Annotated in this window: 175 protein-coding genes, 2 tRNA genes and 1 other RNA gene; 81 read left to right on the forward strand and 97 right to left on the reverse strand. The window is 50.6% G+C overall.

The window, feature by feature from the left end; genetic code table 11:
* Together BLP55_RS16940 and BLP55_RS03155 are read right to left on the reverse strand one after the other, a co-directional pair.
* A partial coding sequence (locus tag BLP55_RS16940) for an Ig-like domain-containing protein (RefSeq protein WP_170826778.1) occupies nucleotides 1–7,169 on the reverse strand: 7,169 nt, incomplete at its 3' end.
* A gap of 21 nt (nucleotides 7,170–7,190) precedes the next feature.
* Nucleotides 7,191–7,718 (reverse strand): hypothetical protein, encoded by a 528-nt coding sequence (locus BLP55_RS03155; protein WP_170826779.1) that lies wholly within the window; start codon nucleotides 7,716–7,718, stop codon nucleotides 7,191–7,193.
* Nucleotides 7,719–8,499: 781 nt separating this feature from the next.
* Between BLP55_RS03155 and BLP55_RS03160 the strand changes: the two genes are divergently transcribed.
* The 3 genes from BLP55_RS03160 to BLP55_RS03170 all read left to right on the forward strand — a co-directional run bounded on the left by BLP55_RS03160 (nucleotide 8,500) and on the right by BLP55_RS03170 (nucleotide 12,165).
* On the forward strand, nucleotides 8,500–9,000 hold the full coding sequence (locus BLP55_RS03160) for a SixA phosphatase family protein (protein WP_091140877.1): 501 nt from the start codon (nucleotides 8,500–8,502) through the stop codon (nucleotides 8,998–9,000).
* Nucleotides 9,001–11,112 carry a polyphosphate kinase 1 gene (ppk1, locus tag BLP55_RS03165; RefSeq protein ID WP_091140878.1) on the forward strand — a complete coding sequence of 704 codons (2,112 nt, stop codon included), beginning with the start codon at nucleotides 9,001–9,003 and terminating at the stop codon, nucleotides 11,110–11,112.
* A gap of 162 nt (nucleotides 11,113–11,274) precedes the next feature.
* A complete protein-coding gene (locus BLP55_RS03170; RefSeq protein WP_091140879.1) occupies nucleotides 11,275–12,165 on the forward strand; it encodes a Ppx/GppA phosphatase family protein in 891 nt (296 codons plus the stop codon).
* A 10-nt stretch (nucleotides 12,166–12,175) separates the two neighbouring features.
* On the opposite strand, the gene BLP55_RS17260 is transcribed toward BLP55_RS03170, so the two are convergent.
* From BLP55_RS17260 to BLP55_RS03190, 3 genes are all read right to left on the reverse strand, one after another.
* Nucleotides 12,176–12,868, reverse strand: a complete 693-nt coding sequence (locus tag BLP55_RS17260; RefSeq protein ID WP_244503407.1) for a DNA polymerase III subunit gamma/tau — start codon at nucleotides 12,866–12,868, stop codon at nucleotides 12,176–12,178.
* Nucleotides 12,805–13,890, reverse strand: a complete 1,086-nt coding sequence (gene dnaX / locus BLP55_RS03185) for a DNA polymerase III subunit gamma/tau (RefSeq protein WP_091140881.1) — start codon at nucleotides 13,888–13,890, stop codon at nucleotides 12,805–12,807. The genes BLP55_RS17260 and dnaX overlap by 64 nt, the downstream gene beginning before the upstream one ends.
* A 237-nt stretch (nucleotides 13,891–14,127) precedes the next feature.
* Nucleotides 14,128–14,430, reverse strand: coding sequence for a hypothetical protein (locus tag BLP55_RS03190; RefSeq protein WP_091140882.1), 303 nt, complete (start codon nucleotides 14,428–14,430; stop codon nucleotides 14,128–14,130).
* Nucleotides 14,431–14,541: 111 nt separating this feature from the next.
* On the opposite strand from BLP55_RS03190, the gene rnpB reads away from it, so the two are divergent.
* From rnpB to BLP55_RS03205, 3 genes are all read left to right on the forward strand, one after another.
* Nucleotides 14,542–14,880, forward strand: an RNA gene (rnpB, locus tag BLP55_RS03195) — RNase P RNA component class A.
* Between the two features lie 19 nt (nucleotides 14,881–14,899).
* The gene (locus tag BLP55_RS03200) at nucleotides 14,900–16,093 is read left to right on the forward strand and encodes a cation:dicarboxylate symporter family transporter (protein WP_091140883.1); all 1,194 of its coding nucleotides are present in this window, start codon (nucleotides 14,900–14,902) and stop codon (nucleotides 16,091–16,093) included.
* On the forward strand, nucleotides 16,090–16,704 hold the full coding sequence (locus tag BLP55_RS03205) for a peptidylprolyl isomerase (protein ID WP_091140884.1): 615 nt from the start codon (nucleotides 16,090–16,092) through the stop codon (nucleotides 16,702–16,704). Before BLP55_RS03200 ends, BLP55_RS03205 begins: the two co-directional genes overlap by 4 nt.
* Nucleotides 16,705–16,707: 3 nt before the next feature.
* Here BLP55_RS03205 and rsmD read toward each other — a convergent pair whose 3' ends face one another.
* Together rsmD and BLP55_RS03215 are read right to left on the reverse strand one after the other, a co-directional pair.
* Nucleotides 16,708–17,256 (reverse strand): 16S rRNA (guanine(966)-N(2))-methyltransferase RsmD, encoded by a 549-nt coding sequence (gene rsmD / locus BLP55_RS03210; protein ID WP_091140885.1) that lies wholly within the window; start codon nucleotides 17,254–17,256, stop codon nucleotides 16,708–16,710.
* On the reverse strand, nucleotides 17,253–18,068 hold the full coding sequence (locus BLP55_RS03215) for a DUF3822 family protein (protein WP_091140886.1): 816 nt from the start codon (nucleotides 18,066–18,068) through the stop codon (nucleotides 17,253–17,255). The genes rsmD and BLP55_RS03215 overlap by 4 nt, the downstream gene beginning before the upstream one ends.
* Before the next feature lie 624 nt (nucleotides 18,069–18,692).
* Between BLP55_RS03215 and BLP55_RS03225 the strand changes: the two genes are divergently transcribed.
* Both BLP55_RS03225 and kdsB read left to right on the forward strand, forming a co-directional pair.
* A complete protein-coding gene (locus BLP55_RS03225; protein WP_091140888.1) occupies nucleotides 18,693–20,114 on the forward strand; it encodes an ATP-dependent DNA helicase in 1,422 nt (473 codons plus the stop codon).
* Nucleotides 20,115–20,188: 74 nt separating this feature from the next.
* Complete coding sequence (gene kdsB, locus BLP55_RS03230; RefSeq protein WP_091140889.1) at nucleotides 20,189–20,914, forward strand: 3-deoxy-manno-octulosonate cytidylyltransferase; 726 nt, start codon at nucleotides 20,189–20,191, stop codon at nucleotides 20,912–20,914.
* A gap of 266 nt (nucleotides 20,915–21,180) precedes the next feature.
* Here the strand turns inward: kdsB and BLP55_RS03240 are convergent, their stop codons facing one another.
* A complete protein-coding gene (locus BLP55_RS03240) occupies nucleotides 21,181–22,116 on the reverse strand; it encodes an endo alpha-1,4 polygalactosaminidase (RefSeq protein ID WP_091140890.1) in 936 nt (311 codons plus the stop codon).
* A gap of 84 nt (nucleotides 22,117–22,200) precedes the next feature.
* Complete coding sequence (locus BLP55_RS03245; RefSeq protein WP_317040275.1) at nucleotides 22,201–22,851, reverse strand: spermidine synthase; 651 nt, start codon at nucleotides 22,849–22,851, stop codon at nucleotides 22,201–22,203.
* 126 nt (nucleotides 22,852–22,977) lie between these two features.
* On the opposite strand from BLP55_RS03245, the gene BLP55_RS03250 reads away from it, so the two are divergent.
* From BLP55_RS03250 to BLP55_RS03270, 5 genes are all read left to right on the forward strand, one after another.
* Nucleotides 22,978–23,559 carry a 1-acyl-sn-glycerol-3-phosphate acyltransferase gene (locus BLP55_RS03250; RefSeq protein WP_091140891.1) on the forward strand — a complete coding sequence of 194 codons (582 nt, stop codon included), beginning with the start codon at nucleotides 22,978–22,980 and terminating at the stop codon, nucleotides 23,557–23,559.
* A gap of 70 nt (nucleotides 23,560–23,629) precedes the next feature.
* Nucleotides 23,630–24,787, forward strand: a complete 1,158-nt coding sequence (locus tag BLP55_RS03255) for a M14 family metallopeptidase (protein ID WP_091140892.1) — start codon at nucleotides 23,630–23,632, stop codon at nucleotides 24,785–24,787.
* Nucleotides 24,788–24,859: 72 nt separating this feature from the next.
* A complete protein-coding gene (locus BLP55_RS03260) occupies nucleotides 24,860–25,339 on the forward strand; it encodes an Lrp/AsnC family transcriptional regulator (protein WP_091140893.1) in 480 nt (159 codons plus the stop codon).
* Between the two features lie 71 nt (nucleotides 25,340–25,410).
* The gene (locus tag BLP55_RS03265) at nucleotides 25,411–27,981 is read left to right on the forward strand and encodes a phosphoenolpyruvate carboxylase (protein ID WP_091140894.1); all 2,571 of its coding nucleotides are present in this window, start codon (nucleotides 25,411–25,413) and stop codon (nucleotides 27,979–27,981) included.
* Nucleotide 27,982: 1 nt separating this feature from the next.
* Entirely contained in the window at nucleotides 27,983–28,498 is a 516-nt protein-coding gene (locus BLP55_RS03270; RefSeq protein ID WP_091140895.1) for a DinB family protein, read from the forward strand.
* 3 nt (nucleotides 28,499–28,501) lie between these two features.
* Here BLP55_RS03270 and BLP55_RS03275 read toward each other — a convergent pair whose 3' ends face one another.
* The 6 genes from BLP55_RS03275 to aroB all read right to left on the reverse strand — a co-directional run bounded on the left by BLP55_RS03275 (nucleotide 28,502) and on the right by aroB (nucleotide 34,058).
* On the reverse strand, nucleotides 28,502–28,990 hold the full coding sequence (locus BLP55_RS03275; protein ID WP_091140896.1) for a DNA-deoxyinosine glycosylase: 489 nt from the start codon (nucleotides 28,988–28,990) through the stop codon (nucleotides 28,502–28,504).
* Complete coding sequence (locus BLP55_RS03280) at nucleotides 28,987–29,778, reverse strand: class I SAM-dependent methyltransferase (RefSeq protein ID WP_091140897.1); 792 nt, start codon at nucleotides 29,776–29,778, stop codon at nucleotides 28,987–28,989. Before BLP55_RS03280 ends, BLP55_RS03275 begins: the two co-directional genes overlap by 4 nt.
* A gap of 28 nt (nucleotides 29,779–29,806) precedes the next feature.
* The gene (locus BLP55_RS03285; protein ID WP_091140898.1) at nucleotides 29,807–30,250 is read right to left on the reverse strand and encodes a DNA primase; all 444 of its coding nucleotides are present in this window, start codon (nucleotides 30,248–30,250) and stop codon (nucleotides 29,807–29,809) included.
* 6 nt (nucleotides 30,251–30,256) lie between these two features.
* Nucleotides 30,257–31,231, reverse strand: coding sequence for a deoxyhypusine synthase family protein (locus tag BLP55_RS03290; protein WP_091140899.1), 975 nt, complete (start codon nucleotides 31,229–31,231; stop codon nucleotides 30,257–30,259).
* A gap of 82 nt (nucleotides 31,232–31,313) precedes the next feature.
* A complete protein-coding gene (locus BLP55_RS03295; protein ID WP_091140900.1) occupies nucleotides 31,314–32,708 on the reverse strand; it encodes a type III PLP-dependent enzyme domain-containing protein in 1,395 nt (464 codons plus the stop codon).
* 282 nt (nucleotides 32,709–32,990) lie between these two features.
* Nucleotides 32,991–34,058 (reverse strand): 3-dehydroquinate synthase, encoded by a 1,068-nt coding sequence (gene aroB / locus BLP55_RS03300; protein ID WP_091140901.1) that lies wholly within the window; start codon nucleotides 34,056–34,058, stop codon nucleotides 32,991–32,993.
* Nucleotides 34,059–34,241: 183 nt separating this feature from the next.
* On the opposite strand from aroB, the gene BLP55_RS03305 reads away from it, so the two are divergent.
* The 3 genes from BLP55_RS03305 (at nucleotide 34,242) to BLP55_RS03315 (ending at nucleotide 44,188) form a co-directional block, all read left to right on the forward strand.
* A complete protein-coding gene (locus tag BLP55_RS03305; protein WP_091140902.1) occupies nucleotides 34,242–35,414 on the forward strand; it encodes a proline dehydrogenase family protein in 1,173 nt (390 codons plus the stop codon).
* Nucleotides 35,415–35,696: 282 nt separating this feature from the next.
* A complete protein-coding gene (locus BLP55_RS03310) occupies nucleotides 35,697–36,098 on the forward strand; it encodes a hypothetical protein (protein WP_091140903.1) in 402 nt (133 codons plus the stop codon).
* Nucleotides 36,099–36,100: 2 nt separating this feature from the next.
* Nucleotides 36,101–44,188, forward strand: a complete 8,088-nt coding sequence (locus BLP55_RS03315; protein WP_091140904.1) for a T9SS type B sorting domain-containing protein — start codon at nucleotides 36,101–36,103, stop codon at nucleotides 44,186–44,188.
* Between the two features lie 29 nt (nucleotides 44,189–44,217).
* Here the strand turns inward: BLP55_RS03315 and BLP55_RS03320 are convergent, their stop codons facing one another.
* Nucleotides 44,218–45,996 carry an ABC transporter ATP-binding protein gene (locus BLP55_RS03320; RefSeq protein WP_091140905.1) on the reverse strand — a complete coding sequence of 593 codons (1,779 nt, stop codon included), beginning with the start codon at nucleotides 45,994–45,996 and terminating at the stop codon, nucleotides 44,218–44,220.
* A 143-nt stretch (nucleotides 45,997–46,139) separates the two neighbouring features.
* On the opposite strand from BLP55_RS03320, the gene BLP55_RS03325 reads away from it, so the two are divergent.
* Together BLP55_RS03325 and BLP55_RS03330 are read left to right on the forward strand one after the other, a co-directional pair.
* A complete protein-coding gene (locus BLP55_RS03325; protein WP_091140906.1) occupies nucleotides 46,140–47,771 on the forward strand; it encodes an NADP-dependent glyceraldehyde-3-phosphate dehydrogenase in 1,632 nt (543 codons plus the stop codon).
* 3 nt (nucleotides 47,772–47,774) lie between these two features.
* Nucleotides 47,775–48,170, forward strand: a complete 396-nt coding sequence (locus BLP55_RS03330) for a 5-fold beta-flower protein (RefSeq protein ID WP_091140907.1) — start codon at nucleotides 47,775–47,777, stop codon at nucleotides 48,168–48,170.
* A gap of 5 nt (nucleotides 48,171–48,175) precedes the next feature.
* On the opposite strand, the gene BLP55_RS03335 is transcribed toward BLP55_RS03330, so the two are convergent.
* Both BLP55_RS03335 and BLP55_RS03340 read right to left on the reverse strand, forming a co-directional pair.
* Complete coding sequence (locus BLP55_RS03335; protein WP_091140908.1) at nucleotides 48,176–48,733, reverse strand: DUF502 domain-containing protein; 558 nt, start codon at nucleotides 48,731–48,733, stop codon at nucleotides 48,176–48,178.
* 145 nt (nucleotides 48,734–48,878) lie between these two features.
* Nucleotides 48,879–50,552, reverse strand: coding sequence for a T9SS-dependent choice-of-anchor J family protein (locus BLP55_RS03340; RefSeq protein ID WP_091140909.1), 1,674 nt, complete (start codon nucleotides 50,550–50,552; stop codon nucleotides 48,879–48,881).
* A 443-nt stretch (nucleotides 50,553–50,995) separates the two neighbouring features.
* On the opposite strand from BLP55_RS03340, the gene BLP55_RS03345 reads away from it, so the two are divergent.
* Both BLP55_RS03345 and hemN read left to right on the forward strand, forming a co-directional pair.
* On the forward strand, nucleotides 50,996–52,303 hold the full coding sequence (locus tag BLP55_RS03345; protein ID WP_091140910.1) for an acetyl-CoA hydrolase/transferase family protein: 1,308 nt from the start codon (nucleotides 50,996–50,998) through the stop codon (nucleotides 52,301–52,303).
* Nucleotides 52,304–52,309: 6 nt separating this feature from the next.
* Nucleotides 52,310–53,662, forward strand: a complete 1,353-nt coding sequence (gene hemN, locus BLP55_RS03350) for an oxygen-independent coproporphyrinogen III oxidase (protein WP_091140911.1) — start codon at nucleotides 52,310–52,312, stop codon at nucleotides 53,660–53,662.
* A 59-nt stretch (nucleotides 53,663–53,721) separates the two neighbouring features.
* Here hemN and BLP55_RS03355 read toward each other — a convergent pair whose 3' ends face one another.
* The 8 genes from BLP55_RS03355 to BLP55_RS03390 form a co-directional block, all read right to left on the reverse strand.
* Nucleotides 53,722–54,420: a sulfite exporter TauE/SafE family protein gene (locus BLP55_RS03355; RefSeq protein ID WP_091140912.1), complete on the reverse strand. Its 699-nt coding sequence runs from the start codon at nucleotides 54,418–54,420 to the stop codon at nucleotides 53,722–53,724.
* Nucleotides 54,420–54,866, reverse strand: a complete 447-nt coding sequence (locus BLP55_RS03360; RefSeq protein ID WP_091140913.1) for a FixH family protein — start codon at nucleotides 54,864–54,866, stop codon at nucleotides 54,420–54,422. The genes BLP55_RS03355 and BLP55_RS03360 overlap by 1 nt, the downstream gene beginning before the upstream one ends.
* A gap of 74 nt (nucleotides 54,867–54,940) precedes the next feature.
* Nucleotides 54,941–56,350, reverse strand: coding sequence for a cytochrome c oxidase accessory protein CcoG (gene ccoG, locus BLP55_RS03365; RefSeq protein WP_091140914.1), 1,410 nt, complete (start codon nucleotides 56,348–56,350; stop codon nucleotides 54,941–54,943).
* 3 nt (nucleotides 56,351–56,353) lie between these two features.
* Nucleotides 56,354–57,265 carry a cbb3-type cytochrome c oxidase N-terminal domain-containing protein gene (locus tag BLP55_RS03370; RefSeq protein ID WP_091140915.1) on the reverse strand — a complete coding sequence of 304 codons (912 nt, stop codon included), beginning with the start codon at nucleotides 57,263–57,265 and terminating at the stop codon, nucleotides 56,354–56,356.
* A complete protein-coding gene (locus BLP55_RS03375) occupies nucleotides 57,262–57,456 on the reverse strand; it encodes a CcoQ/FixQ family Cbb3-type cytochrome c oxidase assembly chaperone (RefSeq protein WP_091140916.1) in 195 nt (64 codons plus the stop codon). Before BLP55_RS03375 ends, BLP55_RS03370 begins: the two co-directional genes overlap by 4 nt.
* Before the next feature lie 4 nt (nucleotides 57,457–57,460).
* Nucleotides 57,461–59,650, reverse strand: a complete 2,190-nt coding sequence (gene ccoN, locus BLP55_RS03380; RefSeq protein ID WP_091140917.1) for a cytochrome-c oxidase, cbb3-type subunit I — start codon at nucleotides 59,648–59,650, stop codon at nucleotides 57,461–57,463.
* Between the two features lies 1 nt (nucleotide 59,651).
* Nucleotides 59,652–59,837, reverse strand: a complete 186-nt coding sequence (gene ccoS, locus BLP55_RS03385) for a cbb3-type cytochrome oxidase assembly protein CcoS (RefSeq protein ID WP_091140918.1) — start codon at nucleotides 59,835–59,837, stop codon at nucleotides 59,652–59,654.
* Nucleotides 59,834–62,293, reverse strand: a complete 2,460-nt coding sequence (locus BLP55_RS03390) for a heavy metal translocating P-type ATPase (RefSeq protein ID WP_091140919.1) — start codon at nucleotides 62,291–62,293, stop codon at nucleotides 59,834–59,836. The genes ccoS and BLP55_RS03390 overlap by 4 nt, the downstream gene beginning before the upstream one ends.
* A 103-nt stretch (nucleotides 62,294–62,396) precedes the next feature.
* Between BLP55_RS03390 and BLP55_RS03395 the strand changes: the two genes are divergently transcribed.
* Nucleotides 62,397–63,077: a Crp/Fnr family transcriptional regulator gene (locus BLP55_RS03395; protein WP_091140920.1), complete on the forward strand. Its 681-nt coding sequence runs from the start codon at nucleotides 62,397–62,399 to the stop codon at nucleotides 63,075–63,077.
* A gap of 9 nt (nucleotides 63,078–63,086) precedes the next feature.
* Here BLP55_RS03395 and BLP55_RS03400 read toward each other — a convergent pair whose 3' ends face one another.
* The 6 genes from BLP55_RS03400 to BLP55_RS03425 form a co-directional block, all read right to left on the reverse strand.
* A complete protein-coding gene (locus tag BLP55_RS03400; protein ID WP_091140921.1) occupies nucleotides 63,087–63,461 on the reverse strand; it encodes a DUF4258 domain-containing protein in 375 nt (124 codons plus the stop codon).
* Nucleotides 63,462–63,503: 42 nt separating this feature from the next.
* Nucleotides 63,504–64,697 (reverse strand): alanine dehydrogenase, encoded by a 1,194-nt coding sequence (locus tag BLP55_RS03405; protein ID WP_091140922.1) that lies wholly within the window; start codon nucleotides 64,695–64,697, stop codon nucleotides 63,504–63,506.
* Between the two features lie 83 nt (nucleotides 64,698–64,780).
* Nucleotides 64,781–65,188: a tRNA (adenosine(37)-N6)-threonylcarbamoyltransferase complex ATPase subunit type 1 TsaE gene (gene tsaE / locus BLP55_RS03410; protein ID WP_091140923.1), complete on the reverse strand. Its 408-nt coding sequence runs from the start codon at nucleotides 65,186–65,188 to the stop codon at nucleotides 64,781–64,783.
* A gap of 4 nt (nucleotides 65,189–65,192) precedes the next feature.
* Nucleotides 65,193–66,746, reverse strand: coding sequence for a T9SS response regulator signal transducer PorX (gene porX / locus BLP55_RS03415; protein ID WP_091140924.1), 1,554 nt, complete (start codon nucleotides 66,744–66,746; stop codon nucleotides 65,193–65,195).
* A gap of 156 nt (nucleotides 66,747–66,902) precedes the next feature.
* Nucleotides 66,903–67,862: a YihY/virulence factor BrkB family protein gene (locus BLP55_RS03420; protein ID WP_091140925.1), complete on the reverse strand. Its 960-nt coding sequence runs from the start codon at nucleotides 67,860–67,862 to the stop codon at nucleotides 66,903–66,905.
* Between the two features lie 73 nt (nucleotides 67,863–67,935).
* The gene (locus BLP55_RS03425; RefSeq protein WP_091141051.1) at nucleotides 67,936–68,745 is read right to left on the reverse strand and encodes an SRPBCC family protein; all 810 of its coding nucleotides are present in this window, start codon (nucleotides 68,743–68,745) and stop codon (nucleotides 67,936–67,938) included.
* A gap of 208 nt (nucleotides 68,746–68,953) precedes the next feature.
* On the opposite strand from BLP55_RS03425, the gene BLP55_RS03430 reads away from it, so the two are divergent.
* Nucleotides 68,954–69,028 (forward strand) — tRNA-Val (locus tag BLP55_RS03430).
* A 31-nt stretch (nucleotides 69,029–69,059) separates the two neighbouring features.
* On the opposite strand, the gene BLP55_RS03435 is transcribed toward BLP55_RS03430, so the two are convergent.
* Genes BLP55_RS03435 through BLP55_RS03450 form a run of 4 tightly spaced genes read right to left on the reverse strand, consistent with a single transcriptional unit; the run spans nucleotide 69,060 to nucleotide 72,010 of the window.
* On the reverse strand, nucleotides 69,060–69,716 hold the full coding sequence (locus BLP55_RS03435) for a response regulator transcription factor (protein ID WP_091140926.1): 657 nt from the start codon (nucleotides 69,714–69,716) through the stop codon (nucleotides 69,060–69,062).
* 1 nt (nucleotide 69,717) lies between these two features.
* On the reverse strand, nucleotides 69,718–70,491 hold the full coding sequence (locus BLP55_RS03440; RefSeq protein ID WP_091140927.1) for a sensor histidine kinase: 774 nt from the start codon (nucleotides 70,489–70,491) through the stop codon (nucleotides 69,718–69,720).
* Entirely contained in the window at nucleotides 70,484–71,128 is a 645-nt protein-coding gene (locus BLP55_RS03445) for a hypothetical protein (protein WP_091140928.1), read from the reverse strand. The genes BLP55_RS03440 and BLP55_RS03445 overlap by 8 nt, the downstream gene beginning before the upstream one ends.
* A 60-nt stretch (nucleotides 71,129–71,188) precedes the next feature.
* The gene (locus BLP55_RS03450) at nucleotides 71,189–72,010 is read right to left on the reverse strand and encodes a hypothetical protein (protein WP_091140929.1); all 822 of its coding nucleotides are present in this window, start codon (nucleotides 72,008–72,010) and stop codon (nucleotides 71,189–71,191) included.
* Nucleotides 72,011–72,267: 257 nt separating this feature from the next.
* On the opposite strand from BLP55_RS03450, the gene BLP55_RS03455 reads away from it, so the two are divergent.
* Nucleotides 72,268–72,600: a hypothetical protein gene (locus BLP55_RS03455; protein WP_091140930.1), complete on the forward strand. Its 333-nt coding sequence runs from the start codon at nucleotides 72,268–72,270 to the stop codon at nucleotides 72,598–72,600.
* 127 nt (nucleotides 72,601–72,727) lie between these two features.
* Nucleotides 72,728–73,150 carry a hypothetical protein gene (locus BLP55_RS03460; protein WP_091140931.1) on the forward strand — a complete coding sequence of 141 codons (423 nt, stop codon included), beginning with the start codon at nucleotides 72,728–72,730 and terminating at the stop codon, nucleotides 73,148–73,150.
* A 90-nt stretch (nucleotides 73,151–73,240) separates the two neighbouring features.
* Here the strand turns inward: BLP55_RS03460 and BLP55_RS03465 are convergent, their stop codons facing one another.
* The 3 genes from BLP55_RS03465 to BLP55_RS03475 all read right to left on the reverse strand — a co-directional run bounded on the left by BLP55_RS03465 (nucleotide 73,241) and on the right by BLP55_RS03475 (nucleotide 76,361).
* Entirely contained in the window at nucleotides 73,241–73,936 is a 696-nt protein-coding gene (locus BLP55_RS03465; RefSeq protein ID WP_091140932.1) for a Bax inhibitor-1/YccA family protein, read from the reverse strand.
* Between the two features lie 99 nt (nucleotides 73,937–74,035).
* The gene (locus tag BLP55_RS03470) at nucleotides 74,036–74,602 is read right to left on the reverse strand and encodes an NUMOD4 domain-containing protein (protein ID WP_091140933.1); all 567 of its coding nucleotides are present in this window, start codon (nucleotides 74,600–74,602) and stop codon (nucleotides 74,036–74,038) included.
* Nucleotides 74,603–74,816: 214 nt separating this feature from the next.
* Nucleotides 74,817–76,361, reverse strand: coding sequence for a T9SS type A sorting domain-containing protein (locus tag BLP55_RS03475; RefSeq protein ID WP_091140934.1), 1,545 nt, complete (start codon nucleotides 76,359–76,361; stop codon nucleotides 74,817–74,819).
* Between the two features lie 351 nt (nucleotides 76,362–76,712).
* On the opposite strand from BLP55_RS03475, the gene BLP55_RS03480 reads away from it, so the two are divergent.
* Both BLP55_RS03480 and BLP55_RS03485 read left to right on the forward strand, forming a co-directional pair.
* Nucleotides 76,713–77,138 (forward strand): response regulator, encoded by a 426-nt coding sequence (locus BLP55_RS03480; RefSeq protein ID WP_091140935.1) that lies wholly within the window; start codon nucleotides 76,713–76,715, stop codon nucleotides 77,136–77,138.
* Complete coding sequence (locus tag BLP55_RS03485) at nucleotides 77,139–79,748, forward strand: PAS domain S-box protein (RefSeq protein ID WP_091140936.1); 2,610 nt, start codon at nucleotides 77,139–77,141, stop codon at nucleotides 79,746–79,748.
* A 186-nt stretch (nucleotides 79,749–79,934) separates the two neighbouring features.
* Here the strand turns inward: BLP55_RS03485 and tamL are convergent, their stop codons facing one another.
* Nucleotides 79,935–82,244 carry a translocation and assembly module lipoprotein TamL gene (gene tamL, locus BLP55_RS03490; protein ID WP_091140937.1) on the reverse strand — a complete coding sequence of 770 codons (2,310 nt, stop codon included), beginning with the start codon at nucleotides 82,242–82,244 and terminating at the stop codon, nucleotides 79,935–79,937.
* 1 nt (nucleotide 82,245) lies between these two features.
* Complete coding sequence (locus tag BLP55_RS03495; protein ID WP_091141052.1) at nucleotides 82,246–87,291, reverse strand: translocation/assembly module TamB domain-containing protein; 5,046 nt, start codon at nucleotides 87,289–87,291, stop codon at nucleotides 82,246–82,248.
* 372 nt (nucleotides 87,292–87,663) lie between these two features.
* Between BLP55_RS03495 and BLP55_RS03500 the strand changes: the two genes are divergently transcribed.
* The 10 genes from BLP55_RS03500 to BLP55_RS03545 all read left to right on the forward strand — a co-directional run bounded on the left by BLP55_RS03500 (nucleotide 87,664) and on the right by BLP55_RS03545 (nucleotide 98,724).
* A complete protein-coding gene (locus tag BLP55_RS03500) occupies nucleotides 87,664–88,899 on the forward strand; it encodes an HD domain-containing protein (RefSeq protein WP_091141053.1) in 1,236 nt (411 codons plus the stop codon).
* 67 nt (nucleotides 88,900–88,966) lie between these two features.
* Nucleotides 88,967–89,995 carry a UDP-3-O-(3-hydroxymyristoyl)glucosamine N-acyltransferase gene (gene lpxD / locus BLP55_RS03505; RefSeq protein ID WP_091140938.1) on the forward strand — a complete coding sequence of 343 codons (1,029 nt, stop codon included), beginning with the start codon at nucleotides 88,967–88,969 and terminating at the stop codon, nucleotides 89,993–89,995.
* A gap of 6 nt (nucleotides 89,996–90,001) precedes the next feature.
* On the forward strand, nucleotides 90,002–91,390 hold the full coding sequence (locus BLP55_RS03510) for a bifunctional UDP-3-O-[3-hydroxymyristoyl] N-acetylglucosamine deacetylase/3-hydroxyacyl-ACP dehydratase (protein WP_091140939.1): 1,389 nt from the start codon (nucleotides 90,002–90,004) through the stop codon (nucleotides 91,388–91,390).
* A gap of 130 nt (nucleotides 91,391–91,520) precedes the next feature.
* Nucleotides 91,521–92,306: an acyl-ACP--UDP-N-acetylglucosamine O-acyltransferase gene (gene lpxA, locus BLP55_RS03515; RefSeq protein WP_091140940.1), complete on the forward strand. Its 786-nt coding sequence runs from the start codon at nucleotides 91,521–91,523 to the stop codon at nucleotides 92,304–92,306.
* A 102-nt stretch (nucleotides 92,307–92,408) separates the two neighbouring features.
* A complete protein-coding gene (gene efp, locus BLP55_RS03520; protein WP_091140941.1) occupies nucleotides 92,409–92,975 on the forward strand; it encodes an elongation factor P in 567 nt (188 codons plus the stop codon).
* A 92-nt stretch (nucleotides 92,976–93,067) separates the two neighbouring features.
* Nucleotides 93,068–93,997, forward strand: coding sequence for a UDP-3-O-(3-hydroxymyristoyl)glucosamine N-acyltransferase (locus BLP55_RS03525; protein ID WP_091140942.1), 930 nt, complete (start codon nucleotides 93,068–93,070; stop codon nucleotides 93,995–93,997).
* Nucleotides 93,998–94,002: 5 nt separating this feature from the next.
* Nucleotides 94,003–94,365: a hypothetical protein gene (locus BLP55_RS03530; protein WP_091140943.1), complete on the forward strand. Its 363-nt coding sequence runs from the start codon at nucleotides 94,003–94,005 to the stop codon at nucleotides 94,363–94,365.
* A gap of 1 nt (nucleotide 94,366) precedes the next feature.
* Nucleotides 94,367–95,488: a hypothetical protein gene (locus BLP55_RS03535; protein ID WP_091140944.1), complete on the forward strand. Its 1,122-nt coding sequence runs from the start codon at nucleotides 94,367–94,369 to the stop codon at nucleotides 95,486–95,488.
* 87 nt (nucleotides 95,489–95,575) lie between these two features.
* Entirely contained in the window at nucleotides 95,576–96,448 is an 873-nt protein-coding gene (gene sucD, locus BLP55_RS03540) for a succinate--CoA ligase subunit alpha (RefSeq protein ID WP_091140945.1), read from the forward strand.
* A 128-nt stretch (nucleotides 96,449–96,576) separates the two neighbouring features.
* Nucleotides 96,577–98,724, forward strand: a complete 2,148-nt coding sequence (locus tag BLP55_RS03545; RefSeq protein ID WP_139149594.1) for a T9SS type A sorting domain-containing protein — start codon at nucleotides 96,577–96,579, stop codon at nucleotides 98,722–98,724.
* Nucleotides 98,725–98,847: 123 nt separating this feature from the next.
* Here BLP55_RS03545 and BLP55_RS03550 read toward each other — a convergent pair whose 3' ends face one another.
* On the reverse strand, nucleotides 98,848–99,549 hold the full coding sequence (locus tag BLP55_RS03550; RefSeq protein WP_091140947.1) for a hypothetical protein: 702 nt from the start codon (nucleotides 99,547–99,549) through the stop codon (nucleotides 98,848–98,850).
* Nucleotides 99,550–99,701: 152 nt separating this feature from the next.
* Here BLP55_RS03550 and fabG point away from each other — a divergent pair, with 152 nt between their 5' ends.
* The 8 genes from fabG (at nucleotide 99,702) to BLP55_RS03590 (ending at nucleotide 108,910) form a co-directional block, all read left to right on the forward strand.
* Nucleotides 99,702–100,448: a 3-oxoacyl-[acyl-carrier-protein] reductase gene (fabG, locus tag BLP55_RS03555; RefSeq protein WP_091140948.1), complete on the forward strand. Its 747-nt coding sequence runs from the start codon at nucleotides 99,702–99,704 to the stop codon at nucleotides 100,446–100,448.
* Nucleotides 100,449–100,537: 89 nt separating this feature from the next.
* The gene (locus BLP55_RS03560; protein WP_091140949.1) at nucleotides 100,538–102,577 is read left to right on the forward strand and encodes a hypothetical protein; all 2,040 of its coding nucleotides are present in this window, start codon (nucleotides 100,538–100,540) and stop codon (nucleotides 102,575–102,577) included.
* 62 nt (nucleotides 102,578–102,639) lie between these two features.
* Nucleotides 102,640–103,053, forward strand: a complete 414-nt coding sequence (locus BLP55_RS03565; RefSeq protein ID WP_091140950.1) for a thioredoxin family protein — start codon at nucleotides 102,640–102,642, stop codon at nucleotides 103,051–103,053.
* A gap of 128 nt (nucleotides 103,054–103,181) precedes the next feature.
* A complete protein-coding gene (locus BLP55_RS03570) occupies nucleotides 103,182–104,315 on the forward strand; it encodes an alpha/beta hydrolase (protein ID WP_091140951.1) in 1,134 nt (377 codons plus the stop codon).
* Nucleotides 104,315–105,751 carry a leucyl aminopeptidase family protein gene (locus BLP55_RS03575; RefSeq protein WP_091140952.1) on the forward strand — a complete coding sequence of 479 codons (1,437 nt, stop codon included), beginning with the start codon at nucleotides 104,315–104,317 and terminating at the stop codon, nucleotides 105,749–105,751. The genes BLP55_RS03570 and BLP55_RS03575 overlap by 1 nt, the downstream gene beginning before the upstream one ends.
* Nucleotides 105,748–106,962 (forward strand): ATP-grasp domain-containing protein, encoded by a 1,215-nt coding sequence (locus tag BLP55_RS03580; protein WP_091140953.1) that lies wholly within the window; start codon nucleotides 105,748–105,750, stop codon nucleotides 106,960–106,962. Before BLP55_RS03575 ends, BLP55_RS03580 begins: the two co-directional genes overlap by 4 nt.
* A gap of 56 nt (nucleotides 106,963–107,018) precedes the next feature.
* On the forward strand, nucleotides 107,019–108,479 hold the full coding sequence (locus tag BLP55_RS03585; protein WP_139149595.1) for a carboxypeptidase-like regulatory domain-containing protein: 1,461 nt from the start codon (nucleotides 107,019–107,021) through the stop codon (nucleotides 108,477–108,479).
* 5 nt (nucleotides 108,480–108,484) lie between these two features.
* Entirely contained in the window at nucleotides 108,485–108,910 is a 426-nt protein-coding gene (locus tag BLP55_RS03590; protein WP_139149596.1) for a hypothetical protein, read from the forward strand.
* Here the strand turns inward: BLP55_RS03590 and BLP55_RS03595 are convergent, their stop codons facing one another.
* The 7 genes from BLP55_RS03595 to BLP55_RS03625 form a co-directional block, all read right to left on the reverse strand.
* A complete protein-coding gene (locus tag BLP55_RS03595; protein ID WP_091140956.1) occupies nucleotides 108,911–110,101 on the reverse strand; it encodes a hypothetical protein in 1,191 nt (396 codons plus the stop codon).
* Nucleotides 110,102–110,121: 20 nt separating this feature from the next.
* Nucleotides 110,122–110,952, reverse strand: coding sequence for a type 1 glutamine amidotransferase (locus tag BLP55_RS03600; protein ID WP_091141054.1), 831 nt, complete (start codon nucleotides 110,950–110,952; stop codon nucleotides 110,122–110,124).
* A gap of 45 nt (nucleotides 110,953–110,997) precedes the next feature.
* On the reverse strand, nucleotides 110,998–112,104 hold the full coding sequence (locus tag BLP55_RS03605; RefSeq protein WP_091140957.1) for a carboxylate-amine ligase: 1,107 nt from the start codon (nucleotides 112,102–112,104) through the stop codon (nucleotides 110,998–111,000).
* Between the two features lie 73 nt (nucleotides 112,105–112,177).
* Nucleotides 112,178–113,131: an ATP-grasp domain-containing protein gene (locus BLP55_RS03610; protein WP_091140958.1), complete on the reverse strand. Its 954-nt coding sequence runs from the start codon at nucleotides 113,129–113,131 to the stop codon at nucleotides 112,178–112,180.
* 53 nt (nucleotides 113,132–113,184) lie between these two features.
* Nucleotides 113,185–113,898: an esterase family protein gene (locus BLP55_RS03615; RefSeq protein WP_091140959.1), complete on the reverse strand. Its 714-nt coding sequence runs from the start codon at nucleotides 113,896–113,898 to the stop codon at nucleotides 113,185–113,187.
* A 181-nt stretch (nucleotides 113,899–114,079) separates the two neighbouring features.
* Nucleotides 114,080–114,478, reverse strand: a complete 399-nt coding sequence (locus BLP55_RS03620; protein ID WP_091140960.1) for a glyoxalase — start codon at nucleotides 114,476–114,478, stop codon at nucleotides 114,080–114,082.
* 80 nt (nucleotides 114,479–114,558) lie between these two features.
* Complete coding sequence (locus tag BLP55_RS03625) at nucleotides 114,559–115,947, reverse strand: OmpA family protein (RefSeq protein WP_091140961.1); 1,389 nt, start codon at nucleotides 115,945–115,947, stop codon at nucleotides 114,559–114,561.
* Between the two features lie 153 nt (nucleotides 115,948–116,100).
* Here BLP55_RS03625 and BLP55_RS03630 point away from each other — a divergent pair, with 153 nt between their 5' ends.
* Nucleotides 116,101–116,517 (forward strand): NUDIX domain-containing protein, encoded by a 417-nt coding sequence (locus BLP55_RS03630; RefSeq protein WP_091140962.1) that lies wholly within the window; start codon nucleotides 116,101–116,103, stop codon nucleotides 116,515–116,517.
* A 21-nt stretch (nucleotides 116,518–116,538) separates the two neighbouring features.
* Entirely contained in the window at nucleotides 116,539–116,943 is a 405-nt protein-coding gene (locus tag BLP55_RS03635; RefSeq protein WP_091140963.1) for an acyl-CoA thioesterase, read from the forward strand.
* A gap of 88 nt (nucleotides 116,944–117,031) precedes the next feature.
* Here the strand turns inward: BLP55_RS03635 and BLP55_RS03640 are convergent, their stop codons facing one another.
* Together BLP55_RS03640 and BLP55_RS03645 are read right to left on the reverse strand one after the other, a co-directional pair.
* A complete protein-coding gene (locus BLP55_RS03640) occupies nucleotides 117,032–118,294 on the reverse strand; it encodes a mechanosensitive ion channel family protein (protein ID WP_091140964.1) in 1,263 nt (420 codons plus the stop codon).
* Nucleotides 118,287–118,571, reverse strand: coding sequence for a DUF3817 domain-containing protein (locus BLP55_RS03645; protein WP_091140965.1), 285 nt, complete (start codon nucleotides 118,569–118,571; stop codon nucleotides 118,287–118,289). Before BLP55_RS03645 ends, BLP55_RS03640 begins: the two co-directional genes overlap by 8 nt.
* 101 nt (nucleotides 118,572–118,672) lie before the next feature.
* Here BLP55_RS03645 and BLP55_RS03650 point away from each other — a divergent pair, with 101 nt between their 5' ends.
* The 9 genes from BLP55_RS03650 (at nucleotide 118,673) to BLP55_RS03690 (ending at nucleotide 132,121) form a co-directional block, all read left to right on the forward strand.
* Nucleotides 118,673–119,182 (forward strand): DUF6155 family protein, encoded by a 510-nt coding sequence (locus BLP55_RS03650; RefSeq protein WP_091140966.1) that lies wholly within the window; start codon nucleotides 118,673–118,675, stop codon nucleotides 119,180–119,182.
* Between the two features lie 101 nt (nucleotides 119,183–119,283).
* Nucleotides 119,284–119,712, forward strand: coding sequence for a hypothetical protein (locus tag BLP55_RS03655; RefSeq protein ID WP_091140967.1), 429 nt, complete (start codon nucleotides 119,284–119,286; stop codon nucleotides 119,710–119,712).
* 60 nt (nucleotides 119,713–119,772) lie between these two features.
* Nucleotides 119,773–120,210, forward strand: a complete 438-nt coding sequence (locus BLP55_RS03660; RefSeq protein ID WP_091140968.1) for a hypothetical protein — start codon at nucleotides 119,773–119,775, stop codon at nucleotides 120,208–120,210.
* 67 nt (nucleotides 120,211–120,277) lie between these two features.
* A complete protein-coding gene (locus BLP55_RS03665) occupies nucleotides 120,278–121,804 on the forward strand; it encodes a DEAD/DEAH box helicase (protein WP_091140969.1) in 1,527 nt (508 codons plus the stop codon).
* Between the two features lie 367 nt (nucleotides 121,805–122,171).
* On the forward strand, nucleotides 122,172–123,719 hold the full coding sequence (gene pelF / locus BLP55_RS03670; protein ID WP_091140970.1) for a GT4 family glycosyltransferase PelF: 1,548 nt from the start codon (nucleotides 122,172–122,174) through the stop codon (nucleotides 123,717–123,719).
* A gap of 38 nt (nucleotides 123,720–123,757) precedes the next feature.
* Complete coding sequence (locus BLP55_RS03675; protein WP_091140971.1) at nucleotides 123,758–125,371, forward strand: hypothetical protein; 1,614 nt, start codon at nucleotides 123,758–123,760, stop codon at nucleotides 125,369–125,371.
* Complete coding sequence (locus tag BLP55_RS03680) at nucleotides 125,358–126,164, forward strand: endo alpha-1,4 polygalactosaminidase (protein ID WP_091140972.1); 807 nt, start codon at nucleotides 125,358–125,360, stop codon at nucleotides 126,162–126,164. Before BLP55_RS03675 ends, BLP55_RS03680 begins: the two co-directional genes overlap by 14 nt.
* The gene (locus tag BLP55_RS03685) at nucleotides 126,165–128,150 is read left to right on the forward strand and encodes a hypothetical protein (RefSeq protein ID WP_091140973.1); all 1,986 of its coding nucleotides are present in this window, start codon (nucleotides 126,165–126,167) and stop codon (nucleotides 128,148–128,150) included.
* Nucleotides 128,151–128,152: 2 nt separating this feature from the next.
* A complete protein-coding gene (locus BLP55_RS03690; RefSeq protein ID WP_091140974.1) occupies nucleotides 128,153–132,121 on the forward strand; it encodes a DUF2194 domain-containing protein in 3,969 nt (1,322 codons plus the stop codon).
* A gap of 53 nt (nucleotides 132,122–132,174) precedes the next feature.
* Here the strand turns inward: BLP55_RS03690 and BLP55_RS03695 are convergent, their stop codons facing one another.
* Nucleotides 132,175–132,594 (reverse strand): thiol-disulfide oxidoreductase DCC family protein, encoded by a 420-nt coding sequence (locus BLP55_RS03695; protein WP_091140975.1) that lies wholly within the window; start codon nucleotides 132,592–132,594, stop codon nucleotides 132,175–132,177.
* Nucleotides 132,595–132,605: 11 nt separating this feature from the next.
* Nucleotides 132,606–134,786 carry an endonuclease MutS2 gene (locus BLP55_RS03700; protein ID WP_091140976.1) on the reverse strand — a complete coding sequence of 727 codons (2,181 nt, stop codon included), beginning with the start codon at nucleotides 134,784–134,786 and terminating at the stop codon, nucleotides 132,606–132,608.
* A 97-nt stretch (nucleotides 134,787–134,883) separates the two neighbouring features.
* On the opposite strand from BLP55_RS03700, the gene ung reads away from it, so the two are divergent.
* Nucleotides 134,884–135,552 carry a uracil-DNA glycosylase gene (gene ung, locus BLP55_RS03705; protein WP_091140977.1) on the forward strand — a complete coding sequence of 223 codons (669 nt, stop codon included), beginning with the start codon at nucleotides 134,884–134,886 and terminating at the stop codon, nucleotides 135,550–135,552.
* Here ung and BLP55_RS03710 read toward each other — a convergent pair whose 3' ends face one another.
* The 8 genes from BLP55_RS03710 to BLP55_RS03745 all read right to left on the reverse strand — a co-directional run bounded on the left by BLP55_RS03710 (nucleotide 135,553) and on the right by BLP55_RS03745 (nucleotide 141,830).
* Entirely contained in the window at nucleotides 135,553–136,149 is a 597-nt protein-coding gene (locus BLP55_RS03710; protein WP_091140978.1) for a hypothetical protein, read from the reverse strand.
* Between the two features lie 10 nt (nucleotides 136,150–136,159).
* The gene (locus tag BLP55_RS03715; protein ID WP_170826780.1) at nucleotides 136,160–136,729 is read right to left on the reverse strand and encodes a DUF3575 domain-containing protein; all 570 of its coding nucleotides are present in this window, start codon (nucleotides 136,727–136,729) and stop codon (nucleotides 136,160–136,162) included.
* Between the two features lie 70 nt (nucleotides 136,730–136,799).
* On the reverse strand, nucleotides 136,800–137,732 hold the full coding sequence (locus BLP55_RS03720; RefSeq protein ID WP_091140980.1) for a transglutaminase: 933 nt from the start codon (nucleotides 137,730–137,732) through the stop codon (nucleotides 136,800–136,802).
* A gap of 15 nt (nucleotides 137,733–137,747) precedes the next feature.
* Nucleotides 137,748–138,599: a substrate-binding domain-containing protein gene (locus tag BLP55_RS03725; protein ID WP_091140981.1), complete on the reverse strand. Its 852-nt coding sequence runs from the start codon at nucleotides 138,597–138,599 to the stop codon at nucleotides 137,748–137,750.
* A 172-nt stretch (nucleotides 138,600–138,771) separates the two neighbouring features.
* On the reverse strand, nucleotides 138,772–139,218 hold the full coding sequence (locus BLP55_RS03730; RefSeq protein WP_091140982.1) for a DinB family protein: 447 nt from the start codon (nucleotides 139,216–139,218) through the stop codon (nucleotides 138,772–138,774).
* A 235-nt stretch (nucleotides 139,219–139,453) separates the two neighbouring features.
* Nucleotides 139,454–140,326 (reverse strand): nucleoside phosphorylase, encoded by an 873-nt coding sequence (locus tag BLP55_RS03735; protein WP_091141055.1) that lies wholly within the window; start codon nucleotides 140,324–140,326, stop codon nucleotides 139,454–139,456.
* A gap of 94 nt (nucleotides 140,327–140,420) precedes the next feature.
* On the reverse strand, nucleotides 140,421–140,750 hold the full coding sequence (locus BLP55_RS03740) for a translation initiation factor (RefSeq protein ID WP_091140983.1): 330 nt from the start codon (nucleotides 140,748–140,750) through the stop codon (nucleotides 140,421–140,423).
* A 126-nt stretch (nucleotides 140,751–140,876) separates the two neighbouring features.
* Nucleotides 140,877–141,830, reverse strand: a complete 954-nt coding sequence (locus BLP55_RS03745) for an isopenicillin N synthase family dioxygenase (protein WP_091140984.1) — start codon at nucleotides 141,828–141,830, stop codon at nucleotides 140,877–140,879.
* A 173-nt stretch (nucleotides 141,831–142,003) separates the two neighbouring features.
* Between BLP55_RS03745 and BLP55_RS03750 the strand changes: the two genes are divergently transcribed.
* Nucleotides 142,004–143,980 (forward strand): alpha-ketoacid dehydrogenase subunit alpha/beta, encoded by a 1,977-nt coding sequence (locus BLP55_RS03750; protein WP_091140985.1) that lies wholly within the window; start codon nucleotides 142,004–142,006, stop codon nucleotides 143,978–143,980.
* Between the two features lie 80 nt (nucleotides 143,981–144,060).
* On the forward strand, nucleotides 144,061–147,975 hold the full coding sequence (locus BLP55_RS03755) for a T9SS type B sorting domain-containing protein (protein WP_091140986.1): 3,915 nt from the start codon (nucleotides 144,061–144,063) through the stop codon (nucleotides 147,973–147,975).
* A gap of 49 nt (nucleotides 147,976–148,024) precedes the next feature.
* On the opposite strand, the gene BLP55_RS16945 is transcribed toward BLP55_RS03755, so the two are convergent.
* The 14 genes from BLP55_RS16945 to BLP55_RS03820 form a co-directional block, all read right to left on the reverse strand.
* Complete coding sequence (locus BLP55_RS16945; protein WP_170826781.1) at nucleotides 148,025–148,183, reverse strand: hypothetical protein; 159 nt, start codon at nucleotides 148,181–148,183, stop codon at nucleotides 148,025–148,027.
* Nucleotides 148,184–148,280: 97 nt separating this feature from the next.
* Nucleotides 148,281–148,478, reverse strand: coding sequence for a hypothetical protein (locus tag BLP55_RS03760; RefSeq protein WP_091140987.1), 198 nt, complete (start codon nucleotides 148,476–148,478; stop codon nucleotides 148,281–148,283).
* Between the two features lie 343 nt (nucleotides 148,479–148,821).
* Entirely contained in the window at nucleotides 148,822–149,571 is a 750-nt protein-coding gene (locus BLP55_RS03765) for a maleate cis-trans isomerase family protein (RefSeq protein ID WP_317040277.1), read from the reverse strand.
* A gap of 294 nt (nucleotides 149,572–149,865) precedes the next feature.
* The gene (locus tag BLP55_RS03770; protein ID WP_091140989.1) at nucleotides 149,866–150,615 is read right to left on the reverse strand and encodes a hypothetical protein; all 750 of its coding nucleotides are present in this window, start codon (nucleotides 150,613–150,615) and stop codon (nucleotides 149,866–149,868) included.
* Nucleotides 150,612–151,619 carry a bestrophin family protein gene (locus BLP55_RS03775; RefSeq protein ID WP_091140990.1) on the reverse strand — a complete coding sequence of 336 codons (1,008 nt, stop codon included), beginning with the start codon at nucleotides 151,617–151,619 and terminating at the stop codon, nucleotides 150,612–150,614. The genes BLP55_RS03770 and BLP55_RS03775 overlap by 4 nt, the downstream gene beginning before the upstream one ends.
* Nucleotides 151,620–151,670: 51 nt before the next feature.
* Nucleotides 151,671–152,633 (reverse strand): fumarylacetoacetate hydrolase family protein, encoded by a 963-nt coding sequence (locus tag BLP55_RS03780; RefSeq protein WP_244503408.1) that lies wholly within the window; start codon nucleotides 152,631–152,633, stop codon nucleotides 151,671–151,673.
* 9 nt (nucleotides 152,634–152,642) lie between these two features.
* The gene (locus BLP55_RS03785) at nucleotides 152,643–153,755 is read right to left on the reverse strand and encodes a cupin domain-containing protein (protein WP_091140991.1); all 1,113 of its coding nucleotides are present in this window, start codon (nucleotides 153,753–153,755) and stop codon (nucleotides 152,643–152,645) included.
* Between the two features lie 72 nt (nucleotides 153,756–153,827).
* On the reverse strand, nucleotides 153,828–154,808 hold the full coding sequence (locus BLP55_RS03790) for a carbon-nitrogen hydrolase family protein (RefSeq protein WP_091140992.1): 981 nt from the start codon (nucleotides 154,806–154,808) through the stop codon (nucleotides 153,828–153,830).
* Between the two features lie 102 nt (nucleotides 154,809–154,910).
* Nucleotides 154,911–155,327 carry an acyl-CoA thioesterase gene (locus tag BLP55_RS03795; RefSeq protein ID WP_091140993.1) on the reverse strand — a complete coding sequence of 139 codons (417 nt, stop codon included), beginning with the start codon at nucleotides 155,325–155,327 and terminating at the stop codon, nucleotides 154,911–154,913.
* Between the two features lie 11 nt (nucleotides 155,328–155,338).
* Nucleotides 155,339–156,922, reverse strand: coding sequence for an FMN-binding glutamate synthase family protein (locus BLP55_RS03800; RefSeq protein ID WP_091140994.1), 1,584 nt, complete (start codon nucleotides 156,920–156,922; stop codon nucleotides 155,339–155,341).
* A 16-nt stretch (nucleotides 156,923–156,938) separates the two neighbouring features.
* Nucleotides 156,939–158,480: a T9SS type A sorting domain-containing protein gene (locus tag BLP55_RS03805; RefSeq protein ID WP_091140995.1), complete on the reverse strand. Its 1,542-nt coding sequence runs from the start codon at nucleotides 158,478–158,480 to the stop codon at nucleotides 156,939–156,941.
* 16 nt (nucleotides 158,481–158,496) lie between these two features.
* Nucleotides 158,497–160,101, reverse strand: coding sequence for an AMP-binding protein (locus BLP55_RS03810; RefSeq protein ID WP_091140996.1), 1,605 nt, complete (start codon nucleotides 160,099–160,101; stop codon nucleotides 158,497–158,499).
* Between the two features lie 11 nt (nucleotides 160,102–160,112).
* On the reverse strand, nucleotides 160,113–162,437 hold the full coding sequence (locus BLP55_RS03815) for an oxidoreductase (protein ID WP_091140997.1): 2,325 nt from the start codon (nucleotides 162,435–162,437) through the stop codon (nucleotides 160,113–160,115).
* A gap of 148 nt (nucleotides 162,438–162,585) precedes the next feature.
* Entirely contained in the window at nucleotides 162,586–163,197 is a 612-nt protein-coding gene (locus tag BLP55_RS03820) for a flavin reductase family protein (protein WP_091140998.1), read from the reverse strand.
* A gap of 383 nt (nucleotides 163,198–163,580) precedes the next feature.
* Here BLP55_RS03820 and BLP55_RS03825 point away from each other — a divergent pair, with 383 nt between their 5' ends.
* Together BLP55_RS03825 and BLP55_RS03830 are read left to right on the forward strand one after the other, a co-directional pair.
* Entirely contained in the window at nucleotides 163,581–165,050 is a 1,470-nt protein-coding gene (locus tag BLP55_RS03825) for an MFS transporter (RefSeq protein ID WP_091140999.1), read from the forward strand.
* A gap of 1 nt (nucleotide 165,051) precedes the next feature.
* A complete protein-coding gene (locus BLP55_RS03830; RefSeq protein ID WP_091141000.1) occupies nucleotides 165,052–165,276 on the forward strand; it encodes a DUF6814 family protein in 225 nt (74 codons plus the stop codon).
* Here the strand turns inward: BLP55_RS03830 and BLP55_RS03835 are convergent, their stop codons facing one another.
* Complete coding sequence (locus BLP55_RS03835; protein ID WP_139149597.1) at nucleotides 165,277–166,533, reverse strand: hypothetical protein; 1,257 nt, start codon at nucleotides 166,531–166,533, stop codon at nucleotides 165,277–165,279.
* 109 nt (nucleotides 166,534–166,642) lie between these two features.
* On the opposite strand from BLP55_RS03835, the gene acs reads away from it, so the two are divergent.
* From acs to BLP55_RS03880, 9 genes are all read left to right on the forward strand, one after another.
* On the forward strand, nucleotides 166,643–168,577 hold the full coding sequence (gene acs / locus BLP55_RS03840) for an acetate--CoA ligase (protein ID WP_262494174.1): 1,935 nt from the start codon (nucleotides 166,643–166,645) through the stop codon (nucleotides 168,575–168,577).
* A 79-nt stretch (nucleotides 168,578–168,656) separates the two neighbouring features.
* Nucleotides 168,657–169,787 carry an NAD(P)/FAD-dependent oxidoreductase gene (locus tag BLP55_RS03845; RefSeq protein ID WP_091141057.1) on the forward strand — a complete coding sequence of 377 codons (1,131 nt, stop codon included), beginning with the start codon at nucleotides 168,657–168,659 and terminating at the stop codon, nucleotides 169,785–169,787.
* On the forward strand, nucleotides 169,781–170,491 hold the full coding sequence (locus BLP55_RS03850; RefSeq protein WP_091141003.1) for a methyltransferase domain-containing protein: 711 nt from the start codon (nucleotides 169,781–169,783) through the stop codon (nucleotides 170,489–170,491). The genes BLP55_RS03845 and BLP55_RS03850 overlap by 7 nt, the downstream gene beginning before the upstream one ends.
* Complete coding sequence (locus tag BLP55_RS03855) at nucleotides 170,488–171,540, forward strand: type III polyketide synthase (RefSeq protein ID WP_091141004.1); 1,053 nt, start codon at nucleotides 170,488–170,490, stop codon at nucleotides 171,538–171,540. The genes BLP55_RS03850 and BLP55_RS03855 overlap by 4 nt, the downstream gene beginning before the upstream one ends.
* The gene (locus BLP55_RS03860) at nucleotides 171,534–171,989 is read left to right on the forward strand and encodes a 3-hydroxyacyl-ACP dehydratase FabZ family protein (RefSeq protein ID WP_091141005.1); all 456 of its coding nucleotides are present in this window, start codon (nucleotides 171,534–171,536) and stop codon (nucleotides 171,987–171,989) included. Before BLP55_RS03855 ends, BLP55_RS03860 begins: the two co-directional genes overlap by 7 nt.
* Complete coding sequence (locus BLP55_RS03865) at nucleotides 171,982–173,250, forward strand: beta-ketoacyl-[acyl-carrier-protein] synthase family protein (protein WP_091141006.1); 1,269 nt, start codon at nucleotides 171,982–171,984, stop codon at nucleotides 173,248–173,250. The genes BLP55_RS03860 and BLP55_RS03865 overlap by 8 nt, the downstream gene beginning before the upstream one ends.
* Nucleotides 173,251–173,628 carry a VOC family protein gene (locus BLP55_RS03870; RefSeq protein WP_139149598.1) on the forward strand — a complete coding sequence of 126 codons (378 nt, stop codon included), beginning with the start codon at nucleotides 173,251–173,253 and terminating at the stop codon, nucleotides 173,626–173,628.
* Nucleotides 173,621–173,875 carry an acyl carrier protein gene (locus BLP55_RS03875; protein WP_170826782.1) on the forward strand — a complete coding sequence of 85 codons (255 nt, stop codon included), beginning with the start codon at nucleotides 173,621–173,623 and terminating at the stop codon, nucleotides 173,873–173,875. The genes BLP55_RS03870 and BLP55_RS03875 overlap by 8 nt, the downstream gene beginning before the upstream one ends.
* Complete coding sequence (locus BLP55_RS03880) at nucleotides 173,872–174,348, forward strand: 4'-phosphopantetheinyl transferase family protein (protein ID WP_091141009.1); 477 nt, start codon at nucleotides 173,872–173,874, stop codon at nucleotides 174,346–174,348. The genes BLP55_RS03875 and BLP55_RS03880 overlap by 4 nt, the downstream gene beginning before the upstream one ends.
* A 16-nt stretch (nucleotides 174,349–174,364) precedes the next feature.
* Here BLP55_RS03880 and BLP55_RS03885 read toward each other — a convergent pair whose 3' ends face one another.
* Together BLP55_RS03885 and BLP55_RS03890 are read right to left on the reverse strand one after the other, a co-directional pair.
* On the reverse strand, nucleotides 174,365–174,958 hold the full coding sequence (locus tag BLP55_RS03885; protein WP_091141010.1) for a 3'-5' exonuclease: 594 nt from the start codon (nucleotides 174,956–174,958) through the stop codon (nucleotides 174,365–174,367).
* Nucleotide 174,959: 1 nt separating this feature from the next.
* Nucleotides 174,960–176,876 (reverse strand): DUF294 nucleotidyltransferase-like domain-containing protein, encoded by a 1,917-nt coding sequence (locus BLP55_RS03890; protein WP_091141058.1) that lies wholly within the window; start codon nucleotides 176,874–176,876, stop codon nucleotides 174,960–174,962.
* Nucleotides 176,877–177,023: 147 nt separating this feature from the next.
* On the opposite strand from BLP55_RS03890, the gene BLP55_RS03895 reads away from it, so the two are divergent.
* On the forward strand, nucleotides 177,024–177,545 hold the full coding sequence (locus BLP55_RS03895; protein ID WP_091141011.1) for a DUF2911 domain-containing protein: 522 nt from the start codon (nucleotides 177,024–177,026) through the stop codon (nucleotides 177,543–177,545).
* Nucleotides 177,546–178,067: 522 nt separating this feature from the next.
* Nucleotides 178,068–179,708 carry a DUF4832 domain-containing protein gene (locus BLP55_RS03900; protein ID WP_170826783.1) on the forward strand — a complete coding sequence of 547 codons (1,641 nt, stop codon included), beginning with the start codon at nucleotides 178,068–178,070 and terminating at the stop codon, nucleotides 179,706–179,708.
* 80 nt (nucleotides 179,709–179,788) lie between these two features.
* Here the strand turns inward: BLP55_RS03900 and BLP55_RS03905 are convergent, their stop codons facing one another.
* The 4 genes from BLP55_RS03905 to aroC all read right to left on the reverse strand — a co-directional run bounded on the left by BLP55_RS03905 (nucleotide 179,789) and on the right by aroC (nucleotide 184,424).
* The gene (locus BLP55_RS03905) at nucleotides 179,789–180,637 is read right to left on the reverse strand and encodes a T9SS-dependent choice-of-anchor J family protein (RefSeq protein ID WP_091141012.1); all 849 of its coding nucleotides are present in this window, start codon (nucleotides 180,635–180,637) and stop codon (nucleotides 179,789–179,791) included.
* A 189-nt stretch (nucleotides 180,638–180,826) separates the two neighbouring features.
* Nucleotides 180,827–181,888 (reverse strand): T9SS type A sorting domain-containing protein, encoded by a 1,062-nt coding sequence (locus BLP55_RS03910; protein WP_091141013.1) that lies wholly within the window; start codon nucleotides 181,886–181,888, stop codon nucleotides 180,827–180,829.
* A gap of 90 nt (nucleotides 181,889–181,978) precedes the next feature.
* Nucleotides 181,979–183,238, reverse strand: a complete 1,260-nt coding sequence (locus BLP55_RS03915) for a dicarboxylate/amino acid:cation symporter (protein ID WP_091141014.1) — start codon at nucleotides 183,236–183,238, stop codon at nucleotides 181,979–181,981.
* Nucleotides 183,239–183,365: 127 nt separating this feature from the next.
* Nucleotides 183,366–184,424, reverse strand: coding sequence for a chorismate synthase (aroC, locus tag BLP55_RS03920; protein ID WP_091141059.1), 1,059 nt, complete (start codon nucleotides 184,422–184,424; stop codon nucleotides 183,366–183,368).
* A 490-nt stretch (nucleotides 184,425–184,914) separates the two neighbouring features.
* Between aroC and BLP55_RS03925 the strand changes: the two genes are divergently transcribed.
* Nucleotides 184,915–185,751 carry a UDP-2,3-diacylglucosamine diphosphatase gene (locus BLP55_RS03925; RefSeq protein ID WP_091141015.1) on the forward strand — a complete coding sequence of 279 codons (837 nt, stop codon included), beginning with the start codon at nucleotides 184,915–184,917 and terminating at the stop codon, nucleotides 185,749–185,751.
* On the opposite strand, the gene BLP55_RS03930 is transcribed toward BLP55_RS03925, so the two are convergent.
* The 9 genes from BLP55_RS03930 to BLP55_RS03975 form a co-directional block, all read right to left on the reverse strand.
* Nucleotides 185,741–186,166, reverse strand: coding sequence for a protease complex subunit PrcB family protein (locus BLP55_RS03930; RefSeq protein WP_091141016.1), 426 nt, complete (start codon nucleotides 186,164–186,166; stop codon nucleotides 185,741–185,743). The genes BLP55_RS03925 and BLP55_RS03930 overlap by 11 nt on opposite strands.
* A gap of 101 nt (nucleotides 186,167–186,267) precedes the next feature.
* Nucleotides 186,268–187,401: an N-acetyl-alpha-D-glucosaminyl L-malate synthase BshA gene (gene bshA / locus BLP55_RS03935; RefSeq protein ID WP_091141017.1), complete on the reverse strand. Its 1,134-nt coding sequence runs from the start codon at nucleotides 187,399–187,401 to the stop codon at nucleotides 186,268–186,270.
* A 210-nt stretch (nucleotides 187,402–187,611) separates the two neighbouring features.
* On the reverse strand, nucleotides 187,612–190,593 hold the full coding sequence (locus tag BLP55_RS03945) for a serine hydrolase domain-containing protein (RefSeq protein ID WP_091141019.1): 2,982 nt from the start codon (nucleotides 190,591–190,593) through the stop codon (nucleotides 187,612–187,614).
* A 2-nt stretch (nucleotides 190,594–190,595) separates the two neighbouring features.
* The gene (locus tag BLP55_RS03950) at nucleotides 190,596–191,078 is read right to left on the reverse strand and encodes an ABC transporter ATPase (protein ID WP_091141020.1); all 483 of its coding nucleotides are present in this window, start codon (nucleotides 191,076–191,078) and stop codon (nucleotides 190,596–190,598) included.
* Nucleotides 191,079–191,186: 108 nt separating this feature from the next.
* Nucleotides 191,187–191,975 (reverse strand): (Fe-S)-binding protein, encoded by a 789-nt coding sequence (locus tag BLP55_RS03955; RefSeq protein ID WP_091141021.1) that lies wholly within the window; start codon nucleotides 191,973–191,975, stop codon nucleotides 191,187–191,189.
* A gap of 82 nt (nucleotides 191,976–192,057) precedes the next feature.
* On the reverse strand, nucleotides 192,058–192,504 hold the full coding sequence (locus BLP55_RS03960; RefSeq protein WP_091141022.1) for an LNS2 domain-containing protein: 447 nt from the start codon (nucleotides 192,502–192,504) through the stop codon (nucleotides 192,058–192,060).
* A 92-nt stretch (nucleotides 192,505–192,596) separates the two neighbouring features.
* Nucleotides 192,597–193,928, reverse strand: a complete 1,332-nt coding sequence (locus BLP55_RS03965) for a 4Fe-4S dicluster domain-containing protein (RefSeq protein ID WP_091141023.1) — start codon at nucleotides 193,926–193,928, stop codon at nucleotides 192,597–192,599.
* Nucleotides 193,929–193,940: 12 nt separating this feature from the next.
* Nucleotides 193,941–194,897, reverse strand: a complete 957-nt coding sequence (locus tag BLP55_RS03970) for an MlaD family protein (RefSeq protein WP_091141024.1) — start codon at nucleotides 194,895–194,897, stop codon at nucleotides 193,941–193,943.
* A gap of 43 nt (nucleotides 194,898–194,940) precedes the next feature.
* Nucleotides 194,941–196,101 (reverse strand): N-acetylmuramoyl-L-alanine amidase, encoded by a 1,161-nt coding sequence (locus tag BLP55_RS03975; protein ID WP_091141025.1) that lies wholly within the window; start codon nucleotides 196,099–196,101, stop codon nucleotides 194,941–194,943.
* Nucleotides 196,102–196,285: 184 nt separating this feature from the next.
* Here BLP55_RS03975 and BLP55_RS03980 point away from each other — a divergent pair, with 184 nt between their 5' ends.
* Both BLP55_RS03980 and BLP55_RS03985 read left to right on the forward strand, forming a co-directional pair.
* Nucleotides 196,286–198,907: a putative LPS assembly protein LptD gene (locus BLP55_RS03980; RefSeq protein ID WP_394331903.1), complete on the forward strand. Its 2,622-nt coding sequence runs from the start codon at nucleotides 196,286–196,288 to the stop codon at nucleotides 198,905–198,907.
* 68 nt (nucleotides 198,908–198,975) lie between these two features.
* Nucleotides 198,976–199,356, forward strand: a complete 381-nt coding sequence (locus BLP55_RS03985; RefSeq protein ID WP_091141027.1) for a RidA family protein — start codon at nucleotides 198,976–198,978, stop codon at nucleotides 199,354–199,356.
* 839 nt (nucleotides 199,357–200,195) lie between these two features.
* Here the strand turns inward: BLP55_RS03985 and BLP55_RS03990 are convergent.
* The 5 genes from BLP55_RS03990 to BLP55_RS04010 form a co-directional block, all read right to left on the reverse strand.
* Nucleotides 200,196–201,047: a BadF/BadG/BcrA/BcrD ATPase family protein gene (locus BLP55_RS03990; protein ID WP_091141028.1), complete on the reverse strand. Its 852-nt coding sequence runs from the start codon at nucleotides 201,045–201,047 to the stop codon at nucleotides 200,196–200,198.
* A gap of 218 nt (nucleotides 201,048–201,265) precedes the next feature.
* Nucleotides 201,266–202,270, reverse strand: coding sequence for a type I glyceraldehyde-3-phosphate dehydrogenase (gene gap, locus BLP55_RS03995; protein ID WP_091141029.1), 1,005 nt, complete (start codon nucleotides 202,268–202,270; stop codon nucleotides 201,266–201,268).
* 146 nt (nucleotides 202,271–202,416) lie between these two features.
* A complete protein-coding gene (gene pfkA, locus BLP55_RS04000; protein ID WP_091141030.1) occupies nucleotides 202,417–203,403 on the reverse strand; it encodes a 6-phosphofructokinase in 987 nt (328 codons plus the stop codon).
* Between the two features lie 224 nt (nucleotides 203,404–203,627).
* On the reverse strand, nucleotides 203,628–204,059 hold the full coding sequence (locus BLP55_RS16775; RefSeq protein WP_139149599.1) for a hypothetical protein: 432 nt from the start codon (nucleotides 204,057–204,059) through the stop codon (nucleotides 203,628–203,630).
* The gene (locus BLP55_RS04010; RefSeq protein ID WP_244503409.1) at nucleotides 204,056–208,603 is read right to left on the reverse strand and encodes a translocation/assembly module TamB domain-containing protein; all 4,548 of its coding nucleotides are present in this window, start codon (nucleotides 208,601–208,603) and stop codon (nucleotides 204,056–204,058) included. The genes BLP55_RS16775 and BLP55_RS04010 overlap by 4 nt, the downstream gene beginning before the upstream one ends.
* Nucleotides 208,604–208,700: 97 nt before the next feature.
* Here BLP55_RS04010 and tsaD point away from each other — a divergent pair, with 97 nt between their 5' ends.
* The 6 genes from tsaD to BLP55_RS04040 are packed head-to-tail and all read left to right on the forward strand — an operon-like array spanning nucleotide 208,701 to nucleotide 213,933.
* Complete coding sequence (gene tsaD / locus BLP55_RS04015) at nucleotides 208,701–209,723, forward strand: tRNA (adenosine(37)-N6)-threonylcarbamoyltransferase complex transferase subunit TsaD (protein WP_091141032.1); 1,023 nt, start codon at nucleotides 208,701–208,703, stop codon at nucleotides 209,721–209,723.
* Nucleotides 209,723–210,427, forward strand: coding sequence for a 16S rRNA (uracil(1498)-N(3))-methyltransferase (locus BLP55_RS04020; protein WP_091141033.1), 705 nt, complete (start codon nucleotides 209,723–209,725; stop codon nucleotides 210,425–210,427). The genes tsaD and BLP55_RS04020 overlap by 1 nt, the downstream gene beginning before the upstream one ends.
* Nucleotides 210,428–210,429: 2 nt before the next feature.
* A complete protein-coding gene (locus BLP55_RS04025; RefSeq protein ID WP_091141034.1) occupies nucleotides 210,430–211,065 on the forward strand; it encodes a DUF4159 domain-containing protein in 636 nt (211 codons plus the stop codon).
* Nucleotides 211,066–211,099: 34 nt separating this feature from the next.
* The gene (locus BLP55_RS04030; protein WP_091141061.1) at nucleotides 211,100–212,188 is read left to right on the forward strand and encodes an AI-2E family transporter; all 1,089 of its coding nucleotides are present in this window, start codon (nucleotides 211,100–211,102) and stop codon (nucleotides 212,186–212,188) included.
* Nucleotides 212,188–213,357: a THUMP-like domain-containing protein gene (locus tag BLP55_RS04035; protein WP_091141035.1), complete on the forward strand. Its 1,170-nt coding sequence runs from the start codon at nucleotides 212,188–212,190 to the stop codon at nucleotides 213,355–213,357. The genes BLP55_RS04030 and BLP55_RS04035 overlap by 1 nt, the downstream gene beginning before the upstream one ends.
* Nucleotides 213,358–213,360: 3 nt before the next feature.
* On the forward strand, nucleotides 213,361–213,933 hold the full coding sequence (locus BLP55_RS04040; protein ID WP_091141036.1) for a hypothetical protein: 573 nt from the start codon (nucleotides 213,361–213,363) through the stop codon (nucleotides 213,931–213,933).
* Here BLP55_RS04040 and BLP55_RS04045 read toward each other — a convergent pair whose 3' ends face one another.
* Complete coding sequence (locus BLP55_RS04045; RefSeq protein WP_091141037.1) at nucleotides 213,934–214,578, reverse strand: M15 family metallopeptidase; 645 nt, start codon at nucleotides 214,576–214,578, stop codon at nucleotides 213,934–213,936. It lies immediately after the preceding gene.
* Nucleotides 214,579–214,774: 196 nt separating this feature from the next.
* Here BLP55_RS04045 and BLP55_RS04050 point away from each other — a divergent pair.
* Nucleotides 214,775–214,848 (forward strand) — tRNA-Arg (locus tag BLP55_RS04050).
* The last annotated feature ends 593 nt before the right edge of the window (nucleotides 214,849–215,441 follow it).

Below are 215,441 nucleotides of genomic sequence, written 5' to 3' on the forward strand. Positions count from 1 at the left end.
GGTGCCTCGGCAGCAGGGTTGATGGTGAGTGTAACCGAAGTTCTTGTCAAAGAAGAACAAGCGGTAGCATCTACATTGGCCTGTGCATAATAGGTCACGGTGCCGACGGTATTCAAGATAGGGTTGGCGACGATGTTACCACCCGTAACGGCATCGTACCAAACCACAGTAGCACCCGCAGGGGCCGTAGCCGTAGCGGTCAAAGTCTGGATTGGCGACTGCTCACATTCGGTGATGTTCGAAGCCTGTACAGTCGGTGCCTCGGCAGCAGGTGTAATGGTAAGTGTAACCGAAGTTCTTGTCAAAGAAGAACAAGCAGTAGCATCTACATTGGCCTGTGCATAATAAGTCACGGTACCGACGGTATTCAAGATCGGGTTAGCGACGACGTTACCACCCGTAGCGGCATCATACCAAACCACGGTTGCACCCGCAGGGGCCGTAGCCGTAGCGGTCAAGGTCTGGATTGGCGACTGCTCACACTCGGTGATGTTAGAAGCCTGTACGGTTGGTGCGTCGGCAGCAGGGTTGATGGTAAGCGTAACAGCAGTCCTGGTCAAAGAAGAACAAGACGTATTGTCTACCACACCTTGCGCATAGTACGTTACCGTTCCAACGGTATTCAAGATTGGATTGGCTACTACGTTTCCGCCGGTTGCAGCGTCGAACCAGATGACAGTGACACCTGCAGCGGCGTTGGCCGTAGCGGTCAAGGTCTGGATTGGCGACTGCTCACACTCGGTGATGTTCGAAGCCTGTACGGTAGGGGCGGCAGCAGCAGGGTTGATCGTCAAAGTGACCGGAGTTCTGGTCAATGAAGAACAAGAACCACCCGAAGCTTGTGCATAATACGTAACCGTACCCACGGTGTTCAAAGTTGGGTTGGCGACCACGTTGCCACCTGTAGCGGCATCATACCAAACGATGGTTTGTCCGGCAGCAGCAGTAGCCGTAGCGGTCAAGGTTTGGATAGGCGATTGCTCGCACTCGGTTTGGTCACCACCAGAAACTGGCGATACCGGAGCGTTGGTGATGGTCAAAGTCACAGCCGTTCTGGTCAATGACGTACATGACGTGTTGCCAAAATTGGCCTGTGCATAATAGGTCACAGTACCTACGATATTCAAAATAGGGTTGGCCACAATGTTTCCGCCAACGGCAGCATCATACCATACCAAAGTAGCACCCGCAGGGACCGTAGCGGTCGCAGTAAGGGTTTGGATAGGCGAAGCCTCACACTCGGTGATGTTCGAAGCCTGCACGGTTGGTGCGTCCGGCGCTGCGTTGATGGTCAAGGTCACCGAAGTCCTGGTCAATGACGAACAAGATTCTCCCGAAGCCTGTGCCCAATAAGTCACGGTACCAACGGTATTCAAAATAGGGTTGGCCACGATATTTCCACCCGTAGCGGCATCGTACCAAACCACATCAGTACCGGCAGGAGCCGTAGCCGTAGCGGTCAAGGTCTGGATTGGCGAAACCTCACACTCGGTGATGTTCGAAGCCTGTACTGTAGGAGCAGCAGGCGCTGGCGTAATGGTCAGCGTGACAGCTGTTCTGGTCAATGAAGTACAAGCGGTGGTACCGGTGTTGGCCTGTGCATAATAAGTCACGGTTCCGACAGTATTCAAAATCGGGTTGGCCACAATGTTACCACCTGTAGCGGCGTCATACCAAACAACGGTAGCACCAGCAGGGGCCGTAGCCGTAGCGGTCAAAGTCTGGATTGGCGACTGCTCGCATTCGGTGATGTTCGAAGCCGAAACAGTCGGTGCGGTTGGTGCCGCGTTGATCGTCAATGTAACCGAAGTTCTTGTCAAAGAAGTACATGCAGTCGCGCCAGTGTTGGCTTGTGCATAGTAAGTCACGGTTCCGACGCTGTTCAAGATCGGACTAGCCACGATGTTTCCACCTGTAGCGGCGTCATACCAAACCACGGTGGCACCCGCAGGAGCCGTAGCCGTAGCGGTCAACGTTTGGATAGGCGATTGCTCGCACTCGGTAATGTTCGAAGCCGAAACAGTCGGCGCAACAGGTGCGGCGTTGATTGTGAGCGTAACGGCCGTTCTTTCGAAAGACGTACAGTCAGAAGATCCGCTGTTGGCCTGCGCGTAGTAAGTCACCGTTCCGACGCTGTTCAAGATCGGGTTGGCTACTACAGATCCGCCGGTTGCGGCCGTGTACCAAACCACGGTTGCACCTGCAGGAGCCGTAGCCGTAGCGGTCAAGGTCTGGATTGGCGATTGCTCGCACTCGGTGATGTTCGAAGCCTGTACGGTAGGCGCAGCTGGCGTAGCGTTGATGGTCAACGTCACGGCTGTTCTGGTCAATGATGAACAAGCGGTAGCATCGGCATTGGCTTGTGCGTAGTAAGTCACAGTTCCGACGGTATTCAAGATCGGGTTGGCGACAACTGATCCACCAGTAGCGGCAGAGTACCATACAATCGTTTGTCCTGCCGAAGCAGTAGCCGTAGCGGTCAAAGTCTGGATTGGCGATTGCTCGCACTCGGTGATGTTAGAAGCCTGGACAGTAGGCGCGGCCGGTGTCGCGTTGAGGGTCAACGTCACGGCAGTTCTTGTCAACGAAGCACAGTTCGAAGCGCCCACATTGGCTTGTGCATAATAAGTTACCGTTCCAACAGTGTTCAGGATTGGGTTGGCTACTATAGATCCGCCTGTAGCGGCTGTATACCAAACCACTGTTGCACCCGCAGGAGCCGTAGCCGTTGCGGTCAAAGTTTGGATAGGTGATTGCGCACACTCGGTGATGTTCGAAGCCTGTACGGTTGGTGCAGTCGGTGCGGCATTGATGGTCAATGTAACCGAAGTCCTGGTCAACGAAGTACAAGAAGTGGCACCTGTGTTGGCTTGTGCATAGTAAGTCACAGTACCTACCGAGTTCAAGATCGGGTTGGCGATTACGTTGCCACCCGTAGCGGCGTCATACCAAACCACGGTTGTACCCGCAGGGGCCGAAGCCGTAGCGGTCAAAGTCTGGATTGGCGATTGCTCGCACTCGGTGATGTTCGAAGCCGATACGGTTGGTGCAACCGGAGCGGGGTTGATGGTCAAGGTTACGGCGGTTCTTGCCAATGAAGAACAAGATCCACCCGAAGCCTGTGCATAGTAAGTTACCGTTCCAACCGTGTTCAGGATTGGATTGGCCACTACCGATCCGCCAGTTGCGGCCGTATACCAAACGATGGTTGCACCACCCGGCGCGGTAGCCGTAGCGGTCAAAGTCTGGATTGGGTTCGCCTGACAAACGGTTTGGTCTCCACCAGAAACCGGAGCAACCGGCGCGTTGGTGATGGTCAAGATAACCGGCGTTCTTGTCAACGATGAACAAGAAGACGTATTGTTGTTGGCCTGTGCATAATAGGTCACAGTACCTACAGTATTCAAAGTAGGGTTGGCTACGATGTTGCCACCTGTTGCGGCATCATACCAAACCACGGCTTGTCCCGCAGGAGCTGTAGCCGTTGCGGTCAAAGTTTGGATCGGCGAAGCCTCACACTCGGTTTGGTTGCCACCTGAAACCGGAGCAGCAGGCGCCGCGTTGATGGTCAAGGTTACGGCAGTTCTTGTCAATGAAGAACAGTTGCCCGCGCCATTGGCCTGTGCATAGTAGGTAACGGTACCCACAGAGTTCAATACCGGGTTGGCTACAACCGATCCGCCTGTGGCCGCGTTGTACCAAACGATGGTTGATCCCGCAGGAGCAGTACCTGTGGCGGTCAAGGTTTGGATAGGCGATTGCTCACACTCGGTGATGTTCGAAGCCGTTACGGTTGGCGCCGCAGGGGCAGGGTTAATGGTCAAGGTAACCGCAGTTCTTGAGAAAGAAGAACAATCTGAATCGGTTACATTGGCTTGTGCATAATAGGTCACGGTTCCGACGGTATTCAAGATCGGATTGGCCACGATGTTTCCGCCTGTTGCGGCATCATACCATACGATAGAAGTACCCGAAGCCGAAGTCGCCGTAGCGGTCAAGGTCTGGATAGGCGAAGCCTCACAAACCGTTTGGTTGCCACCCGATACCGGAGCTGCCGGTGCAGGGTTGATGGTCAACGTCACGGCCACACGGCTTGGACTGATACAACCCGCCGCGGTGTTGGCTTGTGCGTAGTAGGTTACGGTTCCAACCGTGTTCAAGATTGGGTTGGCCACGATGGCACCACCTGTTGCGGCAGAATACCAAACGATGGTTTCCCCATTGCCTGCGGTTGCGGTAGCCGTCAACGTCTGGATCGGCGAAGCCTCGCAAACGGTTTGGTTACCACCCGATACCGGCACTTGCGGTGTAGACGGTTGTTCGTTGATGGTTACCGAAGTAGTCGCCGGCGACGTACAGTTGTTGGCGCCCACGGTAAACGTGTAGCTTCCTGCGGCCAAAGTAGGCACTACAAAGCTCGCACCTGTACCATTATAGGTAGCGTTGGCCGTACCGGTTTGGGTAATGGTCCAGTTGCCTGCTGGCAATCCGCTGAGCGCGACGCTTCCTGTAGCCACGCTACAAGTAGGTTGTGTAACGGTGCCCAATACAGGGGTTGTAGGGATCGCATAGACGGTCACCACGATTGGTGTCTTAGGACCGATACAAGTCAACGATTGGCCTTCGGCTACATAATAGGTAGTCTGTCCGATGGTTGCCGTAGATGGTGTAATCGACGTTTGTGCTACACCATTCAATGAATCGAAGTAGTACAGGTTCAATCCCGATGCGCTGGCCGTAGCCGTAAGTGGCGATGCGGCGGCACCTTGACAGTAGTACACATTCGCGGCAGTAGCCGGTGTAGACGTGATGGTCGATACGGTAATCGTAAACTGGAAATAACATCCGTTCAAAACACCCGGCGGAATCGCATAGTATGTCGATGTGCCCAAAGTGGCAGGGAACGGGTTGTTGATTGTATATTGTACGGTTTGTCCGCTTACCACCGGATAAGAGCTCCAGTAGGTAGAACCCGGAGGGAATCCACCAGAGACTTCGGTGATTGGAATAGACGTACCCGAGTTACAGATGTAAAACGCCGTGATCGGTGGAACCGCCTGACAGTTCAGGTTCACGAAGTCCTGCGCGTTGACGTTCACGATGATCGGCGCCGCAATTTCGATGCCCTGACATGAACCGCTGCTGGTGTAGCCCTGGATCAAATCTTTGTTGACCAATGCAATGCCCGTGATCGCACCCGTACCACTGATCATACCATTGACGGCGACCGCGTTGTTACAGTTGGTGTTCTTGAGCAAAGTACAGTCGGTGGTGACTTTGATCTTGAAAGTCATTTCGCCCAACAACGTGTCTGGACCGCCCGCAGGGACAGGCAAAGTGCCCAAATCCCAAATGATCGAACCATTGGCGCCTACGGCTGGGTTGTAGGTCAAGGTGTTTGGCGTAGGTGCAGGGGTAAAAAACACCTGTCTGGCCGCACTGCCTGCTACAAAAGTAGCATTATAAGGTACCGGTACCGTGATGCGGTAGTTGTTGATCGCTTCGGTTCCGCGGTTTCTTACCTTGATTTTGTATTCTAGTTCCTGACCCGGCAAGGCATTGTATGGCCCGGCTCCGGCAGGTTGTCCGTTGATGGTCACGGCCGAGATTTCGCCGTCGGTGTCCGGGATGTACGCATCGACCGCCATCGCGATGGCAAAAATCGAATAGGTATCACCATCGGTTCCGTAACGGAAGTTGGTCGAAGTCTGGCTGTTGCCGATTACGGTGTTGTTCGGATTCGGCACGTCGAACATACTGATGTCGATGGCCGTGTTGTTCTGCAATTGCGGATTTCTAGCCCCCGGCGTGTTGATCGACGAGTTGAAGAAGTTGGTCGCGCTGTTGCCGCTGTGGCTCAAATCGGAATAGTTGCCCGAGTTGAGTTGTCTGATACGGAAATAGTCGCCCGTGAAATTCACGTCGCCCTCAGAGGCCATGACGCCCAATTTGACGCCTACGTTGCCATACTGTACGGTGTTGAAACCGGCCACCGGCAAGTCAAAGCCCGAGCTGTTTCCTGAGTTGACATACGCATAACCATCAAAAATGGTCACGTCGCGGTATTTCATCTTGCTGTTTTCGTACACGACAATCATACCCCAGCCACCGGCATATCCGGTTCCGCCGACGTTTCCTTCGAGGAGCGCCATATCGGCAGCCCAATACTGGCCGATACCATGTGTTCTTACGTAGTCGGTCACTTCGGTGTAAGCCGAATAGATGTCGTCGTCTGTACCCGATGGGTAGTAGATGTCGTTGGTAGCCGCGGTAAACTGCGTATAAGAAGCCGCGTTAGGTCCTTTGAGGGAAATCACGCGTTTGTCGTAGTTCTTGGTGACGGTGTTGTAAACAGGAACTGACCCCGAAACGTTCACGCCGGCGTCAGAGTTGTTTTGTGTATCGGTAGTACCCTGGTTGGTACCAGAGTTTCTGATCAAGGTGTTGATCGTGATCGTGGCCGCGCCGTCGGTAATCACATAAGGCGTGGTCAGCGTAGCGGTCCAAGTCCCTCCACCGGTTACGGTAACCGGAACAGCGATAAAGTTCGACGAGCCGTTCACCGAAAGTTCTACACGCGGGTTGCCGCTGTTGTAGAAATGGAACGCATAGGTGTTGCCGTTGCCCGAGAAGGTATAAATCGGATAACGCGCACCACTTGAGCCGCCACGGGTTACCGACATCGAGTAATTCGTAGTACTGATGTTCTGGTTGTGGTTGATCGTAAAGTTGCTGTTGATCGGTGCCGAACCGGTAGGCATGCTCTTCGACACCGTAAAGGTCGTGTTAGAAGACGATTTGCCTGTCCAGTACAAACCTGCGTATACGATGTTCGAACATTCAGGCGCGCCGCCGTTTTCCATCGGCAGGACCATGGTGGCCGCCGAAGAGTTCAACGTAAACGGATCGCCGTCGGTATCGACGTACAACATGTTCTGGCCGTTGTTGTTGGTGTTGTTGCCATAGTTTTGCGGACTAAGGCAAGTGTTGCCCAACATGGTAAAGTTACCTTTGATGTTGTAGATCTTCTTGGTAGGGGTGTAGGAAGAAGTCCTTTGTGTAAACCCGACCCTCACTTGCGCTTCGGCAGTCGCCAATCCCAAAAAGACCAATGCGAAAGCTGCCAGAAACTGCAGTTTGTTTTTCGATGATAAGTATAAATTCTTCATAATGTTTGCTGTTATGAATGATTATTGATTTCCTTCTCCGGTATGGATCGAATAGAATACCGTAAGACGTTCTTCGTTGTTGACGATTTTGCTCGACAAATGACTGGCCGATGTGGCTACCGTCGAAACGATGTGCACATACTTCAGGCTCTTGAAACTTGAGAACTGGGATAAATCAATAGTCGCGTTCAGGTCGCTGGCGCTATTAATCCGGATGGTTACAATGTCGACATTGTTTTTGAGCAATGACGGATTGTTCAAGCCGCCCATCGACGTGGCATCGATAAACAGCTGTCGTGGTTTGGATCCATAGGTTTTGACCACGCCGCCGCTCAGGTATTGCGCATCGTGGGCCTTGAAGACCAAATCTTCGACGCTGCTGGCCTGAGAGAAATCGGTGCTGGCTGCCGCCCTGGAGGTCTGTTCGGTCGCTTTTAGGGAAGCGATGAACGCTTTGACTTCCGGAATTCCAGAAGACATCCTGGACTCCTGTGCTGATGCGCCTGTGACAAAGAGCACAAACGCCAGCAATAGTAGTAGTTTTCTCATCATTAAAATTAGGGGTTTTCTCAACAATGGAACATTGTCGGGTTGGTTAATTAATTCATTTGGGACCTGTCTTTTCATGAGATTAAAAATTTAATTCATCTGTTTTTTGACATTTATTCTTTTCAAATAACCACCGGACACACTAAGGGTCAAGAAATTATTTTGGGCTAAATTACTTACATAAACATTTTTACTATCATTTTTTCCACCAACAACCTGAAAACTCGTTCAAGTACCTTTTTTTTTGAAATTTAACATTCCGTTCTGATTTTTTTTAACAAAAACGACTCGGAATTTCAAGGTGTTCTTGGCGTTAAAATCGACGAAATGCATTAAACATTTTTTGCATTTGCAGATTTTTTTCCGTAATTGTTGAGCCAAAACTAGGTGGAATAAACTTAGTAACCAAAAAAAACATCGATAAAGTGCAAAAAAAATGGTTAAAATGCGCTATTTAACACATTTTGATTGTTATTTCCTACAAAAATTAATTAACCAAGATTTGTTGATAACATTAGCCTAAATATTGCAGTTTAATCACAAATTTGATTAGTGTTGTTTTTACGCTTTTTTAATTTTCGCCCCCGGATGTTAAGTTTCTTTTTGACGACCAACGGTATTTTTAACTAAAAAAAAAGCCGAAAATAACTACAACAATAGGTTGTTGTCGGTTTCGCTTTTCACGTCGTTTTTTTCTGTGACGACGCAAACATTTTTTTTGTAAATTACGATTACAAAAGCAGACCGTTTTTTTACGACAGCACAACCTAAACCATTCGCAATGAAAAATTTAATTCTGATCAGGCACGCCAAATCGAGTTGGGAAGCCCCGCTGAGCGACATCGACCGGCCGCTCGACGCAAGAGGAATCCAGGACGCCCATCTGGTATCGATGAATTGCCAGATCCATCTGCCGAAAACGTTCACCATTTGGAGCAGCGTGGCCACGCGTGCCAAGGAAACGGCGCTGATTTTTGCGCAAAACATATCGTATCCCGTCGAGAACATCAACTTTCGCGACAGCCTGTATACGTTCGACGAACGCGAGCTCGAGCGCAACGTGCATGCGTTCGACGACCATTATGATAATGTTATTCTTTTCGGACATAATGAGGCCATCACGAATTTTGTTAATAAATTTGGGGACATTTATATCGACAATGTGCCCACTTCAGGCTTTGTGTCGATTAAATTCGATACCGAGAACTGGGCCAGCGTGGCCAATGGAAGGACCCACGCGACGCTGTTCCCCAGACAATTAAAAGAATCAAAACAAACCTAAGTGTCAGACAATAGATACATCGACCGCGAAAAGAGCTGGTTGGCATTTAACGCAAGAGTACTACAGGAAGCCGGAGACGACGCAGTGCCGTTGCTCGACCGGCTCCGTTTTTTAGGGATTTTTTCGAACAACCTCGACGAGTTTTTCCGCGTGCGTTTTGCGGCGGTCCGGCGTTTAAGCCTTTCGGGCAAGTCGGGCGAGAAGGAACTTGGGGGCATCAGCGCCAAGCAGCTCGTCAAAGACATCACCGAAACGGTCATCCAACAGCAATCCGAGAGTTTGCGCATTTTGAGCGTGATCGAAAAGAAGCTGCAGCAACAGGGGATTTTCATGGTCAACGAAAAGGAGCTCAACCCTGAGCAGGAATCGTTCGTCAAGGATTATTTCGTCCAAAAGGTAAGCCCGGCGCTCATGACCATCATCCTCAACGACCTGGCCGAATTCCCGCTGCTCAAAGACAATTCGGGTTATCTGGCCATCAAACTGGTCATGAAACCCAAGTCCGACAAATCGCTTTTGGGGCTCGTAAAACCCAAGGGCGAAGTACGGTATGCGCTCATCGAACTGCCCAAGACACTCAACCGTTTCATCGTTTTGCCGTCGCCCGATGACAAACAATACATCATTTTTCTCGACGATGTGATCCGCTACAACCTCGAGAGCATCTTCACGATTTTTGATTACGAAAGCATCAAGGCGCACATGATCAAAATCACGCGCGATGCCCAGCTCGACATCGATTCCGACCAAAGCAAATCGCTGATGGAGAAAATATCGACGGGCGTCAAGGACCGACTCATCGGCGAACCCGTGCGTTTTGTGTACGACCAATCCATCGGCAAGGACACGCTCAAGTATTTCCTTTCGAAGATGAACATCGATGCCACCGACTCGATCATTCCGGGCGGGCGCTACCACAACCGACGCGACTACATGAGCTTCCCGAACCTCGGACGTTACGATTTGTTGTACCACCAGAACGAAGCGTTGGCCGTGCCCGGTTTTAGCCTCGACGGCAGCATACTCGAGAAAATCGCCAAGAAAGACTACCTGGTCAATGCGCCGTACCAAACCTTTTCTTACCTGATCAAGTTTTTGCGCGAGGCGGCGCTCGATCCCAAGGTCACGGCCATCAAGATCACGCTGTACCGTTTGGCCAAGAACTCGCAAATCATCAGCTCGCTCATCAACGCGGCCCGGAACGGCAAGCGGGTTACGGTGCAAATCGAACTGCAGGCGCGGTTCGACGAGGCGAGCAACATTTCCTATGCCGAGCAGATGCAAACCGAGGGCATCAACCTGATCTTTGGCATCAAAGGGCTCAAGGTGCACAGCAAGATTTGTGTGATCGAACGCATCCAGGAGGGGAAATTGCGTCGTTACGGCTTGATTTCGACGGGCAATTTCAACGAATCGACGGCATCGGTCTATACCGATGTGACGTTGCTGACCGCACACCAAGGCATTTTGAAGGACGTCGACAAGGTGTTCGATTTTTTCGAGGTCAACTTCCGCATCCACCGCTACAAGCACCTGATCGTATCGCCGCACTACACGCGCAACAAGTTTTACAAGCTCATCGACCGCGAGATCGTCAACGCGCACATGGGGCGTACGGCCTACATGAAGCTCAAGATGAACAGTTTATCCGACACCGAGATCATCGACAAATTATACGATGCAAGTCGTGCTGGCGTAAAGATCCAGTTGCAGGTGCGCGGCATTTGCTCACTGATCCCGGGTGTGAACGGTATGAGCGAAAACATCGAAGCCATCAGTATTGTCGACAATTTCCTCGAACATTCGCGCGTGTATATTTTTGCGAACAACAACGATCCCGATGTGTTCATTTCGTCGGCCGATTTCATGACGCGTAACCTCGACGGCAGGGTAGAAGTGACCTGTCCGCTGTATGACCCGGAGGTCAAGGCCGAACTCATCGACAATTTCGACACGGGCTGGAAAGGAAACGTCAAGGCGCGCTATCATTCGGAAAAACTAGACAACCAATACCGCGTGCGTGGCGATGACCCGATTTTCCGAGCACAGGTCGAAACCTATAAGTATTACCAGCACCGGCTCGAGGAAGCCAAGTTGGCGAAAGCGAAATAATTTGGAAAATTAATTTGAAAATGAGGTAATTTGAAAATTTGGAAATGGGCTGCAGCGATAGCAACGCAACCGTCGATTTGTAGTTCTCTTAGTTTTTCGATTTGTTATCGACAGCTAATGATCATTTTCAAATTTTCAAATTTCCAAATTACCACATTCTAAATGATCAACATCAAGAAATACGCGGCCATCGACATCGGCTCCAATGCCATGCGTTTGCTCGTGTCCAACATCATCGAGGAACAAGGAAAGGAAACCCAATTCAGCAAAAGCTCGCTGGTGCGCGTGCCGATCCGTTTGGGTCAGGATGCGTTTACCGTGGGCGAAATTTCGGACGAGAACATCGAACGCATGGTCGATGCGATGAAAGCCTACCATTTGCTGATGAAAGTACACAAAGTCGAGCGCTACAAAGCCTGTGCGACCTCGGCCATGCGCGAAGCCTACAACGGGAAAGAGGTCGTCGACATTGTGCGCAACGAGTCGGGTATCGACATAGAAATCATCGACGGCAAGACCGAAGCGGCCATCATCGCCTCGACCGACCTGCACCATCTTGTGCGCACCGAACAAACCTATTTGTATGTAGACGTGGGCGGCGGCAGCACCGAATTCTCATTGTTTTCGGGCGGAAAAATCATTGCGTCCAAGTCGTTTAAGGTAGGGACGGTGCGACTGATCAACGACATGGTCAACGACATCGTTTGGCAGGAGATCGAGAAATGGATCAAGACCAACACCCAAGATTACGAACCCGTCACACTCATCGGCTCGGGTGGCAACATCAACAAAGTGTTCAAGATGTCGGGCAAACTGCAGGAAAAACCACTCTCCTATATATACTTGAACGGGCAGTATGCGATGCTCGATGCGATGACCTATGAACAACGCGTGTACGAACTGGGGCTCAACCCCGACCGCGCCGACGTCATTATTCCCGCCTTACGCGTGTACCTCAATGCGATGAAGTGGAGCGGGGCGCGCCAAATCTATGTGCCCAAGATTGGTTTGGCCGACGGCGTCATCAAGGCTTTGTACTACGGAAGAATTTAGGAATTGGAGATCAAATATCCAGATCGAACGTCTTTTTCAACACCTCGAGCGTAGGGTTGATTTGGTTGAGTCGGTTGAATTTGTCCTGAGCGGTAAACGCAAATTTGTTCTCGACGGCTTCGTTGACGATCACTTCGATCGTGATGTCGTGGTTGTGCAACTTTCCGCGTAAGTAACCTTGCAATTCGATCTTTTCGCTTTCAAAATCAATCTTCGAGCCTTCGTTGGGCAGTTCGTGCGTGATGTGCGCGCCCTGCAGTTTGGGATCGCTGATGAGCAACAACGACTCCATGATTTTTTGTCCCTTGTCGCCCAAACGCTGGGCATACTTGTACCATTGTTCGAGCATTTCGGTTTCGGTGAACGGCTCGGTGGGCAGGTGTTCCTCTTTCTTGACGAAGTTTTTGTTGGTTTCCTGCAATTCGCGTTTGGCCTTGATGCTCGAAATCGAAAACGCCGACACCTTGCTTTCGCTGGTAGTTGGAATGTTCGGAGTGGATGTCTGTGCGGTTTCGGCCACAGGATGTACGGTCGTGGGCTCTGGTTTTGCAGGTGCAGGATCAACCGATTGCGCGACGACAATTTCAGGCGATTCGACTTCGAACTCCTTGACGCGTCCGTAAAAATACTTGGCGGGGATTATAAATCCGTTAACTTTTTTTTTTCTCCATCGTAGGTGATGGAGGCCAGTTGCATCAGGCACAATTCAACAAGCAGTCGTTGGTTTTGGCTTGTCTTGTATTTGAGGTCGCAATCGTTGGCCACTTCGATGCCTTTGAGCAAAAATTCCTGTGACGCTTTGAGCGACTGGGCATGGTACATTTTCTGGGCCTGTTCGCCGGCTTCGAGCAATACAAGGGTGGCCGGGGTTTTGCACACGAGCAAATCCCTAAAGTGCGATGCGAGTCCCGATACAAAATGATGCGCATCGAACCCCCGCGACAAAATATCGTTGAACGACATCAGCAAATCGGGGATCTTGTTCTCGAGGATCAAATCGGTCACGTTAATATAAGTCTCATAATCGAGCACGTTCAGGTTTTCGGTGACGGCCGCACGTGTCAGGTTGTTGCCGCAATACGAAACCACGCGGTCAAAAATAGACAACGCATCGCGCATGGCACCGTCGGCCTTTTGGGCGATGATGTGCAGCGCATCGTCTTCGAATTGCACGCCTTGGCTTTTGGCCACTTCGGCCAGGTGTTCCTTGGCGTCCTTGACGGTGATGCGTTTGAAGTCGAAAATCTGGCAACGCGATAAGATCGTCGGGATGATTTTGTGTTTTTCGGTCGTCGCCAAGATAAAGATCGCGTGCTTGGGCGGCTCTTCGAGTGTTTTGAGGAATGCGTTGAACGCCGCCTGCGAGAGCATGTGCACCTCATCGATGATGTACACCTTGAACTGTCCTGTTTGCGGCGGGATGCGTACCTGGTCGATCAGGTTCCGGATGTCGTCTACAGAGTTGTTAGACGCCGCATCGAGTTCGAACACATTGAACGTAAAATCTTCGTTCGGATCGTCGTAACCCGGTTGGTTGATCTTGCGCGCGAGGATACGGGCGCAGGTAGTTTTGCCTACACCACGCGGCCCGGTAAACAGCAAAGCCGAGGCCAAGTGGTTGGTCTCGATGGCATTGAGCAAGGTGTTGGTGATGGCCTGTTGCCCCACCACGTCCTTGAAGGTTTGCGGGCGGTATTTGCGGGCCGATACGACGAATTGTTCCATTGCGACAAATATACGAGAAAAGTTGAATCGTTTGATCGATTATTCGTTTAATCGTGCAGTCGTGTAGGCGTTTTTCGAATAGGTAGATTCGGTTAAACGATTAAACAGTCAAACGATTAAACCGTTCCAAAATATTCGATCTCTTACCCAGCCAATTAGAACATTTTAAAGTATCGGGATGAATCGGGTCTGGAAGATGTGGATGTTCTCAAACGAAGATGCGCCAATCGAAACGTCTCAATTTTCCCTTCCTTTGATGCTGAGTTCGTGCAACACCTGCGTGGCGCTGACATCGCCCAACGACAAATCGCCGGCTACAAATACGCCTTTTTCGCCCGATTGCGATTTGATGCCGTATACGGTGGCCTCGTCGCCGGGGTCGCTTTCGCCTTCGTAACGGTAGATGTGGACGATCTCGAATTCATCCTGGTGGTCGATGATGCGTTGTTCGTCGAGGTTAAAATCGGTCGTGAACCCTTTTTGCTTGAGCTCTTCCAAAGCCTTTGAAACAGTAGCGTAATGATACATTTGCCTTTCCATGGTGCTGCTTTTTTGATTTTTTTATTCCTTAAAATTACTGGTCGCGTCTGGCGTATGGGTTATAACATTCGGCCAGAAAGTTACAAGTTACGCATAAAATAGTAAATTTGCTGCGCAGACCGCCTTATCGCTGCCATCCGATAGCTATCGGGAGGGAGAGGAAAGTCCGGACACCATAGGGAAGCATAGCGGATAACATCCGTCGGCTTCGGGCAACCGAGGTCAGGACCAGTGCAACAGAAAGAATGTACAGTTCGGCTGTAGTGAAACCAGGTAAACTCTATGTGGTGAAATTTCAAGTATACCGACTCTTAAGGGTTTCCCGCCCGTTGTCGGAGGGTAGAAAGATCGAGCCTGCGGGTAACTGCCGGCCTAGATAAATGATAAGGGTTTCACCTGGTCGAAAGACCCGGTGGAATACAGAATCCGGCTTATAGGTCTGCTTTTTTTTTCAACCAACAATTAATAGTTGCGACGGATACTTTCGAATTTGACGTTTTGGGTTTTGGTCGCAATTGTCACGGGCGTTTGCGTCGGACATTATTTTCCCAAGACCGGCGTCCAAATGGAAATCGTCGGCAAGTCCTTTGTCGACTTGATCAAACTGTTCATCGCCCCGATCATTTTCCTGACAATCGTGATGGGCATCGCAGGCATGGGCGATTTGAAAAAGGTGGGCCGTATCGGCGCCAAGTCGTTGCTTTACTTTGAGATCGTCACCACGCTGGCGCTGGCGATCGGCATCGCGGTGGCCTATATCATCCAACCCGGAAAAGTAGACAAACAGGGCATCGTCCTGCAAGATCCCACAAAATACACGCGCGCCTCCGATTTTAGCTGGTGGCATTTTTTTCTCGACAACCCGACACTACAGGTTTTGGTCGCGGCCATTGTCTTGGGCATTGTTTTGAATTACGTCAAATCGCGCGAAACCATCTTGCGTATCCTCGAGCGCCTTTCCAAATGGGTGTTCCTCGCACTCAAATATGTCATGTACCTCGCGCCTATAGGGGCGTTTGGCGGCATGGCCTATACCATCGGAAAGTTCGGGCTGGCCACCTTGGTTCCGCTTGCCAAACTGATGCTGACCGTTTATGTCACGATGGCGCTGTTTGTTTTTGTGGTGCTCGGCGGCATCTTGAAATATTATAACATCAGCATCCTGCAACTCCTTAAATATATAAAGGAGGAATTGCTCGTGGTGTTGGGAACTTCTTCGTCCGAAGCCGCGTTGCCTTCGATCATGGTCAAGCTCGAGCAAATGGGTTGCAGCAAACCCGTCGTTGGGCTCGTCATCCCAACGGGTTATTCGTTCAACCTCGATGGCACCTCGATCTATTTGTCGATGGCGGTGATCTTCCTGGCGCAACTTTACGATGTGCCACTCAGTTTTTGGGAACTCGCGGGCATCATCGGAATTTTGATGATTACGTCGAAAGGTGCGGCCGGCGTAACCGGAAGCGGATTCATCGTACTCGCTTCGACGCTGACGGCGCTCCACAAGATTCCCGTCGAAGGGCTGGCGTTTTTGCTTGGTGTCGACAAATTCATGAGCGAGGCGCGCGCCATCACCAACCTGATCGGCAACAGCGTCGCGACGGTCGTGATCTCTAAAAGCGAAGGCGATTTTACACAACCCGATTTTAATCCGCAGGAACCATGAAAAAAGCCACCCTATTGCTGTTGTTGATTGTGCTGGGCTGCAAAAAGCAAGACTTCGACGCCCAATGGACGCTCGAACAAGCGCCCGCCGCGTTCACCGCGCGTTTTGAAACCACGCAAGGCACGTTCGATATTGCCGTGACACGCGACTGGTCGCCCAAGGCCGCCGATAGATTGTACCAACTGGTCAAGCACGGCTACTACGACGATGCGATTTTTTACAGGGTGGTCGATGGTTTTGTCGCGCAGTTCGGCAACACCGATACGATCACCATGAACCAATGGCGGGCGGTCAAGGTTCCCGACGAGCCCGTAAAATTTGGCAACAAAAAAGGGATGGTAAGTTTTGCGCGTTCGGGTCCCGTAACACGTGATCTGGAGCTGTTTGTCAACCTCAAGGACAATCCGGTGCTCGATACGCTCGACTTTGAAGGCGTGCGCGGGTTTCCTGCAGTGGGGCGGGTGACCCAAGGCATGGACGTGGTCGAAAAATTGTATTCGGGTTATGGCGAGACGCCGATGTCCGACGAAAACCTGTATGCCAACCGCAACGGTTTTTTGGCCAAGTACCCCGAACTCGATTTGATCAAAAAGGCGTATCTGGTAGAGTAGCGGCTAGTCTTTGGTCTCGAATTCAAAAAAACTGAACACCGATCCGCCGTAATTTTTCTGGAACGAGAAATGGTCGATGTGTTCCATGGCGGTGTGTTTCGAATGTTCTATGATCATCATACCGTCTTGGTCCAGCAGGTTTTGCGCGAACACCGTTTTCACGATCTTTTCGAAACGCGCCTGGTCCAATCCGTAAGGCGGATCGGCAAAAATCAAATCGTAGGACGCGGTGTGTTTTTCGAGGAATTTGAATACATCCGATTTGATCGCCGCGATGTCAAAATCGAATTCGGCCGCGGTTTGTTTGATGAATTTGATACAGCCAAAATCGGCGTCGACGCTCGTGATCGACGCACTTCCGCGCGACGCGAATTCATAACTGATGTTGCCCGTACCCGCAAACAAGTCGAGCACCTTTAACCCCGAAAAATCAAAATGGTTGTTCAGGATGTTGAACAGCGATTCCTTGCCCATGTCGGTCGTCGGGCGTACCGGCAGGTTTTTGGGCGGGGAAATGCGGCGTCCTTTGTATTTCCCTGAGATGATCCTCATGAATGGAACAATATAAAGTGTTTACGGTTCTCGGTCGCGGTGAACGCATTGAACAGCTGCATGTAGCCGGTGTCGAACAACGCAACGTTCCGGATGTAGGTGTAAGCGATCGTATAGAACGCATCGTCCTTCGCAATATCGCCCAACAGCTCGAGCTTGAAATGCTCGGGGTTCAAGTTGAGTTGCTCGGCCGTAAACAGGATGTAGTAGATGAAATCCTCTGGCGTTCGGTATTCGAACGAATTGAACAGCAACAGGTTTTGGTTTTGCACCACGACCACTTCAAAATGACTCGGCCTGAAATGTACGAACATCTTTTTTTCGTCGACGTTCTTTGACGCTTCGAGCAATTTTGAAACCAATACCGTATGGGCATGCCGGGCGGTGAATTCGCTGAAATGGTCGACCAAAAAATTGTTGATGTCGCCAAACGGGATGTACACATTGTTCATGTGGTAGGCCGGGAGCTCGTCGTAGGTAAAAAAATCAGTTTCGAACACCTTGGTGTCATACTGTAGGTAGCTGCCCAAAAAGTGCTCATCGAACAAAGCAGTCGGTACAAAACCCGAAAGGTTGCTGTTGTGCAGGATCAGGATTTCGTCGTATTTTTCGTTGAGTTCATGGTGGTTGCGCAACGCCGCGCCATACGACTGCTCAACAGGTGCATTGGCTTGGTCAAACACAATGTCGCGAAACGACAAAACGCGTTGGTTGAGCGTATCGGACACGCAAAAAGACAAACCTTCGGGCGCGACCATCAGGGTCAGTTTTCGATAAACCTTTTCCGTAATGTTGGGGTTGTGTACGAGCATGAAGCAAACTTACCAATTTTTGGGTGTCGGTAAAAATTTATTTTGGGTTTGGCCGTCGGGGTTCTTTGGGATCCGGATTGATTCGATAGTCGTACCGCCCAAGTTCCCCATACCACTACATTCGTTAAAGATCACAACTTGCAATGGCCATAGCTTTTGGTTTTTCCGCTAGTTTTTTTTGTGTCAACTTCCTATAAAATAGCTGTTTTGACACATTCTACTTTTGTTGTGAAAAATCTGTTGCGAAAAAATCACAACAGATTTTTTACAACAGATTTACAAAAACTTCCTTTTAAAGAAGTCATTCAACCATTTCCTTGGCCGAAAAACTTGCAAAAGGCCTGGCAAAATGTCCTTGATTTATTTTGTAGAAATTATCGAATTGCAGTTTTTTACTTCGTACAGTTCGCCCTTTGGGCTCGGGTCTGTAAGGATCATATCGTCAAAAAAAGTATCTTGATGCCAGGGAAGGGGGCATTGGAAGTATACCCCAACGAAATATAAAAATACCATGCAAGCAGAAAATCTGTACATTTTGTTAAAACTGCATCATCGTTGGCTTACCAATCAAAAAGCTTTTCCCGACTGCCAAACTTTCCGTAATTTGCGGCCTTAACCACCGCCATGATTTCCCAGGATTTTTACCGCATTCTCAAACAGCAATTCCCTTTTGAACCAACACAAAAGCAGGATTTGTTTTTCCAGAAGATCGCGCATTTCGTCACCAATTTCAAAACCGACGAAATTTTTGTACTCAAAGGTTACGCGGGTACGGGAAAAACCACCGTGATCTCGACCTTGGTGGGCAGTTTGCCGCAAATCCAGATGAAGTCGGTGTTGCTTGCACCCACGGGCAGGGCGGCCAAGGTCATCGCCAATTACTCGAAAAAGCAAGCGCTCACGATCCACAAGAAAATCTATTTCCCCAAAAAAAGTGGCGGCGGGGTGTCTTTCAGCCTGATGCCCAACAAACACAAACACACGATTTTTATCGTCGATGAGGCGTCGATGATTTCCGACCGCGATTCCGATTCGAAAATGTATGCCAACGGTTCGCTGCTCGACGATTTGATTTCGTATGTGTACTCTGGGCAAAACTGCAAATTGGTGCTCATTGGCGACACTGCACAGCTCCCGCCCGTGAACCTCGACATCAGCCCGGCGCTCGAGATCGATACGCTCGAACGCCAATACGACAAACATGTCGACCACATCGAGCTCGACGAGGTCATGCGCCAGGAAGAAGATTCGGGCATTTTGTTCAATGCGACCGAAATGCGCGAGTTGCTCAAGGACGAGTTTATTGCTGATTTTCAATTCGATGTCAAGCCTTTTGCCGATATCATACGGCTCGTAGACGGCTACGACATCCAGGACGCCATCCACACGGCCTACTCGAACTACAGCATCGAGGACACGGCGTTCATCGTACGCTCGAACAAACGCGCCAATGCCTACAACCAGCAAATCAGGTCGCGCATCCTGGACAAGGAAAGCGAACTGTCGGCAGGCGATTTTTTGATGGTGGTCAAGAACAATTATTTTTGGCTCAAGGACAGCGATACGGCGGGGTTCATCGCCAACGGCGACATCGTCGAGGTGCTCGAGATTTTCGGGATCATGGAACTGTACGGGTTTCAATTCGCCAAGGTCAAGATCAGGATGGTCGATTACCCCGAGCAACGGCCGTTTGAAACCGTTTTGTTGCTCGACACCATCTCGAGCGAGTCGCCTTCGCTCGGTTACGAAGATGCCAACCGGCTTTACGAAGAGGTCATGCTCGACTACCAGGACGAGCCCAACAAATACAAACGATTCCAGAAAGTCAAGGAGAATGAATACTTTAATGCATTGCAGGTAAAGTTCTCGTATGCAATTACTTGTCACAAGTCGCAAGGAGGTCAATGGAATACCGTTTTTGTCGAGCAACCGTATTTGCCCGATGGCATCGACCGCGACTATATCCGCTGGTTGTACACAGCCGTGACGCGTGCTAAGGAAAAGTTGTATTTGATTGGTTTCAAGGATGAGAATTTTGTTGAATAATGTTTGGGGTCTAAGGTTTAAAGTTTACGCCCGAACGCTTAACTTTGAATGTTGAACTTTTTTAAACCTGACCCTTGAAAATCATCGCCGTCATTCCCGCCCGTTACGCCTCGACGCGTTTTCCCGCCAAACTGATGCAAGACCTGTGCGGCAAAACCGTCATCAGACGCACCTATGAATCGGCTGTCAACACCGGCTTGTTTCACGATGTTTTTGTCGTGACCGATTCGCTGCTGATCTACGACGAAATCATCTCCAACGGCGGCAAGGCCATCATGAGTGTCAAGGAGCACGAGTCGGGCAGCGACCGTATTGCCGAGGCCGTGCAAAACCTCGAGGTCGACATTGTGGTCAACGTGCAGGGCGACGAACCTTTTATTGACAAGGAACCGCTCGCGCGCGTGATCGAAACGTTTCGCGACGACGTAGAGGGCAGGGTAGACTTGGCTTCGCTGATGGTCGAGATCACCGACGAGGCCGAAATCAACAATCCCAATATCGTCAAAGTGGTGACCGACCAGTATGGTTTTGCGTTGTATTTTTCAAGATCGGTGATTCCGTATGCGCGCGAAAAAAATGTGGGCGTACGCTATTTCAGGCACATCGGCATCTATGCGTTCCGCAAACAGGCGCTCATGGATTTTTACCACCTGCCGATGAAATCGCTCGAAGCGTCCGAAAAACTAGAGCAATTGCGTTACCTTGAATTCGGCAAGCGCATCCGTATGGTCGAGACGACGCACGTGGGCGTGGGGATCGATACGCCGGAGGATTTGGAGAGGGCGCGGAGGATGTTTTAGGGAATTTCAAATTCCAAATCCCAAATTCCAAGTACCAAATTCCAAATTCCATCCCGAAGCATCGGGACCAAATTCCAAATCCCAAATCCCAAATTCCAAATTCCAAATCCCAAATTCCAAATCCCAAATTCCAAATTCCAAATTCCAAATTCCATCCCGAAGCATCGGGACCAAATCCCAAATCCCAAATTCCAAGTACCAAATTCCATCCCGAAGCATCGGGACCAAATTCCAATTCAATCCTTAGATACGGTGGTTGTAGGTAATTATTTGTTGTACAGGAAGTAGTAGGCTTCGACGTTGTCGAGGTATGCGCCGTCAAATCCGGCGTCGAGGATTTTTTTCATGTACGATTGGTCGTTGCCGTAAATGATCTTTTGCCATTCGGGATTCCAGTATTCGACATAAAATTCGTCGCGGTAGCCCTCGTATTTTTTCTTGATCCACTTGGGGTCGCCCACAATCCAGTTGCCGTCCCAATAATAGCGGAAGTTTTCGGCCGACCCGATGCTGATGTAGGCCAATACGATCCGTTTGCCGCCGTTGGCCTTGGTTTGCAGTTGTTTGATCTCGTCGGGTGTAAACGGCTTGGTGTGGAAGAACAAGTCGATAATGACCACGTCGTAATTCGTTTGCGCAATGTCCTTTAAATAGTAGAAACGCTGTTTGTAATTCGACGAATTGATCAGGTACAAATAGTTCTTCGCATCGGCCAATTTGGTGATGTCGTTGGTATTTTCGTTGGTGATGGCGGGAATTTCCTTGTAGTCTTCATTGGCCGCCGATCGCGGAAAGCACAAAAAATTCTCCTTTTCGTTTTGGGCGATGATCTCCTGCGTGGCGTCTTCCTTGGTAATCAGTTCCGACACCATTACTTTTTTTTGCGCCTGCAACTTTTGCAACATCCCAAGACGGTATTTGTCTACCTTGCCCTTTTCGTTGAAGAACAATTCCTCGATACCAAACCCGTCTATCGCATCCATATAGGTCTTGTTCACACCCGCGTCGGGATTGAGCTTGGTGAATGCGAGCTCGGCGCCGTTTTGCGGCACGACGATAAAATCAGGGTCGATGCCGCGCGCGTACTTCGACAACCCCACCACAAAATCCTGCATCTTCAGGCCCGCGGTCACGGTTTTACTTTCCTTGGACGAAGAACAAAACAAAAACAGGCACGAAGCGGTATAAAAGTATTTGCGCATAATTCGGTATATCGCACAAAATTAGATTTTATTTGGAAAGGAGTTGCCAATAAACCGATAAAATTAAAGGCAACAAATTGACGCTCAGGATTGCTTTTGCACCAAGATCAATTCGTTGTGCGATTCGGTGCGCGGCAACTGCTTGACGTGGAACAGCGCGGGGTTAAATTTGCCCACATATTTGGCGTTGCGCGCCTCGTGCTCGGGCGTCAGGATCATGGTGTTGAACAACAAAAATCCACCTGGCAGCAGCAAATCGCCGAGCCGCTGGGCGAAAAACTTCTCGAACAAAAAGTTGGGCATGACCGTGTCCTGGAAAATATCGACGATAATCAAATCGTAGCGTTCGCGCGTACGCAAGGCAAATTCGAATGCGTCGTCTATGACGATCTCGAGGTTCGGGATCTTGTCGAGGCCAAAATGCGTTTGCGCAAGCTGGATCACGTCGCGGTCGATCTCTACACCCGTGATCCTGCCGCCGAATTTCACTTCGTCGACGAGCGTCTTGACCACGCTGCCGCCTGCCACGCCCAAGACCAAGATGTGGTCCATCGCGACGACTTTCTCGAAACCGATTGCCTTGAGTCCTTTGCGCAATACGCGTTGCAGCGAGCCGTAAGAATAATTGGTGTTGGCCGAATCGAGTACGAGCTGGCCATTGTTCCAACTCACTTCCAACGATTTGCTCCACGCCGATTTGCGTTTGTAGATGTTGATCGGTACCAGGTAACTCATCAGTTTTTGCAGCATCGGGCGGAATTCGTAGTTTAGTTGCAGCGTTGCCTTCCCAAGATACGAAATTAGGGTCAAAGGCGCGCCAAAAGTAAGCGAATAACGCTATTTTTACGTAAATATTTTGACATGAAAAGACGATGGTACCGGTTGATCTTCGGGAAGCTGATGGGCTGGCGCATCACCGGTGCGTTCGATCCGGGTGTCAAGAAGTGCGTGATCATGGTGTTGCCGCACACGAGCTGGCATGACTTTTATATCGGGCTGTTCGCGCGCGGTATCATCGGTTTAGAGATGCATTATGTGGCCAAGAAAGAGCTGTTCGTGTTTCCCTTTGGGGTTTATTTCAGGTGGATGGGCGGTGCGCCGCTCGATCGATCGGGCAACCAAAACAAAGTCGATGCGATTGCCGATATCTTCAAAAAGCGCGACGTGTTCCGTATGGCCATCGCCCCCGAAGGCACGCGTAAGAAAGTGACCGAACTCAAATCGGGTTTTTACTATATCGCTCTAAAGGCGGGCGTTCCGATTGTTCCCGTAGCTTTTGACTACGGTCGCAAACAGGTCGTGGTGGGCGATTACCTGTACCCGTCTGGAGATTATGCGAACGATTTGGCCGTGTTGTTGCCTACTTTCGTCGGCGTGCGCGGCCGATGTCCCGATCAGGGGTTCGACGTTGCGCAATTTCTCGCACAGGGAGCCGTTGCATAGAGCTGAAAGGGCTCAACGTCTTTCGCGTGCTTTGTTTTAATCGTTATTTTTGTATCAAAACGACCCACCCATGGAATTCGCGAAATTATTTGAGCAATACCGCATCCCGCATCTTTCGGGACGGTACGTGACCCTGAACCACATCGAGCCGTTGCTCGCCGAGCGCAATACAAACAATCAGTTGCAGGTGCTGGGCCAATCGGTGCAAGGAAGGCCGGTATACGCCTATACGATCGGCACCGGAAAAATCCGGATACTGATGTGGTCGCAAATGCACGGCAACGAAAGCACCACCACCAAGGCGCTTATGGATTTCCTGAACCTGTTGCATTCGGGCACAGAGCTGGCCGATAACCTGTTGCGCGATTTTACGTTTTGTTGCCTGCCGATGGTCAACCCCGACGGTGCCGAGGTTTGGACACGTGAAAATGCCAACGGTGTAGACCTTAACCGCGATGCGTTCCATCGTTCGCAGCCCGAAAGCCAGTTGCTGCGCAAGATTTTCGAGGATTTCAAACCCGATTGTTGCTACAACCTGCACGACCAGCGCACGATTTTTGGCGCAGGCGATACGGGAAAACCTGCGACGGTTTCGTTCTTGGCGCCGTCGTTCAACGAGGAGCGGCACATCCACCATGCGCGCGCCAGGGCGGTGGGCGTCATCGCGGCCATGAATGAGGAAATCCAGCGGCATATTCCGGGGCAAGTAGGGCGTTTCGACGATACGTTCAACATCAATTGTGTGGGCGACACGTTCCAGCTCCTGAATGTACCCACTGTGTTGATCGAGGGGGGTCATTATCCGAACGATTACGCGCGTGACGTGACCCGAAAATACATCTTTATCGCACTTTTGTCGGGTTTCGAATTTCTCAACGAAAACGTTATAGTTAGCAATGGTTTGCAAGAATATTTGAATATTCCTCAAAATAAGATATGTTTTTTTGATTTTGTTTATAAAAACGTCAAGATAAATTATGAAGATTCCGAAATAATTACGAATTTTGCTGCTCAGTTCAAGGAAGAATTGTCCGACGGCAAGCTGGTTTTTAACGCGTATGTCGCGAAAATAGGCGGGTTGGACGATTTCTTCGGACATGTTGAATGGGATGCAAAAGAAGCGGTTTTGTACGCCGGCGGCGATAGCAATATTATCGAAGTTGACCAAAAAGCCGATTTTAATTTAGGAAAAAATGTTAAAGTTGTAAATGGAATTGTAGAAAATTAACAATTTAACAGTATTTCATAAATTTTTATATTTCTTTTGCTTTTAATAAAACACACAAATTAAAACACATTTATGAGCAAGTTTCGTTTAGATGAAGTCGACCATCAAATTTTGGACATGTTGATCGACAACACCCGGGTTCCTTTTACAGACATCGCCAAAAAATTGCTGATTTCTGCCGGTACCGTTCACGTGAGGGTAAAAAAGATGGAGGACGCGGGCATCATCATGGGCTCGTCTTTGACACTCGACTATGAAAAACTCGGCTATTCGTTTATCGCTTATGTCGGGGTTTTCCTGAACAATACTTCTCAGACCAAGTTCGTACTCGAACGCATCAACGAAATTCCGTTCGTGACCGTTGCGCACGTGACCACGGGCAAGTTCAACATCTTTTGTAAGATCCGTGCCAAGGACACCAAGCACGCCAAGGACGTCATTTTCATGATCGACGACATCGAAGGCGTGTACCGCACCGAAACGATGATCTCGCTCGAAGAAAGCATCAACGACAAAAAACGACTGATGCACACGATCTTCAAGAACATGTAATCTGTCGAAACAATATGTAAAACCCAAGTGAACGCTTGGGTTTTTTTATTATCTTAAACCAAAAATTGCCGATGTATACGCTGCCCAAAATAGAACGTTTCAACCGACACGTACTTTCCAAGTACCAAATCTACAACAGCGTGTTTTTGACCTTGCCGTTCGATACGATAGGCAGTACGGGGTCGTTGTTGCCGTTGTTTTCGGAAGTGTGCGAACGCGGCTTGCAACAGGAGCAAAATCCGCAGCAAATCATCGATACGTTCGCCCAGAAATACCTTGAACATGCCACCGAGCGCGAGCGCATCGACATGCTCTTTCGGTTCATCCAGTATGTGGAACGGCAAATCGTTTTGTTCGACGCGATCGAGGACGCGGCCTTCGATGCGATCAACAACCTCGAAGGACATGGCTCGCTGCGCGACATCAAAGAAACGGCCGACGCAAGCCACAACAAAGCAAAACTCAAGGAACTGCTCGCCGATTACAAGATCAGGACGGTGCTCACCGCGCATCCCACGCAGTTTTATCCGGGCTCGGTGCTTGGCATCATCACCGATTTGACGCGCGCCATCAAAACCGACGACCTGCAGCAAATCAAGGAACTGCTCTCGCAACTGGGCAAGACACCGTTCATCAAAAGCGAAAAACCGACGCCGTTTGACGAAGCCGTGAGCCTTACCTGGTACCTCGAGAATGTGTTTTACCAAACCGCGGGCGAGATGCTCGAATACATCCGCAAGAATATTTTTGACGGCGATCCCGTGCCCAACCGGATCCTGAATTTTGGGTTTTGGCCCGGCGGCGACCGCGACGGCAACCCGTTTGTGACCACCGCGATTTCGCTGCAGGTGGCCGAGCGTTTGCGTTCGACCTTGTTCAAATGCTACTACCGCGACATCCGCAATCTCAAACGACGACTCACTTTTTCGCACATCACGCCCATTTTAACCGACATCGAGTTGAAAGTGTATCGCAGTGCGTACGAATCGAATGGATCGAGCGTGACCGTTGCCGAACTCAACGACAAACTCGAACAGATCAAGCAACTGCTCATCGACAAACACCAATCGCTGTATTTGGATTTGGTCGAGGACTTGTTGCACAAATTGCGGTTGTTCGGGTTGTATTTCGCCACGCTCGACATCCGTCAGAACAGCAAGATCCACGACCAGGTTTTCCAACGGTTGGCGCTCGATCATCCCGCGTCGTTCCCTGCCGATTATCTGTCGATGGCCGAAACCGATAGGATTGCGGCGGCCTCGCACCTGAACGCCCGATTCGATGCAAACGATTTTACCGACGAAACGGTGCGCAGTACGCTCGAATCGGTATCGGTCATGAAAACCATCCAACAGCACAATGGCGAAGAAGGCGCCAACCGCTACATCATCAGCAATTGCGAAAGCGCGCTCAACATTGTCGAGGCACTGGCGTTGTTCACACTGGGCGGCTGGCCCGAGCCTTCGGTAGACATCGTGCCGCTGTTCGAGATCATCGACGACCTCAAGAAGGCGCACGACATCATGGAACAGGTTTATACCAACCCCGGGTATGCGGCGCACCTCAAAAAACGCGGCAACCGCCAGACCATCATGCTCGGTTTTTCGGATGGCACCAAGGACGGCGGCTACCTGATGGCCAATTGGAGCATCTACAAGGCCAAGGAAAACCTGACAGCCGTATCGCGCAAATACGGCATCGAAGTGATTTTCTTTGACGGACGCGGCGGCCCACCCGCGCGTGGCGGCGGCAAGACCCATAAGTTCTACGCATCGTTGGGGCCCGAAATCGAAAACAGGGAATTGCAACTCACCATACAAGGACAAACCATCAGCTCGAATTTCGGGACGCGCGATTCGTGCCGTTACAATCTCGAGAATTTGCTCAGCGCGGGCTTGAACAATCATTTGTACGACAAACAAAGCAGCGTATTGTCGGGCGCGCAAAAACAAACACTCGATGCGTTGGCCGAAGTCGGGTACAACCGCTACCTCGAACTCAAACAACATCCGCGCTTTATCCCGTACCTCGAAAAAATGAGTACGTTGCAATATTATGCGAAAACCAACATCGGCAGCAGGCCGTCCAAACGCAGTACGTCCGAAAAGCTCGACCTGGCCGATTTGCGCGCCATCCCGTTTGTGGGTTCGTGGAGCCAGATCAAACAAAACGTTCCGGGTTTTTACGGCGTGGGTTCGGCTTTGCGTATGTTCGAAGAAAGCGGACGCTGGCAGGAAGTACAGGATTTGTACCACCATTCGCTGTTTTTCAGGACGCTGCTCGAAAACAGCATGATGTCGTTGGCCAAGTGTTTCTTTCCTTTGACCGCCTACATGAAGGACGATCCGGAGTTCGGCGATTTTTGGAAAATCCTGTTCGACGAGTTCACGCAGGCCAAACGTCTGTTGCTCAAGATTGCCGGGCACGAGACCCTGATGGAGAACTACCCCGACGGCAAGGCGTCTATCGATGCGCGCGAACACATCGTGGTCCCTTTGTTGGTCATCCAACAATATGCGTTGCAGAAAATCAACCAGATCAACGCCTCGGCCGAGCCCGACGACGATTTGCGAAACATCTATCAAAAAATGGTAACACGATCGCTGTTCGGGAACACCAACGCGAGCCGAAATTCCGCATGACATGAAAACCAGTATCCTTACTTCGGGCGAATATGCGCCCTATTACAAAAATTACATCGACAGGGCGGGCGAGGTCGAATTGCTCGACGAGCTCGAGATTTCGGTGCATCGGTTGATCCGTTTTGTCCGCGAGATCCCGATGGACAAATTCGATTACCGGTATGCACCGGGCAAGTGGACCATCAAGGACATCCTGCAACACCTGATCGATTCCGAGCGCATCTTTGCCTACCGCGCGCTGCGTTTTGCGCGAAAAGACCAAACGCCTTTGCCAAGTTTCGAAGAAGATGACTACGCGCGTGAAGCCCATGGCAGCCAAAGGAGCATCCAGGATTTGTTGACCGAATTGGCCGTCGTGCGTCAGGCGACGATTGCGTTGTTCAAGACTTTTGACGACCAGACGATGGGACGCATAGGTACGGCTTCGGGCAATCCGATGTCGGTGCGGGCGTTGGGGTTCGTGATCATCGGCCACCAAAACCACCACCAGCAGGTTTTTACGGAGCGGTACCTTTAGGTGTCAAATAGTCGAACGTCGGATGACCTGCGACCATGCCGCGCGTTTGTCTTCAAATTTCATCGTATGCGCGGGACTCGTAGACGGCATCACGTGTAGCGCGACACCCGTAATTTGCCCGAACGCCCTGGTGAAAAATTTGTGGCTTTGTTGTCCGTTGAACACAATGTCGGTAATCGAAGGATGTTTTTCCAATAAGCCGAGTATGTCATTTTCCTTGGGGTTGCGGATGTTGCTGTCCAGGCTGCCCTGACGTTCACAATATTCGAGCACATCCCACAAAGCGATACCGTGACCGTGCAACAATTCAAGACGTTCGGCATACGAATCGGGAACGGGTACTTCGGCAAGGACGGCAAACAGGATTTTCCAGAAGTGGTTTTGTTTGTGCGCGTAGTATTGCTGTTCGGCCAACGATACGGCGCCGGGCATGGTGCCCAAAATCAAGATTTTTGGCGCTGCAGGCAAGATGGGCGCAAACGACGCAATCATCTTTTTTGCGCGACCAGGGCAAACACCATCGGAATTTTATCGCCCAACGAAGCGATGCGAAACTTGCCCGGTTCGAATTCTACCGTCCCGTTGAAGCAATCGTAGGGCGAATAGTCGAACTCGTCGAAACGTTCGATGGTCAATCCGTTTTGGATCAAAGCGTTCAGGACTTCGCCGGTGGGGTGGTTCCAACTGACCGATTGGTTGGCGATGGGCGCGTCCTTGTCGGCGTAAGTGCCTTCTGTAGTTTCGACAATGGTTTCGGTGTTGAAATAGGAGTAGGCGATGCGCTCAAAATTGGCATCGAACAGCCACACGACCGGATGGAACTCGACGAATACCAATTCACCGCCTGGTTTCAAAAAATGTGAAATGACCTTGGCCCAGCGATCAAGATCGGGCAACCAGCCGATGGTGCCGTACGAGGTAAACACCGTGTCGAACTTTTCGTCCAGATGATTGGGCAAATCATACACGTCGCAACAAATAAAACGTGTGTCGTCTTGCAAGGCCGTGGCGGTTTGCTGTGCGACCTGGATCGCCTTGTCCGAAAAATCGACGCCCGTGACGTGTGCGCCCATCCGCGACAGCGAAATCGTGTCCTGCCCAAAATGGCATTGCAGGTGCAGGATTTTTTTTCCGGCGATGTCCTGCAGGTACGCCAGCTCGATCCCGTTGAGCGAACTGCGCCCGGCCATGAATCCTTTTTGGTCGTAGAATTCGGACGCGAGGTGGAAGTCGACCTTGTCGTTCCAAAGCTTTTTGTTGATGTCGCGGTAGTTTTCCATAAAAAAAGGAACCCGAAGGTTCCTGGTATTATCTGTCGTCTTCGTCTTCGTCGTCTTCGTCCGAATCGGAATAATCGTCGTCTTCGTCGTCGTCGTCATCTTCGTCGTCACCTTCGTCGTCACCTTCGTCCGATCCGCCCGGATCTTTGGTCACATCGACTTCTTCTTCGTCATCGTCAATGGCGTCATCGTCTTCGATGTCCATGCCTTTGATGTTTTCCATAGGTGCCACTTCGTCGACCATGTCGTCGTCTTCGTCCTCGAAATTTTCGAGACGGCTCGCGAGCTTGGTGCTTACTTTTACCAGATAGATCGTGTCTTCGGTACGAACCTCGACGGCTTCGATCAACTCGTTCTGCGCGTTGCGGAAACGGATGATGTTCGAATCGTCGTAGCCGTCCGGAAACCTTTCGACCAAAAGGTTCAGGATTTCGTTGGTCAGTTTAGAATAATCGACAATAATTCTTCTCATAAAATATCAATAGTCAAGTAGGTATGCAAAAATGAGCGGGGCGACAATCGTGGCATCCGATTCGACGATGAATTTAGGCGTCGTGATGTCGAGTTTGCCCCAGGTGATTTTTTCGTTCGGTACGGCGCCCGAATACGACCCGTAACTTGTGGTCGAATCGGAGATCTGGCAAAAATAGCTCCAGAACGGCACATCGTGCATTTCCATGTCCTGGTACAGCATCGGCACGACGCAAATCGGGAAATCGCCCGCGATACCGCCGCCAATCTGGAAAAATCCAATGCCTTTGCCTGCGCAGTTTTTCGTATACCAATCGGCCAGCCACATCATGTATTCGATGCCGCTCTTCATGGTCGTGGCCTTGAATTCGCCTTTGATGCAATAGGACGCGAAGATGTTACCCATGGTAGAATCTTCCCAGCCCGGTACCACGATTGGCAGGTTCTTTTCGGCTGCGGCCACCATCCACGAATCCTTCGGATCGATCTCGTAGTATTGCTCGAGCACGCCCGAGTTGATCATCTGGTACATGAATTCGTGCGGGAAATAACGCTCGCCCTTGCTGTCGGCATTGTTCCAGATGTCGAACAAATGTGATTGCAAACGGCGGAATGCTTCTTCTTCGGGAATACACGTATCGGTCACGCGGTTGTAATGGTTCTCGAGCAAGTCCCATTCTTCCTGCGGGCTCAAGTCGCGGTAGTTCGGTACGCGTTTGTACGAATTGTGCGCGACAAGGTTCATGATGTCTTCTTCGAGGTTGGCGCCCGTACACGAGATGATGTGCACTTTGTCCTGACGGATCATTTCGGCCAACGATTTGCCCAATTCTGCCGTACTCATCGCGCCCGCCAGTGAAACCAACATTTTGCCGTTGTCGAGCAAATGGGCTTCGTAACCTTTGGCCGCGTCGACCAAGGCTGCCGCGTTAAAGTGCAGGTAGTGTTTCTCTATAAATTGGCTGATGGGTCCTTTACTCATGGTGTTTGTATTTGAGCGGTTGGCCTTTTCAAAGAAAAACTTTTTTTCTTAAAACTCCAACCAAAATTTATCAACTAAAAAATTATTTGTAGCCCAGTATATTGAGCACATCCTCAGAGGTTTGCGCTTCAGAGAATACTTCGGTAGCCAGGATGCCGTTTTCGTCGCGGTCGATCAAAATGTGCTTGGGCTGCGGGATCAAGCAGTGGTGCAATCCGCCGTAGCCGCCAATGGTTTCCTGGTAGGCACCCGTATTGAAAAACCCGATGTACAACGGTTTCTCCTTGCTGTATTTGGGCAGATAGATCGCGTTCATGTTCTGCTCGGAGTTGTAATAGTCGTCGCTGTCGCACGTCATGCCGCCCAAAAGCACGCGCTCGTAGGTGTCGTTCCAACGGTTGACGGCCAACATCACAAAGCGTTTGTTGATGGCCCACGTATCGGGCAGGGTGGTGATGAACGACGAATCGATCATGTTCCACTTCTCTCTGTCGTTTTGTTGTTTCTGGTACAAAACCTGGTAGATCGCGCCGCCCGATTCGCCCACGGTAAACGAGCCGAATTCGGTAAAAATGTTCGGTACCTCGACTTCTTCTTCGTCGCAGGCAATCTTGATCTGGTTCAGGATCTCGTCGATCATGTATTGGTAATCGTATTCGAACGCCAACGAATTCTTGATCGGGAATCCGCCGCCAATGTTGAGCCCGTCGAGCGAAGGACATTCGCGTTTGAGCGCGATGTACACCTTGATACACTTGACCAATTCGTTCCAATAATAAGCGGTGTCGTTGATGCCGGTATTGATGAAAAAGTGCAGCATCTTGAGTTCGAGGTTCGGGTTCTCGAGGATTTGCTTGCGGTAAAAACTCACGATGTTCTTGTAGCCGATGCCAAGCCGCGAGGTATAGAATTCGAATTTGGGTTCTTCCTCGGCCGCGATACGGATACCGATCTTGAATTTGCCCTTGATCTCCGAGGTCAACAAATCGAGTTCTTCGTAATTGTCGATGATCGGAATGGTGTTCTTGTGCCCGTTGTTGATGAGCCGCGCGATGTTCTCGATGTATTGGTCGCGTTTGAATCCGTTGCAGATCACATAGGTCGATTTGTTGATCTTGCCCTGTGCGAGCAAATTCTCGACGATGTTGATGTCGAATGCCGACGAAGTTTCAATGTGGATGTTGTTCTTGAACGCCTCGTTCATCACATACGAAAAATGCGAACTCTTGGTACAGTAGCAATAGTAGTATTTGCCCTCGTATTTGTTCTTTTCCATCGCGCTGCGGAACCAGTTCTTGGCGCGTTTGATGTTGTTCGAGATCGCCGGAAGATAGGTGAACTTGAGCGGCGTGCCGTACTGCTCGACCAGTTTCATCAAATCGATCTTGTGGAATTCGAGATGGTCTTTGTTGAGCGTGAATTCTTCCTGAGGGAAATAGTAGGTCTGGTTGATCAGGTCGATGTATTTGGTGTTCATTGCTGTCGTTTGTTATTTAGGTTTGAGAATTAAGACGTGCGATTCAAGTCTTTCTCAAACCCTAATATTCGCATAGACGATAGGCAATTTCTCCTGATTTATGGGCGACGATTCAAAAAAAACAAATCCCTTAAGTGCCGCCAACTTGCGCAACGGCCAAAAGCGGCTTGTGTTGGGTTTGCCTTGCAAAGGCGCGCGGTGGCTCGGGTTTTGGTTTTTGTTCATCTGGGCAAATGTAAAAAATAAACTTAGTGATTTGCAACCGATTTTATTAAAAAAATATTAAGATTTGTAATCTGCAAAAGCCAATCTAATCAATTCATTGTCAGATGATTGGTTGGTTTTTATTTTTCCGATTCCATCCAGCAAAGCAAATTGGATGTGACCGTATTCGTTTTTCTTGTCGTGTACCAGCAACGCAATGATGGGTTCGAGGTCTGTTTCGGCAAAATCGAGCTTGCCGAAAATATCGGTCAAAACATACTTGATTTGCGCATATTCCTGCGGCGTCACCAGGTTTTTTTCGCGTGAAAGGAATGCTTCGAGCACCATGCCCGCCGCAATCGCTTCGCCGTGCAGCAACGTCGTCTTGTCGGGACTTTCCAGAAAATAACTTTCGATCGCATGCCCCAAGGTGTGCCCAAAATTAAGCGCCTTGCGGATGCCGTTCTCGGTGGGATCCTGCATCACGATCTGGTTCTTGATTTCGATCGAACGCCACACCAGCGCGTCGAAATCGGCAAAATCGACGGCCTGCAAATCGAGAAATTGCGCCCAATAGTCTTTGTCGAAAATAAGCCCGTGCTTGAGCATTTCGGCCAACCCCGAACGCATTTCGTTTTGCGGCAGCGTTTCGAGAAATTGCGTATCGATGAGCACCATTTGCGGCGTACGGATCACCCCGATCTGGTTTTTGAGATGCCCCAAATCGACGCCGTTCTTGCCGCCCACCGACGCATCTACCATGGCCAGCAACGTGGTCGGGATGTGGATAAAGTCGATGCCGCGCTTGAACGTACTGGCCACGAATCCGCCCAGATCGGTCACCACGCCGCCGCCTACATTGAGGATCAGCGATTTTCGGTCGGCGCCCAGTTCGGTGAGCAACGTCCAAAGCTGCACACAGGTGTCGATGGTCTTTGCGCTTTCGCCCGATTCAAATTCGACGATCTCGATGGGGATATCGACGGCCATTAGCGGCAACAGCCTGGGTACGCAATATTCGTTCGACTGCGTGTCGGCCAGGATAAAAATCGAGGAATAGTGCTGCGCGGCGATGTGGGCGTTCAACAAATCATAAGCGGTGTCGCCAAAATGGATGGCATAGCCGTTGGCAGGAATCGATTGCATGCGTTTAACTTTGGTCACGCAAAATAACGCATTAATCTTTTGGCGGCCCACCAAATTCACAAAGTTTTATCGACGGTTTGTATATAAAAGTATGGTAATCGCAAATTCGTCTTAAAATTTTTGTCACGGATTCGCAATTTGATGGACAACTAAAATTATCTTTGCGTAATCAACAAAAATCCGATGGAAAGAATTTTTAACGACACCCAAGTGGCCTTTGCACTCAAGAGCGATACCGAACTCGACCGTGCCTATTTTTTGTTCAAGATGATCGCCAACGAACCGCTGGTTCGCATCGGGACGGCGGTGACCAACTTTGCGATCAAGGCGCATTTGCCCGTAGAAGGACTCATCCGCGCGACGGTGTTCGACCATTTTTGCGGTGGCGTGAACGAAGACGACTGTTTGCCCGTGGTCGATAAAATGTTTACCAAGGGCGTTTCGTCGGTACTCGACTATTCGGTCGAAGGCAAGGAAGAAGAGGCGCAATTCGACGCGGCGCTTGCCATGACACTCAAGACCGTCGATTTTGCGGCCGAACGCCAGGCCATCCCGTTTGCAGTGTTCAAGCCTACGGGATTCGGTCGTTTTGATTTGTATCAGAAAGTAAGCGAACAAAGACGCCTCACCAAGGACGAAGAAGTCGAATGGGCGCGTGTGATCGAACGCTTCGACATCGTGTGCAGGACGGCGCAGCAAAAAAACGTGGCGCTGCTCATCGACGCCGAGGAAAGCTGGATGCAGGATGCCGCCGACGACATCGTAGACGACATGATGCGCAAATACAACAAAGAGAAAGCCATCGTGTTCAACACACTTCAAATGTACCGCCACGACCGTATGGAATACCTCGAGCGTTTGTACGGGCAAGCCAAGACCGAGGGCTTTTACATTGGGATGAAGATCGTGCGCGGTGCCTACATGGAAAAAGAAAACAAGCGCGCCGAGGAAAAAGAATACCCGACCCCGATTTGCGAATCCAAGGAAGCGACCGACATCAACTACGACACAGCTGTACAGTATATGGCCGACCACCTCGACCGCATGGCCATTTTTGCCGGGACACACAACGAGGAGAGCTCCTATAAATTGATCGACATCATGGCGCAAAAAGGCATCGCCAAAAACGACGCGCGCGTGTGGTTCGGGCAGTTGTACGGCATGAGCGACAACATCAGCTACAACCTTGCACAGCACGGCTACAACGTGGCCAAGTACTTGCCTTTTGGGCCCGTGCGCGATGTGATGCCGTACCTGATCAGAAGGGCAGAGGAGAACACCTCGGTGGCAGGGCAAACCAGCCGTGAACTTACATTGCTTAAAACCGAACGAGACAGACGCAAGGCAAAAAGCTAACCTGTTGTAAACGATAAAGTAAACCCGGCCGTTTGGTCGGGTTTTTTTGTACTTACTTGTTATAAAGTGACTTGAATTTTCGTGTTAATGTGTTAAATTATAGGTTATTCATGCGGTTTGTTAGCAAGATTGTTGTCAAATGTGTAATTGTAATCTAAAATATTTTATATTGCCTCCGTAATACGATGATACTCAGTGAAAAAACTTACATTTTTTTACTGATGTCGCAAATACGACGATATAAAGTGTATTTCGTCGGTGTTTTACCCCAAAAACTAGAACATGAAGCAAACATTACTCGCTGTATTAGGTCTCCTATTTTTCTCTTTTGCGACGACAGGTCCATACACCGCCGCGCAATTCGAAGGTTTTGTCCGTGAAGTATTTGCCGATCAGGCCGATGCGCTGGTTTTTTCAAATCCATCGAACAGGCGCGCCTTACTCGAAGATTTCTTGTCGCGCGTAGCGGTCGAAAACCATCCCGAACTCAAAGGCAAAAAGTTTGCGCTTTTGTCTGAACTCGCCTTACAGAACAAGTACAACAAGGGGCTTTCGCGCGATGCGGTGTGCGATCCCAAGACTTTCAATCCGCTCAAGTACCATTTTCCGATGTCGTCCAAAAAGCGGGAAATCTATAGGTTCGACAACACCGATTTCCTGATCATCATCAACCCAGTTAAATAGCCATGAAAAAACTATTCCTACTGGTTTCGCTGATTTCCTTCGGGCTGCAGGCCCAGGTGTACAACATGCAGAACGGCTCGGTCACTACATGCTCGGGTACTTTTTACGATTCGGGTGGGGCGGCCGGCGATTATGGAATTTTAGAAACGTATCAAATGACATTCTGCCCGCCATCGGCAGGAAGTTACATCCAACTGAATTTTACGCAGTTCGATATCGAAGGCCAGCCCTTTGACTACATGACCATTTACAACGGACCGAACACCTCGGGTACTATCATTGGCACTTACGGAGATACCGCGCCTGCGGGTTGCGACGTGATTGCGTCAAGCCATGCCTCGGGTTGTATCACGGTAGTGTTTGTGTCGGATGGCAGCATCGAATATTCGGGCTGGGCGGCGACCATTTCCTGTACGAACACACCGGGCGGCGTTCCGATTCCGATACCCAGCAATGCCGTTTGTAGCGGCGCTTCGCCGTTTTGTGCCGATGCAGGGCCACTCGAATTTCCCAACATCCAGGACGGATGCGCGGCCGATGCTCCTGCCGATGTGACCACTTACACTTGTTTGTTTACAGCGCCCAACCCGGCCTGGTATTTTCTCGAGGTCGACATTCCGGGCAACATCAACCTCGAAATAGAACAAACCACAGGACCCAACGGAACGGGTACCGGACTCGATGTCGACTATGCCATTTGGGGACCGTTCTCGAATGCGGCCGCGGCCTGCGCCGATTTTACGCAAGGTACGTGCGCGGGCGATCATTTGTGCTTTGGGAATGTAATCGATTGCAGCTACGACCCAGCAGCCATCGAAACCGCGACGATCCCCAATGCGCAAGTAGGGCAGATTTATATGGTGTTGATCACCAATTTTGACGGCGATCCCGGGTACATTTCCATGACCCAAACCAATGCCGGATCGCCCGGCGCTGGATCGACCGATTGTTCGATTGTTTGTCCGACGTTCGCGGGAACCAATCCCACCACATGCGGCGGCACCAACGGAAGCATTGCCATTTCTGGACTCGATTCCAATACCAACTACACCGTCAGTTACCTCGACGACGGCACGCCATCTACGGCCAACGTGACCAGCAACGCAGCCGGAGTGGCCGTCATCACCGGATTGAACGCCGGAAACTACACCAACCTGGCCACCAATTATGTGGGTTGTACGGCGGCTTTTGGTTCGGTGGTCTTGACCTCGACGACCGCGCCTACGGCTTCGATCAGTTACCCGGCAGGGCCGTATTGCAATTCGAGTGCGGTCATGCAAAACGTGACGCTCACTGGAACCGGAAGCTTTACGGGGGGCACCTACAGTTCGGCGGCCGGATTGAGTTTGAGCCCCACCACGGGTGCGATCAATCCAGCAGCTTCGACCGCAGGAACCTATACCGTGACCTATACCATCGCGGCGTCGGGCGGATGCCCACAAGTGACCGCAACGGCGTCGGTGACCATTTCAGGCACCGGTACGGCCAGTATTGCCTACGCAGGGCCTTATTGTACGTCGACCGCGGTTGTACAAAATCCTACACTCACGGGTACGGGCGCTTTTACGGGTGGCACTTACACATCCACGGTTGGCTTGAACATCAATGCGTCGACGGGGGCGGTGAATCCTTCGCTTTCGACAGCGGGAACGTACACCGTCACCTATTCCATTGCTGCATCGGGCGGTTGTCCGGCGATTACGGCTACGGCACCGGTCACGATTTCGGCGCCTGCAACGGCAAATATCGCTTACGCAAGTCCTTTTTGTACTTCGAACGCGACGGCGCAAAACCCGACGCTCACAGGTACCGGCAGTTATACCGGCGGTACGTATTCGTCTACGGCGGGCTTGAGTATCAACGCCACCACTGGTGCGATCAACGCCTCGTTGTCTACCGCGGGAACATATACGGTTACCTATTCGATTGCGGCGGCGGGTGGATGTCCTGCGGTGAACGCGACGGCATCGGTCACTATTTCAGCGCCCGCAACGGCCAACATCGCCTATACAAGTCCTTATTGTACCTCCGATGCGACGGCGCAAAACCCAACGCTCACGGGTACGGGTAGTTATACAGGCGGGACATATTCGTCTACGGCAGGACTGAGCATCAATGCTGCCACGGGTGCGATCAACGCTTCGTTGTCGACGGCGGGAACTTATACGGTGACCTATTCGATTACGGCAGCGGGCGGATGCCCTGCGGTAAATGCGACCGCATCGGTCACGATTTCGGCACCTGCAACGGCAACCATCGTTTATACAAGTCCTTATTGCACATCCGATGCAACGGCGCAAAACCCGACGCTCACCGGTACGGGAAGCTATACGGGTGGGACGTATTCGTCTACGGCAGGGCTGAGCATCAACGCCATCACGGGCGCGATTAACGCCTCGTTGTCGACCGCAGGAACGTATACGGTAACCTATTCGATTGCCGCGGCGGGTGGATGTCCCGCAGTGAACGCGACGGCTTCGGTCACGATTTCTGCACCCGCAACGGCCAACATCGTCTATACGGGACCTTATTGTACATCGGATGCAACGGCGCAAAACCCGACGCTCACGGGTACGGGAAGCTATACAGGCGGGGCATATTCGTCTACGGCTGGACTGAGTATCAACGCCACCACGGGTGCGATCAACGCCTCGTTGTCGACAGCAGGAACGTATACGGTGACCTATTCGATTGCCGCGGCGGGTGGATGTCCTGCGGTGAACGCGACGGCATTGGTCACGATTTCTGCACCAGCGACGGCCAACATCGCCTATACAGGTCCTTATTGTACATCGGATGCGACGGCGCAAAACCCGACGCTCACGGGCACGGGTAGTTATACGGGCGGGACGTATTCGTCGACGGCCGGCTTGAGCATCAACGCGGCCACGGGTGCAATCAACGCTTCGTTGTCTACCGCGGGAACGTATACGGTGACCTATTCGATTGCGGCGACGGGCGGATGTCCTGCGGTAAACGTGACGGCATCGGTTACTATTTCTGCACCCGCGACCGCAAGCATTACGTACACCGACCCTTTTTGCGCAACCGATACGACCTTGCAATCGGTAACATTGACCGGGACTGGAAGCTTTGCGGGCGGTAGCTTCAGCGCACCTGCGGGATTGTCTATCAACGCAACCAACGGCGCCATCAATCCTTCGCTTTCAACGGTAGGAACCCATACTGTAACCTATACCATTTTGGCCTCGGGAGGTTGTTCGGTTGTAACGGCTACAACGTCGGTGACCATTTCTGCCGCGCCTACGGCCAGCATCAGTTATGCTTCGCCGTTTTGTACCGCCGATACCACGTTACACACGCCAACGATAACCGGGGCAGGAGGGAGCTTCAGCGCGCCTGCGGGGTTACAGATCGATCCGGGCACAGGGGCTATCGATGCCTCGTTGTCGACCGCGGGAACGTATACGGTGACCTATTCGATTGCGGCATCGGGCAGTTGTCCTGCCGTCAGCGCAACGACTTTGGTGACCATTGAGACACCGCCAACGGCCAACATCAGTTACATCGGGCCTTTTTGTGTGTCGGACACCAACACCTACTTGCCAACGCTAAGCGGAACCGGATCGTATACCGGCGGTACTTTTAGCGCGCCACCCGGCTTGAGCATCAATGCCGCGACCGGCGCCATCAACCCTTCGCTTTCAACGGTAGGGACGTATCAAGTGGTGTACACCATTCCTGCTTCGGGCAGTTGCTTGGCTTCTAATGTGAATACCTCGGTGACGATCGACCCGTCACCCACGGCGGCCCTCGGTTACAGTGGCCCTTTCTGTGCATCCGATACCACACTTTATGGGCCTACCTTGACCGGAACAGGTTCTTTTACGGGCGGGACTTACAGCGCACCGGCAGGACTCAGCATCAACGGTGCGACGGGTGACATCAACCCTTCGCTATCGACCGCCGGAAGCTATACGGTAACCTATACCATCCCAGCCTCGGGCAGTTGCCCCGCGGGTACTGCGGTTGCTTCGGTAGTGGTTTCGGCACCGCCGACGGCCAACATTGTGTACGGTGGGCCTTACTGCGCATCTGATGCCAGTACGCATTTGCCGACACTTACGGGTACAGGTGCGTTTACAGGCGGCAACTACTCGGCGGGCGCAGGACTGACGATAAATGCAACGACGGGTGCCATCGATCCGTCTTTGTCGACCGTAGGAAACTACACCGTGACCTATACCGTGGCGGCTTTTGGTAGTTGCCCGGCGACGGTGGCCAACGCCTCGGTGGTTATCGTGGCGGCACCTACCGCGGCGCTGTCTTATACGGGACCATTTTGCGCATCGGACACCAATACCTATTTGCCGATACTCACCGGAACAGGAGCATTTACGGGCGGTACGTTCAGTGCGTCTTTGGGATTACAGCTCGATGCCAATACGGGTGCGATCGACCCATCGTTGTCGACCGCAGGTAGTTACATTGTTACCTATATTGTTCCCGGCACGGGCGGCTGTGCACCATCCAACGTGACGGCATCGGTAACGATCGAAGCGCCACCAACGACGACACTCGGTTATGCCGGACCATTTTGTACGTCCGACAGTATTTTATATCCGCCGACCCTCACCGGAACGGGTGCGTTTGGCGGCGGTATCTTTGGGGCACCATCGGGATTGGCGATGAATACCACGACAGGTGACATCAATCCTTCGTTGTCTACACCGGGAACCTATACCGTGACCTATACGATTCCGGTAGCGGGGAGTTGCCCATCGACCAACGTGACGACATCGGTGGTGATTGCCGCACCGGCAAGCGCGACCCTCGATTATGCCGATCCATTCTGTGGTTCTGATACTTCGCTGCAAGCCCCGTCACTCACGGGGACAGGTTCATTTACCGCGGGAACATACGCCGCTCCGGCAGGACTCCAGATTGATACGACTACGGGGATGATCGACGCTTCGTTGTCTACGCCGGGCACCTACACGGTGTCTTATACGATTGCCGCTTCGGGCAGCTGTCCGATGGTCGTGGCCACTACCAATGTTGTGGTTGAAGCACCGCCTACGGCCACCATCAGTTACGAAGGGCCGTTTTGCGCCACCGACCCTACGGTTTACAGTCCATCGATCAGCGGAACGGGCGCGTTTTCTGGCGGTGTCTTCAGCGCGCCGTCTGGGCTCGACCTCCATCCGGTTACAGGCGCCATCAACCCTTCGCTGTCGACCGTGGGCAATTATACGGTGAGTTATGCGATTCCTGCATCGGGCAGTTGTCCGTCGACGAGTGTCACCACAACAGTCAACATTACGCCACCGCCGACGGCCCATATCGTCTACAATACGCCTTTTTGCTCGAGTGATTCAGTAGCCCAAGCCGTCACGTTGACCGGTACAGGTATTTTTACGGGCGGTACGTTTTCTTCGTCGGCAGGACTTTTGATCAACAGTACTACCGGCGACATCCAAGCCAATCTTTCGCAACCGGGCACCTATACCGTGACCTATACGTCCCCGCCAAGCAACGGCTGCCTTGCGGTAACGGCCACTGCTTCTATAGCCATCGAAGCGTTGCCGACTGCAACCATCGGCTATGCGGGCAGCCCGTTCTGTCAATCCGAAACCATTGCGCAGCCGGTAACGCTTTCGGGAACAGGAAATTATACAGGAGGTGTGTTCAGCGCGAGCTTTGGCGCGGGCATCGATCCGGTTACGGGCGCGGTCACGCCATCGCTTATCGCTGCAGGGATGCATACGATTACCTATACGGTTCCAGCAAGTGGGCCTTGTCCAGCGGTGGTCGTTCAAACGCAAATCGTCGTCACGGCATTGCCTACGGTTAGCATCGTTTACAACGGACCGTTTTGTGATTCTGAAAGTAATCTGCAGCCGGTTGTCATCAATGGTACAGGTGCGTTTACAGGCGGCATTTTTAGCGCGTCTTCTGGGCTGAGCCTGAACACCAGCAGCGGTGCCATCAATCCGTCGCTTTCGACACCGGGCACTTATACCGTGACCTACACTACGCTGGCCTCGGGAGGATGCGCGGCTGTTTCGGCATCGACATCGGTGACCATTACCGAACTTCCGACGGCAACCTTAAGTTATGCAGGGCCGCTTTGCGTGTCGAACAATATTCCGCAAGCCGTTGCGCTGTCAGGAACAGGGAATTATACAGGCGGTACCTTCAGCGGTACGACGGGGCTGAATATCAACACGGCCACGGGTGCCATCAATCCGTCGCTTTCGACGACGGGCAGCCATACCGTAACGTATACCATTGCGGCGTTTGGCGGTTGCGGGGTAGTGACGGCCACGACATCGGTTTTGATCAATGCGTTGCCGACGGTGGTTATTTCGTACAACGGTCCTTTTTGTACCGACAGCTCCGCTTTGCAAAATGTGGTGATCTCGGGAACGGGCAGTTTCACAGGTGGAATTTTTAGCACGACGGCTGGGCTTAACCTCAACGCCTCGACGGGTGCCATCAACCCATCGTTATCGACGGCGGGCAGTTATACCGTTACCTATACGATTCCAGCTTCGGCAGGATGTACATCGGTAGTGGCCACGGCCACGGTAACCATTACCGAACTGCCCACCGTAACCATGGCCTATCCCAACACGCCGTACTGTACCAATTTGACTTCGGCGCAATCGATCAGCCTGACCGGTACAGCGGCTTATCTTGGTGGTACATTTTTGTCTACGCCAGGACTCAGTTTGAATACGGCGACCGGCGCTATCAACCCGTCGGGCAGTATGCCGGGCACGTATGTGGTGAGTTACACCACGTTGGCTTCGGGGAATTGTCCTTCGGTCATCGCAAGCACTTCGGTCACCATTACCGAGATGCCGACGGCCACTATTGCCTACGACGGACCTTATTGTACAACGGTTACCGCGGCGCAAGCGGTGCAACTCTCGGGAACCGCCCATTACAGCGGCGGGGTTTTCTCGGCGGGTGCGGGGTTGAGCATCAACGCGACCACCGGTGGTATTCGTCCGTGGTTAAGTACACCCGGCACATACACGGTGACGTATGCGATGCCTGCATTGGGCGGATGTTCACCTGCGCCCGTATCGACTACGGTGACGATCAACGCCACGCCAGTAGCCGTAGCCACGCCAAACGGCGGCGCGATTTGTACCGACGATACGACCAACATCAGTCTAACGAGTGATGTTCCCGGAACAACCTATGTATGGACCGTGACCCAAAACAACGTCAGCGGCGCGACCGATGGCAACGGACCATCGATTTCACAGACCTTGGCCGCAACGGGAACTTCGGCGGGAACGGTGACCTACACGGTGGTTCCGACATCTCCCGCGGGCTGTGTCGGCCAGCCACTTTTGGTGACGGTGACGGTACATCCGCTGCCCGAACCGCACCTGGTTTCAGGCGTCATTTGCCGCAACCCGACCACAGGCGTGGTCATGAGGAGCTATGTGCTCGACGCCGGACTGAGCGATGCCGACCACGATTTTGTATGGTCGCACAACACCGCGACGATCCCGGGGGCCACGGCCAGCACCTATGAAGCGATGGAAGAAGGACAGTATACCGTGGTAGCGACCAACATTCATACGGGTTGCGTGTCGTATCCTGTAGATACTTCGGTGTTCGAAACCGAGGTGGCCGAAGTGGCTATTATTTCCGGTAATGAAGCGTTCATCGACAATCCGGTGATCACGATCACGGTGATCGGTTCGGGCGATTACGAATACCAACTCGACAACGGGGCTTATCAACGTTCGAACGTATTTACGGGACTCACCTTGGGCGAACACACCATCCATGTGCGCGACCAGGACGATTGTACCGACATCACGCAAACCTTTACCGTCATCGGTTATCCGAAATTCTTTACGCCCAACCACGATGGTTACAACGATACCTGGAACATCAGCGCCTTGGCCGATCAACGCACTTCGAAGATTTCGATTTTTGATCGCTACGGCAAGCTGCTCAAGCAAATCAGCCCGGGCGGCGAAGGTTGGGACGGCACGCTCAACGGTTATCCGCTGCCGGCCACCGATTACTGGTTTGTCGTCGAATATCTGGATCAGCAAATACGAAGGGAATTCAAGGCGCACTTCGCGCTCAAACGATAAAAATCAAAGCTGCCTTAGGGTGGCTTTTTTTAGGAATTCGAGAACTGCAGGTTGCTCAGGTTTTTGTAGACGCCATTTTCGATCGACAGCAATTCCTTGTGCGTACCTTTTTCGGTGATTTTTCCCTGATCGAGCACCAAGATCTGATCGGCGTTGCGGATCGTCGAAAGCCGGTGCGCGATGATGATGCTCGTGCGGCCTTCCATCAACACCTCGAGCGCTTGCTGTACGAGTTTTTCGCTTTCGCTGTCGAGTGACGACGTGGCCTCGTCGAGGATCAGGATGCTCGGATTCCTGAGCAACGCGCGTGCAATGGCGATGCGTTGGCGTTGGCCACCCGAGAGTTTGATGCCGCGTTCGCCGACAATGGTTTCGAATTGTTCGGGGAAGCCTTCGATGAACGACAGCGCGTTGGCCTGTTGGGCCGCCAATTCGATTTCCTGCTGCGTCGCATCGGGTTTGCCATAGGCGATGTTTTCGCGGATGGTACCGCCAAACAGGATCACGTCCTGCGGTACGATGCTCATGTTGCCGCGCAGCACCTCGAGCGGATAGTCTGCAATCGGTTGGCCATCGATCAGGATTTGCCCGCCATTGATGTCGTAGAACCGCAACAGCAACGAAGCGATGGTCGACTTGCCCACACCGCTCGGCCCGACGATTGCGATTTTCTGCCCTGAACCGGCGTGAAAGCTCACGTCTTTCAAGACCTGTATTTCGCGACGTGTCGGATAGCTGAACGCCACGTGCTCGAACGTGACTTCGCCGTTGATTTTGACAGCGTTCCGGTGCCCGATGGTTTCGGGTTTTTCGTCGAGCAATTCGAACACGCGCTCGGTGGCGCCGATCGCTTTTTGGATTTGCGCGTACAATTCGGCGATGCCGCCAAACGACGCACCGACGAATATCGAATACAACACAAACGAAATCAATTTGCCCACGCTCATCTCGCCGTTGATGCTGAGCTGTACGCCAAACCAAACCACGGCCACTATCGATCCGAACAGGCAAAAAATAATGAACGACGCGAAATAGCCGCGGTATTGTCCGCCTTTGATCGCGAGTTTCACGACTTCGTGGATCTTGCCTTTGTAGCGCGCCATTTCATACCATTCGTTGGCAAACGCCTTGACCACGCCAATGCCTTGCAGGGTTTCCTCGACAATGACCTGGCTTTCGGCCACGCGGTCCTGTACACTTTTGGCGTATTTCCGGATGAACCGTCCAAAGACCACGGCCGCAATGGCCACCAGCGGCACTACGGCCAGCATGAGCAGCGTAAGTTTGAGGCTTTCGCTCGCGAGCAAAATGACCCCGCCCACGATCAGGATAAACTGACGCAGGAACTCGGCGATGGTGGTCGTGAGCGTGTCCTGGATTTGGGTGATGTCTGAACTGATGCGCGAATTGAGCTCGCCGACGCGTTTTTGCGAAAAGAACGTCATCGGTAATTTGACAAGGTTGCCATAGACCGACAGCCTGATGTTGGCCAGGGTGTGTTCGGTGAAATTGACAAACAACGACAACCTGAAAAACGAGAAGAACGACTGCAGGAACAAAATGCCCAGCAACGTGAGCGCGATGGTATTGGCCTGATTGAGATTTTTTTCCTTGACGCAATCGACCAGCATGCCCATCAGTTTGGGGAAGGCCAGGGCAGTGGCACCGGTGAGCAACAGGAACAGCAATCCGATGTAGAATTTCCAGCGGTGGCCGTGCGCGTACGCGAAAATCTGGGCGGCTTTGCCCAATGAACTGGCGGTGACTTTAGATTTGGGGAGGTCGTTTTCTTGTTTGCGGCTGGCCATTCGATGGATTTTGGGTGTAAAAATACGCAACAAATCGATAACGGAATCCCATCGTTTTATTAAATAAATGGTTTGGCGGTGTGGATAAATTTTCGACGCGTTATCGCACAGTATTCGTACATTTAAAGTCTAACTACACCAACATGGAAAATCAAACCACCACTGCGGCCATAGACGGGCTCTTTGTAGACGAAACGCAAATCCCCGAGGCCTACCAACTCACACCCATCCACCAACGCGAATACCTGCTCAATGGCCAACTCGTGCCGTGGGACGGCGAAGTGGCCGAAGTCTATTCGCCTGTGTACGTGCCTACCGAACAAGGGCTCAAGCGAAAACTCGTCGGGACCATTCCGCAAGTCTCTCCCAAGGAATCGCTCGAAGCGCTGGATGCCGCCGTAGCGGCCTATGCCGACGGACAGGGCGAATGGCCAACAATGAGCGTCGAAGGACGCATCGCGTGCATGCAAAAATTCGTCTATCTGATGATCCAAAAACGCGACCAAGTCATCAAACTGCTGATGTGGGAAATCGGCAAAAGTGTGGCCGATTCGACCAAGGAGTTCGACCGTACCGTGGTGTACATCAACGATACGATCGATGCACTCAAAGACCTCGACCGCCAATCGTCAAGGTTCGAGCAGGCCGAGGGCGTACTGGCGCAAATTCGGCGCTCGCCGCTGGGCGTGGTGCTCAGTATGGGGCCGTTCAACTATCCGCTCAACGAAATCTTTACGACCCTGATTCCCGCGCTGATCATGGGCAATACGATCCTGTTCAAGATGCCCAAGCACGGCGTATTGGCGCATTATCCGTTGCTCGAGGCGTTCCGCGAGGCTTTTCCGGCGGGAACCGTCAATACATTGTACGGGCGCGGGGCCGAGATCATTTCGCCGCTCATGGAATCGGGCAAGGTCAATGTGCTGGCGTTTATCGGTTCGAGCAAGGTGGCGGTCTCGCTCAAGAAACTGCATCCCAAACCCAACCGCTTGCGCGCGATTTTGAGTTTGGACGCCAAGAATGCGGCCATCGTGACCCGAAATGCCGATCTGGACGTGGCCGTAGAAGAGATACTGCTCGGGGCGCTTTCGTTCAACGGACAACGTTGCACGGCGCTCAAACTGGTTTTTGTCGAACGCCAGATCGCCGATGTATTTGTCGCCAAGTTGGCCGAAGCAGTAGGCGCGCTCGTACCAGGGCTACCCTGGGACAAAGGGGTAAGGATCACCCCGTTGCCCGAACCCGACAAACCCGATTATCTTAAAGCTTGTCTGGACGATGCGGTGGCCAAGGGCGCGAAGATTGTCAACGGTAACGGTGGTTATACCAACCAATCGATGGTGTTCCCGGCCGTGGTTTTCCCCGTGAACGACCAAATGAAACTCTACCACGAAGAACAGTTTGGGCCCATCGTGCCTGTGGTGCCGTTTGATTCGATCGAAGAACCAGTGCGCTACCAAATCGGGGCAAGCCATGGCATGCAGGTGAGCATTTTTAGCAACGATGCTGCCGAGGTCGCGCAATTGATCGACCCGTTCGTAAACCTGGTGAGCCGCGTGAACATCAATTGCCAGGCGCAACGCGGTCCCGATGTTTTTCCGTTTACGGGACGCAAGGACAGCGCCGAAGGGACGCTTTCGGTGTTCGATGCGCTGCGGTCGTTTTCGATACGCTCGCTTGTGGCCACCAAATCGACCGAGGCCAACAAACAACTGTTCAACGCCATCGTGCGTGACCATGATTCGAACTTTTTGAGTACCGATTATATTTTTTGATAGATGAAAGTATTGCTTTTTTTGCTGCTCCCATTTTGGATCAATGCCCAAACCATCGAATCGTCAAGCCGCGGTACGTTGGGGTATATCCAAACAGACGGTACGGTAGAAAGCCAGAGCAGGTCGACATTGGGTTACATCAAGAACGATGGGACCGTCGAGAACAGCAGCCGTTCGACCATCGGCTACATCAAAAACGACGGGACTGTAGAAAATGCAAGCCGATCGACCCTGGGTTACGTCAAGCCGGACGGCACCGTCGAAAATGCCAGCCGAAGTAAATTGGGCTACATCAAAAACGATGGAACGATCGAAAACGCCAGCCGCGCCACGATTGGATACGCCCGTGGTGTCCGCAGGGAATGGGCCGCCGTCTGGTTTTTCTTTTTTGATTTTTGACGATGTCAGCGCGTCGGGATCTTCGACAGCCCGATGCCGAGGTTGTCGAGTGCGATCTTCATCGCTTTCATATCGGTTTCGGGCATTTTACGGACCTGGTCTGCCGCGATGACGATCACTTCGCCTTCGAGCGTTTTCCCTGCCGTGGGAAAAAAGATCACCAGCCGGCCATCGGGCATGGTTTCCATCAAGAATCCGGGTTGTTCGGCTGCGTCGCGTTTGACCCAAACCACTGATTCAAAAGGTAGCGCCTTGTCGTGGTCTTCGAGTTTGGACAGCGCCATCTCGCGGTAAATCGAGTAGCCCGGGATGTTGGCCATCAGTTTCCGGTCGACCCATTTGCTGATCGCCTTGAAGAACGCGATGCGAACCAAATACCCGCACAAAAGACAAAAAAGGATCAAGCTGACCGCGCCCACAATGGTCCCGCCTGAAACACCCACAAAGCTTTTGAGTCCAAAAAGCGCTGCAATTTTGTTGGTGAAACCCGTCAGGAATTGAAAAATCTTGGTAAACAAAACCACCAATACCAAAATGGGCAGCAAAAAGATGATGCCCGCCAAAAAAGGTGTCGCGAAGTTGGGTGAAGAAAGGTTTCATCGTTGGGTCGGATTTTTTGCCCGCTAACGAAGATAGTTATTTTTTCTGTATTTAGGAGGTATTGCGTTGACCGTCAGAAACTTTAGCTAGCGTAATATCCCCGATGCGTTATTGCTTTACAAATTTGGCTTGCCGATCACCCATACGCAACAGATAAACCCCGGCGGGCAAATGCGATACCTCTATTGCATTGGCGTTTGCGGTAGACGTCGACATTTTGCGGCCCATCAGGTCGTAAACCGCAGCGGCGTTTGTGCCGTCCGGTTCAAACCTGAGCACGTCGCGAACCGGGTTCGGGTATACCGTCCAGGTGTCTTTGGTTTGGTCAAATCCTTGGGTGTCCAATACCGCGAACTGAAACGTGGCGCTCACGGGCAAGTGGTTCGACGTGGTCCAGTTAAAGCTCGGGATGCTTTGTGAAACGGCCAATTCCTGCGTGACGCTTCCCGCGACAAAATGGTCGAACAATTCGTTCGAAATGACAAAGTGTTCGATGATTGGGCGGTCTTCCCACGTAACCTCGACGTCGAAGTGGTTTTTGGTGATGCCGTCGTAATCGTTGGCATCGTCGATGAAATTCTTGAAAGGCGAATCGCTACAATTGCACGTGTTGCTGGTCGTTCCAATCAGGTAATCGTTGAAATCGCCTACAAGGACTACATTTTTGGTGTTGTAGTTCGCGCCATCAAGAATTGTCTTCAAACCTTCTGATCCGCCCAGCCTGCGCGTGTAGGCCATGGCGCTGCCGTCTTCGGCCTTGGCGTGGATGTTCACCAAAGTAAGCGGCACGAGCGTGGTGCCCGCAACCAGGTTGACGTTGTATACCGATGGATACCGTCCGCTCGACCAATTGTAGTAATACGAATTGCCCTGCGCAGCATTGCCGCTGCTGAGTTGTACCGAACCGACGAATTGCACCCGCGATTTCTTAAAGATGATGGCCTGACGTTGGTCGCAATCATCGGTGCTGTTGGGCATGATGCGTCCGTCCCATTGGGCCGTGCCCATCAACGAAAGTAGCGCCGAAAGTGTGGGCGACGATGCGTTGTTCGACACTTCCTGAAGACAATAAATATCCGAATTCATCGCAAGCATGGCCTCGGCCACGTTGGCCAATTGCAGGTTCTCGTCGGTAGGGCCGAACTGCGTGCAGCCCAGCCATTCGGTATTCCAGTTGGTGATCTTGAAGCTCCCCGCCGCAGTATTGGTCGATTGCGGTTCGCCCACGATCCTGACGTTCTTGATTTCCCATGTGGCGCTTTGCGTGGCGCTCGATTGGTAGCGGAATGCGATGCGCGATTGGCTCGATTTGGCCGCCTCGGGAATCGTCAACGCGCCTGAAGAAATGTACTGCCAGGCCGCGGGAACGTTCTGGTCGAATCCGGTGAGTTCGACCCACGTGGTGGTGGTTGGATTGCCTGTGTAGCTGGCCGTGGCAAAAACCTTATACCAGCCTTGGGCCACGCCCACCTGGAGTACCGAGGCGTTGCCGCGCGTATGGCTAAAGGTGAGTTTGACGTTGTCGGTTTGCGACAGGTTGACCGCTGGACCTACAAACCAATCCTCGTTCTCGTAACTCTGACCGCCCGTGTATCCGCTGCAAAGCGCGCCGTAAAGTGCGTTGAAATACCAGCCCTGCGTACCCGTAACACTCACGGGTGTAAAGGTGTTGAAACTGGCCTCGGTGAGCAGGGTTTGGTCAAGCAGCGTGACCTGTGCCGACGAAAATGCGCCAACGTGTAAAAAGACGCACAACAACGCGGTCCTGATGAACTTTTGCATAGGGTGTGGTATGGGCCGGTTACCGTTCCAAGGCGGTAACCTGCGTGTTAGTCAGGGGCAAACATACGAATAAAGCGTATAACCCGCATTAAATCAACATTAAGTTGTGCCGCGGCCGTGATCCTAAAATACACCTAAGTAAAACTTTGGGATCATGTTCTGTAATTTTTCTTTGTTACATTTTTACACAAAATATTTTTATGTCACACAAAAACCTGTGACATTTTCACATAAAATGTCATTATGTCACACAAATTCTGTTGTAAAAAATCTGTTGTGTTTTTTTTACAACAGAAATTTCACAACAGGTTTTGAAGAATTACCCTTTTAAAAAAGTAATGTCCTAGAATACGCGACCACGAAAATGCGCGAAACGGCAATAACATGACTAAAATCATATTTTGCGGCAAAGCGGCGCGCTAAATTTGTCGGAAAATATAGTTATGACCCGATACACCACCGCCGAACAAGCCGTACAAAGCATCACCTCGAATTCGCGCGTTTACGTCCAGGCCGCCGCCGCTGCGCCCGAAGTACTCGTCAAGGCGCTCAGCCAACGCGGTAGCGAACTGCGCAACGTAGAAATTTGCCACCTGCATACCGAAGGCGCCGCGCCGTACGCCAATCCGGCTTTGTCTTATGCATTCCACGTCAATTCGTTTTTTATAGGAAAGAATGTCCGGCATACGTTGGCCGCGGGCAACGGTTCCTATACGCCGGTGTTTTTGAGCGAGCTTCCGCATTTGTTTCGCAAAGGCGCGATCGCGCTCGATACGGTGCTGATCCATGTTTCGCCTCCCGATGCGCATGGGTATTGCTCGCTTGGGGTTTCGGTCGAAGCGACGCTGTCGGCCATCAGGCAGGCCAAAACCGTCATTGCGCAAGTCAATCCGCAAATGCCGCGTACGTTTGGCGACGGCATCATCCATGTTGCCGAAATCGATTATATGGTCGAGGTCGATACGCCTATTTTTGGGCATGCGCCCGATGCCATTTCCGAAACCGAACAGCAAATCGGCAAGCACATCGCTTCGCTCATCGACGACAAAAGCACGTTGCAGATGGGGATCGGCTCGATTCCGAACGCCGCGCTTTCGAACTTGACAAGCCATAAAGATTTAGGACTGCATACCGAAATGTTCTCGGACGGCGTGATCGACCTCATCGAAAAAGGCGTCATCAATTGCAGGTACAAGGGCGTGGGCAAAGGCCGTGCGCTGGCTACGTTTTTGATCGGGTCGCAACGGTTGTACGACTTTGTCAACGACAACCCGTTTGTCGAAATGCGCGAATCGTCGTATGTGAACGACACGGCCGTAATCAGGAGGAATCCCAAAATGGTGGCCATCAACTCGGCCATTGAGGTCGACTTGACCGGTCAGGTGTGTGCCGATTCGATTGGTGCGCGCATGTATTCGGGCGTGGGCGGCCAAATGGATTTTATCCGCGGCGCGGCATTGTCCGAAGGCGGAAAGGCGATCATCGCGCTGCCGTCGGTCACCAAAAAAGGGGAGAGCCGCATCGTGCCGTTCCTCAAGCAGGGCGCGGGGGTAGTCACCACGCGTTCGCATGCGCAATACATCATCACCGAGTACGGTATCGCCGATTTGTATGGCAAGACACTCAAGCAACGCGCCAAGGCATTGGTGGCCATCGCGCATCCCGACCACCGCGAATGGATCGACCGCAAATACCATGAATTGCTCGATGCGCCGCAGCACCCGATTCCGTCACACGTACACCTAAACTGACAAGCGATGGAAACACTGATCCAAAAATACAACGTTCCGGGACCGCGCTACACCAGCTACCCAACGGTGCCGTATTGGGACACCGATTTTGACTATCCGCACTGGGAACAAACCTTCAAGACCGCCTACCACCAAAATCGAGAGCAAGGGCTAAGCCTTTATCTTCATTTGCCGTTTTGCGAAAGCATGTGCACCTTTTGCGGTTGCCACAAGCGCATCACCAAGAACCATGCGGTGGAGCATCCTTATGTACAGGCCGTGCTCAAGGAGTGGCGTTTGTATTGTCGTTTGTTCGACGAAAAACCGCTTGTCAGGGAACTTCACCTGGGTGGCGGGACACCTACTTTTTTCTCGCCCAAAAACCTCGAGGATTTGATCAACGGCATTTTTTCGTTGGCCCAAAAATCAAGTGATTGCGATTTGAGTTTCGAAGGACATCCGAACAACACCACACGCGAACACCTGCAAAAGCTTTACGATTTGGGGTTCAGGCGCGTGAGTTTTGGCGTGCAGGACTATTCCGATCGCGTGCAGCAAGCCATCAACCGCGTTCAGCCCTACAGCAACGTGGCGCGTGTAACCATTTGGGCGCGCGACATCGGGTATACGTCGGTGGGCCACGACATCATTTTTGGGTTGCCTTTGCAGGGCGTCGAAGATGTGGTCGATACGATCGAAAAAACCAGGACGCTGCGGCCCGACCGCATCGCTTTCTACAGCTATGCGCACGTGCCCTGGATCAAGGGCAACGGCCAGCGCGGGTTCAAGGACGACGACATCCCCAAGGACGGCGAGAAGAAAATCCTGTATGAGATCGGCAAAAAGTTACTGGAATTGCACGGCTACGTCGAAATCGGGATGGACCATTTTGCGTTGCCGTCCGATGCGCTGTATGCGGCCTTTCGTTCGGGCACGCTTCACCGCAATTTCATGGGATACGGGACATCGCAAACCAAGATGTTGATCGGGTTGGGCGTATCGGCCATTGGCGACAGCTGGCAGGCGTTTGCGCAAAATACCAAAGACCTCGAAGATTACCACCAGTTGCTCGAATGGGACCGTTTGCCGGTCGTCAAAGGGCATTTGCTCACGCCCGAAGACGTGGCCATACGCGGGTACATCCTCGATTTGATGTGCCGGTTCCAAACGACCCTGACCGATAGCCTGCCGCTTTCCCAGCAAAAAGAAATCGTCGAAGCGTTGCGCCCGATGGAAGCCGACGGTTTGCTGTCGATTGAAAACGATACTGTTTTTGTGACCGAATCCGGGAGGGGTTTTGTACGCAACATCTGTATGGCATTCGACCTGCGTATGAAGCGCCGTTTGCCGGGAACCCAGCTGTTTTCGATGACCGTCTGAAAGACGATACAAAAGCGTTTGCGTTGAAAGAACCGCCCCTGAAAAGGATGGCGGTTTTTTTATTTGCAGTTCGGCGTAGTTTGTACAAAAAGTTGTAGGGCAGAAGGCGATACATGGTCAATATCCAACCCCAGCCCGCGCAAGACAAACAAGATCCCGAGACACGCCAAGGCATATGGGATCACTTTCTGGATGCGTTGCCGCAACGGATGGGTCAACCACTGTTGCAGATAAACCACGGTGGTCATGAGCGGAATCGTCCCTATGCCATACAGCGTCATGAACCCAACCGACGCTACGATGCTGTCTGAGGCCAAAGCCCCGAACAACGCGGCGTATACCATTGCGCACGGCAAGAATCCGTTGAGCAACCCGATAGTTAACAATGAAGTAAAAGACGGGTTACGGAGCCGTTGTCCCAACGCCGATTTGATTTTCGACAACAACCTGTACAAAGGCTTCGAGAAATTATAGCGCGCCAATTGGCGTTCAGGGACAAATGCCACCAGGAGCATCCCGACGCCCGCAAAAATAGAAAGGTATTGTTGCCAGCCGGCCAGGTGGAATCCGCGCCCGAGTGTCCCGAAGATAAGCCCGATGGTCGCGTAGGCGAGGATACGCCCGAAGTGATAGGTGAGCAGTTGCAGCGTCTTTTTACCGGGGTTGCGCGAGACGGGTAACATCATCGCGATGGGGCCGCACATTCCAATGCAATGCAGGCTGCTGATGAGCCCGAGCAGAATGGCCGAAACCCACATCACAGGTACATTTTTTGTTTGAGCAGGTATTCTTTTCCGTCGTAAATCCAGTACAGGACGATGTCCCAGTTGCCGCCCGCAAATTCCTGTTTAGGTATGAGCAATGTGGAATCTTGGGTTTGGAACGGGTGTTCGAAATCCAATTTTTTTGCAGACGGCCGGTACAGGGACACTTTGCCTTCTAGGGTTTTTGGAAATTGTTTTTTGGGGAACGTGACCAGCACGCCCGCCTGGGTTTTGACGATCGTGGGTTTTAGCGAAAGGCTTTGCGCGTTTTGGAACTTGTTGAATTCGGCCGAGTAGGCCGCGTCCTTTTTATAGTATTCTTCTACCACCAACTCGTTGTCATACGCCGAGTTGCTTTGTACCTTGACGATAAAATAGCCGATGAAGGCGATGAATGCGCCAAACGCGATGACGATCGAAGTGCCCCAATTGAGTTTCATGATTTCTTGTTTATTACGTATTGATCTAATTTTTTTGTCTGTCTTGACGATACAAACGTTTTTTGTTCAAATCGCTAATCGAAATGTCTTGGCCCGAGAAAATTGGTCGTGGCCGTTTCGATCAACGTCTGGTTTTGGTAAATGCCGATGCGCAACTTGGTTTTTTCGCCGTCGAGCAGGTATTGGTGTATCTCGACAAACAACGTCCCCTGCGCCATCCCTTGTTTTTTAAGTTTGATCGTTTGTTGTCCAACGGGAATGATTTTTCCTTTTTGTCCGATCAGCGCAAACCGTACGTTGTTGATGTCGTGCACGGTTTTGTTGACAATCTTGAACGTGTATACGTTGCTGATCTTGTCGCCTTTGTGCTGGTAGAGTTGCCCGGGCAGCCTCAGGATATCGGCTTCGACATCGTTGCGCAAAAACAAAAGCCCGATCAAAATCCCGACAATGATGCCCAGTACGGCCGTATAGCCTTTCATGCGTGTCGTGAAACGGAACGGCGCCTTCTTCTTGATTTCGTCTTCGGACGCATAGCGGATCAGTCCTTTGGGCAAACCCACGCTGTCCATGATGGCATCGCATTCGTCGATACAGGCCGTACAGTTGACGCACTCCAATTGGATGCCGTTGCGGATGTCGATACCCGTAGGGCATACGTTTACACATTGTTTGCAGTCGATGCAATCGCCCTTGCCCGATGCCGCGCGGTCTTCCTTTTTGTTGAATTTGGCGCGACCCAGTTCTTTTTCGCCGCGCACAAAATCATACGCCACATTGATCGACTGGTTGTCGAGCAAAACGCCCTGCAATCGGCCATATGGACACGCGATGATGCACACCTGTTCGCGAAACCACACATAGATGAAATAGAACACGCCGGTAAAGATCAGCAGCGCGACAAAATTGCCCGATTGCTTGACGGGCCCTTGCTGCATCATCAAAGCCAACGCATCGCTGCCGATCACATAGGCCAGGAAAATATTGGCGATGCCAAACGAAATGAGAAAGAAGATGCTCCATTTGAGCAACCGCTTACGGATTTTTTCGGCATCCCATGGTTGTTTGTCGAGTCGCATCTGCGCGCCGCGATCGCCATCGATCCAATACTCGATACGTCTGAAGACCATTTCCATGAAAATCGTTTGCGGGCAAATCCAACCGCAAAAAATGCGTCCGAATGCCGCGGTAAACAAGACCACGAACACGACCATGGCAATCAGGACAACCACGAAAAGGTAAAAATCCTGCGGCCAGAACGGAAATCCAAATATGTTGAAACGCCGCTCCAGCACATCGAACAGCATGAATTGGTTGCCGTTGATTTTCACGAACGGATTGGCCACCAAAATCGCGAGCAATACATAACTCACCCATTTGCGGTAGCGGTAAAATTTTCCGCTTGGCTTTTTGGGGAACACAAATTTGCGCTTTCCCGTTTCGTCCAACGTGCCGATGGTGTCCCGGAACGCTTCGTTTTTCATGGCTTACTTTTTAGGTTCGGCGGGTTGCTTTTCGGGATCTACCCACAAATCGCCCTCGGCGGCCTTGGCGTCTTTCGGGTTGGTGCCTTGAAGCGACAAAATGTAACTCGCCACATATTGTATTTCGGTGGGTTTGAGCGTCGTATTCCAGGCTACCATGCCCTTGCCGTCGCGACCGCCATTGGTGATGGTGTGGAACAGGTTTTTGATGCTGCCGCCAAAAATCCAGTGCGCGTCGGTCAGGTTTGGCCCAATTTGTCCACCACCGTCTGCGCGGTGACAGGCCGCACAATTGGTATCGTAAATCGATTTGCCCTTGGCGAGTTCGTCGGGGGCGGTGAGTTGCGTGACCTTGCTTTCGTCCATTTGATCGGGGGCCGTGAGCATGTACTGCGCCACATCGATCTTGGCCTGCGCCATTTCTTTGCGCAGTTCGGTTTCCTGGTCGTCGCCGCCCAACATTTCATATTTCACCAGATACACGACACTAAATACAATGCATCCGTAAAACAGATAGGTCCACCAGGGCGGGAGCCTGTTGTCGAGTTCCTGGATGCCGTCGTAATTGTGGCTCATCATCACCACGGCTTCGTTTTCGATGGGTTGCGAACGGGTGAGTTTTTCCATCAATCGCTTGTACCAGACGCGTTGGGTGAGCGGTATTGGGTGGTCTTCTTCGTATTGGCGTTGCTTTTTTTCGTCGTCCGACAACAATTGGTAGATGATGTTGGCGATGGCCGCGTTCATGATCTCGAAGGCGACAAGCACGAACAGGAAAATGAACAACACCAGCATGATGATCGGATACTTCATAAAGGCAGGACGATCGCCCGAATCTACGAGGAATTCGATCAAACCAAAGGCCGTAAAGAAAAACACCGGGACGCGCAGCCAGGCAGGAAAATACTGTTTCATGGTTCAGGGTTTAAGGGTTGGTCGGTTTCGTTGATGGGCATGTGGCTGAGTTCGGCGAGTTTTTCCTTTCGGTACGAGAACACCCAGATGCCAAGCGTGACGAAAAACAAAAAGAAAATCAGCAGCGAAAGGATCGGATAAATGGATACCCCCGAAATGGTTTCCATATTGTGTTTGATTTGTTCGAACATGGTCTTATTTTTTAGCGGTTTCCTTGACTTTGATATCGGTGCCGAGCCGTTGGATGTAGGCGATCATCGCAACGATTTCACGCTGGTGCATCGGGATGAATTTCTCGCCCCTGGCATCGGCTTTCTTTTGGCTCTCCTGGTAACTCTTGGTAAAATCGGGATCGGAGTGGAGGTTCTTCTCGATGCGCAGCGCCTGCTCAAACAAGTCCTGCCGCGCAGATGCGACTTCGGCATCGGTGTAGGGTACGCCCAATTTTTGCATCACGCGCATTTTGTTTTCCAGGTCCGATAGGTCGAGCGGCTTGTTGTCGAACAACCATTTGTAACCCGGCATGATCGACCCCGCCGACGTGCTCTGCGGATCCCACATGTGGTTGAAATGCCAGTTGTCGTTGTATTTTTCACCCACGCGCAGCAAATCGGGGCCGGTGCGTTTGGAGCCCCACAAAAACGGGTGGTCGTACACGAATTCGCCCGCCTTCGACTGCGGCCCGTACCGTTCGACCTCGCTGCGGAACGGCCGCACCATTTGCGAATGGCAGCCCACACACCCCTCTCGGATGTAAAGATCGCGGCCTTCCAGCTCGAGCGGCGTATACGGTTTTACCGAAGCGATGGTAGGGATGTTCGATTTGACCATCAACGTGGGTACAATCTGGATGACGCCGCCAATCAGGATCGCGATCGTGGCCAAAATCGTGAGTTGGATCGGTCTGCGTTCGAGCCAAGGATGGAATTTTTCGCCCTTGACGCGTTTGTTGGTCAATCGTTCGAGCTCGGGCGCCTCGGCCAGTTCATCGGTAACCGCGGCGTTTTGTCGTACGGTTTTGACGATGTTGTACAGCAGGATAAACAATCCAACGATATACATGGTCCCGCCAATGGCGCGCATCCAGTACATCGGGATGATTTGCTGTACGGTTTCGAGGAAGTTGCCGTAAGTAAGCGTACCGTCGGGGTTAAACTGCTTCCACATCGAGGCCTGGACGAATCCTGCGACGTACAACGGCAAGGTATAGATGACGATGCCGAGCGTGCCGATCCAAAAGTGTGCGTTCGCGAGTCTGGTCGAATACAACGGTCCCTTGGTCATGCGCGGGATCAGCCAGTAAATCATACCAAAGGCCAGGAATCCGTTCCAGGCCATGGCCCCCACGTGTACGTGTGCGATGATCCAGTCGGTAAAGTGCGCGATCCCGTTGACGTTCTTGAGCGAAAGCATCGGGCCTTCGAATGTGGCCATGCCATAGCCCGTGATGGCCACGACAAAAAATTTCAGTACGGGTTCGGTGCGCACTTTGTCCCATACGCCACGCAAAGTCAGCAAGCCGTTGATCATACCGCCCCACGATGGCGCGATCAGCATGATCGAGAAAACCACGCCCAGGTTCTGCGCCCAATTGGGCAACGCCGAATACAACAGGTGGTGCGGTCCGGCCCAGATGTAGATAAAGATCAACGACCAAAAGTGGATGATGGACAACCGGTACGAATACACCGGACGGTTGGCGGCCTTGGGCACAAAGTAATACATTAAACCTAAAAACGGCGTGGTCAAAAAGAACGCCACCGCATTGTGCCCATACCACCATTGTACGAGCGCGTCCTGTACACCCGCGTATACCGAATAGCTTTTCATCGCCGAGACGGGTAATTCGATGCTGTTAAAGATGTGCAACACCGCCACGGTCACGAATGTCGCCAGGTAAAACCAAATGGCCACATACATGTGCCGTTCGCGTCGGCGCAGGATCGTACCGATCATGTTGATGCCGAACACCACCCAAACCAAGGCAATGGCCAGATCGATAGGCCATTCCAATTCGGCGTATTCCTTAGACGACGAATAGCCCATCGGGAGCGAAATGGCCGCCGCAAGGATAATGGCCTGCCAACCCCAGAAATGCAGGTTGCTCAGGAAATCACTGAACATGCGCGCCTTGAGCAGGCGTTGCATCGAATAGTAAATGCCCGCAAACATCGCATTGCCGACAAATGCAAAGATGACGGCATTGGTGTGCAACGGGCGCAATCGGCCAAAGCTCAAAAACGAGACGCCATCGGTGAGGTTCGGGAACAGGAACAGAAAGGCGAGCAGGAGCCCCACGGCCATTCCGATCACGCCAAATGCGATGGTCGCATAGATGAATTTTTTGACAATCTTGTTGTCGTAGTAAAATTGCTGTATTTCCATATCAGGGTTGTTTATTTGGATTCTTGGTTGTAGGCTCGGGCTTTTTGAGTTCGTCGTCGAACAACATGCGTACAGACGGCGTATAATCGTCTTCGTACTGCCCGGACCTTACTGCGCGAACAAAGGCGATGAAAAAACCTATCGCCACAGCAATGCTGATCGAAATCAAAAGATACATGACACTCATACCGCCGATTTATAGTTCAAAATTACCGAGGCCGTTTCGCCCAAACCATGATATTTGTCATGCTTTGGTTTTTGCCTTGTTATTTGCAGCCGTCGCGCATCGAAGTTGCTCAGGAGCGTCACGAACCCAATGATCGTAACGGTGCTCAAAGGCATGATGATGGCGGCCACCAGCGGCAACAATTGCCCCGAGAGCGCAAACGATAGCCCCACGATGTTGTACAGCAACGACAGCGCAAAACTCCACCGTATGGTGCGCATCGCCTTTTTGGAGAGCCGCATGAAGTCGTTCATTTGCGCAAATGCCGAAGCATCGAGTATGCCATCGCAGGCGGGCGAGAACACGTTGACGTTTTCTGAAATCGCGATGCCGACATCGCTTTGCGCAAGCGCGCCCGCATCGTTGAGCCCGTCGCCAATCATCATGATGCGGTGGCCGTTGTCCTGCAATTGCTTGATGAAGGCCAGTTTTTGGTCGGGCTTTTGGTCGAATACCATCTCGGTTTGTGGCGGCAATAGCTTTTCGAGTGTTTGCCGCTCGCCGTCGTTGTCACCCGACAGCACTTTTATGGTGTAGTGTTGCGCGAGCCCTGCCAACAGCGGCTGGAGCCCGTCGCGGTATTGGCTGTGAAAGGTAAAAACGCCCAGCACAACATCGTCTATCGAGACAAAGACTTTGGTTTGCGTTGCGGTCAACTGGTCGAATGCACCCACAAACGGTGCCGACCCGACCCGAATACGATGCCCCAGGATGTTGGCTTCGAGGCCCTGTCCCGGCGTTTCCTCGAAAGTATCGACCGATAAGGTTTCGGTTGCGGGAAGGTGTTGGTACAGCAGTCGGCTCAGCGGATGGTTCGACGCCCTGACCGCGTTTTTGAGCGCCGTCAGCTTGCTGCCCGAAAGCGCGCTCCCTTGGTAGCTGATTTGCGATTGGCTGGCCGAAGTGATGGTCCCCGTCTTGTCGAAAACCAGCGTATCGATCTTGGCCATCCGCTCAATGACGTTGGCATCCTTGAGGTACAATTTGGCCCGACCGTACAACCGGAGTACATTGCCCAACGTAAAAGGCGCCGTCAGTGCGAGCGCACACGGGCAGGCCACGATAAGCACCGCCGTGAACACGTTGAACGCGGTATGTCGGTCGATGAACGACCAGTAACCGAGCCCCGCAAAGGCAACGGCCAACAACACCGGGGTGAAATACTGGCTTACCGCATTGGTGATCGACTCGATAGGGCGCGCACCGCGTTTGGCAAAAACCGCATTGCTCCACAATTGCGTAAGGTAACTTTGTGAAACCGATTGCAACGCATCCATTTCGATGGGTGCGCCCTGCAACCTGCCACCCGCAAACAGTTTATCGCCCGATTGTTTGCGTACCGGAACCGATTCGCCGGTCACGAAACTGTAGTCTACGTCGGCGGTCGGCGTCATCAGGATGCCGTCGGCGGGAATGAGTTCCTGGTTGCGGATCAAGAGCCGGTCGCCGGGTTCGATATCGTGGATCGGGATGTTTTGCTCGCGCCCTTCGCCCAGCCGCGTGACCGCCACGGGAAAGTACGACTTGTAGTCGCGTTCGAAACTCAGGAAACGATAGGTCTTGGCCTGGAACGTCTTGCCGAGCAACATAAAGAAGATAAGCCCTGTCAGGCTGTCAAAAAAACCAGGGCCATGATCGAACCACATGTCTACCACGCTGCGGAGGAACATCACGATGATACCCAGCGCAATAGGGATTTCGATGTTGAGCCGTTTGGTGCGCAAACTTTTCCAAGCCGCAGTGTAGTAGCCGCTGGCCGAATAAAGGAAACTCGGCAAGGCCAGCAAAAAAATCAGCAGCCTGAAAAAGCCCTTGTAATGATCGAGCCAAAATTCCTGCAACTCAAAATATTCCGGGAACGACAGCAGCATGATGTTGCCAAAGCAAAAGAATGCGACGCCCAACTTGTAGGTTTGCGAATGGTCGGTATTTTTTGTGGTCTTCCCGTACTGCTCGAGCGAAATATAGGGTTCGTAACCAATGTTGCAAAGCAATTCGACAACCTGTTTGAGGGTGAGCTGCGTTGCGTTGTAGGTGATCCTGACCGACTTTTCGTGAAAATTGACCTGAGAAGAAGTGATGCCCGGATTGAGTTTGCGCAGGTTCTCGAGGATCCAGATGCACGAGCTGCAATGGATGTGCGGAATGTTCAGGCAGACAATCTGCGTGTTGGCTTCGTCAAACGATAGCAGTTTGGCTACAATCTGCTCGTTGGCTAAAAAATCAAATTGATAGGCATCGGACAACGGACGCGCGCCCGGCGATCGTTCGAGATCATAATAGGCGTCGAGGCCATTGTCGCTGAATATTTCGAATATCGTCTGACAGCCACGGCAGCAAAACGAATGGTCGCGAAAGACGATCTCCTCGTTAAAGGGTACCGCCAATCCGCAATGGAAACATCGGTTGGTGTCCATAATTGCTCATTTACCTGTGGCAAAATTGCACCTACAAATTGGGCAAAAACATGATATATGTCATGCAATTTGGTTAAATTTGCAGTATCTTATTCTTTTTCAGATGGGCAAATGTGAGCAGTGTATCGTTCGTGAATTCAGTTCGTTTAAAGCGCTTACCAAGGACGAATTGGTGCACATGGCCAACTGCAAGACCTCTAAAACAATACGCAAAGGCGAAACGATTTTTAGCGAGGGCGATACCATTGGCGGCGTGTTTTGCGTCAAGGACGGCGTGTGCAAGATGACCAAACTCAGCTCGAACGGACGCGACCAGATCGTTCATTTGGTCAAGAGAGGCGAATTGCTAGGGCAGCGCTCGATGATTTCGGACGAACCCGCCAACCTGTCGGCCGTGGCGCTCGAGGACATGCAGGTGTGTTTTATCCCCAAATCTGAAATCCTTACTTTTTTTAACCAGAACAACCGTTTTTCGATGGGCGTGATGAAAACGATTTGCGGCGACCTCAAGCAAGCCGACGATATCATGGTCAACATGGCGCAAAAGACGGTCAAGGAGCGGTTGGCGCTCACGCTGATTTACCTCGAAGACACTTTTGGGACAAATGCCGATGGTACGCTCAAATTGCAACTCTCTCGCGACGAAATAGCGAGTATGATCGGTACCGCTACCGAAAGTTGCATCCGTTTGTTGTCGGAGTTTAATAAGTTAGGACTCATTGAACTCGTCGGCAAAAAAATCGTGGTCAGGCAACGCGCGAAACTCGAACGAATGGGCGAATAACCCGACGGCTTACTTCTTTACGATATTCTTGAGCAACACCCTTTCCGAGTAATTGACCAATTCAAGCTCGATGGGCTGCTGTTGCATCGTCTTGCCTTCTACGGTGTACAACTTTCCGCCACCGACGGGCTTGTTGCTGCGGTCGAAATCTACATCGCCATGCTTGAGCGTGTTCTTGATGTCTACCGTATCGATCCACGGCTGGGCCAAAACGGCCGATGCTTCGGGCGAATAGTGAAAAGGTTTGTTGCGCAAATCGTTGAGCACGCGTGCGTTCGGGAAATAGTTGCAACGCGTGTCCTTGCCGCTCCACATGAGCGTGACAAAGAACATCCCGATGATGAAACCGCCCATGTAGTAGGCGAAACGGTATTTAAAGGTCATGGGTCGAATATTGTTTCCGGGCGCAAAGGTAAGGGTTTCGCGTCAAAACACAATCAAATTGATGTCGCTGTCGTTTAGCCCGAACCATTCGCCGATGGCCTTGTTGGTCAGGATGCCGTGGTACAGGTAAACGCCGTTCTTGAGGCCTTTGTTCATGCGGATGGCGTCTTCGATACCGCCGTCGTCGGCGATCTGCAACAAGTAGGGCGTGATGATGTTGCTGATCGAGAGCGACGCGGTCTTGGAATAACGCGATGGGATGTTGGGCACGCAATAATGGATCACGTTGTGTTTGATGTAGGTCGGTTTTTCGTGCGTGGTGACTTCGGAAGTCTCGAAACAGCCTCCGGTATCGATGCTCACGTCTACCACGACAGCGCCGCGTTTCATGTGCTCGACCATGGTTTCGGTCACCACGACAGGGCATCGGTCCTTGCCGCGCATCGCGCCTATGGCCACATCGCAGCGCCTGAGCGCCTTGAGCAACGACTTGGGCTGTATGGTGGATGTAGAAATCGGATGGTTTAAATTGTTCTGCAATCGGCGCAATTTGGTGATCGAATTGTCGAACACCTTGACGTGTGCGCCCAGGCCGAGCGCTGTTTTTGCGGCAAATTCGCCCACAGTACCGGCGCCAAGGATCACCACGTCGGTGGGTTGTACGCCCGTGATGTTACCAAAGAGCAAGCCCTTGCCGAATTCGTTGTTGATCATGAGCTCCGAGGCCACCAGGATCGAGGCCGTTCCCGCAATCTCGCTCAGCGATTTGACCGCCGGATACGAGCCGTCTTCGTCCTTGATGTATTCAAAGGCCAATGCCGTGATTTTCTTCTTGGTAAGTTCCTCGAAATACTCCTTTTTACGCGTCTTGAGCTGGATGGCCGATATGACAACCGTACCCGGCTTGACGTGTTTGATTTCCTCCATCGTGAGCGGTTCTACCTTGAGCAGCATCGGGCAGGAGAGGACCTTTTGGGTATCGGCCGTGATTTCGGCGCCCGCATCGGCGTACTCCTTGTCGCAATAACTCGAACTGGCCCCGGCCCCGGCTTCGATCATGACGCGGTGACCGTGCGAGGTAAGCGAATTGACGGCGTCTGGCGTGAGGCAAATACGGCGTTCCTGGTAGCTGGTCTCTTTGGGAATGCCGATAAAGAGTTCGGCCTTGTGTCGGGCGATTTCAAGTTTTTCCTCCTGCGGCAACAGTTGTTGCTTGGTAAACGGCGTCAGTGACATGGTGTTGTTTTAGAGCGTTAAAGTTAGGAAAAAGCTTTAAAGTAACAAACATCCGTTTTGGTTGGTCGCGGCGGCCAGAAAACTCAACGCAAAGTCAGCTTGCGGCGGCCGTCGGGCAAGGCCTCGATGTCGATGGTGGAATGTACTTCGGGCAACAGGTTCGGGATTTTCTCGGCCCATTCGATCAGGCACCAATGGTCGGAGTACAGGTATTCGTCCATCCCCATATCGTAGGCCTCGCTTTCCGATTTCAACCGGTATACATCAAAATGATAAACAATCTGATTGTCAGCTGTTCGGTATTCGTTAACTAAAGAAAAGGTTGGGCTTCCCGTCGTGTCGTTGACACCCATCGATTTGACCAGGGCATTGATGAATGTGGTCTTGCCGGCACCCATCGCGCCGTTGAACGTGATGACTTTGTATGGCTGCGCGTCGCGTACTTGTTTGGCGGCGTCGTGGATGTCGTTTAACGAAAAAATTATCTCCATAAAATCATTTGGGGTTGAACACCAAAAACGGAACAATCATCTCCTCGAGCGAAATCCCGCCGTGTTGGTAGGTGTTGCGGTAGTAGCTCACATAATGGTTGTAGTTGTTGACATAGGCCAGGAAGTAGTCGTTCTTGGCAAAAATGTACGAGCTGCTCATGTTGATGGCCGGAAGCCCCACCGATTTCGGGTCTTTGACGGCATACACGTCGCGGTCTTCATACGTAAGGCTGCGGCCGGTTTTGTATCGCAGGTTCAAGCTGGTGTTTTTGTCGCCGATCACCTTGGACGGATTCTTGACGTTGATCGTGCCATGGTCGGTGGTCAAAATCAGTTTAAAACCGAGTTTTTGCGCCTGTTGGATAATCTCCAAAAGCGGCGAATTCTTGAACCAGCTGGCCGTGAGCGAGCGGTAGGCCTTGTCGTCCGAGGCGAGTTCCTTGACCACGTCCATTTCGGTCTTGGCGTGCGAGAGCATGTCGACAAAGTTGTACACCACCGTCACCAGGTCATTGTCCTTGAGTCCTTTGAAATTCTCGGCGAGTTTTTTGCCGCCGCTCAGGTTGGTAATCTTGAAATAGTCTTCCTTGATGTTGAGCCCGAGCCGTTTGAGTTGCGCGGTGAGGAATTCGGCTTCGTACAGGTTCTTTCCGCCGTCGTCTACGTCGTTTTTCCAGTACTGCGGAAATTGTTTTTCCATCTCGAGCGGCGTGAGCCCAGAGAAGATGGCGTTGCGCGCATACTGTGTAGCGGTAGGCAAGATGGCATAATAAGGCACCTCTTTTTCAAGCCTGTAATGGTTCGATACGGTGCTTTCGAATGCTTTCCATTGGTCGTAACGCAGGTTGTCGATCACGACAAACAGCACAGGGCGTTCTTTTTTCTTGAGTTCGGGCACCACCAATTCCCTGAATAGGTTGTGCGACAGGATGGGCTTTTCGGCCTTGGGGCTGAACCAATCCTCGTAATTGCGCTCGATAAATTTACCGAACTGCGAATTGGCCTCGACCTTTTGCGATTCGAGGATCTCGATCATGCTTTGGTCCATGATGTCTTCGAGTTCGAGTTCCCAAAACAGCAGTTTTTTATAAACATCTACCCATTCTTCGAACGAGTTGACCATGGCCATGTCCATCGCAATCTTGCGGAATTCCTTTTGGTAATCGAGCGTGGTTTTTTCGGATATGAGCCTTGAATGGTCGAGGTTTTTCTTGATGCTGAGCAAGATTTGGTTGGGGTTCACCGGCTTGATCAAATAATCGGCGATCTTAGACCCGATGGCTTCCTCCATGATGTATTCTTCCTCGCTCTTGGTGATCATGATCACGGGCGTGGCCGATTTTTTCTCCTTGATTTCGGCCAAGGTTTCCAGTCCGCTCATGCCGGGCATGTTTTCGTCGAGGAACACGATGTCAAAATTCTGCTCTTCAAAAATATCGACGGCGTCGCGCCCGTTGTTGCACGTGGTGACGTGGTAATTTTTCTTTTCGAGAAACAGGATGTGCGGCTTGAGCAAGTCGATTTCGTCGTCGACCCAAAGTATCTTGATCTGGTCCATGTAGCGAGTGTTAACGTTGGCAATTTAACACAAATTGAACGGGTTGTTCTTAAAATTATTGTAAAGTTAGGTGGCAGATTTCTCGTAAAATGAATGACGAAAACATTGTTTAATTGACTTTAAATAAATAATCTTAAATAGTTAATAAACAATAATTTATTTAATTTCATGTTTAACCGGATGCGGCGGAATCACACCGCTTTTGCGTTCGAGTTCGTGTTGCTCGACATACACCGCATAATCGGCGGGTTCGATACGTGCACCGCGGTGTTCGGCGTATACCCGTGTAAACTCGGCGCCAAAATATAGTATCGCCGCCGTGTAATATACCCAGACCAAAATCACAATCAGTGAGCCCGCGGCGCCATAGGCCGATCCGGCGCTTGTCGTCTCGATGTACAGCCCAATCAGGTAGCGTCCGAGCATGAACAGGCAGGCCGTGAAAAATGCGCCCATACGTACATGCTTCCATGCAATTTTGGCATCGGGCAAGACTTTGAAGATGATGCCGAACAACAGCGTGATGACCGCAAAACTGATGCCGATGTTGATCAAGCGAAAGAGCAACACCGTCGTGTCGGGGAAATACGACACCAGCCAATCGTTGAGCGCCACGAGCGCGCCGTTGACCAACAATGATACGACCAGCAAGAACCCCAGCCCGACAATCAGCGACGACGACAGCAAACGGTCCTGCAGGATTTTTACCCATCCGCGTTTGGGCTTGGCCTTGACTTTCCAGATCAAATTGATCGAGTCCTGGATCTCGCCAAACACCGACGTGGCCCCAATGAGCAACGTGATGCCACCCACAACGATCGCGAGATTGGTTTTGCCCGACAATTCCATGTTCTTGATGACGTCCTGGATTTGCGCTGCGGCCTGGTTGCCGATCAGCCCGTTGATTTCAGCGAATACGTGGCCTTGTATCGCCTCGCGTCCAAAGAATACGCCGGCCAGCGAAATGAGCAGCAACAGTAACGGCGCCATCGAAAATACGGTGTAGTAGGAGAGCGCGGCGCTGAGTTTGAGCGCGCGGTCTTCCAGAAAACCCGCAAAGGTGTCCTTGAGGATGTTCCAAGCGTTGATGGTGTGTTGTTTGGTGAATAGTTTCATGGCAAAGCGTTCGTAAAAACACCGGCTATCTTTTCAGACGGGCCGGTGTCTTCTCAAAAAGCAGCGTGTTGCGTTAGGTGTTTTTATTGTTCTCGAGATGCGATTTCAGGTTTGCAAAATCCCGGGCGACCATTTTATCGAACCATGGATTGAGCCATTTGGCCGCTTGCTGGCCCGCAACGCCCATGGGTGCGCGGTAGGAAAGCGTAAGGTCTACTTCGGTTTTGTCGCCCAGATCGACGAAAGAGACTTTACCCGAGTTGCTGATTTTGGCATCGGGCAACGAATGCCAGCTCAGTACTTTGTTGGGTTCGTCCATCAGGATATGGGCTTTCCAAGCCAAAGAGCCGATACCGGCCGGGCCTTTGATTTTCCACTCCGATGTGATCTTGTCGATGGGTTTGACGCTTTCCAGATGGTTCATGAATGTGGGAAGGTTTTCGAGTTTGCGCCAAAAAGCATACACTTCGTCTACGGGTTTGTCGATCACCACCGACGAACGGATGTTGATGCTCGAACTTTTGAGCTTGCCGCCGTGATCGCTGGTGAGGTCATACACGGGGCAATAGCCGCTGATGCCGCGCGCCAACATACCGCCGGCCGCGATGCTTTGCGCCACTTTCTTTTCCTTGCCCGAAAGCGCGTTGTACAGCAAGTACGATCCGGCTGCCACCATCAGCGCGCGCTCGATAAATCCGATGTTGGCGTCTACGCCGGGAATCAAACTGCGCGTGGCCGTCCGGTCCTTGATGCCTGCCAATTGCCGGGCCTCTTCTTCGGAATAGTAGCCACCGTATCGGTTTGGGTCGGTACCTGAATGGTCTAATTTGGAGTGGCTTTTTCGCGCCAGACGTTCTTTTTCGGTGGGTTGTTTCGTTTTCATTTTCTGCTTTTTTAGAACTTTGATTTGTCGATTGGCCATTTCCGAATCGAATGACACTTACAAAGTTATCGTCGTCAAAAAGCGATTCCCTTACAACATAATCCGTTTTTGTTGCATGATTCGACCAAAGCCAAACGAAGTATTCGACAGGATTTTTTTCAAAAAAATTTGCAAATACAAAACATCGGCTTACATTTGCATCCGCAAGGGGACATTAGCTCAGCTGGTTCAGAGCACTACCTCGACAAGGTAGGGGTCACTGGTTCGAACCCAGTATGTCCCACGAAACTCCGTCAATTTTGGCGGAGTTTTTTTTATACAAAAGGCGCGGTGATGCGGTGCTTGAAAGAGAACAGCACAAGCCCTACCTTAGACTTGATGTTGTAACGGTCGAACAAGGCCGTGCGATAAGCTTCGATCGATTTGACCGAAAGCCCCATAATGTCGGCCATTTGCTCATAAGTGAGTTCACGTTCGTCGCATACCAACTTGAGAAATTCCAATTCGCGCGCCGTGAGCTGGATGTCGTTTTTGTTTTTTGTTGCCGGTTCTTGGTAATCGCGCATCCGCTTCAGGATTTCGGAAACATTGTTGTAGCCAATTTTTACGATGTTGTCGATCGCAAAACGCAAATCGTGCGCCGTACAGTTTTTGTGCAGGAATCCGCGTGCGCCGTGGTGGTAGGCGGCGTCGATGATTTGCTCGTCGAAATGTTGCGTAAGCAGCAAAACCTTGTATTCGCGGTCGAGTTTTTCGAGCGCTTGCAACACTTCTACACCCGTCATTTCGGGCATCGAATAGTCGAGGATGAACAAATCGGGTTGCTCGTCTATGGGCAAGGCCGCCAGAAATTCGGGCCCGCTTTCGAATTCATGCGTAACCTTGAATGCACTGATCTTGTGCAACAATTCCTTGAGTCCGTGGCGTACGATCTGGTGGTCGTCTATGATGCCGATGTTGATTTTTTCCATGTCAAGTAGGATTGTTTTCAGACAGCGTCACGCGTGTACCGTTGCCCGGTTCAGAAATAATGTCGATGTGATAGCCGATGCCCGTGGCGCGGGTCGCCATGTTTTGAAGGCCAAGCGTTGTTTTGGATTCGATGCGATCGGCTGAGAATCCTTTGCCGTTGTCGGTGACCTGCATCTCGAACAAGGGATTGAGTCTGATGCGAACGCTGATGTGGCTGGCGGCCGCATGCTTTAAGGTATTGTTGATGATTTCCTGAAAGATGCGGTAAATGACGATTTTCTCGTCGACCGAGAAATCCCGCGGCTCGCCTTTAACAGAAAATGTCAGATCCAATTTGGGGTTTTTGCGCAACCGTTCGACCTCGGCACCAATGGCTTTGACCAAATCCTGTCGTACGATCAATTGGTTGTTCAAAGAATGGCTGATGCTGCGGATCGAATCGGACAGTTTGCGCACCGATTCCGACAGCGGTTGTAAATCGCGTTGCATTGCTACCGAATCGAGTTTGAGGTTCTCGATCTGGAAGTTGATGTAGGTGAGTTGCTGGCCCGCATCGTCGTGCAAATCGGCCGAAATGTTGTTGAACACTTGTTCTTGGGTTTCGATGATGGCGCCGGTAAGCGATTTTTGGTGGTCGAGGTCTTTTTGGTAGAGTTGCGCCGTATAGGTCTTTACCTTTCGGATGTAAAGTTTAACCAAGAGGACGTTGAATAATACTATCAAGCTTACAAACATCAAACCGATGATGATTCCGAATGCAATAGGTTCAAACATAGGATAGCTTTTTCTCGCGATGGATGTAAAGGTTGAGCAATACGTAGTAGACCAGGTTGACGATGGTTCCTATAAACGCATACAAATGGATGTCTGCGTAGACCTTTGTTACCGAAAGTCGATAATCCCTAAAACCAAAAATAAAACTGAGCCCCAAAAAGAACAGCACTGGTGCCGAAATCAACAAGAACTGATTTACCTCAAAGAATGAAAAAGACTCGCTTTGCAATTGTCGGAAACTTTCCCGGATATAGACGATGAGATACAGCAATGCGCCGAAAATAAAGGTGTTATAGTTGAAATTAACGGTGCCTTCTCCTATAAAGAGATTTGCAGCTGCCAAGCCTACAAACATGTAGATTATGGCCAGGGTAGTTTTTTTATTGTCGAAAAGGGTATTCAATAGCAACAGCCAAAGCCCATTGTGCAGTGTCATGCTTACCGATGTCAACAAGCCATTGTTGATGTTCTTTAGCATAAAAATCAACGACACGACTTCGTTTGAAATGCAAACGAAAAGGATGGCCAACAGGATTCGGTTTGGTCTGTTTCGGGGTAGGTAAATCATGGCGCGGACAAACGTGACGATGACGAGTAATTGTGTGAAATTGATGTAGGACCAAAGTTTTGTTTCCATAATTCACCTGTAAACTGCTTTTGTGGTGATTTACAGGTGAAATTACGAAAAGTTCATTAATTATAGCGGAGAATAATAGTCACTTCTGGCTGCCGATTGCGGAACTTGCGAAAAATTATAATAATGTCGTTCTAAATCGTCTTTGACAGACAACACCATTGTTCGTGCAGATGTTCCGTCGGGGCGCTTTACCTTAGGTCTCTTGATTTGGATTTCGTCGGTGTCCTTAAGGTTCCTATTGGTAATAATACTGTTGATAAAAGCCGCTGAGAAACAATTATCTCCGGGATAAAACTTATCCACAGCCTTCAAATTGACTCCGTATTCATGCCATTTAAAAGATATTTTCAAATACCATTCGTACCGTTCAACGTTTAGATCTCTTTGCTCGTCTGTAAAAGCTTTACGGATATCCGCAACAGTTATCGTGGCGCGTACCCATGCCGCTTCGAGATTATCCTGTTCCGTTTCGCCAAACAGATGCTCGCATTCTATGAATTGTGCCGATCGATCAAAACAAATGTATTTACCATAGAGCTTTAACCATCCGGCCAAATTCAGTAGGGGATCGTTGTACATTTTATTCAAGTCAAGCCGTGCATGATTTGTGGAACAGGAAGGAAACGGATTGCTTGTAGGTCGGGGGCTCGGCGATGGAATTGGAGGGGTTGGTGTCGTCGATTCGACAAAGTATTTTTCATTTTCGACGACCCAATTGGGGTATGCAGAAGACGCGTCATCCAGGTTGACGAAAAAAACGTCATTGCACTTCCCTGGGCTTCTTACAATTGTTGGAGAAAATGACATCCAAAGGAAAAGAATAAGTCCAGCAATCGTGACGCTGCCTATAGCGACGCGTCGGCTAAAAGTATGTTTCTTCATATCAAGAATAATTAGGGTTAACCATCCAAAGGTCCAAAACCCAAATCACATCTTACTAGTTAAAACCCTAGTCGTGTCCGGTGATTTTATATAGGCTGAGAACGACACTAATGTAGGATTTAATTTTGTAACAGCAACAGTTACAGTTTTTGCAGACAAAAAATAGTTTAAAAAACCAATCCGGAATGGTGATTTGCCTATTTCCAGGGGAAGATTAAGAAGTAGTTTAGACCGATAATCTTATAGTTCTAAATGTCATGAAAACGTTCAACGCACAGGCCTACCTTAGCCTCAGAGAAGTCCCCAACATGCTCCACATTCGCGGATGGGTCGAAACAGCCCGTCCCGACGACCGCGTACGGTTCAAGAAATCGATCAACCAGGGCGCCAATCCGGGCGTACTTATGACCGAGCTCGTGATCACCCGCGGATCAAAGCCCGAACGCGAAACCACCAAACGGTTCAAGCTCGAACTCAAAGGCGACCACGCCAAAGGCTATCGGGAAATAAACATCCGCTACGACGATGGGATGCGGCAATACGCCATACAGGATGCCATCGAAGTCTTCGGGATGCCAAAGATAAAGTAGACCGATCGCGCAAAATAATTCGTTGCAATAGAATCCTATAATCCACAACTAAAATCCTGTAACACGGTTTCGCGATTCAAAATGCAATTTTGTAAGACCACAAAGTTCCATCTAAATCCGACAAGCCATGACCGTCCACAGCCTCGTACTTTTTGAAAACGGTGCCTACAGGGAGATTTCCAAAGAATTCGACTTGAGCGTGCACAATTCGATCGTCAACCCCACGACCAACGACTTGGTGCAAGACAACTACATGACTTTTTTTTATCCCGCCCACAACGACAGCGAAGTAGTGTTCGACTATGCCAAAGCATGCGGCCTGCACCTGATCGAAGGTTGGGAGCTGTCGCCGCTTGAGGAGCGAAAACGCGATGCGTTGCCGCCCGAGGAATCGGTGCTCTTCAACATGTCGAAGCCGTTTCCCGAAGGCTACAAAATGTTCCGCATCCACTATTGGACAGAACAGCCCATACACTGGGAACTCAATCCCGATGCCGATTTGTTCGTCTTCAACAGCCAGGAAATCCAGTCGATGGTCATGTTCAATTAGCGACACGACCGATCTTATCCCGCCTACATCAAGGCATAAAAAAACCGGAACTGCTCCGGTTTTTTGTTTTTTGTTTTATGTTTAGGCTAATTAACGTCGGCTCATCAGGATCCTGAGGATGTACCAGAACAGCAACATCACCGAGGCGAACAACTGCAAGGCGGCGCCCACATACTGGTGCGTCCCGTAATGGTCTTTGATTTGGCTGGTTTGGTAAAGAATACTCGCCGAGGCCAGCACCACCATTCCGATCGAAAACCAAAGCCCGAGGTCGAATCCAAAAATGGCACCCGCCACGATGGCACCCAGCGCCACAAATCCGCCCACGACCAAAATAGTGCGCAGGAACGAGAAATCGGTATTGGTAAAGAAAACCGCCGCGGTGAGGCCGCCGAACATGCCCAACGTCGTGAGCGCGGCCTGCATCAGGATCGCTCCGCCGTTCTCGGCATAGAACGCCGCGATATAAATCATCGGCAAAAAAATGATGGCCTCGAGCAGCACATACAAGCCCAGCCCCAAATATTGTTTTTGACGCGAGGCCGCAAAAGCCATACGGTCGGCGAGCATGCCGCCAACCCAGAACAGGCCAATCAGGAACAGCCAAAAGAATTGTCCGCTGTTCACCATCGCGATGATCCAGTCAGACGGGACCAATTGAATCAACAACGTCTCGGTGACCATAAACGCCAAAAGCGCCAGGGCCACATGCAAATAGGTCTTGCGGTAAAAAGTGGCCTGCTCGGTTCCCGACGCCTGGCCTACCAAAATAGGTTCGTTTTCCATGGTTTGTTTTTTAGTTCAGCCCGAAAATAGTTATTTTTTTGGCTATCCTAATCAAACCCGGATTATTTTTTTAACAAAACCGACGCGAACGCTTGTGGCCTAAATGACGATATGGCTCCAGTTTTCACCACTCTTGATGCGGTGCAGCTGCATTTCGCTGATGCCAAATTGCTTGGCGATGATCTTGAGCCTGGTCTTGCGGTTCGGGTCGTGGATCAATTTCTTGAGCCTGATTACTTGGGTGGCATTGAGTTTACCCGTAATGCCCAAACGCGGGATCTTGCGCGCGGCGATCACGTGCGGGCTTCGTTGCCCGTGCGCGAGCATGTCGACGCGTGAGACCCATTTGAGGTTCGAAACCTGGTCGTTGTCGCGCACATAATCCAAATGGATCACATGGGTGTGGTCTTCTTCTTTGGGAAGGAACAACTGTCCGACCAATTTGTAGATGAAAAGATACTTGCATTTCTTCTTACCGTCTGGCAACGTAATCCGATAGTCAAGTGTTCGGTACCCGTCGGCACGACCGCCCTTAAGTTCGCGTCCGTCAAAGAATTCGTTGGTGTAGCTGATGAGCCTGCCGTAATTCGAAACTGCGTAACGCTTGCGCAAGGTTGCGTCCATGGGTACCTCTTTGAAGATTTCAGAGGGGTACAATTTTAACATGATGTGGTATTTAGATAAACAGTGGCATTTGTTTATGGATTTTCAAAACTAAAAAATATCGCGAAAAAAACGACGGTTTTGGCAAAATCTTAGTAAAAAATCTATGCAAACGTTTTTCTAAACACACCTACTAAAAAAGCTAAACTGTTAGTGTTGAGCAAGAAAACCGGCGCTCTGTTCTTGAGATGACAAACATTCGAAAAACACCATAAAATTACTTTTTGATGAGTTTGGCTACACGGAATCCATCGGCCTTGATCAAATAAGTCCCTTTGGCCAACGACGAAACTTCGATCGGATGCTGTGCATCGGCGCTAAAGTCGAGCACTTTTTGCCCAAGCATGTTGTAAAGGCTTCCCGTCACGGCTTTCGAAATACCTACAGGAAATACTTTGTCGCTGGCGGGGTTAGGGTAGAAGCCTATGACGGGCTCCACCGGCGCGACGGTACCCAATGCGTCGTTGGTCAGTTGCGCCAAAAACGGCCAGTAGTCGAATTCATCGGCCTCGAAACTGAACCCGTCGATGGTGGCCGACCCGCGCGCCACACCTACGACTGCAATCGCCCCCGACGGTGTTACGCTTACGGCATCGATCCTATCGTTGGACGCGCCGCCGACGGTTTTGGCCATCAACAAGTTGCCGTTCTTGTCGTATTGCAGGACCAAACCATCTTCACTGGGGCCGTTGCTCGCCGTGCTGACGGTATCGGTCCATTGAATGCCGCCCCGCGTCGATCCCACGAACAGGATATTGCCCTGCGGATCGGCCGACAAGTAACGGTGGTTGCCTATTTGGGCCATGCCTTGCCCAGGAACTTCTTGTACCCACTGGTATTCGCCGTTGGCGTTGAGTCTTGTCAGGAAAAAATCGTTGAACATACCCAACGGACCTTCGGTGGCGATGTCGTCAAAAAGATAATCGTCGAACAGGTAAGAACTGAAGTACACCTCATCGGGCGAAACGGCCACGACTTGGGGCTTGGGACAAGTAATGTCTTCTTGGAAACGCACCCATTGGTATACACCGGCGGGCGAATATTTGACCAAGAAAGTATTGTACGTAAGTGGGTCTTCTATGTCTACGCCGTTAAACGTCGCGCCCGGATCTGTACAAGATCCTGCCGCATAGATGTTGCCTTGGTTGTCTACGCTGATCGACGACAGCATACGTACGTTTTGTTGTGTGATCGTTAACATGGGCGCGCCGTCGGGAGTAAACTTCTGGATGATCGAATCCATAAAATCGCAGTAGCCCACATAAAGGTTGTCCTGCGCATCGGTCACGATCTGAAAAATGGTGGGTTCCGACCATTGCTGCATTTCGAACTGCATATGCCAGACCAGTTCCCCCTGCGGATTGAACTTGAAAAGCGCGTTTTGTGTTCCCTGTTCTTCGGTCGAAAGCAGCAGTTCCCCCACTTGCATGAGGTTGACAAAAGTTGCGGCGAGATACACGTTGCCCTGCGAATCGGCGGTCATGTCGTTTACCGTCACATGACCAGTAAAAGTCTTGGAAAACAAAAGCGCGCCGGTGTTGTCATACTTGTTGTAGTATATGTCGCCGTGGATTTCGCTGTAATAAAACATGTTTTCCTTGAACCCGGCAAGGTATACATTGCCCGACGGGTCTGCCGTGGTGGTGTAGCCGATCAGGTCGCCGTTGGAGTTGAAATCGATCGGTGGATTCTTGATCCATTCGATTTGTTGTGCGTGCGCCATCGACGTGACGAGGAATAAAAGGAGCGTAATTTTTTTCATATCGGTTCAGGTTGGTTGGCCCAAAAAGGCATACCCGACAGATTGCAATCCGAGAATAAGGTTGCGTTGGCGTGTTTTTTTTCTTCGAAAACCTTAGGAATATTTGATTTTAAGGTGATGATTCTTACAGTTTTAACGACAGTATACAATGGAGGGAAGCGCTATTTAATGACGTTTCGACTGCCTCGGGTGCTAATCATACAAAACTGTCACATAATTTTATAAGAAATATACGGCTGCAATAATCGAAATTTGCTTCGAACGAGAACAAACAAAGCCCTATAATCAACCAGTTACTGAAAGGGGTTTGTCGAAATCACAACGGTTTCGAATCGCCAAAATGCCGAAGTTATGATTACCAATGCCCACCAATTGACACCTGCACCCCAAAACCTACCCGTGCAAAAAACATGTTTTTTTATCGATGATGACGAAGACGACCGCGATTTCTTTTGCGCCGCCATCCAAGAAATTGACCCGACCATCAAATGTGTGTTTGCCACCGATGGTATCGATGCCATGTCGCAACTCCATGCAGGGGAATGGGTTCCTGACTATATTTTCGTCGACATGAATATGCCGCTTATGGACGGCAAGCAATGTCTGGTCGAAATAAAAAAAATACAACGTTTGCAAAATGTGCCTACCTATCTTTATTCGACTTCGAGCAACCCAAAGCTCGTGGCCGAAATACTGGACATGGGCGCCACCGATTTTTTAATCAAACCAACCAGCATGGTGGCGCTCGAGCACCTGCTCAAAGAAATAGTAGTGTAAATGGTCGAAACAAGTACGTTGTTTTTGGAGCACGGCGGCAAGATGGGCGCGCTCATCAAGGCCAAGGATTGGGCACAAACGCCTTTGGGTGCCGCTGCCTGTTGGCCCCAAAGTCTCAAGACCTGCGTACGCATCGTCCTTTCGTCGGCACAACCCATGGCAGTAGGATGGGGTCCGGAGTCCTTGCTGATTTACAACGACGCCTATCAATCGATACTGGGAGACAAACATGTCCACAGCCTAGGGCAACCCGCCAAGGTTGTTTGGGGCGAAGTTTGGGATACCATCGCCGCTAAAATCCACTTATCCCCGAGTATGAACGGCGTGACATGCGACGATCCAATCCAATTGCTGGTCGAACACGACGGTTGCCTTAACGAAAGTTACTATTCGTTTGATTTTAGCCCGATTCCCGACGAAACGGGTACGCCCGAAGGATTCCTGTGCACGGCAACCGACCGAACCCTACGTGTGGTCGGGGCCAGACAAATGCAAACCCTTGGCGGACTCACCAAAAAAGTATTCACGGTTACGGACAACGCCAAAATATACAAACGTGCGCTCGAAACGTTGCGCGCCAATCCGAACGATTTTCCGTTTGTCGTGCTTTACGAAATAAGCGAAGACGGAAAGCGGTTGCTGTTGTCGGGACAAACGCCAGAAGATATGCCCGATGGCGTAGTGCCCGCCGTTATCGATATGCAAACACGTAGCGAAGAGTTGCCCGAATTGCACCAGGCTCTGCAAACGGGAACCATTCAGGAAGTCCGGGACTTGGAGCGCCGGTTTGGCCCAATGCCCAAGAATGATAGGGGCGACGCACCCCATGTGGCGTTGCTGATGCCGATACTACAGGTCAACCAATCTCATCCGCTCGCAATCATGGCCGTAGGATTGAACCCCTATCGGTCGTTAGGTGATGGATATTCGGAGTTCCTATCACTGGTTGCCGATCAAATCGCCAGCGCCCTGACGCATGCCTATGCGGTCAAACGCGAGCAAAAGTGGGCCGAGACCAGAAAAGAACTCGAAGTCGTCGAAACGCGAAACAAACTGGCGATCGAAGCCGCGGCCATGGGGCATTTCGAATGGGACATGGTTACCGATGCCTTTGTCTATTCGCCGCGTATGGCGCAGGTTTTTGGGTATCCCGAGCAAGCGGTTTTGACGCGAAACAACTTTAGTGAGCGCGTCCACCACGAAGATCTTTCGGTACGCGCCGAAGCCCACCGACAAGCACGTGACACGGGGCTATTGTTTTACGAAGCACGTGTGGTGCACCCCGATCATTCGGTCCATTGGCTGCGGTTCAACGGCAAGATTGTTTTTGACGACGAAAATCAACCAGCCAAAATGTACGGTACGGCGCTCGACGTGACCCAGCACAAACTGCAGGCGCAATTGCTCGAGGAGAAAGTAAATCTGCGTACCCAGGCCCTGATCGAACGCAACCGCGCGCTCAAGGAAAGCGAGGAACGCTACCAGCGCATGACCGAAGAGGTACAGGACTACGCCATTATTGTGCTCGACAAAAACGGAACCATCTTGAACTGGAACAAAGGCGCGCAAAAAATCAAAGGGTATCGCGAGGCCGAGATCGTCGGCAAGAACTTCAGACTGTTTTACCGCCCGGTCGACCTGGAAAGCAAGCTGCCCGAAAAGCTGATCAAGGAAGCTGAGCTCACCGGTCGCGCGATGGACGAAGGCTACCGCGTTCGCAAAGACGGAACGTACTTTTGGGGCAGCATCACCATCACGGCGCTTCACGACGGCGACAACAATGTCATCGGGTTCTCTAAGGTGACCCGTGACCTGACCGAGCGCAAATTGGCCGAAGACCGCATGCGCCAATACAACGCCGAACTCGAATTCCAAAACAAAGAACTCGAACAATTTGCCTACGTCGCCTCGCATGATTTGCAGGAACCACTTCGCAAGATCCAGATGTTTGCAGGCTTGCTCGAGCGAAGCGTGCAAACCGGTCAGCCCACCGAGAAATACTTTTCTAAAATCAGCCAAACCGCAGAGCGCATGAGCGAACTGATCAAGGCCGTGCTCAATTACAGCAGGCTTTCGCGCAACGACCAACAGTTCGAGACCGTCGACTTGCAGCGCATTTTCGACAATGTACTTGTCGATTTCGAACTGCTCATCGAAGAAAAACAAGTAGAGATTTTATCCGATGCGCTGCCTACCATTACCGCGATTCCGTTGCAGATCAACCAGCTGTTTTCGAACCTGATCGGCAACGCCATCAAATTTGCCGATAGCGCGCCAAAAATAGTGGTCACATCGCGCACGGTAGGGGCAAACGATATTCCGTTCGACACAGGGTTGGCCGACAACGAATACCTTGAATTGGTTTTCAGCGACAATGGCATCGGCTTTGAGCAACAATATGTGGGCAAGATTTTTACCATTTTCCAACGGCTCAACGACCGCGTGCGTTATTCGGGTACGGGAATCGGATTGGCGCTGTGCAAGAAAATTGTCGAAAACCATGCAGGTTTTATCACCGCGCAAAGCGAATTGGGCAGCGGCGCGTCGTTTTACATCTATTTGCCGCTGCAAACCAAGGACGAGCCCGAACTCTCGCTGTTAAATTCTTAAAAAATATTGATTTTTAACACCTGCGCGTCAAACGATTCCGTAAATTTATAGAACGGTTCTCGATTTGTTCACGGCGCTTTGTTCAACAAAGTCAGCCGCCATTATCAGGGATTTTCTCCCATAAATCGTTGATAAGGATCAATCGGGGCCAAAAATGAGGAAGCTTGCAAAGGCTTCCTTTTTTGTTTAGAACGGATACCCGATGGCCAGGTTGAACACCAGGTTTTCCTTGCGCCAGGAACGGCTCCCAAAATTGATCTGGTCGAGCACCCAGCGGTCGCTTTCGGCCAGGTAGGGCTTGCGCAGCGGGAACGCCAAATCAAGACGAAGCACCAGCAACGATATGTCTATCCGCAAACCAGCGCCCGTCCCGACGGCCAATTCCTTGAGCCAGTTGCCGCTGAATTTCCCACCGGGTTTGTCGGGGTTGTCGTTCATGAGCCACACATTGCCCGCATCGAGGAACAACGCGCCGTGGATCACGCTGACGAGTTTTTGCCTGAGCTCTGTACTGAATTCGAATTTGAGGTCGCCCGATTCGTCGGGCAGGAACGCATTCTCATCGACTTCGGCCTTGAACGTGCCCGGTCCGATCGATCGCGCCCTGAAGGCCCGTATCGAATTGGTTCCGCCGCTAAAGAATTGTTTGATGAACGGCAGATCGCGCGAATTGCCGAACGGGATTCCGGCCCCTACAATGACGCGGCTGGCCAGCTGGGTATTGTCGCCAAAACGCAGGTAATGCCTGAAATCGACCTCGGCCTTGACGAATTGGCTGAACGGCACGTTTAATACGCTGATGGTATCGCCGCGTCTGATGTTCGCGCCTGTGGCCAAACCGGTTACAATGGCCGATTCTTCGAGTAATCCCTTGAAATAATACGTGTTGCGCAGTCTTTTGCGCATGGTGTTGGTGTAGGTGTACGAATACGTTGGGCCAAAGATGAGTTGTTTGTCGATCACACGTTGCAGTGCCAGTACCGTATCGGCTTGACGTTGGTACAACTCGGTCACGTTGGCCGGGCTGACATAGGTTACCTCGAGCAGGTTGAGCTGGTGTTCCTTGCGCACGTTTTCCTTGAACTGGTAACCAAACGAGCCCCTAAAGGTATTGAGAGCATACAGCTTGATGCGTTTTTGGTATTCGTAGCCGAGCATCGCCTTGGTGCGCGGCACGAATCCGCTGGCCGACTCGACCTTGATGGGCGCTATGATACGCGGCCAGAACAAGTTTACTTCGCCACCCACGCGGTACACGTTGTACCCTTTGTTTTGGCCCGAAACCTGCACTTCGAGCCCGCCAAAAACCGAAACCGTAAGCAACTCTGCGCCCTTGAACGTGTTGCGGTTGCTCCAGTTGACGTTGAGTTCAGAACCCGTATAGTTGGCCGAATTCGTCTTGCCGAGCACCTCGACACGGATCGACTTCTTGGGCAACGGCGTGAGGTAGTAATACGCATCGAGCATGTTGGTGAATTGGTTCGAAACCTTGAATTGGTTCTTGACGAACTTAAACGTACCGAGGTTAACCAACCGGTTGAGTGACAAATTGTGGTCGGTGCGGTTGTAGATGTCGCCTTTGTGAAAATACAGCGTGCGGTCGTAAATGCGCGGGTTGAAACTATCGGTGGTGTCGATGATCGTCAAATCTTTGTATTGCATGACCGAATCCTTGGTCGCTATTTTGTTTTCGGCTTCGTTGATCGAATAATTCTGATAGATGTAGATGTCGTTGATCTTGTAGACCTCGCGCGCGTTTTGCGGCGTGTCGTCTTTGACCTTGACCAGCAGATCGACTTCGTATTTGCCCACGGTGCTGTCTACCTGCACCTTGAGGTATTCGGGATTAAAGAAGTAATATCCTTTTTCCTTGAGCCGCGCATCGATGCGTTCGCGTTCGGCTTTGATTACATCCAGGTCATACGGTTCGCCCGGTTTGAGCAGCCCGCGCCGCCCGCGTCTTCCGAGGGTTTGCGTGACGGCCTTCTCCAGTTCGCTGGTCGAATCCGATGGGAAGATGACGTTCTTGATTTTCCACTGCGGACCGGGTTTGATAATGTATTCGGCCGTCGCCTTTTTGCCGTTTCGGGTAGAATCCGACGTGACAAAAGCTTGGAAGTAGCCTTTGTTTTCGGCATAGCTTTGCAGCACATCGGTGTTGTATTTCAAATCGACCTTGCCGAAAGTGACGGGTGGTTCGCCCACCTTGTTCCGCAACCAATGTCTGAAGCCTTTCTCCTTTTTGGGTTCACCTGCCAGATTGTAGAAATACAACTTGGGTCGGAGCCCGAGGATTTTTTTGTTTGGGATCGGACGCGTCAAATTTTCAAGTTCTTTTTGGAGCGCCTTGCGTTGTTTTTTGGGCATGTTTTTGTCGTCTACCTCGACGCTCGCGCCCAAGTAAAGCAATTCGCCCTCGGCCAAATGTTTGGTGTTGCTGCAGCCCGCGGTCAAAAACAGGGCCAGTAGCGCGTAAACAATTAATCTTGTTCCCATCTTATTTCTTTTTTGCGGCCTGTTTCTTGGCCTTTTTGGCCGCCAGGTCCTTTTCGATCTCACGCTCGCGGTCGGACTTTTGGAACAACTCACGGAACTTGTTGTAATCCATCGTGATGATGAAACCCACACCCGTTTCGACCACTTGCCCTTGCAAGGCTACCTGGTATTCGTTTTTGCGGTACATGCGCACGCGGTACCGTCCGTCCTTGGTGAGCTGGTAGTCGGCCGAGACATCGCCCGCAATATTGGTCATTTGTTCGTTGGCCTGTTCCTGTCCTTCGAGCCCAAAGTTGCTGCCCACGGTTACCTTGAGCCGGTCGTCCAAAAATTTCCGCGACAAATCGACGTTGAGGTCGGTGCGGTTTTGGCGTTGCCCAGAAGTGTAATCGTCGGTCGATTCGAGGTCAAAATTGAGTTCGACACCCGCAATCAAATCGCTCGCCAAGTTGTTGAGCTGTTGCGACAAAATCTTGCTCGCGCTTTGACGCGCCATCGATTCACCCGTGACGGCGCCCGCTTCGCTCGAGAACGGATTCTCGCCGATGAATCGGTTGAGCAGCAACACCGCAAAAACCTGTTTGTTCAATTCGGACGGATTTTGCCGCAGTTGCGCCAGCTTGGTCTCGGTGGTGTTGATGACCAAAGTCGAAACCGAATTGTTGCCTTCCTCGAGCTCGATGTCGAACGTGATTTCGGGTTTGAGCAATTCGCCCTTCATGATCAGGTTGGTTTCGAACGGGATACGCTGCTTGTATTGGTTCCTGACATCGTCTGAAACACCCGCCAGTTGGTCGTCTACCAGGTCGATCGGCGCGGTGTTCGACTTGTAGATGGCCGTGATGTTTACATCGGCTTGTGTCGGTTCGCCTGTCCACAAAATATAGCTTCCCGGCTTGATGTCGAACTTGCGCTTGATCAGGTTGAAGGTCATCTGGTAAGCGCCCTCAGAGAATTCGTAACGACCGGTAAGCGTGGTTTTTCCCGACGGATCGATGCCACCGGTAAGCCGCGCTTCGCCTTTGAGGTTCAGGTAGTCGCCGTTGCCTTTGTCGATGATCAGGTTGAGTTCGGCCGATTTGTCGATTTCGATGTTCACCGAAGCGTCGATGCCCTTGAACTTGGTTTTTGCGATCGTATCGTTGACCTTGATGTTTTCAAGGAACGGATTGTCCTGGTCGATGAACTCGACAATGCCTTCGCGATCGGCCACAGACGGATCGGACTGCGGCAAAACCACCGTAAGTTTGGTGTCTTCGTTGACTTTGAGGTTGCCGCCGATGACAGGCTTGTTCATGTCGCCGCGCAAACGCAGGTCGGTGTCCAGATACAACTCACCATAGTACAAATCGTTGTCTTTTTCCTTGGAATTCATCGCCCTGAAATTGTCGGCCTTGACGTTCAGGTTAAACGCATAGTCGCGGTAGTTGGGCGTATCGACGCGGCCTATCAGGAACAGTTGGTTGTCGTTTTCATCCGACAAAGAGAACTTTTCGAACCAGATCCCGCGGTCGTCGAACACGATTTTGTCGTTGAGCAATTTGAAATTGGAGTTGATCGGCACCACCGTAAACGCGCCGTCGTTGAACTTGAGCTGGCCAATGACGTTCGGGTCATCGATGTTGCCCGTAATCTTGAAATTGCCCGTTAAATGGCCGCTCGAATTTTTGAGGTTGCCGGCGGTAAAGCCCTGTATGCTTTTGATTTCGAGGTGTTGCACGTCGAGGTCCAGATCGAAACCCTGGTTGGCCGCAAAATATTTTCCGTTCAGGTTGACCTGGTTGCCGTTGCCCGTAATTTCGACCTTGGCGTCGTAGGTATTGGCGATTTCATTGTTCACATCGATCTTGATGTTGCCGATGGTATCGGTCTTGAATCTGAATTCGTCGATGTTCAAATTGGCCGTAAACGTGGGCGTTTTTTGCAAATTCTTGAGCAACGCATTGCCGTTGATGCGCCCGCCCATCAAAAGCGAATCTTGTTGGATGATGCTCGTAAGGGTTTCGATCTTGAAATCCTTCAAATCTACGGCCAGCGGCGCATCGGGTGCTTCTGACTGCGATTGGATCTTGATCGAAGAACCATCCTTGCTGAGTTCAAATTGGTTCGCATAGATGCCATTGCCCAGCCTGATCTGGTTTGCGGGATCGATTGTCCAGGGTTCGTAATTGAGCTTGAAGTTGTCGGGGATGAGTTCTATGATCGTTTGCCCGTCTACCGATTGCAGGATGCCCGCAATCAGGTAGCGTTCCTCGTTTTTGAGGTCCTTGAGTTGGATTGTGTAGGCCACCGTATTGTCCTTGACTTGGCCCGAGACGTTGGTGTAGGGGAGTTGGATGCTCGGGTTCGAGATGTCGTCTACCGTTACACTGTACACAAGCGCACCGTCGCGCGTATCGACTTGAACAACGGCATTCGACAGGTTGTTTTCGCCATACGTCAGCTTGGGAACCAACCCCGCCACATGCAACGTATCGCCCACCGAGTTGTAGCCGCCCGCGATTGCAATCGAATCGAGCGCCTTGATGTCGGGCACCATCCGAAACAGCAACGGGCTCGCTTTGACCTTGAGGTTAAAATCGAATTGCTGTTCGGCGGTAGGCTTGGCTTTCGCCACTTTCGGACTGGTGTCGTAGTATTTTGCAACCGAATGCGACAATGCCTGTCCTACCTTAGAGAGTTGGAATTTCCCCACTACATCCGCATCGGCAAACTGCGAACGCAACGACAGCGCGCTTTGCTCGGCGGTGGTTGTGGCCAGCACATTGATCGAATCGAGCGCGAACTCGCCGTTGGTGTTGGCGAACATGATGTGGTGCAGGCTTACCTCGCCGTTCAAATAATCGAGGTCGACCGTAGACAAATCGGCGTCTACCGTGCCCCGGATCTTCATAGGCCCCGCATGCAGGTTGAGCTTTTCGAGATCGGCGATGTCCAGGTTGAGTTTGAGTTTGACGGCCGGGTATTTGTCGCCAAAATCACCCGTAGTGTTCATGTCGAAGGTCAAATTGGGATCGTCCATCGTGGCCTGTGCCACAAAAGCGCCGCGCTCGATGTTGCCGTCGAGCACCAAATCGTGAAACGTATATTGGTTGTATTCGGCTTTGTACACACGGCCCTTGACCGTGGCCGTAGCGGTTTTTGGGTCGAGCCCCGTGCCGTCGACGCGCGCCTTGAGCGTCACGCGTCCAATCGTATCGTTGTTGAGTAACCTGCCGACGTGAAAATTCTGTACGTCGACATCGGCCTTATACCGCTCGGCATTTTTACGCGTCTGGTCGAACGTGGCCTTGACCTTTGCGTTGCCAAAGCTGGTCTTGAGGTTCAGGTTGGTCATGAAGTCGTCGAGACGACCTGCGAAATTTCCGTCGAGCGACAACTGGCCGGGCAAACGAATGGAACTCGGGATCGTTCCCTTGGGAACAAATTGTTCGATGTCGCGCGCCGTAGACGAAATGTTGTGTACCGTCAGGTCGAAGTAGGCATTTTTGGCATCGGGCAGTCCGGTGATGCGGCCGCTGGCATCGAGCGTGGTGTTGCCGATGCCGCTGAGTTCGAGCTTCGGGATTTCGATATTGTTGACTTTTCCCGTGACGCGGCTGTCGATGTGCATGACGCCATTCGGATTGCGTTTGAACGGATCGGTGTCGGCCAGCGTCGGCACGAGTATCAAAATGTCCTTGAACCCGATACGGCTGCCCTCGATATTGGCGTCTATGGCCAGTTGCCCGATGTCTTTCGAAAGGCTTTCGACCGATGGATACGCCACCGCGATTTGGTCCTTGAGTAAGGTTTGCGGTGTCTTCAAATACAACTTTTTGAGGTGTGCGTTTTTTTTGCCGTAGTAAAATTCCGTCTTGAGCGATTGCACATCGAGCCCGCTCTTCTCTTGTACGGTAAACGCGTAGATATCGCCCGAAATGACTTCGTTGGCCATCACGAATTTTTCACCGACGAGGTTAAAATTCTTTAGGTCAAGGTGTTTGTAGTCGATGCCTTTTGGGGTGGGCGCGGCGTTTTGGTCGTCGTAGCGAAACGAAATGGCCTTGAGATCGGCTTGGTTGACCTTGACCTGCCACGGCATGCCCGGAGTGGCTTCGGGTTGTTCTTTTGCGTTGGCCACCGATTTTGCAAGTTCACGTTCGTACTTACCCACGACCAAGGCGCCCTTGAGTTGGTTGATGTCGAGGTTCTCGAGTTCTATGGTTTGTTTGGCGATGTCGAATTGGTTGACGCGGATCCGCATTTTTTGCAATTGGAGCCCTGTGCGCAGCGCCGTGTCTTGGTTGTCGTAGCCAATTTTGATGCGCGAAAGGTCGATTGTGCCCAGCTTGAGCTTTAGGTTGGGTTGTTGCGCGAGCGAATCGGCGACTTCGCGCGTGGTCACGACGGCCTCTTCGACCAACCGGCCTTGTTTGAGCTTGAGGTCAAGCCCGTCGAGGTTGATTTTTGGAATGTCGAATGACAGCCTATCGAGGTCGAACGCGTCGATTTCGGTATCGAAATGCGCAATATAGGCCGACAGGTCATTCTTGGTGATTTTGTCGTCAAAGGTCGCGCGGATGCGGTCGAGATTGATTTCCTTAACCGAAATTTTCATCGGTTCGGATGGTTCTTCTTCTTTTTTTTCTTCGGACGCAAACGCCTTGATGATGTAGTCGAAGTTAAAAACAGAATCCTTATCGCGTTTAACGTTGGCCGTGATGCCTTTTAAATCGACCGAATTGATCTGCACCTCGTTGCCCAGGAGTTTGAAAAGACTGATGTCTACGGCCAGTTTTTCCCCCGCAAGCAGGGTGTCTTTTTGCTGGTCTTCGAAATAAAAGTTTTCGAGGATGACTTTTTTGGGTAGGCCTATTTCGATGCGCCCGATGGCTACCTTGGTCTTGAGTTTTTCTTCGAGATAGGCCACGGCCTCGTCCTTGATTTTGTTCTGGATGGCCGGAACCTGGATGAGCAATACCACCAAAAGGAACAGTCCTAGGATTGTGCCGACGACCCAAAGCAACACTTTTGCGGTCTTCTTGATGTGTTTTTTGTATTCCAAGGTTTCGGGTTTTGTGACCAATGTAGTCTAATTCGGGCTAAAATCCTAATGGAAAAATTCAATTTGCCGAAGTGTAAAAATCACGGTTTTTGTTCGGAATGCGCTTATACTATAGAGGGTTTATGTTACATCATTTGGAAATGGGACGACGTAAATTTTTCAAAGCGACTAAAATGTACAGTTTTGCTATAATGTCGGTACGGATAGAAAAGGTAACTTGTGCCCAGGGAAGGGGGGCTTGAAGGTTTATCCCAACGAAATAAAATCGACAGTAGGTTATAGAAAATCTGTATATTTTGTTAAATTTTTGAGACGACAGGAACACGCATCCACAACATAGATTTGCTATCTTTGTTACCCAAAATCCGCAACGTGACGCAAATCAACAAACTCAAGATACTCAACGATCCGATTTACGGATTCATCACCATCCCGAATCCGTTGTTGTACGATTTGATCCAGCATCCGTATTTTCAGCGTTTGCGGCGCATCTCGCAAATGGGGTTGTCGTACTTGGTTTACCCAGGAGCACACCACACGCGGTTCCATCATGCGCTGGGCTGCATGCACATCATGCAAAAGGCCATAGAGGTTTTGCGTTTCAAGGGCGTCGACATATCGAAGGACGAAGAGAATGCGCTGTACATCGCCATCCTGTTGCACGACATCGGCCACGGTCCTTTTTCGCATGCGATGGAACACAGTATCGTCGAAAACGTCAACCACGAAGCGATTTCGATGTTGTTCATGGACCGGCTCAACGCCGATTTTGACGGACAATTGTCGCTCGCCATCAAGGTTTTCAAAGGCGATTACCACCGCAAATTCATGTTGCAGCTGATCTCGAGCCAACTCGATATGGACCGTATGGACTACCTCAAACGCGACAGTTTTTATACGGGTGTGGCCGAAGGGAACATCAATTCAGACCGTTTGATCCAGATGATGAACGTGGTAGACGATGTGCTCGTTTTGGAAGAAAAAGGCATCTATTCGATCGAAAAATTCCTGATGGCACGCCGCCTCATGTATTGGCAGGCATATCTGCATAAAACGAGCCTTGTGGCCGAACTGATGCTCATCAAGGTGTTCAAACGCGCCAAGGATTTGACGCAAAAAGGCATCGAGTTGCCGTGTAGTCCATCGTTGTTGTTCTTTATGCGCCACAAGATTGAATTGGCCGATTTTGACCAACAAGTGCTCAACCGTTTTGCGCAGCTCGACGATTTCGACATCGTGGGCGCGCTCAAGGCATGGCAGCACCACGACGATTTTATCCTGAGCCGTTTGTGCCGCATGATCATCAACCGCGATTTGCTCAAGATCAAACTCAGCAGCGAGAAATTTCCGGCGGCCGAGGTGTCCGAATGGGTGGCCAGGCTTGCCGCGACCGGAAAGGTGTCGCCCGCCGAGGCATCGTACTTTATTTTCAAGGGGAAGATCAAAAACCAGGCGTACAACAAATCGGCCGAACCCATCCACATCCTGAAGAAAGACAAGACCATCGAAGACGTGGTAGAGGCCTCGGACCAACTCAACCTGAAGGCGCTCTCGAAACCCGTCACCAAGTATTATATTTGTTTTCCAAAACAACTGATAGAAAATTAACACGCATCGTCAAATTTTTATATTTTTGTCGGCAGTTCCATTTTTTTATGGACCTTAATCGCACAGGATGAAGTTTACAGCAGCACAGATAGCAGGCATTTTAGAGGGCGAGGTCGTAGGCAACCCAAACGCCGAGGTGTACAAACTCTCTAAAATCGAAGAAGGCACGGACGGTTCGCTGACCTTCCTTGCGAATCCAAAATACACCCCGTACATTTATTCTACCCGCGCGACCATTACGATCGTCAACCATTCGTTTGTTCCCGAAACAGAGATTTTGACGACGTTGATCAAGGTAGACGACGCCTATTTGTCGTTTACGCGTTTGCTGGAATTCTACGACCAGGCGCGCAAGGCCAGCAAGAACGGCATCGAACCGAATACGGTCATTTCAAACAACGTTACCTATGGCGACGGTCTGTATTTGGGCAGTTTCAGCTATGTAGGGTCGAACGTCAAGATCGGCGCGCACGTCAAGATCTATCCCAACTGTTACATCGGCGATAATGTGACCATTGGCGACAACTGTACCGTTTTTGCGGGCGCGAAGATTTATGCCGATACCGTCATCGGCCAAAACTGCGTGATCCATTCGGGCGTGGTCATAGGCGCCGACGGATTCGGGTTTGCACCCAACAAAGATGGCAGTTACAACAAGGTACCGCAAATAGGCAACGTGATTCTCGAAGACAACGTAGACATAGGCGCTGGAACCACGATAGACCGTGCAACCATGGGCTCGACGGTGATCCGCAAGGGCGTCAAGCTCGACAACCAGATCATGATCGCGCACAACGTAGAAATCGGCGAAAATACCGTGATCGCGGCGCAAACCGGCGTGGCGGGCTCGACCAAGATCGGCAAGAGCTGTATCATTGGCGGACAGGTGGGCATCGCAGGGCATCTGGTCATTGGTAACAACGTCAAGATCCAGGCACAATCGGGCATCGGCAAGAACATCCAAGACGGCGAAACAATTCAGGGAACGCCAGCTTTGGGCTATTCCGATTTCAACAAGGCATACGTCCATTTCCGAAACTTGCCCAAGATTGTCGCCGAACTCAACGAACTACAGAAAACAATAAACAAAAAGTAACTGACCATGGTTAAACAAACGACCATACAAAATGAAATTTCGCTTACCGGTGTTGGGTTGCACACGGGCAAAGAGGTAAAGATGACCTTCAAGCCGGCGCCTGTCAACAACGGGTATACCTTTGTACGCGTAGACCTCGAGGGCCAGCCCATCATCGAGGCCGACGCAAATTATGTCGTGAACACGCAACGCGGGACCAACCTCGAGAAGTTGGGTGTCAAGATCCAGACTTCGGAGCACGTTTTGGCCGCTTTTGTCGGATGCGATGTAGACAACGTAATCATCGAACTCAATGCTTCTGAGCCGCCCATCATGGACGGATCGTCCAAGTATTTTGTCGAGGCCATCGAGAAAGCGGGTATTGTCGAACAACAAGCCGAACGCAATTACTACGTGGTCAAGGAAGTCATCCAGTTTACCGACGAAGCCACGGGCAGCGAGATCATCGTTATGCCTGCCGACGATTACCAGGTCACGACGATGGTCGATTTTGGGACCAAGGTGCTGGGTACGCAAAACGCGACGATGAAAAACATCAGCGATTTCAAGAGCGAGATTGCCGATGCGCGCACGTTCAGCTTTTTGCACGAACTCGAATCGCTTTTGGAAAACGGATTGATCAAAGGTGGCGATTTGAACAACGCCATAGTATACGTAGACAAGGAAATTTCGCCGGGTACGATGGAAAACCTCAAGGTCGCCTTTGGCAAGGACAATATTTCGGTCAAGCCCAACGGCATCCTCGACAACCTCACGCTGCACTACCCGAACGAGGCCGCGCGTCACAAACTGCTTGACGTGGTGGGCGATCTGGCGCTCATCGGGACACGCATCAAAGGAAAAGTCATCGCCAACAAACCGGGGCATTTTGTCAATACGCAGTTTGCCAAGAAAATGGCCAAGATCATCAAGATCGAACAGCGCAACCAGGTGCCGGTATACGATTTGAACCAGGAGCCGCTCATGGACATCCACAAAATCATGTCGATGTTGCCGCACCGTCCGCCGTTTTTGCTCGTCGACAAGATTTTTGAATTGTCGGATACCCACGTGGTCGGGCAAAAGAACGTCACGATGAACGAGCCGTTTTTTGTCGGACACTTTCCGGGCGCTCCGGTCATGCCGGGCGTATTGCTCATCGAAGCGATGGCGCAAACCGGCGGTATCTTGATTTTGAGTACGGTGCCGGATCCGGAAAATTACTTGACCTATTTCATGAAAATCGACGGCGTGAAGTTCAAGCACAAAGTGTTGCCGGGCGATACGCTTGTCTTTAAGTGCGATTTGATTTCGCCCATCCGTCGCGGGATTTGCCACATGCAGGCCAACGCCTACGCCAACGGCAAGCTCGTGGCCGAAGCCGAATTGATGGCGCAAATCGTCAAAAACCAATAGTTTTGGTTTAATCGTGGAATCGGTTAACCGTGTAATCGTAAGTCCCCAGAAAAGATTGGTGAACAAGCGATTGAACGATTGAACGATCAAACGATTAAACGATCAAACAAATAAACGATTAAACAAGATTATGAACCAACCATTAGCCTATGTGCATCCGGGCGCGAAAATCGCCAAGAATGTGGTCATCGAACCCTTTACGACCATCCACAACAATGTGGTGATCGGCGACGGGACCTGGATCGGGTCGAACGTCACCATCATGGAGGGCGCACGCATCGGTAAGAATTGTAATATTTTCCCGGGCGCGGTCATCTCGGCCGTACCGCAGGATTTGAAATTCGGCGGCGAGGAATCGCTGGCCATCATCGGCGACAACTGCACCATCCGCGAATGTGTCACGATCAACCGCGGTACCGTGGCTTCGGGCCAGACCGTGGTGGGCAACAACTGCCTGATCATGGCCTATGCGCACGTGGCGCACGATTGCGTGATCGGGAACAATTCGATCATCGTCAATGGAGTAGCCTTGGCCGGACACGTTGTCATCGGTAACCACGCCGTGATTGGCGGATTGGCGGCCGTGCACCAGTTCATCCATATCGGCGACCATGCGATGGTGTCGGGCGGATCGCTCGTCAGGAAAGACGTGCCGCCGTTTACCAAGGCCGCAAAAGAACCGCTGTCGTATGTAGGGATCAACTCGGTAGGGCTTAGAAGACGAGGGTTTTCGACCGAAAAAATCCGTGAAGTGCAGGACATCTACAGGATTTTGTACCAGAAAAACTACAACACCTCGCAGGCCGTGAGCATCATCGAAGCCGAGATGGAGGCAACACCCGAACGCGATGAGATTTTGGATTTTATCCGCAATTCGTCGCGCGGCGTGATGAAGGGGTATACCGGAAACTATTAGTAATTAATTATTATTTATTACTATTATTTATTTCTTCCGAGAACGTTTGTCGACGCGACAATAAACAATAACAATAAAAAATAAAAAATAAAAAATAAAAGAATGGCATCTACATCAGACATTAAAAACGGATTGTGCATCAAGTTCAACCACGACATCTATAAAATCATCGAATTCCTGCACGTGAAGCCGGGCAAAGGGCCTGCTTTTGTAAGAACGAAACTCAAATCGGTGACCAACGGCAAGGTGGTAGACAACACGTTTTCGGCCGGACACAAGATCGAAGAAGTACGCGTCGAGACGCACAAATTCCAATACCTGTATGCCGAAGGCGAACAGTTTAACTTCATGAACACCGAAACGTTCGAGCAAATCACGATCAACAAGAATGCGCTCGACGCACCCGAACTCATGAAAGAAGGTTCCGAAGTGATGGTACAGATCAACACCGAAACCGATTTGCCGCTTTCTGTAGACATGCCGGCGTCGGTGATCCTCGAGGTAACCTATGCCGAGCCAGGCGTGAAGGGCAACACGGCCACCAACGCGACCAAATCGGCTACCGTAGAGACCGGCGCGACAATCAACGTACCGCTGTTCATCAACGAAGGCGACCGTATCAAGATCGAGACGTCGACCAGCAAATACATGGAACGCGTTAAAGATTAATTATTATTTATTTTTATTATTTATTGTTTCCGAAGACGTTGTTCGTAGCGACAATAAATAATGACAATAAAAAATAAACAATAATTAAATTTATGAAATTCCCAAAGGTCTATCCACTTCAAGAAATTGCCCAGCTTATTGGTTGTAAGCATGTGGGCGACAATAACTTTCCGGTACACGGAATGAACGAAATCCATGTCGTGGAACCTGGGGATATTGTGTTTGTAGACCATCCAAAATACTACGATAAGGCGCTGCAATCGGCTGCAACCATTGTGCTGATCAACAAAGAAGTCGATTGTCCTGAGGGAAAAGCCTTGTTAATATCCGACGATCCGTTTCGGGATTTCAACAAGCTGACGCATCATTTCAGACCGTTCCGGTACGCGAGCACCTCGATTTCGGAATTGGCGGTCATAGGCGAGGGGACGATGGTGCAACCCAATTGCTTCATCGGCCATCACGTGAAGATCGGCAAGAATTGCATCATCCATTCGAATGTATCGATCTATGACAATACCGTCATAGGCGACAATGTGATCATCCATGCAGGAACCGTAATCGGCGCCGATGCGTTTTACTACAAAAAGCGCCCAGAAGGGTTCGACCAGTTGCTTTCGGGCGGACGTGTGGTCATCCACGACAATGTCGGTATCGGAGCGTTATGTACGATAGATAAAGGGGTTACGGGCGATACAACCATAGGCGAAGGCACAAAACTCGACAACCAGGTGCACATCGGGCACGACACGGTAATCGGCAAGAAGTGCTTGTTTGCCGCGCAAACAGGAATAGCAGGGTGTGTGGTCATCGAAGACGAGGTCACTTTTTGGGGACAATCGGGAACCACCAGCGGCATCACCGTAGGAACCAAGGCCGTCATCCAGGGTCAGGCCGGGGTCAGCAAATCGGTCGAAGGCGGAAAGACATATACCGGAACACCAATCAGCGAAGTCCGGGATAAACTCAAGGAACTTGCCACGTTGCGCCAGCTTCCCGAAATCATCAACAAACTCAAATAGATACAATGTCGGCCAAAAAGATCGTACAGGACTTCTACAAATCCGATGCGCTGATCAACAGCGAAATCATGAAAAACTACCTGCACCCCGAGGTGTTGCTCGACTGGAACAGCAGCAAGGGGTTCCTGCAACTCAAATACAAGGACATCCTTGACTTGACGTCGCAAATGGAGCGTTCCTACATTCGGTCGAAGGCGCGCGTAACGCATCTTTTTAACGACGGTAACCAGGTTTGCGTGCGGTATTCGCATTTCATCAAAACTGTCGAAAATCCGCGCGAGGACATGTTGCTCGCGCATTTCCAGGTTATTTGGGAGCTCAAGGACGACAAACTGTACCGCGGTTTCCAGATGAGCCAATTCGGTTGATATGCAAGCCGCGTTGTCCGCAGCCAAAGAAACGGCCGTAATCAGGATTACGGTATTGGCGTGGTTGGCGGCAAAGTTCATCAGTTGGCGTTTGTGGTTGCCTTACCGCTTGTTCCCAACACTCCCCGTTTTTCATTTTTTAGATTTCCCCGATTTTAGCCATACGATACTTGCCATAGCATCGGTCGTGATGATGGTCTTGGTTTTGGTGTTTCCCGCCAGACGCTATTTGTTGTGGATCGTTGTCGTTTTCGAGGTACTCTCGTGTTTGCTCGATGTGATGCGCTGGCAACCCTGGCAATACCAATTCATGCTGACGTTTGTGTTGTTTTGCCTGGCAGGCGACCAGCCCAAACGATTTTTAAGCTCGTTTGGATTTTTGCTTTGTGCGACGTACCTCTACAGCGCGTTGCACAAATTCAGCGATGCTTTTTTGCAGGACGTTTGGTTGGGATTCCTTTTGAAGGGCTTCGGCCTTTCGGAAAGTTTTGGGCAGTCGGCGGTTGTCTATTATTCGGGATATGTCATGGGCGTCGTTGAACTGGCCATTGGTTTGGGATTGTTGTTGGCCAAGAACAAGAAACCGTTTGTTTGGCTTTGTATCGCCATGCACGTAGGAATCCTGCTGGCGCTTGGGCCGATAGGTATCGACGCCAACGCCGTCGTGTGGCCGTGGAATGTGGCGATGGCCGCAATGGTGTGGGTTGTTTTCTTCGACAATGGCGTCTCTTTTTCAGTCGATTTTATGAAGCCGTTGTTCCACAAAGTCGTCGTCGTTTGGCTGGGTATGCTGCCTGCACTCAATTTCATCGGGCTTTGGGACGACTATCTTTCGTTTGCCATGTATGCGGGCGGCAACGAGAAAATGTTGATTTGTTTCGAAAACGACAAGCTTCCCGCTGCACTCCAAAAGTACAAAACCGCGCCGTTTTGTGGCGACGACGAGACCACCATCAGCATCACCAAGTGGTCTTTCAAGGAGTTGGAAGTACCGGTTTATCCAGAAGAACGCGCGTACCGTGCCATCAAGAAACGATACACGCAAATCCATCCCGGTACCGCCGACCGTTTTATCATTTACGATTTTCCGTACCGACGCGAAGATGTGCGCGCCGTAGAATAACATCGGGATTTTTTTTGGAAAAGAATGGTAGAAATTCTCCCCAAAAACTTACATTTGCATAGCAATTCAAAAACCAAAAAATAAATCATGAGTGTTCTAGTCAATAAAAATTCCAAGATCATCGTACAAGGTTTTACAGGTAGCGAGGGAACGTTCCACGCTTCGCAAATGATTGAATACGGCACCAATGTCGTGGGCGGCGTAACCCCGGGCAAAGGCGGCACGACGCACCTCGATCGTCCGGTATTCAACACCGTGAAGGATGCCGTAGAAAAGGCGGGTGCCGACACGACCATCATTTTTGTACCGCCGGCCTTTGCAGCCGACGCGATCATGGAAGCGGCCGACGCGGGCATCAAGGTGATCATCACCATCACCGAGGGCATCCCCGTAGCCGATATGATCAGGGCCAACGACTATATCAAAGGACGCAACTGTACGCTCATCGGGCCAAACTGTCCGGGTGTCATCACGCCTGAAGAAGCCAAAGTAGGCATCATGCCTGGTTTTGTGTTCAAGAAAGGCACCGTGGGCATCGTTTCTAAATCGGGAACGTTGACTTATGAAGCGGCAGACCAGGTGGTCAAGCAGGGCATGGGCATCACGACGGCCATCGGTATCGGTGGCGACCCGATCATCGGGACCACGACCAAGGCTGCTGTCGAATTGCTCATGAACGACCCTGAGACCAAATGCATCGTCATGATCGGTGAGATCGGCGGACAACTCGAGGCCGATGCCGCGCGCTGGATCAAACAGGACGGCAACCGCAAACCGGTCATCGGATTCATCGCGGGCGAAACCGCACCAAAAGGAAGAACCATGGGCCACGCCGGTGCGATCGTTGGAGGTTCTGACGACACGGCCGAGGCCAAGAAACGCATCATGCGCGAGAACGGCATCCATGTGGTTGATTCTCCGGCTGAGATTGGTAAGAAAGTAAAAGAGGTGATGGGATAATTCACTGGATTACAAAAATATAACATACCCCGTCCGGTTTTGGATGGGGTTTTTTTATATATTTACGGGGTTGGAATCTTGCCTGGTTATCAGAATTATCTTATTTGTCAATTTCAAAAACATTGCTTGTGAAAAAACTTTACCTTTTTAGTTTATTGTTGTTTGGCGCTCTGGGACAGGCGCAGATTGTGTTTCCAGATCCGAATTTGAAAGCTGCGCTGCTGAGCGAACAGCTGTTTATGGATACCATTGACTTCGATGGTGATGGCGAAATCAGTTTGTATGAAGCAAGCCAATGGTCTTATCCGATAGACATAAGCAACGCAGGCATCTCTGATTTGAGCGGGCTGGAATATTTCATTTATGTTACCGAGATCAGGGCCCAAGGAAACCAAATTACATCGATAGACACGAGCCCCTTTATCGGGCTGGAGTTTCTGGACTTACGAGACAATATGCTATCCGCGTTTACGTTCGATGTACAAACCCTATCAACCGCTTTTGGGTATCTTAGATTGGATCTGCGGGGTAACCCTATCAATACATTGAATATTTTTTGCGGAGAAGGGAGTAGTACCGATACAGACGTCGACTTATTACTTACCGAAGTGCCTTCAAATATTTCTGTCGTTGGAGAAATTGATGCTTTCGGTTATTTCGGTACGCTTGCAACCAGTATTGATATTCCATTCAAGGTAGGTTCGCTTTTTATGTACGATGCGCCAAACCTTACCCATATTAATATTAGAAATGGCTTTTCGGATCACTTGGTCATTGAAAACGTGCCCAATCTGCAACATGTTTGTGTCGAGCATAACCAAGATCAATACCCAATGGGTGTTGAAGAGGGTATTGTGATTGACGGTGAAATACTATCGCAATGGCATACGGCTTACTTTGAGGTCAATAGATACTGCACGGTGGCCGAAGGGAGCAATTTTAACGAAATAACAGGTTCCATGCGTTACGACAGCGCAGGCGATGGATGCGATGCGAACGACACCGCCTTTGCACATGCCAAATTTCAAATAACGGGTGACCAGGAGTTTATCGTTACTTCAAGATCTGATGGTACATACAGCAGTTTGCTGCCGCCGGGCGATTACTCCATTTCTCCTGTTTTGGGTAGCGAAAACAACTATTTCACGGTATCTCCTGCCCAAGTGCCTTTTACGTTCCCCGTTGCAGGGAATTTGCTTTCTCAGGATTTCTGTCTGATGGCCAACGGCGCCCACCCAGACCTCGAAGTATCCATCGTTCCATTAGGCTTTGCGCGTCCCGGCTTCGATGCAAACTACAAATTGATCTATAAAAACAAAGGCACCGTCACACTCGACGGCACGGTAAGTTTTTCGCACGACAATACCGTCGAGTATGTAGGCGCCAACCCGGCGGTTTCGTCGCAAACCGCGCAACAACTGAACTGGAGTTTTACGGGACTGCAACCGTTCGAACAACGCGAGATCGTGGTGACGATGAACGTCAACTCGCCTACGGAAACCCCTGCGGTCAACGATGGCGACATCTTGACGTATGCCGCCAGCGTAACCCACGGCCAAACCGAGGAGACGCCGAGCGATAACACAGCCACACTAAACCAAACGGTCACAAATTCCTTCGACCCGAACGACAAGACCTGTTTGGAGGGCAACGCGATTGCGCCAAGCATGGTAGGGCAGTACGTGCATTATAAGATCAGGTTCGAGAATACGGGATCGGCCAACGCGACCAACATTGTCGTGAAGGATGTGATCGATGCCGAGAAATTCGAGATTTCGAGCCTTGTCCCGATGGACGCAAGCCACGATTTTGTGACGCGCATTTCGGGCAACAACGTCGAATTCATCTTCGAGAACATCGACTTGCCGTTCGACGACGCCAACAACGACGGCTACGTGATGTTCAAGATACGCACCAAGCCGACGCTTGGGATCGGCGATTCGTTCAGCAACGCGGCCAGCATCTACTTCGACTACAACCATCCGATCGTGACCGAGCCGGCCGTGACCACGGTGCAGTTGCTCGGCATGCAGGATTTTGCGTTCGAGACGGCGTTTGCATTGTATCCGAACCCGGCGCAGGACGTGCTCAATATCCAATCGAAATCAGACCTCAAGACACAATCGGTCGAGGTGTACAACGCGCTCGGGCAATTGGTCATCGCGACCACCGATGCGGTAAATTCCGTAGACGTATCTAAATTGAAAACGGGCAATTATTTCGTGAAGATCAAGACCGGGCAAGGCGTGGCGCAGGCGCGGTTTGTTAAATCCTAATTTTGTCGTAGGGTAAACCCCTTGCAAACTGTTACACTAAAAACCGGGCAGTCTCATAGGTTCGGTTTACATAAGAATTCATTTCATGTGTGGCCGCGTCCGACGCTCTCGGATGCGGCTTTTTTATTGGTTGTAGAACCGGCTGTCCCACATTTGCGCACTGAAACTTCGGCCGCGCATAAAAAAGCCATACATGGCCACGGCAAAAACCGATTTGAACAAAAACAAAAAGATAATCAGTTTGGCCCAAGGAATTTTTTCGCCCAATTGATTGATGGGAATCATCCAAGTCAGCAACAAACTCAACAGCACACAAAAAGCGGTAAACCAACCCAGGTTGCGCAACGGAAGCACCAGCCATTTTCGAACCGAACCGAGGTCGCCGCCCCATTGGTGCACCAGGTAAAAATAGTCGTTGTCAAGCGGCACAAAAAGCAGCGGGTCGTCGTAGTTGTCGAGTTTGAACGCGCCCGTCGGGGCCATGATCCTAAAATGCCCGAGCCGCGTTTGGTGGCGGTTTTCGAGCTCGCGGATTGCAGACAACGCTTCCTCGGGAAAGTGATTCCTGAACCTTTGGCTTTCGAGGAAACGCAGTCGGTAGTCGATACACACTTTCCTGATTTGGGACAGCGAAAAAATCCGATCGGTTTCGAGCAAATCGAAAATCATTTGGTTGGGCGCTGTTGTGCCGTTTTGCAAGGCATCGATGGTTTGCGCGCGACGCTGCTCGTGCAACGCCAATACCGAGGCCACTTCGCGTAGGATCGAATCTTCATGGGATTTGTTTCGCTGTTTGAGCAGTTCTTGTTTTAGATCGACACGCATCGGGTTTTGTATAAGTGATTTAAAGATACGTCCGAAATCCGAAAAAACGCACGCCCATGTTGTTAAAACTTCGCATCGGCTTACCACCTTTGCAAGCAAATATTGCTATATTTGACACTTCAAACATACCAAAACTAACAAACCAACTCAGTATGAAGATTCTAGAAGGAAAAGTAGCGATCATCACCGGGGCCAGCCGCGGAATAGGCAAAGGAATAGCCGAAGTTTTCGCCAAGCACGGGGCCAACGTCGCCTTTACTTACAGCTCATCGGCCGCTTCTGCGCAAGAACTCGAGAACCAACTCAATGCGATGGGCATCAAATCGAAGGGCTATCAGTCGAATGCCGCCGATTACGAGCAGGCGCACAAACTCATCGACGACGTACTGGCCGATTTTGGCACCATCGATATTTTGATCAACAACGCCGGCATCACCAAGGACAACCTTTTGATGCGTATGGGCGAAGAAGATTTCGACCAGGTGATCGATGTGAACCTCAAATCGGTGTTCAACATGACCAAGGCCGTCCAGAAGACGATGCTCAAAAACCGCGCGGGTTCTATCATCAACATGAGTTCGGTGGTGGGCGTCAAGGGTAACGCCGGGCAAACCAATTATGCGGCTTCGAAAGCGGGCGTCATCGGGTTCACCAAATCGGTGGCTTTGGAATTGGGTTCAAGAAACATCCGTTGCAACGCCATCGCCCCGGGATTCATCGAAACCGAAATGACGGGCAAACTCAACGAAGACGTCGTACAAGGCTGGCGCGAAAGCATCCCGCTCAAACGCGGTGGTACGCCCGAAGACGTGGCCAACGCCTGTTTGTTCCTGGCTTCAGACCTGAGCGCCTATGTGACCGGGCAAGTCATGAACGTCGATGGCGGAATGTTGACTTAATTTATTTTGAATGTTGAATTTTGAATTTTAAATTGTTTGGGTTTCGCCCCATCTGGAACTTAAAATTTAGAATTTAAAATAACCCCTTGATGACCACATCCACCATACTGTTGATCATTCTTTCACTGGCCGTGGCGGCGGGTTTGTCATTTTACCAATACTTTTACAAGGCCGGCCAAAGGAACAAAATCCATCTTTGGCTGGCTTTGTTGCGTTTTGTGGCGCTGTTTGGCTTGTTGCTTTTGCTGATCAATCCGGTGGTTTCGCGCAAGACGTTCGAAACACAAAAGACACCGCTGGCCATTGCGGTCGACAATTCGGCGTCGGTAACCGATCTTAAAGCCGACAAAACGGCGCGCGACTTGTATCGGGAACTTGCCGGGAACAAACAGCTTCGCGACAAGTTCGACATCCAACCCTATGTTTTCGCCGACGAATTCGAACCGATGACGGCCGAGGGGCAGGCGCTCGATTTCAAGGGAAGCCAAACCAACATCGACCTTGCGGCCAAAAACCTCAAGACGCTGCACAAAAACAAGACGTTCCCAACCGTGCTCATCACCGACGGCAACCAAACCTCGGGCAACGACTATGTGTACGGTTTTGACCCGAACAACAAAGTGTTTCCGCTGGTGTTGGGCGATACGGCCACCGTCATGGATTTGCGTATCGGCCAACTCAATGTCAACAAGTATGCGTTCCACAAGAACAAGTTTCCGGTAGAGGTTTTCTTGCAGTATTCGGGCAACAAACCGCTGACGGCCAATTTTAGCATTGCGCAGGGCGGTACCGTTTACCACAAACAAACGGTGGCGTTCTCGTCGTCCAAGCGTTCGGCTGTTGTGAATGTGTTGCTTCCCGCCGACCGCACGGGTTTGCAGGTATTCAAGGCTTCTGTCGCGTCGCCCGTGCAAGAGAAGAATACGTACAACAACGCCAAGAATTTTGCGGTCGAGGTGATCGATCAACGCACTGAGATCGCAATCGTTTCGACCATCAGCCATCCCGACATCGGGGCGCTAAAACGCGCGATCGAAAGCAATCCACAACGCAAAGTAACCATCGTTAAGCCGCAAGAAATCAAATCGTTGTCCGATTACAATGTGCTGGTTTTGTACCAACCCAATCCGGCTTTCAAACCGCTGCTGGACCAGAACAAAACGGCAGGTGTCAATACGTTTGTCGTGACCGGAACGGCAACCGATTTCCAGTTTTTGAACCTGAACCAAAATCAGCTGGTTTTTCGCATGAGCGGCCAATCGGAGGACTATTTACCGTCGTTCGAGAGCCAATTCAATTTGTTTGCGCTCGACGACATCGGGTTCGACAACCTGCCGCCGTTGCAAAACGCGTTCGGGACGGTCACTGTCAACGGAAGCACCAACGTGCTGCTTTCGTCGCGCATACGCAACATCGCCACGGGCGCGCCATTGTTGGCTTTTGCCGAGAATCAAGGAAAACGCGCGGCCTTTTTGCTGGGCGAAAACAGTTGGAAATGGCGGTTGCAGAGCCACGTCGATCACCAATCGTTTGAGAAATACGATGTGTTTATCGACAAGATCATCCAGTTTTTGGCATCGAACAATGCACGCAAGTCGCTTGTCGTGAACCATGAAAGTTTTTACAATTCGGGCGAGGCCATCGAAATTACGGCGCAGTTTTTCAACAAGAATTATGAATTCGACGAAAAAGCCCAACTGTCGATTTCGTTGACCCACAAAGCAACCAGTCAAACCAAACATTACGACCTGCTCAAAACCAACAACGCCTACAAAGTCAACCTCGACGGGTTGGCGGCAGGCCAGTATCAGTTTGCCGTGCGCGAGCGGAACTCGAAAACCACCTACAACGGCTATTTCGAGATACTCGATTTTGACATCGAAAAACAGTTCGTCAATCCCGATTTGGGCAAACTGCAACAGCTGGCCACGCAAACGCAAGGGCAGGTATTTGTGCCCAATCAGTTGGATGCACTGGTCAAGCAACTGCTCGAAGACCAGCGCTACCAGGCGGTACAAAAAGCCATCGCCAAGAAAACCCCGCTCATCGAATGGGTTTGGTTGCTGGTGATCATCGCCGCAGCGTTGGCCACCGAATGGTTTGTACGCAAATACCACGGCATGTTGTAAAAATGCAACGCAGGCCGCGCCGTGTGTCGAATAATTTGATACTTTAGCCCAAAATTACCCCCATGAAAACTACCGCGATAGTAGTGTTGATGCTGTTTGCCGGTTCGGCGTTCGGGCAATGGCAGTCCGATTTAAAGGCCGCCATCAAAGAAGCGTCGGCCACCGACAAAAAGGTGCTGTTGTACTTTACGGGTGGCGAAGATTGCGAGAATTGCATCCAATTGCAACAACAAGTACTCGAAACCACCGAGTTTTTGGCGTATGCACGGGAGCACTTTGTATTGGTGCGGCAGGATTTCCTGTCGAAGGAAAACCTCGAAGAAAACCTGCTCATTGTCGAGAAGTACAACAAGGACGGCTTTTTTCCTCTCGTCGTCATCATCGGTGGCAACGCCAAGAGGATCGGGCAAATAGGCGTATACCAAAACGAGACGCCCGGCCAATACATCGATAAATTGCGCGCGCTGGCGCACTAGCCCTTTTCGGAATTTCCAAAAAAACGCCGCGGAGAATCGAATATCCGCAAATCTTTGCCGTTCGTGGTCTTTGGCTTTTTTTTACTGCGCGAAAAACCTATATTTACGCGAGAAGTTTGACGTTTTTTATGAAGTCCCCCAAACAAACTGTATTAGACGAAGTAGACGATTTGACCGAGCCGCAGCTCAACATCCTGCTTACCACGGACGAGGACGACGACCGTCCGGTGTACCTGTCCGGCAATTTCAACCAATGGCATACCCAAGACCCGCTTTTTGAGATGGAACGCATCGGCAACGGACTGTACCACTACAAGTTCGCGCCCGATTTTGTGTACCCCGATGAATTGTTGTACAAATTCACCAAAGGCGATTGGAGCGAGGTCGAGATCGACAAATACGGCAACCGCACCGAGAACCGTTCGTGCAAACAACACACGGGCGTTAGAAAGGAGCACGTCGACAAATGGCGCCACAACTGGCTGCCTTTCCGGTCGCATTTTTTGCCCAAGATCGAACTGATTTCGGAGGAATTCGAAATGCCGCAACTCAACAAAAAGCGAAAGATATGGGCGCTCTTGCCCCATGATTACGACAAGTCGCAGGAACACTATCCTGTTTTGTATCTGCAGGATGCGCAGAATCTGTTCAACGAAAACGCCAAGTACGGCAACTGGGAAATCGATAAAAAACTGGCGGTGATGTCCGAGTACAAAATCGGCAAGATCATCATCATCGCCATCGAACACGCCGAACAGGACCGTATCAAGGAATACAATGTGGGCAAAACGGTGCTGGGGGCGGGACAGGGCAAAAAATACATCCGCTTTGTGACCGATACGCTCAAGCCGTTTGTCGACAAAAAATACCGCACCAAACCCGAACGCGAACATACCGGCATTGGCGGCAGTTCGATGGGTGGGCTCGTGAGCATTTACAGCGGATTGATGTACCCCGAGGTCTACGGCAAACTCATGATTTTTTCGCCATCGTTGTGGGTTGTGCCCAAGATGAATTTCAGCGGCGTCGAATTTGACGAGCCCGCCGACACCAAGATTTATTTGTATGCGGGCGGCGACGAAAGCGCGACGATGATCAAACACGTCAAACAATTCAAGAACAACCTGGTCCAGAACGCTTTTGTGTCGGACAAGATGAAAATCAAACTCAGCATCAACGCGCTGGGCAAACACAACGAGATTTACTGGAGCGACGAGTTCCCGAAAGCCATCGAATGGCTCTATTTTAGCAATAAAGACTGATGAAGACAAACCACCTCAATTCACTCGACCAATTCCAAGGTACGCTGTTGATCCCTGTAACCGAAACCAGTCCGCAAAACCTGTTGCCGACCGAATTTCACGGCGTGTCGGTGCCTTCGCGCGTTTTTTTCGGTAAGAAAGACACCCATTATGTGGTCGAGAAATACGAAAGCCTTCACGTTTTTGTAGGCATCGGCAAAGACAGCGATTACAAGTCGTTGCGTACGATTTTCCGTCGTTTGGCGGCCAAGCAAAAAGAATTGTTCCAAAAACAAACCGCGTTGGTCTTGCCCGAATCGTTGTCGAAAACCCAAATCGAAGCGATCCTGTCCGGGCTGTATTGGGGAACCTACGACTTGGGCCATTTCAAAAAAACAGACGGACATCCGCTGGCGGCACCCGATTTTACACTGCAACTCTTTTCGAAGAAAGACCAAAGTATGGTTGCCCAACGCGCGTTCAAGATTGCCGCCGCGCAATTGCAGACGTTGCACCTGGTCGATTCGCCGCCCAACGTGGCCACGCCAAAATACCTGTCGGATTGGGCCAAAAGCGCGGGCGCGCAGTTCGGGTTTTCGGTCACCGTGCTCGACAGAAAAGAATGTCAGAAACAAAAAATCGATGCTTTTCTGGCCGTCGGCAAGGGCAGCGTCAACGAACCGCAGTTCATCATCATGGAATATTCGCCCGATAAGATCATCGACAAAACCAAACACATCGGCTTGGTAGGCAAGGGCATCACGTTCGATACGGGCGGGCTCAACATCAAGGTGGCGGGCATGTACCACATGAAGTCGGACATGGCGGGCGGTGCGGCCGTACTCGGGGCCATGCAGCTCATCGCCGATTTAAAGCTACCGGTCAAGGTGACCGCCATTGTCCCGGCATGCGAGAGCGCGGTAGATGCGAATTCGTTTTTGCCGAGCGATGTCATCGGGAGCTATGCCGGACATTCGATCGAAATCATCGATACCGATGCCGAAGGCCGGTTGATTCTGGCCGACGGATTGTCGTACCTGATCAAGAACTACAAACCCGATACGATCGTCGATTTGGCGACGCTTACCGGGAGCGCCGTCGGAACGTTCGGATACGAGTGCGCGGCCTTGTTCACCAACAACGTCCAAATGGCGCAAAAAATGCAGCAGGCAGGCGACGCGATCGGGGAACGCAGTTGGCCGTTGCCGTTGTGGGACGCCTACAAGCCCGACATCGACAGCGATATCGCCGACGTCAAGAACTGGAGCGGAAAACCCGTTGCGGGCGCGATCACTGCAGCCAAGTTTCTCGAGTATTTTACTGAAGGACATACGGCATGGGCACATCTCGACATTGCGGGCGTGGCCTTTGGCGACGATGAATTTGCCAAAAGCAAGCACGCCACGGCCTTTGGTGTACAATTATTGACTACATTTATTGAAAACTATACGTTATGAGCGCTTCCAAAACCTTCGTCTGTATTTCGAATTTCTACAAAGGGTCTGATTTTATGATCCGTCTCAAGCAATTGGGCAACACCGTTTTTCTGGTCACGACCGATAAATTGCGCGACAAACCGTGGCCGTTCGATCATTTGGACGATGTGTTTTACATGGAAGGACAAGACACCGATTGGAACCTCGAACACTTGCTGTTGGGCGTGAGCAACCTGATGAAGTCGACCCAAATCGACGCCGTGGTGGCGCTCGACGATTACGATGTGGAAAAGGCGACCTACCTGCGCGAAAACCTACGCATCTCGGGTATGGGACAAACCACCGGACGTTATTTTCGCGACAAGCTCGCCATGCGGATGCGCGCCAAGAGCTGTGGTATTTCGAACCCGCAGTTTTGTTCGTTGTTCAACGACCACGACATCAATACTTTTGCCGATACCGTCTCGCCACCCTGGGTGCTCAAGCCGCGTTCCGAAGCCTCGGCGCACGGGATCATCAAGGTGTACGACAAGGATTCGCTTTGGATGCACATCAACGAAATGGGCAACAACCGTTTCAAATACCTTGTCGAGCAGTTCAGGCCGGGTGCGGTGTACCATTGCGACAGCTTGATCGTAGACGGCAAGATCGTGTTCAGCATCACCTCGAAATATTTGGCCACGCCCATGGAAATCTCGCAAGGCGGCGGTATTTTCCGTACGGCCAACATCCCGTACAATTCAGACGACGACAAGGCCATCAAGAAAATCAACGAACAAGTCATCAAAGGATTTGGGCTCAAGCATGGCGCTGCACATTCGGAATACATCAAATGCAACGACGACGGCCGGATCTATTTTCTAGAAACCTCGTCAAGGGTAGGCGGGGCGCACATTGCCGAAATGGTCGAAGCCGCTTCGGGAGTCAATCTGTGGAAAGAATGGGCCGCAATCGAGGATGCGCTCGTAAAGGAACAAACCTACAAGCTGCCCAAGGTCAAAAAAGAATTTGCGGGCATTGTGCTGACGTTGTCAAAATATGAAACCCCCGATTTATCGTCTTTTAACGATGTCGAAGTGTGCTTTCGCGTACCGCTCGAATACCACGCCGGACTGATCGTACAATCGGACAAGCACGAAAAAGTACTCGGGTTGCTCGATACTTATGCAGATCGTTTGGTACGCGACTTTGCAACAGTGGCCGCGGCGCCCGAGGTTAAAAATCTACATTGATTTACAACTGTTTATTCGGCCCAACATAAAATAAATAAACAATAATTCAAACAAATATGAATAAAATCTACACTTATTGCATGGCATTGCTTGTCATGTTGTCTTTTTCCTGCAGCAGTGAAGATAAAGCTGCGATCGAAATCCCTACGCCGCCAAACTCGTCCACCGTCGATCTTTCGGGTCGCGTTGTAGACGAAAACGGAAATGCAGTGGCTGGCGCGCAAGTGACCAGTGGCGACCGTACCGCAACCTCGGGCGCTTCGGGTAGTTTCACGATACAAGCCACGGTGTCGAACGACAGGGGATTTGTTCGGGTGAGCAAAGCCGGTTACTTCGAATCGTTCAGGGGCTTCCAAAAAGCATCCGAAACCGGTTATATCGAAGTGGTGTTGGCCGCAAAAGCAACATCCGTCGTTTTCGAGAGTTCGACAGGTGCGTCGCTCACCAATCATGGCGGAACGGTAGATATACCAGCCAATGGATTGAAGAACGAGCAATCAGGGGTCGATTATTCGGGCCAGGTAACCGCCGATGTTCGATTTTTTTCCCCAGATGATGAGGGTTTTGCCACGTTGATGCAAGGCGGTGATTTTATAGGAATCAACCAAAGCGGCCAAACGGGGTCGCTAAAGTCTTACGGTTTTTTTGCGGTTGAACTCTATGCGGGCAACGGCGATCGGTTGAATCTTAAGGATGGCGTCACGGCAACGGTACGTTTCGATATTGCGCCGTCGCAACAAATATCGGCTCCCGTCAATATGCCTTTGTGGCATTTCGACGAGCAGCAAGGCATCTGGAAAGAAGACGGCGCGGCCACCAAAATAGGCTTGCAGTACCAAGGCGCTGTTTCACATTTTTCGTACTGGAATTTTGACATCCTTTATCCCAATGGCACCCTCAAAGGAAAAGTAGTATGCTATCCAGACCAGACGCCTTACGCACACCAGCGCATCACCATTTCGAACGGCCCACAACAACTTTACACGTATACCAATTGGAATGGGGAGTTCCAGGTAGATTATCCTGCAGGTTTTGCGGTAGAGGTGATTGCAGAGGGAACATTCTATGGACAATCGTTTGACGTTCCTCCGCTGGTAGCTGGTCAGCTATACGAAATGGCGGTACACTCTCCTTATTGTGAGACTAATTCTTCCTTTACATTCTCGGGCGCAAATTATCCGGCATTCGGATTCGCATATGCATCTGGTACTTGCAGTGGCAACATCAACGTAGAACTTAATACTTTTACCCCCGGAAGCGCTATACACTTCATTATTTCTAACATGCCAACGGCTTCGAGCGGGACATTTGCTTTCGGAAACTATGCCGATGGTAACTACTGCGAATTGCTTGGCGATTTTCAATTGGGGACACAGCACTACGGAACAAGCCTCGGTGGTACGCTCACCAAGACCGGCCCCTACAGCTTTACGTTTTCTTGCCTGATGAAGGAAGGGCTCAACGGGTCGAACGAAACCTATACCGTAACAGGATCGGGGACTTATTATCAAGAATAACGAATATGATTTCGAAAGTTTTAGTCGGAGGATTGGCGATGGTGTCGTGCGTCGGTTGTTCGTCGTTCAACACGTTGGCGTCCTATACGCAAATTAAAGAGGAAGATGGCTATTACAAAATCGTCAACGCCGAAGCGGGAATCGAGACCGTGACGTTCCACGATTTCAAATTTGCGACCAACCGAAGCAGTTTCAAAAAGCTGAACGCCAACAGGCCGGTGTTCAATAATATACTTGTATATGGGAGAACCGTCGACGAACCGTACGAATACTACCTGCTCTACAATCCAAAAAGCGCTTCAAATGCTGCGTATATGAGCAAGGATACGTTGGTTGGCGGGAAAAGGTTTGTGTTGGCGATTTCAAAAGAAGCACCTGCCGAAGACCGCAAGTTCCTTTTTGATCGGATGTTTCAATACATAACCGATTGATTATTTCACAAAAAGCCCCAACGTTCCGCCCACCCAATCCATGTCCTGGTTGTATTTTACACCAATCATTTCGCCGCGGCTGAGTCGTACGAGGTTGCTTACGGGCGTAGGCGCAGGTTTGCCTTTTTCCCAGATATAGAGAATCCGGACTTCGGCCTTGACTTTTCCCGTGGGTGATTGCAGGATGGGTTGGTAGTGCACTTTTTTCTGTAAGATGTACAGGTCCTTGTCGTGCACCGCTTCGATGTCTTCTTTTTTGACGTGGAAAATCACGCCGCTTCCCGAGAACGAAAAGAGCGGCTTGAGCACGTAGTTTTCAAGGTCGGCAGGGATTTCTTTCAACTCCGAGAGCAATGTCGTTTCTATAAAATACGGGCCTTTGAGCATCGGTAAAATGAATTTGCTGATCCTGAAAAACCAATTCGGATGCCCGGCCCATTCCACGTCAAGGTCGTCGCTAAAGCTAAATCCAAGGTTCAAATCCTTGCGCAGCTCCAGTTCGTCAAAGATGACGCGGTTGTAGATGCGTTTGACCAAAATCTCTTCGCCTTGCTTGTTCTTGTAAAAAAGTTGACGGCCCTTTTTGATGAGTTCGGTTACGCAAACCACCGCAACGCCCATATCGCGACGGCAGTAGTAAAAATCGATCTTGGTGTTTTGCTTTTCGGGTTCGATTTCGAGCAGAATGACGTTTTCCTTCGGATACCCGCCGCAAATCGCGTTTTCGAGGATTTCCGAATAGCTGCGATAATCCAATCCGCCCAGGAATGGGGTGGTTTCGGTAAGCGTCGGATAGTATTTGAGAAATTTATAATACAAATTGTACTGGTAGTTGAACAACGACGGGAACCCCTGCACCTCGATCAGTTTCGGGACCGTTTGCCCGTTTTCTTCGCATATCCCAAAATCGATCGCCAAAAAGGTGGTATGGTTGTCTTCGTTGGGCACCTGTGTATTCAAATCGAGTGCCTTTTGGGTAAGCGCCTTGAAATCGGGTTGGGTGATGAGTTTGATCACATCGTCGCATCCTTCGAGCAATTGCGATTGGAGCTTGTCCGAAATAAAGAACGGCGTCTCGGCCATACGAAACGTCGGCAGATAATCAAAATCGGCCGCGATATCCTGTTGGAACCATTGGTAACGCTCTTCAGAAAAATGGTTGTTGAACCAGGTGCGGTATTTTGTAATCATCTTAAATCGATATTGAATAATTAATTGGAGACCATTTTCTTGGTCTGGATCAAATCGTTGATCGCGATACGCAAAAAATTGGGGATCAGCGTTTCGTTGGTACGGTACACCTTTTCGTCGTCGAGCAGGTTTTCGAGCATGTCGCGGAATTTGCGTTTGCCTTTCATCGTACGGATTTTGTCGCGGGTTTCCTTTTTGCGGAGCGTCATCACAAAACTGATTGGATCGGCCTCTGGATGAAACTGCGTACCCACAAAATAGTCGGTAAAACGAACCGCCATGATCGCACGCTCGTACTTGACGTGGTCGCGGATTTTCTCGAGCGACAATATGGTCGCACCTTTATCCGAAAACACTTTCAGGTTGGGCTGCACGACCTGGTAATCGCGCGAATCCACGGCATAGAACGGATCGTCAAGCCCCTGCATCAGCGGATCTTCGGCGCCCGCAATGGTTTTGTGTACGGTCATGACGCCAAATGAGGTGTCGTTGCGTTTGGTAATCTCGGCCAGCCCAAAATGCTTACACGCCATCTGGAACGAATGGCAAATGAACAAAACGTGCTTCTTGACTTCCTTTTCGGCGTTCCACTTCAGGAGCGCGTCGATAAAGTCGTAGTATTTCAAATCCCACTTGCCGTCGCCGATAAGCGGATTGCCCGGTCCTCCGGTAGAAATGTAGATGTCATATTGTGCGATATCGGGAAATTCCGATTTGCCGCGTACGTCAAAAATTGTAAACTCGAGTAGGTGGTTGAAGCGGCCGATGATGTCGATGATACAGCGCATACCTTGATTGGGTTCGCCGTTGTACATGTCGAGTATGGCCAGCTTGATGGGGTATTGGTTCATCTGCATAGGTTTCGGTTCGGTTACAAAGATATTAAATTATTGTAACTAGAGCCCTTTGGTGAACTCGCCCGTGATGAAGTCGACCACCTTGGTCAAATCGCCGGTTTGTTCGTATACGGCCAGTTGTTTGTCGGCACCCGTACCGTTTTTCATCATCGTATGGACAAAATCGATGTGTTCGCGACTGCCCAGTTCATCGACCACATCGTCAATAAAATCGAGCAATTCCAAAATCAACGACTTGGTTTCGACTTCCTTCTGCAACCCAAAATCGATCATGTGGTTGTCTAAGCCGTAACGCGCCGCGCGGAATTTGTTTTCCTTGATTAACGCCAGTCGGTAAATGTTGAAACTGGTGTTGGCCACGGTCAGTTTGTAGAGTTTGGCGACAATGGCCTGGATGATGGCCACCACGCACATGGTTTCCTGGACGGTGAGCATCATGTCGCAAATGCGGAATTCGATCGTGCTGTAAAACGGATGCAAACGCAAATCCCACCAGATTTTCTTAGGGTTGTCGATGCAATTGGTCTTGACGAGTGTATCGAGGTATTTGTCGTACGAGGCGACGTGGTCAAAATATTCGGGCAATCCGGTACGCGGAAATTTGTCGAACACCTTGGTACGGAACGATTTGTAACCCGTTTGACGCGCTTCCCAAAAAGGCGAATTGGTGCTCAGCGCAAAAATGTGCGGCAAAAAGTAACACGCCTGGTTCATGAGTTGCAACCCGATCTCGCGGTTCTCGATGCCCACGTGACAATGCATCCCAAAAATCAGGTTCGAGCGCGCGGCATCCTGCAATTCGTTGACGATGGTATGGTACCTTGGGTCGTCGGTGATGAGCTGGTCCTGCCATTTCGAGAACGGGTGCGTGCCCGCGCCGCCCACGATCAGGCCTTGTTTTTCGGCCAGATCGACAATTTTGCTGCGCAGGAACCGGATCTCGGTATTGGCTTCCTTGACGTTGTTGCAAATGTTGGTGCCCACTTCGACCACCGATTGGTGCATCTCGGCCTTGACCTGTTCGTTCAAAAAGGTTTTGGCCCCATCGACGATTTTAGACAAATGCGACCGTAAATCGCGCGTTTCGGGATCGATGATTTGGTATTCTTCTTCTACGCCCAGCGTAAATGCGGGTAATTTTTTCATCTGTTAAGGGTTAGATGATTGGTGTTTTGGTTTTGGGGGATTCTGAACTTGTTTCAGAATCTATGATCGACGGTCATCTGTTGGCTTGCGATACCGAATCTTGCATGAACGTTCCCCAGGTCAAGTTCATCTTGCCGTCTTTGTGTTTCTTGGCCAAACCAATCGCCATCTTGGCCGCTTCTTCGACCACCCATTCAAAATTGGCTTCGCCCACCGATGTCTTTTCGGCATCGGGCGCAGGATTTCCAAAATCGATCGCATACGGGATGCCGTCGCGAACGGCAAATTCTACGGTGTTAAAATCGTAGCCTAGTCCTTTGCACAAACGCAGCGTGTAGTCTTTGATGGTCGCAAGCAATTTCTTGTCGGTGTTCGGGTTGTCTACCACATACCTTAAATGGTGCGGATTGCGCGGTTCATACGGCATGATCAACACCGATTTACGTCCCAAACAATACACCCGGAAATACGAATCGAACACGATTTCTTCCTGCAACAACATTACAAGTTGTCCGGTTTCGCGGTGTTTTTCCCAAAACTCTTCTTTGTTTTCAAGTCGGTAGACATTCTTCCAGCCACCGCCTGCGTACGGCTTCATATACGCCGGAAATTTGACATAGTCGAAAATTGATTCCCAATCCATCGGGTAGGCCAGGTTTCGGAACGACTTGGCTGTGGTGTCGGTAGGATGCTCGGCCGAAGGTAAAATCACTGTGTTCGGAAGCGGCACGCCCAAAACATCGGCCAAACAGTTGTTGAAGAACTTGTCGTCGGCGCTCCACCAAAACGGATTGTTGATCACATTGGTTCCCGTAAGCGCCATGTTCTTTAAATAGGCGCGGTAAAACGGCACGTCTTGCGAGATGCGGTCGATGATCACGGCATATTCGCCGCCCTTGTTTTGCACGACCTTGTCGATCGAAACCGCCTCGGCCACGATGCCTTTTTCATTCTTCGAATTTACGCGGTCTATGAAAGCCTGAGGAAATGTGTCTTCCATACCGAATAAGATGCCTATTTTTTTCATAGTATTTTAATGTTGTCAAAAGTCGAAAGTCGAATGTCTAACGAACGATTGGGTTATAAAAATTTGATTCGTGATAAATAATGTGGGAACATTTCTTTCCAAACGGGCCAGTCGTGTTGGCGGTCCTGGCGCACATCCAGCCAATGGTGTACATTTTTTTGTTGCAGGATGCGGCTCATGCGCAAATTGTCGTCAAAACAAATGTCCCAGTTCGACGTGCCCAAAACAATGTCCATGTTCCACAGTTCGTGGTCCTCGAGGCCAAACAAATAGTCCTCGGGGCTGTTAAAATACACGTGCTCGTCGTGGTAGCCGTTCATGAAACTCTTGATGCTGAACGCGCCGCTCATCGAAAACATGTGACTTACATAGCCCGGATGACGAAATGCAAAATTGGCCGCGTGGTAACCACCGAAACTACAGCCTGCCACGACCACTTTTCCTGCGCCGGTATTGTTCCGGACGCGTTCCACGATTTCGTGGCAAATCATTCGGTCATACCACACATGGTTTTGGATGCGGTTTGCCGGATGGATGTGTTTTTGATAAAAACTATCCTTGTCTATGCTCGATGGGCAAAAAATCTGCACCAGTCCTTGCTCGACATACCACCGCGCCGACTCGATGAGCCCCATGTCCTTGTTTTCATGGTAACTTCCCATAGACGTAGGAAAAACGATGACGGGATAACCCGCATGGCCAAAGACCAGCATTTCGGCATCGCGGTTCAAATTGGGCGAATGCCATTTAAAGTATTCTTCTTTCATGGGCGATTAGTATTGCACAATTATAATAAAAATATCGCTGGGTTGCCCATTTAGTTGAGAATATCGACGAAAATTATCGGAATGTATAGAACAACCGTCATATATTAACAAAACGACAACCAATCCTTAATTTTAGCGGATGTGTTGCCGTTTTGTCAATACTAAAAATCCCGAAAGTTGGCTATTCGGGCATTTCAAACAGTTGCACCTGGCTCTTGAGCCGCTCGATCAGCATATTCATCATGCGTTTGTTGAGACTCGATGAATTCTGGATGTATTCGGCATACTCATCAAGGCTGAACAAACTGATGATCATTCCCTTGAGCGAGTTGCGGAATTTAATGTCCTTCTGGATGACGTTTTCAATGTAGTGCAGCTTTTTTTCGACCGACAGGTTGTAGAAGTCATTTTTGTGTTTGCTGATCTGGTTCGCAAAAACCGCCAGGAACAAATCGTTCTGCAGTTTCAAGATGGGGCGAAGCGTTTGGTTTTGGAAGATTTCTTCGGCCGAAGACTGTTGCGTAATCGTGCCGATGGTCTCTCCGCGGAAATCCCTGATAAAGCCTTCTCTGGTTTCCATGGTGTTTTCTTTTAAAGGTAAAAAAAATCCCCTGTCAGCCGACAGGGGATTTTTGATACTTATCAAGAAAGCGTTGTTAATTATTGTCTTACCTTGAACGTTACACGTCTAACGAGTTTGCGTGCGCCGGCTGAATCCGGATCAACCGAACTGTCTTCGCCTTTCGATACGACATTGAGTCGGCTGGCCGGGATGCCTGCCTTGACCAAGATCGCCTTGACGCTTTCGGCACGTTTGTTGGCCAAGCTCACATTGTAAGGCGACGAGCCGATCTCATCCGCATTTCCGATGATGTCGATCGATGCCGATGGGTTGTTTCTCAAGTAGGTCAACATAAAGTCGATGCCCTCTGTCGAAACGTTGGTAGGCTTGGTCTTGTTGAAATCGAAATACGTCGTCACGTAACCGTCGTTGATGAGTTTTCTGACCATTTCCTCGTTGGCCGTTGCAGCAGCCTGGGTGATGGTTTCCTTGGTCGCAAAATTGGTTTGCAGGTAATTCTCGAGTTCGTCAGGAATACCATTTTTGTTGATGTCCACCATACGGCCTTTGGTATCTACGGCCACACCCGCGATCGAGTTGTTTTCTACGTCCAGGTAATCCGGCACACCGTCTTTGTCGGCATCGTTCAACATGGTTTCGAGGTCGCCGATACGTTTGTCGAGTTCTTCGAATTCCTTGCTTTTCGGATCTTCGATGATGGCCCAGTCGCCGTGCAATTCATCCGAACCAAACGAGTAGGTAAGGCCGATGCTTCCGGCAATCATGTGACCGGAAAGGTTGTGGTCGCGGTCTGCGTAGTGACCGTCCCAAGCAAAGTGCTGTCTGAAATTGGTGATGGTCGAAAAATCCCCGATGATCGAGATTTTCTTGGTGATGCGAAATTCCGGAGACACACCAATCATGACACCAAGGTTGTTCTCGGTACGGTCGATGTTCGACGGCCCGCCAGGTTCTCCCGGTTCGTCTTGAAGTTGTGGATCGATGCCTGTATCCAATTTTGGCGTAAAACGCGCATACACGAAACCACCGTGGATCAACATGTTAAAACGGCCCAATTGTTCCTCGATACCCAACAATCTCGCCGAGTTCACGACACCTTGTACATCAAAACGCAATTGCTGCGTCTCGAACGGCTTGCTGCCTGTGATGTTCTCAAACTTATCGTAGGTTCCGCCGAGTCGCAATCCAAATTTAGGACTGAACATGTAACGCGCGGCCAAACCAAATGAATTGAACTTAAACGCACCGAGCACTTTGTCGGGGCTACTCGAATAATAGCCGTCGCTGTAAGGCTTGGTCCCTTTTGACTGCCCTGCAGTAACCTCGACCGTCCATTTGTTGTAGGTGGCATGTTCGACTACCTCATCGTTGGCGTCTTTAATGTCGTCTTTTTTGGGGTCGTCTTGCGCAGAAACATTGGTAAAAACCAAAAAGGCAGCAGATAAAAAGAGTAAGTTTTTTTTCATAATTGAATCAGGATTATCTCGTAGGAGGCCTTAATTATTTTTAAATTAGTCTTTGCAAATATAGCGGTTTAGATTTAAAATTCAACCTTTAACGGAATAATTGCGCATTTTATCGGAATTTTACAATCAATTCATAATTAGTTAAAAATAACCATGCGAACCTCAAAAATTTTTGTGACCGTCGACATTGTTGTGCACCAACCAACGCTGGCCGGCGGTAAGATTTTGCTGATCCAACGCAAGAATCCGCCGTTCGAGAACCAATGGGCACTACCCGGTGGTTTTGTCGACGAGAACGAGAACCTTCCCGATGCGGCCCAACGTGAGCTTCTAGAAGAAACGTCGATCAGGGTCCAGCACGTAGAACAGCTCAAGGCATTCGGCAAGCCCGGTCGCGATCCGCGTGGGCACATGGTGTCGGTGGCATTCTTGGCACGCATTACCGACGAACACCAAAAACCCGAAGCCGCCGACGATGCCCAAGACGCGCAATGGTTTTCGGTTAATCATTTGCCAACATTGGCCTTCGACCATGCCGAAATCATTAACTTTGCACTGACCAAAATTTAACCAATCACTATACAGGTTTATATGTTATTCCACACCAGAAAATGGGTCAAGCCCGAAGATTTGAACCCCAACGGTACCTTATTCGGCGGTAAATTGCTGGCCTGGATCGACGAGGAGCTCGCGCTGTTCTCGATCATCCAACTCGAAAATACGCGTATCGTGACCAAACACATGTCCGAAATCAATTTCAGGAGTTCGGCGCGACAGGGCGACATCATCGAAATCGGCATCGACGCGGTCAAATTTGGCAACACGTCGATCACGCTCAAGTGCGAGGTGCGCAACATCATGACCCGTGAGGTGATCATCACCGTCGATTCGATCACGATGGTGGCGCTGGGCGACGACGGAAAACCGAAAGGGCACGGGAAGATAAAACTTGAGAAATTGGACGATCGGTTTAGGAAGATCGAAAACAAGGATTGAAAATTCCAAATTCCAAATTCCAAACTCCAAAATCCAAATTCCAAACGTTCTTAGGAGGTTTTGGAATTTGGGATTTGGTGCTTGGAATTTAATTATCAAAGGCTTTTTTCCCTTCGCTCGGCAATTCGAAAATCTCCAAATCAAAATACCCGACCGACGCAAAGATGTGGTCGAAAATATCGGCCATGATGTACTCGTAATTCTCGAATCTTTTATCGCTGGTAAACGTATAGATTTCGAGCGGGATTCCGTATTGCGTGGGTTGAAGCTGACGGCACAACAGCAACATCTCTTTGTTGAGCGCCGGATGGTGCTGCAGGTATTGCGTGATGTATTTTCTAAACAGCCCAAAGTTGGTCATGTTACGTCCGTTGATGGGAAGCGAACGGTCGATCTCATGCGCGGTATTGTAACGATCTATCTCGTTTTGACGATCTTCTATATAGCTGGAAATCAATTGAATTTTTTTCATCTTCTCAAGTTCTTCTTCACTCAAGAAACGAATGCTTTTGGTCTTGATGTTGATGTAGCGCTTGATGCGTCGCCCGTCTGAATTGAGCATGCCGCGCCAGTTGCGGAACGAGTCCGAAATCATCGAGTAGGTGGGGATGGTGGTCGTCGTATTGTCGAAGTTGCGCACCTTGACCGTGGCCAGGTTGATCTCGATCACGTCGCCATCGGCCCCGAATTTGTCGAACGTGATCCAGTCGCCAATGCGCACCATGTCGTTGAGCGACACCTGTACGCTGGCCACAAAGCCCAAAATCGTATCGCGAAAAATCAAGATGATGATGGCCGAAATCGCACCGAATGTCGCAAAAAGTGTGTTGGGTTTGATGTTGAACAGCTCCGAGATGATCACAAAAATACCGATCATCCACAACACAATCATCACAACCTGGATGTAGCTATCGATGGGTTTGTCGGCGTATTTGGGCATTTGTTTGAGGTGGTCGCGCAAGGCGTTGAAAATCGTGCGTACGATCCACAAACTCAGTAAAATGATGTAGATGCCCACGAGTTTCCCGAACACGGTTTCCCAATACACATAATTGTCGAGGATCACCGGTACCGATTTGTAGATGAACAGCAGCGGAATCAGGTGCGCAATGTACTTGGCCGTTTTGTTCGACACCAGCAAATCGTCGAAACGCGTCTTGGTGCGCCGCGCGATCACAACCATGGCGGTCACCAGCGCCATCCTGAAAATAAGGTAAATCCAATAGGAGATGAAACACAGGATGACGATGTTCACCAAAAGGCTCGAATAAGAAGCCAGCGTATCGCCCATGTGCCATTTGCGGAACAGGGGATAGCACCAGCCAAATATTTGCTCGAGCAGTTTATGCATTGGCCAGGTATTTTTTGTCGATGTAGAACGTGCCGAAAGGCAACAACGAAGCGATCAAAATGATGCCGAATTTTTTCCAGTCCCAACCGAGTTCGATCTTGAGCATGATGGCCAAAATGACATAGCCGATGAACAACAGCCCGTGCGCCATCCCGATCGGGAACAGCAAGGTCTTGTACAAATCCATGTTGGTAGGCTTGATGAGGAGCATGTTGGCGAAAAGCGCGAGGTAGGAAACCCCTTCGGCCAACGCGACGAATTTAAAAATACGGAGCATAATTTGAATGTTGTTTGGAAATTTGCAATTGTGGCGCTAAATTACGCAATGTTGTTTGGTTATCCGATACAAACCAAGATACTTTTATCACAAATTTAGCCATGAGCAAACGCGACCTCAAAAAATACCTGACGGGCCTCGACAAAGATCAGATCGAGGAACAATTCCTGGCCTTATACGACAAGTTTCCGGACGTAAAAACCTACTACGATTTTGTGTTCCATCCCAAAGAAGAAAAGCTGGTGGGCGAGGCCAGGGTCAAGATTTCGAACGAATACTTTCCGACCAAGACCCGGCGCGCGAAGCTACGGCGTTCGACGGCGCAAAAAATCATCAAACACTTCCTGATGCTGGGCGTCGAGCCGCATGCTGTGGCCGATGTGATGCTGTTCGCCATAGAAGTCGCCCAGAAATACACAGCCCGGCGCGAGGTGCGTTCGGCGACGTTCTACAAAAGCATGCACAAATCGTTCGAGCAGGCGGTAGACTACACCATCGCGCAAGGCATTGTTGGAGATTTTAACGATAGGATCACGTCCATCGCCGAGCGCGCAGCAAGCCAACAATGGGACAATGTGTGGGATTTCGAGCGCACGGTTTCGCGTATTTAAGGGACTAATTCGCGTTAAAATGGAAATCGTAAAAGGTTGGATGTAAATTCTGTAACCACAGCAGTTACAGAAAACGGAATTTTGATTAAAATTTGGGGATTATGCTACTGAAAACGAACCTTCAAGACGATTTGTTTTTCGCGTTCCTCATCCCGCATGTATCAAAATTGTTGATCTACCGCGACCATTGGAACGAAGGCGAAACCATGCGAAAAGTGCTTCCCGAAGTATTGCGCGAAGGCCTTTTCGCCAAGCTGTCGGTGGGGAACCAAGCCATCGACTACTGCGGCACGACCATGCCGTACGAAGACTGCGCCATCATCAACATTGGGTTGTTCGGATTGGAAAACCTAACCCATACGCCGTCGAGCATCGAAACGCTGTTTGCGGCCGAGATCGACAATCGGTCCAACGTCATCCAATTCAGCAATACCATCATAGACCGCGATAAAAACGTGAGCTGCATCGAATGTTCAGTCCAGATCGCGCATGCTTCGGCACCCGTCGTCGACGATTACCGGGCTGCATAGCCAATAGTGTAGTGTAACAAAAATTTGCGACGGCCGTCTGGCTTTCGAAATTTGTAACCGATGCTATCCAAAATTTACCTTCTGGTTCGTACACAACGCTTTTTTACTTTTCTGACCTGGCCTACACGCATACTGCTTACATTGGCGTTTTTGCCTTCCGGACTCAAGAAAGTCATAGGGGCGCGGTTCACTCTGATGCCCGTGGACACGAACGTGGGGTTCTTTTTTGAAGCTTTATACCGCACTGGTTTTTACTGGAATTTTTTGGGATTGATGCAGTTGACCGCTGCCGCCTTGCTGCTTGTCCCGCGTACGGCTTATTTTGGTGCGTTACTTTATTTGCCGATTGTAGCCAACATCTGTGTCATTGTCACGGCCATGCAGTTTGAGGGCACACCTGTCGTGGCTGCGCTGATGTTGCTGGCCAACATCTATCTGTTGGTGTGGGATTATCCCAAGACCAGACGGTTGGTGGCTGTGATTTTTCAAAAAACCTAAATTTAACGGTGCACGATGTCGGAAAACTGTTTTTTAGCTGTATTTTTGCAAAATTGTAAAAATCGCCATGCAAAACAGTCATTTCGAATCTGAAGTCGAGGAAAAAAAGGAGCTTTACGGCTACCAGCAAGGCGATATCGACGCCATTTTCGAACGGTTGGACAACGCGCCGCCGACACATCATTTGCTGTACCAACTTCCTACGGGCGGTGGCAAGACGGTCATTTTTTCTGAAATCGTACGCCGTTACTTGTCCAAACACGACAAAAAAGTGGTCGTGCTCACACACCGCATCGAATTGTGCAAGCAAACTTCGAAGATGCTCGACGGTTTTGGCGTGACCAACAAAATCATCAACAGCAAGGTCAAGGAATTGCCCGACCAAAACGAGTATTCGTGCTTTGTGGCGATGGTCGAGACGCTCAAGAACCGCATCAACGACGAAAAATTAAGACTCGACAACATTGGGCTGGTGATCATCGACGAGGCGCACTACAACTCATTCCGAAAACTCCTCCATTCGTTCAGGAATTCTTTTATTTTGGGCGTGACGGCCACACCGCTGAGCTCGAACATCAAGCTCCCGATGAACCAGAATTACGACGAATTGATCGTGGGCGACACCATTCGTTCGCTCATCGAAAAAGGATTTCTGGCCGAGGCCACGACGTACAGTTACGATGTGGGGCTTACCTCGCTCAAGGTGGGCATCAACGGCGATTACACCGTCAAATCTTCGGACGATTTGTATTCGAACATGGTCATGCAAGAGAAGCTGTTGCACGCTTATACCGAGAAATCGCTGGGCAAGAAGACGCTGATTTTTAACAACGGTATCAACACCTCGTTGTATGTGTACGATACTTTTCGCGAAGCCGGTTTCGACATCCGACACCTTGACAACACCTCGTCGGCCGAGGACAGACGCGAAATCTTGCAATGGTTCAAGAAAACACCCGATGCCGTGCTGACCTCGGTGGGGATCTTGACCACCGGATTCGACGAACCTACCGTAGAAAGCATCATTTTGAACCGCGCCACCAAGTCGTTGACGTTGTATTTCCAGATGATCGGACGCGGTTCGCGCAAACTACCCGGAAAAGACAAGTTTACGGTAATCGATTTGGGCAACAATGCCGCACGTTTTGGGCTTTGGGACGCGCCGCTCGACTGGCAGCACATTTTTAAGGCACCTGAATTTTACCTCGAAAGCCTGCGCGACGACGCCGAAATCGAATTGTATTTCAAATACGAAATGCCTCCCGCGTTGCGCGCCAAGTTCGGCAAGACGCCAGACGTTACTTTTGACGTCGAGGAAGAACACAAAAAAGCCATCGCGCAAAACCTGCGCTCGAAGGTGGTTTTTGAAAAGTCGCTCGACCAGCATGCCGCGATGTGCGTAGACAATGCGGATGATTTGTTTGGCGCCAAAATGCTCGCCAAAGAGCTGGCCGACGACATCGAATCGCGCATGAAACGCTATGTTTCGTGCCTGGCGCATTGCAGTAAAAACTACCGTGGCTGGCTCATCGAAGACTACAAAAACAAGTTGGTGGTGCTCATCGGGAAGAAATTCCGCGAAAAGCACTTTTAACCGACAAACGGACAACCGTCCAACTCGATGAAATACATCATTTTACCGATGTATGCTCCTTTTTCATTTTAACGTTTTTTTTGTCGGAACGATTATCGGTCGAAATTGTGCATTTCATCGGAATTATGAGCGTTTATAACTGATTTAGAGGTATTTTTTTTTTTAATACAATCGGTGAAAATATCTTTGTCAAGTAAATCAGCTTTAAAAATCGTCAGAATTTAAGTTTTTGAAGCGCAGTTTAGTTTGAACAAAAAGAGTCCGAATGCCATCTCTTTTTGATACCACCACACTAAACGGATTTGATAACAAAAATGAAGTGTTTTTTTATTGAAACTGTTTAAGCGTGTAACACACACCCCAGATTATGGAACAGAAGTACGATGTAATGTTAATCTTAGAAGGAACTTACCCGTTCAATGGCGGCGGGGTTTCTACGTGGGCGCACATGTTGTGCAACAAGGTAAAGAACGTAAACTATACGCTTTACTCGATCAATGCCGATTTCGAAGCCAAATCTAAGTACAAACTGTCCAACAGCGTCAAGGACGTGGTGCAGGTGCCGTTGTGGTCGCCTTTGGAACCGCAGGAAATCATCAGCTACGGCAAGAAATTCTACAAGTCGGTCAACCGCAAGGAGCAGGACGACGATAGGGCAGTGGTCGAGCAGTTTTTGCCGATTTTCCGTCAACTTGTCCACAACATTTACACCAACCACCAGAATCCGGAAGAGATGGACGATGTCATTTTCGATATGTGGCAGTTCTTCCAGAAACACGATTACAAGAAAACCATGCGCAGCAAGGCGGTTTGGAAAACCTTTTGCGACATGATTACCGATATTGTGGCCGAAGACAACCACTACGAAGCGACGTTGTATGACCTCACTGTAGGCATGCGCTGGATTTACCGCTTTTTGATGCCGTTGTCGATCGACGTGCCCAAGGCCGACATCTCGCACCTGACCTTGTCTGGTTTTCCGGTGATCCCGGCGCTGGTGCTCAAGTACAAATACGGGACGCCGATCATCGCGACCGAGCACGGTGTGTTCATCCGCGAGCGTTTGATTGCGATCAACTCTTCTGAATATTCATTCTTTTTGAAAAACCTGTTGATCCGTTTCTCTGAGGCGATCACCAAGGTGGTATACCACAAGGCCGACATCATCCTTTCTGTGAACAAATTCAACATGTCATGGGAAAAGATGTACGGTGCCAACCCAAGCAAGATCGACGTCATTTACAACGGGATCGACCACGAATTGTTCGTGCCGATGGCCAAGCCTGCGCATCTGAAGGATGTTCCTACTGTAGTGGCGGCCGCGCGTATCTTTGAATTGAAGGACATCTTGACGATGATCCGCTCTTGCGAGGTGGCCAAACGCAGCATCCCGAACGTGAAGTACCTCGTGTATGGCGACAACAACGCCGTACCGGAGTACACCAAGGAATGTCGTGCGCTGATCAGCGAGCTGGGCCTTGAGGACAATTTCATCCTGGCCGGTTACCACGACAAACCACACCAGTTGTTTGCCGAGGGCGACATCTCGATCCTGACCTCAATTTCAGAAGGTTTCCCGTACACCGTATTGGAATCGATGAGCTGCGGCGTACCGGTGGTGGCTACCGATGTAGGTGGCGTGACCGAGGCGCTCGACGAGAAATGCGGTTTCATCTGCAAGCCAAAAGACTACGAAGCACTCGGACAAAGTGTCGTGACCTTGTTGCAGAACGAAGGCATGCGCAAGGAAATGGGCGCTTATGCCAGAAAGAAAGTCATCGAGAATTTTACCATCGATAAGTTCATCAAGGAATATGAAATCGCTTATGATTTCGTAGTCAACAAAAAAGTTCAAACAACCGTCGAACCAATTTATCTCAACACCGACCTGCAACAAGCTATGGAGGCCTCGTAAGCCTACTTTTTTGCCAAAACTAGAAACCCCAATCTACTATGGAAAATCACTACAAGAACATCAAGTCTTTAATAGAGAATACTAAAGACAAGATCGGCAAACCCGTGAGCAGCCAAGTCGTTGCCGCTACGATCGAGTCGTTTGGTATCCGTGAGAAAGACACCATGCAGGACTTTGGTTTCCTGTCTATCCAGGACCTGGCCGATTTGGTGTACTACGAACTCACCACAGACCAATACCACATTGGCGCCAAGAACGCCAAGGAACGCGAGGTCGAACAAACGCAGCCCAAGACCATCCAGGTTTCGGACTATTTGCGCGTCAAGGCCAAGATTTTTGCCGAGTATTATTCGCTCGGTATTTTCCACCTCTTACCGGTTTTGATCCAAATCGCGGCCATCATCGTATTCGGCTATTCGCTTTGGACGTATGTCGGGTTCAACCAGATCCAATCAACGGCTGTTGTTTTGGGCGTAATCGTCGGGCTCATCGCCACGGGCGGATTCGTCCAGGTCATCGGGCGTCAGGCATCGTTCTACTGGAATTACGAAGATTACCAAATGACCAGGCAAACGATCAACTACCTGCACAAAGTAGGGGTGTTGTCGATTTTCCTGGTGTTGGGCGTGATCTTTTTGGCCAATTTCTTTTTCCATTTGTATCCTTACGAGGTGCTTTTCGTGGTGTTTGCCTATGCATTTTTGATCGGGTTGCTGTTGTTGTTGCTCGCGCCGTTGCACACCATCAAACAGCGCTGGGTGATTACCGTGGCGGTTTTGGCGGGAACGGCGGTGGCTATTTTCCTCAAGGAATCTACCCAACTTATGGTCTACACGACGCACTGGATTGGTATTGCGGTGGCCATTGTCATCTCGAAGGCGTTCCTGGTATTGTACTTCAACCGTCTGATCAAGAAAAACCAGTCGCAAACCAACCACAAGATCAAGGTGCCGGTGATGTTGTACCACAACTACCAGTTTTTCTTTTACGGCATTTTTATTTACGTGTTCATCTTCATCGACCGTATACTGGCCTGGTCTTCAGGGGCCAATGGTCCGCTGCCTTTTTTGGTGTATTTCGAAAAAAATTATGAATTGGGGATGGATTTGGCTATTTTGGTCTTTTTGTTACTGGCCGGCGTGCTCGAATACAGCATCGCGTCGTTCACCCGATTCATCGACATCGGACAAAAAAACACAAGCCACAACACGCCCGAGGTGTTCAACAAATCGCTGCGCAACATGTACTGGCAACAGATTTTGCTGTTGTTCGTAACCAGCGCGCTGGCATTTGGATTCATTTATCTGATCATCAGTGCGTCATGGGGGTTTGAAGCCCAATTCAAGGAGCCATTGTTGCGTTTGAGCATCAAGGTGTGTCTGTTGGGCGGGGCCGGTTATATGTTGTTGGCCTGGGGCATGCTCAATTCGCTGTACCTGTTTACGTTGGGTCAGGCGATGAAGCCGCTCAAGGCGATCATTTATGCGTGTTTGGTAAACCTGTTTCTCGGTTTTGTCTTAAGTCGATTTTTCGCCTATGAATACAGCGTTGTCGGGATGCTATGCGGTGCCGCGTTGTTCGTCGCGCTGACGCTCAGGGCCAACATCAACTATTTCAAGAACCTGGATTATTACTACTATGCGGCTTACTAAATTTTTCCTTTTTGTCTTACCGTCGGTGTTGCTGACCAACCTTTTTGCGTCGGGTACCAAGAAGAATACGGTGTTGGTTTGTTATGGCAAGCTCAAGGCCGAATCGATCAAGGGCTATGGCTACGTCATCCTCGAAGCCAAGCACTACACGGCCGTCGAAGTAAAACAAATCAAAAGCCAAAACGAAAAGGTATTTGCCTACATGAGTCTGGGTGAGGTCAACGCCCACGCGGCGCATTACAAGGCGTTGAAGAACCACACGCTGGGGAAAAATGAAATCTGGAACAGCTACTATTTGAACCTCAAGGCCGAAAAGACGTCGACCGTTTTGATGGACATCATCAACAAAGCGTTGGCCAAGGGTTACGACGGCATGTTCCTGGACAACATCGACAACTATTCGATCTATGGTCCGCAAAAAGACCAACGCAAGGAATTGGTGACATTGTTGCGCAACATCAAGGAAAAATACCCCAAAAACCTGTTCATCCAAAATGCCGCGCTCGAACTCGTGCCCGAAACATCGGCCTACATCGATGCGGTGGCGATCGAGTCGGTGGCAAGCCTCTACAACTTCAAGACCAAGCAATACGGGTTGCGCGACGCCAAACAATTCGAAGAAACGATGACGCGTCTCAAGAACATCACCACTACGCACAAAGTACCGGTGATCGTAATCGAATATGCCGATACGCAAAGCCTTTACAACAAAATCATCGAACGCATCAAGCCTTCGGGATTCCAGTATTTTATCGGGAACATCGATTTGCAACGAATACCAAACTTCAAGTAAATGTTGCTGACCAGTTCCATATTATTAGGATTCATACGGCTCGGTTTCATCTTGCTGTTCTTGTTCTATTTGAACCGCAAGTTTGTCAACAGCAAACGTTCGGTGAGTTTCCTTGAATTCCTTACGACCAACTGGTTCCGCTACGGCAGCGCCACACTCATCGTCGTATTCGCCTTGGTACAAACCAACGCTTACAATTTGTTCAACACCATGTTTTTGTTGCTGGTCATCATCGGGATCGACCTGATCGGGATCGAGAACCTCAAGCACCTGCGTACCTATTTTAACGTACACATCAAGTCTACATTATTGCGTTTTTTGCGCGATGTCGAGAACAAGAAGTCGCTATGGCAGTGGATTTCGGTGCGGTCCAAAAAGAAGAAGAACAAAAACAAACGACGCCAGAACATCCTGGTGCTCGTGTTGACGATACTCATCGGCGGGATTACGTTCATCAGCCGTTATTTTTTCATCAAATACGACAATTATTCGTTGTCCGACGCCTGGATCGCCGATTTGGCCAAGGTCATCGAATTCGACAACCAGTTTTGGTTCAAGGACGAAGTGGCGGTAAACGGCGAATTTGCGCTCGTAAGCCTTTACGGGAAAATCACCGACGTGTCGCCCGAGATCGCGCTCCAGGTCATCTCGATACTCGAAGCAACATTGCTCGCCGTACTGATCTTTTGGCTGGTGCGCAAACTCACGCCATCGAAGGTATTGGCCCCGATCATCGGCGCGTTTTCGTTTGCGCTGGTGTATGTGCTTACACCTATCAACGTTTATTATTTGCTCGAAAACGACCCGACTTTTATGGCGATGACATTTGGGATCCCCATCATGGTTTTTTACCTGAGACCCGAATTGTTGCGCGTAGGCAAGCTGAGCTATTACCTGAGTTTTGTGCTGGCGTTTTGTGCGGTTGGTTTGATCGATTTCTTTACGCTCATCGTATTGCTGCCGCCTTTTTTGGTCATCGGATTGGTCTTCAGTAAATTCGGATCCAAGTTGTTCAACCTGATCGGCATGTTGTCCTATGTGACTTCATTGGGCGTGCTGTTTGTCGTTTACAGCGTGGCCTGTCATTACATCAAGGCCGACTTTTGGGAATTTTTCCACGCCAATCTGTTGTCGGTGACTTCCTATACCTACGTACCGCAACTGGTCCTGCCGTATGGCCAACTCATCATGTATTTCCAGTACATGACCCTGGCGGGCGCTGTGTTGATCCTGTTATTTTTGCTCGTCAAGCGCGAAAACTGGAGTTTTACGGCAGCTTTTTTCCTGTATTTCAATTTCCTGGTGTTCCTGGCCACCGTGCACAACGAATGGATCGACCGCGACATGATCATCAATTCGCTTACCGTGTTTTTGCCGATCATTTTCGGGCTCAATGCGGCGCTGGTGGTCCGGTTCTTTAACCTGGCACTTTATAAACTCGAGCGTTTTGCGCCGTATACAGCCTTTGCGCTGATGGGCGGTTTGGTCTATGCGTCGATTTATTTTCAGCAACGCAACATCGAGTCGCTTACCGAATCAGACCATACGCCCAAGCAAATCCTCGACGCCTACGACAAGATTTCGAAAACCTATTTCCCGTATTCGTATTCGATCGTCAACGACCCGGCCACGCAGGTCATCAGTTTGAACAAACACTTTTTCATGAACTACGAATACTTCCTTGAAGATTATGCCAAGGTCGATTCGATTTACTTCAAGAACAAAAAAGACCCTAAATTCTTAATCAAAAACCCTCAGTATGCGCTAACCAAGAGTGTTTTGGTTTTTGTGCTCAATGCAAAGAGCAAGGCCGAGAACAACATCTTTTCGCAAAACAAATACCTGTCTGCCGAACTGGAATACAAACTCGATCTGCTGCGCCAGCGTGGCCGTAAGGTGAACCTGTTCTACGACAGCGAAGTGCTCAAGGTATTCGAAGTGGTCAACGAGCCCGGCGAGAGCAAGATTACTGAATTAATTTTCTAGCAATGGAAACCAAACAAACACATAACCCAATATGGATGGCGCTGCTGGTGCTGTTTGCGTTCGGGCTTTCGGGCTGCGAAGGACTCGACGATTGGTCGGATCTGCAGGAAAGCGCCGCCGATTTGTTCGACAGCGACAGCGAGGCCAAATCCGAAGGCGAATTCATTCGCTACGGCGAAGTGCCCATGAGTGCCCAGCCGCTGGTCGAATACCTTGTCGACCCCACCATGAACCAAAGCAAGTTCTATGGCGCCAACATCCAAAAATCTTGCGACTATACCAAGATCCCGTTTCGTTCGGTCAACATCCAATCGTTTGCAGCACCGGCAGCCACTACGCGCGTTGTCGCCTTGCTCGATACCAAAAAGCTCAGCGATGCGGCCATTTCCAATCTTATGGATTTTGTAGCCAAAGGCGGAACGCTGTTTATTCCGTTTGCAAGCGAAGACCACCGCATGGCGTTTTTGTACGGGTTCAGGCCCGAGGCCGAATTTGATACCGATACCAAATCCAAAGGCTATCGTTACACAACCCCTATGTTGCCGACGATCAAAAACCTCACAAACTACGAAACGGTCCCGTTTTACGGGTTTGCGCAACAGAATTTCTCCGATAAAGTAAAGGTGCTCGCCACGGCATATAACAACCCTAAATATCCGGCAGTGGTTGAAAACCCGATAGGAAAGGGGAGGGTCATTTTGTACAATACGTCTGTGTATGCGTCCAAGCAGGATCGCGGTTTCATTTTCGCCGGCGTGCTCAAAGGGCTCGATGGTATTCCGTATCCGATAGCAAACGCCAGTACGGTGTTCCTCGACGATTTCCCGTCGCCGCTTTACAACATCATGGCTGAACCGATCGCTTCAGAAATGAACCTGAACATGAGCGATTTTGTGACCAAGGTTTGGTGGCCGGACATGATCAAACTCGGCAAGGAATTCAACATTAAGTACGCGGCCATGATTGCTTTTGACTACAAAAACAAGACTTCGCCGCCGTTTGTTTTCGACCAATGGAACTCGACCAAGATCAAAACCAAGAATAAAGTCGAACCGATTTCAGACTGGATCATGCGCGATGTGGTCAAAAACGGGCACGAACTCGCTTTTCACGGTTACAACCACGTATCGCTGACCACCAAGGAATGGAAAAACCAGGAGTTTATCGGTCTTGCATTTCAATCTGTACAGAAAAAGTGGGAGGCAGGCAATTTCGGGCCTTTGCCGGTAACGTATGTACCGCCGTCCAACATCATCGACAAACACGGTGTGGACAGATTGCAGCAAGGCATGCCGTCGATCAAATACATGTGCAGCCTTTACCTGGGCGAACTCCACGAAGGCGGCGCGCGCGAATTCGATTACGATCCGTTCAACAAGGAATTGTTCGATTATCCGCGTATTTCGAGCGGTTTTTACATGAACAATGAAGAAAAGTACATTTTACATTCGGAGTACCTGCTGACCGGCATCTGGAACCACTTTGTGCACCCCGATGACGTATTCCAGATCCCGGCGACAGCCAACGCCACCGCCGGACATTTCGACCTGCGCAACCGTTTGTCCTACGGCTGGCACAACACCAAAGGCAAGGACAAAGCAATGTTGCCCGAATTCCGAAAATACCTCAAGGAAATGACCACGACGTTTCCGCAACTGCGGTTCGTAAAAGGCGGTGAAGGCGGTAAACTGACGATCCGTTGGCGTGCATCGCGGTATAAGCACAAGGCGCAAAACGGATTGTACACCGTGGTGGAGCAAAACCCCGAAGACGAAAAACAATATTGGTTTATGTACGGCAGCCCGGCCAATGCGGGTAGGATCGACGCCCAACTCAAGGGACAAAACGTGTTGTTTTCGAAGACCATTTTCATGGACGGCTATCTGTATTCGGTGTATTCGAACAAGCAAAGGCTGACTTCGATCGATGTGATGTACAAAAGCCCGCAGCAAAAAGTACAGCTCCAAAACTTACTTACTGCCGTGCGTGCCGATTTTGCGCAATACAAAGAGCTGGTGAAAAAATTCAACACCGGTGCGATGTGGGTCGACAATTCGGAGAAAGAACTCAAGGCCGAACTCGCGGCACTCAAAAAACGCATGCTCAGCGAGCCAAAGATCGATTCGGTGGCGTGGAACAAATATGCCAAATACCTGTCATGGGAAGACCGCGGCGAAGAAGTTTGGAAGATGCTTGACGAACACGTGATCAAGTATCCGACGGCGGAAAACGTCATGTATTCCAAAGAACTCGACCGTGTGATCGGCTATCCGAACGACATCACCAAGGAAAAATGGATGCGCGCGCAAATGCTCGTCACGCCAAACGACAAGGATTTGCTCAACAGCTACGTGGCCAATTTTTACACCGACGAGAACCAGGAAAACATCCGAAAGGCGCTCAAACAGTTGCTTTCGATCGACACCTCGCAAACCAATTACAAGAATTACATCGCGCATTTGCTGCAGTACGATCCGCCCGCGGCGTTGCAGGAACTCAGCGACAAAAAGGCCACCGACGAGTTCGGCAATGAAATGGCCACGAGCATCACGTGGTTGTTTGCCGACAACAACGATTTTGCGAAAGCCTACGAATGGTCTAAATTCAGCACCGAAGTCGACTTCGTGACCAAAATGAACTGGCTCATCGAACTCAAGGATTGGAAAACGCTCGAAAGAGAATATGCATCCTACATCGCCGAACACCCCGAGGATTACAAGGCAAAGGCATTGATGGCCAGCGTATACCACGAGCAAGGTCGTTTCAAGGAAGCGTGGGTATTGGCCAATTCGCTGCCCGAAAGTCCCGAGAAAGAGGAGCTGCGCAAAACACTCAACATCGACGTCGTTTATGAAAAACCCGAGATGCAGGAAGATTTGATCGCCAACCACCACGAGCTGTTCTATCCGAATGTACTCAAGCAGCTCGCCAAGGAGAATCGCTTGGCGCGCGGGAATTACGTCGATCTCGATAGTTATTACGAAACAAACCAGGACGATCCGTCGATTTTCAAGAACCGCGTATCGTATAATTTTTACGACAAGAAGAGCAACATCCACTCAATCGGTCTGACCTACAGCCAGTACTACAAGCTCGAGGCGCGGCAGTACTCGAAATACAACGAGGACAATTCGCTCAAGGGCATCGAATACAAGTTCCAGAACGCCATCGACCCAGACGTAGAAGGCAAAATCCAGTACTGGGGACGTGCGCGTTTTGAACTGGACGACCACGCCAAGGGTTACTACGAGGCCGGATTGGGCGCCAACCGATTCAAGAACAAGATGTTCTCGTCGGCCGAATTCCAGATCATGCCTGTAGAAACGGCCGCCGGTATGAACCAAGGCATCTACAACGCGCGGATGAGCCTGCACCATGACATGTTTTTCTTCAAAAGGATCAACGCCAGTTTGTCGGTCGAAGGAAATTACTACACCGATGGCCTGCTCAAGACCGACACGATTACGGTCGAGCCGCCGGTGAGCGAAGAACGTCCGCATGATCCCGAAGCAAGACGCACGCAATATGAAATCATCAGCCCGACGCAGTACACCGTTTCTGAGTACGACGATGCGATGGAAGTGGCCGCCACGTTGCGTTTGGCATGGGACAATGGCGAGGAGAAAAAATCGAAATTCGTGCCGTTCCTCGAAGGACAATACTCGGTGGGCTCGCGCGACCAATCGACCGGTATCCCGTACTGGATGATCGACAACCGTATGTACGGCGGCGGTGGATTGGGCTGGTCTTATGGTTTGGGCGACTTCAGATCGAAGGTCGAAGCCGCTCATTTCTTTGACGATTACAGCGGCAATTTCCAGCGCTACAATGGAACGATCCAATACCAGTTGTTCGATTTTACCGCCATCATGCTCAATTTCGAGTTCTTTGCACAGGACAAATATTACTCGAATACCGTACAGCTCGGTATCAAATACAACCTCAAGAAAAAAGTTAAGAAGAAAAAATAGGAAAAAGGGCTTTTTAACCAAAAAGGCTGTCCGGTTCAGGACAGCCTTTTGTATTATAGGAATTTCGATTTGACTTCGGGCGTCGGGATCATGCACGCGTCTTTTTTGCCGTACCATTTGTAGCGGTTCCAGGCCACATAATCGTAAAGGTGGTTGCGCAAAGCCGTCGGGATGATCTTGAAAAGTGTCCCAAAATGGAACACGCCGCCAAACTCGCGCGCGATCTCGATGGCCGCCGACGATTTGTAAAAATACGCCACACCCGGTTCATAGAGGATGATGCTGTCGACTTGTTTGGTGTCGATACCGATGTGCTGGGTGATTTGCTGTCCCAATTCCGATTGAAGCGGCACAAACCGAAAAACGTCCTTCTTGTCGCGCTTGATGACATACTGCACGATGTTGTCGCACAAATTACAAACGCCGTCAAACAAGACGATTTTTTTTCCGGGAGGTAGGTTCAAATGTTCCATGGTATTGCAGTTTATTTTTTGGCCTCGACAAATTCGAGTTCATCGACACTCACTTTCGAGGTGAACAGCCCATAGTTGACCACGGCCTTGTTCTTTTCGATGCTGTCGATGCTGCCAATGGCCTTGCCGTCGATCATGCGTACGCGGTCGCCGACTTTGAGCACAGGCCTTGGTTTTTCGGGGACGAGCGCCGCCAGACGTTTCTTTTCTTTTTTCTCCTTGCGGATTTCCTCGACTTGAACGGCCACTTCCTTGAGCACTTCTTTTTTCTGTTCGATCTGGGCCTTTTGCTCCTTCGCTTCTTTTGGCGTTGCGGCTTTTTTGCGTTTGGAGTTTTCGATCTCGACCATTTTCAGGAATTCGCCAATGAGTTCCTTTTTGTTCTTGTTGTTGAAGTACTTGCCCGCCATGTCGTCGATCTTTTGACCGAGGTAAATGATGCGTTGGTTGCTGTCGTACAACTCCTGGTAGCTCTCGAGTTTTTGCCTGATCTTTTGGTTGGTGTCCTCTAGTTTTTTGCTCTCCTGGCGTGCCTTGGTTTCTTCTTCCTTGAGCGTTTGCGATGTTTTTTCCAGTTTGGAACGTTCCTTTTGCAAAGTGGCGATCGTCTTGTCGAAACGAACCTTGCCGACCTCAATTTTTTTCTTGGCACGGTTGATAAGCCCAAACGGGATGCCGTTTTTTTGCGCTACCTCGAACGTAAACGAGCTGCCCGCCTGGCCGAGCGCGAGTTTGTACATCGGCTCCAGCGTTTGTTCGTTGAACATCATGTTGGCATTGGTCGCATACGGCAATTCATTGGCCAATATCTTGAGGTTGGCGTAATGCGTCGTGATGATGCCAAACGCTTCGCGATGGTAGAATTCCTCCAGAAAAATCTCGGCCAGCGCACCGCCCAATTCGGGATCCGACCCCGTACCAAACTCGTCGATCAAGAACAACGTCTTGTGGTTGCATTTCTTGAGAAAATAGTTCATGTTCTTGAGTCGGTAACTGTAAGTACTCAAATGATTTTCAATCGATTGGTTGTCGCCGATATCGGTCAATATTCTATCAAACAAAAACGTTTCGCTGCGCTCGTGCACCGGAATCAACAAACCCGACTGTAGCATGAGTTGCAACAAACCGACCGTTTTGAGCGAGATGGTTTTGCCGCCTGCGTTGGGCCCAGAAATGACGATGATGCGGTTTTCCTGGTGCAATTCAAACGTCTGCGGATGTGTAACTTCCTTTTTTTGTTTGTTGGTCAAATACAGGATGGGGTGAAAGGCGTCCCTGAAATACAACCGGCGATGTTCGGTGATTTGCGGCAGGATGCCCCCGATTCGGTTGGCGTATTTGGCCTTGGCCGATACCACATCTATGTCGGCCAGAAAATCCTGATAGTCGACGATGAGCGGTAAAAACACCCGTATTTCATTCGACAATTGTTTGAGGATACGCGTAATTTCTTCCTGTTCCTCGTATTCGAGGTTGGCAAGTTCACGCGAGTATTTAAGCGTGGCTTCGGGTTCGATATAGGCGATGCTGCCCGTTTTAGAGCTCCCCAGGATCGTTCCCTTGACCTTGCGTCGGTACATGGCCAGAACGGCCAAAACTCGGCGGTTTTGTACAAAACTCTCGCGGATGTCGTCCAAATACCCGAGCCCATGGTACTGCGTAAGGGCCACGACAAAGCTCTGGTTGACCTTGACGCGCACCGCATTCATCTGGTGCCTGATGGCGGCCAGTTGTACAGACGCATCGTCTTTGACATCGCCGTATTTGTCGACCACGGCGTCTATTTTCTTGATGATCTCTTTGGTGAGTTCGACCTGCGACGCCCTTTGGTTCAGCGTCGGATAGTAGTCGTCGAACTTTTTGAAGAACTGCAACAGTGTGTTGGCCGTTTCCGAAAGCACCGCTATCTTCCTGAATCCTGTCGCTTCAAGGAAACTACCCTCGATGCCCAAGAACTTGATTTCGCCCGCCACCGAATCAAACCCGTGGTTGGGGATGGCGTTGTTGTTCTGGTAAGACGAAACGTACTCCGAAGTTTGGTGCAAAGCCAACATCAGCGCCGATTTGTCGGCAATTGGCTTGAGCTGCAACGCCTTTTCGGCGCCGAGTTCTGTGGTGCATCCGCCCGCGACCGATTCCAGGATAGTAGGGAATTGGAGGTCTTGTAAAGTTTTGTCGGTAATCTTGGTCATGCTGATTCTTGCAATGGCACTGCAAATTTAGCGAAAAAACGGCAATCGATTGCCGCCCATACGCCCGCCAAAGTGTTATATTTGACAAAATTTTTCTATGAAACTACACGAATCCTGGAAATCGGTTTTGGCCCCGGAGTTTGAACAGCCGTACTTCAAGCAGCTCACCGAATTTGTACGGTCCGAATACGATGCGGCCCACGGCAAGGTGTGTTTTCCGCCTGGAGCCGAAATCTTCTCGGCATTCGACCATTGTCCGTTCGATCGGGTAAAGGTCGTAATCATCGGACAAGACCCGTATCACGGGCCGCGACAGGCCAATGGATTGTGTTTTTCGGTACACGACGGGATTCCGTTTCCGCCGTCCTTGGTTAACATCTTTCGCGAAATCGAAACCGATTTGGGTCAACCGATACCCAAAAGCGGCAACCTCGAGCGTTGGGCAGACCAAGGCGTGTTGTTGCTCAACGCCACATTGACCGTCAGGCAAGGCGAGGCGGGAAGCCATCAGGGAAAAGGCTGGGAAACGTTTACCGATGCGGTGATCCAAACAATATCCGACCAAAAACAACAGGTGGTGTTCTTGCTTTGGGGCGGATTCGCCAAAAAGAAAGGGGCGCGCATCGACCGAAGCAAACACCTGGTGCTCGAGTCAGGCCATCCATCGCCATTGAGCGCCAACAAAGGACATTGGTTTGGCAACCGCCATTTCAGCAAGGCAAACGACTACCTAAAAGGCATCGGGAAAACGCCCGTCGGCTGGTAGTTAGTTGACGTCAAAATAGTAGTACCCAGCACTGTCCGTATCTTCACAATTCGAAAAAATCGTGACAAAAAGATTGCCCTGCAAACTGTCCGATGTCAGGACGATGGCTGCCGATGGCTCCTGGTTGTAGGTGAAACGCAAGCGGTACGAACCTGTTTCGGTCAGGCGCACGCCGCCGCGGTAACGGTACGTTTGTAGTGCAGGATCAAAAACCGATTGGGCCAGCAAGAAATCGCCAAACGCCACGGAATTACCCTCGCCATCGAACACATTGGCTTCTGTGATGTCTACGGGTGTCCATTGGTCTTGGGCAATCTCCTTTTCGATCAGATAGGAAAACGTAAACGACAGCGCGCCGCCGCTGGTTTTGTACAAGTCGATATCGTTGTTCTGTCCGGCTTCTGGAACGGTACGGTCGAAGTAGGCATTGACCATCAAATAGTCGCCCACCGTATAAAGTACATTGTCTTCAACGTCGACCATGTTGGGCGAACTGATGAATACATCGTTGTAAAATTCGCTGTCCTTGTTGGAGCAATCGGCGGCCATCAACACTGTGGCCAATCCGCCGAGGAATAAATATTTCAAAGTCTTCATAGCTAATTCTTTAAAATCTGTAACCTACACTGACACCTACACGTGAAAACACATCAGGGCTCTTGTCGGTTTCGATGGTATTTACGCCAAACCCCACCATGAGCTCGATGGCCCATTGTTCCTTGAGGTACATTTTATAGCCCGCGCCGGCACCTATGGCCACGTCAAAATAGTCGCTTTTTTCTACTTCGTAATAGCCGACGCCATTTTCGGTCTTGCGTACGATTTCCCTAAAGTCGCCACCATTGGCCGAAGCGAATACCTCGGCAAAATAAAACCGCGAAACGCCTTCGGAGAGTCGGTAACGCACAAACGGTGTCACCTCAAATTGGGGCGAATTGTCGCGGTTGCCCTCCTCAAAATCGTCCTCGACTTTTTTGCTGCTGACCACTGCGCCGGTCACACCAAACGAAAATTTCCCGCCTGTGAAACGCTCGTAGGAAAGGTTGTATTTGGCCAACGCAACCGTCGACAAAAGATCGGTGCGTACCTCGTTTTTTCGTGAAGACAAACCCGATTCGTTTTCCTGCGCGCTCACGAGTGGCCCGCAAAGCAACGCAATCCATAAAAATCTTTTCATGATGCCATTTTTTCTTGGGCTAAGATAGCAAAAAGCGGTGTTAAAAAAACAGATTGATGTTGCGAAAAAATCAATACAAGGTAAGCGCGCCCAAAATCTCTTCGGACATGAAGGGGCCGCCGGGATAAGTAGCCGTATAGTCAAGGTTGAGCCAAACCTGTCCGCGTTCATCGATGTGGTAATGCAATTGTTTGCCGTTACTTTCCTTGACAAACAGTACTTTCTTGATCAGGTAGTTGATGGTTTCGAGGTCGGCTTTGTTGCCGATCAGGATTTCGGGATAAATGTGCCCGCCCGTGTGGATCAAGCGCGGCGTACCGCCAATGGCCTTGACGCAAGACGCCATCAGGATCGAATGGTCGTCGCAATCGCCCGAAAAATACAGTAGCGATTCGGAGGCATCGGCAATGTACTCGCGGCCTTTGGGATCGCTGACATAGTTCCATCGGCTGTTGATTTCCTTGAATACGGCAAAACACTGGATCAACGTGCGGTATTTCGGATAGCCGCGTACGTCCTTGAAATCCTTGGTCGTGGCCATGAGCGCAAAATTGCGGATCTTGGGGTTTTCGTACTCGACCGCGTTAAAAATACGCGATTTGTTCGGGAAGGGCAGCAAACGCGAAAGGATCAAATCCTGCGGATTCGGGCTGTCGGACATCGTATAAATCATGAACCGATAGTCCTCGAACACGCTGTAGAAACCATAGTTGCCTGAAAGCGACCCAAAAATGAGCGCCACCATGTACAACGCGATGCAAATGATGATGATGCGCCGCATGAGCCTGAGCACCAATTGAATCACCACCACGATCAGCACAAACAACAGGACGCGATCTATTTGGAACGGCCATTGCGGATCGATGATGTTTTGGTGGATGATGATGAAAACCGGGATCGCAATCAGGATGTTGAGCAAAAAGATGATCACCATGTCCCAAGGGCGCGGGATCTGCAATTTGTTCTTGATTTGCTGGAAAGTGATACCCCCGGGTTTGTTCATAGCAAGCGGCAAGGGCTAGAGGGCCTTTGCAAGTTCAGCAAAAATACCCTTTTTATCGATAACCGAAAGGGCAAATAATTGATTTTGAACTTTGTTTAACATTTGCTCCGAAGGTGTTTTTTGCGACCATTTGGTCAGCGAAAGCCACTGTCTGATGTCGTCGATTTGTTGCCCGTAACGCGTGGCCAGCGTACGGTCGATGCTCGGGATTTCCTTGAATTCGCGTGTGGTTTGGTTGATGATCTCGAGGATGCGCCTAACTGTTCCCGGATGCTTCTCAAGTATTTCGTCGCGCACCGCAATCACAAAACACGGCCATGGTGTAGGACATTGCCCGATGCGTCTGAAAACGCCTTTATCCACCAGCGGCTGCGTCATGAAACGCTCCCACATGAAGTAGTCGGCCGTGCCGTTGGTCAAGGCCTCGACCGCGCCGTCGATCGTATGGACAATCTCGAACTGCAATTTGCTCAGATCCCAACCCAGATTGCCCGCATTGACATACGCCATGAGTTGAGAACCCGAACCTGCGCGACTGATCGCGGCCTTTTTGCGTTCCAAATCCGATAACTTTTCAAAACCAGACTTGGCCGCAACGTGAATGCCCCAAATCAGCGGCGATTCTACATACACCTGCACAATTTTCGATGGGTTGCCCGCCAAAATATCCTTGACGATGCCCTCGGTCAAAATCACTGCGATGTCGGTCGATCCGTCGCGCAGCATCTGGCAAAGCTTGCCCGTGCCCTCGGGAACGTCGGTCCACGCCAGGTCGATGCCCTCTACATCGAATTCGCCGTTCTCGATGCACAAATGCCACGGGAGGTTAAAGTGTTCGGGTACGCCGGCGATTTTGATATTTTTCATTGTTTACTTTTACCGCAAAGAACGCAAAGTTCCCGCAAAGATTTTTTAGAGTTTTTTGGGCGTGCCGGCAGATTGAATTCGTCGCAATGGATTTGAAATTTTCGGCTGCCGTCGTGCTCTTCGCTTTTATCTTTTGTTCGCAAGCTCACAAAAGGATAACCGCTGCGATCACTCACGCAGAGACGATCTGTTTGACATGATGCGCCATATGTTCGGGATAATCCGTCATTATAAACCGCAAATCCTGCATTGTTCCGTCGGTAAATTGCACTTTCAAATTCAATGTTTCTTCGGTTTGATTTTCGATCACCCGGATGATTTGTCGGTTCATCAAGACCCAAAGCCGCAGTAATTCGGTCGTATCCTTGTTTTGATAGTCATTGATCTTGACGAGTTCACTTTGATGGTATTCCCTGTAAATGTACGGTTGCGGCTTGTTGCCGATTTCGGTAAAACGTTGCCAGTTGTTGAGCGCCGAATCGATCAAATGCCCGAGGATTTGCTTGCGCGACCACTTGCCCGCGGCGATTGGGGTTTGCAAATGCGTTTCGTCGTGTGAGGTAAAGTGGCCGTGCGCTTGGGCCAATAACGTTTCTATTTTGTTTACGGTGTCCTTCATCTCAGTCTAAGAAACTACAAAATCAGATGGGTAATGTTTTGGGTAAACAAACTTTAACAAAATATACAGTTTTTCTGTAAACATCGTATTTAGATTATCCGTAGGGGATACCTTCATAGCCCCCTTCCCTAGGGTAAAAATACACTTTTTAAGAATAACTTCCTTACAGAAAAACTGTACATCGCGGCCGTCCGAAAAATAAATCTTTCAATGGGTCGTGACAACGCCCGAACAATCAGCTATTCGCGATCTTGTCCAATGTATACGCAATCAATTCGTCTACGGCCTTGTACGGGTCGCTGCTGAACGTGCCCGATGCGCGGTTCGCAATGATGGCATTGAGCGACAACGCATTGTGTCCCAAAAGCGCCGAAAGTCCATAGATCGCAGCCGTCTCCATCTCGAGGTTGGTGATACGGTGTCCGTCGAAATCAAAATTGTCCATTTTGTCGTTGAGTTCCGCATCCTGGATCGGCAGGCGCAGTACGCGTCCTTGCGGCCCGTAGAACCCTCCAGCGGTGGCGGTGATTCCTTTGTGCATCCGCTCGCTTTCGATCATCGTTTCGAGCTTTTCAGAACAAGCAATCACATAAGGCTTGCCCTTGCGTGGGTCCCAGTTGGTGTGTTTGGTGAACGCGTCGCCGATATTCGAATCGGCTACGTCGTCGATCTGGTACGAACGCAACATGTTGTCGAGCCCGAGCCCAAACTTAGACATCACAAAGCTGTCTACAGGAATGTCTTCCTGTAGCGATCCCGAAGTACCGATGCGGATGATGTTGAGCGCCGTAAGTTCTTCCTTGGGCGTACGGCTTTCGAGGTCGATGTTCACCAGCGCGTCGAGTTCATTGAGCACAATATCGATGTTATCGGGCCCGATGCCGGTAGACATCACCGTAATGCGCTTGCCTTTGTACCAGCCGGTTTGTGTCTTGAATTCGCGTTTTTGCGTAGAAAATTCAATCGAATCGAAAAATTGCGTGATCTTTTCGACGCGGTTTTGGTCGCCCACAAAAATAATGTCGTGCGCGATGTGCTCCGGACGCAGGTTCAAATGGTAAACGCTGCCGTCGGGATTGAGTATGAGTTCTGAGGATTGTATGGGCATGTTGATTGTTGATTTGGTAATTTGGTAATTTGGTAATCTGGTGATTTGGAATTTGGAATTTGGAATTTGGAATTTGGAATTTGGAATTTTACAATTATCCACCAACCCGTTTCGTTTTAAAACCCTTGTCCTGCAACAATTTCATGATCTTGTCGCGGTAGTCGCCCTGGATCAGCATTTCGCCGCCGCGGAACGAGCCGCCCACGCCAAACTTGGTCTTGATTTCCTTGGACAACACCTTAAAGTCTTCGTCCGAGCCCAGGTAGCCTTCGATGATGGTCACGGGCTTGCCGTTGCGCTTTTCGAACTTGCAAATCATCGGTTCTTTTTGCAACAACAATTGGTGCGGTTGAGGAACGACGGCCTCTTCTGCCGAAGGTTCGTGGGTAGGGAATAGTTTTTTGAGTTGGTCTTGGAGGTCCATTTTTTTTAGTCGTAAAGTCTTAAAGACGAAAGTCGAAAGGCAAATATCCAAAAATAATCCGACATCAAAAGAAAAAGACACCGGTTTTCCGATGCCTTTAAGACCTTTTGATTTTATGACTTTCGACTATTTCTTAATGAGTCCCAAATCTACGAGTCGTTCGTGCAAAAACTCGCCCGCGGTGATGTCCTCGTATTGTTTAGGATGGTTGGCGTCGATGGTTTTTTCGAGCACGTCGAGCTTCATTTCGCTGATCGGGTGCATGAAAAACGGAATCGAATAACGCGACGTACCCCATAATTCACGCGGTGGGTTAACCACCTGGTGGATCGTCGATTTGAGTCGGTTGTTGGTATGGCGCGACAACATATCGCCCACGTTGATCACGAGTTCGTCTGGCTCGGCGATCGCATCGATCCATTGGCCATCGTGGTTTTGCACCTGAAGACCACGGCCTTGTGCACCCATCAACAAAGTAATGAGGTTGATGTCACCGTGCGCCGCCGCACGTACGGCACCGTCTGCCGGTTCGTCGGTGATGGGCGGGTAGTGGATCGGCCGCAAGATGCTGTTGCCGTTCTTGATGTAGTCGTCAAAATAAAACTCGTCGAGTCCTAAATACAACGCCAGTGCACGTAAAACGTAAACACCTGTCTTTTCAAGCATTTGGTAGGCTTGTTTGCCCACTTGGTTGAACTTCGGCAATTCGTCTACCGTCACATTGGCCGGGTATTCCGAAGCGTATTTCGAATCGGCGTCCACGTATTGGCCAAAATGCCAGAACTCCTTCAAATCGCCCGCCGAACGGCCTTTGGCGTGTTCCTTTCCGAACGATACATAGCCGCGTTGGCCACCAATGCCCGGAATTTCATATTTCTTTTTGGCATCCAACGGAAGATTGAAAAAGTTGCGGACCTCACCATAGAGTTCGTCCACCAACTTGTCGTCCAAAAAATGCCCTTTTAATGCCACGAAGCCGATGTCTTCGTATGCCTTTCCGATTTCATTTACAAATTTTTGTTTACGTGCCGGGTCGTCCGACAGGAAATCACGCAAGTCAACACTAGGAATGTTTTGCATACTAAAAATTTTTTGTTGATAACTTCGACAGGCGCAAAGCCTTGTCACCACAAATGTATAGAATATTTTGAAAAATGAATTTTAAAACTTATCAACAAATCAAAAAAATGCAAGGATAACGCGCCGCAAGTAAATTTTTTATACTTTTGGGAAGTTTTTTAACACCCGCTCCGATGAATTTCGAAAGAAAAAATCTCACCGACGACAAACTCCTGGAATTGTACAAAAGGCTGCTCAAGCCAAGACTCATAGAAGAGAAAATGCTCATCCTGATCCGTCAGGGCAAAGTGTCCAAATGGTTTTCGGGCATAGGGCAGGAGGCCATCTCGGTGGGCGTGACGGCGGTGCTTGAGAAAGACGAGTACATTTTGCCGATGCACCGCAACCTTGGTGTTTTTACGGGCCGCGACATTCCGCTTTACCGGTTGTTTTCGCAATGGCAAGGCAAGGCGAGCGGCTTTACCAAAGGACGCGACCGTTCGTTTCACTTCGGGACGCAAGAATACAAGATCATCGGGATGATTTCGCACCTCGGGCCGCAATTGGGCGTAGCCGACGGCATCGCATTGGCCAACAAACTCAAAGACAACGGCAAAGTCACCGCGGTTTTTACAGGCGAAGGCGCCACGAGTGAGGGCGATTTCCACGAAGCGCTCAACATCGCGTCGGTGTGGGATTTGCCCGTGCTGTTCGTGATCGAGAACAACGGCTACGGATTGTCGACGCCTACCAACGAGCAGTACCGCTGCGAGAACCTGGCCGACAAAGGCATCGGTTATGGCATGGAAGCGCACATCATCGACGGCAATAATATATTAGAGGTGTACACCGAACTGGCCGACATCATCGAGTCGATGCGCAAAAACCCGCGCCCTGTGTTGGTAGAATTCAAGACGTTCCGCATGCGCGGACACGAAGAGGCGAGCGGTACCAAGTATGTCCCGCAAGAACTCATGGATTTGTGGGCCGAGAAGGATCCGGTAGACAATTTCCGACGTTACCTGATCAAGCAAAACGTATTGACGCTGGCCGACGACGAGCAATGGCGCAACGAGATCAAGAAAGAAATCGACGACAACCTCGTAATCGCCAATGCCGAAGCCGAAATCGTCGCCAGTTATGACGAAGAACTCAACGACGTATACAAACCATACGATTTTGAAGATATAGCGCCTGCGGGCGACACCGAGAACATCCGTTTTGTCGATGCCGTTTCGCAAGGCCTTAAACAGTCGATGCAACGCCACGACAACCTGGTCATCATGGGGCAGGACATCGCCGAGTACGGTGGTGCGTTTAAAATCACCGATGGTTTTGTGGCCGAGTTCGGCAAGGCGCGTGTGATAAACACCCCGATTTGCGAATCGGCGGTGGTATCGGCAGGCATGGGCTTGTCGATCAACGGTTACAAGGCGATCGTAGAAATGCAATTCGCCGATTTTGTGTCGACAGGTTTCAATCCTATTGTTAATTACCTGGCCAAAGTCCATTACAGATGGCAGGAAAATGCCGATGTGGTGGTGCGTATGCCTTGCGGCGGCGGCACCCAAGCCGGGCCGTTCCATTCGCAAACCAACGAGGCCTGGTTTACCAAGACGCCCGGTTTGAAAGTAGTGTATCCGGCTTTCCCGTACGACGCCAAAGGACTGCTCAATGCGTCGATCAACGACCCGAACCCGGTGATGTTTTTTGAGCACAAATTGCTCTACCGCAGCATCTACCAGGACGTCCCGAAAGACTATTATACCTTGCCGCTCGGTAAGGCAGCGCTTCTCAAAGAAGGCAAAGACATTACCATCGTGGCTTTTGGCGCAGCCGTGCATTGGGCGCTCGAAACCCTTAAGCTCAACCCTGAAATTTCCGCCGATCTGATCGACCTCAAAACCTTACAGCCTTTCGACAAGGACACCGTGTATGCATCGGTCAAAAAGACCAACAAATGCATCATCTTGCAGGAAGATTCGATGTTTGGCGGTATCGCAAGCGACATCTCTGCCATGATCATGGAAGATTGCTTTGAACACCTCGACGGGCCGGTCAAACGTGTGGCCAGTCTCGACAGCCCGATCCCTTTCACAAAGGCGCTTGAAGACCAATACCTCGCCAAAAGCCGCTTTGAGACGGCGTTGAAACAGTTGATGGCGTATTGATTTTTGTCACAAATTAGCTATCAGTTGCACAGGGTAAATAAATACTGCTATATTTGTTAAGTTTTTCTTAAGTAACCAGTATGAAACCCCATTTCGTAAGATACCAATCGGCTGCTTTGTTGTATGCCTTATTTTTTGCAGTTTCCGCTTTAGGCCAGGTTTGTAACGGCAGCGTAGGCGATCCGCTTGTGCACGTTGACTTTGGCTCAGGAACAGGCTTCGGGCCAGCGCTTCCGGCTGGAACAACCACTCTTTTGGGATACCAGCCCTTGACTTGCCCAACCGACGGCGGCTACAACATCATGAGCAGTACGCCCGCCTGCTGGGGTGGTGACTGGCATGCCGTGACAAGCGACCATACGGGCAACCCCAACGGTTATTTTATGATGGTCAACGCGGCCATCGCACCCAGCGAATTCTATGTCCGGAACATCAACGGATTGTGTCCCGATACCACTTATGAAATTTCGTTTTCGATCCTGAACATCCACAAATTTGGTATCCTTCCGAACATTACGGTCATTGTCGAGACTTTGGCGGGTTCGCAGATTTCGAGTTACACGACCGGACCAATTCCGTTGTCGGCGACACCTACCTGGAACACTTATTCGATGGTGACCAACATTGGTACCAACACCGGCGTACGGTTCAGGTTGCGCAACAACGCACCGGGTGGCATCGGCAACGACTTGGCCTTGGACGACATTATCTTCAGACCCATTGGACCGGCCATTGGACTAGACATTGTCGGATTCCCCGGCGGCGTGGCCAACATCACGACGACAGATATGGGCAACCTCGAAATAGGCGCTACGGTAGGGCCATGCTACACGAGCAACCTTTATCAATGGCAGGTGAGTACCGATAGCGGAACGACCTGGACCGACATTGCCGCGGCCACGAACAACGTCTATTTCCGTCCACCTACTGGAACGGGGACCTATTTGTACCGACTCGTGGTTTCGCCGGCGGCCAGCGGAGGGAACATCAACTGTAGCGTCAATTCGAATCCGGTGACCGTCAACGTGGCGGGACCACCGGCGTGTCCTGCGCCTTTGTTGAACACACTCCAGAGTTGCACAAATATTCCCGATATCAACATCACGTCGCCACTCGGGGCCAATTATACTTATAGCATCAACGGCGTCAATTACCAGACGAGCCCTTCGTTTACGGATGTCGCCAACGGGACGTACAATGTGACGTACCAAGATTCAAACTCCGGCTGTACCTCATTGCCCAATCAAGTCGTCATTGCTGCGAGTACGACGCCTGTCGCGCCCGTAGTAACCACGCCGGTCTTTTATTGTCAGGGCAGCACGGCAGCGCCGTTGGTCGCTACGGCGCTTGCAGGACATACGCTCAACTGGTATGGCACCAATGCGACGGGAGGGACGGCATCGCCTACGGCACCTACACCATCTACGGCCGCGACGGGATCCACGACCTACTATGTCGCGCAAACCAACGGAACGTGCGAAAGCCCTCGCGCTGCGATAGTGGTAAACGTTTCGGCACCGGCTTCGCCACAAGGACAGACCAACCCGTTTTGTTTGTCGTCTACACCCACCTCGGTGACGTTCGACTGGAGCAACGTTACCGGGTATTTGGGCTATTATTATTCGTATTCGATAGGCGGTGGCCCCGTACAGTATGGGTTTAAACACTCGCCGTCGAACATTACTTTCGGCGATAACGGTGCCGTCGATTCAGACCCGGCAGTCGATCCTCCGTTGGCTCCCGGAACCAATGTGACGTTTACCATTTTAAGCGTCTTGGGCGTACCGTGTGCGCCATCGCAAACAGTTACGTCGTGCCATACCGATTGTGCTACGATGACTACGACCACTTTCAGTATCGCACAAACCAGTTTTTGTAAGGATGCTGCAGCCCCTGCGTTACCGACAACATCCAGCAATGGTATCACAGGAACGTGGTCGCCGGCCGCGATCAGCACAGCTACCGTTGGCACGGTGAACTATGTTTTTACGCCCAACGCGGTATTGTTCCCGTGTGCGACGCCATTTACACAAGCCATTACGATTAATGCAAACGTAACACCTACTTTTTCGATTCCGACAGCGCCAATTTGCCAAGGCGCTACCTTTTCTTTACCCACGTCTTCGACGAACACGCCACCGGTAACAGGAACATGGAGCCCAGCGCTCAATACTGCTGTGTTGAGCAACAATGTAACATACACCTTTACACCGACGCCCGGCCAATGTATCTCGACCACGAGCGGATCGGTTCAAGTTACGTTGAGTGTCATCGCCAATGTAACGCCTAATTTCCCGAGTACAATTAGCCTTTGTTCGGGTAACGCCGCGCCGCTGTTGGCCAATACATCGCCCAATGGAATTACGGGAACTTGGAGCCCGGCTACAATCAACAACACGGCCGTGGGTACTACACCTTACACGTTTACGCCGGGACCCAACCAATGTGCGCAACCCCAAACGATCAACGTGACGGTATTGCCGCGATTGCAACCGAACTTTGCGCCCATCGCCGATATCTGTCAAAACGGTACAGCGCCTTTGCTCGTCAATACATCGCCCACTGGCGTTGCGGGAACCTGGGCGCCATCGTCCATCAACACCACGGTAGCGGGAACCGTCAACTACGTATTTACGCCAAATGCTTCACAATGCGCCGATCCGCAAACCCTGCAAGTAACCATTACGCCGCGCGTGACACCAACGTTTGCGCCGATCGCGCCGGTTTGTCAAGGCAGTGCGGCACCGGTTTTGCCTACATCGTCGAACAATGTACCGCCCATTACGGGAACTTGGTCGCCTGCCGTGAGTACGGGTACCGTAGGCACACAAACCTATACGTTTACACCCACGCCGGGACAATGTGTTACGGCCGGGCCGTTTACGACGAACATCACTGTGGTGCAGCCGGTGATGACCAATTTTGCATTGGTACCACCGTTTTGCGCAGGAACCACAGCGCCTACCTTGCCGACGACTTCGCCAAACGGGATCGACGGGACTTGGTCGCCTGCTACGGTAAGCAACACCGTAACCCAAACGTATACCTTTACGCCCAACGCCAACCAATGTGCCGTGGCGCAACCGCCGATTACGATTACGGTGATCCAACCGACCGTTCCCAATTTCCCTTCAATCGCGCCATTTTGCGTGGGAGAAACTGCGCCGGTGCTCAATCCGACTTCGCCGAATGGTGTGACCGGGACATGGAATCCGGCCACCGTCGACAACACACAAAACGGCACCTATCTGTTTACGCCCGATGCAGGGCAATGTGCGACCACACAGCCGTTGAATGTGGTGGTGAACCAGCCAACCTTTCCTAACTTTACAGACCTGGCATTTTGTAACGGCGAAGTGGCGCCCGTGCTTTCTACAGTTTCGCCCAACGGCGTGACCGGAACATGGTTGCCCGCCATCATCGACAACACCACCAGCGGCAGCTATGAATTTTACCCCGATGCAGGACAATGTGCGGTCATGACCACCATATCGGTTACGGTCAACCAAGCGACGTTGCAGTCACTAACTTATACAGTTTCGCCGGCGTTCGACGACAACCAAGTCATTACGGTGATCGCTTCGGGGCCTGGCGACTATTTGTACCAGCTCGATTATGGACCATTGCAGGCAAGTCCGGTATTTCAAAATGTGATGGCGGGTTCGCATACGATCACGGTTGTCGATCCGAACGGTTGTAGCGCACCATTGACCGAGGACGAAGTGATTGTCGTAAATTATCCGAAGTACTTTACGCCCAACGGTGACGGATTCCACGATACCTGGAACATCACTGGCCTCGAAGACCAACAGGCAAAAATTTCGATTTTTGACCGTTATGGCAAGTTGATCAAACAAATCAGTACGATGGGCGCCGGGTGGGACGGCACCTACAACGGCAATGCGATGCCGTCGACCGACTATTGGTTCACGATCGAGTTTAAAGAACTTCAGGTCAAACGCGAATTCAAGGCGCACTTTGCGCTCAAGCGATAAAAAAAAGCCTTCCGTAGTTGGAAGGCTTTTCTTTTAGGCCGTTCGGGCATTACATCCCGTTCAAGGCATAATACATTTCGTTCGGATCGTAATCGAGATCGTAGTCCTCTGTTTCCTCACTTTCCAGTTCTGAATTGTTGATCCTGATGATGTTGTTCAAGTCGTTGTCTCCATCAAAAAAATCTTCGTTTGCGTCGAGTTGTTTCATAGCGAAATCGTTTTAGTGGTTGCTTGTTTCCAAATTTCAACAAACAATCCGGCAAAGGTTTATATTTAAAACCGCTAATGTTATACGATTTACATTTTTAAATGGCAATGTTGCCGTCGAATTTACCCTCGTTGTTGTTTTGTGGAGGCGTTTTTATGTGACGGTCGTCCAATGCCGTATCGTCGTTTTTGTGGAAATCATCGGAATTGTCAAAATCCTCCTCGAATTTCTTGTCGTAGGTCGCGTCCTGGTTCAATCCGGGATCGTCGATTTTTCTTTTGTCGTGCGGTTCCATGGTTTCAGCATTAAAACAGTCCCAATAAATAGTAAATGATGATGAACACTACAATCGTCCCAAGGCATCCGCCGCCTAGTTTTTTGGCTCCATAGCCTGCGATCAGCGCTTTAAAAAATGAGTTCATGATGAGAGAAGTTAGATTTTACAACTCTAAAATTAGTGAACACCAACATCCTTCGGTTATGAAGTTCGGCAGAAATGTTACACAATTTGAAATCAAATGGTAGTAGAGTTGGCCCCAAAAGTCGTGAGCAAAGAGTGGCTTGGATCTCTAAACGATCCAACAAAAAAGCCCCGTCAGTTTGACAGGGCGATACGTTAACTATTAGTCTATTAAAATTTAGTAATTGCCATTCAGCAAAGTCCCGCCAATGGCCGACCTGGCTTCAATACCCAACTTTTTCATCATCTCATACGTCGTACAAACCGCCGCCGAAGTCACCGGTTTGCCGATTTGTTTCTCCATCAAGTCGATTGCTTCCAAACTAGGCATCTGTACGCACGCCGATGCCACAACCACATCGGCACCCTCGATGTTCAAACGCTTGACGATCTCGAGCAAATTCATCGGATCCTGCGCCGCCACTTCCAGGTTGTCTGGAATTTCGAGCGCGATCGAATCGATCACTTCAAACCCTTGGTGCTCGATGTAATCGACGACCATGTCTGTCAGCGGTCGCATGTACGGCGTAATGATCGACACTTTTTTGGCGCCCAAAACTTTCAATCCGTTGATCAAGGCGCCTGCACTTGTCACAATCGGCGTAGGGAAGCCGTTGGCCACCGTTTCCTGGTGCAAATTCACCTCAGAAACGCAATGGTAGCCGCGCCCCATGCTCATGATTGCCACCAAACATGCATAACCCATGACGTCGACGTGCGCGTCCGAGAGTTCAATCGCGCATTTTAAGCTCATCGCATCCATCGCCTCGAGCTCTTCCTTGGTCACTTTTTTCATGCGCATGCGGCTCGAATGGAACGTAAACCGTTCGGGCAAAATGGTTTCGCGCGACTTGAAAATCGCGGGGATTTCGGTTTCCATCGTGACGTTGGACGAGGGTACAATTTGGCCAATTCTGTATTTGTTCATTATTTATTTTCTATTGTTATTATTTATTGGGGCGTGCCACCGGCATGGGACTTATTGTTAATTGGGATCGTTCCGTCAATGCCGCTGTCGCGCTGTTCGTTGCAATCTTTTTGCTGGTTTTGCATTTTACAAAAGAGAAATTTTCATGGCAAAAAGGATTTCCACTGCCATCGCTCACGCAGGCGTCAATCAACAATTCATCATTCATCATTCGTCATTCGTCATTCGACATTCGTCATTCGACATTCGTCATTCATCATTCATCATTCGTCATTCATCATTCGACATTCAAAATCATTTCCCCGAAAACACCGCCGTCAAATCCTGCGATTTTCCCGTATTCAAATCAATGATCTCAAACCGACGCAATGCGCTAAAACTGCCCATGTCGCTGTCGCTGTTGATCAAAATCGAGCCCATCAAAATCACATAATGGCAATTGTATTTGGTTTGCGAAACCAATTCATTGATGCGCTTGTTGATGGCTTCATAAATGACTTCGGTGGCCGCGAGCAATGGTTCGCCGCTGCTGGTGATACGATTTTCTTCGGCCAACAGTATCTGCTCGATCGTGTTCATCTGGTAATCGAGTTCGCTGATTTCGCCTTTCTTGATCTTGCCGTCCTGCAACTTCTTGAGCCCGGCCTTGGCCGCGCCGCAACACCCGCTGGTATGGCTTTGCCCATGCCGGTGGATTTCACCCAACGCGCCCTCTTTCGAAATCCCGATGTGCGGCCCGTAATAAATGTACACCGCGCCGTCGTCGGGCACATGGCTCGCAAAAGCCCCCATGCCCGTGAGCCCCGTAAACGGATAACCGTCGAGCCCACCCATTTTGAACGGCCCCAAGAATTCGGCCGTGCGCACCGGATACTGGATGCTGTTGACGTCGTCGCTGCAAATGCTGTCGGCCATCATGATGTGGGTGGGTTCGAGATCGAGCACATCTTCGATATAGTCGATGAGTTGGTTCACTGTATCTATGGTCGTCATCGCGTTCGGATACCATCGGCGCACGATGGCCAGTTTTTCTCTCTTGGTCATAGGATGATGTTGTTTTTGGGTTGTAGTGCGGGCGGCAATTCGGTTTCGCCCAACATTTCGCGCAGGTCAATCTCGATGGTGCGGCTCATTTGCGAAATCGGTACGTCGTTCGGGCCGCCCTCGAACGGGTTTTCGGTGCTTTCGCCGATCTGGTCGAGCGCCGTATATACCCACGAAATGAGTACGCTGAACGGGATCACGAACCACACCATGTGCCCTTGCAAAATGCCCGTCGCCGTTTCGTTGAGTTTGTCGAAATCCTTTAAAAGCCCGAACGGCAACAAATGACAAAACAGCTGTACAAAAATCGTATTGATGGTCGCAAATTGCCGCGGATAGGGAAAGTTCTTGATACGTTCGCTACGGCCTTGCTGGTCATACAAATCGCGCAGGACTTTTTGCATTTCAACAAAGCGATAATTGTCGAGTTTACCCGAATCGGCCAGCATTTTCAAGTCTTCACTTTGCTTGGCCAACAATTGCGCGGCGCGGTTCTTGGTGCGCAAAATGGCTTGCAATTCTTGTGGGTCCAAGTAGTTTTTCAATTCCTCGTCGAGCGCAGACAAACGCTCCGGAATATCGTAAAACTGCGCATACTCGATGTAATTGCCCTTGGTCATCGATTCCCAAGTACGCGGTTCGCGCATCTGGTAACGCAACGCGGTGAGCCATGCAAAATGACGGTAAATCATTTTCTTCGATAGATCGCGGTCGTTCAAAAAATCACGCGCCGACACACCCCAACTGCGGCTGCTGTTCAAAATCGAGCCCCAAATTTGACGGGCTTCCCAGGTACGGCTGTACGTTTGCGTATTCTTAAAACCCACGATGAACGCCGTGGCCGTACCCAAAAACGCGACCACCGTCCACGGGATCGCAATCCATTTCATCCCGCATGCCTGGTACAGCACCGTCGGGATGATGGCGATAAGCGACAACCGGTAAATACAATGTCTTGTCCAGAGGGTGAGTTCTTTGAAGGAGTAGGATTTTCCGGCGTGCACGTTTAATTATTATTTATTTTTTATTGTTATTATTTATTGGTTTCGGTGCGCTTAGAATTTGATTTCCTTGACGGTGTTGGTCAGCGTACCGATGCCTTGCACAGTGGCTTCTACCACGTCGCCGTCCCACATCCATTCCTGTGGGTTGCGGCCTGCACCAACGCCCGCCGGTGTTCCCGTGGCGATGATGTCGCCGGGCTCGAGCGTGAATACGGTGCTCAAATCTTCGATAAGGTCGTTGATGTTGAACAGCATGAATTTCGTATTCGAATTTTGTTTTTCGACCCCGTTGAGTTTGAGCGATAAGTTCAAATTGTGCGGATCGGCGATTTCGTCTTTGGTCACCAAAACAGGACCCATGGGCGCAAATGTGTCCTGGCCTTTCGAGACGATCCATTGCCCGGCACGGCGGCAGTCGCGCGCGCTGATGTCGTTGATGATGGTGTAGCCGAAGACGTAATCGAGCGCGTCTTCTTTCTTGACGTATTTTCCCTTTTTGCCGATGACGACCGCAAGTTCGACTTCCCAATCGAGTTGCTCGGTGAGGTTGCGGTTGTGCAAAATCTCGGTGTTGTTGGCCGTTACGGTCGTGGGCGGTTTGGAAAAGATGACGGGTTTTTGCGGCAATTCCTTGGACGTATCAAGCGTACGGGCGCTTTCGGCGACGTGTTCGGTATAATTGAGTCCGATGCCGATGATGTTTTTGCGCGGGCGCGGAATGGGTGCCAGCAGCGTCACTTCAGACATAGGTACCGAAACGGCAGCAATCGTATTTTCGTTGGCATGCGCAAGCGCCGATTGGATTCTTTTTACTTCATCGGTACCCGCGTCGATAAGATCCAGCATCGAGGCCGCAAAGGTTTCGTTCGATTTGAAACCGAGTTTTTCGATGTCGATGATGGTGTCGTTTTGAAGGATGCCGATTTTTTGTTCGTTTGATGTATTTTGGTAGGTGAGTAATTTCATGTCGAATGTCAAACGTCGAAAGTCAAACGAGAGGACCGCGACGCTCATGATTAATTATTAATTGTTAATTGTTTGAAAACCATTATTATCCGGATATTCCTTCTCCTGGTACAATCCCAATTTTTCGATCACCGGCAAATCGTTGAACGAAAACAGCACCGCGTCTTCGGTTTCGGATAAATTGACGTGTTCGTGGTACACCCAACTCGGCACGCAAAAAATATCGCGCTCCTTCCAGTCAAATCTTTTGCCGCCAATGACCGAATAACCCTTGCCCTTGGCGCATTGGTACACGAACGAACCCGTGTGTTTGTGCGCTTTCGTATGTTCGCCCGCGCGCAGGAGTTGGATGGTTGCGCCCATGGTTTGCATGACGTGGCCGCCCGTCAGCGGGTTGGAATACTGCATCAAAATCCCGTCGAAAGCCGAGCCATCGCTGACTTTGGCCGCGTCCAAAAGTGCCGGATAAACCGATTTCCAGGAATATTTGAACAGCGGTGAATACGGTTTGTCCCAAACATGGTCGGCGGGAATGACGCCAGACCCGCTGTAACTCAATGGCGAAAAATTGATCGGATGGGCGAGTGGCTGCTTGCCGTCAAATACCGCATAATCGTTGGCCTCTAAAGCGTTGACGAGTGGAATGTCGAGTCCATCCTGCCACACGCAGGTCTTGCCGCCTTCGGCCACACCGTGTTCGTGCCACGTCGAGTTGGGCGTGATGACAAAATCGTTGACTTCAAAAGTAATCTTGTTGCCATCGACCACCGTATAGCCGCCTTCGCCTTCCATGATGAACCGCAATGCCGAGGCTTTGTGGCGGTGCGCCGACGTACTTTCGCCGGGACGCGTGACCTGAATTCCCGTGTACAGCCAACCGACGGCCGCCGAAACATCTTTGCGTTTATCGTTAACCAAATACACCACACGGCGTCCGGCTTGTTCGGGCGTCACGAGATCAGAGGATTTGAGGACCAGCTCGCGCAAATCTTCGTATTTCCAGAGCATCGGCACCGATGATGTGCGCGGTTCCCACGGCTCGATGTCGTTGGCCACCGTCCAAAGCGCGCCGGCCCCTAGTGATTCGAGTTCTTTGTAATAGTCTTCGAGCTCGGGCGTATCCTTGACGCGGGCGCGGCCGATGACGTCGTCTGAGTGTTTTGCTTCCATAATGTTAAGTCGAAAGTCGTAAAGTCATAAAGTCGTAAAGTCAAAAGACTAAGGACTTTAGAACCGAACGCTTTACTTGTTTCTGAATTCTTCGTGGTTGTCTATAAAGGTAATCTTTTTTGTCGGGGCGACATTTACCCGCAGATCAAAAATATCAAAGCGATTGTAATGCCCCAAGATGTCGTGCATTTGCTTGGGTTGGATGCATTTGGCCAAATCGATTTCGGCATATACGATGCCTTCTTCGTCGATGAGCGGTTCACCAATGACCGCGCCGTTCGGACCGATGAATCCAGAGAATGCAGAGTTTTTTCGCGTCAGTAATTCTTCCGCATTCGGCACATCGGCTTTCATCGCGTCCATGATTTCTTGCGAAATGGTCGAACAAGAAACGATCGTAAAGAGTTTGCCTTCGAACGAATGTGCCGCCGCGCGGATCTTGATCGCCTCGGCCATGTTGTAATCGGGTGGGGCCACGGGCAGCGAAATGTAGTTCGCGATGTGGATCAGTTCGCCTTGGGAGAGCAACGTAAAACGCGCCAAGGTATTTGTATTTTCGCCGCAGGCCAGCGTGCCGATCGGGCCGATGTCGGTTTTGTAAACCTTGAGCGACGAACCATCGCCACTTGTCCACGTCAGTTTTTCGGCCCACGTCGGAACGAGTTTGCGGTGTTTGCCTATCAGGTTGCCTTTGTTGTCGATGATCAAATTCGTATTGTAAATCTCACCAAAACTGTCGCCGCGTTCGTTCATCCCGATGACCACCTGGATGTTGTAATCTGCTGCCGCCTTGCGGATGCGCGCCATCTCATCACCTTCGGCTGTTACGGAATTTCGGTAGAGTTTTTCATACCACGCGCTGCCTTGTACGGGCGTCATGATCCAATTCCAGTACGGATAGCCGGAGATGAACACCTCGGGAAAGGCGATGAGTTGCGCACCATTTTGGGCCGCTTCTTTGATGAACGCGATGGCTTTATCGATGGTCTTGTCGACGTCGAGAAAAACGGGAGCGGTTTGGACGGTGGCGGCTTTGAATTTTGGGAAATCCATACTAAAGTTATTTTAAATGTTGAATTTTAAATTTTAAATTCAAAATGCATCCGGTGGAGCGCTCTACGTTAGCCGAAGCATTCAAAATTTAAAATTTATAATTTAAAATTTTAAAAAGTATTGTTCGATTTTGGTTCGGGTGTCGTCGGTGAACGGTTCGGCCTTGATGCCGTCGCCCAGTTTGACGTTAACAAGCGTCACCTCGCCCTCGAGACAGGTTTTGTCATTTTCATCGGCAAACCGGAATCCGCAGGTCACCGATGCGCCGCCGAGGTTTATCACCCAAAGTTGTTTGGTTAATACATCGCCGATACGCGCGGCTTTCTTGAATTGCACCTTTAAATCGACGGTAGGAATGCCCACGTTCTGTTCGTGGATTTTCGCGAACGGACGGTCGAGCGCTTCGGCAAACCAATCCTCTACCAGGTCGTTGAGCATTTCCAGAAAACGAGGGTAAAATACGATGCCGGCATAGTCGACGTGCTTGAAGCGGATGGGTTCGGTTTTGGTAAAATTCATTTAGTTGGGTTTTAAAAACTTTCGGGCGTGGCTTTTTTCCAAGCATAAAACAACCGGTCGGGCACCGTTTCGGGTTGCAACAAACAACCCGTTTTGAGTTCTGGGAACAGCTCTGCAAAGGTGCGGATGTTGGTCTTGTCGATGCGCATGCTCACCAAATCGCGGTCTACCTTGTCGGGGTGGTCTATGCCCGCCGAGGCCATGAGTTCCATCGCGGCCTTGACCGTTTCATGCTGGTACCGTGCTACGCGGATGCTTTTTTCTTCGGGGACCAACCCTTTGACCAATCGGGGATCCTGTGTCGCGACGCCGGTAGGGCAGGTGTTGGCATGACATTCGAGCGCCTGGATGCAGCCCAAGGCAAACATCATCCCGCGTGCCGAATTGCACAAATCGGCGCCCATCGAGAGCGCACGGATGATGTCGAACCCGCTGATGACCTTGCCGCTGGCGATGATCTTGATTTCATCCTTAAGTCCAAATCCTACAAGACAATCATGCACAAACGCCAAAGCATCGCGCAAGGGCATGCCCACGTGGTCCGAATATTCGATCGGGGCCGCGCCGGTTCCGCCTTCGCCGCCATCGACGGTGATGAAATCGAAATAGGTCTTGGTTTGTACCATCGCCTTACAGATCGCGATGAATTCAGATTTGTTGCCGATGCAAATCTTCATCCCGACCGGTTTCCCGCCAGAGTGCTCGCGCAACACCTTGATGAAATCCATCAATTCCAAAGGCGTCTTGAACGCCGAATGTTTGGGCGGCGAAATGATGTCGTTGCCTTTTTGCACCAATCGGATGGCCGCAATCTCATCGGTTACTTTTTCTTTGGGCAAAATGCCGCCGTGCCCGGGTTTGGCGCCTTGCGAGAATTTGATTTCGATCATCTTGACGTTGTCGTAATGCGCGCGCTCGGTAAAATGCTCGGGCGAAAAATTGCCGTACTGGTCGCGGCAACTGAAATAGCCCGTGCCGATGTTCCACACCACATCGCCGCCCGGCTGTAAATGGTAGGGGGAAAGCCCGCCTTCGCCCGTGTTGTGGAAAAAGCCGCCTTGCTGGGCACCCGCGTTCAAAGCCAGAATGGCGTTGCGGCTCAGCGATCCGTAACTCATCGCGCTGATGTTGAACAGGCTCGCCATATACGGCTTTTTGCATTGCGACGACCCGATGCGTACCTTGGGATTCTGGTCTACGTCCTGGAACGGGATGGCCTTGATGCTGTGGTTGATCCACTGGTAGCCCTCGTCGTACACGTTGAGTTGCGTACCGAACGGATGCGAATCGGTTTCTTTTTTACTGCGTTGGTAAACAAGGCTGCGCTGCAATCGCGTAAACGGACGGCCCTCGGTGTCGGTTTCTATAAAATACTGCCTTGCGCCGGGCCCGAGCGATTCGAGCAGGTAACGCATACGGCCGAACAACGGAAAGTTACGACGGATCGTTCTTTTGGACTGGTACATGTCAAACACGCCCATCCCGATAAGCGGCAGGAAAATCACGAGCAGAAAAGCAAATTTGAGGTTCACATACATCAAAATGCCCGTGAGCGCAAGGAAGGTGATGCTGGTAACGATGAATACTTTTCTCATGATTGGTATCTGTATTTTACTGTTTTATGAACTGGCCGCGCAGCTTTTGCCCCAAGGCCGATGCTTCGACAAAATAGATCCCTGCGGGCAGATGCGCCACATCGATCCGCGCGGTCGCAAGTGTTTGGACGGTTTTCCCGGTGGCGTCGGTTACCGTCATGATCGCCTTTTCGAACCCATCCGGCAACAAAATGTTCAACACCGATTGGGACGGATTGGGGAAAATGGTCAGTTCTTTGGTTATAAATTGTTTGGTTGCAAGCGGTTCGGGTTCGAATTTCAAAACCCACAAATCCTGTTGGCCGTGGTTGCCCGAAACGTCGCCGTCGTTCGAAGAAGTCCCAGCGGCAGCCAGCAAACTTCCGCTGCTGTCAAAAAGACATGTACCCGCACCATCACTGTTTGTCCCGCCATACAAATCATACCATTGCATACCAAGATTGGCATCGAATTTCGCGACGAGCAGGTCTCTGTCGTCAATGCCATGGCTCCCTACAAAATCGCCTCCGTCATAATAAATGGACTCGCCCAGGAACACAAACCCGTTGTCGGGCGCGGCCGCGATCGAGATAAAAGAATCGTCCGACAAATTGCCAAAACTCTCGGAATGGACGACGTTTCCGTTGGTGTCTATTTTAAGCGCCCACGCATCTGTGGTCATGTGAATTGCCCCTTGGTTTTCGGTCAAATCGCCATCGAATGACGCCGTTTGCCCGGCAATCAGAAAACCGCCGTCGGCAAGCGAAACAATGCCGTAAAGATAGTCATCGAAAGATCCTCCATAAGTTTCGTTCCACGCAATGCTGCCGTCTGCATTGAATTTGGTGACCATACCGTCAGGATATGCAGTGGAAACGCCTAAATTTTCAGAATACGAAAATCCGCTTACGACAAAACTTCCGTCGGCCGCCGCGGCACAGTACAACGCCGTGTCTTCCGAATCGCCATCGACACGCGTGGCCCATTGGATGTTTCCGGCGCTGTCGGTTTTGATACCCCAGCGGTCTCCGTTCACGGTATCACTATCGGGCAAATCGCCATCGGTAGAGGTGGAATTGGCGCAAATGAAGTAGCCGCCATCGGTTGCCAATGCAATTCCCGAACCGTACTCTTCACCCGTCCCGCCGATGCATTTTTGCCATTGGACGTCGCCTGTCGCATCCAGTTTTACGAGCCAAACATCGGAACCTCCGTGGTGGCCCGAAACATCACCATCGTTCGAGTAGGTGTTGCCCACGAACACAAATCCGCCATCGGTCGTGGCCTGTATGGCATAGCCACGGTCTGGTTGCGATCCGCCGTATGTTTTATTCCAAACTGTATTTCCTTCGCCGTCGAGCTTAACCAACCAAGCCGAACCGTTGGGTTCGTTTCCTGCCAGATCACCATCGGTAGCGGTCGCAAACGAGAGTACGGCATAACCGCCATCGGCCGTGCGGCAACTCGAAAAACCGAATTCATTTTGGCTGCCGCCTAACGTTTTTTTCCATTCAACGGCGGGTTGGGAGAAAGCGCATGTGCCCAAAAGCAACATCGAACAAAGTAGTTTTTTTTTCATGGTTTGGTTTAAGGTTTCAATTCTTTAGTTTAAATCGTTGTATTTTCCCCGTTTCGGTTTTCGGCAACGCATCCACAAAATGAATCTCGCGCGGATACTTATAGGGCGCGGCTGCGCTTTTGAACCATTCTTGTATTTCTTTGGTTTTGGCGTCACTGGCCAAAGCTTTATTTTTCAAGACGATGTGCGCGCAAACCAACATGCCGCGTTCTTCGTTGGGCAAACCCACGACGGCGCACTCGGCAATGTCTTCATGCCCTAGCAACACGTTCTCGACCTCGATGGCCGAAATGTTATAGCCCGACGAAATGATCATGTCGTCGCCGCGCGCCACGAACCAGAAATACCCGTCTTCGTCCTTCTTGAACACGTCGCCGGTAATGTTCCAACCGTTTTCTACGTATTCTTTTTGTTTGTCGGGCGCATTTAAATACTTGCAACCGGTGACACCGCGCACCGCAAGCCTTCCGGGTTCATTGACAGGCAATTCGCTGCCGTCTGCGCCGATGATTTTGGCCTCGTAACCGTGTACCGGTAACCCGGTCGCGCCCTTGCGCATGTTGCCCTCGTGCGAGGAGATGAAGATATGCAAAATTTCGGTCGATCCGATACCATCGATGATCTTAAGCCCGGTGGCCGCGTGAAAATCTTCCCAAACCTTGAACGGCAAGGTTTCGCCTGCCGATACGCATTTGCGCAACGACGCAATATCGAAGTCCTTGACCAGTGTCGTGATGATGCGCCACGCCGTAGGGGCGGTGAAACAAATCGTGATTTTGTGCCGGTCGATGGCCTGCAACAACAATTCGGGCGTTGGCTTTTCGATCAAAAAAGTTGATGCGCCGTAGTAAAACGGAAACAAGACCAATCCGCCCAAACCAAACGTAAACCCAAGCGGCGGACTTCCGGTAAAAATGTCTTCTGGCGTGGGTTGCAGCGAATATTTCGGGAAGGCTTCGCAAATGAGCAAAATGTCGCGGTGAAAATGCGATGTCATCTTGGGTTTGCCCGTCGTTCCCGAGGTGAACCCGATGAGCGCAATCGAGTCGTGTAGTGTATGGTAGTTCTTGAAATCCTTGGGTTTGGATGCCATCAGTTGCTCCAACTCGCCCGGGTTTTCATTCGATCCGTCGAATGTACAGGTCTGTTTTAGAAACGTCGATTGTACGCCCGACATTTCGTCCATGAGCCTTACATCGCACAACGCATGCGATATTTCGGCGCTGTCGATCATCACCGTGAGTTCTTTTTCGCGCAGCAAAGGCATGGTCGCCACGACAATCCCGCCGGCTTTGAGCACCGCGAACCAACACGCCACGAACATGGGGTTGTTGGCCGATCGTATCAAGACACGGTTGCCCGATACCATTCCCAAATCGTCGACGAGTACATGCGCGATCTGGTTCGACTTGTCGTACAAATCCTGGTACGTCCAGATTTCTGTGAACGTGCTGATGGCCACGCGATTGCCGCGTCCTTGCTTGATGTGGTCGTCGAGCAATCGGTCTACGCAATTCAAACTTTCGGGAAACTGAAAGTCGGGATGGTCCAAAATGTAGTCGGGCTGCAATTCCTGCAAAGGCAGGTGTTCGTGCGCAAAATTGTCGGCGTAATGTTTCACGAATTTGTTGTCTATTTCTTGGTTTTAACGTCTGTTGCGGGTTTGTGGCTTTCGGGCTTCAGCGCTTTTCGCATGCCGTCTTTTTCCCTACGTTCGGCCTGCTTGAGCTGAAAAAGCGGTGCCGCGCCTTGCATGTATTGGTTGGGGATGTCGTCGGGCTGGAAGTTCTCGTACGCCTGCGCTTCCCTTACAAAATTAGGGTTGAGCAGCAGCGGTTTGCCTAGCGCCACCAAATCGGCGCGTCCGTTGAGCAATAGGGTATTGATCTGGTCGATGTCCTGGATAAAACCGGTGGTGATGGTTGGCACGTCGACGGTATTGCGTACCAAATCCGAAAACGGCGTTTGCCACATTCGACCAATGGTTGGTTTTTGGTGCGCTACGGTATTGCCCGTCGATACATTGATGATGTCGGCGCCTGCTTCCTTAAATGCTGTGGCGATGGCAACCACTTCTTCGGGCGTGATGCCGTTCTCGGCCCAATCGGCTGCCGAAATGCGTACCGACATCGGTTTGTCGGGGTTAAAAACCTCGCGCATCGACCGAAACACATCCAGTGGAAACTTCAAACGGTTTTCGATGCTGCCACCGAATTCGTCGGTGCGTATATTGGTAAGCGGGGACAGGAACGAAGCGAGCAAAAATCCGTGGTGCGCCTGCAATTCGATCATGTCGAAGCCCGCGGCATCGGCGTTGACGGCGGCATGTATGAACTCGGCCGTGATGCGGTGCAGGTCGGATTTGTCCATTTCCTTGGGCACGGGCATCCCTTCTCGGAAAGCGATGGCCGAAGCCGAGATCAAGTCCCAGCCTTTGCTTTCAAGCGGTATGTTGCTGCCCACAGATGGTACGTTCACCGAACCTTTGCGGCCCGAATGTCCGAGTTGTATCCCTATTTTGGTCTTGCTGTTTTTGTGGATGTAATCGACGATACGTTTCCACGCAACCACTTGTTCATCAGACCATATACCAGGACAACCTAAAGTGATACGTCCGGTTTTGGAAATGGCGGTCATCTCGGCGATGATGAGCCCCACGCCGCCGGTGGCACGTGCCCCGTAATGCACCAGATGCCAGTCGTTGATCAATCCGCCCTCGGCAGAATACTGGCCCATGGGTGACATCACAATCCGATTCTTGGTTTGCATACCGCGCAACTGGAAAGGCGTAAAAGCAGCCGGTGTGGCAAATTTGAAATTTCCGTTGGCCGAATTAAAGCCGGTCAACACTTTTTCTGTAAACGATGCATCGCGCAACATCAAGTTCTCGAAAGTCACTTTCTTGGCGCGGGTCATCACGCCGAAAGCGAATTGCATGAAATCGTGGCGCATGTGGCGTTCCATATGTTCAAACCAATCGAGCGACACATTGGCCGCATGTTGGATTTGTTCGACGCGGTTACGACGCAGCTTTTCGTAGTTTTCGAATGTTTTGGTTCTATCGGTTCCATATTGGACGACCGAATCGGCCAAACCGATCGCACATTCCATCGCCAGTTTCGTACCCGAACCGATCGAGTAGTGGGCCGTGGCCTTGGCGTCGCCGAGCAACACGATGTTGTCGTGGTGCCACTTTTGGTTGGTGATGGTAGGGAATTCGCGCCAGTGCGATTTGTTCGAAATCAGCGGATGTCCGTCGAGTTCCTCGGCAAAAATACCCGACAATTTCTCGATGGTGTCTTGCTCGTTGGTCGTCTCGAATCCGGCATTGGCCCACGTTTCGGGCGTACACTCGAAAATCCAAGTGCTCATGCCCGGTTGGTACTGGTAGGTGTGCGCGACAAAAGTACCATAAGGCGTCGAGCGGAACCAGTACGTAAAGGCATCAAGTGGGCGCGTCGACCCCAACCAAACAAACTTGTTTTGTTGCTGTACGATATTTGTCCCGAATTGGGTCTTGAATTTCTCGCGAATGACGCTGTTGATGCCATCTGCCGCGACGATATAATCGGAATCCTTGAATTTCGAAAGGTTGTCAACATTGGCCTCGAAATGCAGGTTAACGCCTTCTTCTATGCATCTTTGTTGCAACAACTGGAGCAACGCCTTGCGCGAGCAGCCGCAAAATCCGTTGCCCTTGATGCGTACGATTTCGCCGTCGCGCGCCACATCCAAATCGTCCCAATAAGCAAAACTGTTGCGTATCAGCTCGTATGATTTGGGATCGCGCGAAAGGAACTCGCTCAGCGTTTCGTCCGAAAAAACGACGCCAAACCCAAAACTGTCGTCGGGTTTGTTTCTTTCATAAACATTTATTTCTGCATCCGGAATAGCCTTTTTGACAAGAATTGAAAAATATAATCCACCAGGGCCACCTCCAACTACTGTTATTTTCATAGGTGATTATTTTTATACCTGACAGCCGCTGGCTGTCCTCCTTTTAATTTCAAATGTTCAAAAACATCGATTTGTGCCGTCGGCACTGCTTTTTTGACCAGGATCGAAAAATACAATCCGCCCGGGCCGCCGCCAATTACCGTAATCTTCATTGTAAAGGTCGTTTGATGGAGAAAATTTCCCCGAGTTTTGCATAGTTGGCACCCGCCAGTCTGGCAACGGGCCTGTAAGTTTCCATGTTGATCTTGAAATCGTCGAGCCAAACGCTTTCGTCAATATGAAACATGACGATTTTGCCGACGAGCAGCGTCGCACCGCCGTGTTGATGCCCGTCGAGCGTGTAATGGTGTACGAGCTCACACTCCAGATGGATCGGGCTTTCGGCCACGCGCGCGGGCTTTACTTTTACCGATGGAAGCGCAGTAAGACCGGCCAGTTCAAACTCGTCGACTTCTGGTGCCACAATGGCCGATGTCGCATTCATTTGCGCAACGTTGTGTTCGGTCGCCATGTTGACGACAAATTCACGTGTAGCCAGTACGTTGTTGAGCGTATCTTTGTTGGTGTCGTTGGTGCGCACGGTCGAAAATACGACATGCGGCGGGTCGTCGCCGACGGCGTTGAAAAACGAAAAAGGGGCGAGGTTGCGAATACCTTGGGGGCTGATGCTCGAAATCCATCCGATGGGCCGCGGAATCACGGCTCCCGTCAGTAATTTATAAATAGATTTTTGGTCGGTTTCCTGCGGATCGAATTGCATTGGGTTGGTTGTTTGCACAAATTAAGTGAAAATCTTGCGAAATACATCGTTTTCGGAAAAGAAAGCCGGTCATCTGAAAAATTGGTTTTATATCGGTTGGGAGAACCGTCGTAGGATTTTTTTTCTATTTTAGTTCATTGTTGGGATAGTGTGGGTGAAATCTATGGGAAGACAGTGAATTACAGGTTTTCTGTAATGTACTTCCTTTTGAAATGTATAGCTTCGCTCTAGGGAAGGGGGCTATGAAGGTTATCCCCAACGAAATTAAAAAATACCGCGCAAGCAGATTTTCTGTACATTTTGTTAAAGTTTAAACTGTATCGAGAAGTAGCGGATCAAGCATACCGTGACTATCGTTAAAACCAAACCAACATTAACCCCACATGAGCAAATCCACAAAAGGCATCTGGAAAGTCATTACGGCTTCGTCGATGGGCACCTTAATAGAATGGTACGATTTCTACATCTTTGGCAGCTTGGCTGTCGTCATTTCCACTAAATTTTTTCCCGCTGACAACCCAACGGCGGCATTCCTTTCGACGCTTGCGACCTTTGCGGCGGGCTTTGTCGTCCGGCCGTTCGGCGCGTTGTTCTTTGGACGTTTGGGCGATTTGATCGGCCGCAAATACACGTTTATGGTCACGCTGGTGCTCATGGGCGGCGCGACGTTTTTGATTGGTTGCATCCCGAGTTACGAAACCATCGGGTACCTGGCGCCATTTTTGGTGCTCGTGTTGCGATTGCTCCAAGGACTTGCGCTGGGTGGCGAATACGGCGGCGCTGCAACCTATGTGGCCGAACACGCGCCCAAAAACGAAAAAGGCTATTGGACTTCTTGGATACAAACGACGGCCACGGCCGGTTTGTTCGTTTCGCTGATGGTCATCCTGGCCACGCGCAGCGTTTTGTCGGAAGAAGCTTTTGACACCTGGGGTTGGCGTGTACCGTTCTGGGTTTCGATCCTGATGGTGTATGTGTCGTACTTGATCCGCCAAAAGATGGACGAATCGCCCGTATTCGCCAAGGCCAAATCCGAAGGAAAAACCAGCACCAATCCGCTTAAGGAAAGTTTTGGCAACAAATACAACCTCAAATTCGTATTGCTCGCGCTGTTTGGCGCGACGATGGGGCAGGGCGTGGTTTGGTATACGGGCCAGTTTTATGCGATGAGTTTCCTCAAGACCGTCATGAACATCGATTCGTCGCAGGTCGATGGGTTGCTTGGCATCGCATTGTTGCTCGGAACGCCGTTCTTTGTAGTGTTCGGCTGGCTCAGCGACCGCGTGGGACGAAAAAGTATCATGATGGTCGGGATGTTGCTCGCCATTTTACTGTATCGTCCGATTTACGAAAAAATGTACCAGACGACCAACGTAGCACACAAGACAGAAATGGCAGCCAACACGGCATCTGGCGACAAAATCGAAAAACAATACACCGACGGTACGCGACTCACCGAAACCACCTTTACGCACGAGGTACACGGGGTTTACAAAACCGAAACCAAAAAAGTGTTGCTGATCAACGCGCACGACAAATGGATGCTGATTTTCCTGGTTTGGATCCAGGTCATTTTCGTGACGATGGTCTACGGACCGATTGCGGCTTTCCTGGTCGAAATGTTCCCGGTCAAGATCCGGTACACGTCGATGTCGCTGCCGTACCACGTGGGCAACGGGATTTTTGGCGGATTGCTGCCAGCGATTTCGACCTATTTGGTGACCAACGCCCAGCAATCGGGCGATGCGCAATTTTACCTCGAAGGACTTTGGTACCCGATCATCATTGCATCGGTGAGCTTGGTCATCGGCATGATTTACCTCGACAAAAAAATCAACACCTTACACGACTGATATGGACACCCTCAAAAGACTACTCGGCATCGTTTGGATCGCGCTGGCGTTGGCCGCGGCTTATTTTTGCATCTTCGAATTCGGGCTGCCTAAATTCAAGACCGACAAGCAAGAAGATACGGTTTTCGGGATCATCATTCTATTTGTACTCACGCCGCTCATCGTTTTGGGACTGGGCGTGTTTGGGTTTTATGCGCTTAAGGGTGAATACGATGCCGAAAAATAACTATAAGCTGCAGTTCCCGCCGATAATTTGCGTTGCGTTCGGATTGAAAGCATTGCTGTAAATTTGGATTTCGGCAGCAACGCCATTTTGCTGCAACAGCGGCTGTAGTCCACAAAAGTTGACCAACGAAGCATTGCTGCTGACGATCAGGCTGCCATTGACTAGGTCTAGGTTACTCAGGCCATCCAAGTTGACCAATGCATCGCAGGAAGAAATCAGTAGTCGACCGTTGAGATTGCTCAAATGACCCAGAAAATCTACATTGGTAATCCAGTGGCTGTCCAACAATTTGAATTCCCCACCGACAGATTGCAGGTTGTTGAACCCATCCACGTTCGTAACGTTCCCAAAATCCAGGTAAGCGAATCCGCCTATGGTGGTCAGTTGTTCGAACGATTGCCAGTTCAATAAGCTATTTCCCGTGCTGACGCCAAAAGACAATTCGACCGTGGCCAGCGCGTTGAGGCAACGGAATGTTGTTGTCGTGTTAGGGATGCCGATGCTGACCGAATCGGCGTTGGTGATCAGGTTTAGGCAATCGATGCTGACCAAATTGGAATTCCATTGGATCACTATATTTTCGACGCCCGATTCGATGTTTTGAAGCCCATCCAATGTGGTTAGACCGTCATTCCCTTCAATCGTCAGTGCGCCATTGATGGCCGTGATGCCCGACAATCCGTCGATGCTTTGTAAAGATTCATTTTGCCATACGCGAAGCCAAAAACCTACTTGCGTGACTTGTGACAGCCCGTCGACGTTTAACAACGACTCATTTCTAGAAACATCCAACGCGCCACCAATCGAGGTCACGTGTGCAAGTCCATCGAGCTGTTGCAGCAACGGATTATCCATGATGTATACCGCCTGGGCAACCGTCGTCAATTGGGAAAGCGCATCGATGTTTTCCAATCGAAAATTGCCGATGATGGTCAGCGCGCCCTGGTCAATCGACTGCAAGTGCTCCAAGCCGTGTAGTGTCTGCAAGTGCGTGTTGTGGCGTATCGAAAGCCCATTGACGAAAGTCAGGGTGTGTAGTCCCGAAAGGTCCAAAGGCGCATTGGCGCTCGAAATGTCTAAGTCTCCTGTGATCCCGATGTATTCGTGCGCGGCAAATGCGTCAACTTCTTCTTGATTCGATAATCCTACGCTACCATAGTAAACGCTAGGATCGGTTGGAATAGGCTGGGGAACACTCGAATCGGAGGAACAGCCGAACAACAACAATAGGACTGCGACAGCAAGGTTTTTCATCATAAGTATCATTTGAATAGCACCAAAGATATCAAACTGACCACAAAAAATTAAACGAAGGCGAAAAATGAAAAAATAATGCTATTCCAATTCCACCAAATCCCTAAATTTGTTGGTTTACCAACCAAAAACCACCATGAGCTACTACAAAATCGAAAACCTCGAGCAATATTTCAAGCATTACAACAAATCGATCCGCGAACCGCGTAAATTTTGGGGCAAGATCGCCGAAGAAAATTTCACTTGGTACCAGCAATGGGACAAAGTGGTCGAGTTCAATATGGCCGAGGCCGACATTAAGTGGTTCATGGGCGCCAAGGTCAACATCGTCAAGAATTGCATCGACCGGCATTTGGCGCGTAGGGGCAACAAGACGGCGATTATTTTCGAGCCCAACGACCCCAAGGAACAAGCCCAGCACATCACCTATGCCGAGCTGCACCAGCGCGTCTGTAAGATGGCCAACGTGCTGCGCGACCAAGGCGTCGAAAAAGGCGACCGTGTGTGTATTTACCTTCCGATGATCCCTGAACTCGCGATTTCGGTGTTGGCGTGCGCGCGCATCGGGGCGATCCATTCGGTGGTTTTTGCAGGGTTTTCAGCATCGGCGGTGGCCACGCGCGTCAACGATTCCGACTGTAAAATGGTCGTCACGGCCGATGGCGGTTACCGCGGCAACAAAACCATCGATCTCAAAGGCATCATCGACGAGGCTTTGCAAAACTGCCCCTCGGTTAAAAAGGTGCTCGTAGCCAAACGAACCAACACAGCAGTCAACATGCAGGAAGGCCGTGACCAATGGCTCCAGCCGTTGCTCGACGAGGCGTCGGACAACAACGTGGCCGAAATCATGGACGCCGAAGATCCTTTGTTCATCCTGTACACTTCGGGCTCTACCGGAAAACCCAAGGGCATGTTGCACACCACGGCGGGCTACATGGTGTACATTGGTTATACGTTCAAGAACATTTTCAACCACGAAGAAAACGATGTGTTTTGGTGTACGGCCGATATCGGTTGGATCACGGGCCATTCCTATATCGTTTACGGCCCGTTGCTCAACGGCGCGACGACGGTTTTGTTCGAAGGCATTCCGTCGTATCCCGATTTCGGACGCTTTTGGGATGTAATCGACAAACATAAAGTTACGCAATTCTACACCGCACCAACGGCCATCCGTGCGTTGGCCAAGGAAAACACCTCTTGGGTAGACCACCACGATTTGTCGTCGTTAAGACTGATCGGATCGGTGGGCGAACCCATCAACGAAGAAGCATGGCACTGGTACAACGACCATGTCGGCAAAAAGAAATGCCCAATCGTCGATACCTGGTGGCAAACCGAAACGGGCGGCGTGATGATTTCGCCGATTCCGTTCGTGACACCTACAAAGCCTACCTATGCGACATTGCCGCTGCCGGGCATCCAACCGGTTTTGATGGACGAAACCCGCACCGAGATCGAGGGCAACCAAGTGGTGGGCAGTTTGTGCATCAAATTCCCGTGGCCGTCCATTGCGCGAACCATTTGGGGCGACCACCAACGTTACAAAGACACTTATTTTTCTACGTTTCCGGGCAAATATTTTACAGGCGACGGCGCGTTGCGTGACGAAGTCGGCTATTACCGCATCACCGGCAGGGTAGACGATGTGGTCATCGTATCGGGCCACAACCTTGGCACGGCGCCCATAGAAGATGCCATCAACGAGCATCCGGCGGTTGCCGAATCGGCCATTGTTGGGTTCCCGCACGACATCAAGGGCAATGCGTTGTACGGTTTCATCATCCTCAAGGAATATGGTGAATCGCGCGACCGCGACAACCTGCGCAACGAAATCAACCAGCACGTGTCGAGCCACATCGGGGCCATCGCCAAACTCGACAAAATCCAGTTCGTTTCGGGACTTCCGAAAACGCGCTCGGGCAAGATCATGCGCCGCATCCTGCGCAAGATAGCCGAAGGCGATTTCTCGAACTTTGGCGACACGAGCACGTTGCTCAATCCCGAAATCGTCGAGGAAATCAAGAACGAACGGGTAGGGTAGCGGCTCCCGTATCAAATTATGTAAACTTTTGCGTTTATTTACAACACGCAGTCGGCGCGAAATGTCTATTTTCGTAGGTATGGAAGCAAACCAAACCGTAATCATTGCCGGCGGCGGCCTGGCCGGACTCACGAGCGCGCTGCATCTGGCCAAGATGGGCATTGGCGTGACGCTCATCGACAAGGCGGATTTCCCAAGACATAAGGTTTGTGGCGAATACATCTCGAAGGAGGTGCTTCCGTATTTCGATTGGCTGGGCGTAGACGTGACGCATTTGCATCCGACCCACATTTCCAAGATCGATTTTTCGACCCATTCGGGTGCCCTGCTAAAAGGCGATTTGCCGTTGGGCGGATTTGGCGTAAGCCGCTATGCCCTTGACCATTATTTGTACAGCAAGGCGATCGAACGCGGTTGCGAAATCGTCAAGGAAAACATCACGTCCATCGATTTTTTAGACAATTCGTTTAACGTTTCGTTGTCCGACGGCCGCGTATTGCAATCGAAAGTGGTGCTCGGTGCGTTTGGGAAGCGGTCGAATCTCGATCAAAAAATGCAGCGGCGGTTTATGGCCAAAAAGTCGCCGTGGTTGGCGGTTAAGGGTCATTTCGAAGGCATTTTTTCAGACGATGTTGTAGGGCTCCACAACTTCACGGGTGGCTACTGCGGCGTGTCGAAGGTCGAAAACAACCGCATCAACATTTGTTACCTTGCCGACTTCGCGACGTTCAAACAATACCGGAATATAGAAGAATACCAACAAAATGTGCTGTATCGGAATCCTGTATTGCAAAGTATTTTTGAAGAGGCCACGCCTGTATTCGACAAGCCCATGACCATCAGCCAGATTTCGTTCGACAAAAAACCTTGCGTAGAAAATCACATCCTGATGATAGGCGACACGGCGGGGCTCATCCATCCGCTTTGCGGCAACGGGATGGCCATGGCGATCCACAGCGCCAAGATTGCCTCGGAACACGTGGTGCGTTACATGAATAACGAAATTACGCGTACGCAAATGGAACACGGATATAACCAAACCTGGAACCGCTTGTTCAAATCGCGGATGCAGGCGGGGCGTTGGCTCGGGCATTTGTTCCAAAGGCAAAAAACATCGGAATGGGCCCTGCGTTTGGTGGCCTTTTTCCCGTCGCTTTTTCCCAAAATCATCCGGCTTACGCACGGCAAACCCATTCCTGTACCATGTTGATCGATACCACTACACGAACCGACGCGCCCGAAATCATGGACGATTTCTCGATGCAGGGCAAGGAGTTGCGCGACACGCTCGACCAGATTGCCCGTATCAACCGTTTGCTTGGCGGTAACAGGATTACCGTAGACGGCGTCAAGAAGTTGCTTTCAAAGTTCCCGAAGGATTACGAGATCACGCTGGTTGATTTGGGTTGTGGTAACGGCGACATGCTGCGCGCCCTGAGCGATTACGGCTACCGCAAAAATTGGCGTTTCAAGTTGATTGGTATAGATGCCAATCCCGATACGGTGAGGTATGCGCGCGAATTGTCGGCTTCGTACCCTAACATCGGTTACCAGACCATCGATATTTTTAGCGCCGATTTCGAATCATTGGAGTACGATATTGCGCTGTGTACATTGACGTTACATCACTTTAACGAAAGTGAAATTTTATATTTGATGCGGTTGCTCAAAAGCAAGATCACGGTCGGTATCGTCGTCAACGACTTGCATCGGAACGCTTTGGCCTACCGGCTGTTCCAGTTGGTGGGTTGGTTGTTTCGGCTCAAGCCGATGCCCAGAAACGACGGGCTGGTGTCCATCCTTCGCGGATTCAAACGCACCGAACTCAGCACTTTCAGCCAAAAATTAAATCTCAACGCCAATATCCGTTGGAAATGGGCCTTCCGCTACCAATGGATCATTTCTAAAATATGAGTGTAAAAATCATTTCGGTTGCCAAGCAATTGCCGGACTACTCGCGCGATACCCAAGACATCATCCCGTTGTTGGACGGCTGGCTCGATGGTCAGGAAGATCGTTTTGTGCGCAAAGTCAAGAAGATTTTCGAAGGTGCGGCCGTCGACAAACGGTATTCGATCATGGAACCGACCGATGTTTTTACCGCCACATCGTTCGAACAAAAAAACGAGATCTATGCCCGCGAAGCCATCCGTTTGGGCGAAAAGGTACTCACCAAGGCACTCGACAAGGCAGGCTGGGAACCCGATATGCTCGACTACATCATCACCGTGAGTTGTACGGGCATCATGATTCCGTCGCTTGACGCCTACCTGATCAACAAACTGCAGTTGCGACAGGACATCGTTAGGCTTCCGGTGACCGAGATGGGTTGCGCCGCCGGGGTTTCGGGCATCATCTATGCCAAGAACTTTCTGAAGGCCAATCCAGGCAAACGCGCCGCAGTGATTGCGGTCGAAAGCCCGACGGCCACGTTTCAGCTCGATGACTATTCGATGGCCAACATTGTGAGCGCGGCCATTTTTGGCGACGGCGCGGCCTGTGCGCTATTGTCTTCGGACGAGTCCGATTTTGGGCCCGAAGTCGTGGCCGAGGAGATGTACCATTTTTACGAAAACGAACACATGATGGGGTTCAAGCTGACCAATTCGGGGTTGCAGATGGTACTCGACGTAGACGTACCCGAGACGATTGCGTCGCATTTTCCCGACATCATCCATCCGTTCCTTGAAAAGCAACGACTCGAAATTGCCGACATCGATCATTTGATTTTTCATCCAGGCGGCAAAAAAATCATCCAATTGGTCGAAGGTTTGTTCGCCGACCTCGGGAAAAACATCAACGCCACCAAGGAAATCCTCAAATTGTACGGCAACATGTCGAGCGCCACGGTGCTCTATGTGCTCGAAGATGTCATGAAAGCGCAACCAGAACCCGGCGAAAAAGGACTAATGCTGAGTTTTGGTCCCGGATTTTCGGCCCAACGTGTACTGCTGCAATGGTAAAGAACAACGACCAAATCCTTGAAAAGCTGCCTTATGGCCGACCGTTTCTTTTTGTAGATGCGATCGAATCCATTGACGAAAATGGCGTGCGCGGCCATTATACACTGGACAAAGACGCCGATTTTTACAAAGGTCATTTTAAGGGACATCCCGTCACGCCCGGTGTCATCCTGACCGAAATCATGGCACAGATTGGCGTGGTTTGTCTGGGTATTTTTCTGTTGGACGACGCGTCGCGATCGGCGGTTTCGGTGGCCCTGACGTCTACGCAAATCGAGTTTTTGAAACCGGTTTATCCCGGCGAGAAAGTGACCGTGGTTTCACAAAAAAAATACTTCCGGTTCGGGAAGCTAAAATGTACTGTAACAATAACGAATGCTGCCGGAATCGAAGTGTGTACGGGTGAAATAGCGGGTATGGTAGTTCCTAAAATGCAACATCATGAATAGGCGCGTGGTCATCACGGGATTGGGAATCGTGGCCCCGAATGGAGTAGGGCTAGATGCATTTTTGCGGGCCATCCAAAACGGCGCATCGGGTATTCGGTTCGACCAACAACTCGCCGACTTACAGTTCTCGTGTCAAATCTCGGCCACGCCACAAATTCCCGACGAGCAAAAACGCGACTATTTTTCGGAACTCGAACTGCGCAATTTTAACGCAAGCGGGATTTTGTACGGCGTCATGGCGGGCATCGATGCGTGGAAAGACGCGGGGCTGGCCATCACAGAAACCGATTCACCCGATTGGGACAGCGGCGCCATATTCGGCTCGGGCACCTCGGGCATCGACAAATTTCGCGAGTGTATTTACAAAATAGACGACCTGCAAACCCGAAGACTCGGCAGTACCGCCGTTGCGCAAACCATGAACAGCGGCGTAAGCGCCTACCTGGGCGGCAAATTGGGGCTCGGGAACATCGTGACGACCAATTCATCGGCGTGTACCACGGGAACCGAAGCCCTACTCATGGCGTTCGAACGGATCCAGTCGGGGAGGGCCAAACGCATTTTGGCGGGCGCCACAAGCGATTCGGGACCGTACATTTGGGGTGGTTTCGACGCCATGAAGGTTTGCGCGTTCAAATACAACGACCGTCCCGAACAAGGCTCAAGACCCATGAGCGAGACGGCGGCCGGGTTTGTTCCGGGCAGCGGCGCGGGTGCTTTGTTGCTCGAAGATTTGGACGCGGCATTGGATCGTGGTGCACGTATCTATGGCGAGGTTCTGGGCGGAAACGTCAATTCGGGCGGGCAACGCGGCGAAGGCACCATGACGGCACCTAATCCCGAGGCGGTGCAGCGCTGCATACGCGATGCGATGGCAAACGTGGGGGTAGATGCGCGTCAGATCGACAAAATCAACGGACACCTGACGGCCACGGCAAAGGACAGTCTTGAGATACAAAATTGGAGCGCGGCTTTGAACAGGCGCGGGGCCGATTTTCCGTACATCAATTCGCTCAAGTCGATGGTAGGGCATTGCTTGTCGGCCGCGGGCGCTGTAGAAAGCGTGGCGTCGGTACTGGAATTGTACCACGGCTTTGTTTTTCCGAACCGCAACTGCGAAGACCTGCACCCCGAAATCGCCGAAATGATCGACGGTTCGAAGATCCCGCAACGCATGGTCAAAACGCCGCTGGAGATTGTGGCCAAGGCGAGTTTTGGTTTTGGCGATGTCAACGGATGTGTTATCTTTAAAAAATATTAGATGAAGCTACGTGTTGCCCGTCATACTGCCCATATTCAGCCGTTGATCGATTTCTATTGCGGGCTGCTCGATCTGGAAATCCTTGGGGAATTCCATGACCACGACGGCTACGATGGCGTGTTCATCGGCAACCGAGGGCAGGACTGGCATTTGGAGTTTACCGTATCGGACGAAGCACCGGTCCACCAGCCCGATCACGACGACTTGCTCGTGTTTTATGCCGAGAGCGAGGCCGAGTTCCATCACCTGACCGAACAATTCCACAACCGAAATATTCCCGAAGTCGAAGCCAACAATCCGTATTGGCGCGAAAAAGGGAAAACGTATACCGATCCTGACGGTTTCAGGATAGTCATTTCAAAAGCACATTATGAATAGGGAACAAGCCATTGCGCAGTTAAAAGCCATCATCAAGCCGTATGTCAAAGACAGTCAGGCGCTCGAAAACCTGTCGGAACAAACCGATTTCATCAAGGACCTCAAGATCAACTCGGCCAACTTGGTCGACATTGTGTTGGATATCGAAGAAGCGTTCGGCATTGTCATCGACAACGAATCGATGGAGCAAATGCTCGATGTCAAGACGGCACTCTCGATCATCGAAAGCAAATCGGCCGAAAAATGATCGGCAACGACGTCATCGATTTGACTTTGGCGGCCAAGGAAAGCAATTGGCGCCGCAAAGGCTTTTTGCAAAAAATATTTACCGAATCGGAACAAAGGCGTATCCAAACTGCTGCCCATCCTGACCTGATGGTGTGGAACCTGTGGAGTCGAAAAGAAGCGGCTTATAAGATTTACAACAGGGAAACCGGCATTCGTACATTCAACCCGTTGCGTTTGGAATGCACGCTATCGGATGACTACAACGGGGCAGTGACAATCGACGGCAGGACTTACCAAACCCGAACCACTTTTGATTTGGAACGCATGGATACCGTGGCCGTTTCGAATCCCGATTATTGGCCTCTTGTGTTAGACCTTGCCCGTACCGATGTCGAAAAAAAAGAAGGATTGCCGTACCGACGCGGCGACAAAACACCGGCTTCGGTTTCGCATCATGGCCGTTTTGAAAAAATAGTTGGATTTAACTATTGATTTAAAAATCAATATTTTACAAGCCTAATCTCGACTTTAACTTCAAAAACAAAAGCCCCAGTATGTAGGCATCTTCGGCTGCCGAGTGACGGTCGCTTTTGGGAACGTTGTACAAGGAGCACAATTCATCGATTGCAAAGGCTTTCTCGGTATTCTCGTTGATTTTTTGGTGCATGATTTCGATGTCAAGCGCCTCGTTCCTGAGCCTTCCTGCACCGAGTTTTTCGAGTCCTGTGTTGATCATCTCTACGTCAAAATTAATGCGATGCCCCACCAATACGGCATTGCCAAGGTATTCGACAAACGCCTGCAAGGCTTCGCGTTCGCCCAATTTGGGTTGTGTGCTTTCGATGATGAACTCGTTGGACATGCCGTTGTCGTGTAGGAATTTGTACTGCAACAGTACCACCTCGAAACTGTCGCTCACCACGATGCTGTTGTCGGTAACGCCCACGGTGCCAATCGAAAGGATGACGTCTTTTTCCGGATCAAGCCCCGTGGTTTCGGTACTCAACACGACAAAGCGGTTCGAGCGTTTTTCGAACTTCCCGAGGTAACTTTTCCAGAATTCCGGATAGTCTTTGTTGATATTTTTGATCCAATCGAACATATTACGAAAATTGCGTCAGTTGAAAACGGTCTTTGATCAGCTCCTCAAGGTCTTTCATCGGGGCCAATGCATTCTTGAGACGTTCGCGGTCGGCTTTTGACAATTCTTCGAGGTTGATGTAACGCCCGTCGCTGTCGGTCTTGAGCCCTTCGGCGGTACGGATACGCGACAGTATCAAATAGGCCTCGGCACAATTGAGATAGATCTCGGCATGCTTCGGATCGACTATCGCCAACTGTTTGAACCGCAGGAATGTATTGTTGATCCCGCGCACATTGAGACTCAAACAAAACAACCGCGCACCATCGACCAGCGGCATGAGCGCACGCATTTTGATGTCGAACTTATCTTTGTATGGTCCTTCTTCCTCTACGTTGAACTTCTTGAAAAAGCTCAACGGGGCAGGCTTGCGCAAGGCGTCGTTGCCCAAATAATCAAAGAACAGCCGGTTGGCGCCTGCATTTTGGAAAATCACATCGGTAATCGCCTCTTCGATACGTGGCTCGCCGACGGCAATTTCGTAATCAAAAAAGATACTGGCGATCTCATTGCTCTTTTCGCCCGGCGCCTTCATCCAGTTGGTGTACTGTTTAAGCCAGTCGGAAACCGATTTGCACCACAGGATGTTGCTGGCCATATGCCCGTTCGGACAAGGCGGATAGCCCACCTTTTCCAGCGTACCGGAGGCTTTTTTGGCCAGTCGCAGGAAATAGTCCTTTACGTCGCGGTATTTGTCGGCGGCCACGTCTTCGAACACCAGGATATGGTCCTGATCGGTGAGCAGCAATTGTTCCTTTCGCCCCTGACTACCGATGCTAAGCCAAGCAAAACGGGCAGGAGGGGAGCCCATTTCAAGAATGGCGAGTTCTACCGAACGTTTGATGATGGCCAACGTGATTTCGCTTGCCACATTGGCGATGTGCGACAATGGCAGGTTCTTGACCATCGATGTTTGGATGAGTTCGGTGAGTTTGGCGCGTACTTTTTTGAGGTCCTTGGCGTCCTGGGAACGTTTGATTTCTTTGATCAAAACCCCCGGATTACTCGACTGGGCCACGATCAAATCATACAGCGAAATGACGCCTTTGACTTCGGTGGCGTCCGAACCATCGGCTGTTACGCACAAATGGGTTACGTTGTGTTTGAGTATCAGCAGTTGTGCTTCGGCAAGCGACACGCTTTCGGGCACGGCAATGACAGGGGAGGCCATGATTTTTTCGATGGCGATGGTCACTGGGTAACGGCCCGTGGCGATTTTAGAACGCATGTCGTTGTCGGTTACGATGCCGATGGGCGCACCGTTTTCGATCACGACCACGCAATCCATTAGGTTGTCGGTCATCAACTGTGCTGCGTCTTTCGCTAAAGTAGCACGAGAAGTTTTTAACGGTAACTTGTTGTAATTCAGTGTTTGAAAATACTGTATTTCAGTTTGTCCGCTACCCGCATAAGTGACATTATCCGACAACAGCCTTCCTTGCGTTTCACGGTCGGCAGGATTGTTTGAATTGTGCGCAAAACTCTCGAGCAAGAAATTCAAAACCTCGGCATTTCGGGCCACGAACGGACGAAACGTATCGATAGGTACCGCATACACGATGCTTTCGTCACGCGCCTTGGCCGTCATCTGGTAGTTGTTTTTGGCAAAAAAGGGACGGAGCCCAAAAATATCGCCTTCGACACATTTGTTCAACAGCGTTTCCTCGGCGTCCGAAATCACCGAAAGGTTGACCACGCCCGAGGCCACCACATAAAAACTGTCATGCGGTGTGTCGTTGATTTGAAACAACGTCTTGTTCTTTTGCAAATTGACGACACGGATACTCGTCGCCACGATGGTGAGCTCTTCGAAAGTAAGGTTGTTGAACGGCGAAAACTGTTTAAGGAAATCGGCGATGCGCTCGGCAATGACATTCATGGCTTTGGGATATGAATCGTAAAAATAGATTATCTCGGCCAAAGATGCAATAAAAACAAGCCTTAAGTTATGGTGTTAAATTGGTTATAAATCTAGGGCGTCGCAAAAATCCGATTGGTATCTTTAAGCATCCAAAAATCAATTATCATGAAATTCAAAATCAAAATCACGGCTTATTTGCTCACATTATTCGTTTCGGTGTTTGCAGCGGCGCAGGAAAAGAAAAGTCCCGCCACAGTAGCCAAAGGCGCGGTGAACGGTGCCGAAATTACAATCCATTACAGCAGTCCGTCGGTAAAGGGACGGGAAATTTGGGGCAAGCTTGTCCCGTTCGGAAAGGTTTGGCGCGCGGGAGCCGACGAGGCCACGACGCTTGAAACCAGCAAGGAAATTTTATTTGGTGGACAAAAATTGCCCGCCGGAAAGTATGCGTTTTTTGTGATCCCCGAAAAAGACCAGGCGACGATCATCCTGAACAAAGAGCACAAACAATGGGGCGCTTATGATTACGATCAATCGAAAGACCAGCTCAGGGTGCGCGTCAAGCCACAGGCTAAGTCGGACAGTACGGAGAAACTTACGTACTTGATCAACAAAGACAATATTACGTTGGCTTGGGAAAAGTGGAATCTCGTTGTCCCGGTCGAACAAACGCTACGATATTTCTAGAAAAGGAACGCTGTCGAAAGACGGCGTTTTTTTGTTACGGAGCATACAAAACCGGAACAGTTATTCAATTTTCTATTTTACATAATATATATTATAGTGTGCTTTGAATACTCCAAAACTAGCACAGAAAATGTGCTAATTTCAATGCTTTCCGGTGTCTTATAATTGAATATAAGTGTTTTATCGGTATCATCTAGGCGACGCACAATCAATTCTTGTAATAAAAATTCGATTAAATATCGACTTATCAACCAACTAAAATTTTCTTGTTAAAAACTTTTATTCAGATGTTTACCGTCGATTCTTACAATTCGATGTGTTACTAAGGATGTATTCTTACAAATTTTAAGGAAACATGTATTTCGTCGATGAATTTGAAAATTTTAACACTTTTGTCGACAAAATGTGTCGTTAATCGTATATTTTTGTTTTCGCCGATGGATGGTTCCCAAAACCTCTTGAGGCAAAAAGCTCCCAATCAACAATTTAAAGATTCGGAACCGTAAATCTTAACCTACTACTATGATGAAGCAACTACTGACTCTAGCCGGAGTACTTCTGACCTTGTGCGGAAGCGCCCAGACTGCCACGGTAAATTACACCGCATCTACAGCGGTCATCTCGAATCCCGAGCGTGGTTTTTACAAGTATTCAGACACCCATTCCAGTTCTTACGACGTGCTCAACCAGACCACGCTGATCAATTACCGTCTGAACCAAAACATCTCGATTATTTTTAGGTATTACTATTTGGAGACGTTCAAGACTTCGCCGATCTCGGCCAGCTACCTGTCGAACATGCAAATCGATTTTGACCGTCTGCGCAACGCCGGACTCAAGGTGGTCATGCGTTTTGCTTATGGCGACGACGAGGGCGATTCGCCACGGGATGCTTCAAAAACGCAAATTCTCGCGCACATCAACCAAATCAAGCCTTTGCTCGAAGCCAATTCCGATGTAATCCTTGCACTACAAGCGGGTTTCATTGGAACTTGGGGCGAATGGTATTATACGAGCCAAGCTGAATTTGGCGGCTATGGCTACAACGAAACTTCGCTTACACCGGCCAACAAGGCCAACCGCAAAGCCGTCGTAGATGCCTTGCTCGATGCGCTTCCGGCCAACCGCATGGTCCAGTTGCGTACGCCCATCATGAAACGCGACATGTACGGTACCGCGCCGGTATCGAATGCACAGGCCTTTAACGAGTCGGACGTGGCGCGACTGGGTCACCACAACGATTGCTTTTTGGCCAGCGAAGACGATTACGGCACCTATGAACAACCGAACATCGACTTTCCTTATTTGATGCAGGATTCCAAATTTACGCCCGTAGGCGGCGAAACCTGCGCCGTGAACTCGCCACGTAGTGATTGTGCGACCGCCATCGAGGAATTGGGTAAATTCCACTGGTCTTGGCTCAATGCCGATTACCATCCGGGTGTGTTGGCGAATTTTACCGAAGACGGCTGTATGGCCGAAATCCAGAAAAAACTCGGGTATCGCTTCGAACTCCAGTCGGGCACTTTCCCGACGGCCGCTACCGCCGGGAACAACATCGCCATTACACTCAAAGTCAAAAATGTCGGATTCGCTACGCCATTCAACGAACGCAAAGCCTACCTGGTCCTCAAGAATACCGTGACCAATCAGGTCTTCCCTATCGAATTGGCCACCAACCCTGGCCTGTGGTTTGGTCCGAATGATGTGACCATCAACGAGACAATCGCCTTACCATCGAATTTGGCCGAAGGATCGTATAAATTTTACCTGCATTTACCCGATGCGGCCCCTGCCCTTGCGCCGCGCGCCGAATATGCCATCCGCTTGGCCAACGAATCGACCTGGGAAAATACCACGGGTTACAACAACCTGAACCACACCATGACCGTCAGCACGGCGCTTGGAACGGCCGAAAACACAAGGTTGAACCTTGCCGTTTATCCGGTGCCAACGAGCGAACAACTCACTGTAGAAATGGAAGGCATTCAGGACTTTAAAGCCGCTGTGTTCAACGCGGTCGGGCAAAGCGTCAAGGTAACCACGCGCAACGAAGCCAACAAGGTGATTTTTGAAACCTCGGGCCTGAGCGATGGTTTGTATTTTGTAGAATTCACCAAAGACAACATCCGCGACGTGAGAAAGTTTGTCGTCAGACATTGATTGTTTCGCCGAAATTCGACAATACACTAAAATAAAAAAGCTCCCGTTTAGGGAGCTTTTTCTATTATAATCGAGATCGATTAGTTCTTTACGATCTTTTTGGTGATTTCGCCGTTGGCAGTTTTGATGTTCATCAAATAAACGCCTGCAGTCAAGTCGGCGATGTTGACCTGTACTTTGGTCATGCTGTCAAAGTTGAAAGTCTTGACGGTTCTTCCGTTTACGTCGGTCAAAACCACCGAAGTGATGTTGTCTTTGTTAGAGTTCACTACGTTTACGACATCTGAAGCCGGGTTCGGGAAAACCGAAAACTGCGCCGCATTGAAGCTCTTGGTGGCCAAGGTTTCTTGAACGAGCGTCAAGTCGTCAAGGTACAACAATTCCTGGTCGGTACAGTCGTGGTGTCTCATGACGATTTTTACCGTCTGACCCGCGTAATCCGATACATCTACCATAAAGATTTCGGCAGCTTGCGCATCGTCGGCGGTCAAGGTGTAGTTGAAAACCGGCGTCAACAATTGGATGAGCGCTGGGCTGTTGGCCGCAGCTGGCGCCAAATAAATCGAGATTTGCTCGGCTGGAAAATCGGGATTCGTTGCTCCCAAACGGAATGAAAGCGTCGTAGCCCCAAATGATTCCGGGATAACAACCTCTGGCGTAAGCAAGAAATTGTTTGGCGTCAACGGCCCTGGAGGCGTTCCTGTAGCCGGGTTCCAAGATCTAGAACCTGCGAAGTTGCCTACCAAGCCCCAAGCTGCAGTAGTCGCGTTTCCTGTAAACAAGCCCCAGTTGTTGGCATCGCCGTCGCCATCCATGATGGTCAAGCCTGAACCGGTAGCGGTGGTGAATTCTTGCGAATACAGTGTAGTTTGCGCATTAGAAGCGGCAACGGTGCCCAACAATGCCGCGAAAAGTAATTTTGTTTTCATGGTGTGTCTTTTGGATTAGGACACAAAGCTATTGAAAAAGTAGTGGGTTTTCGCGGGGCGAAACCAAACTTTACTGTTAAAATCGATACAAAAAATCTTACGTATTAGGAATCAACTCTTTACTGTATCGCCTGAAACAAAAAAACTCCCCGATTGGAGGAGTTTGGTTTCATTTTCGAAGAAAACGACTTATTGCTTGACGATTTTTTTGGTGATTTCACCCTCTGCCGATTGTACCGTGAGCAGGTAAACGCCAGCCGGCAAATCTGAAATATCGACCGAAACGCTGGCCAAATTGTCGAAAGTAACTTGCTTGACCACCCTTCCGTTGACATCGTTCATCAGGATTTGTTGGATCGTGTGTTGGTTGTCGATATGGATGGTGTGCGCCGCAGGGTTTGGATACACCGCCAGGTCATTGGTTTGCGCGACAACTTGCGAAACCTCCAATAAACTGTCCGTCGCGACCGCCTTGATCAGGAAATTATCCATTAAAACCACCGACGCGGCGGTATTCGTTGCCGGTGGTGTGGTCGTGGTACCGCTGAGCGACATGAAGTTGGCCTGCACCGGATCCATTGTCGCTCCGGCACCCATTACTTGTCCGTTGAACAATTGGGTTGCGCCGTTTTTACCTCTCCAGTAAACCTGCCCAGTCGTTTTGTTGAAGCTTGCGCCTAGGCGAATCCATGTATTCGCGGGCAAGATGACGTTGTTTTGTCCGCCGCCCAAGTAAAAATAATAACTTGCTAGCGTACCTGGTGCCGGCGCATTGTAATAGGCAATGCCGCGCAAAACCAAGGTCTGGGTATTGAACGAAAAGCCCGAAAGTACAATCGTACCGCCTGTGTCGCCATTGATGCGCATGTCGATGGTGTTGATGCTGGTGCCTCCGCCAGGGCCCGTAAAAAGGTCAAACTCTACCTCGATGATTTCATTTCCGGTATCACGCACGTCCCAGCCGTCCTGGAACGATTCAAACCAAAGGCTACGCCCGCCTTTGTTGCCGTTGGTCCCCGTCAATTGTAAAACATTTAAATGGGCCGGATTGTCCTCGATGACCAGGAAGTTGTCGGCGCCCGCGTTGGTTGCCGTGGTTGGCGCCGTACCATTGGTGGCCAATGTAAAAATACCGTTGGCTGCCGTTTGGCCCGTAACGTCCGAATTGAGTTCTCCGGGAAAATAAGCATCGAAACTTTCTGTTGCAATGAGCTGTGCATGCGTCGCCGCGCTAAGGCCGAACAACGCCACAATGAGTAAAGTTTTTTTTCATGGATCGGTTTTTTAGGTTCGATAACAAATATAGAAAAGTTATCGATTAAAAACCTGATTCCAAAATATTTACTGCTTATTCTCCCACTTCCCCACCACGCTCGTCGCCAACGCATTCCCAAGCACGTTGGTGGCGCTGCGGAACATGTCGCAAAAGTGATCGATCGGCAAAATCAGCGCGATGCCCTCGATTGGAATCTTGAACATCCCGCATGTGGCCGCCACGACCACCAAACTCGCACGCGGCACGCCCGCGATTCCCTTACTGGTGAGCATCAGCACGAACAACATCGTGAACTGCGTACCCATGCTCAAGTCGATGCCGTAGGCCTGCGCGATAAAGATGCTCGCAAAGGTCATGTACATCATGCTGCCGTCGAGGTTAAACGAATAGCCCAGCGGCAACATAAACGACACGATGCGGTCCTTGACGCCAAAGCGTTCGAGTTCTTCGGTAAGTTTCGGGAATACGGCTTCGGAACTGGTGGTACCGAATGCGATAATCAGCGGGCTTACGATGCGTTGGAGCAAAACAGACATCGCCTTGCCCAAAAACAAATAACCCACCACAAGCAACACCACCCACAGCGTCGAAATGCCCACCATGAACGACCCGAAGAATTTGGCGTAGGTCAACAGCAAATCGCCAAAATCGCGTACGGCAAATACGCCCGCGATGGCCCCGAATACGCCCAGCGGCGCAAACTTCATCACATAATTGACCATTTTAAGCACAATGTGCGACGTCTTGTCGAGCGCGTTGACCACGGGCTTGGCGTGATCGCCGATGGCGGCCGCGGCCAGTCCGAAGAAAATAGAAAACACCACGATTTGCAAAATTTCGTTGGTGGCCATCGCCTCGACGATACTTTTGGGGATGATGTGTTCGATGAAATTCTGCGCCGAGAAATTGTGCGTCTTGTCGGTGACTTCGCTGGCGGTCGCCAGATCGACATCGCTCAAATTCAGGCCCACACCGGGTTGCAAAACATTTACCCAAAACATCCCTATAAGCAACGAAATGAACGACGCGGTAAAAAACCAACCGAGCGCCTTGCCCCCTATCCTGCCTACCGAAGCAATGTCGCCCAGTTTGGCGATGCCCACCACCAGCGTCGTAAACACCAGCGGCGCGATGATCATTTGCACGAGCCTGATGAAAATCGTAGCCAGCATCTTGATGTAGGTGCTGAATTCCTTGGCCGATTCGGGCGTTGCGTTGCTGTGTACAAGTACGCCCAGGATCGCGCCCACGACCATCGCGATCAGGATTTGGGTGGTAAGGTTGGCAAAAAAAGAAGGTTTGGTTTGGGTTGGGTTTGTTGTCATAGTTGTTTTTGAGAGCCGGGAACCTGCTTTCCGTTACAATCTTTTCGCTTTTTTGCGCTTCGGGTGAAACCAGAAATCTCACTTAAGCGAAAAGGATTTTCACTTCAATCAGGGCTAGGGCCCGGCGTTAGTTGTATATTTTGTTCATTAAATAAAAATCGGCCAAGACCATCGCCGCCATCGCCTCGACAATCGGGACGGCGCGCGGCACCACACACGGGTCGTGCCTGCCTTTGCCTTGGATTTCGGTTGTGTTTCCGTCGGAATCGATGGTGGGTTGTGTTTGCATGATGGTTGCCACGGGCTTGAACGCCACGCGAAAATAAATGTCCATGCCATTCGAAATGCCGCCCTGTATGCCACCCGACAAATTGCTTTGCGTGGTGCCGTCGGGGTTGAACAAATCGTTGTGCGCGCTGCCTTTCATCTTGGCGCCGCAAAATCCGCTGCCGTATTCGAATCCGTGCGCGGCATTGATCGAAAGCATCGCATGGCCCAGCGCCGCGTGCAATTTGTCAAAAACGGGTTCGCCCCATCCGACGGGTACATTTTGCAACACACAGGTCACCGTACCGCCCACCGTATCGCCTTGTTTCCTGATTTCTTTGATGTAGGCTTCCATCTTTTCGGCCGTAGCCGCATCGGGACAGCGTACCGCATTGGTTTCGGTTTTCGAAAAATCGAGCGCCTGGTACGGCTTGTCGATAAAAATCTCCCCTACCGACGACACAAAGGCGTTGATTTGGATTGCCTTCAACACCTGTTTGGCTACTGCCCCACCGACAACCCAATTGGCGGTTTCGCGCGCCGAACTCCTGCCGCCACCGCGGTGGTCGCGGATGCCGTATTTTTTGTCATACGTATAATCGGCGTGGCTTGGGCGATAGGCCTGGGTATTGTGGTCGTAATCGTGTGATTTGGCGTTGGTGTTGGCGATCGAGAATCCGATGGGCATGCCCGTAGTTCTTCCTTCGAAGATGCCCGACAGGAAGCGCACCTCGTCGGCCTCTTTGCGTTGGGTGACAATGGCCGATTGTCCCGGTTTACGACGATCGAGCTCGCGTTGGATCGCCTCCAGATCGAGTGCAATCCCAGACGGGACGCCGTCGATGATACCACCTATGGCCTCCCCGTGCGATTCCCCGAATGTGGTTAGCCTGAACAGGCGTCCGAAAGTGTTGGCCATTTTTGGTGTTTTTACAAATGTAGTTTTTTTTTGGTCAAAAGTCATAAAGTCTTAAAGTCTTAAAGGCGAAATGTGATTTAACCAAAGACTTCAATTTTCGGTTAAGGTTCCGACGATGAATGAGCCATAGCCCCGATTACTTCACCTAGCTTTTATTTTCAAAAAGAGTTCGGTGACCCGAGCGAAGCGAACTGGCGAAGCAATGCCTAAAAAGGCATTTGTAGTGGAAATCCTTTTGTGGAGTTTACGACCCGAGCGCAGTGAACTGCGTTTGCAACGAAAAGCATCCCGATAGCTATCGGGACGGCTCCTAAAAAACGCGCACCGAATCGGGCTTTTCTTGCCTTTATGCCTTTATGACTTTAAGACTTTACGACTTTACGACTTTACGACCAAAACTTAACCTTCGCTTTGCAACCACTTCATACATAACCGTTTCATTTGCAACCCGAGGCCAACGCCCGAACTGTGCGAAGCAAAACGTCACGCCATGAAAAAACGCAAAATAGAACTGGTCGTCATTTCCGATACGCATCTCGGGACATTCGGCTGCCACGCCAAGGAATTGTACAACTATCTGTCATCGATCAAACCCAAGACGCTCGTGCTCAACGGCGATTTCATCGACATCTGGCAGTTCCGCAAGTCGTATTTCCCGAAGTCGCACATGAAGGTCATCCAAAAAATCATTTCGATGGCCAGCAAAGGTACCAAGGTGCATTACATCACGGGCAACCACGACGAATTGTTGCGCAAATTCAGCGATACGAGCATGGGGAATTTTTGCATCGCCGACAAATTGGTGCTCGAGCTCGACGACAAAAAAGCCTGGATCTTTCACGGCGACGTATTCGACGTATCGGTGCAACACTCGAAATGGATCGCCAAGCTGGGCGGCATCGGGTACGATTACCTGATTCTCGCCAACCGTTTTGTCAATTGGGTGCTCACCAAATTGGGCCGCGAGCCGTATTCCTTTTCCAAGCGCATCAAGGCCAGCGTCAAGAAAGCGGTGAAATTCATTTCGGATTTCGAAGATACGGCCACCGAACTGGCCATTGAAAAAAGATACGACTATGTGGTATGCGGGCACATCCACGAGCCCAAGATTGTCGAAAAATCAAACAAGAACGGCGCTACGACCTATTTGAATTCGGGCGATTGGGTCGAGAACCTCACCGCACTCGAATACAACAAAAAACGTTGGAAATTGTACCGCTACAAAGACGTCAACTATACCGAGGAAGAAGATTTGTTCGAAATGGAGCATGCCGCGATCCACCACCAAATCGTGGCCTCGATCGTATTGGGCAAGACTAGTCCTTGATTTCGATCGGTTTTTTGGAATTGACCCGCACGATCGCATACGGATAACTCATCACGCTGGTCGCCATTTCGCCGGGGCCTGGGTGCGATTCCTTGACGGTGATCACAATTTTGTCGGGCAACTCCTCGACTTTTTCTACCGCAACGGTATGCCCGCCCGAGGTTTGTTCGCCCAAATTAAGGATTACGAAGTTGGCAGTGTTGATGTCGGCGGGTTTGATTTTGTCCTTGAGATTTTCGTCGCCAAGCAACATGTTGATCTCTTTCTCCTCGGTCAGGATCTCAAAAAAACGCACCTGCGCCCCACCCTGCTCCTGCTGGGTCAGCACTTCATAAAGCGGTCGCGTCCCCTTGTCGACCTTGGCGCCACAAGCAACCAAAACCAAAACTACCGATGTAACCAACATTTTTCTCATATTCCTAATTTTCAATTTTTCATCGTCATCTCTCCAGTCCTTCGACTTTACGACTTTACGACTTTACGACTTTATGACTTTACGACTTTACGACTTTTCATTTACGCATACACCCCAATCGCCTTCTGGTACAACTCCTCATACATCGGCAATATGTTCTTGATGTCGAATTTCTTGGCCGTCTCGAGCGCGTTTGCCTTGAATTGTTGTAACGTCACATCGTCCGACAATATTTTAAGCGCATTGGCCGACATCTGTTCGACATCGCCCACATTGCTCAAATAACCCGAGATCCCGTCGAAATTCACCTCGGGCAAACCACCCGAATTGGTCGAGATTACCGGTACGCCCATCGCCATGGCCTCGAGCGCGGCAAGCCCAAAACTTTCGGACTCCGACGGCAGCAAAAACAAATCGCTGTAACTCAATATTTGGTCGATCTCGTTGCTGTTGCCAAAGAAAATCACCTTGTCGAGTATCCCCAACTCGGCACACAGTAGTTCGGCTTTCTCCTTTTCTGGCCCGTCGCCTACCAGCATCAATTTGGCCGGAATTTGCTGCTGTACACGGTGAAACACCTTGATCACATCGGGGATGCGCTTGACCTTACGGAAGTTCGAAATGTGTGTCAGCACGCGTTCATGATCGTTGGCAATGCGCGAACGGTAGCACGGCGTCTTGCTCTTGTCGACTTGTTTGTCGAGTTCGATGAAATTCGGGATCACATAAATCTCGTTGGTGATGTTAAACATACGCAACGTATCGTCCTTTAAACTCTGCGAAACCGACGTCACAATATCGCTTTTGTTGATCGAAAAAGTCACCGCGGGTTTGTAGAACGGATGGTTGCCCACCAGCGTGATGTCGGTGCCGTGCAACGTGGTCACCATTGGGATGTCGATGCCTTCGTCGCGCAGCATTTGCTTGGCCATATAACCCGCGTAGGCGTGCGGAATCGCATAATGCACGTGCAACAACTCGATTTTATACAGCTTGACCATATCGACCAATTTGCTCGACAGCGCGAGTTCATACGGCTGGTAATGGAACAAAGGATATTCCGGGACGTTGACCTGGTGGTAGTGTACGTTCGGGTCTAAAACCGCGAGTCGAACGGGCTGGCTGTAGGTAATAAAGTGAACTTCGTGGCCCTTGCGCGCGAGTTCGAGTCCGAGCTCGGTAGCCACCACGCCACTACCGCCAAAAGTAGGATAGCAAACGATTGCAATTTTCATGATTGGGATTTTGTCTTACGAAATTAACAATTTATCGGCGGTTATTTTTTATTTCTTATTGTTATTATTTATGGCGTGCCGGCAGATTGTGATTTTCGTAAAGATGGAAGATTTTCGGCTGCCGTCGCGCTGTCCGCTATATCTTTTGCAGCCTTCGCTGCACTACGGCCGCAAAAGGATGCCGCTGCCATCGCTCACGCGGGCGAGTCGTCACTTCAAAATCGCCGAATAAATCAACTTCTGGATGTCCTCGCGGATGTTCTCCTTACTCAAAGTATTCACGCCCGATTCGGGATAGGTGCGGTTCGATAAAAACACATAAATCAATTCGTTTTCGGGGTCGGCCCAAGCAATCGTGCCCGTAAAACCCGTGTGTCCAAAGCTCGTCATCGGCACACAACCACAGGTTGGGCCAGCCGTTCCGGGCAGTTGCGGTTTGTCGAGCCCCAGCCCGCGTCGGTTGCCCTCGGCGCAATAGTGGCACGTATTGAACACGTCGAACGTCTCGGCCGAAAAATAACGCTTGCCGCCATAATGGCCTTTTTGCAGGAACATTTGCATCATCTTGGCCACGTCCATCGCGTTCGAGAACACGCCCGCATGCCCTGCAATGCCGCCATCCATGGCCGCGGCCATATCGTGCACATAACCGTCGATGGTCTGGTAGCGGAAATAGGTGTCGATTTCGGTAGGCGGAATCACATACCTGTTGAATTTCGCAAGCGGATTATAGGTCGTGTTGTTCATCCCCATCGGCTTAAAGAAATTGGCTTCGGAAAGCACATCGAGCGGCTGCCCTGTGGCTTTTTCGAGGTAATCGCGCAGGATGATGAACGTAAAATCGGAGTATTTGTACTCTTTTTTGGGCAACAGCTTGCTGTCGATGATTTTCTTCATGATTGTGTCATGGTAGTCGTTGCGGATGAACAAACTGTCGGCCACCTGGCGCGAGAACCTGCTGTCGGCAATTTTCCGGTAGTACTTGTCGGACGGCTTTTTGCTGGCATCCAACGTCGATTCGTAGAACGGAATCCAAGCCTGCAACCGCGCATAGTGCGACAAAAGTTCCTTGAAATGGATCTGCGCCTTGTCCGAATCCTTGAACAACGGCAACATTTCGCCCAGCGTGGTTTCGAGCGTCACCTTTTTGCGGTCGTACTGTTGCATGACGTTCGGCAAGGTCGAAACGATTTTGGTGAGCGACGCAATGTCGTACAAATCGGAATTGGCCACCTTGGTCGGGTTGGTGTAATCGTGCGTACCATACGATTTCTGGTACACCACCTTGCCCCTGCGCGCCACGAGCACCTGAATACCGGGCGTCATCTTTTGGGCGATGGCCTTTTGTGCGATACCGTCGATTTGTGAGAGCACATAAGCGTTCATGCCTACGTTTTCGGGCGCGGTAAAACCCAAACGGTCGAGTTTTTGTGTCGTGAGCCCGTCGCCTACCTTGAAATGCGGCGCGATCGATACGGGCAATTGGCCCTTGGCATCGACGGCCCCAAAGATGATTTCGGCCGATACTTCCTGCGCAAAAGTACTGTTCTGGTACGATTGGACGACGGCTTCTATGGTCGAAAAATCGGCCACCTGCATCAGCGAATACGGCTTGGTGAACGCGTCGAGGATCACCACATGGTCTTGTGCGATCTTGGCCAGTTTTTGCAAATCCTGGTCGGCAAAAGCGTGGCTCTTCCAGGCCTTGTCTGATTTGTGGAACCCAACGATGACTTTGTTGTAATCCTTGAGCCTGACGTTCAAACTGTCGAGGTTGTCGTGGTATACCTCGGTCACATCGGCATATTTTTTCAACGTCGAAACAAACGCCGAATTCGTGTCGTCGCCCAATTTTACATAGGCAATCTTGGCGGTTTCCAGGTCCTTGATCGGCAGCAAATCGTTGTCGTTCTTGAGCACTGTGATCGCGTTTTCGTACAGTTCATACTGCAAAGCGTCGTTTTCGGTGGCGTTCAAATCGTCAAAAAGATTCGCGGTCTTGATGGGCTGGTACCGGTTGAGCCCTGCCTTGTATTTGTATTTGAGGATCTTGCGCACCGACAGCTCCAACCGTTTGTCGGTGATCGTCGAATCTTGCATGGCGGCGCAAATTTTCTCATACGCCCGCGGCACGTCTTCGGCACACAACAAAATATCGTTTCCGGCCAGGAACGCTTCCAAATCGATTTCACCCGGCTTCAAGTAATTGCTCGCGGCCTTCATGTTGAGCGCATCGGTAAACACCAGTCCGCGAAAACGCAGATGTTTTTGCAGTACGTTGGTCACGATATCGTAGGAAATAGACGACGGATAATTGGGCCTGCTTTCGAGCGACGGCACGTTCAAATGCGCCACCATCACCGATTCGAGCCCATGCCCAATAAGCTTTTTGTACGGATCGAATTCTACCTGTTCAAGCCTTTCGCGTGAATGGTTAATCAGCGGTAGCGAATAGTGCGAATCGGCCTCGGTATCGCCGTGGCCCGGAAAGTGTTTGCCCGTCGAGATGATGTGTTGCGATTGGAATCCTTTCATCATCGCCAGGGCGCTTTCGGATACGTTTTCCTTGGTTTCGCCAAACGAACGGAACCCGATGATGGGATTGATCGGATTGGTGTTGATGTCGAGCACGGGGCCAAAGTTGAACTGGATGCCCATACGGCTGGAGTGTTTGCCCATTTGGCGACCCACACGCTCGATGAGTTTTTTGTCCTTGATCGCGCCAAGGGTCATGTTCCAAGGGAAACGGTAGGTCGAATCGAGCCGCATGGCCAATCCCCATTCGCCGTCGATTGCAATGAACAACGGCACCTTGGCCTTGGATTGGTAACGGTTGGTAAGGCGCGCCTGTCGTCCCGGCCCGCCCTGAAAGAAGATGAGCCCGCCCACTTTGTAGTCGGCGACCAGCCTGTCGATGCTTTTGATGTGCGCCGAATCCTTGTTCGAATAGGCCGACACCATGAACAATTGGCCAATCTTTTCGTCGAAAGTCATTTTGTTGTAGACGCTGTCTACCCACTTGCGTTGGCCTTCGGATTCGTAAACCTGTTGGTAGATATCGAATTCGGGTTCGGTTTGCGCGACCGTGTCGGCTTGCTTTTTCAAATCGACCACAGGCTTCATCTTCTTGGACGCACAACCCAAGACGAGCGCAAACAGGGCGCAAAACGATAGGTACCGGAAGTGCTTCATGATCAAAAGAATCGGCTGTGCCAGCTGTCGGCGGCGGGAACTTCCCAACCGTCCTGCCACTCCTCTATCGTATTGACGAGGTTGTTGAACACGATGGTATTTTCGGAAACGGCTTTGTCCTTGGCCATTTTCTTGAATTCGATGAGCGGCTTGTGCGCGATGTGTTCGCCAAGCTTGAACGTGACGTTCATCTTGTCGAGCAAATCGACGCCGTATTTTTGTTCGAGCGACTGGATGAAACGCACCGAAGCATCGATCGAGCAACCCGTGGCGTTTTGCGTGTCCTGGTTGACCGCAAAAACGATGAACCTGTTGTATTTGAGCAGGTACGATGCTTCGAGCCCTGTGCCGTGTGCCGACCAATCCTCGATAAACGCGCGGGTATCGGCTTCAATTTCATTCATTTCCGCGTCGGTGAATTTGCGGTTGGATTGGTAGATCCAAATGCGCGATTCGGGCGGTAAATTTTCAAACGGGACGTACATTTATTTTTTATTCTTTATTGTTATTTTTTATTGATTCTGCAATCCGTCAAAGTTTGGATTTTGGAATTTGGAATTTGGGATTTGGGATTTGGAATTTGGAACTTCAACCTACAAGTCTTGCGCGTTGGCAATCAACTCCGCCACATCCATCACCTTAACATCGGCTTCGCGTTCCTTGGCCTTGACGCCGTCGGTCATCATTGTATTGCAGAACGGACACGCCGCCGCGATGATTTGCGGCTGGGTTTCGAGCGCGTCTTCGGTACGTTCGATGTTGACTTCCTTGTTACCGGGTTCGGCGTCCTTGAACATTTGCGCGCCGCCTGCGCCGCAACAGAGTCCGTTGGCTTTCGAACGTTTCATTTCGACGAGTTCGGCATCGAGTTTTTCGATCAAATCGCGCGGTGCTTCATAGATGTTGTTCGCGCGACCGAGGTAACACGGATCGTGGAACGTGATTTTCTTGCCTTTGAATTGTCCGCCTTCAATCGTCAATCGGCCTTCGTCCAACAGCGATTTCAAAAATTGCGTGTGGTGGATGACCTCATATTGGCCGCCCAATTGCGGATATTCGTTCTTGAGTGTATTGAAACAATGCGGACACGCCGTCACGATCTTTTTCGCTTCGTAGGCGTTCAATACCTCGATGTTCATCATGGCCTGCATCTGGAACAGGAACTCGTTCCCTGCCCTTTTGGCCGGATCGCCCGTACAGCTTTCCTCGGTACCGAGTACGGCAAACGAAACGCCCGCACGGTTTAAAATCCGTACGAACGCCTTGGTGATTTTCTTGGCGCGGTCGTCGAAACTGCCGGCACAACCCACCCAGAACAATACTTCGGGTTGTTGGCCTGTGGCGAGCATTTCGGCCATGGTCGGCACTGTCAAATTTTCCATTGTCTATATGTTAATCTGTGGATTCGTCGATTTGATGTCTCCGAATAACCGAATTACCAAATTTACAAATCCACAAACAATACTATTCGTGTTTTCCGTCGTCGAACACCTGAATGGTCACTTCCTTCTCGACCAAATCGGTAAACTTGCCGCGGTAACGCGTGGCCTTGACCAAGTGGTTGTCGATCCAATGGTAGTTGCCGCCGCGCGGTTTGCCCATGACCATCCCGTGGTATTTAAAGCCGTGCTTCTTGAGCCATATTTCGGTGTATTCGCGGTGCGCTTCGGTCCTTGAGGTAAAGAAAAAGATGATGTGTCCTTCGTCGTACCATTTGTTCAAGGTCGCGAGCGCATCGGGGTACAATTCTGCGGTAAGCATCCTTTCGGGCTCTTCGTTCGGGATGTCGTCGCAAATCGTGCCGTCGATGTCGATCAGGTAATTCTTGATGCCTTCGGGCAAGATCGGGCTGATCTTTTTGCCGTTTTCGGTTGTCTCTTGTAAGTTGTCTTCGATTTCTTCTGTTTTCATTTTCTTGGTTTTTAATGTCCGATCAAAAACCCCTTAACCTCACTTATAAGAGTATTTCCTATGGATTGATTATTATTTATTGTTATTTTTTATTAGTTCTCATTCTTCCAATTCAATCGGTCTTGTTGGCTGTATTGCCAAGGCGCGCCGTTGTTCTCCACATTGGTCATCATCGCGTTCAATGACATCGGTGCCGCGCTTTGTTCCATCACGAGATAGCGCCTCATGTCTATGATGATGGATAACGGACTGATGTTGACCGGGCATTCTTCGACGCATGCGTTGCAAGACGTACACGCCCACAATTCTTCAGGCGTAATGTAATCGTTCAGTAAAGTTTTATTGTCTGGCACGAACACACCTTTGTTCGCGTCGATGTTGCGTCCGACTTCTTCCAATCGGTCGCGCGTGTCCATCATGATCTTGCGCGGCGAGAGCTTTTTGCCCGTGATGTTGGCCGGACACGATGACGTACAGCGCCCGCACTCGGTACAGGTGTACGCGTTCATGAGTTGTACCCAATTCAAATCCTGTACGTCCTGCGCGCCGAATTTTTGCGGTACGGCATTTTCATCGGCAGGCGGCGCTGCGGCGAATGGATCGGCATTCGGGTCCATCATCAATTTTACTTCGTTGGTCACCGATTCGAGGTTGTCGAATTGGCCTTTCGGATTCAAATCTGCGTACCAGGTGTTCGGGAAAGCCAATAAAATGTGCAGGTGTTTCGAATAATACAGGTAATTCAAGAAGAACAAAATCCCGATGATGTGCATCCACCAAACCGCGCGTTCTATCATCATGACCACGCCCGAATCCATGCCGTTAAAGATCGGTTGGATGAACTGCGAAATCGGAAAAGCGCCCGCATGGTGGTAATCGCCAAAACCGAGCAATTGCAAGTGGTAATCGGCGGCGTTCATCACCAGGAAAAATACCATCAAAACCGTCTCGATGTACAAAATGTAGTTGGCATCGCTCTTTGGCCAACCCTTCAAATCGGAATGGATAAAACGCTTGAGCTTGACGATGTTGCGTCGAATTAAAAATGTAACGACGGCTACGATGACGAGCAAAGCCAGGATCTCGAACGAACCGATCAAAAAGCTGTAAAATCCACCAAGGAACGAAAATACGCGGTGCGTACCAAAAATACCGTCGATGACTATTTCGAGCACTTCGATGTTGATGATCACAAACCCGACATACACAAAAATATGCAGGATGCCCGCAACGGGACGGCGCACCATCTTGGATTGCCCGAGCGCAATGAGCGCCATGTTGTGCCAACGCGCCGACGGATTGTCGGTACGGTTTATGTCGCGCCCAAGCTTGATGTTGCGGATGAGTTTCTTGACGTTCATCGCAAAATACCCGCCGCCGAGCGCAAGCAGGATCACAAAGAAAATATTGTCCAAATAAGCCATAAGCCTTTTGTTTTATGGTTTAATCGTGTCGTTTATCGGCGCCACATAAGGCTTGTTCTTTTTGCCGAACACCGAAATGTTCACATAACGCGTCGGGTTCAGGCGTACGTCCTGCAACAACAGTTCGAGTTCGTTCGACGCCGCGGCGAGTTCCTTGTACAGTTTGTCGTCTTTCATGAGCTTGCCCATCGTGCCGTTGCCTGATTCGATGCCCGCGATGATTTTGTCGACGTTGTCGAGCGTGGCCTGCAATTTCTTGGCCGTCTTGCCCAAATCGGCTTTGTTGAGCGAATCTGAAATCGACGAAAAATCCTTCGACACTTTGTTGAAATTGGTCACGATGCCGTCGATCTTTTGCTTGTTCTCGTCGAGGATGCCGTTCAAACTGCCCGAAGCCTTGTGGAATTCTTCCATCGTGATGCGCAGTTCTGCGATGGCCTTGCGCAAGTTCGCCTTCGATTCCTTGTCGAGCACTTCGTTGACGTTACCGAGCAATTGGTCGGCATTTTTCAAAACCTTGTCCAAATCCTGCTGCAACGGCTCGAGTTTTTCGCCCACCAGCGCCGTGAGGCCCGGAATGACTTTGCCCGGCAGCACGTCACCCGATTGGGCCGGCGTTTGGTCTTCGTAATTCGGGATGATCTGGATTTGCTTGCCCGCGATAAGCCCCGGTTCGTAAAGCGCCGCGACGCTCGACTTGGAGATCGGAAAATCCGACTTGATTTGCATCTCGACCTGCAGCTTGCCCAATTTGTCCATGAATTCGATCTTCTCGACCTTGCCCACGACCAATCCGTTGATTGTCACGGCGGCCGAAGCCGAAAGCCCTTCGACATTATCGTAATGAACGTAAAAAGTGCGGTAGTTGCTGAGCAGGTCGCGCCCTTTTAGGAAACTGTAGCCCCAAATGAACAACAGTATCGACGAAATGACCAGTATGGCGGTTTTGATTTCTCTGCTGATTTTCAAAATATCGTTTTTAGCAAAAATAAGACTTTTATTCGGTTGGCGTTTACTTCAGCGCCTCCTGAATACTGATTTTTTTCCCGTCGCGAAAGGCAATCAGGTAAGCACCGGTATATCCCTTGGCCTTGGCTTCTTCCAGATTGCGTTTGGCCGTCTCGTAATCAGGTGTGCTGCCATAGGTGTATTTGTACAACGTCCCGTTGTCGGTCATGACCGATACGCCGCTCAAACCCTTGAAGTTAGACGGCGTGGTGTCGATCTTGCGTCCGACGGCCGCGATTTGCACCTTAAAGATGGTCCCGCCCGCAGGTTCTTCCTTGGGTTCTACCCTTTCGCTCGGTTTTTGGGCGACCGGCTGGGTTTCGGGTTCGGGATCTACCGGTGTCGGCTTGACTTTTTTGGATGGTTTGTCTTCGCCCGGTTCGTTCTCGGCGTTGCCGTAATACTCTTTTTTGTAGCTCGTGATGGCGTTGGCGATGGCTTTGGCCATTTCGTCCTGACCGTCCTCTGAATCGAGGTACGCGCCTTCGGCATGGTTCGAGATGAATCCCATTTCGATCAACACGCGCGGCATGTAGGCTTTGTGCAAGACCATGAACGGCGCTTGTTTTACACCGCGGTTCTTGCGCCCGTTGTCGTCTACAAAACGGTCCTGGATCTTGCTCGCGAGCGCAATCGAGTTTTCGAGGTATTCTTCCTGCATCAACGTTACGCCGAGCATGGAGCCCGGATTGCTCGGATCGAAGCCCTCGTATTTTTGCTTGTAGTCTTTCTCGAGCGTAATAACGGCGTTCTCGGCCTTGGCCACGGCCAGGTTGGACGCGTTTTTGTTGAGACCCATCACATAGGTTTCGCATCCATCGGCAGCCGTATTCTTGTTGGCATTACAGTGGATCGACACAAAGATATTGGCGTCGGCGCGGTTGGCAATGTTGGCGCGCTCGACCAAGTCGATGAACACATCGGTCTTGCGTGTATAAATGACATCGATGTTCGGGTTTTTCTCGAGTATCTTGCCCACCTTGAGCACAACGGCCAAGGCGATGTTCTTTTCGATGTGGCCATGGTAAGTGGCCCCAAAATCGTGTGCGCCGTGCCCGGCATCGAGCGCGACTTTGAATTTGGAACCGGGTTGGCTATGGGAAGAAAAGGCGACCGTAAGTGTGGCCAACAGCAGCAAACACTTGATTTTACGGAGGTTAATCATATCGACAGTTAAAGTTAATTTTAATCCAAACCCTGTGGGTTTAAAATGTATAAATGTTTATTTTTGACGGAAATTTATGCGTAAGTTTGGCGCGTCAAAAATGGGCCATATTTTTACAAAAGTAGCACTAAATCCTTTGCGTACAAACTTATTTCATATCGTTTTATCAGCATTCTTCCTAACAATGGCCGTTGGTAAAACCCATGCACAGGACACCAAGAAACAGCCCGATCCGGTAGCGCCTAAGACCCAAACAGATAGCATCGCCATCAGCCTCAAGGAAGCGCAAACCCAATTGGCCGATACCATCCCCACCGACAGCATCAAGCAAAAAAAGGCCGTCCTCGAGAGCAAGATCCGCTACAAGGCCGAGAAATACGCCAAGCTCGACCAAAAGCAAAAACTCATAACACTGTATGACAAGGCCGAATTGTATTACCAGGACATAGAATTGAAATCGGGGCTTATCGTTTTCAATTACGAAAAGAACGAAGTCTATGCCGGGCGCATCAAGGATTCTACCGGAACGCTCACGCAATACCCCGTTTTCAAGCAAGGTTCGAATGTGGTCGAGCCCGATTCGATACGGTTCAACTACAAGACCAAAAAAGCGCTGATCTGGAATTCGCGTACCGACCAGGGCGAATTCAAGGTCAAGGCCGAAATCTCCAAACGCATCAACGATTCGGTGTATTTCCTCAAAGGTGCGCGCTTTACGACGGCCAAGGACATCGAAGATCCCGAGTATTATTTCTATACGAACAAGATCAAGTATGTCCCGAAAAAGAAAGTCGTGACGGGACTCACCAACATGGTCATCGCCGACGTGCCCACGCCCATCGCTTTGCCGTTTGCGTTTTTCCCGATGACCACCGAGAACCAATCGGGGCTCATCATCCCGACCTTTGGCGACACCAACGCGCGCGGCTACTTCCTGCAAAACGGCGGTTATTACTTTTCGCTCAGCGACCACTACGATCTGGCGGTGCTTGGCGACTATTATACCAACGGCAGCTATGCGTTGCGGTTCGAGACCAACTATGCGTGGCGGTACAAGTTCAGGGGTAATTTCAACGTGCGTTTCGAGAACCAGATCAACAGCGAACGCGGCCTGCCCGATTATTCGAAGACCAAGATCTACAACATCCAATGGTCGCACTCGCAGGATGCCAAGTCGAACCCGAATTCGCGTTTCTCGGCATCGGTCAACTTGGGTAGCTCGAAATACTTCCAGCAATCGATCAACCAAGTCAATGTGGGATCGCAACTCAACAACACCTTGAGTTCCTCGATTTCATATTCCAAGACGTTCAACACCGAGCCAGTCATGAATTTGTCGTTGGCCGCGACCCATTCGCAAAACACCAACACCGAGGCCATCAACATGACCTTGCCGACGCTACAGTTCACCGTAGACCGCATCTACCCTTTTGCGCCAAAGGATGGTGCCAAGAAAGGCTTTTTCAAGAACATCAACCTGCAATACAGCCTGCGCGGCGAGAATAGATTTGCCACGACCGATTCTTTGTTTTTCAAATCAGAGATGTTCAAGGATGCGCAAACGGGCATGCAACACTCGATCCCGTTGTCGACCAACTTTAAGATTTTCAAGTATTTCAGCGCGACGGCATCGGTAAACTACAACGAGGTTTGGTACCTCAAGACCATCCGAAAGTCCTACAACACGACCACGGCACGCGACACCACTATGGAAGTCAGCGGATTCGACGCGTTCCGCACCTACAATTTCTCGTCGAGTTTGGGAACGACCATTTACGGTACGTTTAAATTCGGCGACACGAAAAAGATACAGGCCATCCGCCACGTAATGCGTCCGAATGTATCCTACAGCTACACGCCCAGTTTCGAGAAATACTACGACACCTATGCCACCGATGCCAGCGGACGAATGGATCTGCGCGAATACACGCGTTTCGAAGGCGGTATTTTTGGTGCGCCGGGCAAGGTCAATTCGAGCAGTGTCGGGTTCAGCCTGAGCAACACGTTCGAGGCCAAGGTCACGGACCGCGACAGCACCAAGACCGAGCCCAAAAAAGTCATGCTGCTCAACAACTTCAACCTTTCGACGAGCTACAACATCTCGGCCGACTCGTTGCGATGGGCGCCGTTGCGCGTGAGCGGCGGAACCAATTTGTTCAAAGACAAGATGAACATCAACTTTGGGGCAACGCTCAACCCGTATGCGCTGGACAATGCGGGCCGTACGATCGAAAAATGGAACATCGACAATGGCGGCAGTTTGTTCAGGTTGACCAGCGCCAACATGACCATCAACTACTCGCTCTCGAGCCGCGACAACGACAGCAAAAAGAACGAAAACAAGCAAGGACAGCGCAATGGCGGACGCGACGACGATTTGTTCGGGACCAACACCGACTTTAGCGATAGGCGCCAGAGCCAATTCGGAGACGACGAGGAAGAAGCCGAATTTCCGGGCTTTTTCAACGCCGAGTTGCCTTGGGACATGACCTTTGCCTACCAACTCACCTACACCAACACGCGCCGTGAAAAGTCGATTACGGGCAACTCGCTCATGGTCTCGGCCAATACCGATCTCACCCCGCGCTGGAAAGTGGGCGTCTCGACGGGTTACGACTTTGTCCAAAAAGGCGTTACGTTTACCCAGCTGCGTTTCGAACGCGACTTGCTCTCGTGGCGTATGGATTTTAACTGGACACCGTTTGGCGACAACGCTTATTGGACGTTCTTCATCGGGATCAAATCGGGCGTACTCAGCGACATCAAGTGGGAAAAACGCACCGTTCCAGACCGCGTACTCCGTTGATTCTTTATTGTTTATTGTATTTTTTATTTGCGGTTTATTCGTAAATTTCGCCTTATTCAACAACCGACATGAAACAAATCATCTACACCGATAAAGCGCCGAGCCCAATCGGCCCCTACAACCAGGCCGTACTTTTTGGTAACACGCTGTACACTTCGGGCCAAATCGCGATCGATCCGGCCACCAGCCAATTGGTGCTCGACAGCATCCCTGTACAAACAGAGTTGGTCATGAAAAACCTTTCGGCCGTATTGGCCGCCGCGGGAATGACTTTCGAGAACGTGGTCAAGACCACCATTTTCCTGACATCCATGGACGATTTTGGCCAGGTCAACGAAGTCTACGGCAGCTATTTCGACGAAAAAAACGCGCCTGCCCGTGAAACAGTAGCGGTGGCGGGGTTGCCGAAGGGCGTGAATGTGGAGATTTCGATGGTTGCGATGAAGTAGTTTTTTGGAGCTGTTTGCTTCGCCAGTTCGGCCTTCGGCCTCGGGTCCCGCTTTACACTGCAATCTTTTTAAACTTTTGCAAAGTTAAAAAGGATTTCCGTTGCAATCGGGGCTATGCTGCCGCAGGCTTTCTTTTAGCTCACCAAAATAATATTTGGTTTGGTGTTCGCTGAACCTCGCGAGCTCGGTTTGTCTTGAAACAAAAGAAACAAAAATTCAAGGCCCGCAAATCCTAAACTCAAAAACTACCTCGGTTTTCGTTCCAAACCGCTAACCGTTCGTTGTTTTGCTGGTCGCAAACAACTCAGCTCTACGTACCTGAAGCCCACTGGGCTTCCTCCTTTTAATTTCAAATGTTTATAATTTGATGGCCGCTGGCGCCCAAGGAAAGTGTCTATTTTATTTTTGGCTTGCCCGCGGCGCCAAAAATCCGCACGAGGAACGTTCGTACAAAGTTGAACGAATCGTTTCGCTTAGGACGTTCGTCGTAAAACGTCCTCGCGGGGAAAAATCTTTCGGCCACGACGATCTTCCCAGCGCGTTGGACGAACGCCCAAAGCGAAAAACGAATTTTCTATTTTCGATAAACTTTCTTCGTGAGGCTGCGCGCTTTGGTCGTGGCAGGCGGGCACCTGCGGCTTGAAGCTGGCGTTAAGAAACAAATTCTGTTTGAGGCGCAGCCGAGTTAATTTGTTTTAGCCAGCGAAAGTCAGCAGGTCGCCGAACGACCGCGCGCCAGGCATTTTTGCTACTTTTGTTGCCAGACAAAAGTAGGCCCGCCGCAGGCGAAATAAAAAAGGTTCAGCGCCAGCTGAACCTTCAAAATATCAAAAAACTAACTATTTATTAATCGAATGATACTGAATCAACCCATCAATCGGTCTACGCAAAACGTTGCCTAACTTAATGCCGTGCGACTTGAGCACTTTTTCGAGTTCTTCGCGCAAATAAAACGCGATCGAACCGATAAAATGTACCGGGACTTCTTTGTAGTTGTCGTACTGTTTGATGTACAACTCGACAAAATCTTCCATACAGGCCAGGATGATCTTTTTGCAGAAATCGTTGTCCTTGTGCTGGATCAGGAACTTGGCGAACGTGGCCAGGTAGGCATTCGGGTTGGGTTCCTTGTACAGATTGTGTTTGATGAAATCGGCTTCGAGGTTGTATTCTTTCTCGAACGCCGCGGCCAAGTCCTTTGGCATTTTGTTAAAGTAATACCCGCGAATCAAATGGCGCCCGAATTGGTTCCCGCTGCAATCGTCCATGGCAATGTAGCCCAGCGAATCTACTTTTTGGTGCAATACCGCGCCGTCAAAATAGCTGCAGTTCGACCCCGTGCCCAAAATGGCGACGATGGCCTGCTCGCCGCGTGGCGTGGTCGCGTAAACGGCCGCATAGGTGTCTTCGTGCACGCTGATGACCGCATTCGGGAAGTATTCCTGGAAGATGCTGCTCAAAAAGTTGCGCATGCGTTCGGTGCCGCAGCCCGCGCCGTAAAAATACAGGTGCGTGACGCTTTTTTTGTTGTGCGAGATGTCGAATTTGTCGTTGAGGCGCGTGACGACCTCGTCTTTGCCCAACACTTCGGGGTTGAGCCCGAGCGATTGGGTGGTGAACAGCACTTTGCCGTTGTCGTCGATCGAAATCCAGTCTGCCTTGGTGGATCCGCTGTCTACGAGTAATTTCATTTGGTTTGAGTTTGGTTGAATTAGTTTGCCGGATACGTTGGGGTTACCGGATGCCCTAGCCCCGATGGAAGCGGCATCCTTTTTTGCGCTTCTTTAGCGCGAAAAAGATATAGCGGACAGCGGGAAATTGCTCCTAACAAAACACCCGAAAAAACCAGGTGCCGTCAAATATAAAAAATAAAAATCCCGCCAAATGCCTGACGGGATTTTTAACGATATTACTTTAAACCTGCGGTATGCACGGCCAAATCGATCAATTTGCTTGAATAGCCGTACTCGTTGTCGTACCAAGAAACGAGCTTGAAAAACGTCGAATTGAGCCCGATTCCAGCCTTGGCGTCTACGACAGACGTGCGTACATCGCCTACGAAATCTTGCGAAACCACGTCGTCTTCGGTAAATCCGAGGATGTTTTTGTAGTCGGTCTCTGAAGCTTTTTTCAAGACCGCCATGATTTCTTCGTAAGTGGTTTCTTTTTGCAATTTGACGGTCAAATCGACCACAGAAACGTCTACGGTTGGTACGCGAAACGACATTCCTGTGAGTTTTCCGTTCAACGACGGGATTACTTTTCCTACGGCTTTGGCCGCACCGGTAGACGACGGGATGATGTTCACGCTGGCTGCGCGTCCGCCACGCCAGTCTTTGCGCGACGGGCCGTCGGCGGTCATTTGCGTAGAGGTGGTGGCGTGAACGGTGGTCATGAGTCCTTCTACGATACCAAAATTGTCGTGGATGACTTTGGCCAGCGGGGCCAAGCAGTTGGTTGTACAAGACGCGTTCGAAATGACGGTGTCGGTTGGCTTGACCTCGGTGTGGTTGACGCCCATGACAAACATAGGTGCATCGGCCGATGGCGCCGAAATGATGACTTTTTTCGCGCCGCCTTTAAGGTGTGCATTGGCGGTTTCGAGTGTGGTGAAGATGCCTGTACATTCGGCTACGACGTCTACCCCTACTTCGTCCCATTTGAGCGTGGCCGGGTCTTTTTCGGCTGTGGTGCGGATGTGGCGGTTGTTGACATACAATTTGCCTTCTTTGACTTCTACCGTCCCGTTGAAACGACCGTGAACCGAGTCGTATTTCAAGAGGTATGCGAGGTGTTCTACGTCGAGCAAGTCGTTGATGGCGACTACTTCTACGTTGTCCCTGTTAAAGGTTTCGCGAAACACGATGCGTCCGATTCTACCGAAACCGTTGATTCCTAATTTTACTTTTGACATTGTTTTTGTTTTTGGAAAATGAAATGGGAGATGAAATGCCTCACGATCATGGTCCTATTTCGAGTTAATATTTTATTGTTTATTTTTTATTGTTATTGTTTATTGGTCGTCCGCAGATAAAAAATAAATAATAACAATAAATAATATTACGTGGTCATGATGTCCGAAACGCGCAGCAATTCCCGGTCGATCTCAGAATGACCTTTGATGGCTTGTTCCAGCGGCGTGAGCGTGATCTTGTCGCCCAGAATCCCGACCATGTAGTTCGATTTGCCTTCGAGGATCGATTCTACCGCCTTGACGCCCAAACGGCTGGCCAGCACACGGTCAAAGCACGAAGGCGCGCCGCCGCGTTGCATATGGCCCAGCACCGAAACGCGAACGTCGTACTCGGGCATGTGGGTTTCTACATAATCCTTGAGTTCGAATACGTTCTTGCCGATCTTGTCGCCCTCGGCGATCACCACAATGCTCGATGATTTGCCCGAGGCCTTCGATTTTTTGAGCGAGTCGAGCAAACGCTCCAAGCCCAAATCTTCTTCGGGGATCAGGATTTCCTCGGCGCCTGCACCAATGCCCGCGTTGAGCGCGATGTGTCCGGCGTCGCGACCCATCACCTCTACAAAAAACAGTCGGTTGTGCGAAGAAGCGGTGTCGCGGATCTTGTCGATCACGTCTACCACGGTGTTGAGTGCGGTATCGTAGCCAAGCGTGTGGCTCGTCCCGAAAATATCGTTGTCGATGGTGCCCGGGATGCCCATGACAGGGAATCCGTAGTCTTTGTTGAAGACTTCGGCACCGGTAAAAGTTCCGTCGCCGCCAATGACCACCAGCGCCTCTACGCCTGCCTTGACCAAGTGGTCGTGGGCTTTCTTACGGCCTTCGGGTGTCATGAAATCTTTGGAACGGGCGCTTTTGAGGATCGTTCCGCCCTTGTTGACGATGTTGTTGACGCTGCGTGGTCCCATCTCCTTGAAATCGCCTTCGATCATACCTTGGTAACCGCGGTAAATACCGATACATTCGAGGTTGTGGTACGCACACGTCCTAACGACCGAGCGGATGGCGGCGTTCATTCCCGGCGAGTCTCCACCCGAGGTCAGCACACCAATCTTTTTTATCGTTTTTGACATTTATTTACAATTAAAAATGTAAATTTAGCAAACACCGTCGATTTAAAGCGTATGGTTTTTAATAGTTTGGCAAAATAAGACAAATTCAATCGTTTTCGTTGAAAAGTTTGTTTTTTTCTTGTATTTATTTGGTAACTTTTAGCGCAACGGCGACCATTTTAACCGCAAAGTGCGCTGCGTTTTTCGCAAGTACGCAACGGTTTTGACTAGCCATTTGCGCGAGCTTATTTGTTTTGCTGTTGATTTTTAACCGCAAAGTCCGCAGTGTTTTTCGCAAAGTTTGCAAAGGTTTTGACTGGACATTTGCGTGAGGTTATTTGTTTTGCGGTTGATTTTTTTACCGCAAAGTGCGCTGCGTTTTCGCAAAGGATAACTTGATGATCTTTGCCTTCCTCTTCTTCTTTACGGTTATTTGAAACCCAGTGTACCAAATGTTTCCGCAACGCATACAAAGATTTTAACTTAGCGCACTTTGCGAAACCTCTGTGTGCTTTGTGGTTAAATCTACGATATTTGCTTGATCTTCTTTCTTTCGCGGTTGATTTATCGCAGAGAATGCGGAGTTTTTCGCAGCGCTGACAAGCTTTGCGCTCTTTGCGAAACCTTTGCTTTCTTTGCGGTAAAATTCTTGGGGTAAATTTCTTCGCGGTAATCAATCTTCTTCGGGCACGGCTTCCTCGTCTTTCTTAAGGTCGCCCTTTTGCTCCTCTTTTTCCTTAGGCGTTTCGGTCTGGAAGTCGATGTAATTAGGGATTTCGGAATCGGGTACAAGCAGCGTAGGCTTGCTTTCGATTTCGATCTTCTGGCCCTTGAACAACTTGCTGATGAGCTGCGAGAACGTGTTGAAGTCTACCTCGTAATTGATACCGATGCCCTGCGTATAGCCGATGCCCTCGCCGATGTAGTTGATGTCGTTCTCGCGGTTGAACACGCGCAGGTTCATTGTCCCGTCTTCGTTGACCCGGTACTGGATCTCTACGTCGCCCACCACCGCCGATTCGTTGATCCCGCCCACGGGAACGCCCAGTTTGCCGTTGATCGTGATGCGCTCGGACACCTTGGTTGATACGGTCACACCTACCCTGCCGTCGGCTTCGGCGCCCGGGGTACGGTCGGCGGCCACCACGTCTACGCCAATCTTGATCTTGTCGTCCTGGTCGCTGAACACATCGCCAAAAATGTCGCTGAACTTCTCGTACAGGTTGTTGGTGATCGACGACTGGTTGACGCCTTCGGGGCTCAGGAATCCACCCGTAGAAAGCAGCACCAGCGCCTGCTTCTGGCGGATGTCCTTGTCGTCGAGCTTGGTCTGTATTTCAGATTTGAGCACCGAGGAAACTGTCGGGAAATTGATGTCGAAATTGGGCTCTGGACTGCTCAGGTTGCCTTTGAGACCGATGACCACTTCGGTAGGCACTTTTCTGTTGAACGATGGATTCTCGAGCAATACCGCCGGATTGGCCGTGGTGCGGTAAACCGCTTCGAGGTTCAGCACGGCGCGCATCGGATCGCCTTCCCAAGTGATCGAGCCGCCTTTCTTGACGTCAAATTTTTTGTTGATGAGCCCGCCATACCTAAAATTGTACGTTCCTTCGTAGGCCTGGAAATCGCCCCACATGTTAAAGTCGCCCAATGTATTGATCTTGAACAACAACGACCCGAATCCCTTGCCCTTCATACCGTGCCCCGAATTGCGGTCGAGGATCACCTCGATATCGGCGTCGGGCGTGATGTCGAAATCAAATTCGAGCTCTAGCCCGTTGTAGTCGCGTTTTTGCACGATGCCTTTTTTGAGGTTGTATTTCTCCTGCGCGGTGATGAAATGGATGTAGTTGCTTTCGGCCGTTCCTTCGGCGTCGTTGATCGGGATCTTGATGTGCGTGCCTTTTTCGGACTCGGCCACCACCTTAATGAACAACGCATCCACAGGGCCTTTGACCAATGCCGTGCCATTCATGAACGCCGTCCCGAAATAGGCTGCGTCCTCGCTGTCTTCGGTATCAAGCGCGAGCAAACGATCGGTGTCGATGTTCAAATCGAGCTTCCAATCGCCAAAATTATTGTGTTCGATGTGCCCGTACAAATTGCCCTTGGTCTTGTACTTGGTGTCTTCGATTTCGATGTTGCGGAACAAAAAGCGGCGCTCGGTCACATCGACCACCGCGCCCTGCTCGATCGCGTAATCGGTGTTCAGGTACGGAATGCCCATGCCCGCGTCGCGCACGAACAAGCGGCCGTTCACCGCCAAGTCGTTTGCGCTGCCACCAATGTTGGCGCGTCCCGACGCAAACCCGCGGATGTCCGACAAAACCCCGGCACCAATCGACCCGAGCACGCCCAGGTTGAAATCCTCGAAATTAAGATCCAAATCCAGGTTGGTCTTTTGGTCGGCGATCTCGACCTCGCCCTGGGCCGTAAACGATTCGACGTTTTGGTTCTCGATACTCGAATCTACGTAAAACTTGCGCAGCTTTTCGTCGCCCGCAATCGTAAGATCCATGACGCCCAATGCGACGCCGTTCAAATACAGGTTTTCGATGGTGACCTTGGCCGTGGGCTGGTACACCGCGTTGTTTTCCTTGAAATTGATCACGCCGTCCATGTGCCCGGCCATCGTAAACTTGCCCAGCGACGGCATCAGCTTGTCGAGCTCGACATCGGTAAACCGCAGCGTGAGGTCTTTTTTGTTTTTGCTTTGGAGCAAGCCCGAGAGTTCAATTTTCTGGCCCTCGTGCGACAATACCACATTGTCGATCGCAAAATTCTGAAGCGATTTGTCGAACACCACTTTGTTGTCATCGGCGTCTTGTTCGTTCAAGAACCACAGGTTTTGTTTGAATTGCAGTTCCGATTTTTGGATCCCGACGACACTCTGTTTGCTCTTGTCGATCGTATGGTACAGGTTCAGGTTGTAGAAATCCTCGGCCTTGTCGCCGCCCTTGAACTCCGTACGCAGGAACAATGTGTCCTTGGTTGTGACGTTGACGAGGCTAAAATCGGATATCTTGTACTGCTTGGTCTTGATGCTGTCGAGCGAGATATAGGCATTGTACAACGGGTTCTTGTTGTCCAGATCGATGCGGATACTGTCGAACACATTCTCGAACGCCGTGATCTTGGGTGAGCGGAAATTGAGCTTGAAATCGTTGTTGTCGGCGTTGATGCTGCCCCTGAAACTGGTGTTGTTGCCGATGTTGATGCCAGGATAAAAAATCTCGACGATCTTGTTGTAAATCTTGAAATCGAATTTGAGGAACTGCCCTTTCTTGACCTTGTTCGGCGAATAGTTGGCATACAGGCTGCCCAATGAATTCTCGACCATTTTTTGCAACTGACCGAACTCGAACTTGCCCACGATCTTGCCGTCGATGATATCGGGCGAATTGATCGAAATGGTGCGCACACGGCCTTCGTCGAACGAAGAACGCACCGTAAAGTCGTCAAAATAATAGGTGTCTTTCGAATTCTGGTACGACGTTTCGTTGATGAACACATCGCCCTGCAAATTGTCGAGCGAATTGCCCGAGATCTTCATTTGCACGTCGCCTTTAAAAATCGATACCGAATCCTTGACGAACTTCAGCTTGCTCAAATCGGCATAATCGACCTTGGTATGGAAGTCGTAGGCGTATTCTTTTTTGCTGAAATTCACCTGCCCCTCGAAATCCATGAACAGGTTCGGATCGTTGACATACACCTCGCCCTTGAAGAACGGCTTCTTGAAGCTGCCGTCTACGACGATACGGCTGTAGGTGTAATTGCGGTAGTGGATTTTGTGGATGTCGCCCGAGAAACGCGTATCGAGGTATTGCTCGGTAAAACCCTTGCCGTCTACGTCTACGTTGAGCGACACGCGGCCCACATCGGTACGCTCGAGGAAATTGCCAAGGTCGAAATTATCCATGACGATCGTACCCACATAGGTCGCATTGTCGATGTTGTCGATGTCGGTCATCGTGAGCTCGCTCTTGACGTTACCGAGCGCCGTACGCAAAAAGAAGTCGGTGTCGATGGTCTTGGCCGTGATCTCGGCACGCCCCGAAAGGTTGAAATTGCCCAGTTTGGAAAGCGACGATGGCAGTTTCTTGCCAAGCACATTGGGCAACAGCGACGTCAAATCGGCGTAGTTCGACGACACGCGCGAAAAATCGCCGTTCATGTAAAAAAACTGGTCCTGGTCTTCCTTGCCGAACAAGTTCTTGAAGTTGACGTTGCCCACGATTTGCGACCCTTTGTCGTCTTCGAGCCTGAGCTTGGTGGCCGTCAAATCGTTGAGCGTTCCGGTCACGGTCGACCGCAGCTTGAATTTTTTGTCCTTGCCCAATTCCTTGTAAAAATGCCGGATGTCGTTGCTCGACAGCAGCGCATCGTCTACACGGATGTCGAATTTCACCTTGTTGTTGAAGTCGGCGAAATCCTTGCGGTTGTAATTCAGGATCACCTGCCCCTTGACAAACGATTCCTTGGTGAGCAAATCGAGGTTCTCGAGCCTGATGTTGCGCTTGGTGTAGGCAAACTTGGCCTTGAGATCGGTCACGTACAACCCGCGGTGGTCGAGCGCGGCCATCTTCTTGATGTCCATGTTTACGTTGGGCCCAAGGATCTGGAAGTTGGCGATTTCTGAATTGATGTACCGCAAATCAAGATCTACCGGATTCGGGCGGTTCTCGTCGAGCATGATAAAGCGCGAACGCGTAAAATAGGCCTTCTCGGCTTTCATCAAAAACTTTTTGCCCGACGACGGTTCATCGGAATCGAACAACGCGACAAACCGATCGAGGTTGGTGTCCTCCTCGCCTTTGTACTGCTTGAGGTTGAAAACCAGCCCGTCCATACGGATGGTGCCGAACAGCAAATCGCCGTCGATCATTTGCTTGAGATCGAGGATGTTGGTCTTGATACGGTCGGCAAAAATAAGCGTATCCTTGTGGTGGTCACGTATCATGACGCCTTTGAGCTTGACCCCGCCAAAGATGGTCACGGCCACTTGGTCTACACGGATATCGGTCTTGAAATCTTCGTTAAGCCGGTCGGTCGCATAGGTCGCGATGCGCGTTTGTACCGAGGGCAAACTGAGCGCGATGCCCACACCCAGCAGCAACAAAATCAAAAAAAGCAGCAGCCACAACAGGACATTCCTGATTTTTCGGCCGCGGGACGGCTTCTTTTTTGGCGGGGCTGTGGTTTCGTTCGGTTCCAAAAATAATTGCGTTGGCGCGCGCAGCTGGCTAAAATTGCTTAATTTTGTGGGCCTTCCTGAGGCTCGTCAAATATAATCCAAAATTCCGTGCATTTTTATGCAAAAAAGTCCTGTTTTTATATTGGCTATCGAAAGTTCGTGCGATGATACCGCGGCGGCCGTCCTACAAAACGACAAAGTGCTGTCGAATGTTGTGGCCAACCAGGCGATCCACAACCAATATGGCGGCGTGGTACCCGAGCTGGCTTCGCGTGCGCACCAGCAAAACATTGTGCCCGTGATCGATGCGGCGCTCAAAAAGGCGGGCGTGGCCAAAGCCGATTTGTCGGCCGTGGCTTTTACGCAAGGCCCGGGATTGATGGGATCGTTGCTCGTGGGCACCTCGTTTGCCAAGTCGTTGTCGATGGCGCTCGACGTTCCGCTGATTGCCGTCAACCACATGCAGGCGCACGTGTTGGCGCATTTCATCGACGAGGACGGTTTCGACAAACCAGAATTCCCGTTTTTGGCGCTCACGATTTCGGGCGGACATACACAAATTGTCAAGGTCAACGGTTTTTTTGACATGGAAATCATCGGCGAAACCACCGACGACGCCGTGGGAGAAGCATTCGACAAATCGGCCAAGATACTAGGTTTGCCCTATCCGGGCGGGCCGCTGGTCGACAAATACGCGCAGCTCGGCAACCCCAAAGCATTTGCTTTTACCAAGCCCAAAGTGCCCGGACTCGATTTTAGTTTTTCGGGCCTCAAGACGGCGATCCTGTATTTTATCCAAAAGAATGTGGCCGAGAATCCCAATTTTATCGAAGAAAACCGCGACGACATTTGCGCGTCGATCCAACACACGATCATCGGGATTTTGATGGACAAGATCAAACAGGCCGCAGACCAAACCGGCATCAAGCAGGTGGCCATCGGCGGCGGCGTATCGGCCAACTCTGGTATCCGGCAGGCCATGAAGGATGCCGAAGCGTTGTACGGCTGGAAGACGTTCATCCCCAAATTCGAATACACGACCGACAATGCCGCAATGATCGGCATCGTGGGCTACCAGAAATTCCTGTCACACCATTTTGAAACCGCAAACGTGGCGGCCAAGGCACGGATCGCGTTCTGATGCAACTGTTCTACAACCCCAACCTTTCGACCGAATCGAAATCGTTTGTCTTTGACCGCGAAGAAAGCAAACACATCGTTAAAGTGTTGCGAAAAAAAAACGGCGATAACTTGTTTGTCACCAATGGATTGGGTTATTTGTTCAAAACCGAAATTACCCTTGCTTCAGATTCAAAATGTACGGTTGCCATCGTGTCGTTCCAGCGGCAAGAACCACTGCCGTATCAACTGCATCTGGCCGTGACGCCTACCAAAATGAACGACCGTTACGAGTGGTTTTTAGAAAAGGCGACCGAAATCGGCATTACAGCAATCACACCCATCATTTGCGACCATTCCGAACGCACCCAGCTCAAGCTTGACCGGATGGAGAAAATCCTGCAATCGGCCATGAAGCAATCGCTGCATTGCTACCTGCCGAAACTACACGAGCCGGTATCGTTCAAGGAATTCGTCAAACAAAATCGCGACGGCCAATTGTTCATCGCCCATTGCGAGGAAACCGACAAAAAATCGCTCAAATCGCAACTGCAAACCCGCACCGATGTCACAATATTGATTGGCCCCGAAGGCGATTTTTCGACCAAGGAAATCCAAACGGCGCTCGAAAATAAATTTGTTCCTGTATCTTTGGGCAACACGCGTTTGCGTACCGAAACCGCTGCGGTGGTTGCGTGCCACAGTGTTGCTTTTACCAACGAATGACTATGAAAAGATTGTTGCTTTTATTACTGATCGCTTTCAACGCACAAGCCCAGGAAATCGCCCTGCTCAAATACCACGGCGGCGGCGACTGGTACGCCAACCCTACTTCGCTGCCGAATCTGATCAAATTCTGCAACCAGAACATCCAGACGCGCATCAAGGCCAAACCCGCCACGGTCGAGCCGTCGAGCCCCGATTTGCTGTCGTACCCCTATGTACACATGACCGGTCACGGCAACGTGGTGTTCAGCGATGCCGATGTGGTGAATTTGCGACAATACCTTGCCGCGGGCGGCTTTTTGCACATCGACGACAACTACGGCATGGACCAGTACATCCGCAAGGAAATCAAGAAGATTTTCCCGGGCAACGACCTGGTCGAGCTGCCTTCGACGCATGCGATTTTCCAAAAGCCCAATCCGTTTCCCGCAGGGCTGCCCAAAATACACGAACACGACGGCAAACGGCCGCAAGCGTTCGGGATTTTTGTCGAAGGGCGATTGGTATTGCTGTACACCTACGAAACCGACCTGGGCGACGGATGGGAAGATCCCGAGGTGAACAACGACCCCGCCGAGGTACGGCAAAAAGCGCTCAAGATGGGCGCCAACATCATCGCCTATATTTTTGCCAACTGAAAAGTTTTAGTATCTTCACGGTAAAATGAACCCGATGACCTCTCAAACGATCGCCTCAGGGATTGTCAAAGCCGTGGCCGTGATTGCCGGCGTTTGCCTTGCGGGCTACCTGTTGTTTCAAATCCAGGCGGTACTGGTTTACCTGATTGTCGCGCTGATCACCACGCTCATCGGGCTGCCGATGCTGAATTTTTTCCAGCGCAAACTCAAATTCAACAACATTTTTGCGACCATCGCCACCGTATTGGTCTTTGTCCTGATCCTGGCCGGATTCGTCATGATGTTCATTCCGCTGGTATCGTCGCAGGGCCAGAATTTGTCGCTGCTGCAAACGGCCGAAATCGAAAAAAACCTCACCGAACTCATAGGGCAAATCGGCGTGTTTCTCGAAAGCCACAACATCGATTCAGAGAATTTGCTCAAGGAAGCCAACATCGGGTCGAAGCTCAATTTGTCGTTCATCCCGAATTTCCTCAACGGATTGCTGGGTACAATCGGCAGTTTTGGCGTGGGGCTGGCCTCGGTGCTGTTCATCACGTTTTTCTTTTTGAAAGACCGCGCGCTGTTCGTACGTGGCGCGCGCAGGCTCATTCCCGATTCGCACGAAGAGCAAATCCTCAATTCGCTCGACAAAATCAACCATTTGCTCACACGTTACTTTGTGGGATTGGCGCTGCAACTGTTGATTATCTTCATTCTGTACTTGATCGTACTGCTTATTTTTGGCGTAGAGAACGCGCTCGTGATTGCATTTTTGTGCGCCGTACTCAACATCATTCCGTATATCGGGCCGCTCATCGGCTCGGTGCTTGCGGCCCTACTGACGATGATCAGCAACATCGGTGGCGATTTCCAGACCGAGATTTTGCCGACGACCATTTATGTGATGATCGGGTTTTGGATCGTACAGGTGATCGACAACAACGTTTCGTCGCCGCTTATTTTTTCGAACAGCGTCAAATCGCATCCGCTCGAAATCTTTTTGGTGATCCTGGCCGCAGGCTCCTTATTTGGCGTGATCGGCATGATCGCGGCCGTACCGATGTATACGATACTCAAGGTGATCGCGAAGGAGTTTTTCCCAGATAATCCGGTCGTCAGGTTGCTGACCAAAGACATTTGATGACGCTGCTCGATCCCAAAGTCCAGCAATTCATCGACGCGCACGTTGGCGCCAACCTCACCGCCCTTGCGCTGCGCAAGAACCCGTTCCCTGAAGTCGATTGGACATCGATCCTGAACCAAATAGCGGCCAAGACCAAGGCCAAGGACAAGCTGCCGACGTGGTTTGCTACGCCCGGCATCGTGTATCCGTCGAAGATTTCGGTCGAACAAACGTCGTCCGAAAAAACCGCGCGCTATAAATCGGGATTGGTAACAGGGCAAAGCCTGATCGACATGACGGGCGGCTTTGGCGTAGACGATTTTTATTTCGCAAAACGTATCGACAAGGTCGTGCATTGCGAAATGAATACCGAACTTTCGGACATCGTCAAACAAAACCTCGGGCGGCTTGGCGTGGCCAACATCGATTGTATTTGTGGCGACAGCGCGCAAATCCTCAAAGTACTCGGTCGTCCGTTCGACTGGCTCTACATCGATCCTTCGCGCCGCAGCGAATCCAAGGGAAAGGTTTTTATGCTCGCCGATTGTTTGCCCAATGTACCCGATTTGCTCGACTTTTATTTCGCCTATGCGCCCAACATCCTTATCAAGACCGCGCCCCTACTCGATCTTTCGGCCGGGCTTCGCGAACTCAAGAACGTTCGCGGGATCCATGTGGTGGCCCTCGAGGGCGAAGTCAAGGAATTGCTTTGGCTGCTCGAAAAAGGCTACGACGGGCCCATCGGCATAGAAACCGTCAATCTGGTCAAGGACGGTGCCGAACGTTTTGGTTTTGAATGGGGCCAAGCCGTCACGCCGAGTTATGGGTCGGTGCAAAAGTACCTTTACGAACCCAATGCCGCAGTCTTGAAATCGGGCGGATTCGATCAGGTATCGGCGCAATTGGGGCTCGAGAAACTGCATCCACATTCGCATTTGTACACCTCAGACCAACGTATCGGTTTCCCGGGACGGTCGTTCGAAGTCAAGCAAGTGATCGACTACGGCAAAAAAGAAATGAAGCAGCACCTCGAAGCAAAGAAAGCCAACATCACCGTGCGCAACTTTCCCGAAACGGTCGAAAACATCCGAAAAAAACACAAAATCAAGGACGGCGGCACCGATTATTGTTTTTTTACGACCGATTTGAATAACCGCAAAATAGTCTTAATTTGCGCCAAAATTTAACCGATGAGATTTCTTGCCGTTGCCGCGCTGTTTTACTGCGGTCTTGCTTTTGCCCAAAAACCCTGTGATTTTAGCGTCAACGTGACCGATTCAACGGGTACGTACAAGGCCACCAAGGAAGTACTTTTGTACGAGAAGAACTTTGCGGGCCATGCGTCGTATATGTTCGCTTCGATTGCCGTGACCGACGGGCTGCCGACACTCAATTTACAATTGCTCGAAAAAAGCCAGGAGTTCATCAAGGCGCGTTGTTTTGATGCGGGTTCTAAGTTGTACCTGCAGCTCGAAAACGGCAAAATCGTCACGCTGTTGCACCTGCCCAAGGAAAGCTGCGGATCGATGGTGCGCGACGACAACGGGTTCAACAACCGCATCCTCACGGGCCATTTCCTGTTCAAGAAAGACGATGCAGACTTCTTAAAAACGTCGCCCATCTCGCTCCTGCGCATCAAGTTTGCGACCGAAGCCACCGACTACATCATGCGTCCGGCATTCAAGGCGGAGATAGACAACCAGTTGTACCAGCCGGCGAGCTATTTTGTCGATTATTACCACTGCATCAACGCGAGCAAGTAATCAGTCGCAAGGCCATTTGACGTTCGACACCTCGAAATTCTTGGCCGACCTCTTGAGGTTGTAATGCCACCACTCGCTTTCGAATATCCGAAACCCCAAACCCGTCATGGTGTTGCGCAACAGTTTTCGGTTTTGCTTGACCTCGCTGGATAAATTCTCGTAATCATGCGCGGCCTCGGGCCCAAAATGATCGAAACCGGTACCCATGTCGAGCTCGACGCCATTTTCATCCACCAAAGTCAAATCTACGGCGCCGCCGCGGTTGTGTATCGAACCTTTCCTCGGATCGGCCACATAGGTTGGGTTGGGCACGATGGCCCACATTTTCTTTTGGATATCGAGCGGGCGGTAGCAATCGAACAGCTTGATACGGTAGCCTTTCTTGAGGAATTTCTGGTTGGCCTTGACCAGCGCCTTGACCGTCTTGAAACGCAGCAAACATTCGCCGCAATCGTAAACCTTGGCCTTTAGGAAATTGTTGTCGGTGGCATAGCGCATGTCGTACACAAAGTCGTTGCTGTAGTCGCGCAGGTTGACAAAGGTGGTGTCGGCCACTTCAAGCCCGTCGATGTCGTTGGTGTCGAAATCGACGGTTTGGGCGCAAACCGACAACGAAAGAAACGAAACGATAACCGCAAACTTCATAAGCGCTTTTTGGCCAAGATACGCAAAATTCCATTGGCGGCGCTATCAACGGTTATATTCCAATTCTGTTAAACACAACTGGCTGACTTTAAAACAAAAAGCGCCACGGCATGAAACATGGCAATAGTCATCGTCAAAAAAGATGATTTTTCATCTTGCCAATTCAAATTATAGCGTTATATTTGCACGCCTTTACGGACGCATAGCTCAGCTGGATAGAGCACCTGCCTTCTAAGCAGGCGGTCGAAGGTTCGAATCCTTCTGCGTTCACGAATAAATCAAGAAATAAAAAAAAACGCCAAGCTCGCTTGAGCGTTTTTTTGTTTTCGAGATTTTCAGCGCGATGCATCAGTCGTCTAAAATTCCCTTTTTTTCTTGGGCGTGCCGGCGCAGAACCAGGCAACAACAAACCACATTCGTCGGGCGCCGTCGGGCTATCCGTTCCAATCTTTAACACAACCCAAAAAGAGGGTTGTGTTAAAGGATTTCCACTACTATCCCTCACGCAAACAGCGCGACAGATCCCATTGTGCAAACAACTTGCGATTTTTAGTCTTGGACCTTTTTGTTACATTTTGATATAAAATGTCATTATGTCACAAGATTTGTTGTGACATTTTGATATTTTTTACCAAAATGTCACAGTTTGGGTTTGGGTTAACGAAGTAAAGTGACAAATCCAATGACTGGGATCTTCGCACGGGAAAATGAATGTAGCGCAAATTACCGGCGACGTTACCGTCGTGGACGATTTGGGTTGAGAAGTCGTGCGATTGGGCAGGATTACTGTGATCCTGAGTTGGGGAAACGAGGGCAAAGTAAATCCCTGGCAACGCTCGGATTTACTAATGGCCAGCTATTGG

The sequence above is a fragment of the Flavobacterium caeni genome (assembly GCF_900101895.1).
GTDB classification, from domain to species: domain Bacteria; phylum Bacteroidota; class Bacteroidia; order Flavobacteriales; family Flavobacteriaceae; genus Flavobacterium; species Flavobacterium caeni.

Excerpts from the sequence above, each read along its gene's own strand:
- BLP55_RS03155 (WP_170826779.1), bottom strand. The coding sequence starts at position 7,718 with ATGAGAAAACTACTACTATTGCTGGCGTTTGTGCTCTTTGTCACAGGC.
- BLP55_RS03160 (WP_091140877.1), top strand. The coding sequence starts at position 8,500 with ATGAAAAATTTAATTCTGATCAGGCACGCCAAATCGAGTTGGGAAGCC.
- BLP55_RS03170 (WP_091140879.1), top strand. The coding sequence starts at position 11,275 with ATGATCAACATCAAGAAATACGCGGCCATCGACATCGGCTCCAATGCC.
- dnaX (WP_091140881.1), bottom strand. The coding sequence starts at position 13,890 with ATGGAACAATTCGTCGTATCGGCCCGCAAATACCGCCCGCAAACCTTC.
- BLP55_RS03190 (WP_091140882.1), bottom strand. The coding sequence starts at position 14,430 with ATGGAAAGGCAAATGTATCATTACGCTACTGTTTCAAAGGCTTTGGAA.
- BLP55_RS03205 (WP_091140884.1), top strand. The coding sequence starts at position 16,090 with ATGAAAAAAGCCACCCTATTGCTGTTGTTGATTGTGCTGGGCTGCAAA.
- rsmD (WP_091140885.1), bottom strand. The coding sequence starts at position 17,256 with ATGAGGATCATCTCAGGGAAATACAAAGGACGCCGCATTTCCCCGCCC.
- BLP55_RS03215 (WP_091140886.1), bottom strand. The coding sequence starts at position 18,068 with ATGCTCGTACACAACCCCAACATTACGGAAAAGGTTTATCGAAAACTG.
- BLP55_RS03225 (WP_091140888.1), top strand. The coding sequence starts at position 18,693 with ATGATTTCCCAGGATTTTTACCGCATTCTCAAACAGCAATTCCCTTTT.
- BLP55_RS03240 (WP_091140890.1), bottom strand. The coding sequence starts at position 22,116 with ATGCGCAAATACTTTTATACCGCTTCGTGCCTGTTTTTGTTTTGTTCT.
- BLP55_RS03245 (WP_317040275.1), bottom strand. The coding sequence starts at position 22,851 with ATGAGTTACCTGGTACCGATCAACATCTACAAACGCAAATCGGCGTGG.
- BLP55_RS03250 (WP_091140891.1), top strand. The coding sequence starts at position 22,978 with ATGAAAAGACGATGGTACCGGTTGATCTTCGGGAAGCTGATGGGCTGG.
- BLP55_RS03255 (WP_091140892.1), top strand. The coding sequence starts at position 23,630 with ATGGAATTCGCGAAATTATTTGAGCAATACCGCATCCCGCATCTTTCG.
- BLP55_RS03260 (WP_091140893.1), top strand. The coding sequence starts at position 24,860 with ATGAGCAAGTTTCGTTTAGATGAAGTCGACCATCAAATTTTGGACATG.
- BLP55_RS03265 (WP_091140894.1), top strand. The coding sequence starts at position 25,411 with ATGTATACGCTGCCCAAAATAGAACGTTTCAACCGACACGTACTTTCC.
- BLP55_RS03270 (WP_091140895.1), top strand. The coding sequence starts at position 27,983 with ATGAAAACCAGTATCCTTACTTCGGGCGAATATGCGCCCTATTACAAA.
- BLP55_RS03275 (WP_091140896.1), bottom strand. The coding sequence starts at position 28,990 with ATGATTGCGTCGTTTGCGCCCATCTTGCCTGCAGCGCCAAAAATCTTG.
- BLP55_RS03280 (WP_091140897.1), bottom strand. The coding sequence starts at position 29,778 with ATGGAAAACTACCGCGACATCAACAAAAAGCTTTGGAACGACAAGGTC.
- BLP55_RS03285 (WP_091140898.1), bottom strand. The coding sequence starts at position 30,250 with ATGAGAAGAATTATTGTCGATTATTCTAAACTGACCAACGAAATCCTG.
- BLP55_RS03290 (WP_091140899.1), bottom strand. The coding sequence starts at position 31,231 with ATGAGTAAAGGACCCATCAGCCAATTTATAGAGAAACACTACCTGCAC.
- BLP55_RS03295 (WP_091140900.1), bottom strand. The coding sequence starts at position 32,708 with ATGAACACCAAATACATCGACCTGATCAACCAGACCTACTATTTCCCT.
- aroB (WP_091140901.1), bottom strand. The coding sequence starts at position 34,058 with ATGCAATCGATTCCTGCCAACGGCTATGCCATCCATTTTGGCGACACC.
- BLP55_RS03305 (WP_091140902.1), top strand. The coding sequence starts at position 34,242 with ATGGAAAGAATTTTTAACGACACCCAAGTGGCCTTTGCACTCAAGAGC.
- BLP55_RS03310 (WP_091140903.1), top strand. The coding sequence starts at position 35,697 with ATGAAGCAAACATTACTCGCTGTATTAGGTCTCCTATTTTTCTCTTTT.
- BLP55_RS03315 (WP_091140904.1), top strand. The coding sequence starts at position 36,101 with ATGAAAAAACTATTCCTACTGGTTTCGCTGATTTCCTTCGGGCTGCAG.
- BLP55_RS03320 (WP_091140905.1), bottom strand. The coding sequence starts at position 45,996 with ATGGCCAGCCGCAAACAAGAAAACGACCTCCCCAAATCTAAAGTCACC.
- BLP55_RS03325 (WP_091140906.1), top strand. The coding sequence starts at position 46,140 with ATGGAAAATCAAACCACCACTGCGGCCATAGACGGGCTCTTTGTAGAC.
- BLP55_RS03330 (WP_091140907.1), top strand. The coding sequence starts at position 47,775 with ATGAAAGTATTGCTTTTTTTGCTGCTCCCATTTTGGATCAATGCCCAA.
- BLP55_RS03340 (WP_091140909.1), bottom strand. The coding sequence starts at position 50,552 with ATGCAAAAGTTCATCAGGACCGCGTTGTTGTGCGTCTTTTTACACGTT.
- BLP55_RS03345 (WP_091140910.1), top strand. The coding sequence starts at position 50,996 with ATGACCCGATACACCACCGCCGAACAAGCCGTACAAAGCATCACCTCG.
- hemN (WP_091140911.1), top strand. The coding sequence starts at position 52,310 with ATGGAAACACTGATCCAAAAATACAACGTTCCGGGACCGCGCTACACC.
- BLP55_RS03355 (WP_091140912.1), bottom strand. The coding sequence starts at position 54,420 with ATGTGGGTTTCGGCCATTCTGCTCGGGCTCATCAGCAGCCTGCATTGC.
- BLP55_RS03360 (WP_091140913.1), bottom strand. The coding sequence starts at position 54,866 with ATGAAACTCAATTGGGGCACTTCGATCGTCATCGCGTTTGGCGCATTC.
- ccoG (WP_091140914.1), bottom strand. The coding sequence starts at position 56,350 with ATGAAAAACGAAGCGTTCCGGGACACCATCGGCACGTTGGACGAAACG.
- BLP55_RS03370 (WP_091140915.1), bottom strand. The coding sequence starts at position 57,265 with ATGAAACAGTATTTTCCTGCCTGGCTGCGCGTCCCGGTGTTTTTCTTT.
- BLP55_RS03375 (WP_091140916.1), bottom strand. The coding sequence starts at position 57,456 with ATGTTCGAACAAATCAAACACAATATGGAAACCATTTCGGGGGTATCC.
- ccoN (WP_091140917.1), bottom strand. The coding sequence starts at position 59,650 with ATGGAAATACAGCAATTTTACTACGACAACAAGATTGTCAAAAAATTC.
- ccoS (WP_091140918.1), bottom strand. The coding sequence starts at position 59,837 with ATGAGTGTCATGTATCTTTTGATTTCGATCAGCATTGCTGTGGCGATA.
- BLP55_RS03390 (WP_091140919.1), bottom strand. The coding sequence starts at position 62,293 with ATGGACACCAACCGATGTTTCCATTGCGGATTGGCGGTACCCTTTAAC.
- BLP55_RS03395 (WP_091140920.1), top strand. The coding sequence starts at position 62,397 with ATGGGCAAATGTGAGCAGTGTATCGTTCGTGAATTCAGTTCGTTTAAA.
- BLP55_RS03400 (WP_091140921.1), bottom strand. The coding sequence starts at position 63,461 with ATGACCTTTAAATACCGTTTCGCCTACTACATGGGCGGTTTCATCATC.
- BLP55_RS03405 (WP_091140922.1), bottom strand. The coding sequence starts at position 64,697 with ATGTCACTGACGCCGTTTACCAAGCAACAACTGTTGCCGCAGGAGGAA.
- tsaE (WP_091140923.1), bottom strand. The coding sequence starts at position 65,188 with ATGGAGATAATTTTTTCGTTAAACGACATCCACGACGCCGCCAAACAA.
- porX (WP_091140924.1), bottom strand. The coding sequence starts at position 66,746 with ATGGACCAGATCAAGATACTTTGGGTCGACGACGAAATCGACTTGCTC.
- BLP55_RS03420 (WP_091140925.1), bottom strand. The coding sequence starts at position 67,862 with ATGAAACTATTCACCAAACAACACACCATCAACGCTTGGAACATCCTC.
- BLP55_RS03425 (WP_091141051.1), bottom strand. The coding sequence starts at position 68,745 with ATGAAAACGAAACAACCCACCGAAAAAGAACGTCTGGCGCGAAAAAGC.
- BLP55_RS03435 (WP_091140926.1), bottom strand. The coding sequence starts at position 69,716 with ATGGAAAAAATCAACATCGGCATCATAGACGACCACCAGATCGTACGC.
- BLP55_RS03440 (WP_091140927.1), bottom strand. The coding sequence starts at position 70,491 with ATGTTTGAACCTATTGCATTCGGAATCATCATCGGTTTGATGTTTGTA.
- BLP55_RS03445 (WP_091140928.1), bottom strand. The coding sequence starts at position 71,128 with ATGGAAACAAAACTTTGGTCCTACATCAATTTCACACAATTACTCGTC.
- BLP55_RS03450 (WP_091140929.1), bottom strand. The coding sequence starts at position 72,010 with ATGAAGAAACATACTTTTAGCCGACGCGTCGCTATAGGCAGCGTCACG.
- BLP55_RS03455 (WP_091140930.1), top strand. The coding sequence starts at position 72,268 with ATGAAAACGTTCAACGCACAGGCCTACCTTAGCCTCAGAGAAGTCCCC.
- BLP55_RS03460 (WP_091140931.1), top strand. The coding sequence starts at position 72,728 with ATGACCGTCCACAGCCTCGTACTTTTTGAAAACGGTGCCTACAGGGAG.
- BLP55_RS03465 (WP_091140932.1), bottom strand. The coding sequence starts at position 73,936 with ATGGAAAACGAACCTATTTTGGTAGGCCAGGCGTCGGGAACCGAGCAG.
- BLP55_RS03470 (WP_091140933.1), bottom strand. The coding sequence starts at position 74,602 with ATGTTAAAATTGTACCCCTCTGAAATCTTCAAAGAGGTACCCATGGAC.
- BLP55_RS03475 (WP_091140934.1), bottom strand. The coding sequence starts at position 76,361 with ATGAAAAAAATTACGCTCCTTTTATTCCTCGTCACGTCGATGGCGCAC.
- BLP55_RS03480 (WP_091140935.1), top strand. The coding sequence starts at position 76,713 with ATGATTACCAATGCCCACCAATTGACACCTGCACCCCAAAACCTACCC.
- BLP55_RS03485 (WP_091140936.1), top strand. The coding sequence starts at position 77,139 with ATGGTCGAAACAAGTACGTTGTTTTTGGAGCACGGCGGCAAGATGGGC.
- tamL (WP_091140937.1), bottom strand. The coding sequence starts at position 82,244 with ATGGGAACAAGATTAATTGTTTACGCGCTACTGGCCCTGTTTTTGACC.
- lpxD (WP_091140938.1), top strand. The coding sequence starts at position 88,967 with ATGAAGTTTACAGCAGCACAGATAGCAGGCATTTTAGAGGGCGAGGTC.
- BLP55_RS03510 (WP_091140939.1), top strand. The coding sequence starts at position 90,002 with ATGGTTAAACAAACGACCATACAAAATGAAATTTCGCTTACCGGTGTT.
- lpxA (WP_091140940.1), top strand. The coding sequence starts at position 91,521 with ATGAACCAACCATTAGCCTATGTGCATCCGGGCGCGAAAATCGCCAAG.
- efp (WP_091140941.1), top strand. The coding sequence starts at position 92,409 with ATGGCATCTACATCAGACATTAAAAACGGATTGTGCATCAAGTTCAAC.
- BLP55_RS03525 (WP_091140942.1), top strand. The coding sequence starts at position 93,068 with ATGAAATTCCCAAAGGTCTATCCACTTCAAGAAATTGCCCAGCTTATT.
- BLP55_RS03530 (WP_091140943.1), top strand. The coding sequence starts at position 94,003 with ATGTCGGCCAAAAAGATCGTACAGGACTTCTACAAATCCGATGCGCTG.
- BLP55_RS03535 (WP_091140944.1), top strand. The coding sequence starts at position 94,367 with ATGCAAGCCGCGTTGTCCGCAGCCAAAGAAACGGCCGTAATCAGGATT.
- sucD (WP_091140945.1), top strand. The coding sequence starts at position 95,576 with ATGAGTGTTCTAGTCAATAAAAATTCCAAGATCATCGTACAAGGTTTT.
- BLP55_RS03550 (WP_091140947.1), bottom strand. The coding sequence starts at position 99,549 with ATGCGTGTCGATCTAAAACAAGAACTGCTCAAACAGCGAAACAAATCC.
- fabG (WP_091140948.1), top strand. The coding sequence starts at position 99,702 with ATGAAGATTCTAGAAGGAAAAGTAGCGATCATCACCGGGGCCAGCCGC.
- BLP55_RS03560 (WP_091140949.1), top strand. The coding sequence starts at position 100,538 with ATGACCACATCCACCATACTGTTGATCATTCTTTCACTGGCCGTGGCG.
- BLP55_RS03565 (WP_091140950.1), top strand. The coding sequence starts at position 102,640 with ATGAAAACTACCGCGATAGTAGTGTTGATGCTGTTTGCCGGTTCGGCG.
- BLP55_RS03570 (WP_091140951.1), top strand. The coding sequence starts at position 103,182 with ATGAAGTCCCCCAAACAAACTGTATTAGACGAAGTAGACGATTTGACC.
- BLP55_RS03575 (WP_091140952.1), top strand. The coding sequence starts at position 104,315 with ATGAAGACAAACCACCTCAATTCACTCGACCAATTCCAAGGTACGCTG.
- BLP55_RS03580 (WP_091140953.1), top strand. The coding sequence starts at position 105,748 with ATGAGCGCTTCCAAAACCTTCGTCTGTATTTCGAATTTCTACAAAGGG.
- BLP55_RS03585 (WP_139149595.1), top strand. The coding sequence starts at position 107,019 with ATGAATAAAATCTACACTTATTGCATGGCATTGCTTGTCATGTTGTCT.
- BLP55_RS03590 (WP_139149596.1), top strand. The coding sequence starts at position 108,485 with ATGATTTCGAAAGTTTTAGTCGGAGGATTGGCGATGGTGTCGTGCGTC.
- BLP55_RS03595 (WP_091140956.1), bottom strand. The coding sequence starts at position 110,101 with ATGATTACAAAATACCGCACCTGGTTCAACAACCATTTTTCTGAAGAG.
- BLP55_RS03600 (WP_091141054.1), bottom strand. The coding sequence starts at position 110,952 with ATGAACCAATACCCCATCAAGCTGGCCATACTCGACATGTACAACGGC.
- BLP55_RS03605 (WP_091140957.1), bottom strand. The coding sequence starts at position 112,104 with ATGAAAAAATTACCCGCATTTACGCTGGGCGTAGAAGAAGAATACCAA.
- BLP55_RS03610 (WP_091140958.1), bottom strand. The coding sequence starts at position 113,131 with ATGAAAAAAATAGGCATCTTATTCGGTATGGAAGACACATTTCCTCAG.
- BLP55_RS03615 (WP_091140959.1), bottom strand. The coding sequence starts at position 113,898 with ATGAAAGAAGAATACTTTAAATGGCATTCGCCCAATTTGAACCGCGAT.
- BLP55_RS03620 (WP_091140960.1), bottom strand. The coding sequence starts at position 114,478 with ATGGAAACCAGAGAAGGCTTTATCAGGGATTTCCGCGGAGAGACCATC.
- BLP55_RS03625 (WP_091140961.1), bottom strand. The coding sequence starts at position 115,947 with ATGAAAAAAAACTTACTCTTTTTATCTGCTGCCTTTTTGGTTTTTACC.
- BLP55_RS03630 (WP_091140962.1), top strand. The coding sequence starts at position 116,101 with ATGCGAACCTCAAAAATTTTTGTGACCGTCGACATTGTTGTGCACCAA.
- BLP55_RS03635 (WP_091140963.1), top strand. The coding sequence starts at position 116,539 with ATGTTATTCCACACCAGAAAATGGGTCAAGCCCGAAGATTTGAACCCC.
- BLP55_RS03640 (WP_091140964.1), bottom strand. The coding sequence starts at position 118,294 with ATGCATAAACTGCTCGAGCAAATATTTGGCTGGTGCTATCCCCTGTTC.
- BLP55_RS03645 (WP_091140965.1), bottom strand. The coding sequence starts at position 118,571 with ATGCTCCGTATTTTTAAATTCGTCGCGTTGGCCGAAGGGGTTTCCTAC.
- BLP55_RS03650 (WP_091140966.1), top strand. The coding sequence starts at position 118,673 with ATGAGCAAACGCGACCTCAAAAAATACCTGACGGGCCTCGACAAAGAT.
- BLP55_RS03655 (WP_091140967.1), top strand. The coding sequence starts at position 119,284 with ATGCTACTGAAAACGAACCTTCAAGACGATTTGTTTTTCGCGTTCCTC.
- BLP55_RS03660 (WP_091140968.1), top strand. The coding sequence starts at position 119,773 with ATGCTATCCAAAATTTACCTTCTGGTTCGTACACAACGCTTTTTTACT.
- BLP55_RS03665 (WP_091140969.1), top strand. The coding sequence starts at position 120,278 with ATGCAAAACAGTCATTTCGAATCTGAAGTCGAGGAAAAAAAGGAGCTT.
- pelF (WP_091140970.1), top strand. The coding sequence starts at position 122,172 with ATGGAACAGAAGTACGATGTAATGTTAATCTTAGAAGGAACTTACCCG.
- BLP55_RS03675 (WP_091140971.1), top strand. The coding sequence starts at position 123,758 with ATGGAAAATCACTACAAGAACATCAAGTCTTTAATAGAGAATACTAAA.
- BLP55_RS03680 (WP_091140972.1), top strand. The coding sequence starts at position 125,358 with ATGCGGCTTACTAAATTTTTCCTTTTTGTCTTACCGTCGGTGTTGCTG.
- BLP55_RS03685 (WP_091140973.1), top strand. The coding sequence starts at position 126,165 with ATGTTGCTGACCAGTTCCATATTATTAGGATTCATACGGCTCGGTTTC.
- BLP55_RS03690 (WP_091140974.1), top strand. The coding sequence starts at position 128,153 with ATGGAAACCAAACAAACACATAACCCAATATGGATGGCGCTGCTGGTG.
- BLP55_RS03695 (WP_091140975.1), bottom strand. The coding sequence starts at position 132,594 with ATGGAACATTTGAACCTACCTCCCGGAAAAAAAATCGTCTTGTTTGAC.
- BLP55_RS03700 (WP_091140976.1), bottom strand. The coding sequence starts at position 134,786 with ATGACCAAGATTACCGACAAAACTTTACAAGACCTCCAATTCCCTACT.
- ung (WP_091140977.1), top strand. The coding sequence starts at position 134,884 with ATGAAACTACACGAATCCTGGAAATCGGTTTTGGCCCCGGAGTTTGAA.
- BLP55_RS03710 (WP_091140978.1), bottom strand. The coding sequence starts at position 136,149 with ATGAAGACTTTGAAATATTTATTCCTCGGCGGATTGGCCACAGTGTTG.
- BLP55_RS03715 (WP_170826780.1), bottom strand. The coding sequence starts at position 136,729 with ATGAAAAGATTTTTATGGATTGCGTTGCTTTGCGGGCCACTCGTGAGC.
- BLP55_RS03720 (WP_091140980.1), bottom strand. The coding sequence starts at position 137,732 with ATGAACAAACCCGGGGGTATCACTTTCCAGCAAATCAAGAACAAATTG.
- BLP55_RS03725 (WP_091140981.1), bottom strand. The coding sequence starts at position 138,599 with ATGAAAAATATCAAAATCGCCGGCGTACCCGAACACTTTAACCTCCCG.
- BLP55_RS03730 (WP_091140982.1), bottom strand. The coding sequence starts at position 139,218 with ATGAAGGACACCGTAAACAAAATAGAAACGTTATTGGCCCAAGCGCAC.
- BLP55_RS03735 (WP_091141055.1), bottom strand. The coding sequence starts at position 140,326 with ATGCCCATACAATCCTCAGAACTCATACTCAATCCCGACGGCAGCGTT.
- BLP55_RS03740 (WP_091140983.1), bottom strand. The coding sequence starts at position 140,750 with ATGGACCTCCAAGACCAACTCAAAAAACTATTCCCTACCCACGAACCT.
- BLP55_RS03745 (WP_091140984.1), bottom strand. The coding sequence starts at position 141,830 with ATGCAAAACATTCCTAGTGTTGACTTGCGTGATTTCCTGTCGGACGAC.
- BLP55_RS03750 (WP_091140985.1), top strand. The coding sequence starts at position 142,004 with ATGAATTTCGAAAGAAAAAATCTCACCGACGACAAACTCCTGGAATTG.
- BLP55_RS03755 (WP_091140986.1), top strand. The coding sequence starts at position 144,061 with ATGAAACCCCATTTCGTAAGATACCAATCGGCTGCTTTGTTGTATGCC.
- BLP55_RS16945 (WP_170826781.1), bottom strand. The coding sequence starts at position 148,183 with ATGAAACAACTCGACGCAAACGAAGATTTTTTTGATGGAGACAACGAC.
- BLP55_RS03760 (WP_091140987.1), bottom strand. The coding sequence starts at position 148,478 with ATGGAACCGCACGACAAAAGAAAAATCGACGATCCCGGATTGAACCAG.
- BLP55_RS03765 (WP_317040277.1), bottom strand. The coding sequence starts at position 149,571 with ATGAACAAATACAGAATTGGCCAAATTGTACCCTCGTCCAACGTCACG.
- BLP55_RS03770 (WP_091140989.1), bottom strand. The coding sequence starts at position 150,615 with ATGACCAAGAGAGAAAAACTGGCCATCGTGCGCCGATGGTATCCGAAC.
- BLP55_RS03780 (WP_244503408.1), bottom strand. The coding sequence starts at position 152,633 with ATGAGCGTCGCGGTCCTCTCGTTTGACTTTCGACGTTTGACATTCGAC.
- BLP55_RS03785 (WP_091140991.1), bottom strand. The coding sequence starts at position 153,755 with ATGGAAGCAAAACACTCAGACGACGTCATCGGCCGCGCCCGCGTCAAG.
- BLP55_RS03790 (WP_091140992.1), bottom strand. The coding sequence starts at position 154,808 with ATGGATTTCCCAAAATTCAAAGCCGCCACCGTCCAAACCGCTCCCGTT.
- BLP55_RS03795 (WP_091140993.1), bottom strand. The coding sequence starts at position 155,327 with ATGAATTTTACCAAAACCGAACCCATCCGCTTCAAGCACGTCGACTAT.
- BLP55_RS03800 (WP_091140994.1), bottom strand. The coding sequence starts at position 156,922 with ATGAGAAAAGTATTCATCGTTACCAGCATCACCTTCCTTGCGCTCACG.
- BLP55_RS03805 (WP_091140995.1), bottom strand. The coding sequence starts at position 158,480 with ATGAAAAAAAAACTACTTTGTTCGATGTTGCTTTTGGGCACATGCGCT.
- BLP55_RS03815 (WP_091140997.1), bottom strand. The coding sequence starts at position 162,437 with ATGAAAATAACAGTAGTTGGAGGTGGCCCTGGTGGATTATATTTTTCA.
- BLP55_RS03820 (WP_091140998.1), bottom strand. The coding sequence starts at position 163,197 with ATGCAATTCGATCCGCAGGAAACCGACCAAAAATCTATTTATAAATTA.
- BLP55_RS03825 (WP_091140999.1), top strand. The coding sequence starts at position 163,581 with ATGAGCAAATCCACAAAAGGCATCTGGAAAGTCATTACGGCTTCGTCG.
- BLP55_RS03830 (WP_091141000.1), top strand. The coding sequence starts at position 165,052 with ATGGACACCCTCAAAAGACTACTCGGCATCGTTTGGATCGCGCTGGCG.
- BLP55_RS03835 (WP_139149597.1), bottom strand. The coding sequence starts at position 166,533 with ATGATGAAAAACCTTGCTGTCGCAGTCCTATTGTTGTTGTTCGGCTGT.
- BLP55_RS03845 (WP_091141057.1), top strand. The coding sequence starts at position 168,657 with ATGGAAGCAAACCAAACCGTAATCATTGCCGGCGGCGGCCTGGCCGGA.
- BLP55_RS03850 (WP_091141003.1), top strand. The coding sequence starts at position 169,781 with ATGTTGATCGATACCACTACACGAACCGACGCGCCCGAAATCATGGAC.
- BLP55_RS03855 (WP_091141004.1), top strand. The coding sequence starts at position 170,488 with ATGAGTGTAAAAATCATTTCGGTTGCCAAGCAATTGCCGGACTACTCG.
- BLP55_RS03860 (WP_091141005.1), top strand. The coding sequence starts at position 171,534 with ATGGTAAAGAACAACGACCAAATCCTTGAAAAGCTGCCTTATGGCCGA.
- BLP55_RS03865 (WP_091141006.1), top strand. The coding sequence starts at position 171,982 with ATGAATAGGCGCGTGGTCATCACGGGATTGGGAATCGTGGCCCCGAAT.
- BLP55_RS03870 (WP_139149598.1), top strand. The coding sequence starts at position 173,251 with ATGAAGCTACGTGTTGCCCGTCATACTGCCCATATTCAGCCGTTGATC.
- BLP55_RS03875 (WP_170826782.1), top strand. The coding sequence starts at position 173,621 with ATGAATAGGGAACAAGCCATTGCGCAGTTAAAAGCCATCATCAAGCCG.
- BLP55_RS03880 (WP_091141009.1), top strand. The coding sequence starts at position 173,872 with ATGATCGGCAACGACGTCATCGATTTGACTTTGGCGGCCAAGGAAAGC.
- BLP55_RS03885 (WP_091141010.1), bottom strand. The coding sequence starts at position 174,958 with ATGTTCGATTGGATCAAAAATATCAACAAAGACTATCCGGAATTCTGG.
- BLP55_RS03890 (WP_091141058.1), bottom strand. The coding sequence starts at position 176,876 with ATGAATGTCATTGCCGAGCGCATCGCCGATTTCCTTAAACAGTTTTCG.
- BLP55_RS03895 (WP_091141011.1), top strand. The coding sequence starts at position 177,024 with ATGAAATTCAAAATCAAAATCACGGCTTATTTGCTCACATTATTCGTT.
- BLP55_RS03900 (WP_170826783.1), top strand. The coding sequence starts at position 178,068 with ATGATGAAGCAACTACTGACTCTAGCCGGAGTACTTCTGACCTTGTGC.
- BLP55_RS03905 (WP_091141012.1), bottom strand. The coding sequence starts at position 180,637 with ATGAAAACAAAATTACTTTTCGCGGCATTGTTGGGCACCGTTGCCGCT.
- BLP55_RS03915 (WP_091141014.1), bottom strand. The coding sequence starts at position 183,238 with ATGACAACAAACCCAACCCAAACCAAACCTTCTTTTTTTGCCAACCTT.
- aroC (WP_091141059.1), bottom strand. The coding sequence starts at position 184,424 with ATGGCCAACACTTTCGGACGCCTGTTCAGGCTAACCACATTCGGGGAA.
- BLP55_RS03925 (WP_091141015.1), top strand. The coding sequence starts at position 184,915 with ATGAAAAAACGCAAAATAGAACTGGTCGTCATTTCCGATACGCATCTC.
- BLP55_RS03930 (WP_091141016.1), bottom strand. The coding sequence starts at position 186,166 with ATGAGAAAAATGTTGGTTACATCGGTAGTTTTGGTTTTGGTTGCTTGT.
- bshA (WP_091141017.1), bottom strand. The coding sequence starts at position 187,401 with ATGAAAATTGCAATCGTTTGCTATCCTACTTTTGGCGGTAGTGGCGTG.
- BLP55_RS03945 (WP_091141019.1), bottom strand. The coding sequence starts at position 190,593 with ATGAAGCACTTCCGGTACCTATCGTTTTGCGCCCTGTTTGCGCTCGTC.
- BLP55_RS03950 (WP_091141020.1), bottom strand. The coding sequence starts at position 191,078 with ATGTACGTCCCGTTTGAAAATTTACCGCCCGAATCGCGCATTTGGATC.
- BLP55_RS03955 (WP_091141021.1), bottom strand. The coding sequence starts at position 191,975 with ATGGAAAATTTGACAGTGCCGACCATGGCCGAAATGCTCGCCACAGGC.
- BLP55_RS03960 (WP_091141022.1), bottom strand. The coding sequence starts at position 192,504 with ATGAAAACAGAAGAAATCGAAGACAACTTACAAGAGACAACCGAAAAC.
- BLP55_RS03965 (WP_091141023.1), bottom strand. The coding sequence starts at position 193,928 with ATGGCTTATTTGGACAATATTTTCTTTGTGATCCTGCTTGCGCTCGGC.
- BLP55_RS03975 (WP_091141025.1), bottom strand. The coding sequence starts at position 196,101 with ATGATTAACCTCCGTAAAATCAAGTGTTTGCTGCTGTTGGCCACACTT.
- BLP55_RS03980 (WP_394331903.1), top strand. The coding sequence starts at position 196,286 with ATGGCCGTTGGTAAAACCCATGCACAGGACACCAAGAAACAGCCCGAT.
- BLP55_RS03985 (WP_091141027.1), top strand. The coding sequence starts at position 198,976 with ATGAAACAAATCATCTACACCGATAAAGCGCCGAGCCCAATCGGCCCC.
- BLP55_RS03990 (WP_091141028.1), bottom strand. The coding sequence starts at position 201,047 with ATGAAATTACTCGTAGACAGCGGATCCACCAAGGCAGACTGGATTTCG.
- gap (WP_091141029.1), bottom strand. The coding sequence starts at position 202,270 with ATGTCAAAAGTAAAATTAGGAATCAACGGTTTCGGTAGAATCGGACGC.
- pfkA (WP_091141030.1), bottom strand. The coding sequence starts at position 203,403 with ATGTCAAAAACGATAAAAAAGATTGGTGTGCTGACCTCGGGTGGAGAC.
- tsaD (WP_091141032.1), top strand. The coding sequence starts at position 208,701 with ATGCAAAAAAGTCCTGTTTTTATATTGGCTATCGAAAGTTCGTGCGAT.
- BLP55_RS04020 (WP_091141033.1), top strand. The coding sequence starts at position 209,723 with ATGCAACTGTTCTACAACCCCAACCTTTCGACCGAATCGAAATCGTTT.
- BLP55_RS04025 (WP_091141034.1), top strand. The coding sequence starts at position 210,430 with ATGAAAAGATTGTTGCTTTTATTACTGATCGCTTTCAACGCACAAGCC.
- BLP55_RS04030 (WP_091141061.1), top strand. The coding sequence starts at position 211,100 with ATGACCTCTCAAACGATCGCCTCAGGGATTGTCAAAGCCGTGGCCGTG.
- BLP55_RS04035 (WP_091141035.1), top strand. The coding sequence starts at position 212,188 with ATGACGCTGCTCGATCCCAAAGTCCAGCAATTCATCGACGCGCACGTT.
- BLP55_RS04040 (WP_091141036.1), top strand. The coding sequence starts at position 213,361 with ATGAGATTTCTTGCCGTTGCCGCGCTGTTTTACTGCGGTCTTGCTTTT.
- BLP55_RS04045 (WP_091141037.1), bottom strand. The coding sequence starts at position 214,578 with ATGAAGTTTGCGGTTATCGTTTCGTTTCTTTCGTTGTCGGTTTGCGCC.